General features: G+C 63.1%; 213 protein-coding genes, 1 tRNA gene and 2 pseudogenes (2 of these 216 only partly in view). 98 read left to right on the forward strand and 118 right to left on the reverse strand.

All coding sequences use genetic code 11. From position 1 onward, the window contains the following. Both fabF and EN808_RS16145 read left to right on the forward strand, forming a co-directional pair. On the forward strand, positions 1–121 hold the final stretch of the coding sequence (gene fabF, locus EN808_RS16140) for a beta-ketoacyl-ACP synthase II (protein ID WP_135916357.1). Its footprint begins 1148 nt before the window's first position; the window shows 121 of its 1269 coding nt (coding positions 1149–1269); its start codon lies off the left edge, out of view; the stop codon is at positions 119–121. A gap of 103 nt (positions 122–224) precedes the next feature. Then, complete coding sequence (locus tag EN808_RS16145; RefSeq protein WP_135916358.1) at positions 225–1040, forward strand: oxidoreductase; 816 nt, start codon at positions 225–227, stop codon at positions 1038–1040. Positions 1041–1084: 44 nt separating this feature from the next. Here EN808_RS16145 and EN808_RS16150 read toward each other — a convergent pair whose 3' ends face one another. Next, entirely contained in the window at positions 1085–1678 is a 594-nt protein-coding gene (locus EN808_RS16150) for a TetR/AcrR family transcriptional regulator (RefSeq protein WP_135916359.1), read from the reverse strand. A 66-nt stretch (positions 1679–1744) separates the two neighbouring features. Here EN808_RS16150 and EN808_RS16155 point away from each other — a divergent pair, with 66 nt between their 5' ends. After that, positions 1745–2170, forward strand: coding sequence for a VOC family protein (locus EN808_RS16155; RefSeq protein WP_135882332.1), 426 nt, complete (start codon positions 1745–1747; stop codon positions 2168–2170). A 9-nt stretch (positions 2171–2179) separates the two neighbouring features. On the opposite strand, the gene EN808_RS16160 is transcribed toward EN808_RS16155, so the two are convergent. Next, positions 2180–3130 carry a trypsin-like peptidase domain-containing protein gene (locus EN808_RS16160; protein WP_135916360.1) on the reverse strand — a complete coding sequence of 317 codons (951 nt, stop codon included), beginning with the start codon at positions 3128–3130 and terminating at the stop codon, positions 2180–2182. Between the two features lie 170 nt (positions 3131–3300). Between EN808_RS16160 and EN808_RS16165 the strand changes: the two genes are divergently transcribed. The 3 genes from EN808_RS16165 to EN808_RS16180 all read left to right on the forward strand — a co-directional run bounded on the left by EN808_RS16165 (position 3301) and on the right by EN808_RS16180 (position 5914). Next, positions 3301–4173: a S1C family serine protease gene (locus EN808_RS16165; protein WP_135916361.1), complete on the forward strand. Its 873-nt coding sequence runs from the start codon at positions 3301–3303 to the stop codon at positions 4171–4173. Positions 4174–4181: 8 nt separating this feature from the next. Continuing rightward, the gene (locus tag EN808_RS16170; protein WP_135867290.1) at positions 4182–4814 is read left to right on the forward strand and encodes a helix-turn-helix transcriptional regulator; all 633 of its coding nucleotides are present in this window, start codon (positions 4182–4184) and stop codon (positions 4812–4814) included. Positions 4815–5047: 233 nt separating this feature from the next. Then, entirely contained in the window at positions 5048–5914 is an 867-nt protein-coding gene (locus tag EN808_RS16180; RefSeq protein ID WP_127870074.1) for an NAD(P)-dependent oxidoreductase, read from the forward strand. Here EN808_RS16180 and EN808_RS16185 read toward each other — a convergent pair. The 3 genes from EN808_RS16185 to EN808_RS16195 all read right to left on the reverse strand — a co-directional run bounded on the left by EN808_RS16185 (position 5911) and on the right by EN808_RS16195 (position 9081). Next, positions 5911–6204: a type II toxin-antitoxin system RelE/ParE family toxin gene (locus tag EN808_RS16185; RefSeq protein WP_127276902.1), complete on the reverse strand. Its 294-nt coding sequence runs from the start codon at positions 6202–6204 to the stop codon at positions 5911–5913. The genes EN808_RS16180 and EN808_RS16185 overlap by 4 nt on opposite strands. Beyond that, complete coding sequence (locus tag EN808_RS16190; protein WP_245464295.1) at positions 6201–6440, reverse strand: type II toxin-antitoxin system ParD family antitoxin; 240 nt, start codon at positions 6438–6440, stop codon at positions 6201–6203. The genes EN808_RS16185 and EN808_RS16190 overlap by 4 nt, the downstream gene beginning before the upstream one ends. Positions 6441–6837: 397 nt before the next feature. Then, the gene (locus tag EN808_RS16195) at positions 6838–9081 is read right to left on the reverse strand and encodes an OmpA family protein (RefSeq protein WP_135916362.1); all 2244 of its coding nucleotides are present in this window, start codon (positions 9079–9081) and stop codon (positions 6838–6840) included. Between the two features lie 198 nt (positions 9082–9279). On the opposite strand from EN808_RS16195, the gene EN808_RS16200 reads away from it, so the two are divergent. Then, positions 9280–9726, forward strand: coding sequence for a YcgN family cysteine cluster protein (locus tag EN808_RS16200; RefSeq protein WP_135916532.1), 447 nt, complete (start codon positions 9280–9282; stop codon positions 9724–9726). A gap of 250 nt (positions 9727–9976) precedes the next feature. Then, positions 9977–10336, forward strand: coding sequence for a hypothetical protein (locus tag EN808_RS16205; RefSeq protein WP_127276908.1), 360 nt, complete (start codon positions 9977–9979; stop codon positions 10334–10336). A 200-nt stretch (positions 10337–10536) separates the two neighbouring features. On the opposite strand, the gene EN808_RS16210 is transcribed toward EN808_RS16205, so the two are convergent. Continuing rightward, positions 10537–11247 (reverse strand): SIMPL domain-containing protein, encoded by a 711-nt coding sequence (locus EN808_RS16210; RefSeq protein WP_135916363.1) that lies wholly within the window; start codon positions 11245–11247, stop codon positions 10537–10539. A 134-nt stretch (positions 11248–11381) separates the two neighbouring features. Between EN808_RS16210 and EN808_RS16215 the strand changes: the two genes are divergently transcribed. Further along, positions 11382–11457, forward strand: a tRNA-Ile gene (locus EN808_RS16215). A gap of 178 nt (positions 11458–11635) precedes the next feature. Here EN808_RS16215 and atzF read toward each other — a convergent pair. From atzF to EN808_RS16255, 8 genes are read right to left on the reverse strand one after another with little or no spacing between them, the layout of a single operon-like run. After that, positions 11636–13456, reverse strand: coding sequence for an allophanate hydrolase (gene atzF / locus EN808_RS16220; protein WP_135916364.1), 1821 nt, complete (start codon positions 13454–13456; stop codon positions 11636–11638). Next, complete coding sequence (locus EN808_RS16225) at positions 13453–13803, reverse strand: cupin domain-containing protein (RefSeq protein WP_135916365.1); 351 nt, start codon at positions 13801–13803, stop codon at positions 13453–13455. Before EN808_RS16225 ends, atzF begins: the two co-directional genes overlap by 4 nt. After that, positions 13796–14464 (reverse strand): cysteine hydrolase, encoded by a 669-nt coding sequence (locus EN808_RS16230; RefSeq protein WP_135916366.1) that lies wholly within the window; start codon positions 14462–14464, stop codon positions 13796–13798. The genes EN808_RS16225 and EN808_RS16230 overlap by 8 nt, the downstream gene beginning before the upstream one ends. Then, the gene (locus EN808_RS16235; RefSeq protein WP_135916367.1) at positions 14464–15993 is read right to left on the reverse strand and encodes an ABC transporter ATP-binding protein; all 1530 of its coding nucleotides are present in this window, start codon (positions 15991–15993) and stop codon (positions 14464–14466) included. Before EN808_RS16235 ends, EN808_RS16230 begins: the two co-directional genes overlap by 1 nt. Positions 15994–16003: 10 nt before the next feature. Then, on the reverse strand, positions 16004–16705 hold the full coding sequence (locus tag EN808_RS16240) for an isochorismatase family cysteine hydrolase (protein WP_135916368.1): 702 nt from the start codon (positions 16703–16705) through the stop codon (positions 16004–16006). A gap of 31 nt (positions 16706–16736) precedes the next feature. Further along, positions 16737–17663 carry an ABC transporter permease gene (locus tag EN808_RS16245; protein ID WP_127278475.1) on the reverse strand — a complete coding sequence of 309 codons (927 nt, stop codon included), beginning with the start codon at positions 17661–17663 and terminating at the stop codon, positions 16737–16739. Beyond that, positions 17663–18760: an ABC transporter permease gene (locus tag EN808_RS16250; RefSeq protein WP_135916369.1), complete on the reverse strand. Its 1098-nt coding sequence runs from the start codon at positions 18758–18760 to the stop codon at positions 17663–17665. The genes EN808_RS16245 and EN808_RS16250 overlap by 1 nt, the downstream gene beginning before the upstream one ends. 42 nt (positions 18761–18802) lie before the next feature. After that, complete coding sequence (locus EN808_RS16255) at positions 18803–19930, reverse strand: BMP family ABC transporter substrate-binding protein (protein ID WP_135916370.1); 1128 nt, start codon at positions 19928–19930, stop codon at positions 18803–18805. Positions 19931–20265: 335 nt separating this feature from the next. Here EN808_RS16255 and EN808_RS16260 point away from each other — a divergent pair, with 335 nt between their 5' ends. Next, positions 20266–20937 (forward strand): GntR family transcriptional regulator, encoded by a 672-nt coding sequence (locus tag EN808_RS16260; RefSeq protein ID WP_127278478.1) that lies wholly within the window; start codon positions 20266–20268, stop codon positions 20935–20937. Positions 20938–21012: 75 nt separating this feature from the next. Here the strand turns inward: EN808_RS16260 and EN808_RS16265 are convergent, their stop codons facing one another. The 9 genes from EN808_RS16265 to EN808_RS16305 form a co-directional block, all read right to left on the reverse strand. Next, positions 21013–21924 (reverse strand): ABC transporter permease, encoded by a 912-nt coding sequence (locus EN808_RS16265; protein WP_127870087.1) that lies wholly within the window; start codon positions 21922–21924, stop codon positions 21013–21015. Beyond that, positions 21921–23021: an ABC transporter permease gene (locus tag EN808_RS16270; RefSeq protein ID WP_127870088.1), complete on the reverse strand. Its 1101-nt coding sequence runs from the start codon at positions 23019–23021 to the stop codon at positions 21921–21923. The genes EN808_RS16265 and EN808_RS16270 overlap by 4 nt, the downstream gene beginning before the upstream one ends. Further along, positions 23018–24541, reverse strand: a complete 1524-nt coding sequence (locus EN808_RS16275; protein WP_135916371.1) for an ABC transporter ATP-binding protein — start codon at positions 24539–24541, stop codon at positions 23018–23020. Before EN808_RS16275 ends, EN808_RS16270 begins: the two co-directional genes overlap by 4 nt. A 2-nt stretch (positions 24542–24543) precedes the next feature. Continuing rightward, positions 24544–25638, reverse strand: a complete 1095-nt coding sequence (locus EN808_RS16280; protein WP_189343778.1) for a BMP family ABC transporter substrate-binding protein — start codon at positions 25636–25638, stop codon at positions 24544–24546. A 39-nt stretch (positions 25639–25677) separates the two neighbouring features. After that, positions 25678–27057 carry an amidohydrolase gene (locus EN808_RS16285; RefSeq protein WP_135916372.1) on the reverse strand — a complete coding sequence of 460 codons (1380 nt, stop codon included), beginning with the start codon at positions 27055–27057 and terminating at the stop codon, positions 25678–25680. Position 27058: 1 nt separating this feature from the next. After that, positions 27059–27718: a glutathione S-transferase family protein gene (locus EN808_RS16290; protein WP_135867300.1), complete on the reverse strand. Its 660-nt coding sequence runs from the start codon at positions 27716–27718 to the stop codon at positions 27059–27061. Then, a complete protein-coding gene (locus tag EN808_RS16295) occupies positions 27715–28560 on the reverse strand; it encodes an aromatic ring-hydroxylating dioxygenase subunit alpha (protein WP_135867301.1) in 846 nt (281 codons plus the stop codon). The genes EN808_RS16290 and EN808_RS16295 overlap by 4 nt, the downstream gene beginning before the upstream one ends. Then, on the reverse strand, positions 28557–29207 hold the full coding sequence (locus EN808_RS16300; protein WP_135916373.1) for a Rieske (2Fe-2S) protein: 651 nt from the start codon (positions 29205–29207) through the stop codon (positions 28557–28559). The genes EN808_RS16295 and EN808_RS16300 overlap by 4 nt, the downstream gene beginning before the upstream one ends. A 157-nt stretch (positions 29208–29364) precedes the next feature. Next, entirely contained in the window at positions 29365–29598 is a 234-nt protein-coding gene (locus EN808_RS16305; RefSeq protein WP_127276597.1) for an acylphosphatase, read from the reverse strand. A gap of 910 nt (positions 29599–30508) precedes the next feature. Here EN808_RS16305 and EN808_RS16315 point away from each other — a divergent pair. The 5 genes from EN808_RS16315 (at position 30509) to EN808_RS16335 (ending at position 36216) form a co-directional block, all read left to right on the forward strand. After that, complete coding sequence (locus EN808_RS16315; RefSeq protein WP_127276601.1) at positions 30509–31435, forward strand: transcriptional regulator; 927 nt, start codon at positions 30509–30511, stop codon at positions 31433–31435. Positions 31436–31539: 104 nt separating this feature from the next. Then, positions 31540–33045 carry an alpha-N-arabinofuranosidase gene (locus tag EN808_RS16320; RefSeq protein WP_127276603.1) on the forward strand — a complete coding sequence of 502 codons (1506 nt, stop codon included), beginning with the start codon at positions 31540–31542 and terminating at the stop codon, positions 33043–33045. A 114-nt stretch (positions 33046–33159) separates the two neighbouring features. Next, positions 33160–34434, forward strand: coding sequence for an extracellular solute-binding protein (locus tag EN808_RS16325; RefSeq protein ID WP_127276606.1), 1275 nt, complete (start codon positions 33160–33162; stop codon positions 34432–34434). Positions 34435–34492: 58 nt separating this feature from the next. Next, positions 34493–35377 (forward strand): sugar ABC transporter permease, encoded by an 885-nt coding sequence (locus tag EN808_RS16330; RefSeq protein ID WP_127276608.1) that lies wholly within the window; start codon positions 34493–34495, stop codon positions 35375–35377. Further along, positions 35374–36216 carry a carbohydrate ABC transporter permease gene (locus tag EN808_RS16335; RefSeq protein WP_127276611.1) on the forward strand — a complete coding sequence of 281 codons (843 nt, stop codon included), beginning with the start codon at positions 35374–35376 and terminating at the stop codon, positions 36214–36216. The genes EN808_RS16330 and EN808_RS16335 overlap by 4 nt, the downstream gene beginning before the upstream one ends. A 51-nt stretch (positions 36217–36267) precedes the next feature. Here the strand turns inward: EN808_RS16335 and EN808_RS16340 are convergent, their stop codons facing one another. The 5 genes from EN808_RS16340 to rocF all read right to left on the reverse strand — a co-directional run bounded on the left by EN808_RS16340 (position 36268) and on the right by rocF (position 44582). Further along, positions 36268–37353: an ABC transporter ATP-binding protein gene (locus EN808_RS16340; RefSeq protein ID WP_135916374.1), complete on the reverse strand. Its 1086-nt coding sequence runs from the start codon at positions 37351–37353 to the stop codon at positions 36268–36270. Between the two features lie 349 nt (positions 37354–37702). After that, on the reverse strand, positions 37703–40906 hold the full coding sequence (locus EN808_RS16345; RefSeq protein WP_135916375.1) for a multidrug efflux RND transporter permease subunit: 3204 nt from the start codon (positions 40904–40906) through the stop codon (positions 37703–37705). Next, positions 40903–42009 (reverse strand): efflux RND transporter periplasmic adaptor subunit, encoded by a 1107-nt coding sequence (locus EN808_RS16350; RefSeq protein ID WP_245511731.1) that lies wholly within the window; start codon positions 42007–42009, stop codon positions 40903–40905. Before EN808_RS16350 ends, EN808_RS16345 begins: the two co-directional genes overlap by 4 nt. A 582-nt stretch (positions 42010–42591) precedes the next feature. After that, positions 42592–43647, reverse strand: a complete 1056-nt coding sequence (locus EN808_RS16355) for an ornithine cyclodeaminase (RefSeq protein ID WP_135916376.1) — start codon at positions 43645–43647, stop codon at positions 42592–42594. 2 nt (positions 43648–43649) lie between these two features. Then, on the reverse strand, positions 43650–44582 hold the full coding sequence (rocF, locus tag EN808_RS16360; protein WP_135867308.1) for an arginase: 933 nt from the start codon (positions 44580–44582) through the stop codon (positions 43650–43652). A gap of 133 nt (positions 44583–44715) precedes the next feature. Between rocF and EN808_RS16365 the strand changes: the two genes are divergently transcribed. Next, positions 44716–45156 (forward strand): Lrp/AsnC family transcriptional regulator, encoded by a 441-nt coding sequence (locus tag EN808_RS16365; protein WP_095771477.1) that lies wholly within the window; start codon positions 44716–44718, stop codon positions 45154–45156. Here EN808_RS16365 and EN808_RS16370 read toward each other — a convergent pair. Beyond that, on the reverse strand, positions 45153–46205 hold the full coding sequence (locus EN808_RS16370; protein ID WP_189524129.1) for a RelA/SpoT domain-containing protein: 1053 nt from the start codon (positions 46203–46205) through the stop codon (positions 45153–45155). The genes EN808_RS16365 and EN808_RS16370 overlap by 4 nt on opposite strands. A 202-nt stretch (positions 46206–46407) precedes the next feature. On the opposite strand from EN808_RS16370, the gene EN808_RS16375 reads away from it, so the two are divergent. Both EN808_RS16375 and EN808_RS16385 read left to right on the forward strand, forming a co-directional pair. Beyond that, positions 46408–47475: a cyclic nucleotide-gated potassium channel gene (locus EN808_RS16375; RefSeq protein WP_127870105.1), complete on the forward strand. Its 1068-nt coding sequence runs from the start codon at positions 46408–46410 to the stop codon at positions 47473–47475. Positions 47476–48353: 878 nt separating this feature from the next. Next, entirely contained in the window at positions 48354–49514 is a 1161-nt protein-coding gene (locus EN808_RS16385; RefSeq protein WP_135882398.1) for a porin, read from the forward strand. 625 nt (positions 49515–50139) lie between these two features. Here the strand turns inward: EN808_RS16385 and EN808_RS16390 are convergent. The 5 genes from EN808_RS16390 to EN808_RS16410 form a co-directional block, all read right to left on the reverse strand. Continuing rightward, entirely contained in the window at positions 50140–51816 is a 1677-nt protein-coding gene (locus EN808_RS16390) for a tetratricopeptide repeat-containing sulfotransferase family protein (RefSeq protein WP_135882400.1), read from the reverse strand. A gap of 150 nt (positions 51817–51966) precedes the next feature. Then, positions 51967–54189 carry a mechanosensitive ion channel family protein gene (locus tag EN808_RS16395; protein WP_135916378.1) on the reverse strand — a complete coding sequence of 741 codons (2223 nt, stop codon included), beginning with the start codon at positions 54187–54189 and terminating at the stop codon, positions 51967–51969. 168 nt (positions 54190–54357) lie between these two features. Next, positions 54358–55269: a formylglycine-generating enzyme family protein gene (locus EN808_RS16400; protein ID WP_135867413.1), complete on the reverse strand. Its 912-nt coding sequence runs from the start codon at positions 55267–55269 to the stop codon at positions 54358–54360. Positions 55270–55390: 121 nt separating this feature from the next. Further along, positions 55391–56947 carry an arylsulfatase gene (locus EN808_RS16405; protein ID WP_348630913.1) on the reverse strand — a complete coding sequence of 519 codons (1557 nt, stop codon included), beginning with the start codon at positions 56945–56947 and terminating at the stop codon, positions 55391–55393. Between the two features lie 81 nt (positions 56948–57028). Beyond that, entirely contained in the window at positions 57029–57475 is a 447-nt protein-coding gene (locus EN808_RS16410) for a hypothetical protein (protein ID WP_135916379.1), read from the reverse strand. A gap of 63 nt (positions 57476–57538) precedes the next feature. Between EN808_RS16410 and EN808_RS16415 the strand changes: the two genes are divergently transcribed. The 3 genes from EN808_RS16415 (at position 57539) to EN808_RS16425 (ending at position 58994) form a co-directional block, all read left to right on the forward strand. Further along, positions 57539–58111, forward strand: coding sequence for a hypothetical protein (locus EN808_RS16415; protein WP_135916380.1), 573 nt, complete (start codon positions 57539–57541; stop codon positions 58109–58111). Between the two features lie 3 nt (positions 58112–58114). After that, positions 58115–58510, forward strand: a complete 396-nt coding sequence (locus EN808_RS16420; protein ID WP_135916381.1) for a helix-turn-helix domain-containing protein — start codon at positions 58115–58117, stop codon at positions 58508–58510. A gap of 211 nt (positions 58511–58721) precedes the next feature. Beyond that, complete coding sequence (locus EN808_RS16425) at positions 58722–58994, forward strand: hypothetical protein (RefSeq protein WP_245525093.1); 273 nt, start codon at positions 58722–58724, stop codon at positions 58992–58994. 349 nt (positions 58995–59343) lie between these two features. Here the strand turns inward: EN808_RS16425 and EN808_RS16430 are convergent, their stop codons facing one another. Further along, a complete protein-coding gene (locus EN808_RS16430; RefSeq protein ID WP_135916383.1) occupies positions 59344–62256 on the reverse strand; it encodes a trifunctional glycosyltransferase/class I SAM-dependent methyltransferase/polysaccharide deacetylase in 2913 nt (970 codons plus the stop codon). Between the two features lie 649 nt (positions 62257–62905). Between EN808_RS16430 and EN808_RS16435 the strand changes: the two genes are divergently transcribed. From EN808_RS16435 to EN808_RS16450, 4 genes are read left to right on the forward strand one after another with little or no spacing between them, the layout of a single operon-like run. Next, positions 62906–63778 (forward strand): hypothetical protein, encoded by an 873-nt coding sequence (locus EN808_RS16435; protein ID WP_245464459.1) that lies wholly within the window; start codon positions 62906–62908, stop codon positions 63776–63778. Positions 63779–63785: 7 nt separating this feature from the next. Continuing rightward, positions 63786–66845 carry an OmpA family protein gene (locus EN808_RS16440; protein WP_135916384.1) on the forward strand — a complete coding sequence of 1020 codons (3060 nt, stop codon included), beginning with the start codon at positions 63786–63788 and terminating at the stop codon, positions 66843–66845. 11 nt (positions 66846–66856) lie between these two features. Continuing rightward, positions 66857–67351, forward strand: coding sequence for a Rab family GTPase (locus tag EN808_RS16445; RefSeq protein ID WP_127279821.1), 495 nt, complete (start codon positions 66857–66859; stop codon positions 67349–67351). A 3-nt stretch (positions 67352–67354) separates the two neighbouring features. Continuing rightward, entirely contained in the window at positions 67355–68425 is a 1071-nt protein-coding gene (locus EN808_RS16450; protein WP_135916385.1) for an adenylate/guanylate cyclase domain-containing protein, read from the forward strand. A 60-nt stretch (positions 68426–68485) separates the two neighbouring features. Here the strand turns inward: EN808_RS16450 and EN808_RS16455 are convergent, their stop codons facing one another. Further along, positions 68486–69166 (reverse strand): peroxiredoxin-like family protein, encoded by a 681-nt coding sequence (locus tag EN808_RS16455; RefSeq protein ID WP_127280547.1) that lies wholly within the window; start codon positions 69164–69166, stop codon positions 68486–68488. Between the two features lie 19 nt (positions 69167–69185). Then, positions 69186–72470 carry an adenylate/guanylate cyclase domain-containing protein gene (locus EN808_RS16460; protein ID WP_135916386.1) on the reverse strand — a complete coding sequence of 1095 codons (3285 nt, stop codon included), beginning with the start codon at positions 72468–72470 and terminating at the stop codon, positions 69186–69188. A gap of 240 nt (positions 72471–72710) precedes the next feature. Here EN808_RS16460 and EN808_RS16465 point away from each other — a divergent pair, with 240 nt between their 5' ends. Beyond that, positions 72711–74480 carry an adenylate/guanylate cyclase domain-containing protein gene (locus EN808_RS16465; RefSeq protein WP_135916387.1) on the forward strand — a complete coding sequence of 590 codons (1770 nt, stop codon included), beginning with the start codon at positions 72711–72713 and terminating at the stop codon, positions 74478–74480. 16 nt (positions 74481–74496) lie between these two features. Here the strand turns inward: EN808_RS16465 and EN808_RS16470 are convergent, their stop codons facing one another. From EN808_RS16470 to EN808_RS16480, 3 genes are all read right to left on the reverse strand, one after another. Continuing rightward, on the reverse strand, positions 74497–75876 hold the full coding sequence (locus tag EN808_RS16470) for a hypothetical protein (protein WP_135916388.1): 1380 nt from the start codon (positions 75874–75876) through the stop codon (positions 74497–74499). Further along, positions 75876–76397, reverse strand: a complete 522-nt coding sequence (locus EN808_RS16475) for a GNAT family N-acetyltransferase (RefSeq protein WP_135916389.1) — start codon at positions 76395–76397, stop codon at positions 75876–75878. Before EN808_RS16475 ends, EN808_RS16470 begins: the two co-directional genes overlap by 1 nt. 174 nt (positions 76398–76571) lie before the next feature. Then, complete coding sequence (locus tag EN808_RS16480) at positions 76572–77396, reverse strand: hypothetical protein (RefSeq protein ID WP_135916390.1); 825 nt, start codon at positions 77394–77396, stop codon at positions 76572–76574. 195 nt (positions 77397–77591) lie between these two features. Between EN808_RS16480 and EN808_RS16485 the strand changes: the two genes are divergently transcribed. After that, positions 77592–79007 (forward strand): adenylate/guanylate cyclase domain-containing protein, encoded by a 1416-nt coding sequence (locus EN808_RS16485; protein WP_127870118.1) that lies wholly within the window; start codon positions 77592–77594, stop codon positions 79005–79007. Between the two features lie 65 nt (positions 79008–79072). On the opposite strand, the gene EN808_RS16490 is transcribed toward EN808_RS16485, so the two are convergent. The 7 genes from EN808_RS16490 to EN808_RS16520 all read right to left on the reverse strand — a co-directional run bounded on the left by EN808_RS16490 (position 79073) and on the right by EN808_RS16520 (position 88627). After that, a complete protein-coding gene (locus EN808_RS16490) occupies positions 79073–79552 on the reverse strand; it encodes a class I SAM-dependent methyltransferase (protein WP_127870119.1) in 480 nt (159 codons plus the stop codon). A gap of 147 nt (positions 79553–79699) precedes the next feature. Next, complete coding sequence (locus EN808_RS16495) at positions 79700–80881, reverse strand: ABC transporter permease (RefSeq protein ID WP_127870120.1); 1182 nt, start codon at positions 80879–80881, stop codon at positions 79700–79702. Beyond that, positions 80878–81876: an ABC transporter permease gene (locus EN808_RS16500; RefSeq protein WP_127870121.1), complete on the reverse strand. Its 999-nt coding sequence runs from the start codon at positions 81874–81876 to the stop codon at positions 80878–80880. Before EN808_RS16500 ends, EN808_RS16495 begins: the two co-directional genes overlap by 4 nt. Before the next feature lie 2 nt (positions 81877–81878). Continuing rightward, positions 81879–83777 (reverse strand): ABC transporter substrate-binding protein, encoded by a 1899-nt coding sequence (locus EN808_RS16505; protein ID WP_135916391.1) that lies wholly within the window; start codon positions 83775–83777, stop codon positions 81879–81881. Next, positions 83774–85669, reverse strand: a complete 1896-nt coding sequence (locus EN808_RS16510; RefSeq protein ID WP_127870122.1) for an ABC transporter ATP-binding protein — start codon at positions 85667–85669, stop codon at positions 83774–83776. The genes EN808_RS16505 and EN808_RS16510 overlap by 4 nt, the downstream gene beginning before the upstream one ends. A gap of 157 nt (positions 85670–85826) precedes the next feature. Further along, the gene (locus EN808_RS16515) at positions 85827–87167 is read right to left on the reverse strand and encodes an adenylate/guanylate cyclase domain-containing protein (protein ID WP_127275931.1); all 1341 of its coding nucleotides are present in this window, start codon (positions 87165–87167) and stop codon (positions 85827–85829) included. 281 nt (positions 87168–87448) lie between these two features. After that, entirely contained in the window at positions 87449–88627 is a 1179-nt protein-coding gene (locus tag EN808_RS16520) for a DUF3095 domain-containing protein (protein WP_127275924.1), read from the reverse strand. A gap of 74 nt (positions 88628–88701) precedes the next feature. Here EN808_RS16520 and EN808_RS16525 point away from each other — a divergent pair, with 74 nt between their 5' ends. Beyond that, positions 88702–89790, forward strand: a complete 1089-nt coding sequence (locus EN808_RS16525) for a glycosyltransferase family 4 protein (protein WP_135916392.1) — start codon at positions 88702–88704, stop codon at positions 89788–89790. Further along, on the forward strand, positions 89787–90566 hold the full coding sequence (locus EN808_RS16530; RefSeq protein ID WP_135882432.1) for a polysaccharide deacetylase family protein: 780 nt from the start codon (positions 89787–89789) through the stop codon (positions 90564–90566). The genes EN808_RS16525 and EN808_RS16530 overlap by 4 nt, the downstream gene beginning before the upstream one ends. A 1-nt stretch (position 90567) precedes the next feature. On the opposite strand, the gene EN808_RS16535 is transcribed toward EN808_RS16530, so the two are convergent. From EN808_RS16535 to EN808_RS16545, 3 genes are read right to left on the reverse strand one after another with little or no spacing between them, the layout of a single operon-like run. Then, positions 90568–91416: an MBL fold metallo-hydrolase gene (locus EN808_RS16535; protein WP_127870126.1), complete on the reverse strand. Its 849-nt coding sequence runs from the start codon at positions 91414–91416 to the stop codon at positions 90568–90570. Between the two features lie 23 nt (positions 91417–91439). Then, a complete protein-coding gene (locus tag EN808_RS16540; protein ID WP_127870127.1) occupies positions 91440–91886 on the reverse strand; it encodes a cyclic nucleotide-binding domain-containing protein in 447 nt (148 codons plus the stop codon). Between the two features lie 34 nt (positions 91887–91920). Continuing rightward, a complete protein-coding gene (locus EN808_RS16545; protein WP_135916393.1) occupies positions 91921–94635 on the reverse strand; it encodes an ABC transporter ATP-binding protein in 2715 nt (904 codons plus the stop codon). A 181-nt stretch (positions 94636–94816) separates the two neighbouring features. Between EN808_RS16545 and EN808_RS16550 the strand changes: the two genes are divergently transcribed. Continuing rightward, positions 94817–95488, forward strand: coding sequence for a class I SAM-dependent methyltransferase (locus EN808_RS16550; RefSeq protein WP_135916394.1), 672 nt, complete (start codon positions 94817–94819; stop codon positions 95486–95488). Positions 95489–95525: 37 nt separating this feature from the next. Here the strand turns inward: EN808_RS16550 and EN808_RS16555 are convergent, their stop codons facing one another. From EN808_RS16555 to EN808_RS16580, 6 genes are all read right to left on the reverse strand, one after another. Beyond that, complete coding sequence (locus EN808_RS16555; protein WP_135916395.1) at positions 95526–96677, reverse strand: glycosyltransferase family protein; 1152 nt, start codon at positions 96675–96677, stop codon at positions 95526–95528. After that, positions 96674–97918 carry a glycosyltransferase family 4 protein gene (locus tag EN808_RS16560; protein ID WP_135916396.1) on the reverse strand — a complete coding sequence of 415 codons (1245 nt, stop codon included), beginning with the start codon at positions 97916–97918 and terminating at the stop codon, positions 96674–96676. The genes EN808_RS16555 and EN808_RS16560 overlap by 4 nt, the downstream gene beginning before the upstream one ends. 1 nt (position 97919) lies before the next feature. Beyond that, positions 97920–99134: a glycosyltransferase family protein gene (locus tag EN808_RS16565; RefSeq protein ID WP_127870132.1), complete on the reverse strand. Its 1215-nt coding sequence runs from the start codon at positions 99132–99134 to the stop codon at positions 97920–97922. A 966-nt stretch (positions 99135–100100) separates the two neighbouring features. After that, entirely contained in the window at positions 100101–101048 is a 948-nt protein-coding gene (locus EN808_RS16570) for an ATP-binding cassette domain-containing protein (RefSeq protein WP_135916397.1), read from the reverse strand. Further along, positions 101045–101971 carry an ABC transporter ATP-binding protein gene (locus tag EN808_RS16575; RefSeq protein ID WP_245464376.1) on the reverse strand — a complete coding sequence of 309 codons (927 nt, stop codon included), beginning with the start codon at positions 101969–101971 and terminating at the stop codon, positions 101045–101047. The genes EN808_RS16570 and EN808_RS16575 overlap by 4 nt, the downstream gene beginning before the upstream one ends. A 240-nt stretch (positions 101972–102211) precedes the next feature. Next, the gene (locus EN808_RS16580; protein WP_245464375.1) at positions 102212–103177 is read right to left on the reverse strand and encodes a LysR substrate-binding domain-containing protein; all 966 of its coding nucleotides are present in this window, start codon (positions 103175–103177) and stop codon (positions 102212–102214) included. A 207-nt stretch (positions 103178–103384) separates the two neighbouring features. Between EN808_RS16580 and EN808_RS16585 the strand changes: the two genes are divergently transcribed. The 5 genes from EN808_RS16585 to EN808_RS16605 all read left to right on the forward strand — a co-directional run bounded on the left by EN808_RS16585 (position 103385) and on the right by EN808_RS16605 (position 109792). Beyond that, a complete protein-coding gene (locus EN808_RS16585; protein ID WP_245464374.1) occupies positions 103385–105223 on the forward strand; it encodes an ABC transporter substrate-binding protein in 1839 nt (612 codons plus the stop codon). 101 nt (positions 105224–105324) lie between these two features. After that, positions 105325–106332, forward strand: coding sequence for an ABC transporter permease (locus EN808_RS16590; RefSeq protein ID WP_245511725.1), 1008 nt, complete (start codon positions 105325–105327; stop codon positions 106330–106332). Beyond that, positions 106329–107201, forward strand: a complete 873-nt coding sequence (locus EN808_RS16595) for an ABC transporter permease (protein ID WP_135916398.1) — start codon at positions 106329–106331, stop codon at positions 107199–107201. Before EN808_RS16590 ends, EN808_RS16595 begins: the two co-directional genes overlap by 4 nt. Before the next feature lie 17 nt (positions 107202–107218). Continuing rightward, complete coding sequence (locus EN808_RS16600; protein WP_135916399.1) at positions 107219–108889, forward strand: serine hydrolase domain-containing protein; 1671 nt, start codon at positions 107219–107221, stop codon at positions 108887–108889. Positions 108890–108994: 105 nt separating this feature from the next. Beyond that, on the forward strand, positions 108995–109792 hold the full coding sequence (locus tag EN808_RS16605; protein WP_135916400.1) for a M55 family metallopeptidase: 798 nt from the start codon (positions 108995–108997) through the stop codon (positions 109790–109792). Positions 109793–109905: 113 nt separating this feature from the next. Here the strand turns inward: EN808_RS16605 and EN808_RS16610 are convergent, their stop codons facing one another. Beyond that, positions 109906–111165: an amino acid deaminase gene (locus tag EN808_RS16610; RefSeq protein ID WP_135916401.1), complete on the reverse strand. Its 1260-nt coding sequence runs from the start codon at positions 111163–111165 to the stop codon at positions 109906–109908. Between the two features lie 152 nt (positions 111166–111317). Here EN808_RS16610 and EN808_RS16615 point away from each other — a divergent pair, with 152 nt between their 5' ends. Continuing rightward, positions 111318–112787 carry a M81 family metallopeptidase gene (locus tag EN808_RS16615; protein WP_135916402.1) on the forward strand — a complete coding sequence of 490 codons (1470 nt, stop codon included), beginning with the start codon at positions 111318–111320 and terminating at the stop codon, positions 112785–112787. Between the two features lie 123 nt (positions 112788–112910). Here EN808_RS16615 and EN808_RS16620 read toward each other — a convergent pair whose 3' ends face one another. The 7 genes and pseudogenes from EN808_RS16620 to EN808_RS16645 all read right to left on the reverse strand — a co-directional run bounded on the left by EN808_RS16620 (position 112911) and on the right by EN808_RS16645 (position 119172). Next, on the reverse strand, positions 112911–113921 hold the full coding sequence (locus tag EN808_RS16620) for an ABC transporter ATP-binding protein (protein ID WP_135916403.1): 1011 nt from the start codon (positions 113919–113921) through the stop codon (positions 112911–112913). Next, positions 113918–114913, reverse strand: a complete 996-nt coding sequence (locus EN808_RS16625; protein ID WP_127870140.1) for an ABC transporter ATP-binding protein — start codon at positions 114911–114913, stop codon at positions 113918–113920. Before EN808_RS16625 ends, EN808_RS16620 begins: the two co-directional genes overlap by 4 nt. Next, the gene (gene ddpC / locus EN808_RS16630; RefSeq protein ID WP_127277259.1) at positions 114910–115794 is read right to left on the reverse strand and encodes a D,D-dipeptide ABC transporter permease; all 885 of its coding nucleotides are present in this window, start codon (positions 115792–115794) and stop codon (positions 114910–114912) included. Before ddpC ends, EN808_RS16625 begins: the two co-directional genes overlap by 4 nt. Next, positions 115794–116810 carry an ABC transporter permease gene (locus EN808_RS16635; RefSeq protein WP_127277257.1) on the reverse strand — a complete coding sequence of 339 codons (1017 nt, stop codon included), beginning with the start codon at positions 116808–116810 and terminating at the stop codon, positions 115794–115796. The genes ddpC and EN808_RS16635 overlap by 1 nt, the downstream gene beginning before the upstream one ends. A gap of 17 nt (positions 116811–116827) precedes the next feature. Next, positions 116828–117586, reverse strand: a complete 759-nt coding sequence (locus EN808_RS37625; RefSeq protein WP_281041785.1) for an ABC transporter substrate-binding protein — start codon at positions 117584–117586, stop codon at positions 116828–116830. Positions 117587–117626: 40 nt separating this feature from the next. Next, positions 117627–118457, reverse strand: a pseudogene (locus tag EN808_RS37630) (ABC transporter substrate-binding protein); the annotation flags it as partial. A 46-nt stretch (positions 118458–118503) separates the two neighbouring features. Beyond that, positions 118504–119172, reverse strand: coding sequence for an XRE family transcriptional regulator (locus tag EN808_RS16645; protein ID WP_135882454.1), 669 nt, complete (start codon positions 119170–119172; stop codon positions 118504–118506). Between the two features lie 145 nt (positions 119173–119317). On the opposite strand from EN808_RS16645, the gene EN808_RS16650 reads away from it, so the two are divergent. The 3 genes from EN808_RS16650 to EN808_RS16660 all read left to right on the forward strand — a co-directional run bounded on the left by EN808_RS16650 (position 119318) and on the right by EN808_RS16660 (position 122502). Beyond that, on the forward strand, positions 119318–120454 hold the full coding sequence (locus EN808_RS16650) for an FAD-binding oxidoreductase (RefSeq protein ID WP_135916404.1): 1137 nt from the start codon (positions 119318–119320) through the stop codon (positions 120452–120454). 171 nt (positions 120455–120625) lie between these two features. Continuing rightward, positions 120626–122122 carry an aldehyde dehydrogenase family protein gene (locus tag EN808_RS16655; protein WP_135916405.1) on the forward strand — a complete coding sequence of 499 codons (1497 nt, stop codon included), beginning with the start codon at positions 120626–120628 and terminating at the stop codon, positions 122120–122122. A gap of 101 nt (positions 122123–122223) precedes the next feature. Then, positions 122224–122502, forward strand: coding sequence for a hypothetical protein (locus EN808_RS16660; RefSeq protein ID WP_127277247.1), 279 nt, complete (start codon positions 122224–122226; stop codon positions 122500–122502). A 12-nt stretch (positions 122503–122514) separates the two neighbouring features. Here EN808_RS16660 and EN808_RS16665 read toward each other — a convergent pair whose 3' ends face one another. Together EN808_RS16665 and EN808_RS16670 are read right to left on the reverse strand one after the other, a co-directional pair. Next, entirely contained in the window at positions 122515–123015 is a 501-nt protein-coding gene (locus EN808_RS16665; RefSeq protein WP_127277245.1) for a peptide deformylase, read from the reverse strand. A 78-nt stretch (positions 123016–123093) separates the two neighbouring features. Continuing rightward, on the reverse strand, positions 123094–124176 hold the full coding sequence (locus EN808_RS16670) for a CaiB/BaiF CoA-transferase family protein (RefSeq protein WP_135916406.1): 1083 nt from the start codon (positions 124174–124176) through the stop codon (positions 123094–123096). A gap of 129 nt (positions 124177–124305) precedes the next feature. Here EN808_RS16670 and EN808_RS16675 point away from each other — a divergent pair, with 129 nt between their 5' ends. Together EN808_RS16675 and EN808_RS16680 are read left to right on the forward strand one after the other, a co-directional pair. Next, positions 124306–125328: an LLM class flavin-dependent oxidoreductase gene (locus EN808_RS16675; protein WP_135867338.1), complete on the forward strand. Its 1023-nt coding sequence runs from the start codon at positions 124306–124308 to the stop codon at positions 125326–125328. A 54-nt stretch (positions 125329–125382) separates the two neighbouring features. Then, entirely contained in the window at positions 125383–126030 is a 648-nt protein-coding gene (locus EN808_RS16680) for a ThuA domain-containing protein (protein WP_135916407.1), read from the forward strand. 98 nt (positions 126031–126128) lie between these two features. Here EN808_RS16680 and EN808_RS16685 read toward each other — a convergent pair whose 3' ends face one another. Then, positions 126129–128153, reverse strand: a complete 2025-nt coding sequence (locus tag EN808_RS16685) for an amidase (RefSeq protein WP_135916408.1) — start codon at positions 128151–128153, stop codon at positions 126129–126131. Between the two features lie 514 nt (positions 128154–128667). On the opposite strand from EN808_RS16685, the gene EN808_RS16695 reads away from it, so the two are divergent. Further along, positions 128668–128868 carry a hypothetical protein gene (locus EN808_RS16695; protein WP_135916410.1) on the forward strand — a complete coding sequence of 67 codons (201 nt, stop codon included), beginning with the start codon at positions 128668–128670 and terminating at the stop codon, positions 128866–128868. Between the two features lie 56 nt (positions 128869–128924). On the opposite strand, the gene EN808_RS16700 is transcribed toward EN808_RS16695, so the two are convergent. After that, positions 128925–130136: an alpha-D-ribose 1-methylphosphonate 5-triphosphate diphosphatase gene (locus EN808_RS16700; RefSeq protein WP_135916533.1), complete on the reverse strand. Its 1212-nt coding sequence runs from the start codon at positions 130134–130136 to the stop codon at positions 128925–128927. Between the two features lie 267 nt (positions 130137–130403). Between EN808_RS16700 and EN808_RS16705 the strand changes: the two genes are divergently transcribed. After that, positions 130404–130784 carry a UTRA domain-containing protein gene (locus tag EN808_RS16705; protein WP_127280058.1) on the forward strand — a complete coding sequence of 127 codons (381 nt, stop codon included), beginning with the start codon at positions 130404–130406 and terminating at the stop codon, positions 130782–130784. A gap of 52 nt (positions 130785–130836) precedes the next feature. On the opposite strand, the gene EN808_RS16710 is transcribed toward EN808_RS16705, so the two are convergent. Beyond that, positions 130837–131142 carry a hypothetical protein gene (locus EN808_RS16710; RefSeq protein ID WP_135916411.1) on the reverse strand — a complete coding sequence of 102 codons (306 nt, stop codon included), beginning with the start codon at positions 131140–131142 and terminating at the stop codon, positions 130837–130839. Between the two features lie 219 nt (positions 131143–131361). Between EN808_RS16710 and EN808_RS16715 the strand changes: the two genes are divergently transcribed. Continuing rightward, positions 131362–131886, forward strand: a complete 525-nt coding sequence (locus EN808_RS16715; RefSeq protein WP_245525085.1) for a GNAT family N-acetyltransferase — start codon at positions 131362–131364, stop codon at positions 131884–131886. A 337-nt stretch (positions 131887–132223) separates the two neighbouring features. Here the strand turns inward: EN808_RS16715 and EN808_RS16720 are convergent, their stop codons facing one another. After that, the gene (locus tag EN808_RS16720; protein ID WP_135916412.1) at positions 132224–132877 is read right to left on the reverse strand and encodes a hydrolase; all 654 of its coding nucleotides are present in this window, start codon (positions 132875–132877) and stop codon (positions 132224–132226) included. Between the two features lie 154 nt (positions 132878–133031). Between EN808_RS16720 and EN808_RS16725 the strand changes: the two genes are divergently transcribed. Then, positions 133032–133925, forward strand: coding sequence for a LysR family transcriptional regulator (locus tag EN808_RS16725; protein ID WP_127277014.1), 894 nt, complete (start codon positions 133032–133034; stop codon positions 133923–133925). Between the two features lie 48 nt (positions 133926–133973). Here the strand turns inward: EN808_RS16725 and EN808_RS16730 are convergent, their stop codons facing one another. From EN808_RS16730 to EN808_RS16740, 3 genes are all read right to left on the reverse strand, one after another. Then, complete coding sequence (locus EN808_RS16730) at positions 133974–134996, reverse strand: aminopeptidase (RefSeq protein WP_135916534.1); 1023 nt, start codon at positions 134994–134996, stop codon at positions 133974–133976. Between the two features lie 453 nt (positions 134997–135449). Then, a complete protein-coding gene (locus EN808_RS16735; protein WP_135916413.1) occupies positions 135450–137117 on the reverse strand; it encodes an ATP-dependent helicase in 1668 nt (555 codons plus the stop codon). Further along, positions 137114–139054: an AAA family ATPase gene (locus EN808_RS16740; RefSeq protein ID WP_135916414.1), complete on the reverse strand. Its 1941-nt coding sequence runs from the start codon at positions 139052–139054 to the stop codon at positions 137114–137116. The genes EN808_RS16735 and EN808_RS16740 overlap by 4 nt, the downstream gene beginning before the upstream one ends. Before the next feature lie 261 nt (positions 139055–139315). On the opposite strand from EN808_RS16740, the gene EN808_RS16745 reads away from it, so the two are divergent. The 3 genes from EN808_RS16745 (at position 139316) to EN808_RS16755 (ending at position 142230) form a co-directional block, all read left to right on the forward strand. Further along, positions 139316–140209, forward strand: a complete 894-nt coding sequence (locus EN808_RS16745; RefSeq protein ID WP_135916415.1) for a restriction endonuclease — start codon at positions 139316–139318, stop codon at positions 140207–140209. A gap of 339 nt (positions 140210–140548) precedes the next feature. Further along, the gene (locus tag EN808_RS16750; protein ID WP_135916416.1) at positions 140549–141307 is read left to right on the forward strand and encodes an SDR family oxidoreductase; all 759 of its coding nucleotides are present in this window, start codon (positions 140549–140551) and stop codon (positions 141305–141307) included. After that, the gene (locus tag EN808_RS16755) at positions 141304–142230 is read left to right on the forward strand and encodes a sigma-70 family RNA polymerase sigma factor (RefSeq protein WP_135916417.1); all 927 of its coding nucleotides are present in this window, start codon (positions 141304–141306) and stop codon (positions 142228–142230) included. The genes EN808_RS16750 and EN808_RS16755 overlap by 4 nt, the downstream gene beginning before the upstream one ends. A gap of 82 nt (positions 142231–142312) precedes the next feature. Here EN808_RS16755 and EN808_RS16760 read toward each other — a convergent pair whose 3' ends face one another. Continuing rightward, positions 142313–142939: an FMN-binding negative transcriptional regulator gene (locus tag EN808_RS16760; protein ID WP_135916418.1), complete on the reverse strand. Its 627-nt coding sequence runs from the start codon at positions 142937–142939 to the stop codon at positions 142313–142315. Between the two features lie 76 nt (positions 142940–143015). Between EN808_RS16760 and EN808_RS16765 the strand changes: the two genes are divergently transcribed. Then, the gene (locus EN808_RS16765) at positions 143016–144437 is read left to right on the forward strand and encodes a PLP-dependent aminotransferase family protein (RefSeq protein WP_245525086.1); all 1422 of its coding nucleotides are present in this window, start codon (positions 143016–143018) and stop codon (positions 144435–144437) included. 2 nt (positions 144438–144439) lie between these two features. Here EN808_RS16765 and EN808_RS16770 read toward each other — a convergent pair whose 3' ends face one another. Next, entirely contained in the window at positions 144440–145588 is a 1149-nt protein-coding gene (locus tag EN808_RS16770; protein ID WP_135916420.1) for an amidohydrolase, read from the reverse strand. 326 nt (positions 145589–145914) lie between these two features. Here EN808_RS16770 and EN808_RS16775 point away from each other — a divergent pair, with 326 nt between their 5' ends. The 7 genes from EN808_RS16775 to EN808_RS16805 all read left to right on the forward strand — a co-directional run bounded on the left by EN808_RS16775 (position 145915) and on the right by EN808_RS16805 (position 154327). Beyond that, a complete protein-coding gene (locus EN808_RS16775) occupies positions 145915–146775 on the forward strand; it encodes a xanthine dehydrogenase family protein subunit M (protein ID WP_135916421.1) in 861 nt (286 codons plus the stop codon). After that, entirely contained in the window at positions 146775–147251 is a 477-nt protein-coding gene (locus EN808_RS16780; protein ID WP_127277000.1) for a (2Fe-2S)-binding protein, read from the forward strand. Before EN808_RS16775 ends, EN808_RS16780 begins: the two co-directional genes overlap by 1 nt. 1 nt (position 147252) lies before the next feature. Then, positions 147253–149517 carry a xanthine dehydrogenase family protein molybdopterin-binding subunit gene (locus EN808_RS16785; RefSeq protein ID WP_135916422.1) on the forward strand — a complete coding sequence of 755 codons (2265 nt, stop codon included), beginning with the start codon at positions 147253–147255 and terminating at the stop codon, positions 149515–149517. Positions 149518–149536: 19 nt separating this feature from the next. Beyond that, positions 149537–149782 (forward strand): MoaD/ThiS family protein, encoded by a 246-nt coding sequence (locus EN808_RS16790; RefSeq protein ID WP_135867353.1) that lies wholly within the window; start codon positions 149537–149539, stop codon positions 149780–149782. A gap of 174 nt (positions 149783–149956) precedes the next feature. Further along, positions 149957–150652, forward strand: coding sequence for a hypothetical protein (locus EN808_RS16795; RefSeq protein ID WP_135916423.1), 696 nt, complete (start codon positions 149957–149959; stop codon positions 150650–150652). A 211-nt stretch (positions 150653–150863) separates the two neighbouring features. Then, positions 150864–152588 carry a hypothetical protein gene (locus EN808_RS16800; protein ID WP_135916424.1) on the forward strand — a complete coding sequence of 575 codons (1725 nt, stop codon included), beginning with the start codon at positions 150864–150866 and terminating at the stop codon, positions 152586–152588. Beyond that, the gene (locus EN808_RS16805) at positions 152585–154327 is read left to right on the forward strand and encodes a hypothetical protein (protein ID WP_135916425.1); all 1743 of its coding nucleotides are present in this window, start codon (positions 152585–152587) and stop codon (positions 154325–154327) included. The genes EN808_RS16800 and EN808_RS16805 overlap by 4 nt, the downstream gene beginning before the upstream one ends. 139 nt (positions 154328–154466) lie before the next feature. On the opposite strand, the gene EN808_RS16810 is transcribed toward EN808_RS16805, so the two are convergent. Beyond that, complete coding sequence (locus EN808_RS16810) at positions 154467–154739, reverse strand: hypothetical protein (protein ID WP_135916426.1); 273 nt, start codon at positions 154737–154739, stop codon at positions 154467–154469. Between the two features lie 45 nt (positions 154740–154784). On the opposite strand from EN808_RS16810, the gene greA reads away from it, so the two are divergent. Further along, a complete protein-coding gene (gene greA, locus EN808_RS16815) occupies positions 154785–155267 on the forward strand; it encodes a transcription elongation factor GreA (protein ID WP_135916427.1) in 483 nt (160 codons plus the stop codon). Here greA and EN808_RS16820 read toward each other — a convergent pair. The 3 genes from EN808_RS16820 to EN808_RS16830 form a co-directional block, all read right to left on the reverse strand. Continuing rightward, positions 155264–156232 (reverse strand): ornithine cyclodeaminase family protein, encoded by a 969-nt coding sequence (locus tag EN808_RS16820; RefSeq protein ID WP_135916428.1) that lies wholly within the window; start codon positions 156230–156232, stop codon positions 155264–155266. The genes greA and EN808_RS16820 overlap by 4 nt on opposite strands. A gap of 70 nt (positions 156233–156302) precedes the next feature. Then, positions 156303–156743, reverse strand: coding sequence for a DOPA 4,5-dioxygenase family protein (locus EN808_RS16825; RefSeq protein ID WP_135916429.1), 441 nt, complete (start codon positions 156741–156743; stop codon positions 156303–156305). 70 nt (positions 156744–156813) lie between these two features. Continuing rightward, entirely contained in the window at positions 156814–158640 is a 1827-nt protein-coding gene (locus EN808_RS16830; protein WP_135916430.1) for an ABC transporter ATP-binding protein, read from the reverse strand. A 190-nt stretch (positions 158641–158830) separates the two neighbouring features. Here EN808_RS16830 and EN808_RS16835 point away from each other — a divergent pair, with 190 nt between their 5' ends. The 6 genes from EN808_RS16835 to EN808_RS36340 all read left to right on the forward strand — a co-directional run bounded on the left by EN808_RS16835 (position 158831) and on the right by EN808_RS36340 (position 164748). Next, positions 158831–160183, forward strand: a complete 1353-nt coding sequence (locus tag EN808_RS16835) for an LLM class flavin-dependent oxidoreductase (protein WP_135916431.1) — start codon at positions 158831–158833, stop codon at positions 160181–160183. Positions 160184–160194: 11 nt separating this feature from the next. Then, positions 160195–160968, forward strand: a complete 774-nt coding sequence (locus tag EN808_RS16840; RefSeq protein ID WP_135916432.1) for a DUF427 domain-containing protein — start codon at positions 160195–160197, stop codon at positions 160966–160968. 41 nt (positions 160969–161009) lie between these two features. Beyond that, positions 161010–162647, forward strand: coding sequence for an ABC transporter substrate-binding protein (locus EN808_RS16845; RefSeq protein WP_135916433.1), 1638 nt, complete (start codon positions 161010–161012; stop codon positions 162645–162647). Between the two features lie 8 nt (positions 162648–162655). After that, entirely contained in the window at positions 162656–163615 is a 960-nt protein-coding gene (locus tag EN808_RS16850; protein ID WP_135916434.1) for an ABC transporter permease, read from the forward strand. Continuing rightward, entirely contained in the window at positions 163612–164493 is an 882-nt protein-coding gene (locus EN808_RS16855; protein WP_135916435.1) for an ABC transporter permease, read from the forward strand. Before EN808_RS16850 ends, EN808_RS16855 begins: the two co-directional genes overlap by 4 nt. A 111-nt stretch (positions 164494–164604) precedes the next feature. Then, positions 164605–164748, forward strand: a complete 144-nt coding sequence (locus EN808_RS36340) for a hypothetical protein (RefSeq protein ID WP_167531334.1) — start codon at positions 164605–164607, stop codon at positions 164746–164748. 11 nt (positions 164749–164759) lie between these two features. Here EN808_RS36340 and EN808_RS16860 read toward each other — a convergent pair whose 3' ends face one another. The 3 genes from EN808_RS16860 to EN808_RS16870 form a co-directional block, all read right to left on the reverse strand. Further along, entirely contained in the window at positions 164760–167093 is a 2334-nt protein-coding gene (locus EN808_RS16860) for a cation:proton antiporter (RefSeq protein WP_245525087.1), read from the reverse strand. A gap of 100 nt (positions 167094–167193) precedes the next feature. Continuing rightward, the gene (locus EN808_RS16865; RefSeq protein WP_135867364.1) at positions 167194–167886 is read right to left on the reverse strand and encodes a DUF2270 domain-containing protein; all 693 of its coding nucleotides are present in this window, start codon (positions 167884–167886) and stop codon (positions 167194–167196) included. 52 nt (positions 167887–167938) lie between these two features. Beyond that, positions 167939–169162: an MFS transporter gene (locus EN808_RS16870; RefSeq protein WP_135916436.1), complete on the reverse strand. Its 1224-nt coding sequence runs from the start codon at positions 169160–169162 to the stop codon at positions 167939–167941. 98 nt (positions 169163–169260) lie between these two features. Between EN808_RS16870 and EN808_RS16875 the strand changes: the two genes are divergently transcribed. The 9 genes from EN808_RS16875 (at position 169261) to EN808_RS16915 (ending at position 175271) form a co-directional block, all read left to right on the forward strand. Continuing rightward, positions 169261–170169 (forward strand): LysR family transcriptional regulator, encoded by a 909-nt coding sequence (locus EN808_RS16875; RefSeq protein WP_135916437.1) that lies wholly within the window; start codon positions 169261–169263, stop codon positions 170167–170169. A gap of 152 nt (positions 170170–170321) precedes the next feature. Beyond that, entirely contained in the window at positions 170322–171050 is a 729-nt protein-coding gene (locus tag EN808_RS16880) for a gamma-glutamylcyclotransferase (protein ID WP_135916438.1), read from the forward strand. Positions 171051–171429: 379 nt separating this feature from the next. After that, positions 171430–171753: a metalloregulator ArsR/SmtB family transcription factor gene (locus EN808_RS16885; RefSeq protein ID WP_135916439.1), complete on the forward strand. Its 324-nt coding sequence runs from the start codon at positions 171430–171432 to the stop codon at positions 171751–171753. Further along, entirely contained in the window at positions 171750–172181 is a 432-nt protein-coding gene (locus EN808_RS16890) for an SRPBCC domain-containing protein (protein WP_127279382.1), read from the forward strand. Before EN808_RS16885 ends, EN808_RS16890 begins: the two co-directional genes overlap by 4 nt. 78 nt (positions 172182–172259) lie before the next feature. Beyond that, positions 172260–172652 carry a VOC family protein gene (locus EN808_RS16895; RefSeq protein WP_135916440.1) on the forward strand — a complete coding sequence of 131 codons (393 nt, stop codon included), beginning with the start codon at positions 172260–172262 and terminating at the stop codon, positions 172650–172652. 39 nt (positions 172653–172691) lie between these two features. Continuing rightward, positions 172692–172913 carry a hypothetical protein gene (locus EN808_RS16900; protein WP_135867369.1) on the forward strand — a complete coding sequence of 74 codons (222 nt, stop codon included), beginning with the start codon at positions 172692–172694 and terminating at the stop codon, positions 172911–172913. 6 nt (positions 172914–172919) lie between these two features. Next, complete coding sequence (locus tag EN808_RS16905; protein WP_135916441.1) at positions 172920–173354, forward strand: DUF1801 domain-containing protein; 435 nt, start codon at positions 172920–172922, stop codon at positions 173352–173354. Between the two features lie 33 nt (positions 173355–173387). Beyond that, positions 173388–173786 (forward strand): DUF1801 domain-containing protein, encoded by a 399-nt coding sequence (locus EN808_RS16910; RefSeq protein ID WP_135916442.1) that lies wholly within the window; start codon positions 173388–173390, stop codon positions 173784–173786. A gap of 384 nt (positions 173787–174170) precedes the next feature. Further along, the gene (locus EN808_RS16915) at positions 174171–175271 is read left to right on the forward strand and encodes an acyltransferase family protein (RefSeq protein WP_135916443.1); all 1101 of its coding nucleotides are present in this window, start codon (positions 174171–174173) and stop codon (positions 175269–175271) included. Positions 175272–175300: 29 nt separating this feature from the next. Here EN808_RS16915 and EN808_RS16920 read toward each other — a convergent pair. The 7 genes and pseudogenes from EN808_RS16920 to EN808_RS16950 all read right to left on the reverse strand — a co-directional run bounded on the left by EN808_RS16920 (position 175301) and on the right by EN808_RS16950 (position 182519). Continuing rightward, positions 175301–177284 (reverse strand): annotated as a pseudogene (locus EN808_RS16920) (glycoside hydrolase family 127 protein). A gap of 21 nt (positions 177285–177305) precedes the next feature. Then, the gene (locus tag EN808_RS16925; RefSeq protein ID WP_135916444.1) at positions 177306–178163 is read right to left on the reverse strand and encodes a carbohydrate ABC transporter permease; all 858 of its coding nucleotides are present in this window, start codon (positions 178161–178163) and stop codon (positions 177306–177308) included. After that, the gene (locus EN808_RS16930) at positions 178163–179086 is read right to left on the reverse strand and encodes a sugar ABC transporter permease (RefSeq protein WP_135916536.1); all 924 of its coding nucleotides are present in this window, start codon (positions 179084–179086) and stop codon (positions 178163–178165) included. The genes EN808_RS16925 and EN808_RS16930 overlap by 1 nt, the downstream gene beginning before the upstream one ends. A gap of 311 nt (positions 179087–179397) precedes the next feature. Next, positions 179398–180645 carry a sugar ABC transporter substrate-binding protein gene (locus EN808_RS16935; RefSeq protein WP_127870186.1) on the reverse strand — a complete coding sequence of 416 codons (1248 nt, stop codon included), beginning with the start codon at positions 180643–180645 and terminating at the stop codon, positions 179398–179400. A gap of 62 nt (positions 180646–180707) precedes the next feature. Then, on the reverse strand, positions 180708–181751 hold the full coding sequence (locus EN808_RS16940; protein ID WP_135916445.1) for a LacI family DNA-binding transcriptional regulator: 1044 nt from the start codon (positions 181749–181751) through the stop codon (positions 180708–180710). A 250-nt stretch (positions 181752–182001) separates the two neighbouring features. Continuing rightward, positions 182002–182268 (reverse strand): DUF1488 domain-containing protein, encoded by a 267-nt coding sequence (locus EN808_RS16945; RefSeq protein ID WP_127280275.1) that lies wholly within the window; start codon positions 182266–182268, stop codon positions 182002–182004. Continuing rightward, positions 182265–182519, reverse strand: coding sequence for a hypothetical protein (locus EN808_RS16950; protein ID WP_127280276.1), 255 nt, complete (start codon positions 182517–182519; stop codon positions 182265–182267). Before EN808_RS16950 ends, EN808_RS16945 begins: the two co-directional genes overlap by 4 nt. Before the next feature lie 323 nt (positions 182520–182842). Between EN808_RS16950 and EN808_RS16955 the strand changes: the two genes are divergently transcribed. Further along, positions 182843–183340 carry a GAF domain-containing protein gene (locus EN808_RS16955; RefSeq protein ID WP_135916446.1) on the forward strand — a complete coding sequence of 166 codons (498 nt, stop codon included), beginning with the start codon at positions 182843–182845 and terminating at the stop codon, positions 183338–183340. Positions 183341–183556: 216 nt separating this feature from the next. Here the strand turns inward: EN808_RS16955 and EN808_RS16965 are convergent, their stop codons facing one another. The 5 genes from EN808_RS16965 to EN808_RS16985 form a co-directional block, all read right to left on the reverse strand. After that, complete coding sequence (locus EN808_RS16965) at positions 183557–184618, reverse strand: YeiH family protein (RefSeq protein WP_135916447.1); 1062 nt, start codon at positions 184616–184618, stop codon at positions 183557–183559. 188 nt (positions 184619–184806) lie between these two features. Beyond that, complete coding sequence (locus tag EN808_RS16970; RefSeq protein ID WP_127280279.1) at positions 184807–185091, reverse strand: type II toxin-antitoxin system RelE/ParE family toxin; 285 nt, start codon at positions 185089–185091, stop codon at positions 184807–184809. Beyond that, on the reverse strand, positions 185088–185369 hold the full coding sequence (locus EN808_RS16975; protein ID WP_135867376.1) for a type II toxin-antitoxin system ParD family antitoxin: 282 nt from the start codon (positions 185367–185369) through the stop codon (positions 185088–185090). The genes EN808_RS16970 and EN808_RS16975 overlap by 4 nt, the downstream gene beginning before the upstream one ends. A gap of 73 nt (positions 185370–185442) precedes the next feature. After that, complete coding sequence (locus tag EN808_RS16980) at positions 185443–185820, reverse strand: ester cyclase (protein ID WP_127870188.1); 378 nt, start codon at positions 185818–185820, stop codon at positions 185443–185445. Between the two features lie 296 nt (positions 185821–186116). Further along, positions 186117–186386, reverse strand: a complete 270-nt coding sequence (locus EN808_RS16985; protein ID WP_135882534.1) for a hypothetical protein — start codon at positions 186384–186386, stop codon at positions 186117–186119. A 15-nt stretch (positions 186387–186401) separates the two neighbouring features. Here EN808_RS16985 and EN808_RS16990 point away from each other — a divergent pair, with 15 nt between their 5' ends. The 5 genes from EN808_RS16990 (at position 186402) to EN808_RS17015 (ending at position 190310) form a co-directional block, all read left to right on the forward strand. Then, complete coding sequence (locus tag EN808_RS16990) at positions 186402–186887, forward strand: GNAT family N-acetyltransferase (protein ID WP_135916448.1); 486 nt, start codon at positions 186402–186404, stop codon at positions 186885–186887. Positions 186888–186889: 2 nt separating this feature from the next. Further along, positions 186890–187273: an ACT domain-containing protein gene (locus EN808_RS16995; protein ID WP_135916449.1), complete on the forward strand. Its 384-nt coding sequence runs from the start codon at positions 186890–186892 to the stop codon at positions 187271–187273. Positions 187274–187439: 166 nt separating this feature from the next. After that, entirely contained in the window at positions 187440–188873 is a 1434-nt protein-coding gene (locus tag EN808_RS17000; protein WP_135916450.1) for an aldehyde dehydrogenase family protein, read from the forward strand. Positions 188874–189207: 334 nt separating this feature from the next. Further along, on the forward strand, positions 189208–189618 hold the full coding sequence (locus EN808_RS17010; protein WP_135916451.1) for an MbcA/ParS/Xre antitoxin family protein: 411 nt from the start codon (positions 189208–189210) through the stop codon (positions 189616–189618). After that, positions 189612–190310, forward strand: coding sequence for an RES family NAD+ phosphorylase (locus tag EN808_RS17015; RefSeq protein ID WP_135882540.1), 699 nt, complete (start codon positions 189612–189614; stop codon positions 190308–190310). Before EN808_RS17010 ends, EN808_RS17015 begins: the two co-directional genes overlap by 7 nt. Positions 190311–190331: 21 nt before the next feature. On the opposite strand, the gene EN808_RS17020 is transcribed toward EN808_RS17015, so the two are convergent. Then, entirely contained in the window at positions 190332–191204 is an 873-nt protein-coding gene (locus tag EN808_RS17020; protein ID WP_135916452.1) for a LysR substrate-binding domain-containing protein, read from the reverse strand. 124 nt (positions 191205–191328) lie between these two features. Between EN808_RS17020 and EN808_RS17025 the strand changes: the two genes are divergently transcribed. Together EN808_RS17025 and EN808_RS17030 are read left to right on the forward strand one after the other, a co-directional pair. Beyond that, entirely contained in the window at positions 191329–191532 is a 204-nt protein-coding gene (locus EN808_RS17025; RefSeq protein WP_135916453.1) for a hypothetical protein, read from the forward strand. Between the two features lie 60 nt (positions 191533–191592). Next, the gene (locus tag EN808_RS17030) at positions 191593–192348 is read left to right on the forward strand and encodes a sulfite exporter TauE/SafE family protein (protein ID WP_135882544.1); all 756 of its coding nucleotides are present in this window, start codon (positions 191593–191595) and stop codon (positions 192346–192348) included. Between the two features lie 64 nt (positions 192349–192412). On the opposite strand, the gene EN808_RS17035 is transcribed toward EN808_RS17030, so the two are convergent. Then, complete coding sequence (locus tag EN808_RS17035; protein WP_135916454.1) at positions 192413–192988, reverse strand: DUF308 domain-containing protein; 576 nt, start codon at positions 192986–192988, stop codon at positions 192413–192415. 206 nt (positions 192989–193194) lie between these two features. Between EN808_RS17035 and EN808_RS17040 the strand changes: the two genes are divergently transcribed. Then, the gene (locus tag EN808_RS17040; protein WP_135916455.1) at positions 193195–194100 is read left to right on the forward strand and encodes an AraC family transcriptional regulator; all 906 of its coding nucleotides are present in this window, start codon (positions 193195–193197) and stop codon (positions 194098–194100) included. Positions 194101–194137: 37 nt separating this feature from the next. Here EN808_RS17040 and EN808_RS17045 read toward each other — a convergent pair whose 3' ends face one another. Beyond that, positions 194138–194587 carry a universal stress protein gene (locus EN808_RS17045; protein WP_135916456.1) on the reverse strand — a complete coding sequence of 150 codons (450 nt, stop codon included), beginning with the start codon at positions 194585–194587 and terminating at the stop codon, positions 194138–194140. Positions 194588–194999: 412 nt separating this feature from the next. On the opposite strand from EN808_RS17045, the gene EN808_RS17050 reads away from it, so the two are divergent. Then, positions 195000–195581: a histidine phosphatase family protein gene (locus EN808_RS17050; protein WP_135916457.1), complete on the forward strand. Its 582-nt coding sequence runs from the start codon at positions 195000–195002 to the stop codon at positions 195579–195581. Positions 195582–195891: 310 nt separating this feature from the next. Here the strand turns inward: EN808_RS17050 and EN808_RS17055 are convergent, their stop codons facing one another. From EN808_RS17055 to EN808_RS17065, 3 genes are all read right to left on the reverse strand, one after another. Continuing rightward, positions 195892–196293: a VOC family protein gene (locus tag EN808_RS17055; protein ID WP_127280128.1), complete on the reverse strand. Its 402-nt coding sequence runs from the start codon at positions 196291–196293 to the stop codon at positions 195892–195894. 99 nt (positions 196294–196392) lie between these two features. Beyond that, positions 196393–197436, reverse strand: a complete 1044-nt coding sequence (locus EN808_RS17060) for an RNA polymerase subunit sigma-70 (RefSeq protein ID WP_127870191.1) — start codon at positions 197434–197436, stop codon at positions 196393–196395. A 40-nt stretch (positions 197437–197476) separates the two neighbouring features. Continuing rightward, the gene (locus EN808_RS17065) at positions 197477–198223 is read right to left on the reverse strand and encodes an SDR family NAD(P)-dependent oxidoreductase (protein ID WP_127280130.1); all 747 of its coding nucleotides are present in this window, start codon (positions 198221–198223) and stop codon (positions 197477–197479) included. 226 nt (positions 198224–198449) lie between these two features. Between EN808_RS17065 and EN808_RS17070 the strand changes: the two genes are divergently transcribed. Both EN808_RS17070 and EN808_RS17075 read left to right on the forward strand, forming a co-directional pair. Then, a complete protein-coding gene (locus tag EN808_RS17070; RefSeq protein WP_127870192.1) occupies positions 198450–198719 on the forward strand; it encodes a cyclase in 270 nt (89 codons plus the stop codon). A gap of 262 nt (positions 198720–198981) precedes the next feature. Further along, positions 198982–199395 carry a hypothetical protein gene (locus EN808_RS17075; RefSeq protein ID WP_127280132.1) on the forward strand — a complete coding sequence of 138 codons (414 nt, stop codon included), beginning with the start codon at positions 198982–198984 and terminating at the stop codon, positions 199393–199395. 34 nt (positions 199396–199429) lie between these two features. Here the strand turns inward: EN808_RS17075 and EN808_RS17080 are convergent, their stop codons facing one another. From EN808_RS17080 to EN808_RS17105, 6 genes are all read right to left on the reverse strand, one after another. Continuing rightward, positions 199430–200203 carry a pseudouridine synthase gene (locus tag EN808_RS17080; protein WP_127870193.1) on the reverse strand — a complete coding sequence of 258 codons (774 nt, stop codon included), beginning with the start codon at positions 200201–200203 and terminating at the stop codon, positions 199430–199432. Positions 200204–200304: 101 nt separating this feature from the next. Continuing rightward, positions 200305–200691 carry a VOC family protein gene (locus EN808_RS17085; RefSeq protein ID WP_127281270.1) on the reverse strand — a complete coding sequence of 129 codons (387 nt, stop codon included), beginning with the start codon at positions 200689–200691 and terminating at the stop codon, positions 200305–200307. A 39-nt stretch (positions 200692–200730) separates the two neighbouring features. Next, on the reverse strand, positions 200731–201555 hold the full coding sequence (locus tag EN808_RS17090; protein WP_127870194.1) for an alpha/beta hydrolase: 825 nt from the start codon (positions 201553–201555) through the stop codon (positions 200731–200733). Next, complete coding sequence (locus EN808_RS17095) at positions 201545–202045, reverse strand: SRPBCC domain-containing protein (protein WP_127870195.1); 501 nt, start codon at positions 202043–202045, stop codon at positions 201545–201547. Before EN808_RS17095 ends, EN808_RS17090 begins: the two co-directional genes overlap by 11 nt. After that, positions 202042–202377, reverse strand: coding sequence for a metalloregulator ArsR/SmtB family transcription factor (locus tag EN808_RS17100; RefSeq protein WP_127278838.1), 336 nt, complete (start codon positions 202375–202377; stop codon positions 202042–202044). Before EN808_RS17100 ends, EN808_RS17095 begins: the two co-directional genes overlap by 4 nt. A 140-nt stretch (positions 202378–202517) precedes the next feature. Beyond that, positions 202518–203399 carry an aldo/keto reductase family oxidoreductase gene (locus EN808_RS17105; protein ID WP_135916458.1) on the reverse strand — a complete coding sequence of 294 codons (882 nt, stop codon included), beginning with the start codon at positions 203397–203399 and terminating at the stop codon, positions 202518–202520. A 93-nt stretch (positions 203400–203492) separates the two neighbouring features. On the opposite strand from EN808_RS17105, the gene EN808_RS17110 reads away from it, so the two are divergent. After that, positions 203493–204398, forward strand: a complete 906-nt coding sequence (locus EN808_RS17110; protein ID WP_127278836.1) for a LysR family transcriptional regulator — start codon at positions 203493–203495, stop codon at positions 204396–204398. Positions 204399–204557: 159 nt separating this feature from the next. Then, the gene (locus EN808_RS17115) at positions 204558–206474 is read left to right on the forward strand and encodes a diguanylate cyclase (protein WP_135916459.1); all 1917 of its coding nucleotides are present in this window, start codon (positions 204558–204560) and stop codon (positions 206472–206474) included. A gap of 98 nt (positions 206475–206572) precedes the next feature. On the opposite strand, the gene EN808_RS17120 is transcribed toward EN808_RS17115, so the two are convergent. Beyond that, positions 206573–206794 (reverse strand): hypothetical protein, encoded by a 222-nt coding sequence (locus EN808_RS17120; protein WP_135916460.1) that lies wholly within the window; start codon positions 206792–206794, stop codon positions 206573–206575. Between the two features lie 113 nt (positions 206795–206907). Then, positions 206908–207135, reverse strand: a complete 228-nt coding sequence (locus EN808_RS17125; protein WP_127278833.1) for a polymerase — start codon at positions 207133–207135, stop codon at positions 206908–206910. A 563-nt stretch (positions 207136–207698) separates the two neighbouring features. Between EN808_RS17125 and EN808_RS17130 the strand changes: the two genes are divergently transcribed. Continuing rightward, positions 207699–207995, forward strand: a complete 297-nt coding sequence (locus tag EN808_RS17130) for a DUF1236 domain-containing protein (RefSeq protein ID WP_135882563.1) — start codon at positions 207699–207701, stop codon at positions 207993–207995. A gap of 59 nt (positions 207996–208054) precedes the next feature. On the opposite strand, the gene EN808_RS17135 is transcribed toward EN808_RS17130, so the two are convergent. Next, the gene (locus tag EN808_RS17135) at positions 208055–208498 is read right to left on the reverse strand and encodes a cytidine deaminase (protein WP_127278831.1); all 444 of its coding nucleotides are present in this window, start codon (positions 208496–208498) and stop codon (positions 208055–208057) included. An 81-nt stretch (positions 208499–208579) separates the two neighbouring features. After that, complete coding sequence (locus EN808_RS17140) at positions 208580–209959, reverse strand: sodium:solute symporter family protein (protein ID WP_127278830.1); 1380 nt, start codon at positions 209957–209959, stop codon at positions 208580–208582. Between the two features lie 167 nt (positions 209960–210126). Between EN808_RS17140 and EN808_RS17145 the strand changes: the two genes are divergently transcribed. After that, positions 210127–211326 (forward strand): adenosylhomocysteinase, encoded by a 1200-nt coding sequence (locus EN808_RS17145; RefSeq protein WP_135916461.1) that lies wholly within the window; start codon positions 210127–210129, stop codon positions 211324–211326. 48 nt (positions 211327–211374) lie between these two features. Then, the gene (locus EN808_RS17150) at positions 211375–212145 is read left to right on the forward strand and encodes an IclR family transcriptional regulator (RefSeq protein WP_127278848.1); all 771 of its coding nucleotides are present in this window, start codon (positions 211375–211377) and stop codon (positions 212143–212145) included. A gap of 106 nt (positions 212146–212251) precedes the next feature. Here EN808_RS17150 and EN808_RS17155 read toward each other — a convergent pair whose 3' ends face one another. Further along, complete coding sequence (locus EN808_RS17155; protein ID WP_135916462.1) at positions 212252–212731, reverse strand: DUF2127 domain-containing protein; 480 nt, start codon at positions 212729–212731, stop codon at positions 212252–212254. Positions 212732–212777: 46 nt separating this feature from the next. Between EN808_RS17155 and EN808_RS17160 the strand changes: the two genes are divergently transcribed. Together EN808_RS17160 and EN808_RS17165 are read left to right on the forward strand one after the other, a co-directional pair. Then, entirely contained in the window at positions 212778–213320 is a 543-nt protein-coding gene (locus tag EN808_RS17160; protein ID WP_135882571.1) for a phosphatase PAP2 family protein, read from the forward strand. 121 nt (positions 213321–213441) lie between these two features. After that, entirely contained in the window at positions 213442–213894 is a 453-nt protein-coding gene (locus EN808_RS17165; protein ID WP_135916463.1) for an SRPBCC domain-containing protein, read from the forward strand. Positions 213895–213992: 98 nt separating this feature from the next. On the opposite strand, the gene EN808_RS17170 is transcribed toward EN808_RS17165, so the two are convergent. Beyond that, complete coding sequence (locus tag EN808_RS17170) at positions 213993–214859, reverse strand: helix-turn-helix transcriptional regulator (RefSeq protein WP_245525088.1); 867 nt, start codon at positions 214857–214859, stop codon at positions 213993–213995. 87 nt (positions 214860–214946) lie between these two features. On the opposite strand from EN808_RS17170, the gene EN808_RS17175 reads away from it, so the two are divergent. Beyond that, the gene (locus EN808_RS17175; RefSeq protein ID WP_127870203.1) at positions 214947–215831 is read left to right on the forward strand and encodes an SDR family oxidoreductase; all 885 of its coding nucleotides are present in this window, start codon (positions 214947–214949) and stop codon (positions 215829–215831) included. A 265-nt stretch (positions 215832–216096) separates the two neighbouring features. Here EN808_RS17175 and EN808_RS17180 read toward each other — a convergent pair whose 3' ends face one another. Continuing rightward, positions 216097–216795, reverse strand: a complete 699-nt coding sequence (locus EN808_RS17180; protein ID WP_135916465.1) for a RibD family protein — start codon at positions 216793–216795, stop codon at positions 216097–216099. A 137-nt stretch (positions 216796–216932) separates the two neighbouring features. Between EN808_RS17180 and EN808_RS17185 the strand changes: the two genes are divergently transcribed. The 5 genes from EN808_RS17185 to EN808_RS17205 all read left to right on the forward strand — a co-directional run bounded on the left by EN808_RS17185 (position 216933) and on the right by EN808_RS17205 (position 223026). After that, positions 216933–217493: a dienelactone hydrolase family protein gene (locus EN808_RS17185; RefSeq protein ID WP_135916466.1), complete on the forward strand. Its 561-nt coding sequence runs from the start codon at positions 216933–216935 to the stop codon at positions 217491–217493. Positions 217494–217759: 266 nt separating this feature from the next. Further along, positions 217760–218707, forward strand: a complete 948-nt coding sequence (locus tag EN808_RS17190) for a substrate-binding domain-containing protein (RefSeq protein ID WP_127278840.1) — start codon at positions 217760–217762, stop codon at positions 218705–218707. Between the two features lie 215 nt (positions 218708–218922). Next, positions 218923–220506: a sugar ABC transporter ATP-binding protein gene (locus tag EN808_RS17195; protein ID WP_135916467.1), complete on the forward strand. Its 1584-nt coding sequence runs from the start codon at positions 218923–218925 to the stop codon at positions 220504–220506. Further along, on the forward strand, positions 220503–221519 hold the full coding sequence (locus EN808_RS17200; RefSeq protein WP_127278997.1) for an ABC transporter permease: 1017 nt from the start codon (positions 220503–220505) through the stop codon (positions 221517–221519). The genes EN808_RS17195 and EN808_RS17200 overlap by 4 nt, the downstream gene beginning before the upstream one ends. 115 nt (positions 221520–221634) lie before the next feature. Then, a complete protein-coding gene (locus EN808_RS17205) occupies positions 221635–223026 on the forward strand; it encodes a hypothetical protein (protein ID WP_135916468.1) in 1392 nt (463 codons plus the stop codon). A gap of 41 nt (positions 223027–223067) precedes the next feature. Here EN808_RS17205 and EN808_RS17210 read toward each other — a convergent pair whose 3' ends face one another. The 4 genes from EN808_RS17210 to EN808_RS17225 form a co-directional block, all read right to left on the reverse strand. After that, positions 223068–223637: a hypothetical protein gene (locus EN808_RS17210; RefSeq protein WP_135916469.1), complete on the reverse strand. Its 570-nt coding sequence runs from the start codon at positions 223635–223637 to the stop codon at positions 223068–223070. Next, on the reverse strand, positions 223634–224254 hold the full coding sequence (locus EN808_RS17215; RefSeq protein WP_135916470.1) for a hypothetical protein: 621 nt from the start codon (positions 224252–224254) through the stop codon (positions 223634–223636). Before EN808_RS17215 ends, EN808_RS17210 begins: the two co-directional genes overlap by 4 nt. Further along, positions 224251–224862 (reverse strand): hypothetical protein, encoded by a 612-nt coding sequence (locus tag EN808_RS17220; RefSeq protein WP_135916471.1) that lies wholly within the window; start codon positions 224860–224862, stop codon positions 224251–224253. Before EN808_RS17220 ends, EN808_RS17215 begins: the two co-directional genes overlap by 4 nt. Positions 224863–224962: 100 nt before the next feature. Continuing rightward, a complete protein-coding gene (locus EN808_RS17225) occupies positions 224963–225325 on the reverse strand; it encodes a hypothetical protein (RefSeq protein WP_127279002.1) in 363 nt (120 codons plus the stop codon). Between the two features lie 181 nt (positions 225326–225506). Between EN808_RS17225 and EN808_RS17230 the strand changes: the two genes are divergently transcribed. Then, on the forward strand, positions 225507–225806 hold the full coding sequence (locus tag EN808_RS17230; RefSeq protein WP_135916537.1) for a hypothetical protein: 300 nt from the start codon (positions 225507–225509) through the stop codon (positions 225804–225806). Between the two features lie 370 nt (positions 225807–226176). On the opposite strand, the gene EN808_RS17235 is transcribed toward EN808_RS17230, so the two are convergent. Beyond that, positions 226177–226566 carry the 3' portion of a helix-turn-helix transcriptional regulator gene (locus EN808_RS17235; RefSeq protein WP_167531332.1) on the reverse strand. The gene runs 306 nt beyond the window's last position, so the window shows 390 of its 696 coding nt (coding positions 307–696); the start codon falls outside the window, past its right edge; its stop codon occupies positions 226177–226179.

The raw sequence follows: 226566 nt of genomic DNA on the forward strand, positions 1-226566 counted from the left end.
CGACGGGATCGACTTCGTCGCAAACCACGCTCGGCCAATGGAGATGGACTACGCGATCTCCAATGGCTTCGGATTTGGCGGGGTTAACGCCAGTGCGTTGTTCCGGCGCTGGACTGACTAGCCAGCCGGTACGAGCGCCGGAGCGGCCGCCGATGAGCCGCCGGCCCTGGACGACCAGCGGGCCACATTTTCCAAACGCAACCCTGGCCTAAGAAAGAATTTCCATGAACAAAACCAATCTCGGCGTCGCCCTGGTCACCGGGGCGTCCTCCGGCATCGGGCACGCAACGGCCAAGGCCCTGCTCGAGGCGGGCTTTCGCGTGTTCGGAACCAGCCGTCGCGCGGCGGGCGAGAGGACCGACGGCGTCACCATGCTGACCTGCGACGTGACCGATGACGCGTCCGTGGCGAAACTGGTCGATGACGTTCTGGCCAAGGCCGGACGCATCGACCTGCTTGTCAACAATGCCGGGATGGGTCTGTTTGGCGGCGCGGAGGAGTCCTCGACCGCACAGGCCCAGGCACTGTTCGACGTGAACGTCTTCGGCGTGTTGCGCGTGACCAATGCGGTGCTGCCGGCAATGCGGCGCCAGGGAAAGGGCAGGATCGTCAATTTGAGTTCGGTACAAGGGTTCATCCCGGCTCCCTATTTCGCGCTTTATGCGTCGACCAAACATGCCATCGAGGGCTATTCCGAATCACTCGACCACGAACTGCGCCCGTTCGGCATTCGCGTTGCATTGGTCGAGCCCGCCTATACACGCACCTCGTTCGAGGAGAATCTCGCTGCTCCCGATCAGGTGCTTGATATCTATGACTCCGCGCGCGCCGGCATGACCCTAGCCGTGCGGAAATCGATGGAAAACGGCGATGCGCCCGAAGCGGTGGCGGCGACGGTCTTGAAAGCGGCCACCGATCCCGCTCCGAAGAGGCGCTATACGGCGGGAAAGATGGCGCGCCAGGTCAGTCTCCTGCGCCGTTTCGTCCCCGCGACCGCATTCGACAAGAGCCTGCGAAAGCAGCTCGGGTTGCCGGTCTGAGAGGGGGCTTTACTCGTGAACACCGAGCTGACCAGGAACCAACTTCAGGCGCGCGACAGTCCGTCGATCAGCGCCATAAGGACGGCGCGGTAGTCCTCGGCTGATGCGCCCGCCTCGATGGCGAGCGCCGCCCGATCGAAAGCCGAGCCGAGCAGGGCTGTCAGCGCCTCCGCCGGCAGCTTTGTCATCGATCGTGCGCGCATGGCCGCGACAAGGCCTTCACGCAGCGAGCGGTTGCCGTGGCGGTTATCGATGGCATCCATGGCGGCACGGCCGAGTACGGCCGGGCCGTCGAGCAGCAAGAGCCGCGTGCGGCCGGGCGCGCGCATGGCGGTGAGATAGGCTTCTGACCCGGCAATCAGCGCATCGCGGGGGCTGAGCGAAGGCAGGGAGGCGCGGTCGATCTCTTTCGCCACCGCCGCGGCCTCCTGTTCGACCACGGCGGCGAATAGCGCCTGCTTGTCGGCAAAGTGGTGGTAGAGCGCGCCGCGCGTCACGCCGGCGGCGGCGACGATCTCCGGCGTGCCGGTCTCGGCATAGGACTTCTCCGTAAACAGTTGGCGCGCCGCCGCGATCAGGTCGGCGCGTGTCGCCTCGGTGCGGTCGCGGTTCGAGCGGCGTCCGGATTCCTGTTGCATACATGCAGCCTGTATGTTAATCGAATTTACATGCAGACTGTATGTTAATTGGCGGGAGAAGGAAAGATGAAGACGACGAGCTACTATCCGGTGCTGATGACCGGCGATGTCGCCGGCACGGCGGCCTTCTATGTCGAGCATTTCGACTTCCGGGCCCTGTTTACGAGCGACTGGTACGTGCACCTGCGATCGGTGGACAACAGCAGGGTGAACCTCGGCATCGTCCAGGGCGACCACGAGACGGTCCCGGAGGAGGGGCGAGGGCGGACCTCGGGCCTGCTGATCAATTTCGAGGTCAGGGATCCCGATGCGGTCTATGAGCGGATCCTTGCTGCCGGCCTGCCGATCCTGCGCACGCTGCGCGATGAGCCTTTCGGCCAGCGCCACTTCATCACCAAAGACCCCAACGGCGTGCTGATCGACGTCATCAAGCCGATCCCGCCCAGCGAGGAGTTCCTGGCGCAGTATGCGGAAGGCGCGGCGGGGGCTTGAGCGGCCGCCTCAGCTCGCCCTTGCCACCGGTGTCACCGCCACCTGGCTGACGCCGGTGCGGCGCACCACGGTGCACAGCGTCTCGCGGCCGATGCGCTCGGCGTCGAGCATGCGCACGAGGTCGTCGACGCCGGTGACCGGTCGTCCGTCAATGGCGGCGATGATGTCGCCTTCCTTGAGACCCGCCTTGGCCGCCGGGCCGTCCTTCTCGACGCTGCGCAGCCGTACGGCCGTGCTGGTCGAGACCTGCGACAAGAGTGCTGCGCGGCGCGGCAAATTGACGGTGTCGGCGGAGATGCCGATGAAGGCGCGGCGCACGCGGCCGAAGCGGATGATCTCGGAGATGACGAACCTGGCGGTGTTGGAGGCGACGGCGAAGGCGATGCCTTGCGCGCCGTGGATCATGGCGGTGTTGACGCCGATCACCTCGCCCGCCGACGACACCAGCGGCCCGCCGGAATTGCCGGGGTTGAGCGCCGCATCGGTCTGGATGACGTCGTCGATCAGCCTGCCGGTCGAAGCGCGCATCGAGCGGCCGAGCGCCGAGACGACGCCTGACGTGACGGTCCATTCGAAGCCCAGCGGATTGCCTATGGCGATCGCGATCTGGCCGCGCCGCAGCCGCTTGGAATCGCCGAGCGGCGCCACATCGGCGAAGCTGCCGTCGGCGCGCACCAGGGCGATGTCGGTGTCAGGGTCGCGGCCGAGCACGCGGCCCTCGCTGGAAGCGCCGTCCGGCATCGAGACGCGCACCGTCTTGGCATCGCCGACGACATGGAAATTGGTGACGACCAAGCCGTCCGGCGCGATGACGAAGCCCGAGCCATGGCCGCCCGGGCCGCCGATGCGCTCGATGCGGCAGACCGCCGGGCCGATGCGGTCGACGGCGTCGGCTACTGTTTCGGAATAGGCGTCGAGCAAGGTGTCATCGGATTGGATTTTGCGGGCGGCGAGGGCCATCGGTTGGGTTCCGTGTTTTCAGGCTTTTTCGTGACTATATGTGCGGAGCGGCCCGAACCGCCGCGACCTGACCAGATGGCCAGTCGAACCAGCAACTAGCCGTCAGGCGAGTACCTGCAGGCGCGCCGTCGAGCGATATCTGGGACATGCAAGAAACCCAGGAGACCCTTATGAGCGACTTCAATCTGAGCGCGTTTTCAGACGCCATCGCCGATCTGGCCGCCAAGGCCGCCCCCGCAACGGCGAGCTTCACCACCCATCATCACCGCACGGCCAGTGCCTTCCATTGGAGGGACGGTTATTTCGTCACCGCCGAGGAAGCCGTCGAGGCCGGCGAGGAGATCGAACTGACGCTGGCTTCGGGCGAGACAGTGAAGGCCGAGCTGGTCGGTCGCGATCCTTCGACGGGCGTCGCCCTGCTGAAGCCGGCGAATGCGGCCACCGCGCCTGTCCTTGCCAAGGCCGATGCCGTTCGGCCGGGCAACATCGCCATTGCCATCGGCAACAGCCAGGGTTCGGCACTGGCTGTGTCCGGCTCGGTCGGCGAGGTTGGTCCGGCCTGGCGCTCGATGCGCGGCGGCACGATCGACCGGCGCATCAATCTGGCCGTCGGCGCCGGCGGCCGCTTCGAGGGCGGCCCGGTGCTCGACGCCAAGGGCGCGCTGATCGGCATGCTGCTGTTCGGGCCGCGCGGGCGCGCGCTGGTCATGCCGTACGAGACGATCGAACGGGCCGTCGCCACCTTGCGCGAAAAGGGCCATGTCGCGCGCGGCTATCTCGGCGCCGGCCTGCATCCGGTTCGCGACCGCGACGCGCATGGCGCAATGGTGATGAGCCTCGACGACAATGGCCCGGCCAAGGCCGCCGGCCTCTCGCTCGGTGACATCATCGTGGCGTGGAACGGCGAGGCCGTGCATGGTCCGCGCGACCTTATCCGCCGGCTCGGGCCCGACAGCGCGGGCGCTTCGGTGACGTTGGGTGTCGTGCGCGGCGGCGAGCAGCGCGACGTCGTGCTGACTATCGGCGAAAAGCCGCTGAGCTGAGAGGATCGATGGAAACACTCGCCAGCGACCGGATCGGGACCGACAGTGCGGCTTCGCGGCGGCTGGTGGTGCTGATTGCGCTTGCCGATGCCGGACGCGCCGAGCGCCTGGCGGCATCGCTTGCCGCCAGCGACGACCTGTTGCCGATGGTCGTTGGCGGCGGCAGGGCCGACGTTGCGGTCGTCGACGACAGGAGCGGTGATGCCGTGCCGGCCTCGGTGCCACGGGTGCTGCTCTCGGCGCGTGCCAGCGCAGAGCGGCCTGCCGGCGAAGTGTTTGCCGTCATGCCCGCCGGCGCGGACGACCTGCTGATCGCCGCGGCGGCGCGGTTGGCCGCCGCTGGCTACAGCATATCGGGCAATGGCCGCGCGCCCGGACATCGCGAGGATTTCCACGCAGGCGAGCCGTTCGAGGATGAAGTTTTGGACGAGCACGCCGCCCGGCCAGCGCTGTCCCCGCGCGAGGCGGAAGTGCTGGCGCTGCTTGCCGAAGGGGCGCCCAACAAGGTGATCGCGCGGCGGCTCAACATTTCCGTGCACACGGCGAAGTTCCATGTCGCCGCGATCCTGATCAAGCTCGGGGCCGCCAATCGTACGGATGCCATCGCCATTGCGATGCGTCAGGGGCTGGTGCTGGTCTGATATTGCTCAGACGGCCGTTTCGATATCGGTCAGTCGAAGGTTATCGCCCTTGAAAAGCAATGGCATGGCTTCGAGCCTTGCCGTGGCGTAGGCAATGCAGTCACCGAAATTCAGCTCCGCCGGGTGCCATCGGCCTCCGCAGCGTCACCATGGCTTCCTGTCGCAAGCTCTTGTATCCCGCCGCGGCGCGGGCAAGGATCGCGCCGACGAAAAGTTGCAGGGAGGCGAAGAAAATGTCGCTCGAGGGAAAGACGCTGTTTATCTCCGGCGGGTCGCGCGGCATCGGGCTGGCGATCGCGCTGCGCGCCGCGCGCGATGGCGCCAATGTGACGATCGCGGCCAAGACCGCCGAGCCGCATCCGAAGCTGCCGGGCACGATTTACAGCGCGGCGCAAGAGATCGAGCAGGCCGGCGGCAAGGCGCTCCCGGTGCTGTGCGACATTCGCGAGGAAGCGCAGGTGGCCGACGCGGTCGCCAAAACCGTCGAGAAATTCGGCGGTATCGATATCTGCGTCAACAATGCCAGTGCCATCCAGCTCACCGGCACGCTGGAAACCGACATGAAGCGCTATGATCTGATGCATCAGATCAACGCGCGCGGCACCTTCCTCGTGTCCAAAATGTGCATTCCGCACCTGAAGTTGGCTAAAAACCCTCACATCCTGAATCTGGCGCCGCCGCTCGACATGAAGGCGAAATGGTTCAAGAACCACGTCGCCTACACCATGGCCAAGTTCGGCATGTCGATGTGCACGTTGGGCATGAGCGCGGAATTCGCCAGGGATGGCATCGCGGTCAATTCGCTGTGGCCGATCTCGACCATCGACACGGCGGCGGTGCGCAATCTCCTGGGCGGGGCGACCGTGGCGGCGATGAGCCGCTCGCCCGATATCATGGCCGACGCCGCGCATGCGATCTTCATGCGGCCGTCGCGCGAGGCAACAGGCAATTTCTACATCGACGAGGAGGTGCTGCGCGCCGAGGGCGTCAACGATTTCTCGGTCTATGCGCCCGGGGCTACCGGACCGCTGGCGGGAGATTTCTTTGTGCCGGACGAGGTGTTTGCGAATTCCGATACGAAGATCAGGACAGCCTTCTAGAAATGCCTGGGATAGTCCATGCGCTGATGCAAAATGCGTACGACGTTGATGGATCCCTGGCCCATTCGCAGAAACACCACGTGTGACCCGACGGCATACTTCAACAAATCCGGACGGATATTCGAGGCGCTTCTCGCGATCGTTGGGAATTGATCTATAAGTTTGACCACGGAGTGGATGGTGCGGATATACGCCTCCGCTCGCTCCGCGCCCCATTCACCTAAGGAATGGTCCCATATGGCGTCCAGGTCTGCTTTCGCCTTCGGTGAAAACCGGACGGTCCGCTTCACCGGTGTTTCTTGGACTTGAGAAAAGCCTCGATGTCGAATGGCTCGGGATCGCCAGAGTTGTCCCCCTCATCAATAGCAGCCCGAAGCTGCTCAAGCTTCAGTTCCTGTTCTTCCAAAAGACGCAGGCCTGCGCGAACGGCTTCGCTGGCTGAGCCGAAGCGGCCGCTCGCGATCTGTCGCTGGATAAAGGCGTCGTACTGATCACCCAATGTGATGGACGTGTTCTTGGGCATCATCAATCTCCGATACCAATAGATGGTATCAATTCGTCGGAAAGTTGACAAGCATTGGAGCGCGGTCTCTCATTCACGCCTGCCTTGCTCAGGCCCCTCAGCCGGCGTTGGCAGCGTATTCGGCCACCAGACCATCGTTAGATGGGCTTGAAGCAAAAAACCCCGCCGGAGAGGGCCGGCGGGGCTCGATGCGTCCCGCTGGAGTCGGGACGGGGCAGGGAACGCCCAGTGCAGAATCTGGGGTGCGAAGCCCGGTGATTCAATGAGCCGGCTCCAAGGGCTGTACAATTCTTGTTGACCCGGCAGCGCTGCTGCCAGTTCCAGCCCATCCCGGTGACCGGGATGAGCTGCTATTGCCGACCTGATTCCAGAAATCACCGCAAGGCGCTGGAAACGCAGGTCAATTGTTGCTCGCCACCGGCGCCACCAGCGAGGTGATGCGACGGATGGCGACGCGCCTGTTCTCGCGGTTGGGCGCCGAGGTGTCGACCTTCAGATACTCCTCGCCATAACCCTGTGTCGTCAGATTCTCGGGCGGGATGCCGAAGGCATTGGTCAGCGCTTCCGCAACCGCTTCGGCACGGCGATCCGACAGTGCAAGGTTCGCCTCCGGCGTTCCGACGGCGTCGGTATGGCCCTCGATCAGGAAGGTCTCGGCTGGGTTCTTCTTCAGCAGTTTCTCCATGGCGTTGGCGACGCCCTCCAGTTTCTGCACCTCGGTGTCGGAGATCGAAGAAGAGCCGAATTCGAAGTTCAGCGTGTCGAGGTCAATGCGCCGAGCAATGTCACGCACGCGGGCCGAACGCTTGACCTCGTTGATCGAATAGAGGCGCTGCACCTTCTCCACCGGCGGCTGTTCGAGGAAGGTATAGTAGTCGTCGTCGCTTTCGACATCCTCGGAATCGAGAATGTAATCCCGGCGCGGGATGGTCAGCCGGATCGGCGGCAGGTCATCGCCGGGATCGCGCCAGTCGTTTTCGTCCTGGTAGCTGCGCTCGTCGACATAGCTCAGCACATATTCGCGACCGTCGGGCGCGATGCGCGACCGCTGCAGAATGTCGCCGTAGCGGTTGCGGATGGTGACGATCCGGAAGCCATTGTCGCGCTCGACCGTCTCGCGCGTGCGGCCCTGCGGCAGGTCCTCGTAGTAGACGTCCTTGGCGCCGCGGGTCAGGCGCGGGCGATCATTGCTCTGGACGAACGTCTGATCGTTGAACTGGATGATGACCCGGTCACCGATCTCCTTGAGCACGTCGACGCCCTTGGGCCGGCGGCGATCACGAATGTCCTCGTCAGGCGCGCGCTCGAGGCGCTTGCCCTGCTCCTGAGTCACAGGCACGATCTTTTCGGGCCTGATCGCCTCCTGGGCGGTCCTATCGTCCGTTGGGGGCGGACCCTGATCCACCGGCGCCACTACCGGCTTGCGGCCCTGGTCACCGCCCTGCTGGGCATTCTGCCCGCCATTTTGCTGCCCACCATTCTGCTCTTCGCCATTCTGGTTGGCGGGCTTGCGGCCGCCCTGGCCATTCTCGCCGCGACCCTTGCGCTTGGCATCCTTCTGGCTGTCGAGGATGGGGGCGGCGTTCTTGTCGGCGGGTGCTTCCCCCTGAACGGGGTTTTCGCCCTGGACAGGCGCGGCCTTCCCGCCGGTGGCGGGCTGCTCTCCCGTCGCCGGCTGTTCGCCGGTGGCGGGCTGTTTGCCGGTCAGCGGCTGTTCGCCGGTCGCAGGCTGCTCACCGGTCGCCGGCGGTTCGCCAGCCGGTTTCCTGCCGTGTTTCTTCGTCTTGTCCTGCGACTGCTCGCCCTGGGCGGCAGGCTGCTCGCCGGCGGGGGCCGGTTCAACCTTCGGCGTCGCTTCGCCGGCAGGAGCTTCCTTGGGCGTCGGGGCGGTCTCCGGCACGGCGGCCGGCGCCTCTTTCTGCTGATCCTGCTTGTGTTTCCTGCCGGGCTTGACCGGCTGGTTGTCGTTGGCGGGCGCTGCCTCGCCGGCGGGCGCCTGTTCGGTCTGCTGCTGCTGGTCGCGCTTCTTCTTGCGCGGCTGCTGCTCGTCGGTGGCGGGCGCTGCCTCGCCGGCGGGCGCCTGTTGGGTCTGCTGCTGCTGGTCGCGCTTCTTCCTGCGCGGCTGCTGCTCGTCGGTGGCCGGCGCTGCCTCGCCGGCGGGCGCCTGCTCGGCCTGCTGCTGCTGGTCGCGCTTCTTCCTGCGCGGCTGCTGCTCGTCGGTGGCGGGCGCTGCCTCGCCGGCGGGCGCCTGCTCGGCCTGCTGCTGCTGGTCGCGCTTCTTCCTGCGCGGCTGCTGCTCGTCCGTCGCCGGCGCTGCCTCGCCGGCCGGTGCCTGCTCAGCCTGCTGCTGCTGGTCGCGCTTCTTCTTGCGCGGCTGCTGTTCTTCGGCCGCGGGGGCGGGCTTCTCGGCGGCGGGAGCGGACTCCGTCTGCTGCTGCTGCTCGCGCTTCTTCTTGCGCAGCTGTTCCTGGTCGCTCTGCCCCTGATCGGTGGGCGTGTCCTGCGCCAGGATGATCAGCGGCGTCGCGCCGCGCTGCATGGGGCCGAACGCGGCTGTCCCCTGGAGCGGGGACGCGCCTAACGGCGCGGATGCCATCAACAGGCCAAGGGCTGTGCCTGCCAGAATCCGTGGTTGGCGTTTCATCGAAATTCTCCTTGTGGGGTCCCATCCTTGCCGAAACCGCTTTTAACGAAATTGGTTCCAGCGGCGCATCGTTAGGGGCCGTACGGGGCTATTGGCCGGCCTTTTGAAGGCAAATTCGTGTCATTCGAACGAGTTACCGCGCCATTTCCCGCTCTTGCAGCGCTTGACCTCGGCGGCGGCTGGGGCCACATGCCGGAAATGGAAACGCCGTTCTGGAAAACCAAGACGCTGGAAGAGATGAGCCCCACGGAGTGGGAATCGCTCTGCGACGGCTGCGGCAAGTGCTGCCTGTCGAAGCTCGAGGACGAAGACACCGGCGAAATCTACTGGACCAGCGTCGGCTGCCGGCTGTTCGACGCCGAAAGCTGCCGCTGTGCCGACTATGCCAACCGACTGGCGCGCGTTCCCGATTGCGTCGGGCTGACGCCGCGGAATGTGCGCACCATCAGCTGGCTGCCCAGCACCTGCGCCTACCGGCTGGTGGCCGAGGGCCGCGACCTCTACTGGTGGCACCGGTTGGTATCGGGCAGTGCCGAGACCGTACACGAGGCCGGCATCTCGATGCGCGGCCGGGTCAAGGCCAGCGAGACCGACCTTGCCGAGGCGGAAGACTATTTTGACTATATGCTCGACGACGAGCCCTGACGCGCGGACATCGGCAGGAGTTTGCCTGTCGGGAACAAGGACGAGGGAGGCGTTTGGCGCGGATATTGTTTGAATGCCGGCAAGGGATTTGGCCGGCGGGGGATTTGCAAATGACCGGGGCTTTGCCCCGCCGGCGCCAGATGAACCGCAGATGAACGGGCAGTTCGTAAACAGTTCAGGCAGGCCAGTGCATTCTCCCGCCATCGGTTTCACGAGGACGGGCGCAAGCCCGCAACAAGGAGAGAGAACCATGTACACCACCATCAAGACGGCAGCGCTTTCGGCGCTGGTCGGCCTCGGCGCGCTGACGGCCATTCCCGCCCATGCCGACAGCCTCTATCTCGGCTTCGGCAACAACCAGGATCCGCGCTTCGGCGTCTATGCCGGCGACGACGGCTATCGGCATCGCCGCGACGACTGGCGCCGCGACGGCTGGCGCCGCGGCTGCTCGCCGGATCGCGCCCTCGACAAGGCCGAGCGCATGGGCCTCTACCGAGCCCGCATCGTCGATGCCAACCGTCGCGTGGTCAAGGTGATGGGCCGTCAGGACGGCGACCGTGTCGTCATCGTGTTCGCCAACGAGCGCGGTTGCCCGGTCATCTATCGCTGAGGCTTAGGCCTGGAGGCTGATCTTCTGCGAAGACCAGCCTGGAGACACGACCTTCCATGAAGGTCGGTCTGGACTAGCGGAGCCCCTGTCCCATTGGGCGGATGCGGCTCGAAAAAACCCCGCGGGAGCGATCCCGCGGGGTTTTTCATGCGGGCCAAGGGGCGGACGATGGCCGGCAGGGCGGCCATCCACTCAACCGGTTACTTCAGTTCGAAGGTAACGGTGACCTGGACATTGTAGGCGTTCTCGCCGGCCTGCACCGGCGCTGCCCCGGCCGCGGCGTCGAAGGCCTTGGCGTTGATCGGCATCGGCGCCGGCCTGATGTTCTGATCCGTGATCTCGAGCACCCGGCCGAGGCTGACGCCGGCCGCCTCGGCCAGCGTCCTGGCCTTGGCCGTGGCGTCGGCGACAGCCTTCTTGCGCGCCTCGGTGACGGTGGCCGCCGGATTGTCATTGGTGAAGGCGATGCCGCCGCCCTGGTTGACGCCGAGCGACACCGCCTTGTCGAGGACCTCGCCTGTCTTGTCGACGTCGCGCACGCGCACCGAAAGCGTATTGGTCACCTGATAGGCGACGAGTTCGGCCTCCTGGCTGCCGTCGGGCTTGTTGGTGTAGTTGTAGCGGGGGTTGATCTGGATGCCCGCGGTCTGCAGGTCGCGATCCTTGATGCCTGCGGCCTTCATCGCGGCGATCACGGCGGCCATGGCGTCATTGTTGGCGTCGAGCGCGGCGCGCGCCGTCTTGGCTTCGCGCATGACGCTGAGCGTCAGGATCGCCAGATCGGGGGCTACGGTTGCTTCGCCCTCGCCGGACACGATGATGCGGGGCGGCGTCGGCAGATCGGTGGCTCCAGCCATCGCCGGAAAGGCGATTGCAGCGGCGAGCGCGAGGGGCAAAAGACGTTTGGTCATGAAAATCTCCTTGGTCTGCGATCAGGTCGCAAGGGTCGCGTAGAGCGCGATTATGGGTTGATTTGGGCGATCTGCGAAAGCCCGCCGGTAAAGCCTTGTGCGGCGATGCGAAAAACATTAATCCAGCCCGCGTGGGGCCTGTAGCTCAATGGTTAGAGCCGGCGGCTCATAACCGCTTGGTTGGGGGTTCGAGTCCCTCCGGGCCCACCAAAAGACCCATTTAAGTAGTTGATTTTGATAGATATTTCAGAGGCGGCCCACAACGTGGACTCGAACCCCTCTTTCTGACCAGAACTACCCGGCGATTTTCCTTGCGATCTCGGAATCGCTTGGTCATTAAGTTCACCTTCGCCGTTTCCTGAAGCAGACATCGTCGGAGACTGCGTTTCTAGGTCGCGAGAATGTTGGCCCTTTCTTGGTCGCGTCTTACAAAACTGCGCCACCCGCCATAGGCGGAGATATCGGCGGCGTCAGTCAGGCCGGCGGTTTCCACCAAAAACCCCTTGGCTGCGCTGCCATCCTCGAGTTCGATCGTTCCTACGCCCAGCGGTGGGGGGATGGCGGCGACGAATCGTCCGAACGCCTCCGGACCCAGCCGCCAGACCTCGACGTCTATTCGCATTCCATCCCTGGAGACTCGGACAAGGCCCGGCTTGGGCACGGATTGGCCGGCAAGCGCGTAGAGCCGGTAGGCAGGTGTGGTTTTCGTTACTCTCGAGAATTGGGCGCCTAGGTCCCTTAGCTGACCGTTGAGCGGCATCCCCGACAGATGCGCGCCGACCACCACCAGATCAATCGTCTGGTCCTGTGCAACGTTGCCAGGCAAGGCACTCCCCGGCTGCGCCCAGCCGGTCGCGCCGAGCGGAAGAGCGCTCATGGCATGAACGTCGCGCGCGAGCGACGCCGTGAGCCAATCCTTGCCCACCATACCCAGCAGGGTCACGCTCATCGGCAGCCCATCGTCGCGCTTGCCGGTCGGCACGGCGATGCCGCACATATCGAGCAGATTGACGAAATTTGTATAGGTACCGAGCCGACTGTTGGTGGTGATCGGATCGGCAAGCACCGCCTGGAGAGCGTAATGCGTTGGTGCCGTCGGCACACAGAACAGGTCGACAGAGGCGATGATCGGGGCGAGCTTGGCCTTGTAGGCCTGAAGCGCATAGAGGCCGTTGAAGGCATCGGCCGCTGACAGGCCGCGCGCGCCGCCAATGATTTTGCGCGTTACCGGATGCATTGCGGCTTCGTTGGCGTCCATGAAGTCGCGGATCGCCGCGTAGCGTTCGGCAACCCAGGCTCCTTCATAGAGAAGATTTGCGGTGGCGTAGAAATCGGCGAACGGAATTTCGACCAGCCGGCAACCAAGCTTTTCCAGCAAGCCAAGCGCCGCCTCAAAGCCCCTCTGCATCGATGCGTCGCGGAAGAATTTCAAATCCGCCTTCTGCGGCACGCCGACCGTCAGCACGGGTGGGCGAGCGGCAAGCGCCGGCACCTTGATGGCGCGCGAATAGGCATCGGCCGGGTCCTTGGCCGCCGCCACGCCGTACACTGCGTAGGCATCGTCTACGGTGAGCGCGAATACCGAGATGCAGTCGAGCGTACGGCAGGCTGGCACAACGCCGGCGGCCGAAAGCGCGCCGACCGTCGGCTTCAGCCCGACGATGTTGTTGAGGCCGGCGGGGATGCGGCCGGAGCCGGCGGTGTCGGTGCCAAGCGCGAAGGAGACGATGCCGCGCGCTGTCGCCACCGCCGACCCGGACGAGGAGCCGCCCGGCACTAGACTGGCATCGACGGCGTTCCTCGGGATCGGATAGGGCGTGCGCACACCGACCAGACCGGTGGCGAACTGGTCGAGATTGGTCTTGCCGACCACCAGCGCCCCGACAGCCTTCAGCCGCGCCACCACGGTTGCGTCCTTGTCTGGTATGTAGGCATATTCGGCGCAGGCGGCGGTTGTCGGCATGCCGGCGACATCGATGTTGTCCTTGACCGCGAACGGCACGCCCCACAGAGGCTTGGCCACCGGATCGAACGGTCCGAGCTTTTGCGCCTGCGCCAGCATCTCCGCCTTGGCGGCGAGATGAATGAAGATGCCGGGATCGTCAGCCGCCTCGATGCGGGCGTGGACTGTATCGACCATGTCAGCAACGCTGACGCCGGCCGCATAGGCCGCGTGCAGGCTGCCAATGTCGAAGTGGATCTCGCTCATGTGGCCTCCCCCAGAATGATCACCGGCAGGTCCCATTGGATCAGCACGACGCAGCCGTCCTTGGTCCACACCGAATGCTCGGTCCCCACCGGATTCAGGACGACGTTGCCGGCCTGATAATTGCCATTCTCGTCGCTCTGCGTGCCCTCGAGCACGACGATGGTTTCGAGCCCGACATGGCGGTGGCGGGGCACGGCCGCGCCGGACTGGTATTTCAAGATTGCGACCGAGGGTTCGACTGGTCCGCCCTTGAGCAGCCAGTGCACCGTGATGCCTTCGCGAAAAGGCTCGAATGCCAGCTCGCGCCAGCCGCCACCGACGAGGCCGGCAAAACTCAGATTAGCCATCGGCAAGTCCTTGCAGCACCTGGTCGGTCGTCGCCGTCCAGCCGACGATGGCGCCCTGCGCGCGGATCATGGCGATGGCCGCCGCCTTGAACTCGGGAAAATAGCTTTCCGTCGCATCTTCGGCGAGCAGGCACTCATAGCCGCGATCATTGGCCTCGCGCATCGTCGTCTGGACGCAGACTTCGGTGGTGACGCCGGCGAAAACCAGTTGCCGCGCGCCGAGCCGCTTCAGTTCCTCATCAAAACTGGTCGCGTAGAAGGCGCCTTTGCCCGGCTTCTCGATGACGACCTCGCCGGGCAGCGGCGCCAGCTCGTCGAGGATCGCCGTTCCCGGCTCGCCAACGATCAGCACGCGGCCCATCGGCCCGACATCGCCGATGCGGATCGACGGATTGCCGCGGTCGCGCTTGGCAGGCGGCAGGTCGGAGAGGTCCGCCCTGTGGCACTCCATCGTGTGGATCACCGGCAGGCCGGCGGCGCGGAACCCCTCGATCAGTCTCTTCACCGTCGGCACGATCGCGGTGACCCGGCTGACATCGTTGCCGAGGCTGGCGCCAAAACCGCCCGGCTCGGCGAAGTCGCGCTGCATGTCGATGACGACCAGCGCCAGGGAGTCCGGATTAAACGCAAAGACGAAAGGCTGCGCATCGATTTCGGCCATCAATGATGTCCCGCCATATGTTCGCCGATGGTCTGCACGCTCGCCCCGGCGATCGGCGTCTCGTAGACCAGCGCGCCGTCCGACATGACGAAAATGCGGTCCGACAGTTCCAGCAGTTCGTCGAGGTCTTCCGACATCAGCAACACGGCAGCACCCGCATTGCGCGCCTTCATGATGCGGGCGCGGATTTCGGCCACGGCCGAGAAGTCGAGGCCGAAGCAGGGATTGGAAACAATCAGCAGATCGACCCCGCCGGTCAGTTCGCGCGCCAGCACCGCGCGCTGCACATTGCCGCCTGACAGCGAGGCGATGGGCGACGACAGCGATGCGGTCTTGACCTTGAACTGTTCGACTAGCCTGGCGCTGAAAGCACGGATCGCACTGGCATTGATCCAGCTCACCGGTCTGCCATTGCCGTCCATGTCGAAGGTGCGAAAGGAGATGTTCTCGGCCACGGTCATTTTCGGCGCGCAAGCATTCTTCAGCGGCTCCTCGGGAATGAGCCGGACATTGAGCGCGCGCGCCTCGGCCCGCGTCGCTGCGTAGGTGGCGCCGCGCACAAGCACCTCGCCGGCCTCGCGCGGGCGCTGACCGGCCAGCACTTCCAGAAACTCCTTCTGGCCGTTGCCGGAAATACCGGCGATGCCGACGATCTCGCCCGATCGCACACCGAGATCCTCGATGCGGATCGACTTCAGCCCGGTTCGATCCGGCGCCTTGAGCGATTTGACCTTGAGCACGATCTCGGCATCGGGTTTTGGCGCCGCACGGCTGTCAAGGGCGGCGATCGGCTGGTCGCCGATCATCATCGCGGCCATCGCCTTATGGTCCAGGTCGGCGACGCGGCCCGTTCCCGTCAGCCTGCCCTTGCGCAGCACGCTGACATCGTCGGCGAAGGCGGTCACCTCATGGAATTTGTGCGAGATCATCAGCACGGTGAGGTCGCCGGCTTTCGTCATGTCGCGCACAAGCCCCAGCACCTCTTGCGCCTCGCCGGGCGTCAGCACCGAGGTTGGCTCGTCCAGCACCAGGAAGGAGCGGCCAAGATAAAGCTGCTTGATGATTTCGAGCTTCTGCTTTTCGCCAGCAGCAAGCTCCGCGACCTTGACGTCGAGCGGCAGCTTGAACGGCATGCGCTCCATGAACACGGCAAGGTCGCCGCGCTCCTTGCGCCAGTCGATGATGCCAGGAACCTTCTCGCGCGAGATGACGAGGTTTTCCGCCCCTGTCAGCGACGGCACTAGGGTGAAATGCTGGTAGACCATGCCGAGCCCAAGCGCCGAAGCGTCGCGCGGACTGGCGATTGCCACCTCGCGGCCGTCGACCAGCATGTCGCCTGATGTCGGGTGATAAAAACCCATCATGCATTTGACCAGCGTCGACTTGCCGGCGCCATTCTCGCCAAGCAGCGCGTGAAAGGAACCTGCCGGCACTTTCACCGACACGGCGTCCAGCGCGGTGAAGCCGCCGAAGCGCATGGTCATGCCGATGGTTTCGACGCCGACGGCTTTTCGGACGCTGTCGCTCATCGCGGCCTCCTCATGGCAACTGAGCCACGAGCGCCGTCGAATTCGACACCGTGCCGAAGACGCCGCCTTGCATCTTGATCATCTTGATCGCCGCCAGATGGTTGCCGTGGTCGGTCGCCCCGCAACAATCCTCCAGCATCATGCATTCATAACCGCGGTCATTGGCCTCGCGCATTGTGGTGTGCACGCAGACATCCGTGGTGATGCCGGTCAGTACGATGTTCTCGATGCGGCGCTGGTTGAGGATCAGCTCCAGGTCGGTGGCGCAGAACGAGCCTTTGCCAGGCTTGTCGATGATCGGCTCCCCCTCGATCGGGTAGAGGTCGGGGATGATGTCCCAGCCCGGCTCGCCGCGCACCAGGATGCGCCCGCACGGGCCGGCATCGCCGATACCGGCATTGATGCGGCGCGAGCGCCAGCGCTTGTTGGCCGGCAGGTCGGCGAGATCAGGCCGATGGCCTTCCCGCGTGTGGATGATGGTGTAGCCCTTCGCCCGCATGGCTGACAGCACTGACTTGATCGGCTCGATCGGTGCGCGCACCAGCGATAAATCGTAACCCATATGGTCGACATAGCCGCCTGGCCCGCAGAAATCGGTTTGCATGTCGATGATGATCAGCGCCGTATTGTCGGGCCGCAGGTCACCATTGTAGGGCCACGGATAGGGCTCGGCATCGATGGTGTGTTGGGTGATTTCGGCTCTGGCGTTCATAGGCAAAACTCCAGTCATTTGGTGCCAAGTCTCATTTGGTGATCGACAATTCGCCTGGCGCGCCGGCAAGCGTTCGTGTCGGCGAGGAGGTGACGATCATGATGATGAGGGTGAGGATGTAGGGAGCGGCGTAAAACAGGTAGTAGCCTTGCGTGACGCCGACCGATTGCAGCGCCGGGCCGAGCGCGCCGGCTCCGCCGAACAAAAGGGCCGCGGCAAAGCAGCCGAGCGGGTTCCAGCGCGCGAAGATGACCAGCGCCACCGCCATCAGACCCTGGCCTGACGAGATGCGCTCGGTCCAACTGCCGGGATAGTAGAGCGATAGGTAGGCGCCGCCGATGCCGGCCAGCGCGCCGCCGACGCCGGTGGCGAGCAGCCGCACCGTGTCGGGGTTGAGGCCCATGGCGCGTGCTGCATCGGAACTGTCACCGACGACACGCACTATGAGGCCGGCGCGCGTGTTGCGGAACGCCCACCACAGTATGACGGAAAGCACCGCGCCGATCAGGAACAGCACGTTGACGTCGAGCGCCGCCTGCACCTGCGGGATATCGGACCAACCGCCGAACGGAATGGCCGGCAGGTTGGGCGCCTTCGGCTTGATGAACGGCTTGCCGAAGAAGAAGGCGAGGCCCGAGCCGAACAGCATCAGCGCGATGCCGATGGCAATGTCGTTGACCCCACGAAATTTGCAGATCCAGCCATGGAACAGGCCGAAAAACAGGCCGGCGAAAGCTGCGGCAAGCAGGCCGAGCCACGGCGAGTTGGTCATCACCGCGACCGCATATGCGGTCATGGCGCCGAAGACGAGCGTGCCTTCCAGCCCCAGATTGATGCGGCCGGAACGCTCGGTGATCGCCTCGCCCAGCGAGACGAAGATGAAGGGCGTCGACACGCGGATGGCGCCGCCCAGAATGGCCAGCGGCACGCCCCAGAGGCCGATCTCGGTCGCGTCCATCAGGAGGCCCTTTTCCAGAGGTCGGGATTGAAGGCCTTGAAGCGGCCGTAAAAGGTTTCGCTGAACAGGATGACGATGAAGATCATGCCTTGCAGCACCAGCACCGTGGCGTCGGGCAGGTCCATGCGGCGCTGGATCAACCCGCCCGAGGCGTCGATGCCGCCAAGCAGGATGGCAACCGGAATGATGGCCAGCGGGTTGTGGCGGGCGAGGAAGGCGACGAGGATGCCGGTGTAACCATAGCCGGCGGCGAGCGAGGCATTGGCGCTGCCTTGCACGGCGGCGACCTCCAGCATGCCGGCAAGCCCGGCGAAGCCGCCCGCCAGTGCCGTGAAGCCGACGATGAGCGGTCCGACGGCCAGCCCCTGCACCTGTGCCGCGCGCACATTACCGCCGGCGATGCGCGCGGCAAAACCCCAGCGGGTCTTTTCGATGAGCACCCAGGAGAGAACGCAGGCGACCACGCCAACGACCAGCCCCCAATGCACGTCCATGCCCGGAATGTTGCCGATGCGGTAGATGTCCGCCAGCGGCTGGGTCGAAGGTTTGTTGAGCGAGGCCGGGTCGCGCAGCGGCCCTTCCACCAACTGGTTCATCAGCGCGATGGCGATGTAGGCCATCAGCAGGCTGGAGATGGTTTCGTTGACGGCCCGGTAGTGGCGCAGCGCGCCGACGGCACCGATCCAGATGCCGCCGGCGGCCATGCCCGCCACGCCCATGGCAAGAATGACGATTGACGATGGCGAGCCGCTGAGCGCCACGCCGATGGCAGCAGCACCAACGCCGCCCAGCACGATGGCGCCCTCACCGCCGATGACGACGAGGCCAAGCCGCGCCGGGAGTGCCACGCAGAGCGCCGCCAGAAGCAGCGGTGCGGCCCGCGACAGCGAGTTCTGGATCGAGAACCAGGAGCCGAAGCCGCCCCGCCACATGGTCTCGTAGAGCAGGATCGGCGACTTGCCGACCAGTGCGATGAACAGGCTGAACAGCGCCATGCCGACGACAAGTGCTGCGAGCGGAATGACGAAGGCTTCCGCCCGCCGCGCGATCCATTCCAGCACCGGAGGATATCCCCTGGCGCCAAAGAGTGCCGGCATGCCGGCCCCTGTCACCGTGTCCACCACCGTCCCACCCCCAGATCAGGCGGTCGAGCCGACGACGCCCTCGACCAGATAGTCCATGCTTTCGAGCTCGATCGCTGTCTCCGGGAAAGCCTGCCCCGCAGTGGCGACGACGGCGCCCTTGTTGCTCTTCAGCGGTCCCTTGATGACGGCGAAGCCGCCCTTCATCATTTCAGCCAGGGTGGCGTCGAACTGCTTGCGGCCTGCTTCGCCGACGGCGGGCCCTAGCGGGCTCATCTTGACGAAGCCGTCGGCAAGGCCGCCACGCGTGAAGTTGGGCAGTGGCGTGCCGATCGTCAGGTCGTCGACGAACATCTTGTAGACCTTGGCCCAGTTCCACTCTGCGCCGGTGAGATATTTTTCAGGCGCCAGCGGGCTCTGGTTGGCGTGATAGCCGCAGACGAAAGCGCCGCGTCCGGCCGCCGTCTCGACCACCACTTTCGGGCTGTCGACATGGCAAGTGATGACGTCGGCGCCTTGGTCGACCAGCGCATTGGTGGCTTCTGCTTCCTTAACCGCCAGAGACCACTCGCCGGTGAAGATGACCTGGCAAGTGATGGTCGGATCGACCGAGCGCGCGCCGAGCAGGAAGGAGTTGATGTTGAGCAGCACCTGCGGAATGGGCTTGGCCGCGACGAAGCCGAGCTTCTTGGTCTTTGAGGTGTGGCCGGCGACAACGCCGTTGAGATACTGGCCCATGCCGATATAGCCGAAATAGGAGCCGGCATTCATCGGGTGCTTCGCCTTGTCCCACATGCCGCCGCAATGGCGGAACTGCACGTTGGGGAATTTCGCGCACATGGCCAGCATGTGGGGGTCGAAGTAGCCGAAAGAGGTCGGGAAGATCAGCGAGGCGCCGTCGAGATTGATCATCGATTCCATCGTCTTCTGGACGTCGACCGTCTCCGGTACGTTCTCCTCCTCCACGACAGTAATGCCCTCGATGGCCTTCAGCGTCGCCGCACCTTCGGCATGCGCCTGGTTGTAACCATAGTCATCCTTCGGCCCGACATAGATGAAGCCGACGGTGGCGCTGGCGGCAAAGGCCCTGCTGACGGGAAAGGCCGCGGACGCAAGCCCGAGTGCCGCTCCGGCGGCGGAGGTCTTGAGCAGCTGGCGGCGGCTAAGCAAGAATCGGTCGGTCATTTTTTATACTCCCCTGTAGGACCTTTTCCGGGTCGGTTAACGCCTTCTCAAGAAAGTGCATGCAATTGCTATGCCAATCCAGAAATTAAAATTTACCCAATAAAATCAGTAATAATATCTTTTGGGATTGCACAATCGAAAGGCAACTGCATGCACTTTTTGCCTTGAAATCAGACAATTTGACAGGAAGATTAAAATATAGGCATACAGGGTACGACTGAGTCGGAAGCGGACTTTCGTTCGGCCGGTTCATGGTCTGGAAATGAAAACGGAGGCTTGGAGGAGGCGTGTCGGGAAAGCGCAGCTTGGTCCGATTGGGAACGACCGTTGATCAGATGGTGAGGGCCATCGGCGACCGCATCGTCACCGGCGTACTGCGCCCTGGTGAAAAGCTCGACGAAACCTCGCTTGCCGCCCGCTTCGAGGTGTCGCGCACCCCTGTGCGCGAGGCGCTCGGACAGCTAAGCGCCATGGGTCTGGTTGAAAGGCGACCGAACAGAGGCGCCATCGTCGCCGTCGTCACCCAGGAATATCTCACCTCGATGTTCGAAAGCATGGCTGAACTTGAAGGCATATGTGCGCGCTTCTGCGCCGAGCGCATGACCGTCAGCGAGCGCCGCGCGCTCGAGGCCGAGCACGAGGCCTCGGCACGGCTGGTGCGGCTGGGCGCCGAGGAAGACTATGAATATTTCAACACCGAGTTTCACAGCCGGCTCTATCGCGGCGCTCACAGCACGCACATCTATGAGCTGACAGCGACGACGCGCAGCCGTCTTGCCCCTTTCCGGCGTGCCCAGTTCAGGTTGGCCGGACGCCTTGCCAAATCCTGGCAGGAGCATGACGCCATTGTCACCGCGATCCTGCGTGGCGACAGTGCCGCTGCGGGGGCGGCCGCAAAGGACCATGTCGCAATCGTCAGCGTGGCAAGCGCAGTTTTTGCCGTCGGTGAGCAGCCAAGTGGCCCAAGAGCAGCAACGCCATTCGCCGCCACCTTATCAGGCAAATGACCTGAGCTTCTGAGGCTCATCCACTTTCGAGTATGTTGGCCCCTGAGGCCTGCTCACAAGCGGCATTGGAATTGCTCAGTGTTCGAAAGGCTCTCCCAGCGAAGCCACGCCGTTGAGCTTGAGCAGGCGCCGGTTCGAGGAAATGACGCCCAGCACGACGATTGTCACGAGATAAGGCAGGCTCGACAGAAGTTGCGAGGAAACGTCGAGCCCGGTCGCCTGGGCCGCGAGGCTTGCCAGGGAGACGGCGCCGAAAAGGCAGGCGCCGAGGAAGATACGGCTGGTGAGCCAAGTGCCGAAGACCACGAGCGCGATCGCGATCCAGCCGCGCCCGGCGATCATGCCATCGGCCCAGAGCGGAGTGTAGACCACGGCCGCGTAGGCACCGGCGAAACCCGCAAACGCGCCGCCGAAAGCGACAGCGGCGAAGCGCACGGCAATCACCGGATAGCCCAGCGCATGGGCCGCCTTGGGATTCTCGCCGACGGCGCGCACGACAAGGCCGGTCTTGGTGTAGGCGAATATCGCCCAGATGGCGACGGTCACGGCCAGCGAGAGCCACACGATGACGTCCTGAGCGAAGAGGCCGCCGATGACCGGGATATCTGAAAGCCAGGGCAATGAAAGCTTCGGCAGGCCCTTGACCGTAAGGCTCTCATAGCTCTTGCCGAACAATGCCGAGAGGCCCTGGCCGAGTATGCCTATAGCGAGTCCCACCGCGACCTGGTTGGCGCGGAACCCCAGCGCGATGATGGCAAAGACAAGGGAAAGAGCCGCGCTGGCGAGGCCCGCGGCGAGGAAACCCAGGAGGTGACCGCCGCCGTGATAGACGATGATGAAGGCGACGACCGCTCCCATGGCCATCATTCCCTCCACGCCGAGATTGAGGACGCCGGCCCGCTCGGCCACCATTTCGCCCAGCGCGGCCAAAAGGAACGGCGTGGCCGCCGCCAGCATTCCGGCGACGATGAACTCGACGGCATTCATGGAGTGCTTCCGTGAGCGGCATGGCGCCATTCGAGCCGGTAGCGGACGAAGGCCATGGCGACGAGATAGGCGAGCAGCAGGCTGCCCTGGAAGACCCGGACAGCGGCGATCGGCAGATTTGCCGAGACCATGGCGTTGTCGCCGCCGATATAGAGGGCCGCCATGAGCAGCGCGGAAAAAACGATGCCTATCGGGTGAAGGCCACCGAGATAGGCCACGATGATGGCGGCGTAGCCGTAGCCGGTCGAGATGGAGCGCTGCAACTGGCCGAGCGGCCCGGCCACCTCGGCAGCCCCGGCGAGGCCAGCCGCTAAGCCACCGATGAGGAGCGAAAGCCAGATCGCGCGTCCTTCGTTGAAGCCGGCGTATCCGGCCGCGCGCGGCGCAAGGCCGCCGACCTGCAGCTTGTAGCCGGCGAAACTCCTTTGCATGAAGACCCAGGCCGCGAGGGAGAACGCGAAGGCGATAAGCAGCGAGACGTTGACGCGGGTGCCGGGGATCAGGATCGGTACCATCGCGTCGTACTGGAACATCACCGACTGCGGGAAGTTGAAGCCGGCCGGGTCCTTCCAGGGGCCAAGAAGCAGATAGTTGAGAAGTTGCGCCGCAACGAGCGCCAGCATGAGCGACACGAGAATCTCGTTTGCGTTGAGCCGCACGCGCCAGAACGCCGTGAGCGAGGCCCAAAGCGCGCCGCCCAGCGCGCCGAGGACGAGCATGGCGGGCCAGATCCACTGACCTGTTGCCTGCGGGAGCCAAATGGGAATGGCCGACGCGAAGATCGCGCCGAGGATGAACTGGCCCTCGGCGCCGATGTTGAAGATCTTTGCGCGAAAGCCGATGGCAAGCCCCTGCGCAATCAGCAACAGCGGCCCCATCTTGAGCAGGACTTCCGAAAACGAGGCCCAGGACAGGAAGGGCTCAAGAAGCATCGCTTGGAAAACGGCGACCGGATCGCGGCCCATCAGGAGGTAGAGCCCGAGATTGAGCAGCGTCGCCGCGCCGAGTGCCGCGGCCGGTGCGGCCAGCTTGATTGCTGGCGAGGCGTGTTCACGTCGAATCAGCACGGGAAGGGAGGGTCGGAACGAAGCGCTCATGCGGGGATCTTTTCGGCCGTCGAATGCGCGCCGATCATGTAACGGCCGATCTCCTCGGGCCTGGTGTCGCGCGTCACTAGCGGCGCGCTCAGCCGACCCTGATGGATCACCTGGATCGCATCGCAAAGCTCGAACAGTTCCTCCAGTTCCTCCGAGATGACCAGAATGGCCATGCCTTCGTTGCGCAGGGCGACAAGGCGCTGGCGGATGGCGGATGCCGCGCCGACGTCCACGCCCCAGGTGGGCTGCGCCACAAACAGCAATTTAGGGGACAGCATAATCTCGCGGCCCACGATGAATTTCTGCAGATTGCCTCCCGAAAGCGCCCCCGCCTCGGCCTCGGGACCCGGTGTACGCACGTCGTACTGCCGCACGCAGTCTTCTGTGAAGGCCTTCGCACGGGCCGCGTCGACGAGGCCGCGTTTCAAGAGGCCGGAGGGATGTGCGGTCAGCAGGCTGTTGAGGACGAGCGACATTTCGGGCACCGCGCCACGGCCCAGCCGTTCCTCCGGAACGAAGGCGAAGCCCAGCCGCCGGCGGGCAGCCGCATCGAGCGCGCCGACATCCTTTCCCATGATGAAGATACGCTGTGACTGTTCGCGCGGCAGCATCGTCTCGCCCGAGATCAGCGCGGCGAGTTCGCTCTGCCCGTTACCCGAGATGCCGGCGATGCCGAGGATCTCGCCCGCCCGGACCGTCAGGCTGACATCGGAAAGCGCCGCGGCGAAGGGATCGTCGGGTCGATGGTCGAGGCCGACGATTTCAAGGCGCTTTTCCCCGCCGGAATGTGCGACTGCCGGCATGGGCTGCGGCATGTCGCGGCCGATCATCATGCGGGCGAGGTCGTGCGCGTCGTGGTCGCGGGGATCCACATTGCCGGTGATGCGACCGCCGCGCAGGATGGTCGCGCGGTCGCAGACCGCACGGATTTCCTCCAGCTTGTGCGAGATGAAAAGGATGGACACGCCGCCGTCGCGCAGCCGCCGCAATGTCTCGAAAAGCTTCTCCACCGATTGCGGTGGCAGGACGGAGGTCGGTTCGTCGAGGATCAGGAGCTGCGGTTCGGTCATCAGGCAGCGGATGATTTCCACCCGCTGCCGCTCTCCAACCGAGAGCGCGTGGACATGGGCGAGCGGATCGACTTCCAGGCCGAAGTCGCGGCCGAGCTTGCAGATGCCTTGCGCAAGGTCCGATTTCCTCCCGGGCACGACCAGCCGGACGTTCTCCACCACCGTCAGCGTCTCGAACAACGAGAAATGCTGGAAGACCATGCCGATCCCCTTGCGCCTCGCATCCGCCGGGGACGCGAGCGCCAGGGGGTCTCCTTTCCAGGTCGCTGTTCCGGCGTCCGGCTGCTCGACGCCGTATATGAGCTTCATCAGCGTCGATTTGCCCGCACCGTTCTCTCCGAGGATCGCGTGGATAGAGCGCGGAGCCACGTCCAGATCGATGTCCCGATTGGCATGGATCTGGCCGTAGCTCTTGGAGATGCCGCGCAGCGACAGGAGCGGGGCGGTCATGGTTACTTGGGCAGCGGCGTGGTGACACCCTTGACGTGCCAGTCCATGGCGACGATCTCGGCCACGGCCATAGTCTTGCCGGCGGGGACGCCTTCGCTGCCGTCGGCCTTGGCGATCGGACCGGCAAAGGGCGAGAAGCTGCCGTCGGCGATCTTGGCTTCGACTTCCTTGATCTTGGTCATGATGTCTGCCGGGATGCCCGGGTTCCAGTCGACGACCTCGACGACCTTGTCGCCGACCCCCAGGAAGGCGCTGGCGCCCTTGAAGGTACCAGCAAAGTGGGCGTCGACCGAGGCTTTGAAGAAGGGCGACCAATCGGTCGCCACGCAGCCGAGATAGGTCTTGGGCGCGTATTTCTTCATTGACGAGTTGAGGTTGAAGGCGGGGATGCCTGCCTCTTCGCAAGCCGCGACGACGGAAGGCGTGTCCTGCGCGTTGGAGAAGATGACGTCGCATTTCTGCGCCAGCAGCGCCTTGGCGGCTTCCTGCTCCTTGGCCGGGTCGAACCAGGAATTCACCCATACGACGGAAACCTCGACATCGGGCTTCACAGCCTGCGCACCCAGCGTGAACGCGTTGATGGAGGTTATCAGCTCGGGGATGGCGAAGGCCGACACCGAGCCGAGCTTGCCCGTCTTCGAAAGCGAGGCCGCCGCCATGCCCATCAGATAGGTGCCCTGGGAATATTGTGCCGCGAAGGGTGAGAAGTTCGGCGCCACCTCGAAACCGGACGCGTGCAGCACGGTGACATCGGGATTGCGGCGCGCGATCTGCAGGGCGCCGTTCTGATAGCCGAAGGAGCCGGCGATGAGGACCTTGTTCCCGTCCGCGACCGCCTTGTTCATGATGCGGTCGGCGTCGGGGCCTTCCTGAATGTTTTCGAGGATGGTGACCTTCACCTTGTCGCCATAGGCGGCCTTGACCGGCTCGAGCCCGTCGGCCAGCGCACGGCCCCAGCCGACGTCGCCGACCGGCGAGGGGACCACCAGCACGATGCCCAGCGGTCCGTCGGCGGCGAGCACGCGGCTGCCCACCGCGGCGACGAGCCCGGTAGCGGCGGCGCCCTTCATCAAGGTTCTGCGGGTAAGATTTGTCAGCATGTCGGTTCCCCTTGCTTTTGGTTTTGGTTTTGGTTGCTAGAATTCCACGGTGGCGAGCGCCGCCTCGGCATGCGCGAACAGCCTTGCCTCGTCGAGCCCGGGGAATTCTCCGTTGGCCCAGACGATGCAGCCGTTGATCATCGTCATGTCGGTCGGCGTGCCGATGCCCACCTTGGCCAGCAGGCTCAGCGGATCATGCCGCGTGCCGACATAGTCCATGCGCCGCGTGTCGATGGCGAACAGGTCGGCGGCCATGCCGGGCGACAGCCTGCCGATATCGCCGCGCCCGAGCAGCGCCGCGCCACCTGTCGTCGCATAGCCGAGGAAATCGACCGGCGGCGGAACCGGGTGGTCGCGTGTCGACGCCGCAAGGCATTGCAGCATGTAGGCTGAATGGATGCAGTGCATCAGGTTGGAATTGTCATTCGAGGCGGCGCCGTCGCAACCCAGTCCTACACTCAGCCCGAGGGCCGACATCGCCGGTATGTCGGTGATTTCGGCGCCGACGAGATAGACCGGCTCCGGGCAGTGCGCCACGCCGGTGCCGATAGCGGCCATCTTGCGCAGTTCGTCGTGGGTCAGTTCCCAGCAATGGGCATAGAAGGCATCCGTCCCGGAGAAACCGATCTCGGCGCAATAATCCACCGTGCGCAGGCCGTGGCGGGCTTGCATGACCAGACTTTCGCCTTCGCCGACATGGGTGTGCATGCGCACCTTGCGGTCGCGCGCCAGCGCTACCGATTCCACGAATGTCTCGCGATAGCAGTTGACCGGCTGGCAGGGCGCGACCACGACCTGACGCATGCTGAACTTACCGTCATCATGGTAGGTGTCGATCAGCCCGGCGCAGTCGGCGATGAACTCGTCCGTCGTTTCCAGCATGGCGTCGGGGATGGTCGAGCCTTCCGATTTCGGCAGCGTGTTGCCGCCACGTCCGGCATGGAAGCGCATGCCGAGCAGTTCGGCCGCCTCGAACTGTCGGTCGATCAGCCTTTTGCCGGCATGCCGCGGAAAGCAGTATTGATGATCGAATGCCGTCGTGCAGCCGTGCTTTATCAATTCCGCCATGGCCGTGACCGATGAGTGATAGAAGCACTCCTCGGTCAGCCGTGAGAAGATGGGATAGATGCGGTCGAGCCATTCGATGACCGACAGCTTCGTCCAGTCCAGATCGGCGCGGTTGCGCACGAAGCACTGAAAGAAGTGGTGATGGGTGTTGACGAGGCCGGGATAGACGAACCAACCGGCGGCGTCCTGCGTGACGGTCCCCACAGGCAACACACCCTTATCCAGGGCTTCGCCGATGGCCCGTACAGCCGGGCCGTCGGTCAACACATCGACGTTGCGGCGGACGCGCGGACCGTCGCCATCGTCCACGATGACCGCGGCACAGTTCTTCAACAGATAACCCGCCATTTCAGGCCTCGCCTACTTCTGGGACGGGCTCGGGTTTGAGCTCATGCAGCCGGTGGATGCCAGGCATCTCGATGAAGCCGTCGAGACCGCGGATGGCCCGCGACCATAGACGGATCGTGGGATAAGGATCGAGCGAGACCTCGCCGTCCGGCGCCAGCGCCACATAGGGGAAACAGGCGATGTCCGCGACCGTCGGCCGGTCCGATGCGAGGAAGCGCTGGCCGCGGATACTCTGTTCTACGAGACCAGCTTCCAATTCCCGCAGGGCTGCCGTCCCCTGTCCCTTAAGGGCATCGATGTTGCCCGGGCGCAGCAGCATCTCGTGCAGGCGCGCCGCCCCCAGGCTTGCTGTCAGTCGATGCGAGAACGAAAGCCATTGTTGGACACGCGCCGCTTGCACGGCCGTATCGTTGCCCAGCCATTGCGGTGCCGCCTTTGTAGCGAGGTAGACAAGCATGGCCGAGGATTCGGTCAGGACGAGGTCGCCGTCCTCAAGGATCGGGATCGAACCCGCCGGGTTGAGCGCCATGAGTTCCGGACCGCGATGCTCGGCACCGGGATGGAAGTCGACGGGCCGGATGCTGAGCTTCACCCCTGCCAGCGCCGCCATCAGGCGCACCTTGTAACAGCTCGGCGACAGCACGTAGTCGTAGAGCTTCATTGCGCCACCAGTTGCGCGCCGTAGGTGTAGCCATGGCGCTTCAGCCAGCGCCGGTAGGCAACCGAAGTCAGGTCGGCTCGCGTGGGAATCTCCATGCCGGGGTCGAGCGGCAGCAACCTCGGGATCTGGTTTTCGAGGATCGACCGGTCCTGGACGAAGATCGTCTGCTGGAAATGGATCAGGTCCGTCATCGGCGTCTCGTCGTCGAACAGCGCCATCCAGGGCCACACGTCACACAGGTCTTCGGCAAGCGGCTGCACGAACAGCGTAATGACGTCCCATTCGCCGGGATGCGGCGGGCAGGTCTTGTAGAGGATCGAGCATGTCGGCGCGGGCACGCGATACATGTACTCCGTCGTTATGCCGCCCTCCGCCGACTTCGCGGCCTGCGGCTGGTAGAACTTCACCTGGGTAGCCCAAACCTCGTCTTCGTCCTCGCGGATTTCGACCTTGTAGTTCTGGACCTCCGTGTGCGGTTCGGAGCCCAATATGTCGGTGTGGACGAATGGAAAATGCGCAATGTCCAGGAAGTTCTCCACCGCGCGCAATGGCGAACAGCGCACGCGAACCACGCCGACATCGACGAGCCGGCGGCCAGGCTGATCGGCCTCGGGGATCGCAAACAGCGGCTTTTTCGGATCGCCGAGCGATGACCAGACATGGCCATAGCGGATGCAGGTTGGGAGGACACGTCCGTTGCCGCCTGTGACCTTGGCGGTTCCGTCTTCGCCGCATCTCACCTCGATGGGCTCGCCCATCAGGGCCGTGCCGCGCCCATGCGCGTCGAGCTGGCTCGCAAGGCCGACCGGATACCATTCGTCGATCATCGCGTTGCGGGTCATTGGACGGCCCCACCGCTCCGAATTCTCTCGGCCGCCCGCCGCAGCGTTTCGGCGGCCCTCGACGCGGCGATCCGTTCGGTCGGATTGGCGTCCTCGCCCACCAGAACATGCATAAGCGTCCGGGCTTCACCATCGGGCGCAAGCAGCAGCCGAAGCGTCAGGCCATCGTTGCTATGGTCGAGCAGGCCTCCCGCGGCCTTCGCGCCCGCGGCCGCCTCCAGCGCCGCGACGTTCGCTTCCACCATCATGGAACGCAGCGGGGCAACGCCGTCGAGCCGCGGCGGAGGGGCAGCGGTTTCGCCGGCGGAAATCCAGATGACACCGTCGCCATCCTCGACATGCTGCGTTGCAACGCGAATCGTGTCCGGCGGAGTCAGCGCCGGATGAGCGGGAATGCGCAGGCAATTTCCCTCCTGAGCATAGCCCCAGCCGTGATAGATGCAGGACAGGGTCTCACCGCGTACAAAGCCGTGGGAAAGGCGCATGCCGCGATGGGGGCATCTGTCCGCAAACGCCGATGCTCGGCCCGAACGGCTTCGCCAAAGCGCAACCGGCCCAGCCGGGGACTGCGCGGGCATTACGGTTCCCGCCGGCAAGTCCGCGGAGAGGGCAACAGGTATCCATGAGCCGGTCGGATAAGGCGGCATACATCAACTTTCAAACAACACCAGCATCTTCCTGAGCGCAGCTTCGCGGTCAAGCATATGCTAATAGGCGGGTCACGTTTGCACAACATTTCCTCACGGGCAATAATGCCCAAAAAAGGTGCATGCACCTTGGCAGGCAGAAGCCGCAGGCCGGAAACTAGCCCGATTCGCTCTCGATCGGCGCCCGATGGATGGCCTCGACCCAGACATCGATTGGTCCAAGCGAGCATCCCATCTCCATCATGTCGATGAGTTCGGCCGGGCCGACAATGTCGAGTTCGATGCGATCGGGACCGGCAACGCATATGGCCTGCGCGAGCCCGAGCTTGGCGGCATGACGCTCGATCCACGGCAGGAAGGATGCCGCCTCCACATCGCCGAGGATCGTCATGCGCTCCCGCCAGGGGAATCGATATTGCTCGCTCACAGAAAACCTCGGCAATGAAACAGATATCTATCTATCTGCATTGTGCTCAATCGCTGATGCATCTAACCAAGCGCCATGAGAAGGTCGAGTGTGGGCTTGTGACCCCTCAGTCGTCTATGACGTCCGCAAAATCCCTGGTCAACATGCGTCCATCGACACTTTGTGAGACAAGACAGACTTACCGCTTGCATTAAAACTGGTCCTGCTGCCCGACCTTGGGTTCGCCAGACCATACGAGAGAATACGAAGGGAATGGGTTGGCGAACCATCCTCTAACATATTGATTTTCCGTGGAAAACGACGCCCCTCCGGGCCCACCATCGTCGTTATTTATCAATGCTTTATGGCCATTTTCTTCCTCGTGTTAGCCAAGTGGGAGGCGGCGAGCCTCCGCGCATCACTTTGATTTTGTTGCCTTACGGTGGGCTGCTGAGGGCTAAGGGCGTCAAGGGATTGACATATCGAGTGCGCGCTGTGCGCGCTTCATCCAACCCCGCTCAAACATGGGACTGGGAAAGTCCTGATCGGCTGAGCATGAGGACCTAGCGCTCATCCTGATCAGACCGACGGATCCGCGCTCAATGATCTCTGTCGGCAAGACGAGCCGTTCTGGGGCGCGCATTTCACCTTTCAAACGGCGCATGAGAAGTTCCGCGACGCTTTTGCCAAGTGCATGGGCATGCTGACGGCCAGGCATTCCCCCGGACCGGTCAACGCAGGCAACGCGCCGCCGTTGTGGCCGTGCTAGTCAACTACTGAATGACGAAGTCGTTACGAAAGATATGCCAGCCAGGAGGTTCAATTCATAACGCCACCGTCTTTATTTGTATCTGATCTGCTGATACATAACCCCGTGTGACGACTGCGGGGCCATATGTCGAATGAAATCATGGTTGTCGATCCGCTTGAGCGGCTTGACTTGTTGAAGAGCCTCGCGAGCGAGGTCCGGGTCCGGATTCTCGATCTGCTGCACCGCAAGGGGCCGAAAAACGTCAATCAAGTGGCCGAAGAACTGGGTCTTCCGCAATCAACGATTTCCGCAAACATCCAGGTTCTTGTCGATGTCGGTTTGATCGAGACGAAATCACAGAAGGCGCGCAAGGGAAGCCAGAAGGTTTGCTATTCGACCTTCTCCGAGTTGGTTGTCGTCTTTAAGGACCGCCCGCCGGCGCAGGATCTCGGCGTCATAGAAGTGGCGATGCCGCTTGGACTCTATACGAGATGCGAAGTCTCCGCTCCCTGCGGCCTGTGTTCAAAAGACGGCGTCATCGGACTTCTCGATGTGCCCGACACCTTCCTCGATCCTGACCGTATGCGGGCAGGGCTGCTGTGGTTCACGCGCGGCTTCGTCGAATACCAGTTTCCCAACAATGCGACGCTTGCCAATGCCAAAGTCGGCGGATTGGAACTGGCGATGGAGCTTTCGTCGGAGGTCCCGGGCACATCGAAGGATTGGCCATCGGACATCACGGTAGCGATCAACGGACACGAGATAGATACCTGGACGGCGCCAGCCGACTATGGCGACAAGCGCGGCAAGCATACGCCCGGCTGGTGGAAGCTGGCCGGATCGCAATATGGCGACCTCACACACTGGCGCGTCACGAACAACGGCACCTATCGCAACAACAACAAGGTTTCCAAATGCTCGCTGGCTGATCTGGAGCTTGAGCGGCACCGCTCGATCCGGATACGAATCGGCGTGAAGGAAGATGCGCGTCACCCCGGCGGCATAAACATCTTCGGTAGCGGCTTCGGCAATTACAGCAACGACATCGTTCTGCGCCTGCTGAAGGCTTGAGAGCGTATTAGGCCCTTGACGGGCGAACGAACTCCGCCCTTAACTGACCCGCGACCCGGATATAGACCGGAAAGTCGGATTGATAATCCGCAGTGGGAGGGATCATGAAGGCCAGAGTCACGGCGAACGCGGCCTATGCCGTCGCGGATATCGACAAACGTCTTTACGGCTCGTTCCTCGAGCATCTTGGTCGGGCGGTCTACACGGGCATCTACGAGCCCGGACATCCGCAAGCGGACGCAGAGGGGATGCGCAAGGACGTGATCGAGTTGGTGCGTGCGCTCGACACGCCGATCTGCCGTTACCCGGGCGGCAACTTCGTGTCCGCCTACAATTGGGAAGACGGCATAGGCCCAAAGGAGAACCGCCCGCGGCGGCTGGATCTTGCCTGGCGCACCACGGAGCCGAACCTGGTTGGAATCCACGAATTCGCCGACTGGGCCGAAAAGGCCGGCACCGAGATGATGCTTGCGGTCAATCTCGGTTCCCGCGGCCTCGACGAGGCGCGGGCGTTCGTTGAATACGTCAACCACCCGAGCGGCAGCTACTGGTCCGACCTCAGGGCCAAGAACGGACGCGCGCAGCCCTGGAACTGCCGCCTCTGGTGTCTCGGCAATGAAATGGACGGTCCCTGGCAGGTCGGCCACAAGTCGGCGGAAGAATACGGCCATCTGGCCAACGAGACGGCCAAGGCGTTGCGCGGCCTCGACCCAACGGTGGAACTGGTCGTCTGCGGCTCGTCGCATTCCAATATGCCGACCTATCCACAGTGGGAAGCAACCGTGTTGGAAGCGACCTACGAGCAGGTCGACTACATCTCTCTCCACATGTATTTCGAAAACTACGAGAAGAATACGGCCGAATATCTCGCTCTTCCGGCGAAACTCGACCGCTACATTGGCACGGTCTCCGGCATCATCGACTACGTGAAGGCCAAGACCCGCTCGAAGCGGGAGGTGAAGATCTCCTTCGACGAGTGGAACGTCTGGTACCATCAGCGCAAGCGGGACGCCGAGCGTATGCGCGACTGGGACTGGCCGGAAGCGCCCAGGCTTCTGGAAGACATCTACAATTTCGAGGACGTGCTGCAGGTCGGCTGCATCATCAACACCTTCATTCGACGGTCGGATATTGTTCGCATCGCCTGCATTGCGCAGCTGGTGAACGTTATCGCGCCGATCATGACCGATCCCGGCGGCAGCGCCTGGCGGCAGACGATCTACTGGCCTTTTATGCTGGCCTCCAAGCACGGCCGCGGCACCGCGCTGCAGCTCGCGGTCGAGGTGCCTACCTATGACGCGGCCGCTGCCGACAAGGTGCCATGGCTCGACATTGCGGGCGTGCATAATTCGAACGCCGGCACGCTGACCTTCTTCGCAATCAACCGGCATGGGTCCGAGACGATAGAGGCCGACGTCGCCCTAGAGCGGTTCGCCGCCAAGTCCATCGAGCATACGATCATCCGTCATGACGATCTCGAGGCCTGCAACACGAAGGACGCGCCGGACAACGTATCACCGGCCAAAGGCAATGGGGCAGCGCTCAGCGGCAAGGGAATGACGCTGAACTTGCCGCCGCACTCCTATTCGATGGTGCGCGTGACACTTTGAGTTAATATCCGAGTATCAGATATATACCGTAAAATCCGTTGCAGGCGAAGTGGTTTGGTGTAGCATTGAAACGTTCAAGGCGGATCTAACCGCCGTACTCGGGAGGAAGCTGAGATGAACTTTCGCAAGATGATGGCCCTAGCGGTGGTTGCGGCCGGAGGATTTTGGGCCGTCGCGGCCCAGGCCGAAGAAACCGTCGCATGGTGGGATTTCCTCGGCGGCGGTGACGGCGTGCGCATGAAGCAGATGATCTCCGACTTCAACGCCGCCCACGCCGGCAAGATCAAGATCGACGCCACGACGCTGGAGTGGGGCACGCCCTTCTACGCGAAGGTGCAGACCTCGGCCGCGGTCGGTGAGGCGCCTGACGTCATGACCTATCATGCCAGCCGCATCCCCTTGGCGGTGAGCCAGGACATTCTCGAAGAAATCACCGCCGACGATATGAGCAAGATGGGCCTCTCGGCCTCGGACTTCGCCCAGACGACGATGCGCGCCGTGACGGTCGACGGCAAGCAATACGCGGTGCCGCTCGATACCCATCCGATCGTCCTGTACTACAATCGCGTCCTCCTGAAGAAGGCAGGCGTGCTCGGCGACGACGGCCGTCCCGTGGGTATGAGAAACAAGGAGGAATTCACCGCGACACTGCAGAAGTTGAAGGATGCCGGCGTCGAGTTCCCGCTGGGCAGCGTCACCGCCGACGGCAACTTCATGTACCGCACCATTTATTCGCTGGTGTGCCAGCAAGGCGGCGAGCTTCTGACGGGCAACGAGTTCCTCGCCGGCGACAATCCTCAAAAGCTGGCGAAAGCGTTAGCGGTCCTGCAAGGGTGGACGAAGGCCGGGCTGCAGTCGACCTATACGGACTATCCCGCGACCGTCGCCCTGTTCACCTCGGGCAAGGCCGCGATGATGATCAACGGCGTCTGGGAAGTTCCCACGATGACCGACCTCGCCAAGCAAGGCAAGCTGTTCGACTGGGGCGCCGTCGAGATCCCGGTGATCTTCGACAAGCCATGCACCTATGCGGACAGCCATTCATTCGCAATCCCGAAGAACAAGGGCAAGGAAATCAGCCCGGAAAAGCGTGCTGCCGTTCTCGAGGTGATCTCCTGGATGGACAAGCACTCGCTGTTCTGGGCCACGGCAGGGCACATCCCGGCCTACAAGCCAGTCACCGAAACCGGTGAATACAAGGCAATGGAGCCCAATGCGACCTACTCGACGCTGACGGCCAACATGATCTTCGATCCGAAGTCGCCCAAGGCTGGTGTCGCCGGGCCGATCTTCGACATCATGTCAAATTATTTTGTGCCGACCCTCAATGGAGAGATGGACCCCGGCGAGGCGGTGAAATCCATCAAGGAAGAGTTGAACAGCATGTAAGGCTCAAGGCTGGGGCCGCCCCGCCCAGGGCGGCCCCAGCCGTGTTCGAGGAAGAGCCATGCTTCGCAACTCCCGCACTGAACGTCTTGTCGCGCTGGTGCTGGTCGCTCCCTTCCTGGCGATCTATCTGCTGGCGTTCGTCTATCCGACGGTCCAGATGTTCCGCATCTCCTTCACCGATGCGCCGCTGATCGGCGCTGGTCGATGGGTTGGTCTCGACAACTACCTGCGGCTCGACAACGACCCGATGTTCCGGCGCGCGCTCTGGAACACCGCTTATTTCGTGCTGATGACGGTCGTCCCAGGGACACTCATCGCCCTGTTGATCGCGCTAGGCGTGTCGCGGCTCAAGGGCCGCTTCCAGTCGATCGTGCTGGCGCTGTTCTTCCTGCCCTACATCCTGCCGGTGTCCGTCGTCTATCTGATCTGGGACTGGACGCTGAATTTCCAGTTCGGGATCGCGATGCATGTGCTGGACTGGCTCGGAATCCCGCGCGTGCCGGTCTTCAAGTCGCGCGTCTGGTTCTTGCCGGCTGTGGCCGGGGTGACGATCTGGTGGACCGCAGGCTTCTCGATCCTCCTCTTCCTCGCCGGACTGCGGTCCATACCAGCGGAGATCTACGAAGCCGCGGCGCTCGACAACTCGACGCGATGGACCACGTTCCGGCGCATCACCTGGCCGCTGCTGTGGCCGATCACCTCGCTGGTGTTCACCATCCAGCTCATCCTGCAGCTTAAGATCTTCGACCAAGTCTATCTGTTCTCGATCGGCGGCCGGCCGAACGACAATATGGTGCTCGTCTACTACGTCTTCCAGAAGGCCTTCCAGCAGAACCAGGGAGGCAGGGCGGCAGCCGTCGCCGTGACCCTCTTCGTGCTTGTGGTGGTCGTCTCGGTCCTGCAATTCCAACTGCTCCGGTTCGCCGAAAGGCGGCGCCGATGAACGCGGTGGCTGCTCAACGCTGGAACTTCTGGGGCGGGATCATCACCGCACTGACGCTCGTCTGGGCCATCCTATGGGCGTTCCCGCTCTACTGGGGTGTGATCTCATCGCTCAAACCGGACGACGAGGTCGTGCGGCCCTACATCGAACTCTGGCCCGAGACGCCGACGCTGGAGAACTACGTCAGCGCCCTGACCACCACGCAGATAGGCGCCTGGTACGTCAATTCAGTGGCGGTCGCGGTCGGCGTAACGGTCATCACCATCTTCATCTCGATGCTGTGCGGCTACGCAATCTCGCAGTTGCGGTTCCCGGGGCGGATCGCGCTTTGGTGGCTGATCCTTGCCTCCTTTATGGTGCCGACTTCGGCGCTGATCATCAATCACTTCGTGCTGGTCGCCAACCTCGGCCTGCTCAACAGCTGGGCCGGAATCATGTTGCCGCAGCTTATCCACCCCGTCATCATCATCGTGTACAAGCAGTTTTTCGATCAGGTCCCGAAGGACTTCCGCGAGGCCGCGGTCATGGACAATGCGTCCGAATTCGGGATCCTCTTCAAGATCTACATGCCTATGAACTGGGGGGTAACCACCGCGCTGTCGATCGTCTGCTTCATCTGGACGTGGAACGCGTTCTTGTGGCCGTTCCTCTCGGTGACCCGCACCGAGATGATGACCATCACGGTCGGCATTACGCAGGTCAACGACGCCTTCGGTGTCTACTACGCGCGCCAGCTGTCGGCAGCCGTACTGGCCGGCCTGCCGGTGGCACTGGCCTACCTCTTCTTCCAGCGCCGGGTGACCGAGGCTATAACGCTCTCGGCAGGTATCAAGGGCTAGAGCCCCGGCAGGTGCACCGCAATGCCGGAGGGCACGACCCGCTCGGCGGGTTCAGGCTCCGTCGGCGCGTGCGTGCCAGGCCGATCCGTCCGCGGCGAAGAGATGCAGGGCCGTGGTGTCGAACTTCAGCCGAACGGCGTCGCCCGGTTTGACGCTCGAAAGCCCGCGATCCTGTGCCGTCACCTGCGTCCCATCCGCGAGCCGCGCATAGACGAGCGTTCGCTCGCCAAGGCGCTCGACAACGGTCGCCGTGGCGAATGCTTCATTGCCCTCGGCGACGACAGTCAGCGATTCCGGCCGCACTCCGAGTTCGCGCCAATCCATGTCGTTTGGCGCGCCGGGAAGTTCGACGAGCGATCCATTGGTCAAGCGCGCATTGAGCCTGTCGCCCGAGCCCGAAACCGTGACAGGCAGGATGTTCATCGCCGGCGACCCGACGAAGGTCGCGACGAAGCGCGACGCCGGACGTGCATAGACATCGACGGGTCTTCCCATCTGCTCTATCCGGCAATCGTTGAGGATCACAATGCGGTCGGCGAGCGTCATCGCTTCCACCTGGTCGTGGGTGACGTAGATCATCGTCGATTTCAAACGCTGATGCAGTTCGGCAAGCTCGACGCGTGTACGGGCCCGAAGTGCTGCGTCCAGATTGGAGAGTGGCTCGTCGAACAGGAATGCCTTGGGCTCCTTGACGATCGCACGCCCGATGGCCACGCGCTGGCGCTGCCCGCCGGAGAGCTGCGACGGCCGCCGGTGAAGCAGCGCTTCGATCTCCAGGATACGCGCAGCCTCGGCGATCCGCTGGCGTATGACATCCGGCGCGACCCGAATGTTCCTCAGCCCAAAGGCCATGTTCTCCGCGACGGTCATATGTGGGTAAAGCGCATAGTTCTGGAAGACCATGGCAACGTTGCGCCTGCCAGGCGCAAGGTTCTCCGAGCGCACCCCGTCGATCGTCAGCGTCCCCTGGTCAATGCTTTCGAGGCCGGCGATCATCCGGAGCAGCGTCGTCTTGCCGGAACCGGACGGACCGAGAAACACGACCAGCTCTCCTGGCTCAATGTCCAGGCTCACGTCGCGGATCACTTCGACAGCGCCAAAGTGCTTTGATACGCCCGACAGCGCGATTCCGGTCATGCTTGCGATCCTTCTTTCCTACATAATTTCGGATAAATACCCGATGTCAAGGAATGTGGGGCTGCGGCACAATGAGCGGCTCATTCCTGGTCCCCGGAATAGCTGCCAGCTGTCCTGCCAACAGCGGGCGGTTTGAGAGGTTCGCCAGACCATACGAGAGAATACGAAGGAAATGGATTGGCGAACCAGCCGCTAACGTATTGACTTCCTGTAGAAAACGATGACCCGGCGGGCCCACCAAACGACCGCGTAAGTGGCTGATTTTTGACCGTTTGGTGGGGTCGTGTGCAGCGCATCGCGCCGATTTCCTGGAGGGATAAGCCGCGCCCGACGCGGCGAATTCCTAACCCTACTCGGCGGCCGTCTCCGATGGCACCTCTGCCGGGCCCGAAGGCTCTGCCTCGGCGCGGGGCTTGCGCCGTGAAAACAGCGACCTGAGCGTGACGTAGAACACCGGCGTCAGGAACAGGCCGACGAAGGTGACGCCGAGCATGCCGGAGAACACGGCGGTGCCGAGCGACTGGCGCATTTCCGCGCCCGGGCCCGTCGCGATCATCAGCGGCACGACGCCGAGGATGAACGCGAAGGCGGTCATCAGGATCGGCCGCAACCTGAGCCGGCAGGCTTCGACGGCAGCCTCGGCGGCCGACAGGCCGCGTTCCTGCGCCTGCCGCGCGAATTCGACGATCAGGATCGCGTTCTTGGCGGCAAGCCCGATCAGCACGATGAGGCCGATCTGCACGAGGATGTTGTTGTCCAGCCCTCGGAACGATACGCCGAGCAACGCCGCCAGCACGCCGAGCGGCACCACCAGCACAATGGCGAATGGCAGCACCCAGCTTTCATATTGCGCCGCCAGCGCCAGGAACACGAACAGCACCGACAGTCCGAAGATATAGACAGCGGCATTGCCGGTGTTGCGCTCCTGGTAGGCGAGCTCGGTCCATTCATAGGAGGTACCGGCCGGCAGCGTCGCGGCGGTGATCTTTTCCATCGATGCCAGCGCGTCGCCCGTGGAAACGCCGGGCGCGGCGTTGCCCTGCAGCGGCACCGAGACGTACATGTTGTAGCGCTGGACCAGCGCCGGGCCGGTGACGTCGCGGATCTCGATCAACGTGCCGAGCGGAACCAGCGCGCCAGTCGCCGAGCGCACCTTCAGTTTCAAGATGTCGGCGCGATCGAGGCGGAACGCCTGGTCGGCCTGCGCCCGCACCTGGTAGACGCGCCCGAAAGCATTGAAGTCGTTGACGTAGGCGGTCCCCAGATTGATCGACAGCGTCTCGAAGATGTTGGGGATCGGCACGTTCAGGATGCGCGCCTTGTCGCGATCGATCGCCAGGAAGAATTGCGGGCTCGACGCCGAGAAGGTGGTGAACACGCCCGTCAGCCCCGGCGTCTTGTTGGCCTTGCCGGCGATTTCGTAGGCAAGCGCCAGGATCTGCCGCATGTCGGCGCTGTTGCGCTCCTGGATCTGCAGCTTGAAGCCGCCGGCATTGCCGACACCGCGGATCGGCGGCGGCGGCAGTGCGATGATGAAGGCTTCCTTGATGCTTTGCAGGCTGCCGAACAGATTGCCGATGACCTGGGTCGCCGACTGGCCGGCTTTCAGTCGCTCGTCAAATGGCTTGAACCTGGCGAAGATCACGCCCGCGTTGCTGGCGTTGGTGAAGGTCGCGCCGGAGAAGCCGGCGAAGGCGACGGCGTAGTCGACGCCCGGCGTTTTCTGGATGATCTGCGACGCCTGCTGGATGACCGCATCGGTCCTCGACAGCGAGGAGCCGTCCGGCAATTGGACGACGACGATCGCATAGCCCTGGTCGAGCGACGGAATGAAACCGCGCGGCACCGTCTGCACCATGTAGACCGTGGCGTAGATGAGGGCTGCGAAAACAGCCAGCATGGCGGCGATCGCTATCCACGATCCGACCAGCACGCGGATGATGCTCGAATACCAATGGGCGACCCTGTCGAAGCCGCGGTTGAAGCCGTCGGCGAGCGCCCGTCCGAACCGCGCCAGGAAAAAGCGCGGCGGCGCCGCAGCGGTGTGGTGCGGCTTGAACAGCAGTGCGGCCAGCGCCGGCGAAAGCGTCAGCGAATTGAATGCCGAGATCGCCGTCGACACCGCGATGGTGATCGCAAACTGCAGGTAGAACTGCCCGGAAATGCCGGGGATGAAGGCTGTCGGTACGAACACGGCTATCAGCACCAGCGAGATCGCGATGATGGCCGTTCCGACTTCGTTCATGGTCAGGTGCGACGCCGGATTGGGCGCCAGCCCACCGGCGATGTTGCGCTCGACGTTCTCGACCACGACGATCGCATCGTCGACGACGATGCCGATCGCCAGAACGAGGCCGAACAGCGTCAGCATGTTGAGCGAGAAGCCGGCGGCGTAAAGCACCGCCAGCGTGCCGATCAGCGACACGGGGATCGCCACGATCGGCACGATCGCCATGCGCCACGATTGCAGGAAGACGATGATGACGATGATGACCAGCAGCATCGCCTCGAGGATCGTCTTGTAGACCTCCTGGATCGACTCGGCGACGAACTCGGTCGGATTGTAGACGATGTCGTAGCTCAACCCCTTCGGGAAGTCGCGGGAAAGCTCCTTCATCTTGTCCTGGATCTCCGCGGCCGCGGCGAGCGCATTGGTGCCCGGCCGCTGGAAGATGGCGAGCGCCACCGCCGGTTTGCCGTTGAGATAGGAGTTGGTGACGTAATCCTTGGCGCCGAGCTCGATGCGCGCCACGTCCTGCAGCGAGATGAGGCGGCCGTCGTCGGTCGATTTGACAATCACGTATCGGAAGTCGCGTGCATCGTTGAAGCGGCCTTGCGTGGTGACCGTGTACTGGAACGCCGTGCCGGTGTTGGTCGGCGGCGCGCCGATCGAGCCGCCCGACACCTGGACGTTCTGGTCGCGCAGCGCCTGCACTACATCGCCCGAGGTCATCCCCAGGGCGGACAGTTTTTCCGGATCGAGCCAGATGCGCAGCGAATATTCGCGTTCGCCGAAGATGATGAGGTCGCCGACGCCATCCAGTCTGAGCAGTATGTCGCGCACCCGCGAGCGGGCGTAGTTCGAGACGTAGAGCTGGTCGTAGGTATTGTCGGGCGACAGCATGTGCACGACCATCATCAGGTCGGGCGAACTCTTGGTGGTGGTGATGCCGAGGCGGCGGACTTCTTCGGGCAGACGCGGCTCGGCGACCGACACGCGATTCTGCACCAGCACCTGCGCCTTGTCGAGATCGGTGCCCAGCTTGAAGGTGATGGTCAGCGCCATCGCCCCGTCGCCCGACGAATAGGACGACATGTAGAGCATACCCTCGACGCCGTTGATCTCCTGCTCGATCGGCGTTGCCACGGTCGCAGCGACCGTCTCGGCGTCGGCGCCCGGATACTGCGCGCGTACGACGATGGTCGGCGGCGCGATCTCGGGATACTGCGCGACCGGCAGCTGGGTATAGGCAATTCCGCCGAGGATCAGCAGGACGATCGAAACGACCGACGCGAAGATTGGGCGGTCGACGAAGAAATGTGCGAACCTCATTGCTGCAACCCGGCGGTCTCGGCCTTGGGCGGCAACGTCACCATCTCGACCTTCACCTTGGTGCCGGGCCTGGCGTGCATCAGCCCGTTGACGATGATCGTCTCGCCGCCGGTCAGGCCCGAGCGGATCACCCGGTAGCCGTCGAGAAGCGGGCCGGTGCGCACAGGCTTCGCAGACACCATCCCGGCCTCATCCACCAGGAGCACGATGCGGCGATCCTGATCGGCGCCGATCGCCTCGTCGGGCACCAGCACGCCGCCATGCGGCAGCGACCCCGGCACATTGATGCGCCCGAACATGCCTGGCTGGAGAATGCCGTCGGCGTTGGGAAACGTCGCACGCACCCGCATAGTGCCGGTCGCATTGTCGATCCGGTTCTCGGCAAAATCGAGCTTGCCTTTGAATACCGCCTCCGCGCGGTCGGCGACACGAACCTCCACATCGAGCCCGCCGGCGCCTTCCTGCATGGTGCCGCCACGCGCCTTCGCGTCGCGGGCGTAGCTGAAATACAGGCGCTCATCGACGTCGAAATAGAAGTCGATCGGATCGCGCGTAACGATGGTGGTCAGCAAGGTGGAATCCGGCTGCACGAGGTTGCCGACCGACACCAGCCGGCGGTCGATGCGGCCGGACAAGGGCGCCTTGATCTCGGTGAATTCCATGTTCAGGCTGGCCGTCGTCAGCGCCGCCGTCGCGCCCTGCATCTGCGCCTGCGCCGAAAGGTATTCCCGCCGGCGGTCGTCGACCGTCGCGGTTGAGATATTGCCGGTCTTGGCAAGTTCGTCGGCGCGATCGAGCTGCATCTTGGAGAATTCGAGCAGTGACTTGGCGACGTCCACTTGCGATTTGGCGGCATCATAGGCCGCCTGGTACGGACGCTGGTCGATGGTGAAGAGCAGGTCGCCCTTGTTGACCAGTGCGCCGTCCTGGAAGCTGACCTTGTCCAGATAGCCGCTGACGCGCGAACGGATGGCGACCTGGTCGACGGCTTCGAAGCGCCCGACGAACTCGTCGTCTTCGACGATTTCACGGACCACCGGCTTGGCCGCCGTCACCAGGGGTAGCTGCTGCTCCTGCGCAAACGCAGTACCGCTGAAAGCCATGCCGAGCAGTAATGCCGCCGACAGGGCGGCGCGGGCAAGCCAGCCGGCCGATCGACGGGGTCGCCCGCCCGCGTCGCGATGCAATTGCCCGTTCCCTGGGGTGTCCATCTGCGTCCTCGCTCGCTAGACCCGGGGGGTCGGTTGATCCGCTTCTACGCTCAGGCTTTCGTCGAGATCAGAGCACTGCAGTATTGTGCACGGCAACATGATCATTTTCCATGTGGGCTGAAATGTCCAGCCTGTGGCTGCCGCGCCACCGGGCTAAAACCAGTCGCGTTTCAATGGATTCAGGATTCCTTGATGGACGGCTTATGATTCATATTGGTCGAAGGAGACCGTATGGGCATTTCCACGCCGGCGGGACTGGCGTGTTTGCCGAAGTTACCTCGGTGGCCCGGCTTGTGGCCAACCTCTCGGCCACGCGAGATGGGTGACCAAAAGCGTTATGTTGTTCCCCGCATTGGGAATGCTAGATTTGCCAGGACGCGGCAGCTTTGCGCCTCATTCGGTCGTCGACGTCGGCTTTACGTCCGCCCGAAAGCAGGCATCCAGAAAACCACGGGCTCGTTTTGGTCGAGGTCCTCACGCTGCCGTTTGCACGGCCGCCCTCAGCAGCATTCCGAAGAGGTCGCGTGGCTCGTCGGGATCGGCGAGCAGGTCGAGCTCCTCATAGAGGCCGGTCGCTCGCAGTTGGTCGCGCACATAGCGCAGGGCCGAAAAATCCTCGATGGCGAAGCCGACTGAATCGAACAGCGTGATCTTCTTGGCTTCGCGGCGGCCTTGGGTCTTGGCGGCGATCACTTGCCAGAGCTCGGTCACCGGGTGGTCGGGATCCAGCTGCTGGATTTCGCCCTCGATGCGTGTCTGCGGCGGAAACTCGACGAAAATGTCGGAACGCAGCAAGATGTCCCTGTGCAGTTCGGTCTTGCCCGGGCAGTCGCCACCGACGGCGTTGATGTGGACGCCGGCGCCGACCATGTTGTCGGTGAGAATGGTGGCGTTCTGCTTGTCGGCGGTAACGGTCGTGATGATCCCGGCGCCTTCAACCGCTTCCTGCCCTGTTTCGCAGATCGTGATGTCGAATCCCATGCCAGCCAGGTTCTTCGCGCATTTCAGCGACGCGGATCTGTCGATGTCGTAGAGCCGGAGCCGATCGATACCGGTCAGCGCCTTGAACGCGATCGCCTGGAACTCCGACTGTGCGCCATTGCCGATAATGGCCATGGTGCGAGCACCGCTCGGCGCCAGATACTTGGCCGCAACGGCCGATGTCGCGGCGGTGCGCAGCGCGGTCAGGATGGTCATTTCGGTGAGCAGCATCGGGTAGCCGCTGCCGACATCGGCGAGCACGCCGAAGGCGGTGACCGTCTGCAGGCCCTGGCGCATGTTCTTGGGATGGCCGTTGACGTATTTGAAGCCATAGAGGCGCCCATCGCTTGTCGGCATCAGCTCGATGACCCCGTCATGGCTGTGCGAGGCGATGCGAGGCGTCTTGTCGAAAAGATCCCAGCGACGAAAGTCTTCCTCGATGTAGCTGGCGAGCTCGGTCAGGAAGCGCTCGACGCCGATTGCGATCACCAGCTTCATCATGCGATCGACGCTGACGAAGGGGACGATGTTCAGTTTTGCCGCGGTCATGGTCAAAAGCTCCCTGAATGGCTGCGAGTCGGGCGGTCCATGATGCGGCGGCCCATCAGGCTCGCCGTCAGGTCGACCATCAGTGTCGCGGTTCGGCCACGATCGTCCAGAAAGGGGTTCAACTCGACCAGGTCCAGGCTGGAGACGAGCCCGCTGTCGGAAAGCATCTCCATCACCAGATGCGCCTCGCGAAACGTCGCGCCGCCGGGAACCGTGGTGCCGACCGCCGGCGCGATAGAGGGGTCGAGGAAGTCGACGTCGAGACTGACATGCAGCAGCCCGTCCTCATCAGACACGCGCGCCAGGAAGGCGCGCAGCAGCGGCGCGATGCCATGCTCGTCGATGGCGCGCATGTCGTGCACGATCACGCCCGCCTGGTTGAGCGCGCTGCGCTCGGCCGGGTCGACGCTGCGCAGGCCCATGGTGCAGATACGCTTGGGATCGACCGCCGCCGGCAGATCGGGAAAATAGCCGCTGAAACCCGCCTGGCCGCTGGCGTAGGCGAGAGGAACACCGTGCAGATTGCCGCTGGCGGTGGTGTCGAGCGTATGAAAATCGGGATGCGCGTCGAGCCACAGGACGAATAGGGGGCGACCGGCCTCCGAGGCACGGCGGGCGAGGCCCGACACGGTCCCGGCGGAGATCGAATGGTCGCCACCGAGAAAGATCGGCATGGCGTCCTCGCTTGCTGCGTAGGCCGCGGCGGCAATGGCGGATGTCCAGGCCGATATTTCGGGCAGGGCCTTCAGCGCCAGGTTGCCATGCACGACGCGCCTTACCGGAATTGGCTGGACGGCGCCCATATCCTCCACTGCATGGCCGAGGCCGGACAGCATCTCAGCAAGCCCGGCGGTCCTCAGCGCGCTCGGCCCCATTTCGCATCCCATTCGGCCGGCACCGTCCTGCACGGGCGCCCCGACGATTCTGCAACGCATTGTTTCTCCCGCGCTCCAAGTTCTGATGGCCGCGAGGGAACCATGCCGAGCCGGCGATACGAACAGGTAAAATTGGCAATCCGAAAAGCGTAGTTTATCATAATGGCAGCGAAACTGAGCAAAATGGTACCCCATGGATGCACTGGACGAACGGCTCGTGACCTTGCTGCGGCATGACGCCCGGCGTAGCGTATCGGATCTCGCCGTCGATCTCGGCGTCTCGCGCGCCACGGTTCGGGCACGCATGGAGCGGCTGGAACGGTCGGGCGACATTATTGGCTACACGGTGGTGTTGCGCGCCGACGCGGTCGATCAGCGCATCCGCGGCATCATGCTCATCGAGATCGAGGGCCATGCCGCCGACCGCGTGGTCCGGGCACTGGGCGGCTTCCCGGAAGTCTCGACCATCCATACCACCAATGGTCGCTGGGATCTGGTGGTAGAGCTCGGGACGGCATCCCTGACGGATTTCGATGCGGTGCTGCGGCGTATCCGGTTGATTCCCGGCATAACGGGCAGCGAAACGAGCCTGCTCCTGGCCACCCCGCGCACGACGCGGGCACGATTGACCTAGACTGTATTCGACGCCGCCTTTCCCGTGCAGATGGATTTCAGATTGCTTACAAACAAGGAGACGTTCCCAAAGTAGTTAGGATACATTTCAACAAGTTTTTCGACCGTATCCACCTCAACCAATGCAGACTTTGCATCACTGCCCTTTATCTCGATTTTCTTCTCTATATCTTCCAATTTCCGCGCTCCTGACATCAGAGTTCGGAATGGTTCTGCGGTCACACTATGATCGTTTCCATATTGGATCAGGTAGTATCTGGATTTTCCAGCCCGCTGTGCGACGTTCGTCGAGTAAATAGTAATATTCTTTATGTCTTCTAAGGTGTTTGTCGCACCTATACGTCTGTCGATATCGCGCAATTCTCGCACTCGGTCATTGTGATCCGGAGCGCCGATATGAACGGAGCACTGCTCAATGTGCGCGAATTCCGCCGACATAAGCTGGAAAAGGCGTAGCCAATCTTGTTCGCCCTTTCCGTGCTTCAAATCCTGGCGTCGGAATAGCCCGACAGCCTCAACCGCGGTTGCCCATGAGTGCTGAAGTGTGGTCCGAACTTGCAGTTCGATGCGTCGACCCTCGAAAGCCTCGGTGTCGGCAGCTCTGGGTCGGTACTGGAAAACAATGTGGTGACTTCGATAGCCGTCCGGCTTCGGCTCATCGATATAGTTGAATTCCCGAGGGTGTATCTCATGGGGGAAGTTGTCTCGCATCGATGCGAGAAGGGAGCGGACACTTTTGATGTCGGGCATGATCGCTCGGCAACCGCCGATGTCGTTCATGGTGTCCAAATTGGTGGTGGACTCCCGAAGCTTCCGACGAATCGATGCCATGCGTTTCGGACGCGATGCCATGTCGCCCTTCAGTCGCAGGGCTCTCATGTGGTGACCGACAGAGAACTGGACGCTCCGCATCGGCAGAAAGTGCGAGGCGCGCCAGCTGTTGGCGATCGAGAAGATTTCGAGTGCGTCCACGTACTGGCCGGCAGTGATGTCTGGTCCGAAAAGCATGGGTTTTGCCAGCCGCTCGCCTGCCTTGCGAACGGCATTCATGCTGTATTCAAGGCGCGGGTACTGAGTCATTGGACCATAAAGTCAAGGTAGGGCGCCTCATTCTGGACTGGCGGGACGACCGCAAGCGAATCGGATCTCATGGACCGTATCTTTGAGTACGCGAAAGACGAAAGTAAGCACCTTTGCGCTTGCCTTGAAGGCATCCTATTCTGGAGGAATAGCATCCGCTCGTGGGCATAGAATGTCGGTACTGCCTTTCCTGAGAATTTACGCGCCGCTCAACGCGGTGCTGGCCGCGCCTGGGCTGCTGGCGGTGGCTGCGCTCACGATGCCGAACATGTCGGGACGAAGCAGGCTGGCCCTGACTGCCGTGCTTGCGGTCATTTGGGGCGCCTATCTTCTGCAGATGGCCGAGACGCTGCTCAAGCGCTGGGCGGGAGACCTTCTGGACAGGACGCCGGCAATCGCCATCGATATGCTCGCGGTTTTGGTTCCGCTCGCTGCATTTCTGCTCGACGGCACGCCCGACCGCAGCCTCTACTGTGCTGTCTGGCTGCTGAAGCCGCTGCGCGACTCGACATTCTTCCCAGTACTGGGCAGGGTGCTGGCCAACGAAGCGCGCAACCTGATCGGCGTCACCACGCTCTTCGGCGTCGTTCTGTTCGGTGTCGCGCTCGCCGCCTATGTCATCGAGCGCGACATCCAACCGGAAAAGTTCGGCAGCATCCCCCAGGCAATGTGGTGGGCGGTGGTCACGCTGTCCACCACCGGTTATGGCGACGCCATTCCGCAAAGTTTCGCCGGCCGCGTCCTTGCCGGGGCGGTCATGATGTGTGGCATCGGCGTCTTCGCGCTCTGGGCCGGCATTCTTGCCTCCGGCTTCTATCAAGAAATCCGTCGCGAGGATTTCGTCCGCAATTGGCAATTGGTCGCCGGCGTGCCGTTGTTTCAGAAGCTCGGCCCGGCCGCGCTGGTCGAGATCGTGCGCGCGTTGAGACCTCGTAATTTGCCGGCGGGTGCCGTGATCTGCCGCAGGGGCGAGACCGGGGATCGGATGTTCTTCGTTGTGGAGGGGCGTGTCAGCGTCGCGACGCCACACCCGGTGGAGCTTGGCCCTGGCGCCTTCTTCGGCGAGATGGCGCTGATGAGCGGCGAACCGCGCATGGCGACCGTCAGCGCCGCAACGGCGGTCTCACTCCTGTCGCTGCACGCGGCGGATTTCCAGATGCTGTGCAGCAGCAGCCCTGAAATCGCGGAAATCATCCGCAAGACCGCGCGCGAGCGGCACGGCGCGGCACCGATGGCTTGACCGTGCCAGGTGTTCGTCAGGGGAGGACGCGATGGCAAGGCTGCCCCTGTCGACAATGGCTGACTGGAAGTATGTGGGCGGCGGCTCTGTCGGCCACGCGGAGGTTCTGGACGGGACGTGGAAGTCCCCAGAGGCGCAGCCGCCGAGCGCTCGGGGGGCCGTCATTCAGACGACGGACGGCCGAGGCACATCCGCACGCGCCTGATGCCGATGCCGCCTGGACACGATGTGAAGCACAGGTGGTGGCGCAGGATGTGGGCACGACCTGATCATCGGCGCCGAGGTCGACTTCCGCCTTGGCATCGTTCCAGGTGGCTCGGAACCATGCCTGGCTAAGCCTGGTGGCGGTTCGTTGGGCTGGCGCCTTTCGGTCGGAGGCAGCTTGATGACTTCCTTCCGCCCGGTCATCGGAATGGTGCGGCTGCGGCCGGATTTGCTGGTCCGGAAACTGAGGCGATGGCGAGGAGGCATCCGATGTCAACCAGCAAGAAATGTGAACGCGCCGAACATCGGCTTTCCGCGGATGCGGCGGATCCGCGGCAGTTTCCTGGCAGTTGACGCAAGGCCTTGCCATGATTCCGTCAGCCGATCGCCGGATTCGGCCGGGAATAAGCGGTTGCCGCGGACCCGATGGTTAACGAGAGCTTTCTGAGTGAGGCCAAATCGTGTCATTTGTGCAACAACGCTGGGGGATAGCAGCCGAACAGCCCTTTCGCCGGTACGATCGTTGTTGAACGCCGCCGGCTCATGGGTAATGTCGAATTCGAAGGAGCGGCGCGGTGCGCATCTTTTTCGGTAGTGGGGATGGGGCAGGGAACGCTGTCCTTCAGCAAAGAATACCCAGACCCGTTTTTTAACTTTTGACTGGAGGTCAGAAAATGAACATCAAGAGCCTGCTTCTCGGCTCCGCTGCGGCCCTGATCGCAGTTTCCGGTGCGCGCGCCGCCGACGCCGTCGTCGTCGCCGAGCCGGAACCCGCTGAATACGTCAAGATCTGCGACGTCTACGGCGCTGGCTACTTCTACATCCCCGGCACCGAAACCTGCCTGCGCATCGGCGGCTATGTCCGTTACGACATCGGCGTGGGCGACGTCGGCTCGTTCGACGGCGCGAAGTCGAACGATCACGAGGACGGCGAACAGCAGGGCACCTATTACAAACATGCCCGCTTCACGCTGAAGACCTGGACCGGCCAGGAAACCGAGCTCGGCACCTTGAAGACCTACACCGAGACCCGCTTCAACTTCGGCAACAACAACGGCTACGGCCGCTATGGCACCGATGGCACTACGCTCGGCAATCCTGCTGGCAACGGCAGCGTTTCGCTGAACTTCGCCTGGATCCAGCTCGGTGGCCTGCGCGTCGGTAAGGACGAATCGGCCTTCAATACGTTCATCGGCTACGCTGGCAGCGTCATCAACGATACGCTGGTCCCCTACGGTGACTTCGACACCAACGTCGTGCAGTACTACTTCGATGCCGGCAACGGCTTCTCGGCGGTGGTCTCGCTCGAAGAAGGCTCCGGCGTTGTCGGCACCATCGACAGCTACGTTCCGCACGTCGTCGGCGGCTTGAAGTGGACGCAGGGTTGGGGCGCCATCTCCGGCGTCGTGGCTTACGACAGCAACTACGAAGAAGTCGCTGGCAAGGTCCGCTTGGACGTCAATGTCTCCGATGCGCTGTCGCTGTTCATCATGGCCGGCTACGGCACCGACGACAATCTCAGCGATCCGACCTGGGCTATCCCGGCTGGTGGCCGCGGCTTCTACAAGCAGTGGGGCGGCAACTGGGCAGTATGGGGCGGCGGCACCTACAAGTTCAACGAGAAGACCTCGTTCAACCTCCAGGCGTCGGGTGACGACGAAAAGAACTATAGCGTCGCGGCAAACGTCGCTTACGACATCGTTCCCGGCTTTACGGTCACGGCCGAAGTCGATTGGTCCCACTGGGGCGAAGAAGGCGTCAACTGGACCGACAGGTCCGTCTTCGCGAAGAAGGATGCGGTCGGCGGTATGCTCCGCTTCCAGCGCTCGTTCTGATAGATTTCACTTCGGTGAAATTGAAAACCCGGCGGGCAACCGCCGGGTTTTTGTTTTGTCGGCTGTGCTGAATGCGCGCAGTGCTGTCTTCGGCACGATTACAAAGAATCAGCGCGCATGCGGAGCCGATTCCGACAGGCCGCAGGCATGTCGTCAGCCAAGATTACACGATTTGCAGAGGCTCACAGCTTCGCCATCCAGGGGCGGCGCAACGAGCGAAGCCACGCACCGAACACCCCAGGGTCCATGCCGCGACTTCTGCAGGATTCTGCTCAGTTGCACCTTTCGGTGGGAGTTAATGCATGTCGCCCGGAAGTGTCCTCGGTTCCGGGATAACGGCATGCATAAAATCAGAAGCTTACAGCACGTCGGTGAGTCCTATTCGCGGCGACGTGCTGTATGGCAAGGGATCCTCGGGTCTTTGCTCCCCTTCGTCTCGCTAGGCCCAAGGGCGAATTGAAGCCGGTTCTCCACGACTGCGTGGCGGCAGGCTCGCTCGCAGTTCGCCTCGCCTCTCCACTTGGCTCGGAGCCGGCACGCGGTGTCTTAGCGAAAGGAACAAATATGATGATACGGCGCGAGCCGACCACATGGTTCCGGGGACATCGGCCCTGGAGACTAGCGTTCAAACCTCGGCAAGATCGCCCAAGGCGTCGATCAACGGCTGAATCTCGCTTTCGTAATTCTTCCAGCGCTTGACGGACGACTTGTAGATCGGCTGGCGAACCTGCCAGCGGCTGTAGGTATTTACCGAGCCATCCCTGTCAAAAAAGCGCAGGCAGGCATCGTCCCACGGCAATCCGAGATAATCTATGAGCCGGCGCGACTGCTCCTCCTGATTTTCGATCAACGTCTCGTAGCGATTTTCGAAAATACGACCCGGGAAAACCTTGTCCCAATGCCGCATCAGGCGATCATACTCCCTGTAGTAAAGCCCCAGTGTCTCAAGATCGGCGCTATAGCCGTGAGCCTCATTGAATTGCAAAACGAAACAGGAGACGCAATTGTCAATGGCATCGCGGCGGCAATGAATGATGCGCGCGTTGGGGAAGAGAATTCCGATCAAGCCGATCAATTCGAAATTGTGAGGCATCTTGTCGACTATACGAAGGGCATCTGGAGCCCGCTCACGCAGATAAGCAAGGTGCTCCTCGGCCAAAGCCCCAGCAAGATCGCCAGTAATTGTCGCTAGCGACTCGCTGATGTTCGCGTCGAATCGGTTTCCTATACCGATACCACTGGCGATTCGTCTAAGCTTGCTGAGCTCGCCCGCACCATGAACATCGGGATGGCTGGCACAGATCTGCTCCGTCAGCGTCGTGCCCGAGCGAGGCATGCCCACGATGAATACAGGCACCTCTGAGGGATTGCCATAGACGGCCCTCGACGCCACCAGCTCGGGCGTGAAGGTTTCGATCGTGGCATCGACCCAGCGACGGTAGCTTTCCAGATCGAATTTATGACCGGCGGCTTGATTTCCCTTCTTGAAATGATCAATCGCCTCCTTGTAGCGGCGCGTGTCATTGAGCACCTTCCCGGCCGCGTGATGAAGCGCTGCCATTCCCCTCGACCCGTGGTCCGGGTCTCGAAGCTCTGCCAGGATTGCCGCGAGTTCCGGCGGCTCTTCCGTGTATTTGTGCGTGTGCACAAGTGCATTGTATGCAGCCGGCACCGAAATGCGCTGTTCTATGGCCGACTTCAGATGAATTCGGGCTTCGCCCATACGACCGAGGCTCGCGAGTGCCTCGGGCAGCCCCAACCGGGCCAAAGGATGATCTGGACTTATCTTGAGCGCCTTCTCAAAGAGCGGCAACGCCATTTCCCCCTTGTCAAACGCTTTGTGGGCATTGCCCAAGGCGCAAAGCGCTTCGACCAGATCCGGCTTCAGGTCGAGGGCGTGCTGGATGTGCCTGATTGCCGGCGTAAATTCGCTGACCTTCAAATAGGTCTCGCCGAGGCTAAGATGGTAGTAGGGATTCCGCGGATCCTCTGCCACCGCCCGAGCGAAGTACCGCAGTGACTTTTCGTTATCGAAACCGAGCCCGAGCGTTCCCAGGATATACAGGGCCAGCGGATGGTTTGACGTGCGAGCCAGCACCCTGTGGCACACTTCCTCGGCTTCGGACAGACGTTCGGCCTGCTGCAACTCGAGCGCCTGCCGTAAAAGCAGGTCGTCGGCGTGGCTGCGGTGGGCGCCTGCGTTGGACTGCGCTTTGAGTGGCGCAGCCTTCGGCGATGCCGCCTTCGGCGAGGGTTGGATCTTGAGGTGCTTTGCCCATGCGGGCGGCAATCGGTTGCTCATCCTGTCTGGCTAGCAAAAGGGGGCTGGAGAATCCAGCCTCAACAGCCGCGTTATGCGCAGAGCGCCGGCGTGGCCCACGGATTTGCCCAGTGTTCCGAACTCGACCCTAATAGGTTTCCGTTCCAGTCGGCCCGGTGATGGCGCTCTTTCCTATTCCGTTGCGCCAGCTTTTTTTCTGCGACGAATAGTGTGCGATTGCGCGGCGGCCATTTTTAACGCGGGTGTGATCTCCAACGGCGCATTCTGTGCCTCATGTGGTGTCTGTAGCCCCTCGACGTGAACGGTCGGGAATGGGAGTTCGATGCCCTGCTCCTTGAAGACCTGGCGCAGCCGCACATAGAATTTGCGTTTCATACCGAAGGCGCCTCCCGGTCTGGTCATGGCCTTGACTCTCAATACGATGCCGTACTCACCGAACTCCTGCACGCCTTGCATCTTGATCGGGTCGAGCACCCAGTTTTTGAACTCGGGATCTTCCGCCAGTTCGAGGCCGATCCGCTTGATCAGCTTGCGAGCGAAGTCGATATCGGTGTCATAGCCAACGGTGATGTTGAATTTGTCGATAACCCAGTCACGGCTCTGGTTCTGGACTGCCCCGAGTTCACCGAAAGGTATCGTGAACAGCGGACCGCGATGGTGGCGCAGCTTCACCGAGCGCAGCGAAAAGCTCTCCACGGTACCCTTGTAATTGCCCGAGGAAATATATTCGCCGACACGAAACGCATCATCGAGCAGAAAGAACACGCCCGAAATAATGTCCTTGACGACGGTCTGCGCCCCAAAACCCACCGCAACGCCGACAACGCCAGCGCCGGCGATCAGCGGGCCGATCTGGATACCCAGCGAGGAGAGCATCATCAGCACCGCCATCACGATGATCGATGCGAGCAGAATGTTCTGGAGGATCGGCAACAGCGTGTGCAGTCGCGCCTGCTGCGGATCGAGGATCGGGCCTTCCTCCTCGCTGGCCACGGGGTGCGGTACTTCGATGCCCAGCTTTCGTTCGATCAAAGCCTTGATGATCGACCAGCCGAAATCGGCTGCAAGGGCAATGACCACGACATTGATCAAGCCGCGCAATATGAACGTCGTCATCGTATCGCTGCCCTGCATGGACTGCATGTCCAGGCCCCAGACACGCGCGAGAAGGTAAGCCGCCGCCAGGATGAAAATCATCCTGATACCGCGATCGATGACAGCGATCGTCACCGCCGGGATCGTCGGCCGGCCGGCCTCTTCCGAACCCGGCCGCAGCACGAAATTAACCCCGCGCTGCGTCAGCACGATTGCCAAAGGCAGGAAGAATGCGGCCAAGGTAAACCAGAAGATTATGTTAAAGCCGGCAATGCGCTCCAGGAACAGAACGACGAAATAAGCAGTCAATAGCCATGTCGCTCCCGTGTGACCGCTTTGGGGCGCCCCGTCTCGCTTCCTTGGCCGGCGCCAAACGGCAAACAGAAAGAGCAACAGCAGGACGAAATCGGCGCCCAGCGACAGGACCATCATTCCGTCCGGATCGATGCCGAGACCCGGCAAGAGGTGGAACGCGGCGCCGAAGAAGGCGAAGACGCCGACGATCCGGGGTAGCCAATAGGACCAATGGTCAGCCGCTTCGTTGGGGACCGGCAAAGCACGAACCTCGACGGCGCTCTCGACCTTCATGAAGGAAGGGACGAGCGTGGCCATGACGTACATGCGCACACCCCATGTAACGACCGCCGCAATCAGGAATGTCAGTACAATCTCGCGGATGAGCATCGGCCAGTCGAACAACATGAATGCGCCGGCGCTGCCCAGTGCGAACGAGACGATCAGCAGGCTGGAATAAAGCAGGCGGCCACCAATCTTCTTGGCTCGCCCCATGGGTGTATTCTTCGGTTGCGCGATAATCCAAAGGCGGAATGGGCGGGTCAACTTGTACGTTGCCCAAGTGAGCGCCAGGCCGGCTGCGATGAACAGCGCAATCAGCAGAAATACGCCTGCAGGCCTCTTGCCGGACATATCCTCCATGGTCTTTGCCCGAACGTGCGCGAACTGGCCCGGCAGCAAGGGCAAAGTCTGTACGATTCTTTCGATATGATGCTTGATCCGATCGAGCGTCGAGGATGCCATCGTATTCATCTGGCCTGGTGCGGCCACGGCATCGGACGATGCGTCGGCCGGCGAAGCTCCAGCCTTGGCAGGCGCTTCGGTTGGCCCGGCGTCCTGTTTTCGCTGCTCGACCACCCAGGCCTTCACGGACGGATCGTCGAGAAGCTCGAACAGCTGCTTGACCCTTTCAGGCGGCACGGTCGCCGGCGCCTGCGCCTCTGCCTGACCAGCCAGCAAGAGGGCGATGCCAAAGACGAGCGGCCTGGCAATCAGGACGAACATCGCAGTCAAATCTCCGAGACGTCGCGCCGCGCGTGCCAGATACCAGGCTCCCAATCGTCGAATCATGAGTGGCATCGTGCTGTGACCTTCCGATAGAATCGGCAAGCAACGACATCTATGCCCGCCGTTGCCCCTACCTTGAAGAAACCGATGTTGCTGTGCAAGACGTCACCGTTCCGGGCGAGCGATGCAGCGAAACCCAAGGTGGCAAGTGGATGTATCCACGGGCTGCGCCATGCGAGCGGCCGGTCGGTAACGCCGGCAATAGCTCGGAGCGCACAAGAAAGACCCACCCTTGGTGACCTTGCGTGGGATCGTGATATCGGGCGTCAGCGGATCATAGCTCGCCTCGCGCTCACCGCCGCGCGGATTGGTCATCGTGCAGCATGGGCTCTCGATCCGGCGGTGCTCCTGATACCAGTCCGCGGTCCACTGCCAAACGTTGCCGGCCATATCGTGGAGCCCATAGCCGTTTGCCGGAAACGAGCCAACGGGCGCGGTCCATTCGTAGCCGTCCTCGCAGCTATTTCGGTATGGAAATTCACCCTGGTACGTGTTGGCCATATGCTGGCCACCCGGGGTTAGTTCGTCGCCCCATACGAACTCCGAGCCGTTCAGTCCGCCGCGCGCGGCAAACTCCCATTCGGCCTCGGTCGGCAGCGCCTTTCCCGCCCAGTCCGCATAGGCTTGCGCATCCTCGTATGCGATATGGACGACTGGATGGGTTTCAAGGCCCTTGAGGGTGCTGGCCGGGCCGCGCGGATGCCGCCAATTCGCTCCGCGCACGTAGGCCCACCAGTTGTAGTGATTGCTGCGATCGATGCCGCGCGTGGGCCTGACAAACAACGCTGAAGCCGGCGCCAATGACTCGGCGCCCGCCGCAGGATAGTCCGCAGCATTTGCCGGACGCTCGGCCAGCGTAACGTAACCGCTGGCCTCGACAAAGCGCCTGAACTCGTCATTCGTGACGGTCGTGCGATCCATCCAGAAGCCGGCGACCATGACGCGGTGCGCGGGCGCCTCCTCGGGATAGTGGCTGTTCGAGCCCATCAGGAATTCGCCGCCTGGCACCCACACCATATTTGGAAATGGCGGGCTGCGCCCGGGAACGGAGCGTACGGACTCCAGATCCCCTCCAGGTGGCACAGCCGTGGCGACATCGTCCATGGTTTTGGCAGCTACGGACTTCGATCCTGCGCGTTTAGTCTCCAAGCTCATTGAACGCCGTGGCTGGATCAGCCGAAATGGGCGGTGCGCCGAAGGTCAGCTTGATCGCCTCTCCTATCAACAGCGGCGGCGCCATTTGCTTGGCGATATCCACGATTTTTCCTTTCAATTCCTTGACCTTGTCAGGATTCTTGTCGGCCAGATTGGTCTTTTCGGATTTGTCGGCTGCAAGATCGAACAGTTCGACCCGCTCCAACACACCGGCTGCCCATACGAGCTTCGTATCGCCTTGGCGGATTGCGCCGCCGGTCGGGTCGACATTGTAGACCATCTCGGTGCGGGGCGAGGGCTTGGCTTCGCTAATCGTTTCCCAAACATCCATGCCATCGAGCGGCTTGTTCTTGGTCGGTTTTGCCCCGGCAAGTCCGGCAAGTGTCGGATAGATATCAGTGACATGTATCAGGCCGTTCACGTCGCCAGCCTTCACCTTGCCCGGCCAGTTCACCAGGCCGCAGACGCGGGTGCCGCCCTCGTAAAGCGTGCCCTTGCCGCTGCGGTACGGCCCATTGTCGGCCGGTAGGCTGTTGCCGACCTTCGATTCACCCGCAAACATTGCATCTCGGACACCGCCATTGTCGCTCTGGAAGAGGATGATCGTATTGTCGCGCATTTTCTTCTTCTCGAGCTCGGCAACGACCCGGCCGATCTCGTCGTCCATGGCGGAAACCATGGCGGAGTAGAGCCGGCGCTGGTCGTCGGCAACATGAGCATATCTTTTGATATGTTCTTCGGGTGCCTGATAAGGCGAATGCGGCGCGGTGAATGCCAGGTACAAGAATAACGGCGCCTTCCCGTCATGCTTTTCGATCACCTTGGCGGCTTCCGTGCCGAACAGGGTGTTATCGTATCCGGGCTCCTTTAGCGGCTTGTTATTGCGATACCAGTCCATCACGCCATGGGAAGCGTGCTTGAAGTGATCGATTTCGCCAACCAGGGCGCCGTAGAACGAATCGAATCCCCGCTGGCGCGGCCAGTATTCGGCCTTCGCGTGACCCAGATGCCACTTGCCCACCATCGCCGTCTTGTAGCCGGCGTCCTTGAGCATCTGAGGCAAGATGTATTCGTCCGTGGCTAGGCCGTAGCCGCCGCCTGACGGGATAACACCCATCTGCAGCCCATAGCGCAACGGATAGCGTCCCGTCATCAGCGCCGCCCGGGTGGGCGTGCACATCGGCTGGGCATAGAACTGTTCCAACCGCGCGCCCTCGGCAGCCAGCTTGTCGATGTTTGGCGTCTTGATGTCCGAGCCGTGGAAGCCAACGTCCTTCCAGCCCTGGTCGTCGGAGATGATGTAGACGATGTTGGGAGGTGTCCCTTGAGCCGCCGCGGGCTGAACACCGGCAAGGCCGGCAAGCGCGCCTGATAGACCGGCTGGAACCGCAAAGCGCGAAACGGCAGCCGCCGTGCCGGCCATCAATGCATCGCGCCGCGTTATTCTGTTGGTTGTGCCGGCTTCAGCCGGGAAGTCTCGATCGATACTCATACTCTCCCACCCTTCTCCCCTTAGGGGTAAATGCTTTTGAGATATCATCGTCACTCACTCTGAAGGCCGACGCTTCAGGACCACGTTCTGCTTCCCGGCCGTATGAAGCAGCCACTTCACAACAATCCTCTATTGGGCGACCGAGAATTGATAGGTGAACCCCAACATCGGCCCCTGCTGAGTGAGTTTGTTCACGAAGCCATCGTGGCTATAGTTGTCGTGCACGGCCCGATAACCGACAAAGCCTGTTCTTGATAGCCCCCATTTCTCTTCCTCGTAGACCGTCAATCGCGACGAAGAGACGGCTTCATCGACCAAGTCATATTCGATGCAGCATCTTAGACTGGATGAAGTCTCGCTTTGCGCTAGATCAATTCGGCCGAGATGCAGCGGAACGTGACAGATTAACACATCAACACCTTGTGCAATACGCCCCTCCGGTCTCAGCGCCACACGATAATCATGGCAAAGGCGCTCGATGTTCTCGGCGCATCCCGGCTGACCCAGATCTATTTCGTCCGCAGTCCCCATTGGCCGTGAGTCGGCGATACTTTGCGCCGATTTGATCTCGCGCAATTTGCATTTAAGTTACAGCTAATACAATCATCCTGCTATCCACTTTGCGCAAAGGACGTATTTTTGAGCACCTGGCCTTCATCGCCTTCGCACAGGGACGTACAGCTCGGCCCAGACGGGCTCGACGATGCCGCCTCTGGGCTGCCTGTGAAGGTCGACAGGCTTTCGCCAGGGCAACTGCCGTCGCGACTCCGGCAAATCCGGTCCCACGGCAAGTGGGCGCTCGATCTGGCCGAATTCAACTGCGCCTCCCGCGCCAGCGGCGGCTTTGCCCCAGGTTCCGTGGCGATAGTGGCCATAGAGCAGGCCCGGGACTCAACGATCTGCGGCATTCCGCTCAAAGACGACATGATCGTGACAATCCCCGCCAGCACGAGCGTAACAGCAACGGTCCAGCCCAGCCTTAGCCATACAGGCGCCGTTGTCCCGATGTCGATCTGGGTAGAGATCCAGGCACTTTCCGCTGGCACGATCTTGGCTGGAGCTGCAGACCACCCAAACGCTGTTCAGCTCAGCACCACCGATGCGAAAATGTTCCGAAGCCAGATGGAGGCGATGGCAGATTGCTTAGAAGCAGACGCAAGCGGTGCAGCTCTGCCGGAGCATACTCCGATCGCGTTGATGGAATATTTGTGAGGCATGGCTGACGCCTTCGCTGGCGCGCCTAGCAACGCCGGATTGGATCGGTCCTCCAGCCGTCATCTCAGGCAGGCATGGGCGGCCGAGGCTTTCATTCGCGCCCATATCCGCGAAGACATCCCCATCATCCGGTTGTGCAAGGAAATCGGCGTCAGCCGCCGTCAATTGGAGTACGCCTTTCGCACCACCTTTGCTCTAAGCCCGCTGGAATTCATCAGGGCGCTCCGTCTCCATGAAGCCAGGCGACTGCTCACCGCCCGGGGAGCAAGAGGCTCGAGTGTCACAAGCATCGCGATGGAGGTTGGACTCACCCATCTTGGCCGCTTCGCAGCGAACTATCGCCAGCTCTTCGGCGAGTCCCCCAGAGAAACACTGCTTCGTGAGGGGATTTCATGACCGCTGCGCGAAGCCGGCCAATGCGACGGGTTGCCAGCTTGTGGCAATCAAGGAATAACGCCGTGCGGTCCCAAGGGACCGATGACAGTTTCTTGGATTTGCGCAATTCGGATAGCGGTTCGGCTGGAAAGGTAGTTTCTTTCTTCTGGGAGGAAGGACAATGACGAGATTTGGCTTGAGATTGACCGGTGCTGCCGGGATCGTTGCTGCTATGATGCTTGGCTACGTGATTGACGCAGTTGCGCCGTTCGCCTCATTCGTCGGCGAGGCGCAGGCGCGAGTTGGTCATCCGCTCACTCCGGGCAGCGTCGCAGGCGTTGCAAGGCGTACCACACGCCGGACGATCCGCCGCTCGACTATCTACGTGACCACGCTGCCGGCAGCGTGTGTGAAGGCCTCGATCAACGGCACCGTGTTGTGGCACTGTGGCAGCACATATTATCAGCCTTACGGCGGACGCTACGTCGTTGTCCACATCCATTGAGTGGGCGTGACTCGGCTCTGAGGAGTGAAGGCAGCCGAAAGCATCACCGTGTGCGTCTATCCCCGCACGATGCGATAGACGGTCGCATCGCCCTCTACACCTCGAAGAGGCGCATCAAACGCGACGATGCGTAGGCCGGCAAGCAGGTCGCATACGCCTGGCGCGGAATAGGGCGCTTCGGAGATGCGGTTGCGATGCGACAGCTTACCAAAATCCTGCCCCGACGCGAATGGATGGAAATCCTTCGTCTGTCTCGAGTCTTAGGGCGGCATGTGCGATACTGGTGCGAAGCGTCTCGTCGCTCTTGCTCACTGTGAGCGGAAATAATGACACCGACAAAGTTCGCCGTTCAATTGAGCACGGCCTCGACGGTGGCAACAAAGTCATCGAGCGAGCGATCTCCACGAATCTCGATGCGCGGAAGGTCGATGGGATCGCTATCAAGGTCCGCCGGCCCGTGTCTACCGCCGAAGCCAATCCGATAGCCGCATTCCCTGGCCAGCCTGCCAAGCCGCCGGTCGGTGACGGAGAAGGGGGCCGCGAACGCCGAGGTTGGCCGACCGGTCCACCGTTCGACGAACATCCGAGAGCGCAGGAGCTCGGCCGCCAGGTCAGAGCTCGAAAGACCATCGATGGCGCGATGCGTCGCCAGATGGCTTCCGAAGTATGCACCTTCGGCAGCGAGACGTCGCACCGTCCCGGCATCCATAAGCCGCGTCGGCGGACCGCTGACGGCGTCCCACTTCGCACTTTCACCCACCAGGTCCGTCACCAGGAACACTTCCGCGGTCAGGTCGTTCGCGCGCAAGATCGGCCATGCGTGGTCGGCAAAGTTCTGAAAGCCGTCATCGAAGGTGATGAGCACCGGGCGGCCCGCGAAAGGCTGACGGTTGGCGATGGACCATTCCAGTTGCTCGGACATGACCGCGTGAAAGCCGTTGGCCCGCAACCATGCCATCTGGCCAGCGAATGCGGCGGGCGTGAGCCGGAAACGGGCGAGCGCGGCTGGACCTTCATCGGCGACGCCGTGATACATGAGGACAGGGATACGCTGCCGCCGCTCGCTACGCGCGACGTCGCGGCGCAAGGCCCGCGCTCCGCCCCAGACGATATTTCGCGCGACCCCGATTCCGATGGATGCGCGGACCGGCACATGATCAATCACCGGCTCCGTCGCCATGTGGCCCGGTGACAGGCGGCGGAAGCGATCTATGCGATAGAGTTCGGTCTGGATCGATTGCTCGAGGACGAGGCCTTCTGTCGCCGTCAACGTCTCCGAGATCGTTTGGCCACCGAATGTGTTCCAGTCGAAGCCCGTCCTCTCGGGATTGTCCCGAAGCACGAATGCGTGTGCGCTGATGAAACTGCCGCCAGGCGCCAACGCCTCGGCGACTTTTTTGGTGAAGCGCTGCAACTCGGCCAGATCATCGAGATAGTAGAGCACTTCCGAACAGAAGATCAGATCCATCTCGCCCGGAAGCGTGTCCGCCATGAAATCCAGTACGCCGAATTCAACATTCGGTTGATCGCTGCATCGCGCGCGCGCCCGCTCAACCGCTATCGCGGAGATATCAGTTGCAGTCAAATGACCCACTCGCGGCGCCAGCTGCCGCGTGAAATGGCCCTCTGCGCAAGCGAGCTCAAGCGCCCGTCCAATGGGGCCGGCAGGCAGAATTTCGAGCTGCCGCTCATATTTTTCCTGCTCGTAGGTCGAGGTGTAGTTCCAGGGATCCTCTGTCGCAAAATGGCTGTTCCAGAACGCCGTACGATCCTTGTCGTGTCCATCCGAGGCCGGTGAACGGCGCGGCGCCGGAAGGGGCTGCGTGGCTTCGGCGCTCGACAGAACCAGTTCCCGCGCTTCCGAGGCCAATCGCGCGAGTTTGCCGAAGTGACTGTCCGGATCAGGCCGGCGTTCCGCCGTGGTCGACAGTGCCTCGGCTGCAAGCGTCTCTGACGTGTCGGCACCGTCGTCCTTTTGCGGTGCCGAATTCAGGATGAGTTCAATCCAATGACGCCTTGTCACGTTCCCGAGCACGCCGAACTGAACGACAGCTTCGATCCGGCCATCCATCATCAGGTAGGCATAGATTTGATCGATTCCTTCCGGAAGCTCGGTTGAGGTTGGATTTCGAGCGTCGACGCGAATTCCGAGTGTCCGCGCCAGCCGCCGAGGTGCGGCAAGATCGTCGGCATCGAGAAGCATTTGCTCGAGATGATACTGGACGCGACGAGCCGCGACCGGATCGCCCCAGACCTTGCCGAGTTCGATGATCAACGCGGTCAGGGCGCCGCCAAACCTTTCCCACCGGGCAGCCAAATGCGCTGGCACCGACAGGCTTCCCACCATCAGGCCATCGAAGGCTACCTTGGCGATCTCACGCGCCCATTTACGTCCTGCCGGGAGCGCGCGCAGGGATTGCGGATCGATCGAACTGCCGCCGCAGCCGCAATCCGATGCAGCGTTCCACAACGCGAACCACGCGAGTGCTTCCGAAGCGGTTCGCCCGGTCGCCTCGGTCGCTCCATTGGCGTGAGCCAATCCTGGGCGTTTGACCCTGGGATCAGGAGAAAAGCCGCGGGCGATCACGATTCCCGCATCCGCCAGCATCTGCGTCGAATTGCGGCTGAGCGCGTTGGGGCTGGCCCGATGGAAAGCGAGCGGCTCGTCGACCATCACCCAATTTTTGCCGAGGCGTGCGACGCGCTGCCATAGATCCCAGTCTTCGCAGGTACGCAGCGACGCATCGAAACCGCCCAACTCGACGATTGTTTCCCGGTCGACCAGCACCGCGTGAGTGGCGATGGCACATCGGCGGGCGAACGTTTCGAAGGGCTGGATCGCGACCTCGGGAGCGATGCTCGACGGGGTGAATGCACCATCGGGCATCACGCGCCGTGAACCGCAATAGGCGGCCACTGCATCGGGAGCGGTTTTCAGTGCGGCCAGGATTTTCGCAAGGAAGCTGGCATCCACCCAGTCGTCGGCATCCAGGAACATCAGCCACTGGCCGCGCGCCGTCGAAATCCCGTCATTACGCGCGCCGGCGGGGCTATGCGCGCAAGAACTCAACGTCCGAAATCGGGCATCTCGTTCCACATAACCGGCGATGATCGCGGGGGTGCGGTCCGTGGAGGCGTCGTCGACGATGATCGCCTCCCAGTCCACGACCTCCTGCTCGAGAAGGCAATCGAGCGCGCGCGCCAGCGTTGCCTCCGTGTTGTGCGCAGGAATTACGATTGAAACCAATGGATTATGCGCCACGCGATCTTACCCGCGCCTGGACGTCGGTACCACAACGCTTACGGTAGCTTTGTCCTGGATCATCGAGTTTCGCTTTCTTTCGCCGGGAGATACGGCATCGGACGGCAGCACTGCTCTGTCAAGATCGGGGGGCATTAGAGGCAGCAGGAAGACTTGAAGACATGCTTGAATGGCAACCGCTCATGCCCGACGGCTTAGATCTGAGGTCGGTGCGCCGGCGCATTTCCGCTCGCACATTCGTTCGCCGCTCCGGGAGGGTCATCTAGCCCCGCGCCGTTCCGCTCATAATCAAGCCTGACCTGGCTTGCAGACGGGTTGTCCTGAGACGGGCGCCGCATGGCAGTCATCTCCAAGGTCCTGTCGATTCATTAAAAGTAGACATCGCTAATGTAATGGCCGCAGGCCGCCTTGCGGCAATAACAGCCGTTCAACCTGGATTCTCGAACAGCCATTCTCTGTCCTAGAGAAGACCTTCCTTCTAGCGTTGGGTCCGCGTTGGAAGGTGACGGTTACAGTATGCGGGCCGATGCCAGAAAGTATCTGCACATCTAGATCAGCGGATTGCAATTAATCTAATGAAAAATCATAATTTATTCCATTCAAAGTATATATAGATTTTAGACGTGCTTTCGATAGTACGTTTCGGTGAATGATCAATTGGATTTGCCGACTGCTTCAGCTATCAAAGAAATACAAGAGCGAAATCATCGAAGATTGCGCAGCTGTTGCTAGTTCAGAGATCGAACAAGAGGCGCGCGAATCGGCTCGAGCCAAAGAGGATTTCGGCTTGTGGGCCGGGTATTTGTCTGACATAATCCCCGTTTCCGGGTTTTCCACTGGCAATTGGGGCATAGTGATGGCTAAGGAATCTTCGAGTACCGCGTCTTCAGCAAATAAAGCGGACGCAAATCTGATCGGTAATGCAGAGGGAAATGGACTGAGCTTCATGGCGGGCCAAGCTCGCGAGAGCGGAGCCCCGGGCGACGCTGTAGGTGTCGACAAGATACGGGATCTGCTGTTCGGCAACCAGATGCAGGACTACGATCGCCGCTTTTCCAAGCTTGAAGAACGGGTCTTGCAGCGCTTCAAGGATGTTGAATCCGAGGCCAAGCGCAATCTTGAAATGTACGAATCAAATGCGAAGAAGCAGGTCGATTCGCTCGCGACGCAATTGCGGAACGAAAAAGATGCGCGAGCCGAGGGCGACAAGGAGATCGACCGGAATCTTCGCGAGCAAAATCAGGCACTTGAAAAGCAGGTGCGCGCATTGTCGGATCAAGTCAGCGAGCTCGAGCGCGATGTTGCAGACCGGATCAATCGAAACGATCATTTGCTGCGTGAGGAAATCAAGCAAAGGATCGAAAGCGTTCAGATGCTGATAGAGAAGGTGTTTTCCGATCTCAGCAACGTCAAGACCGACCGCAATCTTTTGGCCGGCCTGTTTGTCGAGGTCGCAAAATGTCTCAATCAGGATCCCGTCGGCAGCAAGACCAACTCGGAGCGTGGCTGGAAAGTGAGTTGATCGGAACTTGACGTCAACCGTCGACCCAATCAGCCTTCCAAAAAAAGCAGCTTCGAACGATACAGGGATTGATCGCGAGGCTCTCGCTAAGCTTTTGGTCGAAATAGCCCGGAACGTCGATCCGGACTATCGGGCGCAATTCGAGTCGGTTCCAACCGCCGACCCTCGCATGGAAGCGCTGCGCCAGTTGCTGGTCGGCCGCGAGATTTCGGAGCTCTCACGCGTCACGGATCTGCTGGACGAACCGGCGCAGCTTGCGACGGCGGTGGGCGGCGTTCTCCCCAGTGCGGCCGCCCAAGCGCCGCATGCGCAACTCGGCGAGGCCCTCGCACCGGCCGTCGAGCGGGCCGTGCAACGCTCGATCCAGAAGAGCCCGCGTACTCTGACGGATATATTGTATCCGGTGTTTCTGCCGGCAATTCGCAAGTCGATCGGAGAAAAGATCGACCAGACCTTTCAGTCGCTAAATGAAACTCTACGACATATATTCACTTGGCATGGTCTCAAGTGGAGAGTGGAAGCTTGGAGAACCGGTGCCAGCTTCTCGGAAGTCGTTCTGAAGCATTCTCTCGTCTATCGCGTAGAGCATGTTTTTCTCATCAACCGCAATTCCGGGCTCTTGATAGCGCATGTTACTGCCGATAACGCAACGAGCGAGGACCCTCAGCTCATTTCCTCGATGCTCAGCGCGATTCAAGATTTTGTGAAGGATTCATTCAACGAGAAAGAACAGAGCGGCCTGGACACGATCCGCTTTGGCGAGCTTCGTCTCTGGTCGGAAGTCGGACCGCTTGCGACCCTGGTTGCGGTGATCCGGGGAAATCCGCCGGAGGGACTGCATGAAATATTTCGCGACGTATTGCTTCGCATCCATGACCAAAGCTCGGAGGCTTTAGAGCAGTTTGACGGCGACACCTCGCAGCTGTTCGGCGTAGAGGCGCAGCTGCAGACCTGCGTTGAGCTGAAGCAGGAGGATACAAACCAGGGATTTCCGTGGCTGGTGGTGGCTCTGGTTGCGCTGATTTTGATTCTGGGGGGGGCCTGGTTCTTTCTTTCCTGGCAAACCGGGCAGCGCTGGCAGGCCTATGTGTCGCGCTTGGTGGCCGAGCCAGGCATCATCGTTGCCGAGCAAAATATAAGCGGTGGCCAATTCTATATTGCCGGCCTCCGCGATCCGCTTGCCGCCGACCCGCAGGCGCTGTTGTCGGGAACCGAGGTCGATCCCGCGCGCGTGCATGCGCAGTGGCAGTTCTATGAGAGTCTCGAGCCTCAGTTCGTGTTGAAGCGGCTGACGGCGTCGCTGGCGCCGCCGGAGTCGGTGCGGCTTTCGGTGGTCAATGATCGCATCGTTGCCGAGGGCGAGGCCACTGGCACCTGGATCGACCAGGCGCGCGCAGCGGCTCGACGGCTTTCGGCAGGCGGACCGGAATTCGATATCTCCAAGGTTCGTGATGTGAGCCCCGAAGCACGCGCGGCGGAGCACTGGCAGGCCTACGTGTCGCGGCTGGGCACCCAGCCGGGCATCATCGTTGCCGAACAAAGGATACGCGATGGCCAATTCTATATTGCCGGCCTGCGAGATCCGCTTGCCGCCGACCCACAATCGCTGCTTTCCGGAACGCAGGTCGATCCCGCCCGCGTTCATTCGCAGTGGCAATCCTATCAGAGCCTTGAACCGGAGTTCGTGTTGAAGCGGCTGACGGCGTCTCTGTCCCCGCCGAAATCGGTTCAGCTTTCGATCGTCGAGGAGCGCATCGTTGCCGAGGGCGAGGCTCCCGGCGCCTGGATCGACCGGGCACAGGCCGCCTCCGAACAGCTTTCAGCAGGCGGGCCGGTATTCGATATTTCCAGGGTCCGTGACCCCGAAGAACGCGCGGCGGAGCACTGGCAGGCCTACGTGTCGCAACTGGGGACCCAGCCGGGCATCATCGTTGCCGAACAAAGGATACGCGACGGCCAATTCTACATTTCCGGCCTGAGAGACCCGCTTGCCGCCGACCCGCAGGCGCTGTTGTCGGGAACCGAGGTCGATCCCGCGCGCGTGCATGCGCAGTGGCAATTCTATCAGAGCCTTGAGCCGGAGTTCGTGTTGAAGCGGCTGACGGCGTCGCTCTATCCGCCGAAATCGGTTCGGTTTTCGATCGTCGAGAATCGCATCGTTGCCGAGGGTGAGGCTCCCGACATCTGGATAGATCGAGCGCGCGCAGCGGCCCGACAGCTTTCGGTAGGCGGACCGGAATTCGACATCTCCAAGGTTCGTGATGTGAGTCCCGAAGCGCGCGAGGCGGAGCATTGGCAGTATTATGTGGCGCGACTTGAGGCCCAATCGGGAATCATCGTCGCCCAACAACGGACGAGCGGCGGACAATTCTACATTTCCGGCCTGAGAGACCCGCTTGCCGCCGACCCGCAAGCTCTGCTGTCCGGAACGCAGGTTGATCCTGCCCGCGTTCATTCACAGTGGCAATTCTATCAGAGCCTTGATCCGAAGTTCGTGGTGAAGCGGCTGACGGCGTCGCTGTCCCCGCCGAAATCGGTTCAGCTTTCGATCATCCAGGGTCGCATCGTCGCCGTGGGTGAGGCTCCTGCCGGCTGGATCAGCCGGGCGCAAGCCGCCTCCGAACAGCTTTCGGCGGACGGAGTGGTTCTGGATGTCTCGCAGCTGCGTGAGCTGAACCTTGCAGAACTTAATTCTTTGAGAGACGCCATCCAGACGACCGATATTTTCTTCTCTTCCGGCAAAGTCGTGCCGGGACCGGAGCAGCTGCCGGTTCTCGACAGGTTGGCGGATCAGATAAAGGAATTCGCCCAAAATGCCCGCAAGTCAGGCGTAACAGCGCGGTTCATGTTGACCGGCCATTCGGACACCACGGGCCGTGAGACGGCCAATGCGTCGATCAGCGCCGCCCGCGCCGAGACAGTTCGTGCGCTTCTCAAAAAGCGCGGCGTTGCTCCGGAACTGCTGCAGGTTCGGGGCGCGGGCACTTTTGAGCCGCTGGTGCCTGAAAATAGTCAAGCCGGGAGCTCCACCAATCGCCGGGTTTCGATTACTGTGAACCTGGACTAGTGGAGCCCAAGATGTTGCAAAAAAAAATCTGCATGCTGGGCGGGTTCTCTGTCGGGAAGACCAGTCTTGTGCGCAGGTATGTGCAGAGCATCTTTTCAGAAACCTACCTGACCACGGTGGGCGTGAAGATCGACAAGAAGAATGTCGTGCTCCCGGACAAAACCGTGGATCTGATTTTGTGGGATTTAGCCGGTGAAGACGATATCGGCTCATTCCGTGTCAGCTATGTGCGAGGTGCAACCGGGCTTGTGCTTGTCGTCGATGGTACGCGCGCCGCCACTCTTGCCGTGGCGCTCACGCTGCGCGAACGGGTCGAGGCCGAATTCGGCGCCATGCCGTTTGTATTGCTGTTCAACAAATCCGATCTGGCCGATCGGTGGGCAATATCGGATAGTGAGATTGACGAACTAAGGCAACGTGGATGGCAAATCTATCTAACAAGTGCGCTTTCTGGTGAACATGTTGATGATGCATTTCGTCAACTTGCTTTAATGGTCACCAAATAGATCATGCATGGATTGCCAAAAGAGGTTGGAAACTGGATTTTCAATTTCTTCTACAGCGGGCATTCTGTCGCATATCTGAAAATCGACACTCAGCTTTGCGTCGCTGCGAAGGGCGGCAATGTTGAGCATTACGGGCTCTCATCGCTTCGCATCGGCGAGCCTGTTGCCGAGCAGCTTGAATTCATGGAAGGATTGCTGCCTTGCCCGGAGCTTCCGTTTCACATTGCCATGGTCGAACTGCCCAGCGGGTGTGTCGCCGACCTTCATTTTTTTGCTGACGATGCCTGCGTGTGGCTGCTCTTTCTTGACGCCACTGCCGAACGCGACAATAGGCAGCGGCTTCAACAAAAGGCTTATGAAATGACACTCCTGCAAGAGAGGGAGCGTCAACTCAACGAGAAATTACAATCGACGAACGAGGCATTGAGGAAGAGCCAGGAGGGATTGGCGCGTGAATACCAGCGCGCCGAAGCCCTGCTCCTCAACATTCTTCCGGCGTCGATCGCGGAGCGGTTGAAAGCGCACAAAAAAATTGCTGACAACCACGCGGAAGTGAGTGTGCTTTTTGCCGACATAGTCGGTTTTACGGAACGAGCGCGGAGCGTCGGAGCCGTGACGACGCTCGCTATTTTAAATTACTTCTTCAAGGCCGCGGATCGGCTCTCGGAACGATATGGCTGCGAAAAGATCAAGACAATCGGCGATTGTGTGATGGTGGTCGCCGGCCTGCCCACCGCGCGATCCGACCATGCAAAGGCCCTCACACGCTATGCACTCGAGCTGCGCAAGGCGGTTAGGCGCGAACGCTTCGCAGGAGAACCGCTGAGACTCAGAATCGGAATTCACTCAGGCCCAATCGTCGCGGGCGTCATAGGCAAGAGGCGGTTCGCCTATGACCTGTGGGGCGAGACCGTTAATCTCGCCTCGCGTATTCAAACGTCCGCGGAGCCCGATGAAATCCGCATTTCGGATGCAACTCGCCAAATGCTTGGGCCAAATTTTGCTTGCGAACCACTCGAGGAAACGGAATTGCGTGGTGCAGGCCGCGTGCGAATGTGGCGGCTCCCGGCCTGATTGCCGCTTAGCAATGCCGACCCCTGGAGCCCACGCATCTCAAGCCCATATTCCGACAGTCTATTGGGCGACTTGGGACACGGCTGACATCAGCTCCTGCGGGTTTGGCGCCCCAAACATGTAACGCCCACCCTCTGGAACCTCCGTGAAGCTCCAGCGGACGATCCCCTGCCTGTCCAGCAGGAACTGACCGATCAGTTGTCCGTGTCCGGTTGCCATCATCTGCTCGTCGGCTTCGGTGACTTCGTAATGGTCCTTGTTGTTGAGGATTTCGCTGGCGGAAAAAGGATCCATAGGACCGGGCAACTCGCCTGGCACGTCGACCCGCATATCCTTTGCCGCTGCCATCGAGACCCTGTACGGCCAGTTCGTCTCGTCTTGGGTGAATTCGAGATTGGGCAGTCCAAAAGCACGATGTGAAGCGCGTTTCGGGTCGGAGGCCGCCAGCAGATTCGGCATCGGATGGTAGCGGAAATAGAGACGCGCCCGTTCGATCGGCGTGTTGACCACCGTCAGGCTCTCCACGCCCTTTTCGCGCAGTTCCGGATCAAGCCGCGCCTGGGCGGCGATATGGCGCCGGCAAAACGCACAATGCAGACCTCGAAACAGGCCGACCAGAACCGGTCTTTGTCCGCGGAAGTCGTCGAGCGCGATCTTGCCTTCCTGGGTAATGGCATCGAGTACCACGTTCGGCGCGCGGTCGCCCGGTTGAAGCGGCACCAAGTCACTAGGCGCGGACATTTCCAACCTCCAACCCCGGCTAGTCGAGAAAAGGCAGCACCACAAGCGCTTCCGGGTCGAGCCCGTGCTGGGCGCATATACCCTGCGCCAGGGAAAAGTAGCGTTCGGCCTCGGCCAGATTGTCGAGGTCGAGATTAAGCGTTGCGAGACCATCATAGCACGGAAACAGCAATTGGGGTTCGCCCGTTTCGCGGGCGACGTCCAGTGCTTCGTGGAACAAGCCGACCGCCAGTTCCGGACGGCCGTTGCACTGGTGGATCTGCCCAAGCACGATCAACGGCACCGGCAGGTGCTCGCGCTGGTCGAGCGCCCGGTCGATCTCAATGGCCTTCTCGGCAGCAGGCACGCCCTCCGTTGGACAGCGATCCGTGAAAGTACAACAAGCGACAGCCAGATTGGCGAGGAGGCGCGCCTGAAAACCCTGATCGCCAATATGGCGCGCCACCTCCAGACCGCGCCGGCAGACCTCCATCGCCTTTGCCGGATCGATGGTCGTGTAAAGCACGCCGAGATTGGTGTAGCCGCGACACGCCGCGCCGAGCAGACCGGCGGCCTCGGCCAATTCAATGCTGCGCTCGACCTGACCCACGGCTTCACGGTTTCGGCCGAGGCGGGCCAGCGCAACGGCCTTGGTGTTAAGTGCCTCGGCGGTCACGAGGGTGGCGTCATCGGAGACCTGTTCCTTTGTCAGACTGCGTACGCAATCGAGCGCCGCGTCCGCCCATCTTGCCGCGAGAGCGTGATCTCCGCTCCGGAATGCCTGCCGGCCGCGTTCCTGCCAGAGATGCGCCTGCTCGATCGGGGCATCCGCTCCATCAAGGAGCGCCGCCGCTTCAGCATAGCGGGATTCCGCTTTGTCCCGCTTGCCGACGTCCCAGAGCAGCCGACCGATCTTGCGCAAAACGCGCGCCGACGCGACGCGGTCTGCTGACCCGCGGTACGCCTGCAACACCGCCTCGTAGTGGCGGTGCGCGATCTCGCGGCGGCCTGCCGGGCCGCTCAAATCGGCAATGCGCTCTGCAATTGCCAGTTTGAGCGGTGTTTGCCCGGTCGCGCCCAACGCGGTCAGGGCTCGGTCGTAGAAACGAAGGGCGTCGTCATTGGCGTATATCATGCGAGCGCGATCTCCCGCCGCCTGAAGGTAATGCGCGCCCTTCTCCCGCTCGGCGCTCTGTGCGAAATGATGACCGAGCACGGCCAAATCCTCGAGCCGTTCCGGCTTGTCGCCGCACAGTTGCTCCAGGGCGACACCGACACGGCCGTGGATGTCGGTCCGGCGTTGCAGGAGCAGGTTCTGGTAGATCACGTCCTGCAGCAATGTTTGCGTAAAGCGGTAGCTTTGCGACGAGACCGAGCCTGATCCGGCAACTTCTTCGATGATCTCCGCATCGCAAAGCAGTTCGCACCCGGCCTCCAGCCGGCCGGGATCGGCCGTCACGGTTTTCAGAAGCGTGGCATCGAAGCGCGGGCCGATTACCGCGGCTTCCTGGGCCAATCGGCGCACCTCCTGGGGCAGCCGGTCGACACGAGCAAGCAACATTGCCTGGATGGTGGCGGGAATGCCGGTTGCGACTTCGCCCGCCACCGTCCGCCATCGCTGGCCTTCGCGCATCAATACACCGCGATCGATAAGGCCGCGAACGATCTCCTCGATAAAAAGCGGGTTGCCGCCGGCGCGCTCAAGGATCTGGTCGAGAAGCCCGCCCGCGGAGTTTACCCAGCTATCGCCGAAAAGTGCTGCCACCATGCTGCGTCCGTCATGGCTGCTGAGCGGCGAAAGCCTGAGCGCTGTGTGACTGACCCGGCTTGAGTCGAGCTGATCGTTGTCAGGCGCCGGACGATGCGTGACCAGCAGCATCAACCGCGTGCGCTCCAGCCTGTCCATCACGAAACGCAGTGCTTCGAGCGATACGGCGTCGGCCCAGTGCAGGTCTTCGACGACGATCAGCAGCGGCGACAACGCAAGCCGCCGTTCGATGATTGTGCGGACCGCGTAGAGAATTTGCCGCCGCAACTGCTCGGGCTCGACATGCTGCAAGGTGGCATCGGGGTCGCCAAGGCCGAGCACATGATAGAGCAAAGGCATCAGCCGCTTCGCCTCGTCGCCCTGCAGGCCGAGATCGGTCAGCAAGGCTGCGAGCTTCCCCCGCATTTCGTCCCCATTGTCGTTTTGCATCATCCCGGCAGCGCTGCGCACCACTGCGCCCAGGGCGCCAAATGATTGTTCGCCCAGCGGTGAGCACGTGGCCTGTCGCACGGCGACGTTGCGAAAACGATCGTCGTCGCCGACCCGGGTGACGAACTCCCTCACCAGCCGCGATTTCCCGATACCGGCTTCTCCGACGAGGCGGACAAGTTGGGCCGAGCCGCCGCACGCCTGGTCGAGGCTCGCCAGCATTCTGTTGAGTTCCGCATCACGGCCTATTATCGGCGCACTGAGGCCGAGCGCCTCGAGCCCACGCGCCGCACGCGGCGCCGCAAGCGGTGCATCGAGTCGATGGACGAGAACACTGCCAGCCTTGCCGCGAAGCACGACATCACCCATCGACTCGTAAGAGAAGGCATGTCGGGTCAGCCTGTGCGTGAGCTCGCCCACCAGCACCTCACCGGGTGCGGCCAGCGATTGCAGGCGTTGCGCCGTATTCACCGTGTCGCCGGTCACCGAATAGGATTTGGCGGCGCCGATGCCCAATCCTCCAGTAACGACCGGACCAGTGTTTATGCCGATGTGGAGTAGGAGAGGCGAGCCGGAGTAGGGGGTGCTTTCGCCGAGCCGCGCCGTCCGGGCGATCATGTCGAGAGCGGCGCGAAGCGCACGTTCCGGATCGTCCTCATGCGCGACCGGCGCACCGAACAAGGCGAGCAGTGCATCGCCGATGAATTTGTCGACGAAACCACCAAAGTTTCGCACGGCCGCCGTCAATTCCTTGAACAGTTCGTTCTGCAGCGTTTGCATGACCTCGGGGTCGAGCTGCTCGCTGAGTGTCGTGAAGCCGCAGAGGTCGGCGAACAGGACCGTGACCGTCCGGCGATCGGCGTCAGAGACAGAATGCGGCCCTTCTTCGCTTTCGATGTTCGGCGCCGCAGTTCGAGAAGGTGGCACAAAGGTCCGGCTTGGTGTCGGAGCAGGCCGTTCGACGGATTTTGCGGACGCACCGACGCTTGCCCCGCATTTCGGACAGAACTCGAAATCAGGTGCGCAGACATAGCCGCAACTGGCACATGACACGGGCTGGCGCCGGCCACACTTCGGACAGAAGGCGTAACCGCCCTCAATCTCGAAACCGCAGCCTGAGCAGTCCATGGAACAAGACCTCACTAGGGGCCGTGACGGCATGATCTCGCCACGCATTTCACGGCCAGGGCAATCACAAGGATGAACCGATAGCTCTCAACCGGCAAGCGGCAGCGCAAATAGCCATCGAGAGATCGGATGGTTCCTGCGGCAGAGCGCTGCCGAGCCGGGCGGTTGCGCGGCCGTCGTTTGCGAAAGTTCCCTCTACCCGCTGTCTTCCTGCTATCTTGGAGATAAGGAGACCGACGCATGAGCGAGAACCGCAAGCTGGCCGCAATCCTGGCTGCAGATGTGGTCGGATACAGCCGGCTCGCGAGCGCGGACGAAGAGCGTACCTTGGCGAGGTTGCGGACGCTGCGCAGCGACCTGATCGATCCCACCATCGCAGTCCACAACGGGCGGGTGATCAAGCGCACCGGCGACGGGGCGCTGGTTGAGTTCCGCAGTGTGGTGGATGCCGTGCGCTGCGCCGTTGAGATCCAGAACGGCATGGTTGAGCGCAATGCCGGCGTGCCGCAGGACCGCCGCATCGAGTTCAGGATCGGCATCCATCTGGGGGATGTGGTCGAAGAAAGCGACGGCGACCTGATGGGCGACGGCGTCAACATCGCCTCGCGTCTGGAGGGTGTCGCGGCGCCCGGCGCCATCTGCCTGTCCGAGGATGCCTACCGCCAGGTCAAGGCGAGGCTTGACCTCTCGGTCAGCGATCTCGGCAGCACACAGCTTAAGAACATCGCCGAGCCGGTCCGGGTCTATTCGCTGCAGGTCGGCGCGGGGGCCAAGGCGGCCGCGACCCCGGAAACCGCGACGAGCCGGCCGGCTGCGGCAGTGCCGCCGAAGCTGTCGATCGCCGTGCTGCCGTTTGCCAACATGAGCGGTGACGCCGAACAGGACTATTTCGCCGACGGCATCTCCGAAGACATCATCACGGCGCTGTCAAAACTGTCGCAACTCTTCGTCATCGCACGCAATTCGTCGTTCACCTTTAAGGGCCAGAACGTCCATGTGCAGGAGGTGGGCGCGAAACTCGGCGTGCGGCATGTGCTCGAAGGCAGCGTACGCAAGTCGGGCAACAGGGTGCGGATCACCGCGCAGCTCATCGATGCAATTTCAGGCGGCCATCTTTGGGCGGAGCGGTTCGATCGCGACCTGACCGACATATTCGCCGTGCAGGACGACGTGACGCAGCAGATCGTCGGTGCGCTGGCGCTCAACCTGACCGACGATGCCCGGCAACGGCTGGCGCCGGAGCACCCGCGCAACACCGAGGCGTATGACTGTTTCCTGCGCGGCCGGGAGCTGTGGCACCGGCTGACGAAGGAGACGAACGTCGCAGCCCGCGATCTCTTGCAACGTGCCACCGAACTGGACCCGAACTTTGCCTCTGCCCACGCTTTCCTCGCCCTCACGCACGGCGTCGATTACCTGAACAGGTGGGGAGCGTCGCCGCCGGAATCGATGGCGCAAGCCGAAGAGGCCGCAACGCGGGCGGTAACGCTGGATGACAACGATCCCTGGGCGCACTGGGCGCTGGCGATAGCCAAGCTGTACACACGACGGCACGATGAGGCCATCGACGAGGTCGAGCGCGCACTGGTCCTCAATCCGAACTTCGCCGAAGCGCACGTCTGCCGCGGCGAAACGCTGTACTATTCAGGCAAATCCGAGGAGGCCCTCGAGAGTTTCGCCCGGGGAAAGTCCTTGAACCCGTACTTTGCGGATGTGCTTCTGCACTTCCAGGCTTTGGCGTTGTTTCAACTGGGACGATACAACGAGGCCGTTGACCTCCTGCTGCAACGGCTGGCTCGCAACGCTGTGACCGACGTCTCTCGCGCGCTCCTGGCCGCCAGCTACGGCCATCTGGGCCGTTTGGAGGAGGCCCGCGCGGCATGGCAGGACATGCTTCGCGTCAATCCCGACTTTTCGCTGGAATACCGTCGCAAAGTCTTGCCTTACAAGAACCCTGCCGATTTCGAACTCATGGTCGACGGGCTCCGCAAGGCCGGTTTGGTGCAATGACCGGGTAGCGGCCCGATCAGAGGCCGGAGGCCCGGCCGATCTTGCACCATCGGGCGTTTTCGCGCACCAGTTTCAGGTCGTCGGTGGTCTCGGCAAATGTCCGCGAACGGTATTGCCGGAGCAAGTCCGCGAAGGGCGCCCCTTCCGGGAGGCCGGCAAGCTGCTCGCGGACCGAGATCTTTTCATCGATGACCCGCGTGCCCCAGGCATTTTCCCGAACCTGCAGCTCCGCGGCCAGATCGCGCTCTTCCGGCGCGTTTTCATCCAGCGCAGCCAGCAGGATCGAGTGGAAAAGCGCTACATAGCCAATCTGTCTCAAGCCGCCCACGACCCGCACGCGCGGCAATATGGCAAGGACGAGGAACGTCAGGAACAAGTCCGGCAGCAGCACACCGTCCAGCAGCGCCTGCTTGAGATGCGGCCGCTCGAACGGGATGGAAAGACCATGCGGCCTGTCAGGCTCGATCAGCTGCCCGTTCTCGAGGACGAGCTTGCGCACGCGCTCCTCGCGGATGCCCCAGAAATAGGCGGTGGCATTGGGCAGGAATCTGCCAAATGGGCTCGATGCGGCCTCTTGCAAGGCATGCTCGAGACGCCGGCGCCTTGCGGGCTCGAAGAGCAGCCTGGAAAGAAGGCCGCCGTCATGGTCTAGATGCCGCGCCATGGCAGCAGCGGCGAGCCGGTCATCGATCAAAACCGGCAGGGCCATGCCGGAACGATCCCAACCGGCGACCAGATCCTCGTTGAGTTCTGTCAGCGCATCGGCGGCGGTTGCAAACACCTTGTCGTGGCTGGCGAGCAGTGTGCCCAGCCAGCGGCTGGCATCCGTTTCGTCGCACACCGCTTCGAGGGCGCGCCTGTTGAGGGTGACGGGACCGGCCGCGCAAACGCTTTTGCGGCACAGTTTGTGGCGCCCCATGCCAAACAGGTTGACCTTGTCGTCGCCGACATCGAGCCAGCCCGGCCCCTCCCGGCCAATTGTCTCCATGGTCATCGTCGTTCCCATGAAGCCGAAGAAGGCCGACAGCCCGTTTTCGACCGCGCCGAGCCAGGCAAGCAGAAGGGCATCGAAGGTGATCCGGTCCATCAGAAGCAGGCAGTGCAGGCCGGACTGAATTACCGGTCTGTGCTCGAACTCTTCGAGGATCTTGCCGATCTCCTCAGGCTGCATGATCGCACCGAGGCGCTGATGCAGGACTTCGCGCAGGATCGAGCGGGCAGCGATCGCCGGGCCGGATGCAGGCCTTGCCACCGGCCGCCACAGATGGCGGGCGTAATCGGAAACCGATGCATTCCAGTTCTGCTCGATGTCACGCACGACTTCCGGGCAGAGCAGCGACAGCACAGCCAGAATTTCCACCGGAGGCGTAGGGGCTGGGGCGAAGACGGCGGTCATCAGAACCGCAGCCGGGCCATGCTCAGAAGGTCGTGATACCGCCCGTCGGTAAAGCCGGCCTTCACATGCCGGCCTTCGACCTCGAAGCCGTGGCTGGTGTAGAGGCGGATGGCCGGCTCGTTGTCGGCATAGACGGTCAATTCGACCCGCTTCAGCGCGCGCCAATTGTCGGCAACGTCAAGCAGCGCGCCAAGTATGGCAGAGCCGATGCCCTTGCCGACAAAGGCATCGTCAAGGCCGATATTGATCTCGCCTATATGCGAACGGCGCGGCGAACCCTGGACAACCAGGTTGCCATGGCCGACGATCCTGCCGTCCAACTCGGCAACGATCCAGGTGGTTTCCTGGCCGCACTTGGCGATGCGCCGCTCCACCTGCTCCACCATCTCGAAAGGCATCCTGAGCGTGCCCCAGCGGAAACCCGGCATGTTGAAGATAGCGCAAAGCGCCTCCGCATCGCTTGGCCGCACGGCTCGAAGCTGCGGCCGGACTTTCTCGGATGGCGAGGTCGTGCTGGTCATGGCGTTCCCGGCTACAGCAATTCCAGGAAAAGTGTGAGCGGTTTTCCGCCCGGAATTGCGTCAGAACCAAGGATAGAGCAATTCGCCGTTTCCTTGAAACGGTGAAGTGCTCGAACCCAATCGGCCCAGCACGTTGCGCCGGGCGTCACCTGAAAATCCAGCTATCTCTGCAGCCTATGATGCCGATTGCGAACCAAAATACCGGGAGGCGGCGTAGAGTTTGAAGGCGCCGCTGATGCCGATCCAGCCGAAAAGCGCGAGCCAGCACAATGTCTTGGTCGCACTCCAGTCGATCCGGTGCACCGCAGCGTCGGTGATGACGAGGCCAAGGATGGCAAGCAGGCCGACCAGAAACTGCGCCAGGCCGAGCACCAGCAGTTCCTCGCGCGGCGCGTTTTTCCAGACGAGATAGGCGCCGCCAGCGCCGGCGAGGAAGATGGCGCTGTAGACCTGGGCGTGGAAGGGATCGACCGGCCATGGCCAGGTGCTGCTGACCCTTTGAGGGAATAGCAACATGCCGATGCCATAGAGGCCAAGGATCGCGGCTTCCGCCAACATGTAGCCGCGCCATGTGGGGTTAGGGGTCACGCCTTTTGCTGGGGGATAGGCCCTGGTCCGCCAAAGGAACAGCCCGGATACCGCCGCCGAGGCAAGATAGACCAGGAACCAGAGCCAGGCCGCTTTTCGCTCGAAGTTGAAATAGCCGAGATTGATCAACGAAACCGCCGACACGATGACGGTGAAGATGAAGGCCATGACGAGGACGAGCCTGCCGGGCGACCAGCGATTCCAGACCAGCAGCGCTGCCATCACCGCCATTTCGGCGGTGTAGAAGCCGCCGAGGAAGCGGGCACTGAACGGCGTGACAGGCCAAGGCCACCGCGGCTTGACCAGCTCAGGCGCGAAAAACAGGCCGGCGCCGACGATCAGGACGATGATGACCCCCGCCGAGAAAAGGCGCAGGGCGGCGGGAAATGGCGGGTTGTCGGGTGTCGGCACAGGAGAAAACCCCAAAGATGAACGCCTATCGACCATCATAGTGCCGCTTGCGGCCGGAGAAAATCCGCCGAATGGAAATTGAACCATCATCAGGCTTGTCTATCCGAATGGTCCGTTTCGAAGTAAAATGCAGCACTCGCACCAAGGGCAGTCCGATCAACACGTCTGGGAGGCGCATTTTCTGGAGCCGGCAGGATGAATGAAGCTCAGGATCTGTTCTCGCTTCTGCGGCAATCGACCGATGTCGATCCACTGGTAATCGACGCGATCAAGCGAACCGTCGCGGACGGCAACGACCGCGAACTTTGCCGCATCAATGCGCCAGCCTTCGCCAGCAAGCACGGCCTCGACGAGGAGCGCACCATAAGCGCATTTCTCCATGCGGCGCGGGTGGGCATTTTCGATGTTTCCTGGAATGTTCTATGCCCAGGCTGTGGCGGCGTGCTCGACACCAACGCCACGCTGAAAACCCTGCAGAAAGATGAATACACCTGCGCGCTGTGCTCCGAGGGCTATTCGCCAACCCTCGACGAGATGGTCGAGGTGACATTCACCGTCAGTCCGCGCATACGCAGGATTGCCGCCCACAATCCACACGAACTGCCGCTGGTGGAATATTTCCGCCAGATCTACTGGGCTTCGGGTGTTGATGTGCCGGATGAGGATTTCGCGAAAAAGCTGGAAGCGTTTTCGCTGGAAGATATCGAGCTTGCGCCCGGTGAAAAGGCGCTTCTGCCCATACAGCTTCCGTCCGAATTCGTCATCGTCTTCGAGCCGGTCACCCATTCAGCGCAGTTCATCGACGTGAAGGGCGAACCAACAAAGGAGCGCCGAAGCCTCTCTTTGGTCTTCGACCGCGACCATGTCCAGAACCAGACGCTGGAGATGCAACCCGGCCCGTTGCGCATTTCCCTGGAAAACAGGACCGACACGCGCGTGCTGCCGACGGTTTTCATCGCCGGCCAGGCCTTGCACGATTTCCTGGGTAAACGCCGGCCCTTCCTCACCGCCAAGCGCCTGCTCACCAACCAGACGTTCCGCGATCTCTATCGCACGGATACGCTCGACATCAACCAGCGGCTGAAAATCACCAGCCTGACCTTCCTGTTCACCGACCTGCGCGGTTCGACCGCCCTTTACGAACGGGTGGGCGACCTTGCGGCCTTCGATCTCGTGCGCGCGCATTTCCAGGTTCTGCACGAGATCGTCGCGGCGGAGGCCGGCGCGGTGGTCAAGACGATCGGTGATGCGGTGATGGCGACCTTCGCAACGCCTGATCGTGCGATTGCCGCGGCCCTCAGGATGCGCGAAGCCATGCGTGCGCTCAACGACAAGAGCGGGCGCGAGGACCTGCTGCTCAAGATCGGCGTCCATGCCGGCCCTTGCATCGCCGTGTCCATGAACGAGCGGCAGGACTATTTTGGCCAGACGGTCAACATTGCTTCACGGGTCCAGAATCTGGCCAACGCACAGGCGATCTTCGCCACCCGTTCGGTGGTCGACGACAATCTCACCGCCGATCTGTTGCGCAGGAGTGCGCTGAAGCCCGTGCCCTACGAAGTCTCGCTGCGCGGCATTGAGCGAGAGGTAGCGGTGTATACGATCCCCTGACTACCTGACCCCTGAAGACCTGGCCCCTGAAGACCCGGGCCCGAAGATTTGGTTGTTCCGGACCCTCACACGCGCCTGCAGATAAAATAGCGATCGGCGGGCACTGAAGGCGGCGGCGCGAGGCGCTGCAATTGCGGGTGATCGAGCGGCGTGCCGCTGACCGCCATGCCGCCGACACGAAGCAGGCGCGCGGTCAGATCGGGAAGCCAGGTAGAGGTCACTGCATCGAGATCTTCATAGCCCGTGCCGATATCGGCATGAACGAGAGCGGCGTCGATGCCGATGAACCTGCTTGCCGTCTCGCGTATTTCGCCGAGCACGAGGTTTTCAGCTTCGGGAATCGAGCTGGAGTGGGCGGCCAGCGCGCGGTCGAACGCCACGATCCGGCGTCCGGGCAGGCGCTCGCGCAGATGGTGGAATGTCCGGCCATTGCCGAGGCCGAGCTCGAGCACGGGACCCTCAATCTTCGCTACCTCGGCGCAGATCTGATCGAGAATGTCGCGCTGTGCGGTCATCCTGCGGATGAAACTCTCGAGGCGACTCATATGCGTTTGTGCGTCCTGAACCAGTTCAAGCGATCGATAATGCCCGCGATCAACCCGATCGAGTCTCGTCGCATATAGAGGTCAACAATGGACACTGCAACAACCGAACAGGCTGCCGGCGGCCCGGCGCGCGGCGGAATAGCGATCTCACTTGTAGGGGTCTGCGGCGTCCCGCAAGCCGTCGCCGAGGAAGTTGAACGCCAGGATGACGAGAATGACGGGGAGCATCGGCAAAAGCAGCCATGGATAGAACGCGATGACGCTGACGCTGCGCGCCTCGGTTAGCAGGATGCCCCAGCTGGTTGTCGGTGGCCTCAGGCCCAGCCCAAGGAAGCTCAGCGCCGTCTCGCCCAAGATCATGCCGGGTATGGAGATCGTCGCCGTTGCGATCAGATGCGACATGAAACCGGGGATGAGGTGCCGACGGATAATGCGGCTGCTGCTGGCGCCCATCAATTGCGCGGCCAGAACGTAATCCTCCTCGCGCAAGGCCAGAAGCTTTGAACGCACGGCCCGCGCCAGTCCGGTCCAGTGGATCAGCCCGAGGATGACGGTGATGCCGAAATAGATCAGGATTGGACTCCAGGTTATCGGCATGATCGCCGCCAGAGCCAGCCATAGCGGAATGCTGGGGATCGATTGCAGAACTTCGATTATCCGTTGGACGATCAGGTCGAAGATGCCGCCGTGATAGCCAGCCAGTCCACCTATGACAATGCCGAGCAGGAAGCTGAAACTGATGCCGACAAGGCCGATCGTGAGTGAAATGCGTGCGCCATAGATGATACGCGAGAGCACATCGCGTCCCAGCCTGTCGGTGCCGGCCAGAAAGAGCTGGCCGTTTTCGGCAGGACAGACAAAATGCCTGTCACCTTCGACCAGGCCCCAGAACCGGTAACGGTCGCCCTTGCAGAAGAAACGAATCCGTTGAACATCATCCTGGTTGTCGATGTAGTTCCGCTTGAGTGTGTCCATATCCAGCGTCATCTGGCGACCATAGACGAAGGGCCCGACAAGCTGGCCGTCGTGGAACAGGTGTACCCGCTGCGGCGGCGAATAGATGTAGTCCATGTTGCGCGTGTGCAGATTGTAGGGCGCCAGGAACTCGCAGATCAGGATCCCGAAATAGAGCGCTGCCAGAAATATGCCGGATACAAGGGCAAGCCGGTGCCGTCGGAATTTCCACCACATCAGGCGCAACTGCGATGCCTGAAAGACCTTCGACTGCTCCGCCGTCATCGCCTCGACTGATTGCAGGTCGAAGGGCGCGATGGAAACGTAGTGCTGCAGTGGGGCACCCGGAGCGGGCAGGGGGGATTGCTTGTTCATTTGGTGCTGCCGCCCTGCAAACGAATTCGTGGATCAAGCAGCGCCAGCGCCAGGTCGGAAATCAGGACACCGATCACCGTCAGGAAGGCGAGGAACATCAGGAAAGACCCTGCCAGATACATGTCCTGGCTTTGCAGCGCTCTGATCAGCATCGGCCCCGTCGTCTCCAAAGACAGCACGATCGCGGTGATTTCGGCACCGGAGATGATGGCCGGCAGGATGGAGCCGATGTCGGAAATGAAGAAATTGAGCGCCATGCGCAGCGGATATTTGACGAGCGCCTTGAAGGGATGAAGGCCTTTGGCGCGCGCGGTCACGACATATTGCTTGTGAAGCTCATCGAGCAGATTGGCGCGCAGCCGCCGGATCATGCTTGCCGTGCCGCCGGTGCCGATGATCAAGACCGGGATCCAGAGATGGGCGAGGATCGACTTCGCCTTGGCCCAGCTCATCGGCTCACTGAGATATTGCGGGTCCATGAGATGGCCGATGGAGGTGCCGAACCAGATATTGGCGAAATACATCAGGATCAGCGCCAGCATGAAATTGGGAATGGCAAGGCCGAGAAGGCCGAAGAGAGTAAGGCCGTAGTCGCCCCAACTGTATTGATGCGTGGCGGAGTACATGCCGATGGGAAAGGCAATGAGCCAGGTGAAGATGATCGTGACGAAGGAAACCAGGACGGTCAGCCACATTCGGTCCCCGACGACGTCGCGAACCGGCAGCTCATACTCGAAGGAATAGCCGAAATCGCCGTGCAGCATCCCGCCGACCCAGTAGAAGTAGCGAATGACCGGCGGCTGGTCGAACCCATATTCCTTCCGCATCATTTTGATGCGATCGGAATCTACCGCTTCACCCTGAGCCCGAAGCTCGGAGACATAGCTGTCGAAATAGTCGCCTGGGGGAAGTTCGATGATCGTGAACACCAGCGCCGATATGATCAGCAGCGTTGGAACCATCACAGCGATGCGCCAGACAATATATCGAAACACGCTCAGGACTCTCCAAGCCAGAAGGTATCGGGCATGTAGACACCGAAATAGGCGGTCGGGTCATAGCCGTAGAGCGCCTTGTCAGGCAGATTGCGCAGCCGTGAGGACACCAGAACCGGCTGATGCGTTCCGTTCACAGTGCCGATCGAAAACACCTGATCGGTGTAGATCGACAGCATTGAATTCCAGATCTCGGCGCGCTCCGCGGCCTCAGACGAAGCGTTCCAGCGCTTGAGCAAAGCCACCAACTCGACCACTTCAGGAAGATCGGGCGCCTCACCCATCTTGCCATGGGACAGGTAGTGAGCGCCCCAGAGTGGCCATTGCAGCTGGTCGTCGATGGTGGGGGCCAACTGGTACGGATTCATGTCGGGGGTCGGCACGCCATTGTCTATGCCCGACCACATCGACATCATGATCTCGCCGCCAAGCGCGCGGCTGCGGAAGATGTCGCGCTGCGAAGTCCGGACGAACAGGGCGATGCCGATCTGGCGCCAGTGATCGGTGATGAGCTCAAGCGCGTCGGTTTCCAGCGTGCTTTCGCCGGCCGTTTCCACTATGACCTGCGCCGGGCGCCCATCGGGAAGTACCCGCAGGCCGTCATCGTCGCGCGTTTGAAGGCCGACCTCGTCGAGCAGGGCGTTGGCCTGGTCGGGATCATGGGCGACCCAGGCCTTCGCGAATTCCGGCCGGTAGAGCGGGCTCTCCGGCAGGACCGTATCGGCACTTTCCTGCGCCAATCCGTAGAATACAGCCAAATTGATCTCGCGCCTGTCCACAGCGAGGGAAAGCGCGCGGCGTACGCGCACGTCACGAAAAAGGTTACGCCAAACCTGATCGGCACAATTCAGGTTGGGCAGGAGCGCCAGCCGCGAACCCTGTGTGCGTTTCCAGAGATGCATCTTCACGGGGTAACGCTTCTCCGCATCCTTCAGAAAAGAGTAGTCGGAGAAGTCAATTCCCATGCTTTGCAGGTCGCTCTCACCCGCACCGGTCTTGGCGGAAATGATCGCCGACGAGCTGACATTCATGACAATCTGGTCAACATAGGGCAGCTGCCGGCCATTCTCGTCTATTCTATGAAAGAACGGGTTTCGCTCGAAGATGAACTGTTCAGCCGGCGGCTTGGTCCGGTTCTGCCAGGGATCGAGCGTCGGCAGCTCCGGGTTCTCCGGGCGATACTGCCGCGACATGCGGATATGCAGGAGCGTCCATTTCTTTGCCCGGTTCTCCGTCATTAGGCCGGCGAGCCGGAATGGATCTTGGTATTTCTTGTGGAACTGCTTGAGATAGGCGGCCGGCAGAACAAGTGACAGCGGCGAGGCGGCAGCGAGCTTGGGCAGGAAGTCGGGATTTGGCGCCTCCCAACTGTAGCGGACCGTCAACGGGTCGACGATCTCGAAGCGTGGCGGCTTGCCATCTGCCAGCAGGCTCGGAGCAAGCCCGCCTTGCGAAAGCTCATCGTTCAGCCAGACATCTTCCCAGCAATAGCGAAAATCCTCCGGCGTCAACAGGCTGCCGTCAGACCATTTATGTCCTTCCCGGATCTTGAAAGTGAAGACACGATCATGTGCTACGTCGAAACTTTCGAGGATGTCGGGTTGCATGTTAAGCTTTTCGTCATAGCCGACCAGGCGAGCATACCCATAGATGGTCATCATCCGGATATCTTTCTGGCTGCCGATGATCGTGCGCAGCGTGCCGCCATATTGGCCGGGCTGCCGGCCCATGGCGGCGAGATTCAATACGCGCGGGCTCTTGGGCAGGCGTTCGGCCAGTGCCGGCAGCGCCCTGGCCTTCAGCTGCGGCTGAAGAAATTCAGGCTCCAGGTCGCCTGCGCGTACCGTGCCCGGCAGAAACGCCGAAGCCATGAGTCCAAGGACGGTGCGCCGGCTGATCAAGGGCGTAGCTCGCTGACATCGGCCGAACGTCGGGCCAGCACGAGGTGGCCGCCGCCAAGATCGAGCGGCGACAGCACATCCTCGTCGCCCTCGTCGCGGAATTGCGGTCCCCATGCGCTGCTGTCGGAAGCGCCGCTGAGCTTCAGCGTCTTGAAATCCATCGGCCTGTCGAGATCGGGAAAAGGTACAGCGGCGACCAGTGAGCGCGTGTAGGGGTGGACCGGTTTCCTAAGCAGAATTTCGCGCGGGGCAAGCTCGACGATACGCCCGCCGCACATCACCGCGATGCGGTCTGCCATGTAGTCCACCACCGCCAGGTTATGGGATATGAATAGGTAAGTCAGGCCCAGTTCCTTCTGCAGGTCCTTCAGGAGGTTCAGGATCTGCGCCTGGACAGAGACATCGAGCGCCGAAACCGGCTCGTCGCAGATCAGGAGTTCGGGCCCCAGCGCCAGCGCGCGCGCGATGCCGATACGCTGACGCTGCCCGCCGGAGAAACTGTGCGGATAACGCTTGATGAAGCGCGGATCGAGCCCGATCGCCTGCATAAGGCTCTTGACCGTGGCTAGTCGGGACGCGGCATTGCCCCGTTGATGGATTTCCAACGGCTCGCTCAAGATGTTTTCCACCGTCATGCGAGGTGAAAGCGACGAAACCGGATCTTGAAAGATCATCTGGATTTTCGCGCGCAGCAGGCGCAGGGCGTCTCTGTCGCCTCCCAAGACGTCGATCGGTCCATCGCGGCCATTGAAGATCACCGAGCCGCCGTTAGGCGTGACAGCCCGCATGAGGATCTTGCTGACGGTGGTTTTGCCGGAGCCGCTTTCGCCGACCAGACCCAGGCACTCACCCCGCCTGATGTCGAAGCTCACGCCGTCCACGGCGCGAACAGAGGTTTGATGATCCCCGCCGAACCAACCAGACTTGCGGATGGTGAAGGTCTTTGTCAGGTCCCTGACCGACAGCAGGATGTCGCTCGGCCCCTTCGATGCCGGCGCCGTCTGCTTGCCAAGCAGGTTCTCGACATTCACCGGCACCTCGCGCAGCGCCTTCAGCCTTTCGCCAGGCTTCAGGTCGAAATGCGGAACGGCTGCCATCAGGCCCTTCAGGTAAGGGTGACTTGGCCGGCGGAATATTGCCTCGACAGGTCCCGCTTCCATGATCTCGCCATGGTAAATGACCACCACCTCGTCGGCAACATTGGCGACCACGCCGAGGTCGTGCGTGATCAGCAGCATCGCCATGTTCAGCTTGGTCTGAAGCTCGCGTAGCAATTGCAGGATTTGTGCCTGGATGGTGACGTCCAACGCCGTCGTCGGCTCGTCGGCGATCAACAAAGCGGGCCGGCAGATCAGCGCCATGGCGATCATGGCGCGCTGACGCAATCCTCCCGAAAGTTCAAACGGATACATGTCATAGGCGCGCTTGGGATTGGGAAAGCCGACAAGGCTGAGCATTTCCTCAGTCCGCGCCTTTCGCTCCGCCCGCGCCATGGGCGTATGAATCTGCAGGGATTCGCTGACCTGGTTGCCGATCGTGTGCAGCGGCGACAGCGATGTCATAGGCTCCTGAAAGATCTTGCCGATGCGGCTGCCTCTCAACGCCCGGATTTCGGGCCCGTCACGCGGCATCTGCAGGATATCCTGCGTCGTGCCGGGCTTTTCAGGATCGGAAAACAGGATACGGCCGCGAACATGGGCTGTGTTCGGCAAAATGCCCATTACTGCCTGGCTGAGAACCGATTTTCCGGAACCGGACTCGCCCACAAGCGCGGTAACCTTGCCGGGCAGGACGCGGAGATTTGCACGTCTGACGGCATGCAACGGTCCCCCGATAATGGCAAAAGAGATGCCAACATCCTCGATCCGCAGCAGATCAACGCCTGCATTCATTCTCACACCAGCCCCACCCTGGGGCCTGCCAGGCGGCAGGCCCTGGAAGCAAGACTACCGCATTGCCAGCCTAGAGCAACTTGGATTCGAACGATCGCCAGCGGCGGAACCAGCGACCGGACTGCTTGCCAAGGCGTTCGGATCAGATTGGGGCTGGCTACTGGAGCTTCCTCCGGTCGCCCGCCGACAGCCGTGCGGCATCGCGATGAAGCAGCATGACCTGCTCGGCCTCCGATCTCCGGTCGTAAATCGGCTCCAGCGCACCGTCTTCATCGAGTGCGAGAGCGCCCGACAGATCGGGTGAAAGCACCGTCAGCTTCTGCTTGATCCCGGCCAGTTCCTCGCTGCCGAGCGTCAGCCAGCTGTTGGCGCCGCAATAGCTGGCGAAGTCCTTGCTGGCGAGAACGCGGTGCGGATATTTCTTGGTCAGGGTCTGGAGGCGCTGGACCTCGTTTACAGCCGAGCCGAAGACAGAGAATGTGAGCCGGTCGGTAAGCCCGACATTGCCGAACATCACGTTGCCGACATGCAGGCCGATGCCAAATTTTATGTCGGACAAGCCTTTTTCCTTCCTTCGCAGATTGAGATCCATCATGCGCGCAGTGGCCTTGTGCGCTGCCGCCAGAGCAGACTGGCAGGCGATCTCGGACTGCGAGCGATGCCTTTCGCAAGGGTAGACGGCAATGAAGCCATCACCGATGAAACTCATGATCTGCCCGCCTTTGCGATTGAAAGGTGCTGCAATGGCATCGAAAAACTGGTTCAGCGTATCGATGTAGATTTCGCGGCCGGAAGTTTCGGCAAGCTTTGTCGACCCGCGCATATCGGCCATGACCAGTGCGGCCCGGATCGTGTCGCCCTCGCCGCGTTTGATCTGGCCGTCCAGCACGCGTCTCCCGGCGTCGCCGCCGAGATAAGTGGTCATCATGTTGTCGGCCAACTTGGTGAGCACCGCCATTTTGGTTGCGATGGCGAGATGGTTTTGGATACGCAGCAGCGCCGAAATCATGCTGTCGCTGAAACCTGAAGCACTGTCGGTGGACCAGGACCCGATCATGCCCTGACTGGTATTGCCGTTGAAGGGATGGACGAAAGCCATGTAATCGGTCACGCCCATGAGCCTGAGTTCATCGAAAACAGGAAATTCCGACGGGACCGCCGGGTCGAGCCGACGCCGCAGATGGTCGAGCTTGTTGCTGAGCAGATGGTAGTATGGGCTGGTTAGGAACCTGTCAGAATGAACGCCGTCCTGTTTGCGGAAGCCTTCCACCTCCATGCCTTGGCCGCGAATCCAGGTGAAACCAAGCGCGTCATAAAGCGGATGAAGCATCGAAAAGCTCAAATGCACCCGCTTCAGCGGCAGGCCGGCAGCAGCCAGCCGCTCGCAAAACCCCTTTACCAATGTTTCCAAGTCGTTGCCGGCCAAAGCCGATTGGGTCAGCCAATCGGCAACCTTGTCCATGAGAATGGTCGAAATTTCTGTTTGCGCTGTGCTCATGCTACCTCGAAACCCGTCGAAGACGAGCCTTCTCCTTTGATCCGCCACACCTCGAAGCAGGGAAGGAGCAGGCATAACTGCATCTATCTGCTGGCGCACATATGTGGCGAGGCTGCCGGCGGAGTGCAATCACGATCCTGACATCGGGCAAAAATTGCCCGGCTCAGACGCCGTCAGGCCTTTACCACCGTATCTCGACCCAGCCCGAGGCGGCCAAATACATTGCGTGTGTCGACGATCAGAAAGGCATATTGCGGAGAACCGATTTCGGCAAGCCGCCATCAGACAGGCACCTTCGCCTTCAGGCTTGCGGCAGCCATCGCATAGCCACCGGAGGCGCCATCGATGAAATGAACGTGATCGGGCTGTAGCGGCGAGATTACGAGGCATGTCATCAAGGCCGACTGCTGGCGGTGCAGGCCATAGCGGCAGATGCCCGCCTCTTCTGCCTGTTTCAGCCGGTTCTCGATCCGTTGCAACACATCCGCGTCAACATCGATGGTCATCTTCAAGCCGTCGTCGAACTTGCGGAAATCCGAATTACTGGCCACGTCGCGTTTGTAGACCTTCGGATCGAACTTGCCGATCGTCCAGCCAAACCTGTCGGCGACAGCCGTAAGCGTCATCAGGAAGATTACCCACAGCTTCGCCAACCACCGCCGCCCCGGCGGCGCCGCGGCGCGCGCCTCGACATCGAGGCCGGCGGGCAGCAAACTGTAGTCCGGCCCGTCCACCGGCACCGGGTGACCATCGCGTTCCTGCCTGCCGGCGAGGGCGATGATGTCGGAAGCCAGAAACTGAAAACCGCGCAAGTCGCGCGCCGGCCCTGGTACGGCTATGATCGAGACGATTTCGCCATGCCGGGCTTCGATCGGGTTCCAGCGACAGGAGAGGCCGGTCAGATCCGGCCGCGCGCCGGCCGGCGCAGGATCGATGCGGTAGCGCCCCGCTTTCATCTCGGCTTCCGCCCAACTGCCGCCGCCGCCGGCGAACATGGCATAGAAGGCCGCTTCGGAGGCCTGAAACCTCGCCACGCGGACGTCGAGGCCTTGCGCCCTTATATCCTTTATCGGCACGATTGCCGCACGCAAGGTCAGGTCCAGTTCGTCCGCCACCCATCTCTGGACAGCAGCCAGCGCGTTGCGGGCCAGTTCCAGCGCCGAGCCGGGGAACGCCACGAGCGCGCCGTCACCGCCGAAGACATAGGGAAGGTCTTGCCGACCCAGCGCATTGAGCAGCGCCGAAATGACGCTGGCGCCGGCCATATTGACGGTTTTATAGCGCCCGGCCTCGATCGCCTTGGTCGAGCCGACGATGTCGGCGGTGGCGATCGCCCAGCCATCGGGGAGAGGTCGATAGTTATCGATATCGGCAACGCTTTCGAACTTTGCGAAGACCGGCAAAGAAGCCACAAACGGGTCGGAAGCGGCAGCTATTTCCATGAGCATCAGATAGCACATTCCACTGCTTGAAGGTGAAGTCGATCGTGCTTCGAAATTGACTTGCCCTGGCTTTGCGATGATAGGGTCGCGCGATGCGAATTGCCTTCTATGCGCCGCTGAAGTCACCCAATCATCCTGTTGTCTCCGGCGACCGCCAGATGGCGCGGATGCTGGTCAAGGCGCTGGAGCATGGAGGGCATAGCGTCCAACTGGCATCCGAATTGCGTTTCTATCTACGCCAACCGGAGTCGAAAAGTTTCGATGCGCTCAAGATCGAGGCCCGAGAGGAAGCCACTCGGCTGACAAAGCTTTGGCACCGTGACGGCAAGCCCGACCTCTGGTTCTCCTATCATCCCTACTACAAGGCGCCCGACCTGATCGGACCCGAGCTGGCGTCGGCCTTTGCTGTCCCCTATGTGACAGCGGAAGCCTCCTATTCCAGGCGGCGCGACGCTGGTTTGTGGGCCGATAGCCAAGCGTTGGTGGTGCGAGCCATCGAACAGGCAGCGCTGAACATCTGCTTCACGCAAAGGGATCGCCAGGGACTGGCAGATGCCATTCCCGATGCCTCCCTAGGCATACTGTCGCCCTTCATCGACACATCGGCATTCCGGGAAAAGCCGGCACGGGGTTGCCCGACGCGCCTGGTTACAGTCGCCATGATGCGCCCGGGCGACAAAGTCGAAAGTTATCGCATGCTGGCGCAAGCGCTCGGTTCGATCGGCCATCTGCCCTGGACCATGTCGGTCGTCGGGGAGGGGCCTGCCCGTGACGAGGTCAAGGCGCAATTCGCCGGCTTGCCCGCAGAGCGTATCGAATGGCTCGGCGCGATCGAGCCGGCAGCCGTGCCGGATGTCCTTTACAGAGGGGGAATTTACGTCTGGCCCGGGTTCGGCGAGGCCTATGGTGTGGCCTATCTTGAAGCACAGGCCGCCGGCCTTCCGGTGGTGGCCCAGAACATCGCCGGCGTGCCGGAGGTGGTGCGGGATGGCCAGACCGGGTTTCTCACCCCGCCGGGCGATGTGGCGGCGTTCGCTTCCGCCATTGAAAGGCTTCTGGCCCGTAACGACGAAAGAACCCTCATGGCCGCAGAAGCCAGACGTTTCATCCTCGAAGAACGTTCCCTCGGTACTGCAGCGGCGCGGCTGGCCGAACTTCTCGAGAAGATCCCGGTCTCATGACATCCGATCCGATCTGGCAGCCCTTGGTGAAAGAGCTGGCGCGCCTGCGACGGACGGGCCGCAGGGCGGAGTTCTGGCTGCGCGACGACGACGCCGTGGATCCGACGCCGGCGCTTGATCGGCTGCTCGACCTGACCGGTGAATTCGCGGTTCCGGTCACGCTGGCCGTCATCCCGGCCCTGACTGATGGGAAACTTGTCGTCCGGCTTGACGAGGCGCCGCATGCCACGGTCGCCATCCATGGCTGGGCGCACCGAAATCATGCGCCCGAGGACCAGAAAAAGCAGGAGCTCGGCGCACATCGCCCACCCGAGGCGGTGCTCGATGATCTGGCCCGCGGGCTGTCGCGCGTAACCGGCCTGCACGGCGCACGTGCCGTTCCGATGCTGGTCCCGCCCTGGAACAGGATCGACGCCGGCGTGGTATCCGACCTTGGATCTATAGGATTTGCGGCATTGTCGGTCTTCGGCCCGCCGAAGCCCGCTCCCCTGGCGGTCATCAACAGCAATGTCGACATCATGGACTGGCATGGCACTCGCGGCTGCCGCGACCATGGCCTGTTGGTTCAGGCCATTATCGCGCAATTGCAGCAGGCATTCGACGGCGGCGAGCCGGTCGGCCTGCTCACGCACCATCTCGTCCATGATGAATCGGCATGGCTTTTCCTCGAACGGCTATTCGCGGTCACCGCACGGGCTGAATCCTGCGCCTGGCTTCCGATCAGCACATTGATCGAACGCCGCGATCCATCAGGGCAGGGCTCTGGAGGAAAATAGCTCAGCGCTTTTTCTGCACTGGAAATTCGAGCGTTTGGCCGTCCCGCGCGGCAAACGCGCCGGCAAACCGGTCCTTGGCAAGTTTCTCCATCTCGTCCAGTTGCTCGTCGGTGCGTGCCGGATCGTGGTGAAATAGCGCGAGCCCCCGCGCACCGGCCGCCTCACAGAGCTTGACGCCCTGTTGCCATGTCGAGTGGCCGTTACCGCGGCGGCGTTCCATTTCCTTCTCGGTGTAGGTGCAATCGTAAATGACGAGGTCGGCATCGTCGATGAGGCCGAGCACCGACTGATCGAGTTTGCCCGGCTCGTGCTCGGTGTCCGTGATCACCGCCACGATGCGGCCGCCCCACTCGACCCGGTAGCCTATGCAGCCGCCCGGATGGGCAAGGCTGCCGGTCCGAACCACGACCCCTTCGCGCGGCCGAAGCACGTCTCCGGACACGAAATCGCGGCAGTCGAGCTTTGCCTTGCAGACGTCCATTTTCACCGGAAACCACGGCGGCCGTATGAACTCATCGATCATCTGCCGGGTCGTCATGCGCCCGGCAAGATGCCCGGACCAAATGGTAAGCTTGACGCTCGGGTCAAAGATCGGCGCAAAAGCCGGCAGCCCGATGATGTGATCGTAGTGGCAATGGGTGAAAAGCAGGTCGAAATCGGTCATATCCGCCGCCTGAAACGCCCTGCCGGCAGGCCGCAGGCCAGAGCCCGCGTCGAACAGAAGCGTATGCTTGCCGCATCGCATCTCAATGCAGACTGTGTTGCCGCCATAGCGAGCGAATTCTGGCCCGGATACCGCAATGCTGCCGCGCACGCCCCAAAATCTGACCAGGAAAAAATCGTCGTCCATACTACTCTTCGCCCATCGTAGCTCTAGGCGGTTCGTGCGTCGATCAGATCCGCGGTCGTATGGCTTAGCCGATCGGCAAGAACCCGCAATATCTCGATCGTCATTTCCGGGAACTCCCTCATAAGCCTCAGGAAATGATCCTTGCGGATTCTCAAGGCCTCCAGATCAGTTGCCGCTCTGACGGCGGCAGTGCGGGAGCTGTTGCACAATATGGCGATCTCGCCGACGATCGAATTTGGCAGCAGTTCGGCAACTTTTATCGGCCCGCTATCGGAATCGACCAGAATGTCCGCGCTGCCTGAAAGGATGACATAGGCGGCGTCCGCCTCGTCGCCCTGCCGGAAAAGAATCTGGCCGGCGCTGTATTTCACGCGATCGGATGTGAACGCGAGCAGCTTGAGCTTTGCCGGCTCAATCCCAGAGAACAAGGGAACGCGTTGCAGCATTCCGACTTCATCCTTGAGCAGCATTGTCGCAAACCTTCCTAAATTCGCGTCTGCCAGACTATGACAGAAGTTCCTTGAAGATACCGTTTCCTGCCAAAAGTGTCTCGTGTGTACCGTCTTCCACCAATTGACCCGAGTCAAAGACGATAACGCGATCGAACCCTGTGGCCATTGCCGGACTCGTCACGACCCACACAATTGCCGGCGAATGGCCGTCGCGTCTGGCTTCCTCGAGCACGTTTCGCAGCACCTTTTCCTGAATGCGCTGGTCGAGCGCCGACAGCGGCCGGTTGAGGATGAGAAAATCGGGACGCTTGAGCAAGGCGCGGGCAACATCGAGCTTCTGTCGCTGTCCACCGGTCAGCCGCCTGCCGCCGGCACCGACGTTGAAATCCAAGCCGACATTCAGAAGCTCGGCATAAAGCCCCAGCTCGTCAAGAATTTCATAGACGATGGAGCGTATGCGGTCCGGCGCGTCGGGATGGTTGTTGCCCAGACGCCCGAACAGGACATTGTCCATGACGGTGGCCGCGGCGATATATTTGGCAGGATCATACCGTTCGATCGCGTTTTGCAGCTCGGGCGGCAGGTTTTCATAGAACTGGTTGCGTGCGGCGACGATCTTGCGCATCAGCTCGTCGGTCAGCAGGCCGAAGCGGTGCCGGGGCTCGATATAGGCAAAGCTCAAAGTGATGATCATGGCGCGGTCGGCCTCCGAAACCGCCTCGTAGGACCGGTTCTTGAGCCGCTGCAGCAAGGTCTCGTAGGCGGGGATCTCCTCGGCGCTCATGAAGGCGAGCTGCTGAAAGAACTGGTGATCGGGCGGCAGGTCGGCAAACAGCTCGATCGCCTGTTCGGCGATCTCCATGCCCATTTCGTAGAGCGTGCGGTCGAGGCCGGCTTGCTTCAGCACGGAAGCAAAATAGGGATTGGCCGCCAGAGCCTTGTCGGCCAGTTCGGGGCCGGCGGCAGCGCCGAACAGCAGGTTCTGGCCGATCGTCGCTTCCGTGTTGTAAGCGCCTGGCTCGAAAGGAACCACCAGTTCGCGCAGCCCTTCCTGTTCGAGCCGGGTTCGCAGCGCTGCACGCAGTTCGACGATACGCCCGGCAAGCTTCGTGTGACGCGTTAGGTCGGCCGAAGAGCGCAAGCCAAGATCCAGAATGTCGCGCGACAGAAGAACCGCGTCGAGCACCCGGCGCACCGCTTCGAAGAGGTCGTGCGGGCCGGTAGCACCGGCGGAAGCATAGTCGATCCAGTCGCTGTGGATATCGAGATCCGGATTGCCCGACCGGCGCGCCTCGTCGATGTTCCAGCGCTGCTGGTCCGCCGCGGCGCCGTCATAAGTCACCGATGTCAGCGGTGCATGCTTCAACCCGTAGAGCAGGTTATCGCGCAGACTTGCCTGGAACAGGAAAACATCCGACGAGGCGTAGGACATGCGCCGGCCGGTCACTGCTTCGGGGAGCTCAAGCAGGTCATCGGCGCCCGAAGCGACCTTTCCGCTTTCCGGCCAGTTCAGCCGCGCGAAGGCTTCTGCCAGCGCCTCCCCTCCACCTGTCGGGGTGCTGACCAGCGCCACCGTCTCGGCCGGCTTGACCTGCATGGAGATACGGTTGAGGAGCATTGCACCGCCATCGTCCGCCATTGACAGACCGACCGCCGACAACGGGTTTGTCATCGGACCGGGATTGTCGATCGTCAGTGCTCCGATCGTCGGCGCAATGATATCCTCGACGGTGAACTGTTCGACGACCTGCTGGTATTTGACCTGGACATCCTGCCGATCCTGATCCCAGTCGATCAGTTCCTTCATCGGTCCAGGCAGGTCCTTGTAGGCGCCGATCACGGCCACGAGTTGGCCGACGTCCAGCCGGCCCGCGATGACCAGATAGCCGCCGATCATGTAGAACAGGAAGGGCGTGAGCTGCGCCAGAAAATTGTTGAGGAACTTTACCATGAATTTCCATTGGTAAAGATCGAAGCGGATCTTGAAGATGAGCCCGAGCCGGGCAGCTATGTCGGCGCGCTCGTAGTTCGACGTATCGTGGACGTGAACAGCGCCGATGCCGTCGACGATTTCGCCAACCCGGCCCGAAAGCGCGCGTGCCGTCAACTGCCGTTGGCGCCCGAGCACGAGCAGCCGCCGTCGCATGCGCGGGATGAGCACGATCTGGATCACCACGATCACGATGGCTATCGCTCCGAGCCAGACGTTCTGGACCATGATGAACAGCATGGCCGTCAGCGCCTGGCCGCCGAGCAGCACCGGCTGCAGGAAGGCATCGCCGATGAAGCCGCCCAGCGGCTCCACCTCGTCCTTCACCATGGTCGCCACTTCGGCGGATTTCACCCGCTTGAAGTAAATCGGCGGAAAACGCAGCACACGATCGACCAGATCGAAGCGGATACGGCGCAACATGCGTTCGCCGAGGCGGCCCTTGTAGGTGTTGATGTAGAGTTTGAACAGGCCGTTGATGACGACCAGCAAGAGGAACACAATGCTCAGGGCAAGCAGCGTCGCCTTGCGGCCGAGCTGAAAGCCGGAGAACAACAGGACCTCGCCAATGAACGGCAGGTTATAGTGCAGCCTCATGAAGGGCAGGGTCGCGCCCGGTTGCTCGAACCCCTTGCCCTGGATCGGGCCGTTGACGATCAGCTTCGGCAGGTCGAAGGACATGAAATACGGGATCATCGAAAGCAAGACGATCAACAATATCCAGATCTGCTGCTTCCTGGTGTGCTTCCAGATGTAGCGGGCTAGGCTGGGTTCCATATGCGATCGTGGAGCCTTCAGTTGGAAGGGTGCTGGATGTAAAAGCACCTGCTGGCGAATGGCGTATTGGCAATTTCTTCGTCGCCAATGACAAGCTCGAAGCTGCAGTGCACGGAGGCAGTGCTGCGCTCAGCAAGATTGCGTTGTGTCGCCCGAAATCCCAACATACAAGGCGAATATGATGGATGTCACGCAACCGCGCAATGCCGGCATGGACTGGCACGAGCAAGCCTTCGACCTCACCCGAGGAATTGCGGCCTATGTCGATCGCCCTCTCGTGGCAGGGCTGGCGCGCGTCATCGCCAAGCACCCGAAGGCCGATATCGCCAACGCCTTCAACCACAAGCAGGTCGCCTGCAAGATGTGGGCGCTCGACGGGCTGTTCGAAAGCTGCGGCGGCCGGTTCGGGCGCATATGGGTTCTGGGTGGATGGTACGGCGTGTTGCCGGCGATGCTTTTCAACGACGCCCGTTTCGACATTGCGGCGATCGACAGCATCGACATCGATCCTGAAGTCGGGCCGGTCGCCCGGACCCTCAACCGGGAAGCCGGCGACCGCTTCCGGGCGCTGACGGAGGATATGTACGCACTCGACTATGCGGCCGGGCGGCCCGACCTGGTGGTCAACACGAGCTGCGAACACATAGCTGATCTGGGTGCTTGGCTTGCCCTGCTTCCGCGAGGCACGAACGTACTGCTGCAATCCAACGATTATTTCGGCGAGCCGACGCATATCAACTGCGTGGCTTCACTGGCAGCCTTCGAAGCAATGGCGGCGCTACGGGAGGTGCGGTTCTCCGGTGAACTGCCGACGAAAAAGTATACGCGCTTCATGCTGATTGGAACTGTTTGACGCGCTTTGCGCGAATCCAACCCAGGCGCGGCCCGCGTCAGGATTTCGGCGACCAGGTTCGATACCGCTGACGCAGAATCTGCGCCGAGCGACGCGCGCCTTCCAGATCGAGACGGTGCGCGGCTGGCGTCGGCGCCCCAAACGCCTGTTCAATCGCTTGCGCCAGACCTTCAGGCGTCAGGTCCTTTTCGGTCAACACCGTTGCCAGACCGAGTTCTTCGAGCATCAGGGCGCGAACCGTCTGTTCGGTTTCCCCGCCGGCCGCAAATGGAACAAGCAGCGAGCGACAACCCGCGCGCAGCACATCGCAGACCGTGTTGTAACCCGCCTGCGAGACCGACAGGCGGGCGCCGGTCAGCAGGCTGGCGAAATCCTCTCTGAACCGGAAGATGGACAGGCCAGGCGTGGCATCGCGTGCGATCGTGTCAAACTCGGCTTTCGGCAGGTTTGGGCCGGTGATCAAACACCATTTCCAACCGTTTTTGGCGTTCCGCGCCGCTGCGATGGTGGAGTGAACAAGGCTCTTTCCGGCAGCCCCGCCGCCAACCGACACCAGAATGTCGAAGCGCTCGGAGGCCGCGGGCGATGGCGGCGCCGCGACGAGCCCTGTGTAGGTGACCTCAGCCCTGATCGCGCCGGCCAGTGGAAATGTCTTGTCGATGGTCGCGAAAGCCGGGTCGCCGTGGACCATGACCAGGTCGAAATGCCTGTTGATGAGATCGACTGTTTCCTCGTTTCGGCCCGGCTTGACGCGCTCCTGGAGGATATCACGGACGGACGTCGCCAGCAGCGGTCTGGGCGAAGTCGCGGCGATGGCCTCGATCAGCGGTAACAATTCGAAACGCATCTGCCGGCGTCCAAACGGAAACGCCTCGACAATGACGATATCAGGCCTGCAATCCCGGAATGCCCGCAGCAGCATCTCTGAACGCCGTTTCTTGAAAGCATCGTCGATGGGGATGCCCTGCAAGTCGACAAGCCCGGAAAATCCCTCATCACCGGAGGTGACAGGTGGCAGGGTTACGGACTTTACCCCCGGTCCCGGAAACCCGGAGACCGGCGCTCCGCCGGTCACGACGGTTACCTCAAACCCGTCATCGACCAGAGCCGCCGCGACGCGGCTGGTGCGTGCGAGATGGCCGATACCGAGCAGGTGCTGGACATAGAGGAACGCACGCAGCTGCTTCAACCGGCGGCCCGCCACTCGCGCTCGAACAGTTCCTTGAGCTGTCCAATGCTCGCCATATGATCGAAATTGCCGCGCACGCGCGCCTCCGCGGCGTCGCCGAGGCGGGCGCGCAGCACGGGATCACGGATCAGGCGCTCCAGCGCCTGTGCCAGGGCAATCGGGTTTTCTGTCGGAACCAGCAGCCCGGTTTCATCCGACGACAAGAGCTCCGGAACGCCGGAAATATCGGTGGACACGCAGGCAAGCCGCTGGCTGGCCGCCTCCACCAGAACATTAGGCAGACCGTCCCGGTCGCCATCCGCGGTGATCCTGCAGGCCAGGGCAAAGATGTCGGCGCGGCGGTAGTGCTCAAGCACCTCCTTCTGCGCCAGCGCACCTTTCCAGGAGATGCGACCATCCAGTCCGAGCCTTTTCGCCAGCGCCTTGAGCCGTTCCAGTTCCTCGCCGCCGCCGATATGCTCGAAACGCCAGTCCAGATCGCCAGGCAACAGGGCAAGGGCTCCCAGCAAGGTGTCGTAACCTTTCTTTGCGACGGCGCGCCCGACACTCAGAATGATGACCGGTCCGCTCTGGGCCGAGCCGTCATGTTGCTTTCGCGCCGCACTGAAACTGCCGAAGCGCTCAAGGTCGAGCCCATGATAGCTCAAATGCACGGACGAGTTGCCATTGGCGAGTTTTTTCAGGTGGTCGAAGCCGGTTTTCGTGCAAGTGACTGTCCAACGCGCCGAGGAAAGCTTGCCGGCAAGATCCCAGTCCGCCGAAGTCCAGATATCCTTGGCATGGGCCGAGCAGCTCCACGGCTGGCCACGAAGCTGGCTGGCATAGCGTGTCACCGATGCCGGCGTGTGCACGAAATGGGCATGCAACCACCCCGCGTCTTGCGGCCATTCGGCCGCCAGCACGAGCGCTTGCCCGAAGCGGCGTGCGCGATTGCGCGTAAAGTCGCGGGGGATATCGGCGGCCAGCGATCCGAGCGCGCGCCAGAAACCCGGCCGCGGCAAACAAGCAAACAGCGAGCGAAGCACGCGCAGCGGCTCGTCGTGCAGATATTCCGGCAGGTAGTGGACGGGCGCTTTGATCTCGTCATGCACGGGGTGGCGTTTTGCGTCGGTGGGCCGCCTGAGTGCGACGAGTATCAAGTCGAACCCCGCGCGTTCGAGGCCGAGCAGTTCCTGCGCGATAAAAGTTTCCGACAGCCGTGGATAGCCCTTCAGAACCACGACGATCTTGCGATGTTGCAAGTCAGATGGTTCCTTCAACAACCGAAAGGTGATGGCCGGCCCGCCGGTCCAGCAGTTCCGCGACAATCTCGGAAATATGCGGCAGCCCTTCCAGCGTCAGATGCGGATTACTCTGTGAGGGGCGGGACCGGTCCGGCAGCGCCACCAGTGCATCGGCAAACCGCTGGGAGTCCTTGGCTTCCTCCGGCAAAAGCATCTCGATGAGGCCGAGTTCGGCTGCGCGCCGAGCGCGGATCAGCTGTTCCTGGCGGGGCTCTATGCGCGGCACGATCAGCGCCGGCTTATCGAAAGACAGTATCTCGCAATAGGTGTTGTAACCACCCATCGCCACTACCGCCTTGGCGCCGGCAATCAGGTCTTCCATGCGATTGTCGAACTCGATGATCTTGATGTAGGGGATCTTGGACCCCTTCCTGAGCAGCTTGTTGCGCTTGCGCGCCGGCATGTAAGGCCCGAGCACGATCAGCGCCCTGTGCTGCAACTGCGGATCCTGATGATAGGCATCGATGACGTCGTGGATCAATTCGGCACCGTCGCCGCCGCCACCGGTGGTAACGAGGATATAGTCGCCCTCGGGCCGGTGGCCAGGCAACTCGTTCCGCTGCAGGCTCCGTTGCAGGAAGCCGACGAACCTCATCTTTGCCCTGACAGCCGGCGGCACATCCAAGCCGGTCAACGGATCGTAGAAATCCGGCGGGCCATAGGCCCAGACCTTGTCGTAGAACAGGCCTATCTTGCGCATCACATCCCTGCGCGCCCACTCTGCCTCGAGCAGGTGCGGCGCATCCATCACCTCGCGCAGGCCAAGCACCAGCGTGGTGCCCCGCGTCTTGAGGTAGGACAGCGTATCCTCAATCTCACCGCGCAGGCCGAGCGGTTCCTTGTCGACGATGAAGATATCCGGCCGGAAGGTCTCGGCCGTATGGCGGATGATCGACTGGCGCATCCTGAGCGTCTCATGCAGATCGATATCCTTTTCCAGCGAGGTGTATTCGCCGTTGCGCAACTTGATGACGCTGGGGATCTTCACGAAGTCGACACGGGCCCGGTAGTCGAAGGCGCCAGCGATGGTCGCACCCGAAATGATAAGCACCTGAAGTCCGCGGAAATCCTCGACCAGCGAATGCGCGATAGTCCGGCAGCGCTGCAAGTGGCCGAGCCCGAACGTGTCGTGGCTGTACATGAGAATTCGAGCGTTTTCTGCGTGCTGGGTCATTGTTGAACGTCTCTTAGAATTCTCGCCTTGAGGACCGTGAGCGGCGCGCCGGCTTCGAAAGCATCCTGGTTCTGAAAAATGAGGCCGCCATTTTCGATCTGTATTGCTTCCGTGGTGTGCCTGTCAGGCAGGCTTTCTGATTGCCTGAGTCCGAAACTTGTTGGATGACGAATATCGCCTCGGCGGGAGCGGGCCGAGACGCCCTGTTGGTGTCTGGATCGAAGGGGAACGTGGTATCCAAAAGATCGGCAGAAATCATCCCTCTTGATTCCAAAAAGTTCCGGTGTCTCCGAACTCCATTGATTTCGGAGCGGTGAAGGCGAATTATCCTGCCCATATAGCCAATTGATCGGTCGCCGGAAGTCGCACGGCCCATTTTGTTGTAGAACTCATTTCGCCCCATTGCTCTCGGTCTTGGGACCAAAGGTGCTGCCCATCAATCTCTTGACGGGCGGTCTGATTGTCATTCATCGACCTGAACTGAGCCATTTGTCGCCTAGGCTAGCTGGAATTTCAGCAAGAATCGAGTGGATGCCGTCGCTCACAACGCAGCGCCCGCGGGAGGGCGTGTGCAAGACCAGTTGCTTGTGGATCGCCCTGGCCTCCAATTCTCTCTTGGGCTGGCAGTTCGATGACCCGGCGCCGGCTGCCTTCGATGACCGGGTCCGTGATCCGCGCGTCTATGCGAACTTGGGCGCGAGGTGGGCGGCTGGCGTTGCGCCATAAACAAAAAATGCAGCTGGATCAACGGCTTGGATGTTCTGGAAACAATCGGCTGGGCATCATTCCAGTTTCGCGGTCCGCCTATGCCTGCCACTTTTAGGCTGTCTCGGAACCATACGGAGCGGCACGGAAAGATTTCCGATTTTGGCTCACGAAAACCTCAGTAAAATCAACATTCCGGATACATATACCGGCCCCAAGGCTGCCGGCTTTTTGCGCCAAGCACCGTCAACAGCGGTCCGATCAGGCCGTCTCGCGCACGAAATGGGTCGGCGAAACGGCATTCATGGGTAGACGGACCGGAACAAAATCAACGCCGCGTACCGCGCTGGGAATCTCATCCGACATCGGTTCGCGTCCAACCGGTCGTCGCGCCGGATCGGCGACGGGAACCGCCGAAAGCAGTTTGCGCGTATAAGGGTGTTGAGGATTGCCGAAGACCGATCGGCGGTCGCCGATCTCGACGATCTCGCCCAGGTACATGACGGCAACGCGATGCGCGATGCGCTCGACCACGGCCATGTCATGGCTGATGAACAGGATGGCGATGCCCATCTCGCGCTGCAGGTCCATCAACAGGTTGATGACCTGAGCCTGGATCGTGACGTCGAGCGAGGCGACCGCTTCATCGGCGATGAGGAGGCGGGGATCGAGCGCCAAAGCCCTGGCGATGCAGATGCGCTGCCGTTGACCGCCCGAGAAGGCATGAGGGTAGCGTTCGAGATGTTCCGGCGGCAGATGCACTTTTGCCAGCAGGGCCGCCGCCCGATTCCGCAGCTCACCGCCGCGCGCTATGCGGTGGACGCGCATCGGGTCGGTCAGGGCCTGCCCGATCGTCATCCGCGGATTGAGCGAGGAGAACGGGTCCTGGAAGACCATCTGCACCTCGCGCCGGAAGCTCGCAAGGGTTGCCCGCCCCGCGCCGATCATCTGCTTGCCGTCGTAGCGAATGGCGCCGGACAAGGGCTTGTCCAACTGCATGATGCTGCGCGCCACGGTCGACTTGCCGCAGCCCGATTCGCCCACCAACGCCAGGGTCTCACCGGGGAAAATATCGAAGGAAACGCCCTCCACCGCATGAACCCGGCCGGCTATGCCGCCGAAGATACCGCCCCGCAGGTCGAAACGCGTAACAAGCTCGCGGACCTCGACCAGCGGCTTTCTGTCCGTTGCGTGCGGTGCGACGCTCATGCCGAAACCTCCGGCTGCGAGACTTCGGCATTGTATATGACGAGCGGGAATTTCTCGGGCCCATCCTTGTCGGCCATGCTGCCCAGCCTTGGCACCGCCGAGATCAGCGCGCGTGTGTAGCGGTGTCGGGGATCCACGAGAATCTGGTTCACCGAGCCCGATTCGACGATCTCGCCCTTCAGCATGACACAGACGCGATCGGCGATTTCCGCGACCACGCCCATGTCATGGGTGATGAAAAGAACAGACATGCCGATCTCGCGCTGCAGTGCGCGGACAAGATCCAGAATTTGCGCCTGGATGGTGACATCGAGCGCGGTGGTCGGCTCATCGAGGATCATCAAGGAGGGGCGGCACGCCAGTGCAATGGCGATCATGACGCGCTGGCGCATGCCGCCGGACAACTGGTGCGGATATTGGTCGAGCCTGAGGGCGGCGTCGGGCACGCGCACGAGCTTGAGCACGTTCAGCGCGATGTCGCGCGCCTCGCGCGGCGACTTGCCCTGGTGTCTCGTGATCACCTCCGCAATCTGGTCGCCGACGGTGAACACCGGATTGAGGCTCGACATCGGGTCCTGGAACACGATCGAGAACTCAAAGCCGCGGAGCCCCTCCATGCGCTTTTCGGAAAGCCTTGTCAGGTCGGCTACGCCGCCGTCCTTGAGCCTCATCAGGATGCGGCCGCCCGTGATCCTGGCGCCATCATATTCGGTCAGGCGCATTACGGTCATGGCGGTGACCGATTTGCCCGAACCTGACTCGCCCACCAATGCCACCGTCTCGCCACGCTTGATCTGGAACGATACGCCCTGAACAGCCGGCACCACCTTTGTCCCCCTTGCCCCGAAGCAGACTTCAAGGTCCTCGACCGAGAGGATCACATCGTCGGGAAGGCTCGCTGTGGCGGCGGACTTGACGGTCAAAAAGGCACTCCAGGCGCAATGGTCGCGACACTCGGTATCGAACGCAGCGAGCATGTGGGCTGTCAATAGGGCCCATCACCCGGTCGCCTGGAAGCCATGCCTTGGAATGGCCCGGAATGCCTCGCCAGACGGCATCGGCCCTGCGATTGTCAGGCTTCCCGGCGCTCCACCCGAAGTTATGCAATCTCTGCATCGCTCTGTCGGATTTCGCATTAACTCGCCAATGGACCCTAGAGCCGCTCAGCGCATGGTCAGTGTCGGATCAACCAGGGTGCGTCCGCGCGCCTGCTCGGCGGTTCGCGAGAGATATTTCCACAGCGCTTCGCCGTCCCGGCTGCGCGAGCCCACACGGCGGAAAATCCTGATCTCGATCTCCAGGGACAGCTGTTGTCCGCCAATCTGGATGAGTTCGCCCTGGGCGATCGATTTGTGAACGCAGATCTGCGGCAGCCAGACCACGCCTTGCCCGGCGATCGCCATCTGCTTCAGGCCTTCGGCAAGCGAGGACTGGTAGACGATGCTGAGATTGAGAGGACGCCGCCAGCGCGACTGGATGAGCGAGATCAGCTTGCCGAGATAGCCGTCGCTCCAGGAATAGGCGAGGTAGGGAATCCTGGTGCCTTCCGGCACATCGACATCGAAGAGCGGCGCTCCCGTCTGGTCGACACCAGACACCAGAACGAGGCGATCCCTGCCGATTTGAAGCGATTCGAAGGGTCCGCCCTCGAGGACCGGCGGACCGTCAGGGTGATCGTAGGTGATGGCGAAGTCGCATTTGCCGGACGACAGGTGCTCAACGCATTCCAGGAAGTCGCCCGTGTGCATGCTGCTGCGGACCGGCGCATTTGGCATTTCGGGATGGCTGATCCACTTGGGAAAAAAATAGATAGCCAGCGTATGAAGCGCGGCGAAAGTGAGAAGCCGTGAGCTGGCGCCGGCGGCGTTGCGGCAGTCCGTGCGCAGGCGGTACATGTCGCGAAGCATTTCCTGGCAGCGCGGAACGAAAATGGCGCCCGCGCTGGTGAGGTGCACCGGATATGTGCTGCGGTCGATAAGTTCGGCGCCGACCCAAGCCTCCAGCGCCTTGATGCGCCGGCTGAAGGCCGGCTGCGAGATATTTCGGGACGCCGCGGCGGTCGAGAAATTCCGCGTCGCTGCGATCTCGAGGAAGTCTTCAAACCACGCCAGCTCCACAGTCGACCTCATGCATTATTCGCATAACCGATCCTATCTACGCATTGGACAGTGGCGCAAGCCTGCTCCTAGCTTTCGCACGCAACGATAAAAAGACCTCGAGTCAATTGTGGGAACATATTCATGAAAATGAAACGTGCCTTGGCATTAGCCTTCTGCATGGGCATAGGCGCTTTTGCGTCGTCCGCCGTTGCAGAAACCAAGAATCCCGGAACGTTTGTGTTTCTTTGGACTGACGATGTTCAGTCGTTCGATCCGGCCTACATTGCAAACACGCCGAGCTCCTACGGCGTGCTCAACGTCTACAGCCGCCTGTTGAACTACAACGGCTCCCAGATTTCCGAATTCGTGCCTTCATTGTCGTCGCAAGTGCCGAGCCTCGAAAACGGCCTGATCAAGCAGAACGCGGACGGTTCGGTCAGCTACACCTTCCCGATCCGGAAGGGCGTCCACGCCCACAAGGTCGGCGTCAAGGGCGACGACGGCAAGATCACCTGGCAGTACTATGACGGGCTGACTGACGAGCAGAAGGCCAAGATCGAGCCCGGCTATGGCGAGATCACGGCCGAAGACGTGCGTTACTCGCTGCTGCGCGCCATCCTGATGGGCCAGTCATGGATGTCCAACGCCATCACCGAGGTGGTGACGGCGAGCAAATACACCGACGTCGCCAAATGGGTCGAAACCGAAGGCAAGGTATCGGACATCAAGGATGCCAGCCCCGAAGCGCTACGCAAGGTCTATGACGAACTCGCGTCGCAGATCACCGTCGAGGGCGACAATGTCACGCTGAAGCTGCCAAAATCCTTCCCCGCCACGCTTGGCGTTCTGGCGCTGCCGTTCGGTGCTTCGATCGTCGACAAGGAATGGGTCGGCTCGGTCGGCGGGTGGGATGGCAACGGGGACAACTGGAAGAAGTACTACCGTCCCGAACTCGGCGACGATCCGCTGTTCGCCCAGGAGAACGGGACCGGTCCGTTCATGCTCGATGAATGGGATCGCACCGATCGCCGCATCACGCTGAAGCGTTTCGACAATTACTTCATGGGCAAGGCCTCGCTCGAGCGCGTGGTCATGCGCACGGTTCCGGAATGGACCACGCGTCGGCTGCAGTTGCTGTCCGGCGATGCCGACTTCGTGACGACGCCCGTCGAGTTCCTGGACGAGCTCGCCAAGACTGATGGTGTCAAGGTCATCGACGGCCTGCCCAAGGTGTTCAGCCGTGGCCTCTATTTCGCGTGGCCGCTGGATGATGCCGACAACCCCGCCATCGGCAGCGGCAAGCTGGACGGCAACGGCATCCCGCCGGACTTCTTCTCCGACATCGATGTCCGCCAGGGCTTCAACTACGCCCAAAATTACGATGCGCTGATAAAGCAGGCCCTGCTCGGCAAGACCGTGCAGGCGCGCGGCCCGACCGTGCGCGGCATCATGGGCTACCGCGCCGACTCGCCGATCTACAGTTACGATCCGAAAAAGGCCGCGGAGCACTTCAAGAAGGCCTTCGGCGGCAAGCTGTGGGATACCGGCTTCACCTTCACGGCCTATGTGCAGGAAGGAACGCCGCAAGGCACGGCGGCACTTTCCGCGCTCCAGCAGGGACTGCAGCGGATCAATCCGAAGTTCAAGATGAAGATCCAGTCGCTGCCCTGGGCCTCGATCTCGGACAAGCTCAACAACCGTGAAAAGCCTGCCTCGCCGCTCACCTACATGGGCTGGGGACCGGACTATTCCGACCCGGGTGGTCCGCTGGGTGCCGCGACCTACTATCTGTCCCCGACCGGTCTTGTCGGCGGCATGCTCGGCCAGGGCTACCGCGACCTGATGGCGGAGAAGTTCAAGCCGCTTCTCGACCAGGCCTGGGCCTCGAGCGATCCCGCCGTGCGCGAGCCGATCTATGCCAAGCTGCAGGACATGTCCTACGACTATGCCACCACGCAGTTCCTCTGGGAGGACTTCGGGTACATCGTCACCCGCAGCAACATCGACGGCTACGTGCACAACATGATCCTCTACGGCGCCTGGGATTTCTATCCCGTCACCAAGAAGGCCGATTAAAGAGCTTCGGGTTTCACCGGGCGCCATCGTCGCCCGGTGAAACGGCTATTCCTCATGGTGCGGATGCTGATGTGCTGAACTACGCTTTGCGGCGGCTCCTGATGTTGCCCGTCGTTCTCTTCGCCCTGTCGCTGATGCTTTTCGCGCTGCAGATGTCGCTGTCGCCGACACAGCGCCTGGCGGCGTACGCGCCGTCCCCGGACTTCCTCAAGGGCGGCCAGGACAGCATTCGCAGGATGATTGAGCAGTATGGGCTGAACGATCCCTTCTACATTCAATACGGACGCTGGATCGGCAACATCCTGACGGGCAATCTGGGCTGGTCCGAGACCGCGCGCCAGCCTGTTGCCCACGCGCTGGCTTCCCTGCTGCCCGCGACGCTGGAACTGGTCCTGCTGGCGTTCATTCCTGGCTTTCTGCTCGCCATCTACCTGGGTTCGCGGGCCGGCATCCATCTCAACCGCTGGCCGGACCATGTGATCCGCATCTTCACCATCCTGGGCTGGTCGTTCCCGGTCTATGTCTTCGGACTGCTGATGCTGCTGATCTTCTACTCCGCGCTTGACTGGTTCCCGCCCGGGCGCCTCAGCCAGTGGGCCCAGGCCGCCGTCACCTCGCCCGGCTTCACCCGCTACACCGGCGCGAACACGATCGACGCGCTGCTCAACGGCAATCTGGCCATTTTCTGGGATACGCTCAGGCATCTCGCTGCCCCCGTCATCACCCTGACCTACGTCAATCTTGCCAACATGACGCGTGTCATGCGCACGTCGATGCTGGAAACGCTGCGCCAGGACTATGTCCGCACGGCACGCGCGAAGGGCATGTCCCGGCGCGTGGTGGAACTGCATCATGCCAGGCGCAACGCGTTGCTTCCGGTCACGACGATCGCCGGAATGGAGCTGGCCGCCATGATGGGCGGCGTCGTCATCACCGAAACCATCTTCGACTATGCCGGCCTCGGCCAGTTCGCGGCCAAGACTGCCGCCAATCTGGATTTTCCGGCGGTGCTGGGCTTCGGCCTCTACTTCGCGGTCGTTCTCGTGGTGCTGAACCTGGCCGTCGACCTGATCTATCCGCTGCTCGATCCGAGGGTGAAGAGGCGATGAGAGCCCTTGGCTATCTGAAGCGTAACCCGATCTCGCTGGTTGGCGTGCTGCTGTTGCTGGCATTCGTGCTGATCGCGATTTTCGCGCCTGTGCTCGCACCGCCGCAGGAATTCCAGATGTCGGTCTACGACACGCCGAGAGCGGGCTTCCTGGCAACGCCGCAACCGCCGTCGCCCGAGGCCATCTTCGGAACCACCGAAGGCCAGTACGACATCTACTACGCCGTGATCTGGGGCACCCGCACGGCCTTCAAGATCGGCCTCGGCGTCGTCGCCATCTCGGTGCTGATCGGCACGATCATCGGATCGCTCGCGGCCTTTTACGGCGGCATAGTGGACGAAGTGCTGATGCGTATCGTCGACGTCTTCATGGCGGTTCCCTTCCTCATCGCCGCCATGGTGCTGACTGCCCTGCTCGGCAAGGGGCTCGGGCCGATAACCATCGCGCTGACGACGTTCGGATGGATGGGTTACGCGCGTGTGGTGCGCAGTGAAATTCTGCGGATCCGCGAGATGGATTTCGTCAATGCGGCGAGAAGCTACGGCGCCGGCGATTTCCGGCTGATCGTGTTCCACATCCTGCCCAACGCGTTCTTCCCCGTGCTGGTTCTGGCTACCATGGCCACGGGTTCGATGGTGCTCACCGCGTCCGCCCTGAGCTTCCTCGGAGTGGGCACGGAGGAAGGCTACGCCGACTGGGGGCAGTTCATCGCCTATGCGCGCAACTGGATCGTCGGCCAGCCCGGCAACCCGTTCCAGTACTGGTACACGCTTGCCTTCCCGGGAGCCGCGATCTTCCTGTTCGTGCTGGCGTGGAACCTCGTCGGCGACGCTTTGCGCGACATTCTCGATCCCCGCCATACAAATTGAAATCAGGGAGTATCCTCGTGTCTTCGCTTTCCCCCCACGCCATCGAGCTTCTTGAACACCTTATCCGCCACGAGGTGGAGGACAAGGCGATCCCGTCGATCTCCTATGCCCTGATCGACCGGGACGGCCTCATGGCGCACGGCCACATACAGCGGCACGATCGCCATTTCGACATGAAGGACGACACCTGTTTCCGCATCGGCTCGATCACAAAGACCTTCACGTCGGTTGCCATCATGCAACTCGTGGAGAAGGGGCTGGTCGACCTTGATGTCGATGTCTCGGAGTATCTGCCCGGTTTTCACCCGGTCAATCCGTTCGCCGGGCGTGAAAGCGGACCTCACGGCTCGCAGATCAGCCTGGCCAAGCTCATGAGCCACACCGCCGGGATCGTGCGCGAACCCAAGAGCGGACACTATCTGGATTCACACAAGCCGCCGCTGGCCGACACCGTCGCCGAGCTTGCCACATCCACGCTGAAGCAGGATCCCAGCGCCGGCATCATGCATTATTCCAATGCCGGCATCGCCGTGGTCGGCATGGTGATCGAGCGGGTGACGCGTAAGAGCTACGCCGACTACATCACCGAGAACATTCTGATGCCGCTGGGCATGAACGACACGTCGTCAGGCATGGCCCCCGGCATCCGCGAAAGGCTGGCGCCGGCCGACATGTGGACGTTGGACGGGGATAGCCCCGCGCCGGTGTTCAACCTGGGCGGATCGCCCGCCGGCAACATATTCTCCACCACTTCCGATATGGCCAACTATACGCGGTGCCTGCTGCGGGGCGGCTTCGCGCCCAACGGGGATTCCATCGTCAGCCCCGCATCGCTGCGCAAGATGTGGACCCCGATCGGCAAGCGCCCCGAAGGCCACAACAAGGACCTCAACGGGTATGGGCTGTGCTTCGGCGTCGGCGACATGGATGGGTGGACCTCCGTCGGCCATGGCGGCGCGGTTTATGGCTATGCGTCGCAGATGATGCTCCTGCCGAGGGCCGGCTTCGGCGTCCTGATCTTCGCCACGCTTGATTTCGCCAATCAGATAGCCTCCCGGCTGGCGGGCGACGGCTTGCGCATCGCCCTCGCAGATTGCGGCATGGGACGCATGCCGCTTCGCGGCCAGGCCCCGCCGCCCATCACCGAAGACCAGTTCGCAAGCCTGCCCGGCCTCTATCGTCACGAGGCGGGCGGCGAGGTCGTCGAGGTGAAGAACAAGGACGGCAAGCTCTATCTGATGGGGGAGGGCGTGCCGCTGCAGATCCGCCCGGTCTCGGGCAATGACTTCGTCATCGACGGACGCATCTACGGTCGCGGCGCCGACTACGCGCATATGAATCTGTCCTTCTCGAAGGCCAACCAGCTAGACTGGAAAGGGGCGACCTGGTCGCGTGTCGATAGTCTGCCGGTCGAGAAGGTGCCGCCTGAGATCGCGCCGCATCTGGGCGAATACGGGCCGGACTTCAACATCACCTATCTGACATACAGCCATGGCCAGCTGAAATGCCTGATCGAGTATTTCTGCACCCATAGCTGCGAGCCGGTGGATGCCGGCCGGTTCCGCATGCACGGGCTGCTCTACGAGGAGGAGATTCTCGAGCTGGGCGCCGTCGACGACAACGGACGCCGCGGCATTCGCGTCGGGCCCATGTTTCTGGAGCGCCGGCAGGCTGAAATGGCGGCCTGAGCGGCCCAGGCAGCCACCGCCGCGCGGGCCGCGTCAACCGCACGGGCCCGGACGCCATTGAAGCCGCGTGCGCGGCGACTTTCTCTGAAATCGAAAGGCAAGCACATGAAAGTCTTTATCAGCGCCGACATCGAAGGCACGGCCGGCATCACCAATTGGGACGAGGCGCGCAAGGGCAATCCCGACTATGCCGAGTTCCGGGAATACATGACCGACGAACTGGTCGCGGCCTGCGAAGGCGCCAAGGCGGCGGGCGCGACCGAAATCGTCGTCAAGGATGCCCATTCGACGGCGCGCAACCTGATCCTTTCCAAGCTTCCGGCCTATGTCCGCATCGTGCGCGGCTGGAGCGGCCATCCGGATGCGATGATGTTCGGCATCGATGACACCTTCGATGCCGCTCTCTATACCGGCTACCACAACAAGGCCGGCACCGACACGAATCCGCTGGCACACACGCTGACCGGCACCGTGTCCAGGATGCTGATCAACGGGGAGGTGGCATCCGAATATACGCTGAACGCGCACTGCGCTGCCCGTTACGGCGTGCCATCGGTCTTTCTGTCTGGCGATGCCGGCATGTGCGGCGAGGCGAAGGCACTGGTGCCCGAAATCGCAACGGTTGCAACCAGCGAGGGGTTCGGGCCGGCCACGTCTTCGCTCTCGCCGCAAGGCTCGGTCAAGGCCATACGCGAGACCGTGGAGGCCTCGCTTTCGCGCGATCTGTCGAAATGCCTGCCGAAGCTGGCCGACAGGTTCGAACTCATCGTGGAATATACCACCCCGATCGAAGCCTATAGGGGAAGCTGGTATCCGGGCATGGAGCATCCCGCCCCGCGCACGCTTCGTTTCGAGGCGGACAATTTCTTCGACATTCAGCGCGCGATACGGTTTGTCGTCTGACCATTGAGCGGAACAGGCGCGGCCCGTCCGATCCGTGCGGGCCGCCCCGGCAAATACTTGCCCCGATAGAGCCGTCGCAACCGCGCTGCGACCGTTCTGCGTCGGTGGGTTAGTCAGAAATAGGTCTTCAGCGCGCCGACGATGTCATAATCGTCGTTGACCAGAAACAGAATCTGCCATTTGTCGAAGGTTGTGCAGGGATGCGATACGCCGAGCCCGATACGATCCCCGACCTTGACCGAAACCGTCTCCGGGACGCGCATGTAGGCGTGCTGGTCGTTGCTGGCGAAAATCGCACAGCCCGTCAGCGTTTCGGGCAAACCGTCGTCGCGCGAGACAAGCAGCGGTACCGGCAGTCCGGAGTCGGTTCCAAAGTCTCGCTTGCCGGCGGTCAGGATCGCCAGCCCGGGTTCCGGGCAGGATTGCACATGGGTCCAGACCTCCAGCGCGTTGATCAGCCCTTCGTTCTCGCCCGTCGCGGCAAGGATGCGCTTCTGCTCTGCCTGATAGACACCGCTGTCATGGCTGACATAGCAGCCGCTGCGCGTCATCACCTGCGCGCCGCTGCCGGAGAGGCGATCGAGCACGATGTCGTAGAACGACGAACCGCCGGCCGTCACGATCGGTGGCGCGCGCTCGAACAGGTTCTCGCCGGCGCATGCTTCGTAGAGCGCGCCGATCTCGTCGACGAAATCCGCGACCGCCTTTGCCGGGCCACCGTCCTTCGGCTTGATCAATCCCTCGAAAGCCTCGACGCCGCAGAGCCGCAGTTGCGGCGCCGCATGCGCGGCACGCGCGACCTCAAGCGCCGCGTCGTTGTCGCGGCAACCGGTCCGGCCGCCCGGATAGCCGCGCTCGACCAGCACCTGGATCGGCCGCGACTCCGGTCCGGAGCGGCCGACCGCCTCGCTCGCCAGGCGCACGGCGTCGAGGCTATCGATCAGCATGTAGAAGTCGAGGCCGGGCGAAGCGCTCAGCTCGGCGACCAGGGCGTCCAGTTCCAGCCGTCCGACAAGCTGGTTGGCGAGCACGATGCGATCGATGCCGAACCGACGGCAAACCTTCATCTGGTGCAGCGTGGCGACGGTCACGCCCCAGGCGCCGTCGCGCAATTGCCTCTGCATGATCTGAGGGCACATCGTCGTCTTGACATGCGGCGCGATGACCGCGTTGCGCTTGGCGAGGAAACGCTGCATCCATCGCGAATTGTGGTCGAGCGCGGACTCCCTGATGACCGCTGCTGGCAGCGGCACATCTCCGCGCAGGACGTTCCAGCCCAGCGAACCGACATCATGAAGACGGACCGCAACGCCTGGCGGAATGGCCTTGGTGGTTTCGTCCAGCACCAGATCGTCGAGCGGGTGAAGATGCATGTGAATTTCCGATTCTGTGCCACCCGCCGGATGCCGCGTGAACGCGGTCTGGCGCAGCTCTTTACATGGTCCAGGTGCTTGCGGAAATCATATAATAGTTTGATGATGAGAAAAGATTTTTCTTAAACGAAAATTGGGTTGAGGACGAAAGAATGCGCATTTTCATAGCGGGCATGGACACGGAGACCAACACGTTCGCGCCCATCCCGACCGGCTACCACAGTTTCGAGGAAATGGGCATTGCGCGGGGCGACGCCACCTCGAAGGCATTGAACGAGCCGTCCTGCCAGCTGTTCGTGTGGCGTCAGCGCGGTGAAGCCGACGGGCACGAGATCGTGGAAAGCCTGTGCGTCTGCGCCGAGCCCGGAGGCATAACCATCCGCAATGTCTACGAGCAGTTCCGCGACGAGATCCTCGACGAGCTCAAGGCCGCCATGCCGGTCGACTGCGTGCTTCTGGCGCTGCATGGCGCTTTCGTCGCGGAAGGCTATGACGATACCGAGGGTGATCTTCTCGCGCATGTCAGGGCTGTCGTCGGCCCCGACATCCCGGTCGGGGCAGAGCTCGATCTGCACTGCCACACAACCCAGAAGATGGTCGACAACGCCACCGCCATCGTCGCTTACAAGGAATATCCGCACACCGACATCATGGACCGTGCCGGCGAGCTCTACCGCATTGTCGTCGACGCGGTGGAGGGCAAGGTCAGGCCGGTGATGGCGCTTTACGACTGCCGCATGATCAGCACCTTCCGCGTGCAGGAGCAGCCGATGCGCGGCTTCGTTGATGGCATGATCGCCGCCGAGGCCGAACCTGGCATACTATCAGTCTCGCTCGGACATGGTTTTCCGCATGGCGACGTCGAGGATGTCGGAGCCCGCATGCTGGTCGTCACCAACGATGACAAGTCGCTTGCCGAGCGCACAGCCGAAAGGTTCGGCAAGCAGCTTTTCGCATTGCGCAACAACCTGATCCCGAAATTCCTCGGCATCGACGAGGCGCTCGATATCGCGCTCGCCGAGCCGCAAGGGCCGATCGTCATCGCGGATGTTTCGGACAATGCCGGCGGCGGCGCGCCGGGGGACTCCACCTACATCCTGCGCCGGCTGATAGAGCGCGGCATCGGGAACGTGGCCAGCGCCATGTACTGGGACCCGATCGCCTATCGCTTCTGCGTCGAGGCCGGGGTCGGCGGTACCATAAACCTGCGGGTCGGCGGCAAGTGTGGTGTGTTCTCGGGCATGCCTGTCGATCTGCGCGTTACGGTAAAAGGCCTCGGTCGCGAGCTGACGCAGCTGTTCGGCACCATGCCATGGCCGCTCGGGGATGCGGCATGGGTTACCACCGACGGCGGCATCGACCTGATCATCAACACGGTACGCACGCAGGTCTTCCATCCCGACTGCATGACCGCGCTCGGTCTCAATCCAAGCGAGCGGCGCATCGTCATCGTCAAATCCAATTACCATTTCCAGGCTGGTTTCGCACCGATCGCCAAGCGCATCCTGTTCTGCGCCCCGCCCGGTGCGACCCAGCCCAACTTCGCCGCGATCCCCTACACAAAGCTCAAGACGCCCTATTGGCCGAAAGTGGAAGATCCATTCGCGGCCGACGCGGCTTAGAGCGGTTCAGCGTTTGAAAGAATCGCCCGACCCGCTCTAGCTTCTTGTTTTTACGCAATTCCCAAGGGGAAGCGCTACGCGCTTCTCCCGGGAAAACCGCTACGCACTTTTCCTGGAATTGCTCTAAGCAATCGCATCATTCGGGGAGGAAAATACCGGTCGCGGCGCCGTGCGCGGCACCGCCGTATCGGTTGCGCGCGTGACCAGATGACAGCGGACTGTTCGCAACCCGTCGGCGGGTGCCAAAACCTGCGGCAGTTCGCAGCCGGTCGTCGCGGAAGGGCAGCGCTCGCGGAAGAAGCAGCCGGTCGGCAGTGTTCGGTTGCTCGGCAATTCGCCGGCGCGCGGTGCGATCGAGGCCAGCGGACGGTCGAAACTCGGAACGGCATCGAGGAGCGTCTTGGTATAGGGATGCCTGGGAGCGTCAAGCACGTCGAGCGTCGGGCCTTCCTCGACGATCTGGCCCAGATACATGACGGCGACACGATCGGCCACGTGGCGCACCAGCGACACGTCATGCGAGATAAGCACATAGGATAGCTTGCGCTCCCCCTGCAGCGACAGCAGCAGATTGACGATCTGCGCCTGTACCGACACGTCCAACGCCGAGGTCGGCTCATCGAGGACCAGCAGCGCCGGTTCAACGGCGAGTGCCCTGGCAATCGCGATGCGCTGGCGCTGGCCGCCCGAGAACTCGTGCGGATAGCGATCGACGTGTTCCGGCCGCAAGCCGACCGAGACGGCCAGTTCGGTTGCGCGCCCGATCAGTTGTTTGCGGGTATAGCCGCCGCGAATGTGCAGAGGTTCGGTGATCAGGCGCCAGACCGGAAGACGCGGATCGAGCGACGATTGGGGATCCTGGAAGATGATCTGCAATTGGGTGCGCCGTGCGCGGTCCCGTTCGGTTCCCCTGAGTTTGATGGGACCGGCGGAAATGTCGGTCAGGCCGAGGATCGCCTGCCCAAGCGTGGTTTTTCCGCAGCCGGATTCCCCGACAATGCCGACCGTCTCGCCTTCGGCCACGCTGAACGACACGCCGTTGACGGCATGGACGTCGGCGCCTCCGAACCAGCCCGAGGTGACACGGTAGCGGACTTCCAGGTCTTCGACGGAGAGGAGCGGAGGCTTGGTCACGCGGCTTGCGTCTCCTCGATACGGCGCCAGCAGGCGGCGCGGCGGGCCGGCTCCATGGCAGCCAGCGGTGGCACCGACACGCAACGATCATTCGCCTCGCGGCAGCGCGCTCGAAAGAGGCAGCCGGCAGGCGGGTCAAGCAGGTCGGGCAAGGTACCGGGGATCTGCTCCAGCGGCTGCTTGGGTGGTGCCAGCCCCGGCAGACAGCGTATCAAGGCGCGCGTGTAGGGATGGGCTGGCGCTGCCAGCACCGACGCGGTCGTTCCGGCTTCCGCGACCCGTCCCGCGTAGAGCACGTAGAGCCGGTCGCAAAGCTGCGACACCACGGCCATGTCATGCGATATGAAAACAACGGCCGTTCCCGTGCTCATCGCCTTGTGTTTGATGAGGCCGAGAATCAGCGCCTGCACCGTCACGTCGAGTGCCGTCGTCGGCTCGTCGGCGATAATGAGCTTGGGTTCGCAGGAGAAGGCCATGGCGATCAGCACGCGCTGTCGCATGCCTCCGGAAAGCTCGAACGGATAGGCCTGCATGATCCGCTCCGGCTCGCTGATCAGCATGTCGCGCAGCAGCCCTGAGGCTTTGCTCGTCGCGGCCGCGTTGTCGAGACGCTGGTGACGGCGGATGACTTCGACGATCTGCTCGCCGATCCGTCGGGTCGGGTTGAGGGCGTTCATCGGTTCCTGGAAGATGGTCGACACCAGCCGCCCGCGCACATGCTGGAGTTCACGCTCGCTGAGCGTCATCGGATCGTTGCCGAACAGACGGATGCCGCCGCCGGTAATGTGCGCGCTGCCCTTGGGCAAAAGCCGCGTCGCCGCCATCATGGTCACCGATTTGCCGCAGCCGGATTCTCCCACGATGCCGACGATCTCGCCGGCACGGACATTGAGGCTGACCCCGTTCAGCGCCTTGATCGGCCCGCGATAGGTGCGGAACTCGAGCGAAAGGTCGGAGATTTCGAGCAGGACATCGCCGGACGGTTCGGTCATCGGCCACCCAGCCTGGGATCGAGCATGTCGCGCAATCCGTCGCCCAGCAGGTTGAAACCCATGGCGCTGATCAGAATGGCCAGGCCGGGAAAGGTGACATACCACCACTGGTCGAGGAAATAGTTGCGCCCGCTCGACACCATGGAGCCCCATTCAGACGTCGGCGGCTGGGCGCCGAGGCCGATGAAGCTCAAAGCCGCCGCCGTCAGGATGGTGCCACCAAGATCCAGGGTCGCCTGAACGATGATGGGCGACAGGGCGTTAGGCAGTATGTGCCAGCGCAGCATATAGGCGGGCGAAGCCCCGAAGCTGCGCGATGCCTTCACATAGGTGCGGTTGCGCAGCGACAGCGTCTGCCCACGCGCCAGCCGCACATAGGCGGGCACCCGCACCACGGCGACGGCCAGCATGGCGTTGAACAGGCTCGGTCCCAACGCCGCGGCCAGCGCCATGGCGAGGATGAGTGCCGGCAGCGCCAGAAAGACATCCATCAGCCGCATGATCGCGGTGTCGACGATGCCGCCGACAACGCCGGACAGGCAGCCGATGATCGAGCCGATAAAGGTCGAGATGATGACGATGGCAAAGGCGATGCCGCAGGACGCGCGCGCGCCGAACAGCACCCGCGAAAACAGGTCGCGCCCGACCTCATCGGTGCCGAAGAGGTGCTGCGGGCTGGGCGCGGCAAGCCGTGCTGCAAGTGAGATCTTGTCGGGCGGGTAGGGCGCCAGCAGGGGCGCGGCCATGATCACAAACAGCACCGCCAGCGCGATCGCGGCGCCGACCAGAGTGAGAGGACTTTCCTTCACGCGATACCACAACCGTCCCGCGCGAAGCCGCGCAGCCGGCCGGGGCGATGTGACGATGCCATCCGCCGCCATCAGCCGAGTTCCCTGATCTGTGGGTCGAGCACCATATAGGTCAGATCGACCGCGAGATTGATCAGCACGTACCCCAGCGAGGCGACGATGGTGAAGCCCATGATCGCGGGAAAATCCAGCGTCTGGATCGATGACACCACATAACTCCCCATGCCTGGCCAGGCGAAGATCGTTTCGGTCAGCACCGCGCCGTAGAGCAGATCACCGAAGGCGAGGCCAAGCAGCGTCACCGACGGGATCAGGGCATTGGGCAAGGCGTGCCGCAGGATGACCGCCGATCGCGACAAACCATTCGCACGCGCGGTGCGCACATAATCCTCCTGCAGGACATCCAGCATCGAGGCCCGAATCTGGCGCGTGATGATGCCGAGATTGGCGAAGGCGAGGACAAAGGCCGGCAGGATGAGGTGATAGAGCGACGACCAGAAGGCTTTCAGGTCGCCGGCGACCAGCGAGTCGACCAGGAAGAAGCCGGTGATGCGCGGCGGCGCGGCGATGCCAAGCGTGATGCGGCCGCTGCCCGGCAGGATCGGTATCTTGACGTAGAACAGGAGGATGAGCGCCAGCCCGAACCAGAATACCGGCATTGAAATGCCGGCAACCGACACGACACGCGCCGCCTGGTCGACCGGTCCGTCCTTGTAGATCGCCGAAAGCACACCGAGCGGCACGCCAATCATGATCGCCGTCACCAGCGCGGCGATGCCGAGCTCGAGCGTGGCGGGCAGGAAAAGGGCAATATCGCCGGCCACCGGGCGCCGTGTCCGCAAGGACTGGCCGAGATCGCCCGACAGGAGTTGCTTGACGTATATGACGAACTGCTGGGTGACGGGCTTGTCCAGACCAAGCTCCTGGCGCACATGCGCCAACGTCTCGGCTGAAGCCTTGTCACCGGCGATCAGCTGCGCCGGATCGCCGGGGATCAAATGCGAAATCGTGAAGGTGATGACCGCGACGCCAGCCACCACGAAGACCAGCAAGACGAGGCGCCGAAGGATTGTTGAAATAAGCGACATGCCTTCGGCGCCGATTTCTATTCGGACTTAGACATATCGGCGATGTTGTAGACCTGGATCAGCATCGGATTGTAGACGTACCCCTTCACCGAGGATCGCATGGCGAAGATGTCGTTCTTCTGGAACAGAAGGACGTATGGTGCATCCTCGTTGGTGATCTTCTGCGCGTCGATATAGAGCTGCTCACGCTTCTTCTGGTCGACGGTCGCGAGCGCCTGGGTGATCAAATCGGTCACTTTCGGGTTTTCATAGAAGGCCCGGTTACCGGGGGCTCCCATCTTGGTCGGGTCGAACCAGATGTTCATGAACATGAACGGATCGGCGAAATCGGGCGTCCACGCGCCCGTCGCGATGTCGTAGTCGCCCTTGGCGACCAGCTCGCGCTTGGTCGTGTCGGCGACATTCTTCATATCCATCGTGACGCCGATTTCGGCGAGCGAGGCCTGCAGCGCAAGACCCACCGGCTCCCAGGCGGAGTCGGCCTGCGAATAGGTGAAGCTGATGTGCAGATTGGAAACACCGGCGTCGGCAAGCAGTTGCTTGGCCTTCTCCAGATCGTAGCTGTACTGCATGCCCTGCGGGTCATGGCCCCACATGCCGTCCGGGACAGCCCCGCGCATCTGTTCGGCCTGGCCCTGCATCACGCCATCGACCAGCCCCTTGTAGTCGGTCGCATAGGATATGGCCTGACGGACCTTCGGATTGTCGAAGGGCGCTTTCTTGTTGTTCAAATAGAGATAGACGACATAGAGGCTGGGATTGCTCTCGATGACCACCCCCCGCGCTTGATTTCATGGCCTCGGCCTGGTCGACCGGAACCTGGTCGATCAGGTCGGCGTCCCCGTTCTCCAGCTGCAGGCGACGCGATGACATCTCGCGCACGATCTTGAAGATGACCTGCTTGAAAGCCGGCGCCTTGCCCGCATAGTGGGGATTGGGATCGAGCGTGATCTGCTGGTTGCGCTCCCAGCCCGAGATTTTGAAAGCGCCGCTGCCGGCGCTGTGCTCGGCGAGCCAGGCCTTCGCGTCGTCGCCGTTGACCGCGTGCTCTTGCGCCTTGGGATTGACGATCGATCCGGCCGAAGTGGCGAGCGCCGACAGGAACGGCGCAAACGGCGCCGACAATTCGAACTTCACGGTCTGCGGGTCGACAATGACGACATCCTTGATGGTCGGGAACATGTCGCCCGGTCCAGCCGCCAGCTTCTTTACGCGGTCGAATGAATATTTGACCGCGGCGGCATCGACCGGCGAACCATCGTCGAACATGTGCCCCGACGCCAGCTTGAAGGTCCAGCTGAGGTTGTCGGGCGCCGTGGTCCAGCTCTCGGCAAGCTCCGGAATCACCTCGGTCTTGGCGCCGTCATATTTCACCAGACGCTCGTAGGCCGGAAAGATCAGCGTATAGCCGTTGTTGCTGACCTCGACGCCGGGGTCGGTCGTGGGCGGATCCTCGGCCTTGGCGATGACCAGGACATCCTTGTCGGTGGCCCAGCTCGGCGCCGCAAAGGTCAAGGCTGTCAAAGCGGCAAATGCCGCAAAAGTCGGCAGGCGACGTAACAACATGATGCGCTCCCCTCGAGCTTGTGTTTTGCATCTCTCACGGGATGACCGAGGGATGCCTTTCGCCCACGCTAACACCCGCATTTCGGATGGCAAGCCGATTTTTCTGATAGGAAAGATATTTTTCTAATTAGCCAAGTGTCATTTCCGTGTCGGCAGTCTCGCGCTCGTCATGAGGACGCACGCTTTTGGCGCCGTTGATGATGGTCTGCTCCGACTGGCCGGATGCCGACGTGCACACGCACAGGATCCGGGCCGGCGTGTCGCCGACGCTGACATAGGCGTGTCCCATCGTGCTTTCGAAGTAGACCGACTCTCCTGTTTTCAGCCTCAGCGTCTCGTAGACGTCGGTGTGCAGCTCGACTTCGCCTTCGAGAACATAAGTGAATTCCTGGCCGGGATGACGGATGAGCTCGCCGAACGTTTCGATGCTTTGCTGGGTGATTGACCCCAGCATGGGGATCATTTCCTTGCGCGACAGTTCCGTGCATAGAAAGCGGTAGACATAGTTGGGGGTCTCGACGATCCGCCCGTCCTCAAGCCGGCTGACGGCACGCGCGCCGTGCGCGATGGGGGAGGCGCTGGCCTTTCTCACGCCGAAGAGCTCGGTTATGTCGACCTTGAGCCCTTGGGCAAGCTGCAGCAGCTTGTCATAGGTCAGCGACATCTGGTTGTTCTCGACCTTCGACAGGGTGGAGATGGCGAGCCCCGACATCTGGGCGACCTGCGTCAGCGTCCAGCCCCGCTCCCGGCGCAGCAGTTTGAGGCATTCTCCCAGGCTTGGCTTCGAATCGCTCATGGCGGACCCTTTTCGACATTGGCGGCAGTCTAGGGTTGAGACCTCACAAAGTCGACTCGCAAGCGGCGCCGCCTTTATCATAGGAAAGAGGTTTGACCGATCGGAAATATTCTGCTTGGTTGCCGGCGCTTGCAAGAGGGAGGCCATGCAGGACGTTCTTATCATCGGCGGCGGCATGGCTGGCGCCTCGGCGGCTTTCTTTCTTGCGGCTGGTCGACAGGTGACCGTGCTTGAAGCCGAAGCCCATTGCGGCATGCACACAACGGGACGGTCCGCCGCTCTCTTCATCGAGGGTTACGGCAACGTCGCCATCCGCGCCTTTACGCGCGCCAGTCGGCAGTTCTTCCTCGAGCCGCCGTCCGGCTTCTGCGACGTACCCTTGCTGACACCTCGTGGCACAATGTCGATCGGCACGGCCGCGCAGAGGCCCAGGCTGGAGGCGCTGTTTGCCGAGAGGGTCGCGGAATCGGCAACAGCCATCGAATGGCTCGACCCTGACGCTTCCCGATCGGTCATTCCAATCCTGCGACCTGAATACGAGGCGAGCGCGTTTCTGGACCGTTCGGCGATGGACATCGATGTCGACACCCTTCACCAGGGCTTTCTGCGGGGCGCACGCCGCCAGGGCGCGCAGGTCGTCACCAATGCTCGGGTCGAGGCGATCGAGCGGGTTGGTGGCGCATGGACCGTGACGACCACGGCCGGCGTCTTCGAGGCGCCCGTCCTTGTCGACGCGGCGGGTGCATGGGCGGACCAGGTGGCCGCCATGGCAGGAGCCACGCCGCTTGGCCTGGTCCCGAAACGACGGACCGCGATGCTTGTCGAAACACCACCCGGCATCAACGCCAAGGACTGGCCGGGCGTGATCGATGCCGACGAGATGTTCTATTTCAAACCATCCTCGGGAATGCTGTTGCTCTCACCAGCCGACGAGACGCCGAGCGAACCGTGTGATGCACAGCCCGAGGAGATCGATATCGCCATTGCAGTCGATCGCGTTCAACAGGCCGCCGCGCTGCCGGTAACGCATGTGTCGCGCAGTTGGGCGGGGCTGCGGTCGTTCTTTGCGGACAAGACGCCGGCGGTCGGTTGGGACCCCCATGTCGAGGGCTTCTTCTGGCTGGCAGGACAAGGCGGCTACGGCATCCAGACCGGACCCGCGCTCGGTCAACTGACCGCGGCCCTGGTGACCGGAAGCGACCTGCCCAAGCCATTTCTTGGCGAAGGCGCCGATCCCAGCCTGTTGTCGCCGGCCCGCTTTCATGGGCCACGACCGACCTGAATGACTGTTGAGGCGCCCATGTCGCCGGACGTGCGCGTGGCCTCGTCAGGCCCGCCGGGCCCGGGCGATGCGCTGCGTGCTCCCCGGTCGAGGCCACCCTTTCAGCTTTCCTTGCTTGAGGTCGCCCGCACCGGGAGTAATAGTCGCCATGGAATTCGTGAGGAGGACGAGATGACGGTGAATTTCGACCCGAGGGCGAAGGCCGCGACGCTCTACCACGGCGAATTCCGGCCGATGTTCATCGGCGGCCAGTGGGTTGCGGCGCAGTCCGGCGAGGTGATGCGGGCGCTCAACCCGGCGACCGGCGAAGTGCTGGCGACCGTGCCGCGTGGCGGAGCCGTCGATGTCGACGCGGCGGTGGCGGCGGCGCGCACGGCCTTCGAAGGGCCATGGTCGAAATTCTCGCCCTATGAGCGGCAATGCGTGCTGCTCAGGATCGCCGATCTGTTCGAGACGCATTGGGAAGAACTCAGCGTTTCCGACACGCTCGACATGGGACTGCCGATCACGCGCACGCTGGCCAACCGGCGCCGCGTCATCGGCATGCTGCGCTTCTATGCCGGCATGGCGACCGCTCTGCACGGCGAATCCATAGACAATTCCATTCCGGGCGAGATCGTCACCTTCACCCGGCGCGAGCCCGTGGGCGTCGTCGGTGCGATCATCCCCTGGAATGCGCCCACCGCCGCCTCGATCTGGAAGATCGCGCCGGCACTCGCAACGGGCTGCACCATCGTGCTGAAACCCTCGGAGGAGGCATCGCTGACGCCGCTGCTGATCGCGCGGCTGATGCAGGAAGCCGGCGTGCCCGACGGCGTCGTCAACATCGTCACCGGAACCGGCGCCGAAGCGGGCGCGCGGCTTGCCGAGCATCCCGACGTCAACAAGATCGTCTTCACCGGCTCGACGCTCACCGGCCAGGCGATCGCGCGGGCGGGCGTCACCAATCTCAAGCGCGTCTCGCTCGAGCTTGGCGGCAAGTCACCGATCATCGTCTGCCGCGACGCCGATATCGACAAGGCTGTTCCCATCGCGGCCATGGCGGTGTTCGTGCATTCGGGCCAGATCTGCATTGCCGGCTCGCGCCTGTTCGTGGCGCGCGAGATCCATGACGAGTTCGTGCGGCGGCTCGCCGAGTTCGCCGGCAGCCTGCGCGTCGGCCACGGCATCGAGGCGGAAACCGAAATCGGACCGCTGATCAATGCCAGGCAGGCCGGCAAGGTGGAGGGCTACATCAAGGCCGGCAGCGACGAAGGCGCCGAACTGGTCGCCGGCGGCTCGCGGCTGACGGGCGCGCTCTATAATGGCGGCAACTTCATCGCGCCGACCGTCTTCGGCGCGGTGTCGGACACCATGACCATCGCGCGCGAAGAGATCTTCGGGCCGGTCATTTCGGCGATGCCGTTCGACACGCTGGACGAGGCCGTCGCGCGCGCCAATGCGACGCCCTACGGGCTGGCCGCCGGCATCTTCACCAGCCATCTCGGCACCGCGCACAAGCTCGCCCGCCGCATCAAGGCAGGCTCGGTGTGGGTCAACATGTACCATGCCATCGACCCCGCCGTGCCGTTCGGCGGCATGAAGATGTCCGGCTATGGCCGCGAGGGCGGCATCGAGCATCTGCATGAGTATCTGGAGACCAAGTCGGTCTGGATCCAGACCGACTAGCTGTGCTGGTATTCAGGTGCTGGCAAGGCCCGCGTTCAGGAACTTTTCGTCATCTGAGGATTTGGATATAGGATGGACACCGAACAGAAGGGTGTTTTGCGATGACGACCAAACGGCTGGCGATTTGTGTTCTTGCCCTCGCAATGGGCTGCTGCATGTCTTCCACGGCATTCGCCGGGGCCAAGCACCGCCACAATCAACAGGGCGAACAGGAACGCTATGTTCCGGCCGAGGACGATCTCATCGATTTCCTGTTCGGCGGCCCGCGCTATTATGACCAGCAGTTGGTCACGACGGCCGCGGGGGCCTGCTCCTACCAGCGGACAGGGCCGGACGGGTTTGCGATAAACAAGATCAACGATCACCACTGCGGGAAGTAGACGGCCTGGCGCCTACGACGCTCGCATCAACTTGCCGTAGCGCTTGATCAGCCGGTCGCGCTTGAGGCGCGTCAGCCTGTGCGTCCAGAACAGCCCGTCGAGCTGGTCGATCTCATGCTGATGGCAAACCGCCAGCAGACCCTCGGCATCCTCGAACCGCTCATTGCCATCCAGATCCTGATAGCGGACGCGTATGCGGGCGTGCCGCTCGATGTCCTCGGTGACGCCGGGCATGGAAACGCTGCCTTCCTCATGACGGACCATCTCGGTCGAGGCCTGGATAACGGATGGATTTACATAGATTCCCGGCTTTGCCGCGGAAGGAAGCTGGATCACGACCAGGCGTTTCAAGATGCCGACATGCGGGCCGGTAATGCCTATCCCTGGCGCCGCGTGCATGGTGTCGATGAGATCGCCGGCCAAACCGTGCAGGTCGCCGTCGAACAGCTCTACGGGCTCGGCCACGGCACGGAGGAGGGGATTGGGGAATTTTATGATCGACCGAACCGCCATGGACCTCGTCCTATCCGCCAATCATCTTCGTCTGGTGGGGCCGTGCGACCGGCGAATACCGGCATAGCACGGACGCCATCACGGTTCCGCCAGGCCCGCACGGATTTCGGCATCGTGTTCGCCGCGCGCCGGGCATTTGGGCGGCGTCCACCGCGCGCTGGAAAAGCGCGGTGCCGCAACCGCTTGAAGCGCGCCGTCCACCGTCCGCCACGTGCCGCGCGCGGCCATATGCGGATGCAGGGCGGATTCATGCGGGCCAAGCACCGGCCCAACGCAGGCGTCGGACCCTTCGAACAGGCTGATCCATTCGTCACGGGGTTTCGCGGCAAAGATCGCCGCCAGCCGGTCGCCGAGCTCCGGCCAGAGCTCGCGATCGAACTGCCGGGCGAAGTTTGGATCGGCGGCGAGGCCAAGCCTGTCGAGGAAGAGCGCGTAGAATTTCGGCTCGATGCACTGGACACTGATGAAGCTACCCTCCGACGTGCGGTAGACGCGGCACCAATGCGGCCCATCCAGCAGGCTTTGACCGCGCTCCGTTGCGAGCGCGCCGGACTGGCCGAGCGACATCAACAGGTTCATCATATGGGCCGAGCCGTCGACGATCGCGGCGTCGACCACGGTGCCTCTACCTCTGGTGCGCGCGTTGATGATGCCAGCCAGCATGCCGACCACCAGATAGAGCGCGCCGCCGCCTATGTCGCCGACAAGCGTCGGCGGCGCCATGGGCGGCTCGCCGGGCAAGGAGGCGTACCAGAGCGCGCCCGACAGGCCGATATAGTTCATGTCGTGCCCGGCGGTGGCGGCCAGCGGTCCGTCCTGGCCCCAGCCGGTCATGCGGCCGTAGACCAGGCGCGGGTTGACCGTGAGGCAGGCATCCGGGCCGAGCCCAAGACGCTCCATCACGCCGGGCCGGAACCCCTCGATCAGCCCGTCGGCGGTGGCGATGAGGCGCATCAGCACGGCCACGTCCCCGGCGTCCTTGAGGTCGAGCGCGATAGAGCGCTTGCCGCGATCGAGCAGCGAGCGCTCCGGCGCACCCGGCATGGACGCGTGCTTGCGGTGGGCGACGATGACATCGGCGCCGAGATCGGCGAGCAGCATGCCGGCGAAGGGCGCCGGTCCCAGCGCTTCGATCTCGACGATGCGGATTCCCCTGAGCATCCCATCCTCCACAGCGGTCGACCCTTTGGCACCTTGGTTATCGCGAACGTTTGGTATCGAGAGGGCGACGGTGTGTAACCCCGCTCTTTCGCCATTGAAGCATGTGCCGTCGGCATATACTTCAGGGCCATGAAAAAAATCGGTTTCCTGTCATTCGGGCATTGGACGCCCTCGTCGCAATCGCAGGTGCGTTCGGCATCGGACGCGCTGCTGCAATCCATCGATCTCGCCGTCGCCGCCGAGCAGCTTGGCGCGGACGGCGCCTATTTCCGCGTGCATCACTTCGCCCGCCAGCTCGCCTCGCCATTCCCGCTGCTGGCCGCCGTCGGCGCCAAGACCAGCCGTATCGAGATCGGCACGGCGGTGATCGACATGCGCTACGAGAACCCGCTCTACATGGCCGAGGACGCGGGTGCGGCCGACATCATCGCCGGCGGACGTCTGCAGCTCGGCATCAGCCGCGGCTCGCCCGAACAGGTCATCGATGGCTGGCGCTATTTCGGCTACCAGCCGCAGGAAGGCCAGACCGACGCCGACATGGCGCGGCATCACGCCGAGGTCTTCCTCGACACGCTGCGCGGCGAAGGCTTTGGCCAGCCCAATCCACGGCCGATGTTCCCCAACCCGCCCGGCCTGCTCCGGCTCGAGCCGCATTCGGAAGGCCTGCGCGAGCGCATCTGGTGGGGCGCGGCCACCAACGCCACCTCGGAATGGGCGGCCAAGCTCGGCATGAATTTGCAGAGCTCGACGCTGAAATTCGACGAGAGCGGCAAGCCGTTCCATGTCCAGCAGGCCGAGCAGATCCGCGTCTATCGCGAGGCCTGGAAGGCGGCCGGGCACAAGCGTGAGCCGCGCGTCTCGGTCAGCCGCAGCATCTTCGCGCTGGTCGATGATCGCGACCGCGCCTATTTCGGGCGCGGCAATGAGAGCCGCGACCAGATCGGCTTCATCGAGGAAAACACGCGGGCGATCTTCGGCCGCAGCTATGCCGCCGAGCCGGATGTGCTGATCAAGGAGCTGGCGCAGGACGAGGCGATCGCCGAGGCCGACACGCTGCTGCTCACCGTGCCCAACCAGCTCGGCGTTGACTACAACGCCCATGTCCTCGAGGCGATCCTGAAGCACGTCGCGCCTGGACTGGGGTGGCGCTGAGCGCCGCGCCGTGTAACCATCCGCCATGGCGGGCGGTTCACGGAGGTTCACGGTATGGCGAAGAAGGCGTTGATTGCCTGGGGCGGCTGGGAAGGCCACACGCCTGAGCGCAGCGCCAATGTCGTGCGCGACATGCTGGAGCGCAACGGGTTCGCGGTGACGATCGGCCACGGCACGGCGATGTTCGCCGACCCGGACCTTGCCTCGTTCGATCTCATCGTGCCTGTCATCACCATGTCGACGATCGAAAAGGCCGAGCTGAAGAACTTGACGCAGGCCGTTCGCCAAGGGAGTGGGCTCGGCGGCTTCCACGGCACGATGGGCGACAGCTTTCGCAATGAGCCCGACTATCAGTTCATGACCGGCGGCCAGTGGGTCGCGCACCCCGGCGACATCATCGACTATACCGTCGTCATCACCCGGCCGGACGATCCGATCACGAAAGGCGTCAGTGATTTCGCCTATAGGTCGGAGCAATATTACATGCATGTCGACCCGGGAAACGAGGTGCTGGCGACGACCACCTTCACCGACGCGCACTTCCCCGGCATCGACGGTGTCGTCATGCCGGTCGTCTGGAAGCGCCGGTATGGCGCGGGCAAGGTCTTTTACAGTTCCCTCGGCCACATCGCGGATGAGTTCGCGGTGCCGGAAATGGCACTGATGGTGGAGCGCGGCTTGCTGTGGGCCGCGCGGGGGTAGCGGCAACGGTGGCGCTCTACGGCGCCCCCCTCTGTCCGGCAGGACAAAGGGGGGCGTGACAGAACTCGACGGTGGACGTTGCGCTTTTCACTACTTCGCTACCCAATCCCACCCGTAACCGCATAGGCGCCTGCGGTGCGTCCATCCTCCAGCCGCACCACCGCCGTCACGATCGAGCCATACGCGCCGCGCCAGGGGCTATGGAGGCGCTGGTGCTCGGCGGCCGGAACGAGCGCACGCCCGATGAAGCGCGTCCCGCTTCGTTGCATCGCGACGGCGTCTCCGTTGACATGCAGCTTGACGCTGGCGTTCTGCGCCTCTGCGTCGCCGGGCAGATCAAGCGTGATGGTGATTTCGTCCTGATCGCGGGAAGAACGCATCTCGGCAGCAAACGCGATGGCAAGCGGAGGTGCTTTGGCGTCGCCAGCCCGGTTGGGCCGGCTCGAAAACACATCATCGGCCAGTTCAGGCGTGCGCGGCGGACGCGTGCGACGCTGCGTGGAGCGCTCGTAATCGCCGGCCATACGCAGCAGCCTTTCGTCGTCATAGGCCTTGCCGGCGAAGGTCAGGCCGACCGGCATGCCGATGTCGGCCATGGTGCCCATCGGCACGGTGACGGTCGGGATGCCGAAATGGCGCCAGACCAGATTGCCGTTGGCGACCCAGGTGCCGTTGCGCCAGGCGAGCGCGGCGGAGGCCTCGTTGACGTCGGCGTCGGCCGGGCCGACATCGGCGGCGGCCGGCAGCACCACGGCATCGAGGCGATTGGCGTCCAGCCAGTCCTCGAAATCGATGCGCCGCGTCGCCTCAAGTCCCTTCAACCCGTCTGCCATGGTCGGGATGTCCTTGAAGGGCGTGACGCCGGACTTCGCCCGCTCGACATAGTCCGCCAGGTCGAAGCCGCCTTCATAGCGGTCCGGCAAGGTGCCTGGCGGCTGCGGAAAGATTTTCGGGCCGTCGACAGAGGCGAGATCGGGCAAGGCAGGGTCGGCATTGGCGCGCAGGAAATCGTCCCAGGCCCAGATGCAGAGGTCCCAGATTTCGCGGTCGGCGAAGTCCGCCGGCACCAGTCCGCGCTCGACCATGGTTCGTGCGCCCGGGCGGTCGCGCTCGTAATTGGAGACAACGGGAAAATCGACCTCGACCAATTCGGCGCCGAGCCGACGCAGATCCGTTGCCGCCTGCTCCCATAGATCAAGCACCGAGGCCCGGGTTTCGATCGGCCGGTCGGCCTCGCTGTCGCGGCCGATATACATTCCGGGCACGCCGAGCCGTTTGCCCTTGAGCGACCCCTCCAGCGCCACATCGGTGTAACGCGGTGGGCGCAACTCGGAACTTTTCGGCAGTTTGATCCAGGGCTGCGCGCGCCAGAAATCGCCTCTGGTTTCCGGATCATCGGCGACGATGACATCAAGCAGTTCCAGCATGTCGGGCACGCTGCGCGTGTGCGGCACCACGACATCCATGGTCGGCACCAAGGGCCAGTTGCCGCGCACCGAAATCACCCCGCGCGAGGGCGTGTAGGCGACCAGCGCGTTGTTGGTGGCCGGCGCGCGGCCGGACGACCAGGTCTCCTCGCCAAGCCCGAAGGCGCAGAAACTCGCCGCCGTCGCGGTGCCCGAGCCATTGGAGGAGCCCGACGCGAAGGCGGCGGTCAGGTAGTCGGCATTGTACGGGCTTTCGGCGCGGCCATAGACGCCGCGCTGCATGCCGCCATTGGCCATAGGCGGCATGTTGGTCAGGCCGATCAGCACCGCGCCGCCGGCCCGCAGCCGCGCGATGGTGAAGGCGTCTTCATTGGCGACGAGATGCTCGAAGGCGGGCGAGCCGGCCGCCACCGTCAGCCCCTTGACCTTGTAGCTGTCCTTGGCGGTGTAGGGGATGCCGTCGAGGGGCCCGAGCGTCTTACCTTGCCGGCGCCGCTGGTCGGAAGCGGCGGCTTCCTCGAACATATCAGGGTTGAGCACAGGCACGGCGTTGAGGCTGATGCCGTGCCGGTCGAAATGGGCGATGCGCCTGACATAGGCCGCGACGAGTTCGACGCTGGTGACCGTGCCCTCGTCGAGCGCCTGGCGCAGTTGGTCGATCGTCGCTTCGACGAGGTGAAGGCTGGCGTCGGTCATCGCGGGTCCCAGGCTGTTGTCCGTACGCCATGGATGAGCGAGGCCGCCGGCTTCGGCAAGAGCCAATCAGAGGTCTTTGCCGAGCCTGTTGTTCCTGCCTTTCAGGTCAGCGGCACGCGGTCCTCGAAAAAATCGATTTTTGATGCAACCTCTGATGGGCGCGCGCGTTACAAGGCTCCCGGGGGGGAGGGTGAGGTTTGCATTGTACCGTTTCGAGATACTGAACGAGCCGACAGGCACGTATTCCATTTTCGACAGATCGACCGAACTGCCTGTAACAGTGGGAGGCAGGCCTTTCATCGGTCTTTACCGGCACGAAGTGCCTCTGGCTCTGCTCGCCGCCATGGAGCCCGATGACAGCGGGATGCCGTCGCTCTCGCTGCTGAGCGGCTGCCGATCCTGCCGGGATGATCGACAAGACGACTTGCAAGCGTGAATGAACGCTCGCATAAGTTGCGGCTGGCATATAACATGAAAGAAAATGGTGCCGTCATCACAGCATGAAAGGGGAATCATGCCTGAACAGAACGCGCTTGTCCGCACGGCCATCGCACGGCTGCTTTCCGAGAGAACCGGGGTCGCCGTCATTTCGATGAAGGAGAGTATCGCGGAACTGCCGGCGGCAGCCGGCGCGGCGCTGGCCATCGATAGGCTGCAGGATCTGTTGCTGGAAATGGCGGAGGTGCGCGGAATGATGGTGGCGCTCGATCTTTAGGATGGTTCACCGTCTCAGGGAACGATAAGCAGCCCGCACCTTTCTTGGCGATTGCTCTAGGCCTGCAGATACGGGTGGGTCGCCACCTCCTGAAAGCGTTCCGCCTTGCGCGCCGGCGCCAGCGTGCCGTCGCCATAAATCATGCGGCCGGCACGGAAGGTGGCGCGCACGCGGGCCACGGGGCTGACATCGGCGACGACGAGATCGGCCAGGAGTCCAGGCTCGATGGCGCCACGGTCGGCCAGGCCCAATGCCTTGGCCGGGTTGGCGCTGGTCAGCGCCGCAGCCGCTGCCAGGCCATCCTCGCGCAACTGCGCCAGGCCGAGCACGGCGGGCAGGATCGAGGCCGGGTGATAGTCGCTGGCCAGCATGTCGAGCAGCCCGGCCTGATAGGCCTGGCGGGCGGAAAGATTGCCCGAATAGGATTCTCCGCGCAACGCGTTGGGCGCGCCCATGGCCGTATACATGCCCAGCCGGCGGGCTTCCCGCGCCGCCTCCAGGGTCACCGGGAATTCGCTGAGCACGGTTCCCAGGCCGTGGACGAATTCCACCTTTTCCAGTGTGTCGTCGTCGTGCGAGGCGAGCACGATGCCGCGGGCGCGGGCAAACGCCGACAGGCTTTGCAGCGTGCCGAGCACACCGCCATGCCCGTTGCGATCGGCCATGCGCTTGCCGACGACCTCGGAGACGTCGGCAATGGACATGCCGCGCTCCTTGGCCAGGCGGGCGATATACAGTTCGACGTCGCGGTACTGTCCCTGTCCGGGCGTGTGATCCATCAGTGAGACCAGGTGCAGCTTGCCGGCATCCATCAGTCTTTCCAGCACGCCGACAGCCGCGGTGAACGTCACCTCGAAACGGGCGTGGATGCGGTGGTCGACCAGAAGGTCGTCCTTCAGCCCGGTGATGGTCTGGATGATGGAAGATGTGTGTTCTTCCGAGCGCAGCAAAGCCGCGGTGGCGCTGTTGCCGATGAAGGAAAGCGCGGCATAGGCTGTGGTCACGCCGCAGGAGGCCAGCCGCTTGTCGAGTTCGGCGATGCCGATTTCCATCGGCACGTGGACACCGCTGCGCGGCTCCACTTCGCGCTCAACCATGTCGCCATGCATGTCGATGAAACCAGGCAGCAGCAGGCGGCCGCCGCCGGTGAAGTCGGCGTTCTCGACAGGCTGGTCGCGGATCTCGGCGATCCGGCCGTCTTCGACCCTGACGGCGCCATTGGCAATGACACGGTCGCGCAGGACAATCTGGAATTCACTCAGCCACATGTTCCGCCGCTCCATCGGTTCGTCCCCGCGGTGGGGTGCGGCCTTGTCTGCCCGTTCAAGCATGGTCGTCTCCGAAAACAACATTCCGCATTTCCGGATCGCCCTCCGGCCAGGCGGTTTCAAGGCGTGCATTTGAATGTTTCATTTCTGATGACCGGATAACTTGGCTTGGTGACAGGGTTGTGTAGGACAAACAGGCCGGCCCGTCGTGCTGCCACCGGAGATATCCGCAAGATGTGACGGAACGAGACGGACGTTGCCGCGGCCTTGAGAAGCAAGGGCCACAGCGTCAGCGTCATCCTCGCCGAATATGGCGTCACCGACTACATAAGGCTGCGCACCGACATCATCGAGCGGCTGCCGACCAAGGAGGAGGCGCGACGGCTCGCGCAACCGGAGACCGAGCCGGTGATGCTGACGAAAAAAGTCGATGTGGACATGAAAGGCACGCCGACCTCCTATTCCGAAACGGTCTGGGCGAGCGAACGCATGCAGTTCTCGATCGACAATACGAGCCAGCTGCTCAGCGTGCTGGCGCAGGCTGAGAACGGCGAGGGTGAGGGGCTGGGTTCCGCGCCAAAGATGAAATCCGCGCCGGTCTGGCTCGGCGTGGCGTGTAGCCGCGAACAATGTCGGCGTTCGACCTGACACGGACTGCCGCACGCCAGGCAGCGTCCATTGTTGGTTCGGGGTTCGCCAACTACTGGGCGCCGGGCGTCCATTCGGGCAGCGGCGCCAGGCTGCGGTTGAACTGCTTCCACCACATCGCCTCATCCACCTCGCAGCAGGCTCGAAGCATGGCGTGTGCCTTCTCGAAAGCCTGAGTCGCGAGGTCGTCGAACGTCATCCGCGCATCGTACGGCACCGACACCACCAGTTCCTGACCGGTTTGTGTCCCCTCTTCGTCGACCTGAAGATAAAGCCAGACGACGAAATGCGCGCCTTGGCCGCTCGCGTCGGCATTGCCGATCTTGATGCGGTCGATGCCTGCTGCGGTGACTCTCATGCGGGGACCTCTTCAATCGAGCTCAGAATGCCTCCAGAAGTCCGCCGCGATCAGGAAGGTTCCGTCACCGTTGCCGCTATGGTGAAGCATTGATGAAGAGGCGATTGGGCCGGCGTTGCCTGGCTGTAGCCGAGCCCTGCCAGTGCCATTGCATTGGCGCCGCCTCGGGCCGAAAATGCCTCCATGAAAGCAGTTCCCAGGCTCACGACACCAAGGCTCGTGCTTCGGGCGCCGGGCGAACGGGATATCCCGGCATGGTTCGCGCGCGCCACCGATGTCGAATCCGCCTCCCTTGCCGGCGATCCCGTTCCCGACGACATGAGCGCGGGCGCGCGGTGGCTGGCGCTTTCGCGTCAGCGGTTCGCCGACGGCAAGGCGATCAAATGGGCGATAGACCAGGCAGGTGTGTCGGATGCGATCGGGACGATCACCCTGTCCTTCGCAACCGACGCCAAGGCGGCCGCATTGGGATTTGTGCTCGGGCGCGCGCATTGGGGGCAGGGGCTGGGCAGCGAGGCCGCGCGCGAAGTGCTTCGCTACGCCTTCGAAACCCTCGCGCTCGAACGGGTGACGGCCGAGGCGGCGACGCGCAACGTCGCGTCGCTGCGGATCCTGGCGAAGCTCGGCTTCGACCATGTCGAGAGCTTCATCGATGAGTCCGACGGCGAGCACTGCGAGCGCTTCGTGCTCGACGCAGACGTCGGAACGTCACTGTTGGCGGGCGATGCGATGCCAGGCTGCTAGGCTTTGAGGCATCCGCCGAGGGATGATCCCTGGATCGCGTGGGCTTTCCGCGGTTCAGGGCAGATCAGATCACCGGCGCCTCAAAGGCCACGAAAATGATGCCGGCCAGCATCCGTCCGCGCCTCGCAAGCACTGGCCCATGGACCAGCTGGACGAGGTGCCGGCGTCGAGCGCATATCCGCCGCGACAAGATCACCAGTCAAGGCGATCAGTGCCCGGCGCCGCCGCCGAAAGCCAGTGCGGTGAGGCTGGCGAGGCGGCGTGGGATGACGAGACCCGATACGTATTCAACTCCCTTGCGACGCATCGCCCCGAATGCTCGTCATCCCTATTCAGCTCAGCCCTTGGCGCTCGGCACAGGCGTATTGAGAAGCTGCTGCTCCCAAAGATACGCGATGCCGCTGCCGCCGAAGTGCTGGATGAGTATCTCGGTCAGATCCTCGACATGCTCGGTGCGCGCCCAATCGCGTTGCCATTCGCCAGCGAGCGCCATCACGGTCATCACGTTCGCGCCGGCCGCGATCATCCGCTGGATGGCAACTTCGTGAGACTCCTTCGAAATGCCGCCCGACGCGTCGGTGATCACGGTCACGTCCCAGCCTTCACCGGCGGCCTGGATCACCGGCATTGCGACGCAGACCTCGGTCCACAGGCCGGCGATGATCAGCTGCTTGCGGCCGGTCGCCTTGACGACGTTCACCACATTCTCGTCCTGCCAGGTATTCACCCAGGTGCGATCGACGACTTCCTGGTCCGGAAATACGTCGGTGATCTGCTTAAAGAGAAGTCCACCGCGCGCCGCGATCACGCTGGTGAGAATGGCCGGAACATTGAAGGCTTTTGCCAGCTTCGCCAGCGCGGTCGTGTTGTTGACCACCATGTGCGGATCGTGGCTGTTCAGGTTTGCGAGCTGATAAGGTTGGTGATCGATCAGAACGAGGACCGAGTCTTCAGGACGAAGAAGCGAATCAAGGCCGTTGCGAGGGGTCATCAAGACTTCCTTTCTCTGCCGCCATGGACGGCACTGGGTTCACGGGAGACATGCGCCAGCGGGCGGCGTTGCCTGGACGCAATTTGCTGTTCCTCTTGGTGATGCGGTAGTGCCATGGTCAGGCATACTGTGTTGCGAAATGAGGAACGCCGGAATGGACATTGAAGATCTACAGACATTCGTCGTAGTGGCCGATGCAGGGGGCGTATCGGCCGCCGCGCGTCGGCTCGGCGTTTCCAAGTCAATCGTCAGTCGGCGGCTCTTTCGGGTTGAAGCGGAACTTGGCGTTCAGCTTCTTGCACGAACGACCCGGGGTGCGGCGCTTACGGAGGCGGGGATCACGTTCAGGGATCATGCGGCACGCGCCAGCGCCGAGATCGACACGGCCAGGGAAACGATCCTCCCAACCGGAGAACTGCGCGGCCGCCTGAGGGTTGCCATGCCGCTTTCTTTCGGCCCGACCCACTTCGCTCCGGTGCTTGCGGAAATGGCGCAACACCACCCGCAACTCCACATCCATAGCTCCTACAGCGACCGCTTCGTCGATCTGATCGCCGAAGGTTTCGATTGCGCGATCCGGGTTGGCTACCTTCAGGACTCCAACCTGATCGCGAAGCGCGTCGGGCCGATCTATGGAAAGCTTGTCGCAAGCCCGGATTACATCAAGGCGCACGGTTCACCTGAGAAGGTAGAGCAACTCGTCGACCATCAGGCCCTCATGCAAGGAACGGAAGCCTGGCAGTTCGTGGATGGCGACAAGATTGTCACGGCTCAGCCGCAGGGCAGGTTCAAGGCCGACAACGCTACGGCGCTTGCCGCTGCCGCGGCGGCTGGACTCGGCATCGCCTGGCTCCCCGACTGCATCACGCACGAATATGTGGCCTCCGGCGCACTCGTTGCGGTGATGACGCGCTATCCCCCGCCTTCGGCAGGCGTGTATGTCGTCCGGCCGCCGGGTAGGCACCCCACACGGAAAGTCCGGGTCCTCATCGAAATGCTGATCGAGTATTTCGCACGACATCCAGATGTTTGGGGTCTCGACCGCTAAAGCAAGAACGAGGCGGAACCCTTCAACAATTGCGTTCGCTTATTAAAATCAATCACAGGTGGCGGCGGCCTTGAGCGCTTCGGCGCGGGCAGGTTGGCGCAAATCCGCGATCCGTCGAACGGATGCGTAAAACCTGGGATAATCGCCGGCGCACAGGTCGAACAGGCGGAGAAACGCCGGAACCTGTTCGCCGTAGACGGCAGTCGCGGCGAGCTTTGCGTTGTTGATCGGGGCATCGAACCAGGCGTCGTATCCCCGGTATCCGGCCCAGCGTTTGTCGCGCGTTTGCCGGTAGCGCATCCGCAGCCTGTCGAGCGTGGCTGCCTTTTCAGCCGCCATCTCCTCGGGGCTACGGGAGCTTTGATAGACCTGCCTCAACTCGTCGCGGGTTTTTGACACCAGTGCGAGAAAGTCGGCACTGCGCCTGCGATCGGCTTCGTAGCGGCGCAAGCCGGCGCGGTCGCCGGCCGCGCGGAGCCATTTTCTTGTGCCGGTGGTTTCGACGGCAACCGCGAAAGCCTCGTTGAATGCGGAATCGCCATTCACATAGAGGCGCTGATGCGCCAGTTCATGAAAGATGAGGCTCGCGAGATAGGTGTCGTCCTGACGCAGCATGGTGCTGAGCAGCGGGTCACTGGACCAGCCCAGCGTGGAATAGGCGGTGACGCCGGAGACATAGACGTCCAGCCCCCGTTCATGAAGTGCTGCAGCGCTTTCCGTCGCGGATTTCCGGTCGAAATAACCCCGATAGGGAACGCAGCCGAAAACCGGAAAGCACCATGTTGTTGGCGTGAGCGAAAATTGCGGGGCGGCGAAAACGGCCCAGGTCACGGCATCCCGGTGGATATCGACATAGCTGCGGTAGCTGCTGTTGTCGGGCAGCGCCAGTTCGTCCGTGGCGAACCGCCTGATCGCGCTCGCCGACGTCAACCTGGTGCGCAAGGCCTGTGGGGTCGAAGGGGCCTGGATCAGTTTTCCGACGTCTTGGCGCGCGGCCATGATCCGCACATGACCCTCCAGCGATTGCGCGTAATAGGAAATGCTGGTGCAGCCGCCCACGGCGGACGCCATGACCACCGCGGCAAACAATCGAAAAATGCGCTTCACTTCTGCCCCACCGCTTCGTCCCTTGCCCATGGAGCATATGTGCGGCGGACCGTCCACTGGGCATGCCCTCGAAGCTGCCGGTCCGCCGCCGGCCCCCAAGCCATAGGCTGCCATGCGCCTGATGTCGGATATTCGGACCGCCTCGGCGATTCCTGAAAGCTGCCATTGCCTCAAGCGATCAGTTTCGGCCGCATTGGGGCGGCTTCCAGACAGTCTACTTCTGGTGGCTACGGCGTCTAGAGCGTACCTGAAGATGTTGTCAGGTCGTAGCGCTGCTTTTCGAGACTATCTCGGCTTCCAGCACTTGCCACACGCCGACGGCTTCTTCCAGCCGAGCCTTAAGCGTTGGCATTGTTTTGTCCGACTCGGTCTTACCCTCGACCCGGTTAAATCGGCGCTGATACCGACGTTCAAGGTTCACTTATACTGCGCAGCATATTCGAGGAACTCGACATGGGCAGTTCGGGCGCGATCCCATCGGTAGCGGGGCCAGTCGTCGGGTCTCTCTCTGTCTGATGCCATTGTCAGGACTAATTGTTCCCTTGCCCGTGATATAGCAACAAAGAACGCAGATCTCTCGTCTGCTGGATTACCCCAGAATGTTTCCGCCTCGACGCCCATCACATAGACCGTGTCGAATTCGAGCCCTTTGCTTTTGTGAATCGACATGATGCGGACTGCTCGGTCGGCCGAGAATGCCGACAGCGCAGTGCCAATGTTTTTCTCTTGCTTGAGAAGCTCATGCAGCCTGTCCACTGCTTCCTGAACCAGCTCGTCGAGCCGACTCCCCTGGGCGTAGTCTGACGACATTGCGACGATCGCGTCGCGCCCGACAACTTCAAAAAGATCATCCAAAATCTTTCGCAGCCCGTCACGGTCACCGTTGGCGATCGCCCCCTCCGCGATGGCGGTTTGCACGTGCGCGACAAATCTAGTCCATCGCGACCGAGCGCGATACTCCTGTTCCTCGTCTGCGGCTTGGTTGTATACTAACGTGTTGAGGAGGCGTTTGTGGGCGTCAGGACTGGCTGTCGTGCCCGCGACAAGGAGCAGGTCGGTAATGACCTTAGCAATCGGCTCGTTCGCAAATACGTGGATGCCGTCTTCCTCACGAAAAGGAATGCCGCTCTGCTGCAAAGCAAGACGAAGCCGCTGGCAGAAGTACAGCTGATCACGGCTGACGAGGACGGCGATGTCAGAAGGTGCGACACCATCATCGTCAATCCGGCTTTTGATCGCCGCCGCGATCTGTTCCGCTTCGTGCGATGCATCATCAGCATGGATGAAGTCGATGACGCCTTCGTCTCCGGGCAGTGCAGCATCATCCACTGCAGCTGCCGGGTCCATCTTTCGAACCATTGCATTCTGCATTCGTCGTAGTCGTGGCTTGGAGCGAAAGTTTTGATACAGATTAAGCGGCAATGCACCGAAATCGACCGCATATTGCTCGAAGATGCCATCGAGAGCGCCAGCCCAGCCCATGATCCGTTGTCGCGTGTCGCCCACTGCGGTTAGCTTTGCCGCTGACGCTTCGAAGCAAGCCTTGACGAACTGGTACTGCTCTCCGGTGCAGTCCTGGAACTCATCGAAGAACACGTGGCCATAGCTGTAGCGAATGGCATTCCGCGCGAATGAATTGGTCTGCACGATCGTGGTTGCGAGCGGCACCATGTCATTGAAGGTAATGGACTGACCTTGCACGCGCCTTCCGCCGACGCTGTAATCGGCGTTGAGCTGGTCGGCGCCCGTCAGCGCCGTACGGAACCGGTCAATGATCCGTTTTGCAAATCCATGAAACGTGTAGCTATCGAACCGACTTGCCAGTTCATGACCGCACCTCAGCCTGACTCTATCCTTCAGATTAAGGCTTGCATCGACCTTGAACGCGATCGCGAGAATTCGGTTCGGGTATCGGCATGTGGCAGTGCGGAGCAGAAAGTCAGCACGCTGCGCCAGTACCTCCGTCTTACCGGCTCCCGGCCCTGCGGTGAGGGCAAGATTCTGGTCTATTGTCTTGACGGCGATGAGGGCATTCGGCTCGAGGATAAGGCCATCGGCCGGTTTCCAGCGATCGACGGGGATCATTCCGGTATAGCCTGAAGGGCGGCCAAGGCGTGAGCGACCATCCGCCTAAGCGAGTCCGGCAAGGAGGCGACAAGCGCATCATCATCAAGCTCTGCCATCGCCCGAATATGCCAGACCGGCTTGCTCCCGACTTTGAACCGCTTGTGATAAGCCCCGAAATAGGAGAGCTGCTCAGTGCTGTACTGGCCTTCCGCACCGTGATGTTCGCCGAGAACGGAGTCGAGCATGGCCTTCGTAGGTGCCGCCAACTGATCTGCGGTCATTCCGAACGCAGTCGGGTACGCAGTCATCAGGGCAAAGTCTAGGTCGAGCGGAGAGGAGAAAAACACTCCTCGTTGTTCCAGCCAGGTGATCCACCCACCGTCATTGGCGAGCAACAGCTTCTCGCTATTCCAAGCTTCGATCTCGTCGATCTTTTCCTGGGTCAAGCCGGTGATCTTCTTGTCGCCATAAGCCAGCAGCTGCTGAGCGGCGTACTTGATGCGCCCCCAGCCGCCACCATGGCGCGCAAGGTCGAGATCAAGAAGCGTTACGAACGGTATCTCCAAGCCATGGAGGAGACGCCAGAAGTGGTTCACATGCCTGCCGCCGAGCGGCACCATCGAGATTGACGCGTCGTCAATCTTGGTACCAGCGGCGCTGATCAGTCGTGGCAGAACGACTTCTTCACTGTCCCCCTCGCCGAGGATGACATAGCGCGAAAAATAGATTTCCGGATAAGCCTGAACCGCCTCACGAACGAACTTATAAGCGGCACCGTCCTTTTTCTTGTCTGGCAATTCTATCGTTCGCGCCTGGGTAGTGCGGTCGGCCGCTAGACGCAGGTAGCGTACGCTTTTGGGATCAATTCGCCGCATAATCGAGGCCGAGTGGGTCGCAAGGAGCGCCTGCGTATCCTGCCCCTTTGAGAACTCGGTCAGGCTGGCGACAACGCGTCCAAGATAATGGGGCGAAAGGCTGTTCTCTGGCTCTTCAACTGCGACAAGGGTGAACACTGCGGGGCGGAGCTTGTCGATATCGAACTCGGCGTTCAACTCGCCTGCCAGGACCCGTTGATTGAGCCGGTGAACGCCTAGGACAATCGATAGGTACAAAATCGACTGCTGTCCGTCGCTAAGGCGTGAAAAGTCGACGCTCTCTTCCTCATGCCCCGGGGCAAAAACCACACTCATATGGCGCAGGAGAGCTTCGATCTCATTGCGGCCGAAGAACACCGATGGGCTGTTGAAATGGCTTCCCCTATGTAGCGCAGTCCACGAACCTGACAGTGCCTGTGTTACGCTGGTCATTGCCGGATTGCCGGCCAATGCCGTGCTGATCTGCTCGGTGAGGCCGTCGACGGCCGTGCGTTCTTTTGCCCAATTCGCCGACCTCAGAACGCGCCCGAGCAGGGCGCTGGCTGAGTAAGAGATATGGTCGGCGGGATCTCGCCGAGCGGGTAGATAGTGGACCTGAATGCTGTTGCGTTCCTGCTTTGCCACTCGTGTTTCTGCCGCTGGCTGGCTATCGGCGTCGACCTTCTGCACGGTGGTGAAATTTTCTTCGACGTCTCCATCCTGGTCCAAGATCGCAGATAACCGGAAGCGAACCCGCACTGGTCCCTCTGGTGCCACAAGCTGCATATGGGCGAAGGCAAGGGGCACAGTCGGTTTGGGTGCACCATCATCGACGAGCAGTTCTGGGAACTCGAAATCCGCTTCGATCCACAGCCGCCGCTCGAGGGGATGATCCTTCTCGTTATGTGGAACGTGAAAATCCGATTTTCGAATTTTCCGCTGTCCTGGATCAAGGCTGAACATTCTTGCCAGCGCCTGCAAAACCGCAGTCTTACCCGAGCCATTAGGCCCCAGCATAAAAGTCATGTCAGCGAGATCGATGGTGGTGGCAGTCGTACCGAAAGAGCGAAAATTGCTTAGACGCAAACGAACAAGTTTCATTAGTCAAATCCCCCCGCAGTTGCCTAGCAAATTTCGATGAGTGGATGAAGCGTTACGTGGGTTAACAAGCTAATCCTTACGTCATTGTCGTCATCACCGGCGATGGCCCAGTTCGCAGCGGTGGGTCGACACTAGCGTCGCAAATAGCATCAAGTTAGCGATGACCGCCTGATCGATCTCGGCCGGGAGTAGTTCCGAAGGGAATTTTCCACGACAACCAACGCTCCTGTACAGTGCGCCCCATGAATCAGGAGGTCAATAATGGCGCAGCTCTCGACGACCGACATGAAGCTGATAGACAGTATCTTCGGCATGTACAGCGGCAATGTGCTAGACTTCAGTGTCGCTCGGTTTGGCTCGTTCTTCCAACGCGACCTGGGCATCGACATCTTCCACGACCGCTACGCCATTCACGGTGGGTCGAAGGGCAAGATGTTTCGGGGATTCCTCGAAGTAGCATCGAATGCCGACGTCGCTCGGGCGCTCCATGCGCTGTGGGAATACCGAGAGACATATCGACTCGATCATAATGAGACGGACAGCGTCCTGAACTCTCGGGCGCGCTTAAGCGCGCTGGTGGTCAAGCTCGGCTACAAGCCGTTGCCGGCGGGGTTCGACGAGCCAGCACCGGCGGCGCCGACATCACCCGTGCCCAAGGGGCCCAGGGCCGGCGAGCTGGTGGCGCTCGAAGCAGAATTCATTGCCATGACGGCGATGGACGAGGCCGCCCAAGCGCGTGGCTATGCGTTCGAGCGCTTCTTGAAGAAATGGTTCGATGCATGGGGACTCGATGCGCGGGCCTCGTTCAAGCAGATCGGCGAGCAGATCGACGGTAGCTTCGAGCACCGAGGCTCTGTTTATCTGATCGAGGCGAAGTGGACGAATGCCAAGACGGATGCCGCCGCTTTGCGCTCCTTCCAGGAGAAAGCAGGTGATGGCTTCGAGGGAACACGGGGCCTGTTCGTCTCCTATTCGGGCTTCACGGACCAAGGACTAGTCGCCTTCAACGCAAAGCGCGTCATCCTTATGGACGGCATGGACGTCTTCGAGGCGCTACGCCGGCGCATCTCGCTCGAGGAGGTGATCGCGGCGAAGTTCAGGCGCGGCACCGAAGAGCGGCGATCGATGATCTCGGTTCGCGAGCTGTTCCCGTAGAGAGGCGGAGGACGGCCGCTGTGGCAAACTATCAATCGCATGGCGCCTTCGTCCGACAACGCAAAAGTCTTGGCGGCCAGCAGCCCGCCGTTGGCCACCTTCTTGCGGATATCACAGGCGGGCTGGCCTACCGGCACGGCAGCAGCACAGGCATCGTCGACGGCTATCTCGCGATTGACAGTGGCTGATATTCGCCCACCGCGCCAAGATCAGACAGTCCGCTCTCGGCGCATATTGGCGGCGTCATATCCAGACGCCATCACCAAATCTCGCGCACCGCGGACTCTTTTCCCGCCCCTCAAACGTCTTAGCTACAGTGAAACACTGGAGCAGGGTCCAATGAGCCTCAAGGACAGGAAAATCGTGGTCACCGGCGGCAGCCGGGGGCTTGGCCTCGGCCTGGTCGAAGCGCTGGTCGGGCAGGGCGCCGAGGTGACCGTTGTCGCGCGGGGCGCCGAGGCGCTGGAAGCGGTTGGTGCGCGGCTTGGGGTCGCCACCATTGCGGCCGATGTCACGGACGAGGACGCGGCCTATCGCATTCTGGGCGAGGTGCGCCCAGACATAGTGGTGCTCAACGCCGGTGCGACGCCGCGCATGGGGCGGCTGGACCAATTGAAGTGGGAGGATTTCTCCGTCGCCTGGGAAACCGACGTCAAGGCCGGGCTCTACTGGCTGCAGGCGGCGCTGAACCTGCCGCTCAAGCCGGGCAGCCGGGTGCTGGTCGGGTCGAGCGGCGCCGCCGTCACCGGATCGCAGATGTCGGGCGGTTATGGCGGCTCCAAGCGTATGCTGTGGTTCATGGCCAAATACGCCAATGGCGTGGCGCAAGAGAAAGGCCTCGGCATACGCTTCCAGGCGATCCTGCCCCGGCAGATGATCCTCGGCACCGGGATCGGCGATGCGGCCGCCGGCGCCTATGCCGGCTCGATCGGCATCACGCCGGAACAATTCGTCGCCCGCTTCGGCGCGCCGATGCCGCCCCGGGCGTTCGGCGACAGGGTCGTCTCGCTGCTGGAGGACCCGGCCTATGCCGAGGGCGTCGTCTTCGGCCTCAGCGGCGACGCGGGCGTGACGATCATGGAGGGCGCTGGTCCTTGAGCGACGAAAAATCAGCCGTGGAGCGCGACCGGCGGGAGGGGCTGCTTGCCCTTGCCGCCGCGCTGCGGCCGGAGCTGCACCGCTACTGTTCGCGGCTGATGGGATCGGTCATCGACGGCGAGGATGTCGTGCAGGACACGTTCGCGCGGGCCTTCGTGGCGCTCGACGAGTTGTGCGAGGTGCCGCAGCTGAGGCCCTGGCTGTTCCGGATCGCCCACAACCGCGCGCTCGACCTGTTGCGCAGCCGCGCGATCCGCGTGGCCGAGCCGATCGAGGCGGCGCTCGAAATTGCCGACGAGGCCGACCCGGTGGAGATGCTGATGCGCAGGCAAGCCGTGCAAACCGCCGTGTCGCGCTTCGCGGAGTTTCCCGTGCCGCAACGCAGCGTCGTCATCCTCAGGGATGTGCTCGACGAGCCGCTGGCCGACATCGCCGCCTTGCTCGGCATCACGGTCGATGCGGTGAAGGGGCATCTGGCGCGCGGCCGTGCCCGGCTTCGGCGGATCAACGCGCAGGCCGATCCGCGTCCCGATGCGCGCATCGCCTCCGCCGCTATCGTGCGCTACGTCAACATGTTCAACCAGCGCGACTGGGAGGGCTTGCGCGCGCTGCTTGCCGACGTGAGGCTCCACCAGTCGATGCACCCGCCGCGCGCGGGCGCCGCCGACGTCGGCATGTTCTTCACGATCTACGCCAAGAGCGACGGCTTGTGGCTCAGGCCCGCATGGGTCGAGGGCCGCGAGGTGATCGCGGTGTTCGAGGACCGGACCGCCGCGAAGCCCAATCACTTCATGTGGCTGGAATGGCGCGAAGGCCGGATCAGCTTCATTCGCGACTACCGCTACGTCCGCTACGTTCTCGACGACGCGGACCTGGTGCTGGCAAGGGAAGCCGGAGCTTCCCGTGGTGGCGGCGGGCGCTGATAGGAGACAGCAGGTCGCGGGCCGGATCGACGCCTGACGGCGGCGGGCGAGGGCCGCCGCATCGAGGCGAGGCGTCGTGCCTTCACGACGGGATGAGGGTGGAGACCTCGCGGTCGGACGGCCGCTCGCTGGCGGCCAGCCCGGCGGCGACGCCGGCGCGGTCGGCGGCGTTGCGGTTCTGGCTCATCTTGCGCTTGCCTTCGAGCCTCACGACCGGCATGCGCAGGCCGACAATGCCGCGAAGCTGCGACTGAATGAAGTCGGGCGGCGCGTCCGACACCGCCCACTGCGGCGCATCGCGTGCACCCTCATGCAGGTTGGTCAGCCGGGTGACGACCTCCAGCAGCCTGTCCGCATCATCGAAGAACTCGACCGGCCCGTAGGCGTGAACGGCCGCGTAGTTCCAGGTCGGAACGACCTTGCCGGTTTCCTGCTTGGTCGCGTACCAGGACGGCGTCACATAGGCGTCCGGCCCCATGAACATGGCAAGCCCGTCGCCAATCGCGGGAACGCGCCACTGCGGGTTGGCCCTGGCCAGATGGCCATGGATCACGCCGTGCTCACCCTCCGTCTCGGCGAGAAAAAGCGGCAGGGGGGTGGCCAGCGGTCCGTCCGCCGTGGCGGTGACCAGATTTGCCAGCCGTGCGGCGCGGATCGTCGCCATCAGGCTGTCCCTGTCGTCATCGCGGAAAGCGGGCGGCGTATACATGGTCGAACTCCTTGCGTTGCAGCCACAGATGCCAGACAATCTGGCCTGTTGGAATATCCAGTTTCGAAGAGTTGAGGTGGTCCAGTTGGACGGAGCCGCGCGCCGCATCATCGCGGCCATCAAGGAGCAGATCCACAGCGGCGCCTATCAGCCTGGCGACCGTCTGCCGTCGACCCGGGTCTTCGCCGCCGAATGGGGGGCGTCGCGCGCGACGGTGACGGCGGCCTACAGCCAGCTCATCGCCGAGGGGTACCTGATCTCGCGGGCCGGGGCGCGCGCTGAAGTGGCCCAGGGGCTGGGGGCCACGGTGGCGCCCAAACCCGCCATGGCGGCCGCGCCCCGTCACCTCTCGGCCTTCGCGCAACGCCTGCTCGGCCTGCCGGTGCCAGCCCTGGCGCAGCCGGCGCGGGTTGCGGATTTCCGCTATGGCGATCTGTCGGGCGCCGACTTTCCGGTTCTGGCCTGGCGGCGCGCGATGAACAGGGCCAGCGTGCGGCGCGGCGCGCGGCTGGCCTATGGCGATCCGCAGGGCTCGGCCGATCTGCGCGCCGCGCTGCAAGGCTATCTCTGGCGGGCGCGCGGCATCTCCTGCACGCCGGACCGGATCGTGATCGTCAACGGTTCGCAGCAAGGGCTCGATCTCTGCGCCCGGCTGCTGCTCGATACGGGCGACCGCTTCGTCATCGAAAACCCCGGCTATTTGCTTGCCCGCCAGGCCTTCGCGGCGGCGGGCGGTGTCGCCACGCCCATTGCCGTCGACGGCGACGGGCTGAGGACGGACGCGCTGCCGCCGGCGCGGCTCGCCTATGTGACGCCCTCGCACCAGTTTCCGCTCGGCGGCGTCCTGTCGGCGACGCGCCGGCGCGCGCTGCTGGCCTGGGCGGCGCGGGAAGCCGCCTATGTCATCGAGGACGATTACGACGGCGAATACCGCTACGACGTCGCTCCCATCCCGCCGCTGCGGACGCTGGACGCGGATATGGTCATCTATGCCGGCACGCTGTCCAAGACGCTGTCGCCGACGCTGCGGCTCGGCTATCTCGTCGTTCCCGCCGGCCTGCGCCAGGCGTTCAGCGCGGCCAAGCGCCTGACGGACCGGCACTCGCCGCTGCTGGAACAGGACGCGCTGGCCGACATGCTGGCCAGCGGCGCTTACGAGCGCCACGTGCGCGCCATCCGCAGGAAGAACGCCGAGCGAAGGGCGCTGCTGCTGCGGGCGCTGGCGGACAAGCTCGGCCAATCGGTCACCATCGAGGGCGCCGGCACCGGGCTGCACCTGGTCATCTGGGTGAACGGCGTCGGCGCCGATCGCGTCGCCTCGATCGTCACGGCCGCGCAGGCCGCCGGGATCGGCCTCCATCCGGTGGCGCCGCTTTACGACCCGGCTGGGCCACAGCCGGCCGTGGCGGGGTTCATCCTCGGCTATGCCGGGCTCCACGTGGATGCCTTGCGGCAGGGCGTGGCGGTGCTGGCCACGGTGTTGGCCGGGTTCCGCTGAAATCAGCCGAGAAGGTTGCGCGCCGTGCGCATGAAGATCTTCGAGCCGATCGGGATCAGGTCGTCGGGAAAGTCATAGTCGGGATTGTGCAGGGCGGGGTGGCGTTCGCCGGCGCCGAGAAAGAACATCGCCGAGGAGGCGCTGTGGCCGAACAGGCCGAAATCTTCCGAGGCGCGCATCGGCAGGGCTTCCTCGCCATGCGCGACGCTCTCTTCGTCGAGGGCGCGCCGCAGATGCTCGACCGCGTCGGGCGCGTTGACGCTGGCGACGAAGATCTCGTGATAGTCCCAACTGGCGGAGAGGCGGTGCCGGCCGGCAATCTCCTTGACTAGCGTTTCGGCGGCGGCGCAGAGGTCCGCCATGCGCTCGTCGCGGCGGGTGCGCAGCGTCGCCCAGACCTCGGCATGGGCAGGCGCGATGCCGAAAACGGCTTCGCCCATCTCAGCATGGGTGACGGTGATCATGGAGAAGTCGTCGTCGGCGAAGGTAGCGCGGCCGAGCGCCGGCAGAGCCGGCATCAGCTCCGATATCGCCGGCATGGGCGAGGTGCCGGTCTCGGGCATGGAGGAGTGCGCGGTCTTGCCTTCCAGCACGATGCGCATGCCGCGCGAGGCGCAGTTGACCACGCCGGGCTTGAGCCTGACCTCGCCGAACGGCACGCCGGGCAGATTGTGCAGCGAGAAGGCGAAATCCGGCGCGATCTCGCCGAAGCGCGGATCGGCGACGACGCCGGCCGCGCCATTGCCGGTTTCCTCCGCCGGCTGGAACATCAGCACGACGCGGCCGCTGGCCGGCCGCTCGCGGCCGAACTGGCGGCCAAGGGCTGCCAGGATCGCCGTGTGTCCGTCATGGCCACACATATGAGATTTTCCAGGCACTTGCGAGGCATGCGGCACGCCCGACAGTTCCTCGATCGGCAGCGCGTCGAGTTCGGAACGAAACAGGACGGTCGGTCCGTTTTTGCCGCTGTCGTAGACGGCCGCGACGCCGTGCCCGCCGAGCCCGGTCAGCACCTTGTCCGGCCCTGTGTCGGCGAGGAAGGCGACGACCTCTTTCGCCGTCTTCTCCTCCTCGTTCGAGATTTCGGGCTGCCGGTGCAGCTTGCGCCGCCATTCGGTCAGTTCGACAATATCGCGATTGGTCAGGGTCATGCTTTTCGGCCTCCGCTGCATTCCCGTGCTAGCGATAAACGGCCGTGCCGGCCACGGTCCAACTTCCGGGCTTTGGCGGGCCAGAAACCTTCGCACCCGTTATTTCACGCGGTTGGGGCAGAGCGCCTTGAACGGGTCCAGCGTGTGGTCTTAACCGGAAGCTCCTCCCTTTGGCCGGGAGGATCGGCGCCTAACAAGGCGCGGTCAAGACCCGTTGCACCAGCGCCTGCGGCGGCTGGCCCAATCGCCTTGGCCTACGAACCGGATGGTCATTATGAGACGATTGTTTATAACGGTCGCTGAAATCGCCATACCAAGGGGAGACGATGCGCTACATACGTCCGCTTTCAATCGAAGACGCCGTCGGCCAACTGGCCGGATCGGCCGGCCCGGCCGCCATCCTTGCCGGAGGCAGTGACCTCCTGGTGAGGATGAAGGGCGGCTTTGTCGAACCCGAACTGATCATCGACATCAAGTCCATCGCCGGCTTGCGCGACATCAGGGAAACCGCCGAGGGCTTCAGCATCGGTGCCGCCGTGCCTTGCGCCGTGCTGGGCGAGAACGCCGCGCTGAAGAAGGCGTGGCCAGGCGTCGTCGAGGCGGCGAAGCTGATCGGCTCCAAGCAGGTGCAGGGACGCTGCACGATTGTTGGCAATCTGTGCAACGCCTCGCCGGCGGCCGACAGCGTGCCGGCGCTGGTGGCGGCAGGTGCGAAGGCAGTGGTCGTCGGCCCGTCGGGCAAGCGCACCATTGCCGTCGAGACCGTGCCGACCGCACCGGGCCGGACATCGCTCGCCAAGGGCGAGATCATCGAGGCGATCCTGCTCGGCAAACGTGCGCCGCGCTCGGCCGATGCCTATCTCAGGTTCATTCCGCGCACGGAGATGGACATCGCCGTGGTCAGCGCCGGCGTCAACCTGACGCTGGACGAGGCGGGCGTCGTGACGGCGGCCCGCGTGGCCATCGGCGCCGCGGCGCCGACCGTGCTTCTGGTGGAAGAAGGGGCCGAGGCCCTGATCGGCCGCAAGCTCGACGAAGCAGCGCTGGAGCGGCTGGCCAAGGTCTGCGCCGGGGCCTGCCGCCCCATCGACGACAAGCGCGGCACAATCGAATTCAGGCGCAAGGTTGCGGGCGTGCTGGCCGGGCGGGCCGCACAGACCGCCTATGCACGTGCAGGAGGCAAATGATGGCTGGCGTAGCGGTTTCAACCACGATCAACGGCGACACGATTGAGTATCTCTGCCAGCCCGACGAGACGCTGCTCGACGTGCTGCGCGACCGGCTCGGGCTGACCGGCGCAAAGGAAGGCTGCGGCACGGGCGACTGCGGCGCCTGCAGCGTCATCCTCGACGACCGGCTGGTCTGTTCGTGCCTGGTGCTCGGCGCGGAAGCGGAAGGCCGCCGCATCGAGACCGTCGAGGGCATGGCGCATGGCGACAAGCTGCACCCGCTGCAGCAGAAGTTTTTGGAGCATGCCGCACTGCAATGCGGCATCTGCACGCCCGGTTTCCTGATCGCGGCCAAGGACCTCTTGGCCAAGAACCCCGACCCGACCGAGGAGGAAATCCGCTTCGGCCTGGCCGGTAATCTCTGCCGCTGCACCGGCTATGACAAGATCGTGCGCGCCGTCCAGGACGCGGCAATCGTGATGAAGGGAGCCTGAGATGAATTTCGATCCGCGTTTTTCGGGGCGTAAATTCGCATCCGTCGGCACGCGCCCGATCCGTCCCGACGGTGTCGACAAGGTGACCGGCCGCGCCCGCTACGGCGCCGACTTCAACATGGCCGGCCAGCTGGTCGGCCGCGTGCTGCGCAGCCCGCACGCGCATGCCAAGATCAGGAAGATCGACACCTCGAAGGCGGAAGCGCTTGCGGGCGTGAAGGCGGTGATCACGGCGAAGGACCTGCCTGACCTCACCGATGGCGATGCCGCCATGTACGACATCCTCGACAATTGCATGGCGCGCACCAAGGCGCTCTATGACGGCCATGCGGTGGCCGCGGTCGCCGCCATCGATGCCCGCACGGCCAGGCAGGCGCTGAAGCTGATCGAGGTCGATTATGAGGTGCTGCCGCATGTCACCGATGTCGACGAGGCGATGCAGCATCACGCCCCGCTGATCAACGACACGGTCTTCACCGAGGGGCTGGAGGAAAAGCCGGTCAAGCCGTCCAACGTCACGAAGCGCTCGCAGTTCGGCCATGGCGACGTGCATCAGGGTTTTGGGCACGCCGATTTCATCGTCGAGCGCTCGTTCAAGACCGAGCAGACGCATCAGGGCTATATCGAGCCGCATGCCTGCGTGGCCAATGTCAGCTCCGACGGCACGGCGGATCTGTGGGTCTGCACGCAGGGCCATTTCGTCTACCGCCAGCACTGCGCGCAGCTGCTCGGCATGGAAGCCTCGAAGCTGCGCGTCACCTCCTCGGAGATCGGCGGCGGCTTCGGCGGCAAGACCCATGTCTGGGCCGAGCCGGTGGCGCTCGCCTTGTCGCGCAAGGCCGGCCGCCCGGTGAAGCTGGTGATGACCCGCGACGAGGTGTTCCGCGCCTCCGGCCCGACCAGCGCCACCTCGATCGACGTCAAGATCGGCGCCCGCAAGGACGGCACGATCACGGCCGCCGAAGCCACGCTGCGCTATTCCGCCGGCCCCTATGCCGGTTCATGGGCCGAGATCGGCGCCATGACGGCGTTCGCCTGCTATCGTCTCGATAACGTCAAGACGGTGGGCTACGAAGTGCTGGTCAACCGGCCGAAGACCGCTGCCTATCGCGCGCCTTCGGCGCCGATGGCGGCCTTCGCGGTGGAAAGCGCGGTCGACGAGCTCGCCAAGGAGCTCGGCATGGATCCGGTCGAGTTCCGCATCAAGAACGCCGCCCAGGAAGGCACCCGCTCATCCTACGGCCCGGTCTACGGCCCGATCGGCATCGGCCCGACGCTGGAAGCGGTGAAGGCCCATGCGCACATGAAGGCGCCGCTGAAGAAGAACCAGGGGCGCGGCATGGCCTGCGGCTTCTGGTTCAATTTCGGCGGCCAGACCTGCGTTGACCTGAACATCGGCATGGACGGCTCGGTGTCGCTCGCAGTGGGTACGGTGGACGTGGGTGGTTCCCGCGCCTCGCTGTCGCTGGTGGCGGCGGAGGAACTGGGCATCGACTATTCCCAGCTCAAGGCTGTTGTCGCCGACACGTCGAGCCTCGGCTACAACGACATGACCGACGGCAGCCGCGGCACCTTCTCCTCCTCGATGGCGACCATCTCGGCCGCCCGCAACGCGATTAAGATCCTGCGCGAGCGCGCCGCGCAGATGTGGGATATCTCCGTCGACGACGTCGTCTGGGAACAGGGCCACGCGGTCGCCAAGGGCGAGAAGCACGGCAATCTCGGCAAACTGTCGCTGAAGGAGATCGCGGCCAAGTCGGGCACGACAGGCGGGCCGATCGCCGGCCACAGCGAGCTCGTCGCCGACGGCGCCGGTGTCTCCTTCGCCACCCATATATGCGACGTCGAGGTCGACCCCGAGACGGGCGCGACCAGGGTGATCCGCTACACGGTGGTGCAGGATGCCGGCAAGGCGGTGCACCCGACCTATGTCGAGGGCCAGTACCAGGGCGGTGCCGCGCAAGGCATCGGCTGGGCGCTCAACGAGGAGTATATTTACGGCAAGGACGGCCGGCTGCAGAACGCCGGCTTCCTCGACTACCGCATCCCGGTGTGCTCCGACCTGCCGATGATCGACACGCAGATCCTGGAAATCCCCAACCCCAACCACCCCTATGGCGTGCGCGGCGTCGGCGAAACCTCGATCGTGCCGCCGCTGGCGGCGATCGCCAACGCGGTCTCGAACGCGGCGGGCGTGCGCATGACCCATATCCCGATGTCGCCGCCAAGGATCCTCGCGGCGATCGAGGCGGAACGGGAAGGGTAGGGCGAGGCTCCGGCGCGCGATGGTCGAAGTCACGCTCTGGGGCGCGCTCAGCCAGCTTGCCGGGGGGCGGAGCAAGGTCGAGGTCGAGGCCAAGGACATCAGGGAACTGTTCAGGAAACTGGCTGAACAGTATCCCGGCCTGGAGCCGTGGATCGATCGGGGGATCGCGGTGGCGATCGATGGGGTGATTTATCGGGATACTTGGGGGAAGAAGTTGCCGGAGGGGGCGGAGATTTTTTTGCTGCCGAGGTTGGCTGGGGGGTAGGGGGAGGAACCTCTTCGTTAATATCGACGGATTGAGGTCGACTCCGTCAGGACGTGGATTCAACGATTAGGCCCGATGCCTAGTTCGTCACTATGACTCTTCAATGCCATTGTATTCTGCTTTATCATCCATTTGACTACAATTTAGTATGCCAAATTAATTGGGTGGAAACTGATGCCAGACTGGCTGCTTGTTGCTCTCTTGATCGCAGCTCTGTTGCTGGTACCACTACTAGGAGTTTTGTGGATAGAGAATAAGCGCCGTCAGATCGGGCCGGCTTCCTTTCTTGTTGTTAGTTTCGGTGATACAAGATTAATTACGTCTCGTGATGGGATCAAGAAAGTATCTTTATTGATATTTCCCCTTTATATCATCTATGAATTTCTTCCAATCCCGTTCATCTTTCCGTTCTTAGTATTTATACTATTTATCTACGTGCGGCGTCTTGGTACTCAGTCAACTGTAGATTTTTCGGAACGGAGCCAAAAGGTTGCCGATGCGCTTCAGAAGATTCAGCTGGAGGTTGCCAACGCAAAGTCACACATCGAGCAGCTTGCTCGAGAGGTGGTTACACGACAGGCTGAGATCGAGGAGGGAAACCGAGTTAAGGACGCCCTTATAAAAGAGATCGACGAGAAGCACAAAGAAGGTGAAGAATGGCAAAAGCTAACTGAATATCAGAAGGAGTTGGTTATCGACGTCGCCAAGGATGCTTTCAGCAAGAAATCGTCTTTGCAGCTGATGAGTGTTATCATTGGAAGCATCGCTCTAAATCTGACAGCGAATGTGGTCTGGGCTTTGATGGGTCAACCTGGCGGCGAGAAGTTAATAGGGGTCTTCGAAGGTTTTCGGACTTTTGTCGGACTCTAAATCCTGACCTTGACTGGGCTGCAGATCAGGCGCGAGCCGGCGGAACGGCGGAGCCTTTTCTAATTCAATTACACGGGCTTGGTGGCTGTGGGCTCGTTCTTAGCACGGGCCGCGTGAAGCTTGCTGTTTCGAACTCCTAACTTTTAGGCCAGCTTTGCGGCCTGGTCGACTAGGAGTTCAAGCGTGAAGCGAAAATTAGTGGGATAGTTTGATGGCAGACGTTTCAATTACGAAGGCCGATCTACAAGTTTCGATCTCGAACGGATCCTTTGCAGCAGAAATACCGGACCTGGAGTTTGGCACGCTCAAAAATATTGGCTCGCTCCTGGCAAGCCTTCACAACGAAGGCTCGCAGGACATTATTATGTATTTCGAGAAGTTGGACTGGGACAAGCTGCCTGACCGAAATCGAACGCGAATGGCGCATGTTCTTGAGGGATTTTCGGCATCAGTTAAAGATACGTCCGAAAGTATTACCCCATTCTTTCATGTCATGCATAATAACGTATCGAACCATAACACATATCATGTGGACAGGGGGTTCGAATCTTGGGTGTCGGCAAACCCGTCGCGAATTAGTGAGGTTGTCACGCTTATAGAGGATGGCAATCACGACAGCCCATTCGTAGGAACGATACTCCGCATTTGGAGGGCAGCGGCGCCTATTGATGCGCTGAATGCCACGATTCTATTTTCGCAAGACAAGCGCCCCGCTATCAAACGCCAGGCAGTCTTCGCACTAGGCGACTTTAAATACGGTGATGAAAGGGAAGCTGCCCTCGCAGAGAGGCGGCTCGTCGAGTTGCTCTCGTCTGACAATATTGATGATCAGCGTGTCGCGATTGCAGCGACTGGCCGCATGCTGGAAAAACAGGTCGATAAGTCTGTTCGGCTGGTGACGGAGCTTGAAAAGGCAGCTAACCAGCCGAGCGCAGAGGTTCGTCATGAGCTGATCGCCGGTGCTGCTTACCACCGCGATGCGTATCCTCCCTTACTTTGGGATAAAGTGTTGGCGTTGATGAAAACGGTCCAAAGTAACAGCGGCGGCACACTCGATCTGATTGATCACGCTCTTTACAATATGGACATCGAGAAGGACCGCGACACTGTTTTTGAGACGCTTACGGCAATCCTCGGTCAGGAAACCGGTGCTCCAACGCTAAAGGTGTTTGATTCACTCGTGTACAAAATAGAAGCTGCGGCAGATGGACTGGCCGGCTGGTATGCGGTGAGTTGGCTTCTTGATGGACAGTATAAGATCTGTAACCAGCTTAGTTCACTTTTTCCCCCGCTGGACATATCCATCCATGATTTTGATCTCGATGCGTTTAAGCTGAGTGCGCCGGATATCTTCTACCTGACGCGTAAGATATTCGCCTATCTGATGTTCAGTCATGGTCCGGCGGTTTCCCTGTTGTGTGCGTGCCTGATGTCGTTGGATCTGAAAAAAAGAAAGGTACTTGAAACAGAAATCGCAGCCTTTTGGCTGCGCAACTATCCAAGTGACCTCGAACTGTTTGATGCGGCTTACAACACCTATCCCCGTGACGGGCTTAAGCCCTCAATTGAGCGGATGCGGCGACACGTGAATTCTTACGCGAAACCATTGCACGCGCTGCCAAACAACCCTGCGCTCCGACCGTCAACAATGGAACGGCGCACACAAGCTGAGATTTCGCACGAACGCAACAAAGAGATTGGCCGAGCCGCAGAGCAAAATTCGTTGCTCTCATCGTTGTTTAGCAAAAGCACTCTTCTCTATGGGCGCTCATCCATCGCCTATATTTATTCAGGTGGGTCTGATGAACCGATCCGTCAAGTGATTCCGATGCAGAGCTTTCAGACATCGGCAGCGCTGCCGCATATGGATATTCTGTATCCGACGCGTCTCCAATATATGATTTATCGATTTCGCTTGGAGGGGCGGCCTGAATGAAGCTCCTCCTGAGACAATATCTGTCATCCTTAAATGAAAGAGACGAACTTGACGTGGTGTTACCTGACATCATGAGCGAGGTAGGTTACACCGTTATCTCACGTCCTAAGCGCGGCACGACGCAATATGGCGTCGATGTTGCGGCAGTCGGTCCGCATCCGAAAACGGGCCAGAAGTCCTTGTTTCTGTTGTCAATCAAATCGGGTGATCTGACCCGAGACGAGTGGGCAACAGGAAAGCAGGCCTTGCGGCCTTCGCTCGAAGAGGTCATCGAAGTTTACATCCCGAAGCATGTGCCCACTCGGTACAAAGACCTGCCAATTATCATCGCACTCTGTTTCGGCGGTGACATTCAGGAAGATGTGCGGCTTCGAGTTGATGCCTTCATTGATAAAAATACAACTCCTGGAAGGTTGGAGTTTGAGGAGTGGAACGGAGATCACATCGCAAATCTGATCGCTACTGGTCTGCTGCGGGAGAACATTTTCCCGAACGCAATGCAGGCATCATTTCGAAAGGCTGTTGCTCTTGTTGATGAACCGAGTGTTTGCGTGGCGCATTTCCACGATCTGTTGCAACAGCTGATTCATACCTCACCGAAAAATCTTGCTGAGCGCTTGCGGATCGCGCGGCAGATTTATCTCGCCACTTGGACCATCTTTGTCTGGTGCCGCGATGCAGAAAATCTGGAAGCCGCCTATCGAGGAAGTGCTCTAGCAACTCTCCGCATGTGGGATCTGTGCCACGCGCATTTTGGCAGGACCAAACTGTCACAGGCACTCACAGAGGTAACGCAAAAAATGATTTTGCTGAGCCGCATTATCGCCACGACCTTCATCGAGCAGCACGTGGAGCCTTACTGCAAGACGGTAGACGGTCTTGGCGTTTCCGTCCCGTCCGCCTCAAGCGTCGACATCAATTTGAAATTGTTCGAGATACTCGGGCGTGTCGCAATGAGCGGTCTATGGCTCATTCATGTAAAAGCGTTCCAGGTGGCCCGCATAAATCCTGATCACGAATCTGCACTAGATAATGAGTTAAAAAAATGTGAGACCCTGATCTGCGATATGATTAGACAGAATCAGGTATTCTATACCCCCCTGCGCGATGATCACGCGATAGAGATCACTTTGGTCGGTATTTTTCTTATACAATGCAATGCGCATGAGTTCATGGCTAACTGGGTAGAGCAGATCACATTATCTTCGATTTTTAGCCACAGAACTAGCGGGCAGTATCCATGCGTTTTCCGTGAATATGCAGACCTTGCAATGCATCCAAAATCAGGTGAAGGCTATCGGGAGGAAGCGACGGTTGGGAGCGTGCTCTATCCCACGCTGGGTGTATGGTTGGCGATGCTCAACGATAATTCTAGCTTCCGTAACCTCGCTGAATTTCATGCAAAGAATATGAAGCACAGCACTTGGCAACTATGGCTACCAGACGAGACTTCAGAAGAGCACTTTTATGTTGATTCTGCAGTGCACGGCTCTTGTATCGCACCACTGACCACATCGGGGGGGCCTGAAGCGTTTCTCGAACAGATTAACAGAGAGATTGTTGCTTGTACCGAGTTTGGCGAGCTTTCAGCTGTGCAGTACGGGCAATGGCCGATAGCACTCATGGCGTGTCAAATCCATCGTCTTCCAATTCCACCTCATTTTTTGACGATGAGGTTGCTTCCAGGCGAAGCCGATGTTGAAGCTTTGGACGATACATCTGATCAGGGTGTAGAATGATCTGAGGTGCGCAATTGGGCTATGCCGCCAACGCACCGGTGTTGTTCGTGACGTGGCTCCTGATTGCGAGACCCCGTGACGGTGAGGTCGCGCGCCTGGTATCCACATGAAGCAGCTCGGTCGACCGCCTCCGCCTGCCTCACAGCTTCCGCAGCGTCGCCGTAATCGCCGCAATCCCCACCTCGATTTCGCGCCTGCCGGCCAGCATCGCATCCCGCGCCACACCTTCCAGCATCGAGCGCAGCAGCTCCGCCTGGCCGACCAGCACCGCGTCCTTATCCGCCAGGGCGGCGAGCGTGCCCGCTTCCTCGCGGTAGCGCTGGGCCTTGCCGTCGCTTTCGGCACCGCTGGTGCGGAGCTGGCACTTCCAATGCGCCAGCCGTCGAATTGTTGAAGCTTGATCGCCGCCCATGCATTATCCCCTGACCAACACCATTCGACACGGAGTCGCCACCCATTGAGCGTAGCCTTTGCCAAGGAGGAAAGTGCTGAGGCGGCGTCGGAAACCGCCCTGCCGGCTCGGCCTATTTCCAATCGGATCAACCTCGTCACCGAGGCGGGTCTCAAGATGTTGCATGATGAATTGGCGCGCGCCCGGCAGGCACTAGAGGCGGCCAGCGTGTTGGAGGATGTCAATGAGAGGCGGCGCCAGTCGGCGGTTCCGGTTCGAGATGTCACCTATTATGCCGAACGCGTCCGCACGGCCCAGCCCATGCCGGTGCCGACGTCTCATGAGGTGATCGCCTTCGGGCACACCGTTACTTTCGCGCGTGATGATGGCCGCACCCAGACCTTCCGCATCGTCGGTGAGGATGAGGCCAACCCGGCGCAAGCTTCCATATCGCATGGTTCGCCGGTCGCGATCGCGCTGATCGGCAAGGCCGTTGGCGATGTTGTCCAGCTGGGCCCGCGCGAACTCGAGATCCTGTCCATTTCCTAGCAGACCACCCCCGCCGCCTGCGCCCGCATATACACCAACCCCGCAACCGCCAAGTCCCCCACCGCCAGCCCTCGAAAAACAAACGCCGTAGCCTCGCCTTGGCTCCGTCTCCCCACAAAATCACCGCACACCAAACCCGTCAGGTCGCCTGCGACCATCGTGGGATCAACCATCGGCCTGGCCATGTTTTTCTCCTGCTCCAGATCATCCACGATAATGCGATCAAAGCGGGGCATCGTCTCGGGCAGCCAGGGGAGGGCCTGGTCGGTCATCACGGTGAAGCTTCCCGGCTTCAGCCAGTTGGCGTCGAGGAACGGTTCGGGTTTGGGCACCAGGGTCACCGTCGTCACCACCATGTCGGCGCCTTCGATCGCAGCCTGTGCCGTGTCGCAGGGGATTGCTTCCAGACCCCGCGACCGCGCCATCTGGCAGAGTGCGTCGCGGTTGGCGGTGCCGCGGCCGAAGGCGCGGATTTCGCGCAAGGGGAAGAGGTCGGCGAAGGCTTCGAGGTGGCCGCGAGCCTGCACGCCGCAGCCGATGAAGGCCAGGGATGACGCATCGCTTCTGGCCATTTGCCTGGCGGCGACGGCGCTCAAGGCGGCCGTGCGTTTCTCGGTCACCCAATTGCCGTCGACCAGGGCAAGCGGCAGGCCGGTTTCGGCGTCGAGCAGTGTGATCAGGGAATTCAGCGTGGGCAGTCCGCGTGCGGCGTTGCGCGGATTGACGACCAGCGACTTGGTGGCCAGCACGGGCGGCGTGGACGCAACGCCGAGCGTCGCCATGATGTAGCGGTCGTCGCCCGGCAGCACGACCGCCTTCGGCGCGCACCAGACCTCGCCCCGCCGCTGGCCTGATATCTGGCGTTCGATCTCGTCGACCATGTCGGCGGTGGAGATCGACAGGCGGTCGAGCAGCGCGGACGACAGATAGGGCAAGGTCTCGGCGGCCAAAGGTTGGTTGTTCATCTTGTCATTCCTCATGGGATCCTCAAACCGCCGCTTCGCGAGAGCCCCCTCATCGCGGGTCTGGACGCCCTCACGCTTTCAGCGTCGGCTCCGTGTTCACCTCCAGCGCCTCTTCCGCCTCATCCTCTTCCCCCAGCACCTCGTCATGCACGCCCAATGCCTTTCCGATCCAGAGCGGGTCGATCAGATGGTCGCGCTTGGGGTTGGTGGTGTTGGGGTGGATGAGGACGCTGAGGCCGCCATGGTTCAGCATCAGCCAGGGCACCAGCGTGGCGAAGATTTCGGTGGCGAAGGAGACCTGGTACATGGCCTGCTCATGCGGGCCGACCGGCTCGTCGCGCCAGCTGCCCAGGCGCACGCGAAACCGTTCGGCGATGCGCTGGCGCAGCCATTCGGCGTATTGGCGCTGGGCGGCGTCGCCGTAATAGATATGGGCGTGGTAGCTGGCGATCTCGGCGAGGTGTCTCGGACCGGACGGTTGCCCGGCCGGCGTTGAACTGGCTTTGCTCATCTCGATGCTCCCCTGGTGACGCCCCGAGGGAACTGTAGCCGAAGCGCGGGCGGCTTGTCTGTAGCCCTGCTCAGCCGGCGCGTTTCCAGCAGGCGATGACATGGCCTGCTTCAACTTCCCGGGCGACAGGTTCGGCCTTGCGGCAGGCGTCGTCGGCCAGCGGGCAGCGGCCGGCGAAGGCGCAGCCGGCAAAGCTGACATCGAGGGCAGCATCGGGGCCGGCTTCGATGGCGGCTTCCGCCATGGTCCGCCCCTCATTGGAAGACGCCGCCAGCAGCATTTGCGTGTAGGGGTGGTTGGGGCCGGCGAAAATCTGGTCGGAGGAACCGGTCTCGACCAGGCGGCCGCGATAGAGCACGCCGATGCGGTCGGCCATATAGCGCACGACCCTGAGATCATGGCTGATGAAGAGATAGGCGGTGTCCTTCGTCTTCTGCAGATCGTTGAGCAAATTGAGCACGGTCGCCTGCACCGAGACGTCGAGCGCCGAGGTCGGCTCGTCCAGCACCACCAGCCTCGGCAGGCCGGCGAAGGCGCGGGCGATGGCCGTGCGCTGGCGCTGGCCGCCCGACAGCGTGCCGGGTTTCTGCTCCGCCGTCGCGCGGGCAAGGCGCACCGAGGCCAAGAGGTCGCCGACGCGCTGCGGTACGGCGCGGCGCGGCAGGCCGGCCAGGCGGCGCAGCGGCCGGCCGAGGATGCGGCCGATGCGCTGGCGCGGATTGAGCGTGCGGTCTGGCGACTGGAACACCATCTGCACGTCGCGGCGCTCGGCTGGCTGGCGCCGCTCGACCAGCGGCGCCACGGTGCGGCCGAACAGCTCGACGCTGCCCGCCGTCGGCGGCTGCAGCCCGGTGACGATGCGGGCCAGCGTCGACTTGCCGGAACCGGACTCGCCGATCAGCCCGAACGTCTCGCCGGCGGCGATGTCGAGGTCGAGGCCGTGCAGTACCGGCTGGCCGCCGAAGGATTGTCTTATGCCGCGGCAGGAGACGGCGATCTCGCGCGGCCGGGCGGGGAGGCTATCGGTGGCCGGCGGGGGCGAGGCGAGGTCGATGGGGCTCGCATCCTCGGCCAGCCTGCCGTCGCGCTTGGTGCGGGTCAGCGTCGGGATCGCCGCGACCAGCGCCCTGGTATAGGCGTGGCGCGGGCTGTCGAACACTTCTTCGGCGACACCCGTCTCGACGATCGCGCCGGACTGCATCACCGAGACGCGGTCGCAGGAGCGCCTGATGAGGTTGATGTCGTGGCTGATCAAAAGGATCGAGGTGCGGTGATCGCGGCGCAGATCGTCGAGGATGGCGATGATCTCGGACTGGACGCTGGCGTCGAGCGCCGTGGTCGGCTCGTCCATCACCAGCAGCGCCGGGTCGAGCGCGATCGCGATGGCGATGTTGGCGCGCTGCTGCATGCCGCCCGACAGTTCGTGCGGATAAAGTTTTAGCACGCGCTCCGGATTGGCGACGCGGACGCGGCCGAGCAGTTGCGCCGCGCGCGCCTGCGCGTCGTCGTGATGCATCGGGCGGTGGCGCAGGATCGTCTCGGTGATCTGGCCGCCAATGGTCATGCTCGGGTTCAGCGCCGAACCCGGATGCTGGTAGACGGCGGCGATGCGGTCGCCGCGCAGCCGGCGCAATTCGACGGCGGAGAGGTCGCGGATCTCGCGGTTCTCGAAGGCGAGTTGCGCGGCCTCGACCCGGGCGTGCCTGGGCAGATAGCGCAGCACCGCCAGCGCCACCGAGCTCTTGCCCGAACCGGATTCGCCGACCAGCCCCAGCGCTTCGCCCTGGCCGATCCCGAGCGAGATGTCATCGACCGCGCGGTGGATGCGCCTGGCGCCCCGGTAGGAAACCGAGAGGTGCTCGACGTTCAGAACCGAAGACGACGATGAAGAGGACATGCCCGAAACCACTTTCTGTCCGCGCGGCGATCGGGGGCAATCGCTTCCGCTTTCACATAGAACAATCTCTATAAAATTACTCGAATTAAGTCCGGGCGCAATCTAACTTTTACCGACTGGAAGGTTTTCACGGCACGGCCACACGCCGCCGCGCCTGATGATTTTCGCATGGACAGGGAAGGCTACCGGCATGTCGCACATGATCCTCAGCGCGTTCTTCTTCAACCCGCAGGGCGACCACCGCATGGCCTGGCGCCACCCCCGCGCGCCGGGGCGCGAGGTGCTCGACTTCGACTATTACCGCGAGCTGGTGCAGGCGGCCGAGCGGGCCACGATCGACACCATCTTCGTCGCCGACCACGTGTCGATCTGGGATTCGGTCAAGAGCGGCGTCGCGCACTACGCCAATGCGCGGCTGGAACCGCTGACGCTGCTGTCGGCGCTGGCCGGCGTCACCAGGCATATCGGCCTGATCACCACGGCGTCGAGTTCCTACAGCGAGCCCTACAATGTGGCGCGACTGTTCGCCTCGCTCGACCATATCTCGAAGGGCAGGGCGTCGTGGAACGTCGTCACCTCTGCGATGGACGAGGAGGCGCGCAATTTCGGCCGCGACGGCAATATCGAGCACGCCTTCCGCTATGAACGCGCCGGCGAATTCCTCGATATCGTCAAGGCGCTGTGGGACAGCTGGGAGGACGAGGCGCTCCTCATCGACAAGGAGACCGGCTATTTCGCCGGCCCCGACAAGGTCCATCCGATCGACCACAAGGGCAAGCATTTCAAGGTACGCGGGCCGCTCAACGTGTCGCGGCCGCCGCAGGGCCATCCGCTGATCGTGCAGGCCGGCTCGTCCGAGGACGGCAAGAATTTCGCCACCGTCCAGGCCGACGTGCATTTCGCCATCTTCTCCACACGGGAAGACGGCATCAAATACCGGCAGGACATCAACGAGCGGCTGGCCCGCCACGGCAGGCGGCCGGAAAGCTTCAAGATACTGCCCGGCATCCTGCCGATCGTTGCCGCCTCCGAGGCAGAGGGCCGCGACAAGCAGGAATACCTGCAGACGCTGCTGCCCGACCAGGTCGGCATCGACCTGTTGTCGAGCTGGAGCGGCATCGACCTCTCCGTCTACCCGCCTGATGGCCCGCTGCCGCCGCTGCCGGACGAGAGCACCTTCAATGGCGGGCGCACCTCGCTCAACCGCGTCAAGCAATGGTCGAAGCAGAACCTCAGCCTGCGCGACATCGCCCGCAAGCTCGCCAACAGCGGCTCGGTGCCGACGGTGGCCGGCACGCCGAAGCAGATCGCCGACCAGTTGGAAGACTGGTACGTCGCCGGCGCCTGCGACGGCTTCAATCTGATGTTCCCGCTGCTGCCCGAGGACTGGGTGAATTTCGCCGAGCAGGTGGTGCCGGAACTGCAGCGGCGCGGCCTGGTGCCGACCGAATACGCGCCCGGCACGCTGCGCGACCGCTTCGGCCTTGCCCGCCCCGCCAACCGCTTCGCCGAGCAGCGCGCCAATCAGCGCGCCGTGTCCTGAGAGGAAAAGCCATGACCGCCGCGCCGAACCTCCAGCCCCGCGAAGCCACCGCTCCGCGTCTCGTCAATGTGCTGCACAGCCCCAAGCGTGTGCGTGTGAAATTCGGCGGCCGCACCATCGCCGACAGCCGCAACGTGCTGGTGCTGCGCTCCAACCATTTCCTGCCGATCTATTTCTTCCCGCCGTCGGCGGTCGATCCTTCGGTGCTGAAACCGTCGCTGCATCGCGAGCCGCACGCCGTCGGCGGCGAGACCGCCTATTGGGACATCGACAGCGGCGACAAGCGTGCCGCCAATGCGGCGTGGTCGTTCACGGCGCCGCCGGATGAAAAACTGGCGCCGCTCGCCGGCCGCATCGCCTTCACCTGGAAGGCGGTCGACCAGTGGTTCGAGGAAGAGGAAGAAGTCTTCGTCCACGCCCGCGATCCCTATGCCCGCATCGACGTGCTGCAGAGTTCGAGCCATGTCGAGGTCTGGTTCGACGGCGAGATCATCGCCGACAGCCATCGTCCGGTGCTGCTGTTCGAGACCCATCTGCCGACGCGTTTCTACCTGCGGCCGGAGGACATCAGGCTGGAGCGGCTGACGGCGTCCGGTTCGACGACGCGATGTCCCTACAAGGGCATCGCCTCCTACTGGTCGGGCCTTCTCGGGGATGGTTCGGTTCGCCCCGACATCGCCTGGAGTTATCGCGAGCCGATCGACGAGGTCGCGAAAATCAAGGGCCTGATCGCCTTCTATCCGCAGGCGGTCGACCGCATCCATCTCGACGGCCAGCCGGCCTGACGGCGGCTTTTTCCCAACTTCCCATTCAAGAGAGAAAAACAATGACGAAACGTTCCGACATCGATCTTCTGCGCGATCAATCCGGCGACATCTGGAATGTCGCGGTGGACGAATACGCGCAAGGCTTTCTCAAGCGCCGCGACCTGCTGAAATACGCGGCACTTCTCGGCCTCACCGGCTTTGCCGCCTCGCAGGGGCTGTTCACGCCAGGCGCGGCGCGCGCGGCGACTGCCGGCGGCACGGTGCGCGTCGGCCTCGGCCAGCCGACCAAGGCGATCGATCCCGTCACGATCACCGATCCGGCCAGCATCGGCGTGATCAGCCAGGTCGGCGAGTATCTCATCCTCGACGATCCCAAGGACGGCCTCCAGCCGAAGCTTGCCCTGTCGTGGGAAGCCGACGAGACCGCCAGGCGCTGGACCTTCAAGCTGAGGCCAGGCGTGAAATTCCACGACGGCCGCGCCGTGACCGCCAAGGACGTGGTTGCAAGCTTCGAACGGCTGGTCGATCCGGCCAGCGGCTCGTCGGCCTTGTCGGCCTATAAGGGCATCCTCTCCAAGGGGGGCGCCAAGGTCGTCGACGATGAAACGGTCGCCTTCGATCTCGACCAGTCGAACAGCAACTTCCCGTTCTATGTCTCCTCCGACGTCTACAACGCCGTCATCGTGCCGGCCGACTATGCCGGCGACTTCGAGAAGACCTTCAACGGCACCGGCCCGTTCAAGCTGGAATCGTTCCGCCCCAAGCAAGGCGCCAGCTTCGTGCGCAACCCCGACTATTGGGGCGACAAGGCGCTGCCCGACCGCGTCGAGATCAAGTTCTTCGACGACGAACAGGCGCAGGTGCTGGCGCTGCAGGCCGGCCAGCTCGACGTCATCCCGAGCACCACGCGGCTGGAGCTGGCGATCGAGGGCAACCCCAACTTCAAGCTGCTCAGCGTGCAGGCAAGCTCGCATGATCCGGCGCATCTCAGAACCGACCAGGCGCCGTTCACCGACAAGCGCATCCGCCGCGCGCTGGCGCTGACCATCGACCGCGAGGCCGTGGTCAAGGGGCTGCTCAAGGGCCGCGCCATCATCGGCAACGACACGCCCTTCGCGCCGATCTTCCCCTCGGCCGATCCGTCGGTGCCGCAGCGCAAGCAGGACATCGCCGAGGCCAAGCGCCTGCTCGGCGAGGCCGGCGTGCCCAATGGGTTCGAGGTGACGCTGACCACCGAGCGCGCCTATGACATTCCCGATTATGCGGTGATCATCCAGAATTTCGCGAAAAAGGCCGGCATCGACATCAAGCTCAACGTGCTGCCGCAGGATGCCTATTACGGCTCGGCGACATTCGGCTCCTCGCCGTGGCTGGACTCCAATCTCGGCATCACCGATTTCGGCCATCGCGGCACGCCCGACATCTTCCTCAACGCGACGCTGAAGAGTTCGGGCGCCTGGAACGCGGCGCATTTCAACAATGCGGACTATGATGCCCTGCTCATCGACTACGGCAAGGCGCGCGACCTGCAGGCGCAGCGGCTCGCCGCCGGCAAGATCCAGACCCTGCTGCTCGACGAGACGCCGCTGATCATCAGCTATTTCTCGCAATACAGCCGCATCGTCAGCGCCAAGGTCGAAGGCGTGCGCTTCACCGCCATCTCGCATCTGCTGCTCGACAAGGTGTCGTTCGTGTGATCGCCTCGATGGCGGTCGTCAGGCCCCTGGCGGCGCGCGCGGGTTCGCTGCTTCTGACGCTGTGGCTGGTCAGCGCGCTGGTCTTCCTCGCCGGGCAGGTGCTGCCCGGCGATGTCGGCCGCGTTATGCTCGGCCCGTTCGCCGATGCGCAGGCTGTCGCCGAACTCAACCGCAAGCTCGGCACCGACCAGCCGATCCTTGCGCAATACTGGCACTGGTTCAGCCGGGCGATATCGGGGGATTTCGGCCAGTCGCTGTCGATGCGCGCGCCGGTGGCGCCGTTCGTGCTGGAGAGCATCAGGAACTCCGCGGCACTCGCCGGCGTCGTGCTGTTGTTTCTCGTGCCGATCGGCATCGGCGCCGGCGTCGTCGCCGGCCTGCGCTCGGGGAGCCTCGTCGACCGGGTGATCGTGCTCACCGGCGTCTCGCTCTCGATCGTGCCGGACTTCGTCTCCGGCCTTTTGCTGCTGATGGTCTTCGGCCTATGGCTGGCCTGGTTTCCGATCACCGGCGCGGCGCCGCAGGCCTCCGGCTTCTGGACGACCGGCTACTACCTCATCCTGCCGGCGCTGCCGCTGGTGCTGAACCTGATCGGCTATGTCGCGCGCATGACCAGGGCCGGGGTGATCGAGGCGCGTGGCGCCGACTACACCCGCACCGCCATCCTCAAAGGCTTGAGCCCCTCGCAGGTGCTGTTCAAGCACGTGCTGCGCAATGCGTTGGTGCCGACGGTCGCCGTCATCGCCACGCAGAGCGGCTTCCTGCTCGGCGGCCTGGTGGTGATCGAGGCGCTGTTCGGCATACAGGGGCTCGGCAATCTTGTGTTGAGCGCCGCCAAGGCGCGCGACTTTCCGATGCTCGAGGCCGGCGTGCTGGTGATGGCGGCGATCTTCGTGTCGACGGCCGCGATCGGCGATCTCCTGCAGGCGCTGCTCGATCCGCGCCAGCGCCGCCGGAGCGCGCCATGACCGATCTGGCGCAATCCCCGGTGCGCGGCGACATCAGGCTCTCCTGGACCGGCAGGTTGCGCGGCCTGATGCCCGATGTGGCGCCGTCGACCGTGATCGGTTCTGTGGTGCTGCTGTTCTGGGTCGCCTGCGCGCTGTTTGGCGCGCTGTTCGTGCCGTTCGATCCCTATGCCGAGGATTTCCTGTCGATGATGACGCCGCCCGACGCGGTGCACTGGTTCGGCACCGACCAGCTCGGCCGCGACGTGCTCTCGCGCATCATCGTTGGCTCACGCGACATCCTTTTGGTGGCGCCGCTGGCGACGCTGGCGGGTGTTGCTTCGGGCAGCGTCATCGGCCTGGTGCTCGGCACCTTTGGCGGCCTGGTCGATGCCGTCGGCGCGCGGCTGCTCGACGCGGTCATGTCGCTGCCCTTCATCGTGCTGGTGACGATGGCGCTGGTGGCGATCGGCCCGTCCAACCTCACCGTCATCGCGGTGATCGGCCTTGCCTATGCGCCGCTGGTGGCGCGCACCGTGCGCACCGCCGCGCGCGAACAGCGCGAGCGCGACTATGTCAGCGCCGCCCGGCTTGCCGGCGAAGGGCGGCTGGCGATCATGTTCCTGGAAATCCTGCCCAATGTCCGGGAAACCATCCTGATCGAGCTGATCACCCGGCTCGGCTACGCCTTCTTCTCGATCGCGACGCTGAGCTTCCTCGGCCTCGGCATCCAGCCGCCATCGGCCGACTGGGGGCTGGCGATCGCCGACGGTTACGGCTTCCTCACCGGCGGCAAATGGTGGGTGGTGGTGTTCAATTCGGCGGCGATCATTTCGCTGGTCATGGCCACCAACCTCATCGCGCAAGGCATCGGCGCTTTCGAACAAGGCGACAAATAGGCTGTGGGCGCCATGCAATGGTCGGCTATTCGATCGAATTTCTTTACAACCCGTTAATTCGGCCATGCATCAATAAGCATCTGCTAATTATCGGTGCGCGTGGGGTACGCAATGACCAAAAATCTCGGCAATGCACGCTATGTGCCGCCCAAGGACACGAGCATTTCCTTGTTCAGCAGGGTCGCGCCGGCGCTGTTCCCGCTCGTCGCGGCGGCGTTGGGCTACTTGATCGGGCGGCAGTTCCTCGGCCTATAGGACCATAGACATCAGGCGCCGGTCTCGGCTGTCGCCTCCTCAGCGCCGGCGTCGGCTCGCCTGACGCGATCGCTCGCCAGAAGCACGACAGGGCAGGCGACGGCGGCCAGCACGGCGGTCGCCGTGTCGCCGAAGAACAGCTCTTCGCCCGGCCGCTGGGTGACGCCCATCACCACCATCGCCGCGCCCTTGGCCGCTTCCCTGGCGATCGCCTGGTCGGGCGTGGCGCGCGTTCTGATGGCGGTCTCGACGGCGACGCCATAGCGGTCGGCGAGATCGGCGACATCCTTGAGCACGGCCTCCTCGCGGCGGTGCGAAACCGAGCCTGGCCGGCTGCCCTTGCGGGCCTGCGAGACATAAAGGACTTTGACGCGCGCCCGGTGCGGCCGCGCCAGGGCCAGCGCGAAATCAGCCGCGCGCCGCGCGACCTCGGTGCCGTTGACGGGAACCAGAATGGTCGCGCCGGCGCGCAGCATCGGCATCCTGCCGCTGGATTTGGCGCCATTCAGCACAAGGCAGAGCGGGCCGTCGAAGCCGCTGGTGATATCGTTCAGCGTGCCGCTGAAGGTGCCTTTGCCGGTCAGCGCGTTGTCGAGCCCAACCAGCAGAAGGCCGTAGCCCTTGCGGGCCTCGGCGGCGATCGTTTCGGTGGTGGCTTCAAGCTCGGCGCGGGCCGTGAGATGGATCTTGTCGACGGGCGTGTCCTCGGCCTTGCTGACAGCCCTGGCGCTTCTGGCCGCTCCCCTCTTGACCTGTTTCGAGGCCCGCTCGGGGCCTTTGTCGCGGGCAGGGCCGGGCAGTTTGCCGTCCTCGAGGTGGAGCAGCGTGGTCGGCATGCCGGTGCCGCCGCCGACGAGCCCGGCGAGATAGGCGGTGAACTTGCCGACCGGGCTGTCGTCGACGAGCAGCAGCAATCGCTCCAGTTTGGAGACGAAGCCGCGTTCGTCGAGCAGTTCTCGGTCGACGCGCTGCTTTTCGGCATCGCCGACCGGCAGCCGGCCGAGCGCCCAGCGCAGCATTGGCGGCATGGCGAGCGTCGTGATGACGGCCATGGTGACGATCATGGTGAACAGATTGTGGGACAGGATGTTCATCGACAGGCCGATCGAGGCGACGATGACCTCGGTCGAGCCGCGCGCGTTCATGGCGCTGCCGACGGCGATGGCCTCCCTCAGCGACATGCCGGCCAGCCGGCCGCCGAGGAAGGCGCCCGAGAATTTGCCGATGCTGGCGATCAGCACCAGCGCCAGCGTCAGCAGCGCCAGCGTCGGGTCGGCAAGCACGGTGAGGTTTGCGGACAAGCCGGCCATGCCGAAGAACACCGGCATGAACAGCGCCGTGATGACGCCGCGCAGCTGGCCCTCGATGTGGTCGGACAGGATCGGCGATTCCCCGACCAGTATGCCGGCGACGAAGGCGCCGAGCACGGTGTGGACGCCGATCAGATTGGTGATCAGCGCCATCACGCCCATAATGATGATGATGACGGTGACGACGGCATACTCGCTGCGGAAGGAGTCGTTGCTCCAGCGGATCAGGGTGAAGACCAGGCGGCGGCCGATGGTGAAGGAAAACACCATGAACAGCGCCACTTCGACCACCGTGATGATGAGCGGCAGCACCTGCAGGCTGCCATTGGTGGCGATGCCGAAGGTGACGGCGATGATCAGCCAGCCGATCGTGTCCTCGATGATGGCGGAGGAGACAATGACCTGGCCGAGATTGCGGCGCATGAAGTTCATCTCGCGCACCACCATGGCGACGATCTTGACCGAGGAGATCGACAGCGCCGTGCCGAGGAACAGTCCGGCGACGATGCGCTCACCCGGCTCGGGCAGGAGGGAATCCGGCAGCACCTGCGCCAGCGCGAAGCCGCAGACAAAGGGCACGACGACGCCGGTGATCGAGATCGAAAAACAGGCCGCGCCCACCCGCCGCACGAGGCGCAGATCCGTCTCCATCCCGGTAAGCAGGAGAAGCAGCAGGATGCCGAGCTGCGAGACGGCATCGATCATGCTTTTCTGCGCGGGATCGGTGGAGAAGATCAGATGCTGGGCGTCCGGCCATATCCAGCCGAACAGCGACGGCCCGAGCAGGATGCCGCCGATCAGCTGGCCCATGATCGCCGGCTGGCCATAGCGCTGGAAGATTTCGCCGAGGCCACGGCCGACCAGAAGCAGGAGTACGATCTCGGCGACGAATAATCCCTCCGCCGAGCCGCCGATGCCCGAGGCGTGGCCGGCCGGCTGCGCGGCCAGCGCGTGGCCTGCCGGCGCCAGAACGAAAATGGCCAGCGAAAGGGCGGCCGCTGTACCGTGCGGCCTCGTTGCCGATGGATGGATCATGGGTCCCTTCAAGACGCCGCCGCGGACTGACCATCACAACGCGCGGCCGACGTTTGCGTTGCAGCCATCCGTCGCGAGTTGTTGGCGTCCGGCATCGAGGTCAGACGTGGACGTTACCGAAGGAGAGTTCGCCGTCGTCGCCTGGCGTCAGGAAGGCGGCCGCCAGCAGGCCGGCATAGAGGAGGGCAACCACGGCGACGATGGCCGCGCCCGGTATGGGACCGAGCGCCGCCGCGCCGACGGCCTCGCGCATTGTGCCGACAAAGCCGACCGGCACGCCTTGATCGATGAGGCTCGGGGTCGACAGTTTGAGGATCCAGGCGAGCAGCAGGATCAGCATCATGTGCACGTAGTTGCGGCGCAGACGGCGCGCCAGCGCCACGCGCTGCGAAACCAGGAATTTTGGGGTGCGCAGGCTCTCGCCGACGACCAGCAGCCAGTCGGAGGCGAAATCGGGCTGCGGCGAGAAGATCTGCGCGAAATAATGGCGCTCGAACTGGCGCACGCGGGCGCGGTAGACGTCGAAGAAGCGGTAGCGGCGCGCCTCGATCCACAACAAAAGCAGCACCAGCAGCATGGCGAACAGCAGCACGCCGTGATGGGCGCTGGCCGTCGACAGCGACACGGACAGCATCGCCGCGACAACGGTGATCGCCCAATTGCTGGTGCGGTCGAGGCGGTCGCGCCAGCCGGCCATGCGGGCGATCTCGGCGCGATGGAAATGGGACATAACGGTGACCAGTTCGCCTGGCGAAAGCGGTCTGCCGACGGGCGTTGCCGGCGCATCGTTCATGACTTCCTCCCAGCCGACAACGCTTATGAGGCAATGTCGTTCCGGCAGGCGGTCATTCCGGGCCGCCGATCCAGTCGACTAGCAGTGCGACGAGCCCAAAGGCGCCGCCGATGGCGCAGACCGCCGGCCACCCGGCCCGGGCCCAGGCAACACCGGCCAGCAATGAGCCGATGGCGCCGCCGATGAAGAAAATGCCGACGAACAGGCCGTTGAGGCGGCCGCGCGCCTCGGGCCGCAGCAGGTTGATGGCGCGGCGGCCGAGCGTCTGATCGCCGGTAACGCCGATATCGAGCAGCACGGCGCTGATGCCCATCAGCACGAGCGGCGTCCAGGACGTTGCGGACAAGAAGGAGCCGGCCCAGGCCGCCAGCGCCAGCGCGCCGATCAGCACGAGATGGCAGAAGATGGTGGCGGATCGTGTCCAGCCATGGTCGCCGGCGCGGCCGAACAAAGGCGTGACCACCGCGCCGCCGGCGCCGACGAGTGCGAACAGCGCGATACCGCGCTGGCCAAGGCCGAAGGGTGGCTGCGCGAGGCGCAGGGCGACCGCCGTCCAGAACAGGCTGAACGCCGCCATCACCAGCGCCGCCGTCAGCGCGCGGCGCCGCAGCACCGGCTCCTCGCGCAGCAGATGGAACAGTGAAGCGATCAGCTTGCCATAAGACGATTTCGCCACCGGCCGCCGGCGCGGCAGCGTAAAGGCAAGGACGATGGCGAGTAGCGTCAGGGCGGCGGCGCTGAGGCCGTAGAAGGCGCGCCACCCCCAGGTGTCCGCGACGAGGCTGGCCAACGGCCGAGCCAACAGGATGCCGATCATCAGCCCGCTCATCACGTCGCCGATGACGCGGCCGGCCTCGCCGGCCGGGGCCATGGAAGCGGCGATCGGCACAAGAATCTGGATCGCCGAACAGGCGGCGCCGAGCACGAACAGGACGATCAGCAGCGAGGCGATGGTGGGCGCCAGCGCCGCCACGCCGGCCGCCAATGCCGCCGCGACCAGCATGCGCAGGATCAGGGTGCGGTTCTCGGCGAGGTCGGCCATCGGCACCAGGAAGAACAGGCCGGCGGCATAGCCGAGCAGCGTCACCATGGCGACAAGGCCAACGCTCGCGGCGCCAGCGCCGAGCGACGGGCCGATCAGCCCGACAAGTGTCTGCGGCGCGAACAGATTGGTGACGATGATGCCGGTGGCGGCGGCAAACAGCAGCGTCTGCGGGCCGGTGATGGTTTGAACCGGAAGCCGGCCGGCTGTTTGGCCGTCATTGGTATCGAGCATGAAGTCCTCAATGAAGCTGCATATCGTGCAAGGACTTTATGCCAAAGCTTCATCATGCTACAATTCAATCAATTCGATAATGATTATGCGAGGTGCGCATGAACATCCATGATCTCGAAGCCTTCGTCGCCGTTGTGGAAACCGGCTCGATCGTCGGCGCCTCGGCCAGGCTCAACCTCACCCAGCCGGGTGTCACGCGCCGCATCCAGAACCTCGAGGACGGGCTGGCGACAGCACTTCTCGACCGCCAGTCGAAGCCGCTGAAGCCGACCGCCTCCGGACGCAAGGCCTATGAGCATGGCCGCCGCGTGCTGCGCTCGCTGGAGGATCTGAAGGCCGGCGTCTCGCCGCAAGGCGAGGTCAAGGGCGAGTTCCGGCTGGGCATCATGCCTTATCTCTCGGATGCAGCACTTGCGCTGCCGCTCGACAGCCTGCGCGCCGCCTTTCCGCAACTGACGCTGCGCATCAGTTCGGGCTGGTCGCCAAGGCTGGTGGAGCAGGTGGCGCGCAGCGAGCTCGACGCGGTGGCGGTGTGCCTTGCCGAAGGCCTGGCGCCGCCCGACGAACTGGTCTGCGACGATCTCGGCGCGCAATCGGTGCTGCTGGTCGCGTCCCCCAGCCTTGGCGTGCCGAAGCCGGCGAAACTCGCCGACCTGTCGCGCTTCGCCTGGGTGATGAACGAAAACGGCTGCGGTTTTCGCGCCTTCATCAAGCAGAGTTTCGAGGCCGCGAGGCTGCCGTTCCAGGTCGGTGTGGAGGCGCTCAGCGTCGACCTCAGAATGTCGCTGGTGGCGCGCGGCCACGGCATCGGCATCGTCACCCCGGGCGCTTTCGCCGACAGCCGCTGGCGCGACGCGGTGGAGGTGATCGACTGTCCCGACTTCAAGCCGCAAGTGCGCGCCTGGCTGCTGCACCGTCCGCCGGCCGGGCGGCTGGCGCGTCCGATCGCGCTGTTCCGCGACGCACTGATCGACGGGCTGAAGGTGCCGATGCCGCTGGTGTCGTAGGTGCGCGGGACGTTGAATTTCGCCAGAATTTCTCGAATCCGATCAGGCTGCTGCGCGGAATTGCTCAAGTGCCGATTCCAGGTTCAAACGGTTATGGCTCTTGAGAATCCCTTCGCCTTCGGCAACATGGCTGCCATGGCCGAGGCACGAAAATGAACAAGCCGATTTCCGCCGCACCGCGCAAACCCGCGCGCATGTCACCGATGGCGCTGACCGAGGCGCTGGTGGCGCGCACCATGCGCGTTGTCGAGGATGCCGGACCGACGCCGGGCATGATCTATATGACTGACCAGGATTATGCGCGGTTTCGTGACGAGATCCTGGCCTCGGCACCGGCCGGGCCGCTGAAACTGTTCGCCTATGGCTCGCTGCTGTGGAAGCCCGCCGGCGAGGTGAGGGGCGGCGAACGGGCGGTGGCGCGGGGCTGGCACCGGTCGTTCTGCTTCACCGTGCAACGCTTTCGCGGCACGCTCGATCAGCCCGGCCTGATGATGGCGCTCGACCGTGGCGGCCAGTGCCAGGGCATGGTGTTCGAGATCGCCGAGCCGGTTGCCGACAATCTGGAGGCACTGCTGCGCCGCGAAATGACCATCCTGCCCGCCGTCAACGTGCCGCGCTGGCTGTGGGTGAGGACCGAAGGCGGGATGAGCCGGGCGCTCGGCTTCGTCGTCGATCCCGCCAATCCGCGCTATGCCGGCAAGCTCGACAAGCCAGCGGTCGCCGCGACGCTGGCGAGCGCCGTCGGCCATTGGGGCTCGGGCGCGCAATATCTGTTCGAGACGATCCGCCACCTCGACGCCCGCGGCATACGCGACCGCAACCTGTGGCAGCTGCAGGAGCTGGTGGCGCAGGAGATCGGGCGGGTGCATGCCGGGGTCTAATGGCTTATCACGGAACCAGTCGCCTGCGTCGATGGATCGCCTGCGTTGGTGATTGGCGGATCCGCCCACCGCTTCGTCATCCACGGGCGGAGCAAGGAGCGAAGCGACGCGGCGCAGACCCTGGAGCTGCTTCGCGGCCCAAGGGATCCATGCCGTGACACATAAGCGCCGCCACGATGCTGAATTCTGCTCCGCTGCACCCTCGATCAAGGTCGCGGCATGGATCCCAGGGTCTCCGCGACGGAGCTTCGCTCCTGCTTCGCCCTGGGATGACGAAGTTTGGGGGCTTCGGCTAACCGCCTACCCAATCTTCCCGCTTGACGAACATATATCTCTGTGGTTATACGTCAATCAATAGCCAACGGGTTATCGATCTCGTATGCCGGACGCTCATGACATGATCTTCAGGACGCTCGCCGACCCGACCCGGCGGGCGATCTTCGAACGGCTGTGCCGCCAGGGGGAGCAGACGGTCGGAGCGCTGACCAGCCAGTCCGGCGTCTCGCAGCCGGCGGTGTCGAAGCATCTGGGCGTGCTCAAGCAGGCCGGGCTGGTGCGCGACCGCCATGAAGGCCGCCAGACGCATTACAGCGCGCAGCTTGCCGCGCTGGCGCCGCTGATGGACTGGACGCGTGAGATGGCCGGGTTCTGGGAAAGCCGGTTCGACGACCTCGAGGATTTACTCAAAAGGATGGACCAGTGAACGATAGTGCCCAGGAGACCCGCACTGTCGTCGTCGAGCGGCAGATTTCCCATCCGCCTGAAAAACTCTGGCGCGCGCTGACGCAGCCGCATCTGATGGAGGAATGGCTGATGAAGAACGATTTCAGTCCGGTCGTCGGCCATCGCTTCAACATCAGCGCCGATTGGGGCGGCGTGCTGGACTGCGAGGTGCTTGCCGTCGAGCCGCACAGGACGCTGTCCTACACCTGGAACCTGGCGCACCAGGATCCGGCCTTCGATCTCAGGAGCGTGGTGACTTTCACTCTCACCCCGACGCCAACGGGAACCCATCTGCGCATGGAGCAGGCCGGTTTCCGGCCCGACCAGAGACGGGCCTATGGCGGCGCCAAAACCGGTTGGCCGCAATTCCTGGAGAAGCTGGAAGAGCTTCTGGCCCGCACGGACTGAGAGTTCCCGGCCAGGCTGAAAGCCACACAGCACTGTCAAAGGGCGGTTCCGCGCCAGCAAAACCCATGGAGAAATGCGATGAAGATCAAACTGACCAGCATCTATGTCGACGATCAGGAAAAGGCGCTCGCCTTCTACACCGGTGTGCTCGGCTTCACCAAGAAGGCCGATTTCAGCAATGGGCCGTTCCGCTGGCTGACGGTCGTCTCGGCCGAAGAGCCGGACGGGACCGAATTGCAGCTGGCACTGAACGACAACCCGGCGGCCCAAACCTACCAGCAGGCGATCTTCAAGCAGGGCCAGCCGGCGCTGATGCTCTTCACCGACGACATCAAGGGCGATCATGAGCGCATCAAGGCGAATGGCGGTGCCTTCGCCATGGCGCCGACCGCGGTGACCGGCTCAACCATCGCGCAGGTGAACGATGGCTGCGGCAATCTCATCCAGATCACGGAGCTGGCGCGCTGGTAAGGCGCCGGGTTTCAACACATAGCGCAAGAGGAGGCAGAATTGGACTGGAGCAAATGGATCCGGCAGGCGCATCGCTGGCTGTCGATGATTTTCACGATCACCGTCGCCGCGAATTTCGCGACCATGGCGTTCGGGCAGCCGCCCGCCTGGGTGGTCTATTCGCCGCTCCCGCCGCTCTTCCTTTTGCTGTTCAGCGGCCTCTATATGTTCGTGCTGCCCTATGTCGCGAAAGGGCGCGTCGCGCAGCGCGCCAACGGGTAGGGGCGGATGGCGAAATCGACCAAACCAGCCGCCAGGGCTGAACCGAAGCTGCTTTCCGGCGGCAACCCCCGGATCGCCAAGGGCCATGGCGATGCGCCGGTGCAGGCCTATATCGCGGCCATGCCCGGCTGGAAGCGCGAGGTCGGCCAACGCCTCGATGCGCTCATCGAACGCGCCGTGCCCGGCGTGCGCAAGGCGGTCAAATGGAACTCGCCGCTCTATGGCGTCGAAGGCGAGGGCTGGTTCCTCGGCATCCATTGCTTCACGCAATACATCAAGGTGGCTTTCTTTCGCGGCCTAGCGCTGGACCCGGTGCCGCCGGGCGCGTCCAAGAGCGGGGATACGCGCTATCTCGACATCCGCGAGGACGACGCGTTCGACGAAGCGCGGTTCAGCGCCTGGGCGAAGCAGGCCAGCCAATTGCCTGGCGAGCGCATGTAAACGCTCTATTTGTCGGTTCGAAGGAGAAACATCATGACGACCACGGAAGCGCAGGCGAGCAAATCTCCCTCCGAACTGATCGACGGCAGGATCAGGGAATTGGGCGACTGGCGCGGCGAAATGCTGGGGCGGCTGCGCGCGCTGATTCATCAAGCCGATCCCGACGTGGCCGAGACGTGGAAATGGCGCGGCGTGCCGGTGTGGGAGGATGCCGGCATGATCTGCACGGGCGAGACCTACAAGGCCGTCGTCAAGCTGACCTTCGCCAAGGGTGCGGCGCTGCCCGATCCGGCGCGGCTGTTCAACTCCAGTCTCGAAGGCAATACGCGCCGCGCCATCGACTTCCAGCAAGGCGAAGAGGTGGACGAGGAGGCCTTCAAGGCGCTGGTGCGCGCCGCCGTGGCTTTGAACAAGTCGAAGGCGCGAAGGTAGTCTGCCGCGTGATAGTCATAGCGCGTGACGGTCACCGTCGGCGCTGCCCCTCACTGTCCTGCCGGACGTTCGTCACTCGAAAAGCCAAGCAATTGGCTTTTCGTCCGCTGCGCGGATCGCTCCTCAACTCCCCGTAAATGGGGCGAGTGTGGCTGCCGCAACGCCGCGCATTTTTTTGCAACGCTGATACAGCTTCCCTCTCCCCGTCACTATACGGGGAGAGGATGCCGGCAGGCAGGTGAGGGGCAGCGCCGACGGTCAAAGCTGTAATGGTTTGGTCGCCGCGAGCGATCGGCCCCGTTTACGATCTGGGAAGCTTGATGGTGCTAGATAGCGCCGGATGATGGCTGGCCAGCCGGGCCGGCCGGGTTTGGATTCGCCGCCATGAACAGCAGCCCGATGCGCATGCCGTGGGTGGACACGGCCAAAGGCCTCTCGATCATCCTCGTGGTCATGATGTACTCGGCCTACAACACCGGCGAGTACACGGGCGGGGTGGGCTTTCTCCACTATGTCATCGGCTTCGCGACGCCGTTTCGCATGCCCGAATTCTTCCTGATCTCCGGACTTTTCCTGTCGCAGGTGATCGACCGGCCATGGCGGCGCTATGTCGACCGGCGCGTCGTCCATTACCTCTATTTCTACGTACTGTGGGCGATTATCTCGATCGGCCTGAAGATCGGCATCTTCAGCAGGGACCCCGCCGGCATGCTGCACGACCTCGCAATGGCCGTCGTGCAGCCCTATGGCGTCCTGTGGTTCATCTACATGCTGGCCGTGTTCGGCCTTGCCGCGAAACTGCTGCGGCAGTTTGCGGTCCCTGCCTGGATCGTCATCCCGATCGCCGCCTGCCTGCAGATGTGGGCGCCGCATCCCGATAGCTACGCGGTCGAACAATTCGCGGCCTATTTCGTCTTTTTCTACGTCGGCTTCGTCACGGCGCCGCTGGTGTTCAGGCTCGTCGAATGGACGCGGGCCCGCCCGGCGCTGGCCGTCGCCGGGCTGCTCCTGTGGGCTGTTGTCAACGGCCTGCTGGTCTATTCGCCGGGCTATGCCATGCAGCCGGTCGGCATGCGGATGGGCTTGGCGGCATGGCCGCCGCTGCATCTCGTCCTGGCCGTCGCCGGCGCGGTGGCACTGTGCGTGCTTGGCGGTTTCCTGTCGAAATTGCCGGCCATGGAATGGCTGCGCTGGCTGGGCGAGCACTCACTGGTCGTCTATGTCGCCTTCACCATCCCGATGTCGCTGTTTCGCGGCGCGGCACTCGCAAGCGGCCTCCTGACCGACACCGGCATGCTCAGCCTGGCGGTGCTGCTGGTGTCGATCATCAGCCCGGTGATCCTCTACTTCATCGTCCAGCGCATCGGTTTCGGCATGTTCCTGTTCGAGCGGCCAGCCTGGGCGCATGTCGACGACGGCAGCGCCGCGCAAGCTGCGTCGAAAACACCGCTGCCTGCCGCCGCCACCCAGTCAAGCCGGACATAACAAAGCCGCAAGAGGCCCTGCCGCCAACCTCAGCCGTCCCGCAGCCACACCAGCATCTCGCCGGGCTCGCGGTTATCCCAGGCGAAATAGGGGATGGCGGTCAGGCGCGTCTCGACCTTGGCCGGCGGTTCGGAACGATAGAGCTCGTCCTGCCAGCCGTCGTCGGCATCGGCTCGCGCAGTGGCCGAAAGCGTCACCACGCCGCCTAGCAGGTCCGGCTCGTCATGCGCCTCTATGCTTGCCGTGCGGGGCAGCGTCAGCCGGTGCAGCCAGCTGTCATTGTCGGTCGCCTCGACGCAGTAGATCAGCGGCCCGCGCGACAGCGCGACGCGGCCGGCATCCTGCCGCACCTCGGGATTGGCATAGAGCCGCTCGATCGGCATTTCGAGGTCGAGCCGGACACGGTCGCCTTTTTTCCAGCTGCGGCGGATGGCGGCGTAGCCGTCGCTGGTCACGTCCTCGAGGTCGATCGTCTCGCCGTTGATTTCGAGCCTGGCGGCGGAACTCCAACCCGGCACCCGCAGATGCAGCGTGAACTCCACTGGCGCCTGCGGCTCGACCGTGATCTCGACCGAGCCGTCCCAGGGATAGCGGCTCGCCTGCGTCAGCGTCACCGGCACGCCCGCTATGTTGAAGCGGGCGGTGGAGTCGCCATAGAGGTGCACGGCCAGCGCATCGTCGGACAGGCTGTAGAAATAACTGCCGATGGAAGCGACCATGCGCCCGATATTGGGCGGGCAGCAGGGGCAGCGGTGCCATTTCCATCTGTTGTGCTTGCCCCGGCTTTCCAGCGGGTTCTCGTAGAAGAACAGCGAGCCGTCGAGCGACAGGCCGGAGATCGAGCCATTGTAGAGCGCGCGCTCCATCATGTCGGCATAGCGGGCGTTCGGTCCCATGCCGAGCATGCGGCTGGCCCAGAACACCAGCCCGACCGAGGCGCAGGTCTCGGCATAGGCGGTTTCGTTGGGCAGGTCATAGTCGCTGGTGAAACCCTCATTGTGCGCCGACGGCCCGAGCCCGCCGGTGATGTAGAGGTTTTTCGTGGTGAGGTCGTCCCACAGCCGGTCGAGCGCCACACGCAGCGTGTCGTCGCCATACTCGGTGGCGATGTCGGCCATGCCAGAGTAGAGGTACATGGCCCTGACCGCATGGCCGACGACCTTGTCCCTGCTCGCGCACCGGGATGTGCGACTGGCTGTATTCATAGGTCTTGAAATGATAGGCCTTCGGATCGGCGCCGCGAGCGCGGGCCTCTTCGTCGAAATAATGCGGCTCAAGGCCGCGCTGGTCGATGAAGTATTTGGCCAATTCCATGTACTTCCGCTCGCCGGTCACCCGCGCCAGCTTGACCAGCGCCAACTCGATCTCCTCATGGCCGCAATAGCCCTTTTTCTTGCCGGGCTCGGGGCCGAGTACCGAGGCGATGTGGTCGGCATAGCGGCACATGATGTCGAGCAGCTTGCGCTTGCCGGTCGCCTGGTAGTAGGCGACCGCGCCCTCGATCAGGTGGCCGGCGCAGTAAAGCTCGTGGCAGTCGCGCAGATTGGTCCAGCGCTTGCCGGGCTGGATGCGCTGGTACCAGCTGGAGAGATAGCCGTCCTCCTGCTGCAGTCTGCCATACATGTCGATGACGGCGTCGATCTTCTTCTCCAGTTCGGGATTCTTGCGCCGGTAGAGCGAATAGGCTGATGTCTCGATCGTCTTGCCGAGATCGGAATCCCAGAACATCTGCGTGGTCACCGTCGACCCGGTGAATCCGGGGGAGGCGGCCTCGTCGGGCGACGGCGAGTGGAAGGGAATGACGATGCCGGGCGAGGGACGGTCGGGATCGATCTGCTCCAGCATGCGCGCCTCCACGCAGCGGTCGTAAAGAATGTCGGCGGTGCGCGTCGCCACCGCCTCGGCGCGGTCGCCCCAGAAGCCGCGCACGTCGACCTGCGGCACCGGCAGCGGGCGGAAGGCGAGCTTGGGCCTGGCTGTGGTGGCGGGCCGGGGGGATGGCGATGCTGTCATGAACTCACTCCATTCGATCGATTACTTGACGGCCCCGGCCATCAGGCCGCGGATGTAGAAGCGCTGCAAAGCCAGGAACAGGATCAGGCAGGGCACCATCATCACGGTGACGCCCGCCTGCACGGCGCCCCAGTCGATGGCGCCGAAGCGGCCCGACTGAAGCGCGGTCATCATCACCGGCAGCGTGAATTTGGACTGGTCGGTCATCAGCACCAGGGCAGCGAGGAACTCGTTCCAGGCGCCAAGGAAGGCAAACAGCGCGATGGTGACGACGCCAGGCCAGACCAGCGGCAGCATCACCTTTATGAGCATGGTGGCGTTGCCGGCGCCGTCCATGCGAGCGGCCTCCTCGATCTCGCGCGGCACCGCGTCGAAGGCGTTGCGCATCATGAAGATCGAGAACGGCAATTGAAGCGTCACATAGACGCCGACCAGCCCGGTCAGCGTGTTGTGTAGGCCAAGCTTGGTCAGCACCAGGAAGATCGGCGTCAGGATCGACTGGAACGGGATCATGATCGTCGACAGGATGAGGACGAAGAACAGGTCCTTGAACGGAAACCGAAACCGCGAGAAGCCGTAACCGGCGAGCACGCTGACGATGACCGACAATATGACGGTCATCACCGAGACATAGATGCTGTTCTGCGCCGAGACCCACAGGCCGTCGCCAAAGGAATTGAGCGTGGCATAGTTTTCGAGCGAGAAGCCCGTGGTCGGCCAGGGCGGCAGCGGCGGCAGGCGTGCCTCCTGCGCCGGCTTGAAGGCCGACAGCACCGTCCACACGATCGGCGCCACGAACAGCAGCGAGGCGATGATGCCGGTGGAGTGCCTGGCGAGGCGGGCGGCGAGCTTGCCTCTGGCTGATATCGCCTGCGCCATCAGTCGAGCCCCTCGGGCTTGCGCAGCAGCCAGAGCTGGACGAGGCTGAGCGCCACCAGAATGACCAGCAGCACCATCGACAGCGCCGCGCCATAGCCGAGCTTGAACGACACGAACGACTGGTTGAAGATCCAGTACACCGCCGTTAGCGTCTGGTTACGCGGGCCGCCGCGCAGGATGATGTAGAACTGGTCGAAGGCGAGGATCGAGCCGGCCACCGACAGGATCAGCGCCAGCGCCAGCGTGCGGCGCATCAGCGGCAAGGTGATCGCCCGGAACCGCGCGAACGGCCCGGCGCCGTCGATGACGGCGGCCTCCTGCAGGTCCTGCGGGATCGATTGCAGGCCGGTCATCAGGATGATCATGGTGAAGCCGGCGACCTTCCACACCACCATGGCGATGATCGACCAGAAGGCCGGCTGGAAGGTGGCGAGCAGGTTGAACTTCCTGTCGATCAGGCCGAGGTCGTAGGCGGCGGGGCTGAACAGGCCGGAATCGACGTTGAGCAGCCACGACCAGAGCAGGCTCGCCGAGGCGAAGCCGACCACCGCCGGCATGAAGAACATGGTGCGGTAGACATTGGTGAACGGGCGCGGCCGCTCGATGAAGATCGCCAGCGGAAAGGCGACGGCGAAGATCGCGATGGTGACGACCAGCGTGTAGAAACCGGTGAATTTCAGCGCGTTCCAGAACCTGGTGTCGCGCAGGATTGCCCAGTAATTACCGAGGCCTATGAAGGAATGCTCGCCCATCAGCGGCCAATTGTGCAGCGACATCCACGCCGTCATGCCGAGCGGGATGACGAAGAACAGCATGACCAGCGCGACCGCCGGCGCGACATAGAGCAGGCCGATCCACTGCCGGCGCCCAGCGCCGACGAGCTTGCGGGCGCGGGGCGGGGCGGTGGTTGTGATGGTGGTCATGGCTGCGCGCTCGTTCTTCCTTCTCCCCTTGCGGGAGAAGGTGGATCGGCGCGCAGCGCCGAGACGGTTGAGGGGTGCGCCAAGCAATGAGGCAGGTGCGATTTCGAACTTGTTGCCAAGCTGGAGCACCCCTCATCCGACCTCGCTTCGCGAGGCCACCTTCTCCCACAAGGGGAGAAGGGAGAACCAACCCTCCGACGCTCCGAAGCGAAGATGCAACCGAGTCTTCTCAACGCGATAGCCCTGCCATTTGAACCAAAACAATTTCCGGCCGCCCGCCCAGGGAGACAGGCGGGCGGCCGGACAGGCGCCTATTTCTGCGGCGCCTGGTCGATGATCGACTGCATGGTTTCCTGGGCGTTGGCGATCGCGCCATCGACGTCGTCGCCGAAGAACACCTCGTTGATCATCTGCGTCCATGGGCCGTTGGCGGAGTTGATCAAATCGTTGAACACCACCGAGTAGGGCGTCTTGCCCTTCGCCATCGCCTCGGCGGCGATCTGGTAGCGCGGATCGAGATCCTTGAGCGCGTCCTTGGCGATGTCGCCGCGCACCGGCAGGCTGCCGTATTTGGCGAGGATGGTCTGGCCCTCGAGCGAATAGGCGAAGTCCAGGAACTCCTTCACCACGGCGAGCTTCTTGGTGCCCTTGGTGACGACGAAATTGTCGCCGCCGGCAAAGGACGACCAGTTGCCATCCTTGCCCGGCAGGAAGGTGATGCCGTAGTCGACATTGGGATACTGCGTGTTGAGCGCGCCGATGGCAAAGGCGCCAGAGGGCGAGATGCCGATATTGCCGGCGGCGAAGGCGGCGAAGAAATTGGCGCCGGTGTCGGTCTGCGCGCCCGCCGGCACCAGGTCCTTCTTGACCATGGAGCGGTAGAGATCGATGGCGCCACGCAGCTGCGGGCTGTCCAGCGTCGCCTTGGAGCCGTCCTCCGACAGGATGTCGCCGCCAGAGGCCCAGATCAGCGGCGTGAAGGTGAAGATGTTGCAGCCGCCGCAATTGCCGGAGAAATAAAAGCCCTTGATGTTGCCGCCAAGCGCGTTGACCTTCTCGGCATCGGCCTCGATCTCGGCCCAGTTGGTCGGGCCTTTCTCAGGGTCGAGGCCGGCCTGCTTGAACAGCTTCTTGTTCCAGATCAGCACCGAGGCGTCGGCCGAGAAGGGCAGGCCGTAAATATGGTCCTTGTAGGTGCCGGTCTTCACATGCGCCGGCGACAGGCTGGCGAAATAGGGCAGGGACTTGGCCCAGTCGGTGATGTCCTCGAGCTGGCCGGCGGCGGCGAAGGACGGGGTGTAGATCAGGTCGAGCGACAGCGCGTCGGGCGCCGTGCCGCCGGCGGCTGCCGCGCCATATTTTGGGATGATCTCGGCATTGGGGATGATGTCGAGCTTGACCTGGTCCTTGTTCGCCTTGTTGAAGGCGTCGACGATCCTCGGCATGAAGTTCGAGCCGTCGGCGCGCACCCAGATGTTGGCGGTCTCGGCGGCGGCAAGTTGCAGGCCGCAGCCCAGAGCGGCAGCGGCCAGGGCCAGTTTGGCAATCAGGTTCCTCATGTTCTCCTCCTCCAGGGTTGGCCGCTGTCCGCGGCTTGGCGCCGATCGCGTGGCGCTTTGTTTCAGCCGTCCGGCGGACGGCCGCAGGACTGACGCACCACCAGCCGGCACGGCAGTTTTCTGATGCCTGGCGCGGCGGATTTGCCGCCGACCAGGGAAAGCAGGGTCAGCCCGGCCTCGCGGCCTAATGCTGCCAGGTTCATGTCGACCGAGGTCAGCGGCGGGCGGGTCGCCTCGGCCACGATCTCCCAATTGTCGAAGCCGATGACGCCGACATCATTGGGCACGCCGAGGCCGCGTTCGCGCAGGGCATCGATGACGCCGCGCGCGATCTGGTCGTTGCCGCAGAAGACAGCGTCCGGTTTTTCGCCGCTGCCATCGAACAGTTCTGCCACGGCGTCATGTCCCCAGGCTTCCGACCAGGAGCCGAGCAGCGGCTCGATCACCGACAGGCCGTTCTCCGTCAGGACGGCGCGGTAAGCCTGCGCCCGTTCGTGCACCACGGCAAAGCTCGCCGGGCCAGTGACATGGGCGATGCGCTTGCGGCCAAGCCGGCGGAAATGCTCGATCGCCAGCCGCGCCCCGCCGCCATCGTCGGAGACGAAGGCGACGGCGTCGGGATCGGGCTGGGTGAAGGCGTAGATCACCGGGACGCGCAGGTTGGACAGGTCGACCGGCAAATGGCGGTCGATGCGCTTGCCGGTGGCGATGATGCCGTCGACGCGCTTGTCGAGCATGGCCTCGACATGGAGCTGGCCGAGGCGCGGATCCTCCTCGACATTGCACAGGAACACCGAAACGCCGGCATCGACCAGGGCGTCCGATATGCCCGACATCAGCGGCAGCGAGAAACGGCCATAGGTATCGTTGGTGAGCAGGCCGACGGTGAAGGAGCGCCGCCTCAGCAGGCTCTGCGCCAGGCTGTTGGGACGAAATCCCAGGCTGCGCGCCGTCTCGCGGATGCGCTCGCGGGTCTCGGCCGTCATGCGCCCCTGGTCGTTGAGCGCCTTCGAGGCGGTGGCGACGCTGACGCCGGCCCGGGCGGCCACGTCGCGCAAGGTGACGGGCTTGGGAAAGACCGGAATTGGCTGATCGTCCGATGCCATCGCGGCAAGAATCCTTAGCTGGGAAAAGGTTTTCCCTTATCGGCCGGAATAAGGCCCGGCCAATGGCCGAGCCTGATCGGGACTGTTTGGAAAAACCTTTTCTCAACGCAAGCTAGGGCACATCAAAGACCTGTTCAAGAGAAAAATTGCAGTCGCTGGCGCGATCGGACTTCGCGGGGCGCGGCCAATCGGTGCCGGGCTCACAGGTCGCCGTGCGCATTCATGGACTCAAGACCGCTTCGGCAGCTTCTCAGCGGAAATCATCCGATGTCAGCACATACAAGCTCTTGTGGGTGCGGCTGTAGGCCTTGGCGGCGACGTCGTGGATCGTGGAGCTCGACCTGTCGAAGGCGGCAAGATAGCCGGCCTCGTCGGCGGTGGTGTCGGGCTGCATCCTGGTCATGGCATCGGCGGCCACGGAGAAGGAAATCTGCAGCATGCCGTCATGGCCGACGAAGCGGATGCGTTGACCGGCCACGTCATAGCTGCGGCTGCGGTTGGGGAAGGTCAGGCTCATGTCTTGACCCCCGTTGCGGCGGCCTTCTTGGCCACCCGTTTCGCCTTCGGCGTGGGGTTCAGCGCTTCGGCCACGCGGTCGGCTTCTTCCTTGGCCAGCCGCAACTCCCTCAGCCGTTTCGTCTTGATCTCCCTGGCACGCGCCTCGGACATGTATTCAGCGGTCGCCTTGTTGTGCTCCGCCGTCTTCTTCTGCTTGTCGACAAAGCGGGCTTGGGCTTTTTCCATCAGAGTCTGATTGCCATCGGCCATCGAACAAATCTCCTTCATGCTGAAATCGTGAAAACGAACTTGTCCGATAAATAGGCGCTCGGCAGGAAAAATTCAATCTTTCGAATTATTTGGCGCTTTGCGGGCACCGAGAAAGCGAGCGCTGAAATAATACTTTTGAATATTTTCCCGCGGCCAAGATTATCCTTGCCTCCGGGAAATGTAGGTTGGGCCGAGGTGCCAACGGACGCTATTTCGAACGGAAATCCGTTTCGCACCTTCCTGAAATTGCCTAGGATGGTCCGGTGGTCGATTGGGGGCGTTTGCGGAAAACGGAACCGCGATTCTGCATACGGAGACAAGCCATGTTTGCCGCCAAGGCCATCGACGCCTCCAACAAGGCCGAATTCTACCGCGACCTCGCCAAGCAATTGAAGGCATTGCTGGAGGGCGAGGGCGATTCCATCGCCAACGCCGCCAACACCTCGGCGCTGATCTTCCAGATGGTGCCCGACCTCAACTGGGCTGGCTTCTACTTCCTGGCATCGGACGAGGAACTGGTGCTCGGCCCCTTCCAGGGCAAGCCGGCCTGCGTGCGCATCACTGTCGGCAAGGGCGTGTGCGGAACGGCGGTCGAGCTCGGCACTTCGATGCTGATCAAGGACGTGCATGATTTCCCCGGCCACATCGCTTGCGACGCCGACTCGCGCTCCGAACTGGTGGTGCTGCTGGAAGACGAGGAGGGTGTCTTCGGCGTTCTCGATCTCGACAGCCCGACGCCCGGCCGTTTCGACGGTGCCGACCAGGCCGGCATCGAGGCGCTGGCGGCAATCTATGTCGCGGCGAGTTCGTTCGAGGATTGAATCCGGCTCACAAGCAGATTCAGACAAGGCCTCCTGGAGCGGTTCAGGGTTTGATCTCTGACCCGCTCTAACTTCTTGTTTTTACTCAACTCCCAAGGGGAAGCGCTAGGCGCTTCTCCCGGGAAAACCGCTACGCACTTTTCCTGGAATTGCTCTAAGCCCTTGATTTGACAGATGCCGTGTGCCCCTATGCCTTCACGCGCAGGGACAGGCGGATCAGGCCAGCTTCACCAGCATCAGGCTGAAGCCGCCGATGAACAGGAAGGCGCAGAAGGCGAGCGCCAGCGGGCGCAGGCCGCGCGAGCGAAGCTGCGAAATGTCGGCCTGCAGGCCCATGGCGGCGAGCCCCATGGTCAGCATGATGGTGGTGGCAAGCACTATCGCCTGCTTCACTTCGGCCGGTACCGCGACAAGGCTGTTCAGCGCCACGACGGCGACGAAGGCGGCGACGAACCACGGCATGGGCGGGCGCGCCGCCGAGGGGTCGCCGCTCTTGCGGCGTGCCATCAGGCCGAGCGCGATGACCATCGGCGCCAGCATGGCGACGCGCGTCAGCTTGGCCACGGTGGCGATCTCGCCGGATTGGGTGCCGTTCTGGAAACCGGCGCCGATGACCTGCGCCACCTCATGGATCGAGGCGCCCGCCCACAGGCCAAAAGCGTGCTGGTCGAGGCCAAGCAGCGGCGCCAGCAGCGGGAAGCCGAGCATGGCGACGGTGCCGAACAAGGTGATCGAGGCGACGGCATAGGTGACGTCCTCATCGCGCGCGTCGGTGACGATGTTGGTGGCCACGATCGCCGAGGCGCCGCAGATCGAAGTGCCGGCGGCGATCAGCTGCGCCAGCTTGGCATCGACGCCGATCAGCCGGCCGAGCGTGATGGTGAAGAGGAAGGTGGCGCCAAGGGTCGCCGCCACGATGCCGACGCCGCTGGCGCCGATCGAAACCACCTGGCCGAGCGTCAACTGGAAGCCGAGCAGCACGATGGCGAAGCGCAGCAGGCGCTTTTGCGAGAAGGCGATGCCGGCCTTGGCGTGCGCCGGCGTGCCGAGCACATTGGAATAGACCATGCCGGCCACGACGGCCAGGATCATCGGGCTGAACAAGGCGAAGCCGGAGACATTGCGGGCGGAGAAGGCGACGGCCGTGATCATCGACACCAGCACGATCCCGGGGATGATGCCGTTCCACAGGGAATCGAGGCGCTTGCGGCCCCGCGCCAGATCGGCGGAAATCCTGCTTTTCGGAATATCGTTCGCGATGCGGGTCATGGAAGACAATGCAATTCTCCAGGCGGGTATCCCGGGGAAATGCCATTTCATAATCGATCTTTCCAACGAATTATTTTGGTTGGAATGATCTATTTTTACGAACGATTGGCCGTCCAAACGGTCTCAAGGACGCGTGGGCGCATTGCTTATGGCTTGGCGATGCATCGCACCGAGCTGCGAGAACGCAATCCGTCGGGCTACAACAAGTCCTGCCACCGCCGTGCGCCATGAATGACACGCACGATCTCCGCACCGTCGTCCGTTTGGCGATAGAGGATCAAGTAGTTTCCCGCAGGGAACGTGCGCAAGCCCGGTCGCACTTCCGGCCGGGCAATGCCCATGCCCGGCATGTCGGCGATGCGTTCGCAATGGGCATGGATTTCGTCATACCAACGCAACGCCGCCGCAGGACTGTCCTCGGCTATATAAAGCGCGATGGCTTCGATATCAGCTTCGGCCTCCGGTCGAAGGCGTAGCGTCATCGCGATGTGCGCTCGGCAATCCTCGCATCAAGCTTGCCTTTGATCCGGGCGAAGGCATCGCGGCCGTCGACCGGATCGCCGCTTGCCATGCCTTCGTCCCAAAGCCGGCCTAGCTCGTCGATGGCTTGGTCGCGTTGCATCCGACGAAACTTCCACTCGCGCAAGGCCTCGCGCATGACTTCGCTCGCCGAAGCGTATTCGCCCGCCGCAACGGCCTCGCGCATCATGGTTGCCATTTCGGGCGTGAGGGCAACGCTCACTTTCTCGACATTCGCCATCGGCGGGTTCTCCTACCTGGGCAAAGTAGGCAAGTTTACCACCGGCTGCAAGGAGGCCAGGTGGCGCATGACATCAAAGCTGTGCCTCGATCGCCGCCTTGTCGATCACCGACCAGACGTTCCTGATCCTGTCGTTCAGATATTCATAGAAGACGTTCTCGCTGAAGGAGACCTTTTTGCCATTGATGGGCAGGCCGAGGAACGTTCCCTTGGGCGTGCAGTTGAACTGGAGGCGGCTGGCGATGAAAGGCGGATCGGAGATCAGCAGTTGCACATCGAAATAGAGGTCCGGAATTTCCCGAAAATCCCGCTCCAGCATGTCGCGATAGCCTGACAATCCGACGCGGTCGCCATTGTAGTGCACCTCGTCATGGACGAAGCGGTGCAGCCTTTGCCAATCCTGGTTGTTGAGGCAGTCGATATAGCCTCGATAGAGATCGGTTTCGGTCACGGTGATGGCTCCGTTGCTGACGCTTGGACGAGATCATGCTCGACCGGAAGATAGAACGACCGTGGGCACAGTCCAGACGTTCCAGCCCCGGTACCGGAATGCATCGACCAGCAGCGAGCAGGCTGATGTCGCAGTAGGCGTGCGCGCTCTACGACCCAGCCGGATGAGGTCGACATCAACAAGATCCTGTCTAGGCCGACGGCGCAGGAGTGTTGAAACAGGGCTGACAGTTCGATGGCTCGCTTGCGTTCATGACCCACATGCTCGGACGATCGGTGGAAACATCAACCGCGTCGTCATCCTCGGGTCTGCGCCGCGTCGCTACGCTCCTTGCTTCGCCCGTGGATGACGAAGTCGGGGGCTTGGGCCAATCCCCAGATCTTGACGCACCGCTCTTCCTGCGCCAGCTTGCCGCCATGTTCGCTCGCGCGCCCGCCAACACCAAGCGACGCCGCTCCTGCATAGCGCGGAGCGGCAGGCTGATTGCGCGACGATAAATCCGGCACGATAGATCCGGTTTGTTCGTTTCCCGCCCCGCCCGCACCATCAGCCGGCGGGGTTTTCATGTCTGGAGCCTTTTGATGATTGCCAATCCTTCCATCCGGTTTCGGCCGGCCGAGCCTGCCGACGCCGCCGCGATCAGGGATATCGTGCGTGCCGCCTATGCCAGATGGGTGCCGGTGATCGGCCGCGAGCCGCTGCCGATGCGTGCCGATTACGACAAGGCTGTCGCCGAGCATCCGTTCGATCTCGCCGTCGAGGACGACCGCATCGTCGGCATGATCGAGACTTTGCTCGCCGACGATCATCTGTGGGTCGAGAATGTCTGCGTCGCGCCGCAGGCGCAGGGCAGGGGCATCGGCCGGCTGCTGCTGGAGCGCGCCGAGAGCAAGGCGCGCGCGGCGGGACGCGCGGAGCTGCGACTGTTGACCAACGGCGCCTTCGAAGCCAATGTGTCGCTCTATCGCAAGCTTGGCTATGCGATCGATCGGGAGGAGCCGTTCCTGAACGGAACGACGATCTATATGAGCAAGCGGCTTGTTGGATGCCCACCAACCGGAACGTGAGGATGGCTGCCAGGATCAAGCTCAAGCAACTCCCCGGCCTGTATGCGATTTCGCGACTTCAAGTCGGTGACGGCATTCCTGCCTGGGCTGACGGACCAGGCTTCGTCAGCATCACCAGAACCGACGACGAGCTCTCGATCACCTGCCTTCAGGATCGCGTGCCGGATGCCGTCAAGCACGATCGCGACTGGGTCGCCTTCAAGTTGCAAGGGCCGTTTGCGTTCGACGAAACCGGCATTGTGCTGTCCGTCATCAGGCCGCTGTCGGAAAACGGTTTGGGCATCTTCCTGGTATCGACCTTCGATGGCGACCACCTGCTGGTGAAAGCGACAGACGAGCCCGCGGCTAGAGGATTTCTGGGCGAAGCCGGGCATACGCTGCTCTAGGCAGCTCATCGCCGGCCGCTGATCAACGATTGGCGCTCTGGCTCAATCCCTGGCGCGCTGGCTCAACCATTTCTGGGGTTGCGTTTGACAGCGCCGTTCGCGCATCGTTATTTCTAGCCCGATATCACGGCCGGACCGGCCATGCGGCACCCCCAGGGAGAAAACCATGTCACACGATCTGCAGTTCTATATCGATGGCGCGTGGGTCGATCCTGTGGTGCCCAACACGCTCGACGTCATCGATCCGTCGAATGAAGACGCCTTCGCGCAGATCTCGCTCGGCTCCAAGGCCGATGTCGACAAGGCGGTGGCCGCCGCCAAGCGCGCCTTCAACACATATGGTTTCACCTCGGTCGAGGAGCGCCTCGATATCCTCAACCGCGTCATCGAGATCTACAAGAAGCGCAGCAAGGACCTGGCGCTTGCCGTGTCGCGCGAGATGGGCGCACCGCGCCAGATGGCGCTCGACAGCCAGGTGGGCGTCGGTCTCGCGCATTTGCAGAAGATGGCCGAGACGCTGAAGAATTTCCAGTTCCGCCATGTCAAGGGCAACCATCTCGTGGTCAAGGAGCCGATCGGCGTCGTCGGCCTGATCACGCCGTGGAACTGGCCGCTGAACCAGATCACCTGCAAGGTGGGGCCGGCACTCGCCGCCGGCTGCACCATGGTGCTGAAGCCGTCCGAAATCGCGCCGCTCGACGCCATCATCTTCGCCGAGATCATCGACGAGGCCGGCGTGCCGAAGGGCGTGTTCAACCTCGTCAACGGTGACGGCCCTGGCGTCGGCCAGGCGCTGTCCAGCCACCCCGACATCGACATGATGTCGTTCACCGGTTCGACCCGGGCCGGCATATTGGTGGCCAAGGCCGCCGCAGACACCGTCAAGCGCGTGCATCAGGAACTGGGCGGCAAGTCGGCCAACATCCTGTTCCCGGATGTCGACCTCGCCACCGCCGTCAGCAAGGGGGTCGCCGGCTGCTTCGGCAACAGCGGCCAGTCCTGCAACGCGCCGACCCGCATGTTCGTGCCGCGCGACCGCCACGACGAGGCCGCGGGATACGCCAAGGTCGCGGCTGAAAAATTCACCGTCGGCCCGGCCGACGGCGCCAACACCAGGCTCGGCCCTGTCGTCAGCCAGGTCCAGTTCGACAAGATCCAGGACCTGATCCAGAGCGGCATCGACGAGGGTGCGACGCTGGTCGCCGGCGGCCCCGGCCGTCCTGCCGAACTCAACCGCGGCTACTATGTCAGGCCGACCGTGTTCGCCGACGTCACCCACGACATGCGCATCGCGCGCGAAGAGGTTTTTGGCCCGGTGCTGGCGATCCTGCCCTACGACACGGTCGAGCAGGCGGTCGAGCAGGCCAACGACACCGTCTACGGCCTTGCCTCCTACATCCAGGCCAAGGACCTGCAGAAGGCCCGCGACGTGGCGGCGCGCATGCGCTCGGGCAATGTCTACATCAACTATCCCCAATGGGACGCCGGCCTGCCCTTCGGCGGCTACAAGCAGTCCGGCAACGGCCGCGAATACGCCGAATACGGGCTCGAGGATTTCCTCGAGATCAAGGGCATCGCCGGCTATGAGGCGGCGGAGTAGTTCTTTGGCCGCAGCGTAGCTGGAGAGGGGCCGGCGCCGCCCCTCATCTGCCTGCCGGCATCTTCTCCCCGTATAGTGACGGGAGAAGGACGCTTTCGCGGATGATTTCGCCAATCTCCAGCATTGCGAAGGCGGCGCCGGCATTGCGGCCTGCCCCTTTCTCCCCGTCTCTATACGGGGAGAAATGTCCGGCAGGACAATGAGGGGCGGCGCCGACCTCGGCGATTAGCGGTCTCGGTCACAAGGCCCACACTGATATGCTCAGCCATACCCCCCCCCATCCTTGCCAATTGGCAGATACATGCTATATATCTGCCATTAGCGAGGTCTAAACATGCAGCTTCAAGCCATCACCACGACGCCGGCCGCGGTCGGCTCAGCCATATCGAATGAAGAGGCCGGTGCGCTGGCGCGCACCACGGTCAATCTGTTCAAGGCCTGGAACCTCACCGACTTCGAGGCCTGCGTGCTGCTTGGCGGCATTTCGGCCCGCACCTGGGCGCGGTGGAAGGAGGGCGGCATCGGCCGGATCGACCGCGACCTGCGCACCCGCATGGCGCATCTGATGGGCATCCACAAGGGGCTGCGCTACCTCTTCACCGAGCCGGCGCGCGGCTATGCCTGGATCCGCAAGCCCAATGCCACTTTCGGCGGGCAGTCGGCGCTCGACCTGATGCTGCGCGGCGACATCTCCGATCTCGCGGCGATGCGCGAATGGCTCGACGCGGAGCGTGGTGCATGGTGAGTGGACTGGCGGTCCGGCGCCGCGTCCACTGGCCACAGACCTATCGCATCATCCGCTCCATCCATCCGCCGATCGACCTGTTCGAGGATATTGCCGACCCGCGCGACTGGGAGGCGCTGGCCGCCGTCGAGGAGAAGACCAATCCGCGCATCCGGCTCGAGTTCGGCGATCTCGGCAAGGTGCCGGCCGCAAGGCGGGTTTCCGGTCCGGGCGCCAGCTTCGTCATGGCGCCTTTCGTGCATTGCTCGACCTTGCGGCCCGGCCGGTTCTCGGACGGCAGCTACGGCATCTATTATGCCGGCGACAGCGAGGACGTGGCGCTCGCCGAAACCATCCACCATCACCAGAAATTCATGCGCGCCACCAACGAGGCGCCGGGCTGGACGGCCGATTTCCGCGTGCTGATCGGCAGCGTCGACCGCGACCTCGACGACGTCAACGCGGTACCCGGCGTGCTCGACCCGGACGACTACACGGCGTCGCAGGCGGAAGGGCGGGCGCTGCGGGCCTCGGGAAGCGACGGGCTGGTGTGGAACAGCGTGCGCATGCCGGACGGAGCGTGCATCGGCATCTTCTGGCCCGACGTCATCGGTGTCCCGGTCCAGGGCCGCCACTACAGTTATCACTGGGACGGCGGCCGCGTCGACTTCGTGCGCCAGCACGACACCGGCAAGGTGCTCGAAGTGGTGTGAGCAGGGCGGGGCGGCTTGTCCTCACGCCAACGCCGCCGCCAGCAGTTTCGCCTGCGGCGTCAGCGCCTCGAAGCTGCGGGCGCACAGGTTGAGCTGGCGCGTGGCCCAGTCATCGCCGAGCCGCAGGCTGCGCAGCGTGCGGGCCGAACGGCGCGCCGCACTTTCGGGCACGATGGCGATGCCGGCGCCTTGCGAGACCAGCCGGCAGACATTGTCGAGGCCGGGCACGCGGATGCGGAAGTGCAGGTGGCCACCGAGCCGGGTGGCCTGGCGGGCGATGTGCTCCTGCAAGGGATGACCGGCGCTCAAGCCGACGAAGGCTTCGCCGAGAAGGTCGGCAAGGCTGGCGGTCTGGCCTTCGAGGCCGGGCCTGTTCCGCGCCGTGATCACCACCAGGCGGTCGACGAAGAACGGTTTTTGCTCGAGATGCGAAAGGCCGGCCCAGGTCGCGGCGATGCCAAGATCGGCGGCACCGTTCGCCACCGCCTCGGCGATCTCATGGCTGGGGCGTTCGTCGAGCTCGATGTCGATCCCGGGATGCGCGACCAGGAAGGCCGGCAGCGTGTCGCGCAGGAGTTCGCTGGTCGCCCCCGTGTTGGCCATCAGCCGTACGCGGGCGCGCAGGCCCGTGGCATAGGCGCCGAGGTCGCCGGCCATCGCCTCGATCTGGTTCTGCACCGCGCGCGCATGGTGGAGCAGCGCCTGTCCGGCCGCCGTCGGCACCACGCCGCGCCGGCGCCGCTCCAGAAGCGGCGCGCCGAGGCTTTCCTCCATGCCCTTGATGCGCGCGCTGGCCGAGGCGAGAGCGAGGCCGGCGAGTTCGGCGCCGTGGGTGATGCTGCCGCGTTCGGCCACCAGCAGGAACAGCCTGAGATCGGTGAGGTCGAAGCGCATTTCTCGCTCCCGCAAATCGTGTCGTGCCAGGCTCAGCCTTCGTTCACGCCGAAGGCTGGCAGCGCAACTTCCACATTGTGGGCGGCCCGCATGTCAGTCAAATCATTTGCGACGGAGATAAGCTATGCGTGAAAAAACATCAGGCCGGCAAGGGCTAGGCATTCTTGAAACCGCGGCGAACGTGCTGGCGATCGCGGTGGCCTCGCTTGCCATGGCGCAAGCGCAGCCTGGCTTGCCGGGATGCGCCGTGGCGGCGGCTTCCGTCAACCGCGATGCCGTGCCGGCAAGCCAGGATGCCGAGGCGACGGACATGTTGTTGCATGACTGAAGGAACCGGCGTGCCCGGGCTCTATCCCAAGGAACGTCCATCGATGCTGAGCGGCCATCCATGCTAAGCATCGGCGCCGTCGCCTTCATCGGTTTCGTGTTTCTCGCCGCCGGCCTCGTCAAGGGCGTCGTCGGCATGGGGCTGCCGACCGTGGCGATGGGCCTACTGGCGGCGGCCATGCCGCCGGCTGAGGCCGCCGCCTTGCTGTTGATTCCGTCGCTGGTCACCAATCTCTGGCAGTTGTTCACCGGTCCGTCCTTCGGCGGCTTGTGCAAACGGCTGTGGACGATGATGGCCGGTGTCGTCGTCGGCACCGTGACTGGCGCCGGCCTGCTGACCGGCGCGCACACGATGATCGCCTCGGCCGGGCTTGGCGCCGCGCTGATGCTCTACGCGCTTGTCGGCCTGGCCAAGGCCAGCTTCACCACGCCGGCGCGCCACGAGGCCTGGATATCGCCGCTGGTCGGCGTGGCGACCGGGCTGGTCACCGGCGCCACCGGCGTTTTCGTCATTCCGGCGGTGCCCTATCTGCAATCGTTGCGGCTGGGCCGGGAAGACCTGATCCAGGCGCTTGGCCTCTCCTTCACCGTATCGACCTTGGCCCTCGGCTTCGGACTGTTCAGGGCCGGCGCGCTTGCCTCGCCGACGGCGCAACTGGCTGGGTCGGTGCTGGCCCTGGCGCCGGCGCTGGCCGGCATGGTCGTCGGCCAGGCGCTGCGCCAAAGGATGAGCGTCGAGACTTTTCGCACGGTGTTCTTCGCCGGCTTGCTGGCGCTCGGGGCCTATCTCGCGTTGGAGGCTGCGCTGCAGGGCTAGTCTAAAAAAGCCAGGCCCCAAAACCTCTTTCGAGTGTTTCGGCGGGGCCCGGCATTTTGGAGGATCAAGCGGTGCGCTTGCGTGCCTGCATGACGCTCAGCCATATGGCCGAGACGAGAAAATAGAAGGCGCCGAACGCGGCATAGGGCGCGATATCGGTGATGCCGGGCGTGGCGGCGCCGATCGCCTGTTTGATGAAGAAGCCGCCGGCAAGCGCCGACTGCGCACCGCTCAGCACCATCGCCCATTGCGCGCCCGCCCGCCAACGGCGCACGCCGGTCGCAAGCTGGAACAGGCCGGAGAGAATGGCCCATGCCCCGAACACCGCCAGGACCGCGTGCGGGCCCTGTCCAAGGGCGATGAAGACCGCGATCGCCGTGATCGTGCTGACCGCCGCGTTGAGCGCCTGGCTGGGATTGGCCTTCAGGCCGCCGCTGCGCTGCGCGTCCAGAACATTGGCGATCGCGTCCCAGGCGGGGTAGGCGACCAGGAGTATCGCCGCGACCGGCGGCGCGCTTTTGCCAAGGGTGAAGGCCGCCGCCACCCACGCGACCGAAAAGCCGGCCCGGAGGAAATAATATGACTTCAGCCACTGCGATGCGGCAACGCCGCTGGGCGCCTGGATGGTTTGAGTGCTCATTGGAACGTCCTGTCTTGTTGGATGGCCCGAGGCTGAGAGGCGGCGGGTTGACCCGCTTGATCACGCCCTCGGGGTTGGATGATTGGAACAGTCCATTCTCGCGCCCTCGGCGCGGGAATGGCTTTGCGCCAAGGCAAAACAGCGCATAATCAATGGGAATGCGCTATCCTTGCCAAGGAATGTATGAGAACCGGTCGGCCATATCCATGATTGAATCGCCTGAAAACTTGACCATTCTTCCGGATGGAGGGCCGCGTGCGGGTGTCTCCGGCGACCTTCTCTCGCATGTGCTGGCGCAGATCAGGCTTACCGGCGACGAGGTTTTTTCACGCACGCTGGCGGAGGCGGAGCAACTCGATCTCGACGAGGGGCAGGCTCATATCGTCGTGGTGACGGCCGGCGCACTGCGCATGGAGAGCGAGGACCAGGCTGCCGCCGTCATCGAGGCCGGCGACCTCGTGCTGCTGCCTCGCGGTCCCGGCGCGTCGCGGCTGGTGGCATCGCATCCACGCGTCACGATCGTCGTCTGCCGCTTCTGGTTCGATCCGGACAGCTTGCGGGGGATGATCTTCGCCTTGCCGCACTGCATTCACATCCAGCGTGCCCAGGGGGCAGGGTGGGTCGATGGAATGCTGCCTTTCCTGATGGTCGAAACCAGCGGCGCCCAGCCGGGTGCTGCCTTGATGATTTCCCGCCTCATCGATCTCATGGTCATCCGCACCTTGCGCAGCTGGGTCCATGAAGGGCACGCCACGGGCTGGCTCGGCGGGCTTTCCGATGCCCGCATCGCCCGTTCCCTGAAGGCCATCCACGAAAGGCCGCTGCAGCGGTGGAGCATCAATGAACTGGCCGACAAGGCCGGCATGTCACGTTCGAGCTTCTGCGAGCGCTTCGCCGCGCTCGTCGGGCGTTCACCGCTCCGCTACCAGAATGAATGGCGCCTGGGCCTGGCCCGCGATCTGCTGGCCAGGCGGGACGCGCGCGTGGGCGAGATCGGCTTGCGCATCGGCTACGAATCCGAAGCCGCCTTCAGCCGGGCCTACAAACAGCTCTTCGGGCACCCGCCACGGGTTGAATATGCGCTGACCAATGAACCCGCCAAGCAGCCCTGACCGGCGGCGCCATTTTGTAAAAAGTGAGCTGCGGGACCTACCGCACCACCAGCACCGGGATCTCGGTGTAGGACAGCACTTCCGCCGTCTGGCTGCCCAGAAGCAGCCTGCCCAGCCCGCGGCGGCCATGCGAGGCCATGACGATCAGGTCGCAGCCTTGCGTCTTGGACAGGTCCAGGATCGCTTCGGCGGGCCGTTTGTCCTCGACATGGACCAGTTTGGCGGAGACGCCGGCGGCATCTGCGGATGCCTTGCATTTGTCGAGCACTTCCCTGCCATAGCGGCGCGATTCTTCCTGGAAGACGGCCAGTTCATCGCCGGCGGCGTAGCCGGCCATGGCGCCGCCCCAGGCGAAGATCGGGAATTGTTCCGAAACGGTGACGAAGGTGACGGCGGCGCCGAGGTCCTTGGCCAAAATGAGGCCCTGGGCGACGCCCTTGCCGGCCAGTTCCGAGCCGTCGGTGGCGATGAGCAGATGTTTGTACATGATGATCCGACCTGTGATGCCTGATTACTCTCCAACATAGATAGTTATGCCTCCGCGCTCATTCATTGAGCCAAAGCGGCGGGGATCAGGGCCAGCGAGGGATTCGATATCCAGAGCTTGGTGTCTCGGGCGGTCAATCGTTGGCGCCGGCGCCGCCCGTCATTGCCCTGCCGGGCATTTCTCCCCGTAAACGGGGAGAAATAAGCTGCCTCAAGGCCGCCGCCTCACTTGCAACGCTGCCGATTGGCGAAACCAGCGGCGACAGCGTCCTTCTCCCCGTTTACGGGGAGAAGGTGGCGGCAGCCAGATGAGGGGCGGCGCCAGCGCATCGAGAAGAGGCATGCATTTCGCCAGCCGGATTCCCCTTCGCGAAATCGTCCTCTAAGGTGCCGACAACTTTGAAAGGCATTCCATGAGCAGCGCGTTTCCACAGATCCATCTGGTCCGGCATGGCGAGACCGCGTGGAGCCTTTCGGGGCAGCATACAGGCCGCACCGATATGCCGCTGACGCCGGCCGGCGAAGCGGCGGCGCGCGGTGTGGTGGACCGCCTGAAAGGCCTGTCGTTTTCCCAGGTTTGGTCGAGCCCCTCGCAGCGCGCCTACAACACCAGCGTGCTCGCTGGCTTTGGCGCGCGGAGCGTGAAGATGGACGATCTGCAGGAGTGGGATTACGGCGCCTATGAAGGGCGCACGACCAAGGAGATCCTGGCCGAGCGGCCGGGCTGGAACGTGTTTCGCGACGGTTGCCCGCAAGGCGAGACGGCGGCCGATGTCGGCGCCCGCGCCGACAGGATCATGGATCGCCTGCGCAAGGCCAATGCCGACATACTGATTTTTTCCAGCGCGCATTTCCTGCGCGTGCTCGCCGCCCGCTGGCTCGGCCTGCCGCCGGAAGGCGGCGCGCTGTTCGTGCTCGACACGGCCAGCATCAGCGTGCTGGGTTATGAGCATGATCTGACCGAGCCGGTCGTGCGCAAGTGGAACGGGAAGTAGGCAGGCCACATCAACCAGATGCGGTGACGCCTATCGTCTTCGTCATCCACGGGCGAAGCAAGGAGCGAAGCGACGCGGCGCAGACCCCTGGAGCTGCTTCGCAGCCCAAGGGATCCATGCCGCGACTTCGGGGCGCAGCCACGGTGCGGAATTCTGCTCCGCTGCGCTTCACGGCAAAGGTCCCGGCATGGATCCTAGGGTCTCCGCGACGGAGCTGCGCTCCTGCTTCGCCCTAGGATGACGACGTGTTGGGTGGCTTTGGCTAATTCCGATGCTGGACGCTAATCAACTCAAACCGCGCGCCCGCCTCCTACCTCTCGAACTTCCTGATCGCCTCGGCGGTGATGGGCTGGAAGAAATTCACCAGATTGCCGTCGGGGTCACGGAACAGCAGCGAGCGGTTGCCCCAAGGCATGGTGGTCGGCTCCTGCACGGTCGTCTTCTTGATGAGGTCCGACAGCCGGGCGAATTCGGCATCGACGTCGCCGACGCGGAATTCGAGGATGGCGGTGTGGTTGTCGGCGGGGCGGGCGATGTCGCCGCCGAACAGCATCAGGGTGCGCGTGCTGCCGATTGCCAGCGTGCAGGCCGGGGTCGCCAGTTCGGCGAAGTCTTCCGTGTATACGGTCACCGGCATGCCGGTGATCTCACCGTAGAAGCGCACGAGGCGCTGGACATCTGACGTGATGATGCGGACAGAGACGAAATTCATCGCATTGGCTCCTTGATCTCGAAGCCGCGAGCGGGCTTCCCAGCCGATGCATAGACCAGGCCTCCTGACAGCTTTCTGTCAGGAGAGGAGTTGTGACGGTTACGCTTCGGGTTCGGTCCAGACCGGCGGCAGGCCGAAAGCCGCGAACAAATCGGGGCCGAGCGGGCCGACATAGACCGTCAGCGCGGTGATCCGGCCTTCGGCCGGCTCGATGACGTGCAGCGATTGCGCGCGCCATTCCGGGTCGTGAAACCGCTGCGCGTAGATCGCGACCGCGGGCTGGCCGTTGGCCCTTGTCGCCACCGCGCGATAGCCGGCGTAATTGTTCCACACGGTCTTGAAGAAGTCGTGGATCGCCTGGCGCCCCTGATACCAGTCATGCCATGGCGGCATGTGGTAGGTGGCGTCTTCGCGCAGCAGTTCGACGAAGCCATCGAGATTGGCGGCCTCCCAGGTCCTGATATAGCGTTCGAGCAGCAGGTCCTCGTCGGGGCTTGGCCGCGCGCGCTGCAGTGGCCGCCCCTTTGGAAAGCGTTCGCCAAGTGTGGCGCGCGCCCGCTGCAAGGCACTGTTGACCGACGCCGTCGAGCCGCCCAGCAATTGAGCCGCCTCCAGCGCCGACCAGCCGAGCACGTCGCACAGCAAAAGCACGGCGCGCTGCCTGGGCGGCAGAAGCTGGATCGCCGCGACGAAGGCCAGCCGGACGGCCTCACGGGTTTCGTAGCGTGCGTCCGGCCCGGGTGCGCCATCGGCGAGATCGGGCAGCTCGGCGTCCGGGTAAGGTTCCAGCCAGGCGAGTTCGGCGGCCGGCCCGGCAGCGGCGCGGCCTTCGGTCGACGGCCGTGCGGGCTCTTCGAGAATGCGGCGCGCCGACGACCTCGCCTTGATCGCGTTGAGGCAATTGTTGGTGGCAATGGCGTAGAGCCAGCCACGCGGCGAGCCGTGGCCGCCGAATTGCGCGCGGCCGCGCCATGCCTTCAGGAACGTGTCCTGGACGAGGTCGTCGGCCTCGTGCAGCGAGCCCATCATCCGGTAGCAGTGCAGCTTGAGTTCGCGGCGGTGGGTGGTGGTCAGGCGCTCGAAGGCCGGCCGGTCGAGGACCGGCCGGCCCGATGGCCCGGAAGCGCCAGGAGCATCCGTCATTTCAAGTCCACTGTAACGATTTCGGGCCATCCTGCGCGCCTCACGCCGCCGCCGCAAGGCCGCTGCCGCTCACCGTGAAGGCGGTGCCCTGCATCTTGCCGCCGGCAAGCGTCACCACGGCGCTGGCGACATCGGCGGGCGTCTGCATATCGGTCATGCTGGCCAGGAAATCCGCCGGGCTGATGCCGAGATAGGCCGAAACGCCCGATATGCCGCGCTGGCCGACGCCGGTGCCGGCCATGATGCGCATCGGCGCCAGCGCCATGAAACGCAGGCCGAGGCCAAGCCGGTCGGCTTCCTTCTGGCTGTGGGCGGCGAGGAACAACTGCATGCGCTTGGCGCCGGAGTAGCCGCCGGAATTGGGCGGGCCGCCGCTGAATGCAGCGCCGCTGGAGATCAGCACCACGCGGCTGCCGGGCTTCAGCCGGCCGCGCAGCGCCGCCTGGCAGAACAGGAAGGACGCCTTGACGTCCATTTCCCAATTGGCGGAGAATTCGTCCCAGCCCTGGTCCTGAATCGGTGCCGACGGGGCGAAGGCACCGGCGCAGATCACCAGCACGTCCGGTTCGAGAGCGGCGAAGACCGCATCGGGTGCCACCTCCTGCGTGGCGTCCGCCACGAGCGTCCTTACGCCTGACGCCTCCCAGGAGAGTTCCTTCAAAGCGTCCGCGCCCCGGGCGACGGCGAGCACGGTTGCTCCCTCGCTCAGCGCAGCCTTCACGATGGAGCGGCCGACGCCCCGGCTGCCTCCGACGACGACAACATTTTGACCTTGCAACGATCCCATGGTTCACCTCGCTGTTCCGGCCCGGAGGAATTCCGGCGCCTGATGATCAGGACAGCCGAGGCGGGTGGAATTCATCGGCACGTCGGCAAAAATCTTTCCGGGGCGCCTGTCAGGCGGCTCTCATTCGTTCGCCGGTTTGCCAAGGACATGATTGGGGCGATAAACTGGACGGCCCATCGCCGATCTCTTGGGCGCACCAATAACAACAGCCTGGGAGGAATGTACGATGACGACGCTGTTCGTGAGACATACCGTGTCCGACTACAAGGCATGGCGCAAAGTCTATGACGGGTTCGCCCCGGTTCAAAAGGCCAACGGCGTGAAGGCGGAGGCCGTCTATCAGGCGGCGGACAACCCCAACGACGTCACCGTGACGCATGATTTCGCCAGTGCCGCCGAAGCGCAGGCCTTCATCAAAAACCCAAAATTGAAAGAGGCGATGGCGAGCGCCGGCGTGGTCGGCGCGCCAACCATGTGGATCACCAACAAGGCCTGATCGACTGCTCTAGCCGTTCGATCCGGTCGCCACTGCCGCAATGAATGGCCAGGTCGCTTTCGGCCTGGCGGGCGGGACGTTTGCTCGAGCGCGCAGCAACGCCAGAGCCGATCCATTGCCAGAAGCAAAACGCATCGGCAAAACTCTATTCTGATAACCAAGAATTGATTGGAAGTACTGCGCCCGTGATTGGCGATTGGCTCGAAAGCCATCCTAAAACTGTCGGCGGGTGAATTAATTCATAAGGCTGAGGGGAGTTGATATGATCCGCCGCACAACGGGTATCATGACGGTGCTTGCGCTTCTGGGGTTTTCGGTCTGTCCAGCCGCCGCGTATACCCACTCGTTCAGCTATGAAAAAACGGCACTCTCCGGACAGGAGATTTTTCTCTACGGAGGATCGACCCTCAACCCCGACTGTTCGAAGGCCGGCAAGGATGATTTGAGAGCAATTTCCGGACCAAGTCATGGAAAGCTGATGATTATGAACGGGAAGACCTATGCGCACTACGCCAAGAAAGATGCGCGTGCGAAATGCGATTCGCGCAAGGTCGACGGGATCAAGGTCATGTATCGGTCGGCCCCCGGTTTCAAAGGGCGAGACGAGGTGACTTTGTCCCTTCATACCTTCTATGGATATGCGTCAAGGACGGTCATCAGGATCAACGTCGAATAGCAGATTCGTTTTTCGGCTGGTGGCGACGCGCCGCTTACTCAGCCAGCAACGCCAGTTCCTCCGCCGTCAGATGCCGCGCCGTGCCCTTGGCGAGGTTGCCGAGCGGCAGGCTGCCGATGGCGATGCGGATGAGGCGCTTGACCTCGATGCCGTGGGCGGCGAGCAGGCGGCGGATGTGGCGGTTCTTGCCTTCGTCGAGCACGATCTCCAGCCAGGCGGTGCGGCCGCCGCTGCGCAAAAGTTCGATCGCGTTTGCCGCCAGGGTCTCGCCGTCGAGGGTGACGCCGGCGCGCAACCTGTCCAGCAGCGTTTCATCCGGCACCGTGGCGACCTGCACGTGATAGGTCTTGGGCAGATGCGAGGCCGGATCCATCAGCCGGTTGGCGAAGCGGGTGTCGTTGGTCATCAGCAGCAGGCCTTCGCTGGCCTTGTCGAGACGGCCGACCGGCGAGACATACGGCAAATCGAGCCCTTCGAGACAGGCATAGACGGTGTCGCGCTGTTGCGGGTCGTCGCGGGTGGTGACCAGCCCGCGCGGCTTGTTCAGCATCAGATAGACCTTGCGCTCGGCGACGACCGCATCGCCATCGACGACGATGCGGTCGCGGTTCATGTCGACGCGCAACGCCGCGTCACGCACGACCTTGCCGCCTACGCGCACGCGACCCGCCGCGATCAGCACTTCGGCCTGCGTGCGCGAGCACAGGCCGAGTTTTGACATCGCGCGGTTCAGGCTGACGCCGGGAGACCCGGCGCTGCGGGGCTTGCCGGCTGGCGGCCGGCCGGGCGGAGGTGGTCGTGCTGCCATGCTGTTGCCGGTGATCCGTTCCAGCGGACAGATGCCACGGGCGAGGCGGGCACCGCAAGCCGGGCGCGGCCGGTCTGTTTCCTGTCCCAGCAACAAGCGCTTCAGGCGGATGGCTCGGCCATCACGATGAAATTGCCGCAGGTGTCGTCGAAGAAGGCCGATGTCACCGGGCCTGTGCGTTCCGGAGGCCCGAGAAATTTCACGCCGCGCGCGGTGAGCCGGTCGAACTCGGCGTGGATGTCGCCGACGGTGATGAGCGCCGCCGGGAAACGGGCGTCGTAAAGCGCTTGCTGCGCGGCGCGCGCCGGCGGGGCGCTGTTGGGTTCGAGCACCAGTTCCGTGCCGCCATCGTCGGGTGCCACCACCGTCAGCCAGCGGATTGGACCGCTGTCGTGATCATGCTTTTTCACAAAACCCATGACCGAGGTGTAGAAGGCCAGCGCCTTGTCCTGGTCGTCGACCTTGATGAGGATATGGCGAAGCCGCATGGTCGATTTCCTTTTATTCGCATGGGTTGACGTCCGTACCTAATCCAGGCTGTTGAAGAACGCCGTCAGCACCGGGGCGTGCGCGGCCGGCTTCAGCATGTGGTTCTGGCCGGGCAGCGTCTGATAGCTTGCATTGGGCAATGCCTTGGCCAGGGCCTTGTTGCCATGCCGCATCCATGGCGGGCTCTTGCCGCCGTCGCTCACCAATACCGGCACGCGCAGCGAAGCCCAGCGGCTGGGATCGAGCGGCCTGCCAAGCTGATCGCCGCCGACGATGGCGCCATCATGCGGCAAGGTATGCGCCACCGCCTTGAGCCGTCGCCAGATCGGCATGAGCTTCATGAAGACGATGAGCAGGCGGGGCATGCCCACCGATTTGAGGAAGGCGGTTATGGCGTCGCCGCGCCGGCCTTCGGCGACGGCAGTCTCGATCGTCGCCCAATCGGCCTGCGTGGTGGTGCGGCTGTCGTCGACGATCAGCGGCGCTTCGTAGAGCGCGAGCTTCTTGATGCCGGGCAGGCGGGTTGCCGCCATCAGCGCCAGCATGGCGCCGGACGACATGCCCCAGACATAGGCCTCGCCGCCGGCGGCCCGCAGCACGGCCTCGATGTCGTCGACCTCGCGCTCGACCGCGTAGGGCGCGGTGTCGCCGCTGCCGCCACGGCCACGACGGTCGTAGCGGAACACGGTGAAGTTGTCCGCGAGCGCCTTGGCCAGCGGACCGCTCGGTCCCATCGCGCGCGAGCACAGCGCGCCGTCAACGAGAATGAGCGGGTGGCCGTGGCCGCGGCGCTCGCAGGCGATCGGCGTCCCATCCCGCGACAGTACGGCTTCAATGGACGGTTTCGCGTTCTCAGCCGGCATGGTTGGCTTCCCGGTCTATCAGCTGCTCCAGCCGGTCGAAGCTCTGCATCCAGCCGCCGCGCATGCCCAGCGCCAGCAGGCGCTCGCGGTCGGCGGCGCTCGCCAGCGTCACCTCGAAATGGACATGGGTCCGCATGCCGTCGGGCATAAAGCTCACGGTATGGCGGCTCCGGCCCGGCGGATTGCCGGCCCATTCGCGGATTTCCGGATCCGGTTCGTCGCAATAGCTCAGCCTGACGTTCTCGACGACTTCGAGATAGCTGCCCTGGTTGCGGTAGAGCGTGCCGCTGGCGGTCAGCATATCGATGCGCCAGCGGCCACCGACGCGCACGTCGAGCACGCAGTGAGGAATGGTGCAATCCTTGATGCCCCACCATTGCGCCACCAGCCTGGGGTCGGTCCACAGCCGAAAGACGCGTGCCACCGGAGCCTGGAACACCCGTTCGATGGCGAAGCTGCGCTCGGCGGTATCTTGGACGCTCTCGCTCATGGCGCCTTGTCCGCGTCGCGCCGCAGCAGATCCTCCATGCGGTCGAAGCGGCCTTCCCAGAGTTTTCGGTAGTCGTCGAGCCAGCGGTCGATGTCGCGCAGCGGCTTGAGCTCGATGCGGCTCAGATGTTTCTGCGCCGCCCGGCTGCGGGTGACGAGGCCGGCCTGCTCCAGCACGCCGACATGTTTGGAGACGGCCCGCACGGTGAGCGCGAAGGGTTGCGCGAGCTCGGCGACCGAGGCCTCGCCATCGAGCAGCCGGGCAAGGATCGCGCGCCGCGTCGGATCGGCGAGCGCGGCGAATGTTTGGTCGAGGGAAAATTCAGCAGCCATTTTTGGAACCAATCAGTTCTAGAACTAATTGGTTCTATAAACGGCTTGCCTTACCTCGTCAACGAGCTTTCGGAAACCGCGAGAGATGGCGCGCTCGCCGGGGAGAACGTTTCCACCCCGGCAAGCGTGGCTTTGGAAGCTCAGGCGGCTGCCTTTTCGGCCGCGATGCCGTTCAGGATCTGGATCGCATCCGCCGGCAGCCTAAGTTCGGCCGCTGCCAGGTTCTCCCTGAGATGCCCGACCGACGAGGTGCCGGGGATGAGCAGGATGTTGGGCGCGCGCTGCAACAGCCAGGCGAGCGCCACCTGCATGGGAGTCGCGCCGAGCTTTTGCGCGACGTCGGCAAGCGTGCTCGACTGCAGCGGCGTGAAACCGCCGAGCGGGAAGAACGGCACATAGGCGATGCCGTCGGCGGCAAGCTCGTCGATCAGCGCGTCATCCTCGCGGTGGGCGATATTGTATTGGTTCTGCACGCAGACGATGTCGACCATGCCGCGCCCCTGCGCGATCTGTTTGCGGGTGACGTTGCTCAGGCCGATATGGCGCACAAGCCCCTGGCGCTGCAGTTCGGCGAGCGTGTCGAGCTGCGGCTCGAGCGACCCTTCGGCGGGTCCGTGGATGCCATGCATGGAGCGCAGGTTCACCACCTCGATCACGTCCAGTCCGAGATTGCGCAGATTGTCGTGCACGGCCTGCGTCAACTCCTGGGGAGACATTGCGGGAATCCACGATGCATCCGCCCCGCGCCGGGCACTGATCTTGGTGACGATGGTGAGGTTGGCGGGGTAGGGGTGCAGCGCCTCGCGGATGATCTGGTTGGTGACGTGCGGACCGTAGAAATCCGATGTGTCGATGTGGTCGACGCCGCTGGCAATCGCCTCGCGCAGCACGGCAAGGGCTGCCTCGCGGTCCTTCGGCGGGCCGAAGACGCCCGGGCCGGCCAGTTGCATGGCGCCGTAGCCGAGGCGCTTCACGGTGCGGTCGCCGAGCTTGAAGCTTCCGGCCTTGCTGATGTCGGTCATGGTGTCGTCTCCATTGGATCAGCCAGATATAGACAAGGCGCGCCTGCACGATAATATGGTGCAATCGGCACGGCCTGTGCGGAAAGGCGAACAATGGCGGCGAATCTCGGCGACCTCCAGGCATTCATGGCGGTGGCGCGCGCCGGCGGCTTTCGCGAGGCGGCCCGGGTGGGCGGCGTCAGCGCCTCCAGCCTCTCGGAGACGGTGCGGCGGCTGGAGAGCGAACTCGGCGTGCGGCTTCTCAACCGCACCACGCGCAGCGTGGCGCCCACGGAAGCCGGCGCGCGGCTGCTCGAACGGCTTGGTCCGGCGCTCGGCGAGGTCGAGGCAGCACTCGACGTGGTCAACGGTTTTCGCGGCCGGCCGGCCGGCACGTTGCGGCTCAACGTGCCTGTGGTGGCGGCGAAACTGGTGCTGCCGCGCCTGTTGCCGCCCTTCCTCGCGGCCTATCCCGACATTCGCCTGGAAGTGACCGCCGAGGACAGTTTCGTCGACATACTGGCGAGCGGCTGCGATGCCGGCATCCGCTATGACGAGCGGCTGGAGCAGGACATGATCGCCGTGCCGATCGGCCCGCGCCGCCAGCGCTTCGCCACCGCCGCCGCGACGGCCTATCTCGACCGGCGCGGCCGGCCCGAGCACCCGCGCGACCTGCTCGATCACGCCTGCCTGCGCGGCCGCTTCGCCAGCGGCTTCACGCCGCCCTGGGAGTTCGAACGCGACGGCGAGGAGGTGAGCGTCGAGCCGACCGGCCCGCTGCTGGTCAGCACCGGCACCGCAATGGCGCTCGCGCTCGAGGTGGCCGTCGCTGGCGGCGGCATCGTCAGTCTGTTCGAGGACTGGCTGCATCCCTATTTCGACGATGGCAGGCTGGAGCCGGTGCTGGAGCCCTGGTGGCAGGAATTTTCAGGCCCGTACCTCTACTATCCCGGCCGCCGCCTGACGCCGGCGCCGCTGCGCGCGTTCATCGACTTTGTCGCTGGGATGCGGTGGGACTGATCCCGTACCGAAATCGCTGCAGGTTTGCGCCGGCCTTTTCGGCGTGTAGCCGCGGTTGCTTTCGACCAAAGGGCAAATCCCCGATGTAACACTTTGTTGTCATTGAGGGCCTATCGAGGAGGCGATACGGCGAAAGCCCGGTGAAAGGAAAGGCGCGCAATGGGTTCGCCCTGGTCCGAATTGCTGGCCAATCTCGCGGTCGTCGCGATGTTCGTTTCAGTCTGGATCCACACCCATGTGTGGCTGGATCGCTGGCCGGCCGCCGCGAAGGCAGCGGCCTTCGGCCTGCTGATGGGCGCCGGCGCCATCGTCCTGATGCTGACACCCATGCAGTTGCAGCCGGGCGTGTTCGCCGATCTCAGGGCGACGATGATTGCCGTTGCCGGCTTCTTCGGCGGCCCTGTCGCCGGCATCGTCGCCGGGGTCATGGCCGGTGCCTTCCGGACTTTCGAGGGCGGCATCGGCGCCTTCGCCGGCGCCGTGGGCATCGCGGCCGCCATGCTGGTTGGCGTTGCCGGCAACCTTGCCCTGAAGGGCCGCCGCGCCACCATGATCGACATCATGATCCTTGGCGCGGCCGCCGCGGCGGCGTCACTGCTTGGCCTCAGCGTGCTGCCGCGGGATGTCCTGCAGATGGTGCTGCCGAAGGTGGCGCTGCCGTCGTCCCTGCTCATCTTCGTCTCGGTGGTGCTGTCGGGGCTGACGCTCTACCAGGAGCGGCGTCGCCTCGAAGCGCTGCAGTCCCGGCGCATCTACAAGGCCGTGGTGGAGACGCTGCCCGATTGCCTCAACGTCAAGGATCTCGACGGGCGGTTCATCGCGGCCAATCCGGCGACGGCGGAACTGATGCATGCGACCGACGCCAAGGCACTGATCGGCAAGACGGATTTCGACTTCTTTCCGCGTGAGACGGCGCAGGGCTTCCGCGAGGACGAGCTTGCCGTGCTGGCCTCGGGCGCCTCGTCCACCATCGAACAGCGCCTTCACCACGAGGACGGCACCGATGGCTGGCTGGCGACCTTGAAGGCGCCCTTTCGCGACAGGAGCGGAGCCATCATCGGCCTGATCACGCACAATCGCGACATCACCGTTCGCAAGCAGCTTGAGAACGAGCTGGCGGAAAGCCAGGCAAGGCTCGGAGACGCCCTGACGCACATGGCCGACGGCCTGGTGATGTTCGATCCGGACGGCAGGCTGGTGCTGTGCAACGCCCGGTACCGCGCCATGTTTCCGAAGACGGCGGACATGAGGGTGCCGGGTGCCGATTACCGCGACATCCTGCGCGCCTCGGCGGAGCGCGGCGAAGGGACCACGCCGCCGGACGCGGTCGAAGACTGGATCGCCGGCATCATGGCCGCGCAGAAGCTCGTCAGTCACCGCCAGGTCCAGCTTGCCGACGGGCGCTGGCTCGATGTGCGCACCCGGCCGACCGGCGATGGCGGCAGCCTCAGCGTGTTTTCCGACATCACCGAGGCCAAGCAGGTCGAGGCCGAACTGATGGCCGCCAATGAGAAGCTGAACCTTCTGGCGCACCGTGACGGCCTGACCGAACTGTTGACGCGGCGCGCCTTCGACGAAGCGCTGGCGCGCGAATTCGCCCGCGCCAGCCGCAACGCAATGCCGCTCAGCCTGCTCATCATCGACGTCGATTGGTTCAAGCGGTTCAACGACTATTACGGCCATCCGGCGGGCGATGAATGCCTGCGCGTCGTCAGCCGCTGCATCGAGGCGGCAGCCCGCCGGCCGGCGGACGACGCCGCCCGCTATGGCGGCGAGGAGTTCGCGATCATCCTGCCGGAGACCGATGCGCGGGGCGCCTTCGTCATCGCCGAAAACCTCAGGAGCAAGGTGCGCGACCTCGCTCTTGGGCATGACGGCAGCGAAAAAGGCATCGTCACCGTCAGCATCGGTGTCGGCACCTTCGATGCCGGCGGCGCCGCCATGGAGATCGCCGATCTTTTGAATCGTGCGGACGAGGCGCTCTACGGCGCCAAGGCCGCGGGGCGGGACCGAGTGCATGGATGGCGTCCTCACCTCAGCGACCAACGCGCGACCGGTTCGCGGCGCAAGACTTGAGTCTTCCTAGGCCTAGGGCCGGGCTGCCGGGTAGAATCCGAGGGTGAACTGGCGATTGCCTGAATGAGGATTCGGCGGGCGCCTCTCTCTCAGTTGCTTCAACCGTTGTGGCCTGAATCCATGCTTACGGGATCGAACTTCACAAGCCGAGCTTTCGCCTCGCCGACGCGTTGTTGCGCGGATCGTATCCTGTCGCAAAGCCTCAGATTGATACCAACGCCACAGTCCTCGTCCAGCATCGCGTTTGCACGTTCCAGGGCAAGTTCCGCTCGGTTGAGGCGCTGCCTCGCCCGGGCCAGTTCCAAGGTCAGAAGTTCCATTACTCCGCTTCCGTGGTTGCGGTCCCTTCCACTGGGAAACCCTCGCCGATTGGTTTGGTTCCGGGCTGTTCGGGCGCGGCTGCATTCGCTGGCGCGCATGCCCATGATGCCCGTCAGGACGGCCTCGGACGGGCAATGCTGGTGTCGAAAGTGCCTGGGAGGACAGGGGCGCCACCGCGGCCGGTCGACGATGTCGTCATCGTGTCAACCGGCACAATGATGACCATGCGAGCGTGCTGCTCCGGCCATAATGGCTTTCCGAAAAGGAAGAAGGTGCTGGCGAGAAAACAAACCAGCAAGAGGATGGCCAAGGTGTTGGCGATGATGTCACCAAGTTGCATTTTCCCTCTCCTCCAAATCACGCATCGACAATCGTGAACGGGCATCAGCGGATGCCGAGCCCTCCGCCAAAGCAGGCGGGGCTGTCTTTCTCGAAGCGGGCTGCTACCAGCTCGACGTGAAGGTGACGAGCAATGCGGGAATCAACGCCGATAACGGGACCGCCATCAGCAGCACCATCTCGATAAGACGGGTTTCCTTGTCGCCGAACATCACAACCTCCTCCCGTCTCGGCCCGATGCCGGGGAATTCAGGGTTCGCTCACCAACTGGACGCAGTGAGCGAACCCTATTGGCGCAGGAAGGGACGTAGCTGCGCCAATTCGCTAAAAACATGGGGCTGCTTACTGATATCAGTCAGCTGCCTGCCATCACGGAGCGACAACGAGTGCGAAAGGCGACCGTTCCCGGCGGGAGCGGCGGCAGGACCATTGCGTTCTTGAATGGGACCTAAGTCCGAGGTTGGCCCGACCGAAGCCCGACCGGGGAACGTTCATCCGTGCCTGAAGTTCGATCCTCAGCGCGGCGACAATCCTGTGCTGTGCCGATTTCAAATGGAGGAATTCATGAACAAGAATCTTGCCGCCGTGGCCGCGGTTCTGTTGCTCGCGGGTGTCGGCGCAGCCGCCGCCGAAGACGTCATCATCCAGCCCGAGCAGGAAACGGTGATCAAGGAATATGTGAAGAAGCAGCCGCTGGCTTCGGTGAAGGTTCCCGGCGTCGAACTCAGCCTCGGCACGGCTCTGCCCGACACGGTCGAGCTTCACGAAGTCCCCAATGTCAAATATCGCTACACCGTGATCGACAACCAGACGGTGATCGTGGATCCAGGCACCCACAAGATCATCAAGATCATCCAGTAACAACGCCCGGCCCGCCACCGGGCTGGTGGCGGGCCGGCTGCAACTGGGTGCCCGCGCAATCAGAATTTGCGCGGGTCGATACCCTTGGTGCCCGGCCCATAAGGGCTTGGATAAATCTCGCCGATGGTCATCAGTTCGATCCCGCCGTCGAGCGTCGAGCCGATGATCCTGACCTCGGGATCATCGCAGCAGAACTCCCAGATCACCTGCCGGCATTCGGCGCATGGCACGCCGGAATAGGGGCCGTGGCAGACGATTGCCTCGATCTGGCGCTCGCCGGCGGCGGCCATCTGCATCACAGCGTTACGCTCGGCATGCACCGATTGCTGCAACGTGACGACCTCGACGTTGCAGGCGGAAAACAACCGGCCCGACGCGGTGCGCACGGCCGAGCCGACCTTGTGGTTGGAATAGGGCGTGTAGGCCTTGTCGCGGGCCTGCGCGGCGGCGGTGACGAGCGCCTGATCGGCGCTCGAAAGTCTGTCGAAGCTGGTCTTCAGCATTGGTCTCTCCGCATCGGGGCTCCATCCCGCATTGATTCAGGATGGAATTCTAACTCGTTGCTTCTTCTTGATCTTCCGTGCTCACGCGGGTTGCCGTTCCGATCGCATCAAGAGCCCCGCGACGAAGGGGACGACCGAGAGGATGAAGCCGATCAGCGAGGGTGGAATGCCGCCGGGTTCGCCCATCAGCACCAGGATCGCGGTCGAGCCGGCGCCGACGACGATGGTCGCGAGCATCGACCACGACGGAATGCGCCAGCCGAAGGTGGCCGACAGCACCGGCAACAGCAGGCCCGGCACATAGACCGAGAATCCGAGCATCAGGATGGTGACGATGCCGGGTACCGACAGCGCCACGACCAGCGCCGCCAGGCCGAGCACGAGCAGCAGGATGCGGCTGGTCCACAGCCTTTCCTTGTCGCTGGCGCCGGGCCGCAACCGCGAGATCACGTCGCGCTGCAAGGTGGTGGCGGTGATCAGCAGCGTGGTGCTCGCCGTCGACATCGCCACCGCCAGGAAGGCGGCGACCAGGACCCCGATGACGCCGTGCGGCAGAAGCTGCACCATCAGGTCGGGCATGGCGTTGACCGGGTTGGCATCGGCCGGCAGCAGCGCCTTGGCGGCGACGCCGAGGAAGGTGAGGATGACGCCGAACACCGCCATGATGACGAAGCCGTTGATCAGGCCCTTGCGCGCGGTGTCCGGCGAATTGGCCGAGAAGACGCGCTGGAAGCCGATCGTGTCGATGAAGCCGGCGGGCAGCAGCAGGAACCAGACGAACAGCGTCGCCGGCGGCACGTTGGCGAACAGATCGTAGAAGCCGGGAATGTCCTTCGTCGCCTCATAGATATGCTGCACGCCGGGCCCGAAGATGACGAACAGCGGCGCCACCACGCCGATGACGATGAGGAAGATGACGGCCTGCAGCACGTCGGTCGCCACCACGGCGAGGAAGCCGCCGAGCATGGTGTAGACGATGACGACCAGGAAGGCGACGATGGCGCCGGTCTTCGGGTCCATGCCCGAGAACAGGGTGAACACCATGGAGATGCCGAAGACCTGCGCCGCCGCCCAGGCAAGGTAGTTCCAGCTGGTGACCAGCGAGGCGGCGACGCGCACGGAAGCCGGATAATCCTGCGCGACGATGTCCGGTGTCGTCACATGCATGCGCTGGCGCACGATTTTCGCCAGGAAGATGCCCATCAGCAAAAGGCCGATCGGGAAGGTGTACCACCACCATGCGCCCGCTATGCCATAGCGCACCACCATTTCGGGTGTGCCGAACAGGCCGGCAAGCCCGGTCCATGAGGCGAAGGCCGAGATGGTCAGCCAGAGCGGCCCCATGCGCCGGCCGGCGACGATGTAATCTTCTTCGGTCTTGATCGAGCGGGCGAAATACAGCCCGATGCCCGTGACCGCCACGAGATAGACGGCGACGATCGCTATATCCAGATTTCCCATTCTGTACCCCTTCCCATGCAAAGCCGATGACGCGCGCCAGTTTCTGGAGCGCCGCACTGTCCTGTCGGTTGCCCTCTTCGCGGGGCTTGACGACCCTCTACAATATTTGTCACATGCAAAAAACTTTTTTGCAAGTGCTGAATCTGGATCGCGATCGGAGACTTCGAATGACCCAAGCCCATACCAATCCGGCTGACACCGAACTGGTCGAGCGCGGCCGCGCCCGGATTGCCTGGATCCGTTCGCGGATGGCGCTGCTGGCCGGCCTGCGCGAGGAATTCCGGCGGACGCGGCCTTTCGCCGGCCGGCGCATCGGGGTCTCACTGCATGTAGAACCCAAGACCGCTGTGCTGCTCGAAGTGCTGGCCGACGGTGGCGCCGGGATCGTCGGCACCGGCAATCACGGCTCGACGCAGGACGATGTCGTCGCCTTCCTGCAAAGCCGGGGCATCGGCATGTTCGGCCGCCGTGCCGATACGCTGGCCGATCATCACGCCAATCTGGCGCGGGTGCTGGACGCCAAGCCCGACATGCTGCTCGACAATGGCGCCGATCTTGCCGCCGGCATCGTCGAGCGGGGCAGGGCGGCATCGATCCTGGGCGGTACCGAGGAGACGACATCGGGCGGCGACCGGCTGCGTGGCGAGCTGGCCGGCAAGGTGCCGTTCCCCTCCATCGTCATCAATGACAGCCCACTGAAGGCGATCGGCGAGAACAAGCACGCGGTCGGCCAATCGGTGGTGGAAAGTTTCATGCGCATCACCAATCTGATGATCCCCGGCCGCCGCTTCTGCGTCATCGGCTATGGCTGGTGCGGGCGCGGCATCGCGCAATATCTGCGAGCGCTGGGCGGACGCGTCGCCATCGTCGAGATCGACGAGATCAAGGCGCTGGAGGCGGCGCTCGACGGCTACCGCGTGGCGCCGCTCGCCGACCTGGCGCCATGGGCGGAAGTGTTCATCACCGCCACCGGCCGCGCCGGCGTGCTGCCGGCGGCGGCGATTTCGCAAATGCGGGATGGCGCGGTGCTGGCCAATTCCGGGCATTTTCCGTGGGAGATCAACACTGAGGGTCTCGCTGCCATGACCAGCGTCGTCACCGATCTGGACGGCGCTCTACGGCGTCTCGATCTCGCCAATGGGCGGCATGTCATCCTCGTCGCCGAGGGACGCATGTTCAACCTTGCCGGAATCGAGCCGAAGGGCAATTCGATCGAGTCCATGGATATCGGCTTCATGCTGCAGGCGCTGTCGCTTGAGCGTGTAGCCAAGGGCGCAGGGTTGGCGGCGGGCGCGCAGCCGGTGCCCGACGACATCAACCGGCGCATCGCCCGGTTGATGACGGCTTCGATGGGAGCCGCCTTGTAGCTATGGTAGGCCCATGATTCTAGGCTGGTCCGAGAAGGATTATGGGGCATGGCTGGCAAGACCGCGGAAGCGCCGGACTATTCGGTTCCGGCCCTGGAAAAGGCATTCGACATCATCGAACTGCTGGCCGAGCAGAAGGACGGGCTGAACCAGGGCCAGATTTCCGAAGCGGTCGGACGCTCGATCCATCAGATCTACCGCGTGCTGCAGGCGCTGGAGCGGCGCGGCTACATCTTCCGCGACCGCCCGGCCGGGCCGTATTTCCTGTCGCCGCGCCTGTTCGAACTGGCGCACCGGCACGAGCCGCTGCGCGGCCTCGTCCAGGCGGCGCTGCCTTCGATGCGGCGGCTGTCCGACGCCATCCAGCAATCCTGCAACCTCGGCGTCCACAATGCCGGCAGGGTGCTGATCCTGGCGCAGGTGGAAAGTCCGGCGGCGTTCGGCTTCCGCGTGCGCGTCGGCGCCGAGTTTCCGCTGTTCGGCACCGCGACCGGGCGCACGCTGATGGCGTTCCAGCCGCAGGACAGAGTCAATCAATGGCTGCAAGCCTCCGGCATTGCTGACGAAAAGGGCGATGTGCGTGAGGCGCTTGCCGGCATTCGCGCCGCCGGCCACGAAGAGGTGGCGGATGGGCTGCAGCCGGGCGTCATCGATCTTGCCTTCCCGGTCATCGGGCCGTTCGGCCATTCGGTCGCGGCACTCACCGTGCCCTATGTGGCGACCACCTACAGCATGCTCGACCTTGCCACCGTGCGCCGCCATGCCGCGCAAGCGGCGCACGAGATCGCCCTCGTGCTGGCGCCCGAGCCCTCGCAATAACGACGGCAACCGCAGGGACGGGCAGGCCGCCGCCGTGGTGTGTGATGATGCCTCGCTGTCCTCCACGGAGGATCTTGCAAGCGTGGTGTCGCCAACGACGCCCCCCCTAACGGCTTGCCACCTTGTGGCGCCGAACGAGGCGGTATTCGTGCCAGATCAGCCAGATGACGACGAGGTCGAATATGGTGAGCACGATCAGCCCCGCGGAGCGGGTATAGCTGAAGCGGTAGAGCTGGTAGACGATGAACAGCAGCAAGGCGACCAGCGAGGCCGGATAGGCCCACAGCTTCCCCCTCAGCAGCCCCGCCACCAAGGCAATCTTGATGAGGCCATGGCTGAGAAGGTAAAATGCGTAGAAATGCTGCGTGCCGACGGAGAAATGGTTCGCCGCGTCCATCAGATGGCCGGCGATGAAATCATGCGGGTCCTCGACCAGTTCTTCCTGCGTCAGCCTGTTCACCAGCGACACGATGGTGCTGGTGCTGACAAAGGCGAGGAGCAAGCCGCCGACGCATTCGATGAGCGCATGTGCGCCCTTTAGCAGCAGGCTGACTTCGAAAATCTGGTGGACACGCTGCTCGTTCATGGCTCTCCTGCCATTTGGTGTGGCGGCTCGACGATAAGGTGAATTGATGGACGTGACGGCTACACATTGGATCAATTCGGCGGCGGGAATAAGCCCGGCGCTGGATCTGATCATGATCTCGGTGACGAAATTCGGTGTCCCGCTCCTGATCGCCTGCGTGGTCCTGCAATGGTGGAGCAGGACGGACCGGACCCACGTCCGCCATGCCGCGATCGCGGCGGGGTTGTCTTTCCTGATCGGACTTGGCGCCAACCAGATCAGCCTGCTTTTCGTGCATCGCGTGCGTCCCTACGACGCCGGTGTGACCCATCTCATCATTCCCGCCAGCGCCGACTGGTCGTTCCCCTCGGATCACGCGACGGCGGCTTTCGCCATCGTTGCCGCATTCGCCCTGCAGGCGCTTCCCGGACGCGCGCTGATTTTCGGAGCCGTGGCGGTGCTGATCTGCTGGTCGAGGCTGTTTGTGGGCACCCATTACGTCACGGATGTGCTTGGCGGTGCCTTGACCGGCATTGCCGCGGCGGTACTCGTCCGCGCCCTCTACCGTGAGGATTCGCGGCTTGACCGGCTGGCGACAAGTATCCTGTGATGGAAATCGGTCGTCGAACAGACCCGGCGTACAATCCTGCCGGGGCAAGTTCGGAAAGACCGGTCCATAATGTTACCCGGCGTGGTTCCGGTCGCGTCGCTGGCGCAATGTCGCTGCGTTCGTGACCGGTTCCCTCGACGCCGCGCCGATCGTCAAGGCCATCGCCATCGATGCCGACCCGGCCAAGGTCTGGCGGGTGCTGACAACGCCGGCGCTGATTGCGCAATGGATGTCCGACGAAGAACTGGATGTCAGCCTCGAGGCTCAAGCCGGCGGCGCGATCGTGATACGGGGCCTGCTTCATGGCCTGCCGTTCGAGAACCACGGCGCGGTCCGGGCCTTCGAGCCGGACAAGAGCTTCGCCTACAGCTATTGGAGCACGCTGTCGGCCTCGCGCCTGGCTGATATGCCGGAAAACCACACTGTGGTCGGCTTCGCGCTCGCGCCGGCGGATCAGGGAACGCTGCTGACCTTGACGCTGAGCGGCTTCGCCGAACCGTCGATCCGTCCGCATGCCAATCTTTACTGGGGGCCGACCTTGCGGATCCTGAAGACGATGTGCGAAGGCCCCTAGAGCCGTTCCGCATTTCACGGAATCGCCGAACGGCTCTAACTCTTTGTTTTTACGCAATCCCGAACGGAAAACCGTTTCACACTTTTCCTGGAATTGCTCTAAGGCGTGGTGGGCTTCATCGACGGGTCCGTCGCGTCTCGCTCCTTGCGGCGCCGGGCGAGGTCGCGGATGCGGTCGGCGACCTTGCTGTCCACCGGGTTGTAGACGGTCAGGCTGAGGTCCGGCCGGCCATCGACCGCGAAGGCCGAATATTCGAGCTCGATGTCGCCGAGCTCGGGGTGCTTCAGGCGCTTGGTCCCGTCGCCATGGGCGAGCACGTCGTTCTCCCGCCACAGGGCGGCGAATTCGGGGCTGGCGCCGCACAATTCCTCCACCAGTTGGGCGACCTCGGACACCGCGCCGGCGCGCGCCGCGTCGGCCCGGAACGCGCCGACGACGAAACGGGCAAGGTTCTCCCAATCGTGCTGTTTGGCGCGGATGGCGGGGCTCAGGAACATGAAGCGCAGGATATTGCGCTGGCCGTGGGGCAAGGTGCTGTAGTCGGTCATTACGACTTGCGCGGCGCTGTTCCAGGCGACGACATCCCAGGTCGCCGTCTTGATCAGGGCAGGGCTTGCCTCGAGCGTGTCGATCAGGCGCTGCAGCCTGGGGCTGACGCCGTCGGCGCGGAGGTAGCGGACCTCGGGCGGGCGCCCCAGCCCCAGCATGAAAAGATGTTCGCGCTCGGCCTCGGTCAGCAGCAGGCCCTTGGCGATGCGGTTCAGCACGTCGGCCGAGGGTGCGCCGCCGCGGCCCTGTTCCAGCCATGTGTACCAGGTCGGGCTGATGTTGGCGCGCTGGGCAACCTCTTCGCGGCGCAGCCCAGGCGTGCGCCTGCGCCCGGAGAAGCCGAACGACGAGGGGTCGAGCCGGGTGCGCCGGTCTTTCAGGAACGCAGCGAGCGAGCCGTTGGAGGCGTTGGGCATCCTGTTAGCCATTATACCATGATAAGATCACTACTTTAATGGAATAATAGACCGGCGATATTACGCAGGCAACCCAGGAGATTTTGCATGCGTATCTTTCTCACCGGCGCGACCGGCTTCATCGGTTCGGCGCTCGTTCCCGAACTTCTTCAGGCCGGCCATCAGGTGGTCGGCGTCACCCGTTCCGAGGCGGGCGCGCAGGCGTTGGCAGCCGCCGGCGCCGAGGTGTATAGGGGGACCCTCGAGGATCCGAAAGGCTTGCGTGACGGCGCGGCCAAGGCGGAAGCGGTGATCCACACCGCGTTCGACCATGATTTCTCGCGGTTTGTCGAGAACTGCGAAAAGGACAGCCATGTCATCGCCGCGCTTGGCGAGGCGCTCGCCGGCTCCGACCGGCCGCTGGTGATCACGTCGGGCGTCGGCATGGGCAGCCCCGGCCATGGCCAACTGGCGGTCGAGGATGTCTTCAACGCCGGTCACGCGAATCCCCGCATCGCCTCGGAACTCGCCGGCAATGCCTTGTTGGAGGCCGGCATCAATCTTTCGGTACTGCGCCTGCCGCAGGTGCATGACACGAGGAAGCAAGGCCTCATCTCGCCGCTCATCGAGATCGCGCGCCAGAAGGGCGTTTCGGCCTATGTCGGCGAAGGCCGCAATCGCTTTTCGGCGGGCCATGTGCTCGACGCGGCGCGCCTCTACCGGCTCGCGGTGGAAAAGCGCCAACCCGGCGCGCGCTATCACGCCGTCGGCGAGGAAGGCGTCGAGGTGCGCGCGATCGCCGAGGCGCTTGGCCGGGGCCTGAACCTGCCGGTCGTTTCGATCGCGCCGGAAAAGGCGGCGGAGCATTTCGGCTGGATGGCGATGTTCGCCCCCATGGACCTGCCGGCCTCCAGCGCGCTGACCCAGGCACGGCTCGGCTGGCATCCGACCGGCCCGACGCTGATCGCCGATCTCGACGCCATGCGATACTGATGGGTGGTAGCAACGTTCGGAATTGGCCGAGGCTTCTAAACTTCGTCATCCCAGGGCGCAGCAGGAGCGAAGCTCCGTCGCGGAGACCCTGGGATCCATTCCGTGACCTGGGTCGAAGAGCGCAGCGGAGCAGAATTCTTCACTGTGGCGGGGCTCAGGAGTCCCGGCATGGATCCTCGGGTCTGCGCTGCGTCGCTACGCTCCTTGCTCCGCCCGTGGATGACGAAACGATGGAGGCATGCAGTCCAAAAACGCAAGCACGAGATCAGCCAGGGCTGACGGCGTAGCGTAGTTGGACGAGGCCATGCGCCAGGGTTTGGCAGCTTTTGAGAGACAGCCGCATCTTGCCCGCTAGGCCGGCCTCGCCGAACTCGACAACGCCCTGGTTCGCCGCCCGCGCATCGAGCGCGGGGGCGACCAGCAGGCTCAACTCATCGACCAGCCCCGCAGCGAAGAAGGAGCCGTTGATGCCGGCGCCGCCCTCGAGCAGCAGCCGGCTTATGCCGAGTTCGCGCCCGAGCACGTCGAGCATCGCGGCGAGATCGATGTCGGGCGTTTGCGAAACGATATAGGACACGCCGTCGGCTGCCAGTTCGGCCAGATGGCTGTCCTGGACATCACGCCCGAGCAGCACCACGACATGATCGCCGCCGATGTCGGGCTTGGCAAAGTGCAGCTTGCCGGAGGCATCGAGCGCCAAGGCATAGCTGCCCGCGTCGCGCCGCGCGAAATGATGCGGCCGCTCGACCTTGCCAGCATGCGCCGGCGGGTGCGCGCCGGCCTTGCTCATCTCGGCCATGGTGACGCGGCCGACGATCCAGGCGTCGCCTTCGAGGTCGTTGTGGATCTGTTCATAGAGGCCCGACCATTCGGCCCGGCTGCCATCGGGGCTTTCGGTGTAGCGGCTCGGATGAAGGCTGCCGTCGAGCGAGGCAAGCATATGGCAGATGATGTGCGGCTTCATATGGGTGTCTCCGTTTGTCGGCTTTGGCCGGTCCAAAGGTAATGCCGCGTCGGAAAAATGGAAGTCGACGTGGCGTGCCTTGAGGCTCCAAGCCCCGGCAGGTAGCATGACGGGATTTCAGCGACCCGGACCAGAGCATGGCGAACATGATCCTGTTTCACTCGGTTCTTGGCCTGCGCCGGATCGAACGTGATCTTGCCGAGCGCTTCCGCGCCAGCGGCCATGCCGTCACGCTGCCAGATCTTTATCAGGGTGCGGCGACGGACGATCTCGATGAAGGTTTCGCGATCAAGGCACGGATCGGTTGGGATGCTATCTGCCTAAAGGCACGGGAGGCTTTGGCCTCGACGCCGGGCGATACGGTGCTGGCCGGCATCTCGATGGGCGCCGGCGTGGTGGCGGAATTCTGGGCGTCGCGTCCGCTGGCCGCGGGTGTCCTTCTGTTGCACGGTTTGGCGACCGTGCCTGCGAACACGCGCCCGGGCCTGCCGGTTCAACTACATGTCGCGGACACCGATCCACTTTTCCCCGAGCCGGATGTCCGCGCCTGGCAGGAAAGCGCGGAGGCAGCGAGAGCGGATGTGCAGGTCTTCCGCTATCCAAACTCGGGACACTATTTTTCCGACCCGGCACTGCCCGACTATAATGGAACGGCCGCCGCGCAGCTTTGGAGCCGCACTTTGACGTTCCTGACATAGAAGGGCCTTCAGGCCCCAAGAATCCAAAATTCAGACAATTCCGACAAGTCGCTGTCCGGCTCTGTTATATCGATGTTGCACAAACGGTTGACCCTGGGTTAGCATCCTCTTGTTGACGCCGATCGGAGGAGTTTTGGCGGCGGTCAGCTGGAGCGGCATGCGTTCTTGGCGCAAGGAGGATGCTCCAACACTTTAACCGGCGCATGATCCTTCCTGAAACCGGTCCCGGTTTTTAGGGACAGTGCGCTTCTGTGGAGGAGGAACCCATGAACAGACGCGAATTCCTGATGACGTCCGTGGCCGCGGGCGCCATGATGCTGGCCGCACGCTCGGCTTTCGCCGAGGACAAACTCACCATTCTCGGCTCGGTGCCCAGTCTCGGCTTTCCGTTCTTCGTGCACATGCTGAACGAGATCAAGGCCGAAGCGCAGGCGCAAGGCGTCAACCTGACCGAGAGCGACGGCCAGAACTCGGCCACCAAGCAGACCGCCGACATCGAGGCGGCCCTGGTGCAGAAGGTCAACGCCATCGTCATCTCGCCGCTCGACGTCAACGCGCTGGCGCCAGCCATCGAGGAAGCGGTCAAGGCCGGCGTTCCCGTGGTGACGATCGACCGCCGCGTCGACGGTGTCCAGGGCATCCTTGCCCATGTCGGCGCCGACAATGTGAAGGGCGGCGAGGCGGAAGCGAGCGCCGTGGTGGCGGCATTCCCCAATGGCGCCAAGCTGTTCCACCTGCAGGGCCAGCCGGGCGCGGGTCCCGCGATCGACCGCAACAAGGGCGTGCACAATGTGCTCGATCCGCTGAAGGACAAGTACCAGATCATCTATGAGCAGACCGCCAACTTCGCCCGCGCCGAGGCGCTGACGGTGACGGAAGCCGGCCTTGCCGCCAACGGCAAGCCGGACGCCATCATCTGCGCCAATGACGACATGGCGCTGGGCGCGCTCGAAGCGTGCGCCGCGCGCAACTTCACCGACGTCAAGATCTACGGCTTCGACGCGCTGCCCGAAGCGCTGGTCGCCGTGCGCGACGGGAAGCTCGCCGGCACGGTCGAACAGTTCCCCGGCAAGCAGTCGCGCACCGCCGTGCAGATCGCGGTCGCCTACGCCAAGGACAAGACCGAGCCGAAGGAAAAGCTGGTACTGTTGACGCCCATCGTTATCGGCAAGGACAATTTGGATAAGGCGGAGCGGCTGAACGAGACGAAGTAGGCTGGATTGGTGAGGCCGGTGGGGCACGCCCCCCTCTGGCCTGCCGGCCATCTCCCCCACGAGGGGGGAGATCAGCAGCTTCTTTCGACCGCCTCTTGCAACGTTTGAGATTGGCGAAAGCCTTCACGACATCCAATCTCCCCCCTCGTGGGGGAGATGTCCGGTAGGACAGAGGGGGGCGTGCCGCGCTGCCTGCCGCAATCCGGGAGCCATCCTTGCCAGCTGAAGCCGCATCCCCCGTCCTGCTTGCCGTCGAAGGCCTCACCAAGCATTTCGCCGGCGTCACCGCGCTGAACGAGGTTTCGCTCGACATCCATCCCGGCGAAATCCTCGGCCTGCTTGGCGAAAACGGCGCCGGAAAATCGACGCTGTTGAAAATCCTGTCCGGCGTCATGCCGCCGTCCAGCGGCCGCATCACCTTCGACGGCGCCGACTATCAGCCGGCGAGCCCGCAGGACGCCAAGCGGCTGGGCATCGTCACCATCTACCAGGAGCTCAGCCTGATCCCGACGCTGACCGTGGCGGAGAACATCTTCATCGGCCGCGCGCCGACCGGGCCGCTTGGCCTGGTGAGCTGGCGCAGGATGGAGCAGGATTCCCGCGCCATCATTGCCCGCGTCGGTCTCTCCATCGACCCGATGACGCCGGTGTCGGCGCTGTCGGTGGCCGAACAGCAACTGGTCGAGATCGCCCGCGCACTGTCGCTGAAAAGCCGGCTGATCATCATGGACGAACCGACCTCGGCGCTGACCGAGACCGAGGTGCAGCGGCTGCTGTCGATCATGGACCGGCTGCGCAAGGACAAGGTCGCGATCATGTTCGTCACCCACCGGCTGGAGGAGGCATCCGCCATCTGCGACCGCATGACGGTGCTGCGCGACGGCAGGCTGGCGGGGCATCTCGACCGTCAGGGCGGGCCGATCAAGCTGCCCGCCATCATCGAGAAGATGGTCGGCCGCGCCGCTTCCGAACTTTACGCGCGGCCCGCCCAACGCGCGGTGGCCGGCGATGTGGTGCTGTCCGTCCGGGGCTTGCGCACCGTGCGCGACCCCGAGGCGCCGCATGCCATCGTGCTCGACGGCGTCGACATCGACCTCAAGGCCGGCGAGATACTCGGCGTTGCCGGGCTCGTCGGCTCGGGCCGCACGGAGCTCGCCCGCGCCATTTTCGGCGCCGACCGCATCGCGGCGGGCACGATCACGCTCGACGGCAAGGAAATAGCACCCGCATCGCCGGCCGACGCCATCAAGCTCGGCATCGGCCTGGTGCCGGAGGACCGCAAACACCAGGCGATCTTCGCCGCGCTCGGCATCCTGCCGAATTTCTCCGTCGCCTCGCTTGGGCGCTTCAGCAACGGCTTCGGCTTCATGGCCGAGCGGCGCGAGCGCGACGCGCTGTCGGGTTTCCGCAAAATGCTGTCGATCCGCATGGCTTCGGCCGAGCAGGCGATCGAGGGCCTGTCGGGCGGCAACCAGCAGAAGGTGATCCTGGCGCGCTGGCTGGCGCGCGACCCGAAGGTGCTGATCGTCGACGAGCCGACGCGCGGCGTCGATGTCGGCGCCAAGGCGGAGGTGCACCAGATCCTGGTGCAACTGGCGGCGCGGGGCATCGCGGTGATGATGATCTCGTCCGAACTGCCCGAGGTGCTGGCGGTGTCGGACCGCATCGTCACCATGCGCAAGGGCCGCATCACCGGGCAGATGCCGGGCGTCGAGGCAAACGAGGAAAGACTGATGGAATTGATGGCGCTCGACAGGCAGGATACGCCGGCACAGGACGCGGGGGGGCAGGCACGATGAGCATCGCCGAGGAACAGAACCAGCGCGGCGGCGTGACGATCGCGCGGCTTTTGATGAGCTTCGGGCCGCTGCTGTTCCTGGCCGCCCTCGTGGTCGTCTTCACCGTGCTGAAGCCGAGCTTCATCGACCCGATCAACCTGTTCAACATCACGCGCCAGATCTCGATCACCGGGCTGATCGCGCTCGGCATGACCTTCGTCATCCTCACCGCCGGCATCGATCTTTCGGTCGGCTCGCTGCTCGCCTTCTGCGGCATGGTGGCGGCCGTGGTCGCCAAGGGCGGCACCGCCAACACGCTGTCGCTGTCGACATCAGGCACGCAGGGCTATGGCTGGTTCGCGGCGCTGCTGGCCGCCGTCGTGGTCGGCGCTCTCGCCGGCGGCGTGCAGGGGTTCGCCATCACGAGGCTGAAAGTACCGCCCTTCGTCGTCACGCTGGGCGGGCTGACGGTGTTTCGCGGGCTGACGCTGACCATCTCCAATGGCGGTCCTATCTCCGGCTTCGATGCCTCCATGCGCTGGTTCGGCACCGGGCTGATCGGCCCGGTGCCGGTGCCGGCGCTGATCTTCGCCATCGCCGCCATATTGTGCCACATCGTGCTGCGCTACACCCGCTATGGCCGTGCCGTCTACGCCGTCGGCGGCAATGCCGAAGCGGCACGGCTGTCGGGCCTGCGCGTCGACCGCATCCTGGTCTCGGTCTATGTCATCGTCGGCTTCTTCGCCGGGCTTGCCGCCTTCGTGCTGTCGGCCAGGCTGAATTCTTCCGAAGCGGTCGCCGGCATCGGCTACGAGCTGACGGTGATCTCGGCCGTCGTCATCGGCGGCACCTCGCTGTTCGGCGGCATCGGCTCGGTCGGCGGCACGGTGGTGGGGGCTGCCCTGATCGGCGTGCTGCAGAACGGGCTGCAGTTCAACAACGTGTCGTCCTACACGCAAAGCATCGTCATCGGCCTGATCCTGATCCTGGCGGTGGCGTTCGATCGCTGGCTGAAGTCGCGGGTGAGGCGGTAAGGGTGCGCGGCACCATGGCCGCGTGCAGCGGATGCGCGGCCAGTTCCCGGCCCGGTTGCAAAACATCGGCGCCTTGCTAGAAAGGCTTGGGCGGGTGGCGTCATGAGGGATGCTCATGGTTGCCGACATCATCAGACCGATCAGCTTGAGTTTTTCGCTGCTGCGGCGCTTCTGGCCGCAGCTCGTGGCGCTGGTGCTGGCCGGGGTGCTGGCCGGCGATCTCCTCCTGCAACTGGCGGCCAAGGTGGCGCTCGCCAACCATTTCGCCGGGCTTGCCATGCTTACTTTGGTGGCGCTGGCGCAACTGATGGTGACGGTGGCGATGTTCCATGTGCTGCGGCCGGGCCTGCCTAATGTGCTGGCCGCGCAGCGCGGCGCGGACAAGGCCGCCGAGAGCAAAGTCGCTGGCAACGAGGCGAGCGATGCCGACCCGCGCGGCTCGCGGCTGGTGCGCATGATCACCATCGCGCTGCTGCCGTTCTTCGCCTACTACGCCGCCTGGGGATTTCTTGGCGATATCGTGCGGCAGTATTCGCGCGCCTCGCTCGACCAGGCCGGTTTCGGCCAGAGCGGCAATGTGCTCGACGTGCTCGATTCGCGCTGGCTGCTGATTTCGGTCGCCGTTTCCTGGCTGGTCCGCCGGCTGGCCAAATTCATGCAGACGAAGACGACGGCAACGTCGTTCTGGCAGATCGTCGTGGTGATCTGCGAGACCAACTGGATCTTCGTCGGCCTCTACGTCATCAGCCGCTGGAAGGACTCGGCGCTGCAATGGCTGATGAGCCGCAATTTCTGGTCCGTGCTGCAGGCGTCCATCGATGGGCTGGCGAGCCCGGTTCCGGTCGCGACGGCCGCATCTGTGGTGACGGCGGCGAGCGCCGCACCAGTGATGACGGCGGCGAGCGCCGCACCAGTGGTGACGGCAGCGAGCGCCGCACCAGTGGTGCCGGTCGAGATCACCTCGATCGCGGCCTCGACGGTGGCGGTCAATCTGTTCTTCTACATGCTTTTGCCACTGATCTGGCTGGTCATGGCGGCGCTGATCTACGGCTATGAGGTGCGCGACGACGCGGCGCTGATGCGGGTCAACGGCCGCGTCGAACGGTTCGGCCAGCGCTATGCCGGACTGCCGAAATTCCTGCGCGACTTCGTCGAGCATTTCATCGCCGGCTACCGTTCGCGCTACCTGCCGATCGCCAATGGCGTGCGGCTGACGGTGAGTTCCAGCCTGGTGCTGCTGTGCACGCTGATCGTCGGCTACCGCCTGCTCGACTGGGGCGCGGCCTGGCTGTGGCTTGGCGCGACACGGCTGATCGGCCCGCACGAACTCGACGTCTGGCAGATCTTTTCGCACGGCGTGACGCTGCTGTTCGGCAGTCCCTTCCAGGATTCCTCCACCGGCATCCTGATCGAGCCGATCAGGATCTGTTTTCTCGCCGCCGTGCTGGAGACGGCGTTTTCGCTGTCGAAGGGGGCGGGGAATGGAGTTAGTGAAGCCGCGGCGTAGGCGTGCGTTCCTCTCCCCGTATAGTGACGGGGAGAAAGTAGCTATTTCGGCGGCCTTTGAAAACGAAGATACCACGGCCGTTCGCTGCCCAGGCCGACGGCCGGGCGGATGGTTTTTACGGCGTCCTCGGGCACGATGAAAGTGTCGCCGATGGTGATGACGTCGCCTTTCCTGGCGCCGGAGAAGATCGCCTGGGCGCAGGTCGTCACGCCGTCGGGCAGGCTGACGCCGCTGATGAAATCGGGCATCCAGCGGCGCCCGGCGGCGTCGGTCAGCATCAGCTTGCAGCCCAGCCAGTGTTTCCGCAGGTCCGGATCGCCAATGGTCACGGTGAAGGTGGCGATGACGGCCAAGGCATGGTCGGGCAGGCGGCCGGCCTTGCCGCCGCGCAAATCGGCCAGTTCCCAGCCGCTGCCGCCGAACGGCACGGCCTGGCCGAACTCGACATCCCTGGCGATGAGGTCCTCGCCATGCAGCCATTCGCGGACGCTGTCATAACTGGTCTCGGCCAGTGTCAGCGGCAGCAAGATGGCGAGCGCCAACAAGCCGCCCCGGCGCCATTTTCGCTCGGCTTGCGGGTCGACGGCCCGTTCCGTCGAAACGGCGCTCATGTCTTGCCATGCGGTGTCTGGCCCTGCGATGTCTGGCCCGGCGCGGCATCGAGGTCGAATTCCGGCAGGATGTCGGACGGCTGGCCGTCAGCGCCGGTCGGCAGCGCATCGAGGCTGATGCGGGCCTGCGCGTCGAGCGGGCCGAACTGGCGCGCGGCGATCAGCAGCCTGGCGCCGCGGATCTGGTCCGATGGCACTTCGAAGACGAACAGGCCGCGTTTGTCCAGGCCCGGATCGACGCCGTGCGGCGGCATGTCCTGGCGGTAGCCCAGCCGCTCCGTCTGGTGATAGCGCAACCCGGTCGGGCCTTGCCAGGTGCCGTCGGCCACCGCCGTGGAAGCGCCGGTCGCGGTGAGGCTTGTCGTGGCCACCACCCACAGGCCGCTGGTCGTCAAAAGCTTTTCCTGGCCGAACTGGCTGGCCTTGAGCTGGCGCGCGAAGATCACCTTGTCGAGCCTGACAGCGAAGCTGCGCGCGCGCACCGTGTCGTTCATCGCGCCATCGATGGGAATTGGTGCGGTGAGGTCGGCATAATGCGGCTTCGTCGCCTGCATGCCGTAGCTCAGCGCCACGGTCGCGCAAAGGACCGCCAGATTGCCAAGCACGCGTATCCTCATGAGCCGCTCCCCGGCTGCCCGATCGCCGGCTGCCCAGTCGCCGACAGGTCGGTGACCGGCAAGGTGACGGTGCCGAGCCGGTAGGGATTGTACCAGCCGGGCGCGCCATAGAGATTGTCGCGTTGCTTGAAGATCTCGGCGGTGACGCCGAAGGCGAGATTTGCCGGCACGGCGGCGTCGCCGGCAAGCGGCCAGACATAGGCCATGCGCTCGGTCATCCCCGGATGCAGTTCGGGCGTCATCGTGGAATCGCGTGTCAACACGATCATCGGCGAGGAGTCGGGCAGGACAATGCCGTCCGGCGTGAAGACGTTGAAATAGCCCTTGTCGGATTGCGCGGTGCGGTTGGTCATGTCGACTTCCAGCACCAGCGCCTTCTGGCCTGGCTTCAGCGGCACGCCATGGACCCCGGCATGGCTGACATAGGCACGCACCGGCTGCAGGCGCCAGCGTCCGGCGTCGATGACGGCGTCTGGCGGCAATTGTGGTGGACCATGGGCGGGCAGGGCGCCAAACGCCCCCATCACGCCGGCGACAAACAAGGCGGCGATGGTTCCCGCGCCGGCCGTTATCCAGGTCTGAACCTTTGAGCGGGCAGTCTTGAACATTCCAAACCATGCACGTCGAACGAACAGCCACCCACCCGCAATCTAGGAAGAAAAGGCAGGGATTGGAACCCGCAAATGGCTGGTCCAACCGTGCCGAGCCTCAGGCTGCTTCGAGCGCCCAGAGATGATGGCCGTAGCGACGGAAGAAGCGCGCGACGAGACGCTGCTCTTTCGCCCTGGCGAGATCGGGCAGGCGCCGTTCCTGGCGCCAGCGCGGCATGTTGCGCCAGCCGGCGATGAAACGGGCAGCATCCTCGATGGCTTCATGCGCCGACAGCGCCGGGCCGATCGCGGCCAGGAACAGAGGCTCCGACTGCTTCATTTCGTCGATGACGGCCTTGCGCCTGAAATGATCGAGACGGGCTTGCGCGATGCCGTTGCGGCGGATCGCCTCGAAGGCTTCGAGCAAAGCGGGACTGTCGCCGGTGTAACCGCAGGCGCGGGCGAAATCGGCGGCATCCATTCTTGCTCCCGCATCCAGGCGCGGGTCATTCCACGCCGACTCACATATGCAAGGTGTATATAAGCATAACTCAAACAGGCATAGAAGAAAGACATTTGGAGGAGTTTGGAAACTGCGACTCGACTCCCGCTTCAAAACACGGGAAGATAGGAACAAATCAGAAACAAAAGGACAGGGGATGATGGTGTTGCCGGGCAGGGAAGCAGTGATCGCGCAGGTCGCCTCGCTGTCGGTCGAGTGCGCCGATTGCGGCCGCAACAGGTGGTGGCGGCCCGATCAGTTGAAGCGCTTCGGGGTCAACGGGAACACGCCGCTGGCCGCGTTGTCGGGGCGCATCGTCTGCTCGGCCTGCCGTGCCGACGGGCTGCCAGGCACGGCGATCTCGATCCAGGCAGCGTTCATCGACGAGCGCCAGCGCGTGCGCAGCGAGGCACGGATGCTGGGCGATCGTGAGGTGCTGGTGGAGGCGAGGCGGGCTTGAGCAAAGGACGTGCCGTCATGGACGATTTCGCCAACATTGTGACGCGATGCGGCAACCCAGCACCTTCTCCCCGTCACTATACGGGGAGAAGGTGCCGGCAGGCGGATGAGGGGCGGCGCTGATTTGGCGGAATTGAACTTCTATTCTGATGGTGCGAGGGAGTTTGCAAGCTTGGTCGTTTTCTTTGAGGTGGCATTCGAGACGCCACTTGCCGAAATCTTGGTGCTGCCCCTCATTGTCCTGCCGGACATTTCTCCCCGTATAGAGACGGGGAGAAAGTAACCTGTTGCGGATGGTTTCGCCAAATATCAACGGTTAAGAACGCCGGCGTGCCGGTGAGGGCGGCCTGGATCCGGAAAGGCAGGCGCTCCTAATACCCCAGCAGTTCCTTCAGCGGGATGACGCGCCAGACCTGCTTGATGGCGTAGCGGTTGAAGGTCAGCGTCTTGGGCGGATTGTACTGCTCGACCACCAGCTCGCCCGCCGTGCGCCGGACCAGTTTCTTGATGAAGGCCTTGCCGTTCTTCTCGTTCTCTTCCGGAAAGGTCTCGATCACGACATGGTCGCCCGGCACCGCGTCGCGGCCGCCGCAATAGATCATGTCGCCGGGTTCATAACGCGGCACCATGGAATCCGAGAGCACGTGCAGCGCGAACACTTTCGGCAGGTTGCGGACTCCCGGCGGACGCTGGACGTATCCTGCCGGTTCGCCGTTGAAGGTGAAGTCGCCGTCATCACCGCCGACGGCGGCGCCCAGCAC

The organism is Mesorhizobium sp. M8A.F.Ca.ET.165.01.1.1, assembly GCF_004792065.1.
Lineage (GTDB): Bacteria > Pseudomonadota > Alphaproteobacteria > Rhizobiales > Rhizobiaceae > Mesorhizobium.

Excerpts from the sequence above, each read along its gene's own strand:
- EN808_RS16305 (WP_127276597.1), bottom strand. The coding sequence starts at position 29,598 with ATGACGATCCTCGGCGATGTGGAGGCGGCATCCTTCCTGCCGTGGATC.
- EN808_RS16320 (WP_127276603.1), top strand. The coding sequence starts at position 31,540 with ATGAAGGCCAGAGTCACGGCGAACGCGGCCTATGCCGTCGCGGATATC.
- EN808_RS16255 (WP_135916370.1), bottom strand. The coding sequence starts at position 19,930 with ATGACCGACCGATTCTTGCTTAGCCGCCGCCAGCTGCTCAAGACCTCC.
- EN808_RS16795 (WP_135916423.1), top strand. The coding sequence starts at position 149,957 with ATGCCAGACTGGCTGCTTGTTGCTCTCTTGATCGCAGCTCTGTTGCTG.
- EN808_RS16785 (WP_135916422.1), top strand. The coding sequence starts at position 147,253 with ATGAATTTCGATCCGCGTTTTTCGGGGCGTAAATTCGCATCCGTCGGC.
- EN808_RS17100 (WP_127278838.1), bottom strand. The coding sequence starts at position 202,377 with ATGGCTGCTGAATTTTCCCTCGACCAAACATTCGCCGCGCTCGCCGAT.
- EN808_RS16975 (WP_135867376.1), bottom strand. The coding sequence starts at position 185,369 with ATGGCGAATGTCGAGAAAGTGAGCGTTGCCCTCACGCCCGAAATGGCA.
- EN808_RS17220 (WP_135916471.1), bottom strand. The coding sequence starts at position 224,862 with ATGTTCAAGACTGCCCGCTCAAAGGTTCAGACCTGGATAACGGCCGGC.
- EN808_RS17170 (WP_245525088.1), bottom strand. The coding sequence starts at position 214,859 with ATGCCCAACGCCTCCAACGGCTCGCTCGCTGCGTTCCTGAAAGACCGG.
- EN808_RS17135 (WP_127278831.1), bottom strand. The coding sequence starts at position 208,498 with ATGCTGAAGACCAGCTTCGACAGACTTTCGAGCGCCGATCAGGCGCTC.
- EN808_RS17150 (WP_127278848.1), top strand. The coding sequence starts at position 211,375 with ATGGCTGGCAAGACCGCGGAAGCGCCGGACTATTCGGTTCCGGCCCTG.
- EN808_RS16945 (WP_127280275.1), bottom strand. The coding sequence starts at position 182,268 with ATGAGCCTGACCTTCCCCAACCGCAGCCGCAGCTATGACGTGGCCGGT.
- EN808_RS16345 (WP_135916375.1), bottom strand. The coding sequence starts at position 40,906 with ATGAGGTTCGCACATTTCTTCGTCGACCGCCCAATCTTCGCGTCGGTC.
- EN808_RS16580 (WP_245464375.1), bottom strand. The coding sequence starts at position 103,177 with ATGAGGTCGACTGTGGAGCTGGCGTGGTTTGAAGACTTCCTCGAGATC.
- EN808_RS16565 (WP_127870132.1), bottom strand. The coding sequence starts at position 99,134 with ATGACCCAGCACGCAGAAAACGCTCGAATTCTCATGTACAGCCACGAC.
- EN808_RS16180 (WP_127870074.1), top strand. The coding sequence starts at position 5,048 with ATGTCGCTCGAGGGAAAGACGCTGTTTATCTCCGGCGGGTCGCGCGGC.
- EN808_RS16435 (WP_245464459.1), top strand. The coding sequence starts at position 62,906 with ATGATCAATTGGATTTGCCGACTGCTTCAGCTATCAAAGAAATACAAG.
- EN808_RS16720 (WP_135916412.1), bottom strand. The coding sequence starts at position 132,877 with ATGACCCCTCGCAACGGCCTTGATTCGCTTCTTCGTCCTGAAGACTCG.
- EN808_RS17185 (WP_135916466.1), top strand. The coding sequence starts at position 216,933 with ATGGCGAACATGATCCTGTTTCACTCGGTTCTTGGCCTGCGCCGGATC.
- EN808_RS16250 (WP_135916369.1), bottom strand. The coding sequence starts at position 18,760 with ATGCCGGCACTCTTTGGCGCCAGGGGATATCCTCCGGTGCTGGAATGG.
- EN808_RS16450 (WP_135916385.1), top strand. The coding sequence starts at position 67,355 with ATGCATGGATTGCCAAAAGAGGTTGGAAACTGGATTTTCAATTTCTTC.
- EN808_RS16515 (WP_127275931.1), bottom strand. The coding sequence starts at position 87,167 with ATGAGCACAGCGCAAACAGAAATTTCGACCATTCTCATGGACAAGGTT.
- EN808_RS16245 (WP_127278475.1), bottom strand. The coding sequence starts at position 17,663 with ATGGACGCGACCGAGATCGGCCTCTGGGGCGTGCCGCTGGCCATTCTG.
- EN808_RS16925 (WP_135916444.1), bottom strand. The coding sequence starts at position 178,163 with ATGGCGCAGGCGATATCAGCCAGAGGCAAGCTCGCCGCCCGCCTCGCC.
- EN808_RS17115 (WP_135916459.1), top strand. The coding sequence starts at position 204,558 with ATGGGTTCGCCCTGGTCCGAATTGCTGGCCAATCTCGCGGTCGTCGCG.
- EN808_RS17010 (WP_135916451.1), top strand. The coding sequence starts at position 189,208 with ATGCAGCTTCAAGCCATCACCACGACGCCGGCCGCGGTCGGCTCAGCC.
- EN808_RS17090 (WP_127870194.1), bottom strand. The coding sequence starts at position 201,555 with ATGCCGGCTGAGAACGCGAAACCGTCCATTGAAGCCGTACTGTCGCGG.
- EN808_RS16885 (WP_135916439.1), top strand. The coding sequence starts at position 171,430 with ATGCCGGACGCTCATGACATGATCTTCAGGACGCTCGCCGACCCGACC.
- EN808_RS16855 (WP_135916435.1), top strand. The coding sequence starts at position 163,612 with ATGACCGATCTGGCGCAATCCCCGGTGCGCGGCGACATCAGGCTCTCC.
- EN808_RS16860 (WP_245525087.1), bottom strand. The coding sequence starts at position 167,093 with ATGATCCATCCATCGGCAACGAGGCCGCACGGTACAGCGGCCGCCCTT.
- EN808_RS17095 (WP_127870195.1), bottom strand. The coding sequence starts at position 202,045 with ATGAGCGAGAGCGTCCAAGATACCGCCGAGCGCAGCTTCGCCATCGAA.
- EN808_RS16870 (WP_135916436.1), bottom strand. The coding sequence starts at position 169,162 with ATGCTCGATACCAATGACGGCCAAACAGCCGGCCGGCTTCCGGTTCAA.
- EN808_RS16365 (WP_095771477.1), top strand. The coding sequence starts at position 44,716 with ATGGATGCACTGGACGAACGGCTCGTGACCTTGCTGCGGCATGACGCC.
- EN808_RS16675 (WP_135867338.1), top strand. The coding sequence starts at position 124,306 with ATGAAAAAAATCGGTTTCCTGTCATTCGGGCATTGGACGCCCTCGTCG.
- EN808_RS17205 (WP_135916468.1), top strand. The coding sequence starts at position 221,635 with ATGGTTGCCGACATCATCAGACCGATCAGCTTGAGTTTTTCGCTGCTG.
- EN808_RS16240 (WP_135916368.1), bottom strand. The coding sequence starts at position 16,705 with ATGAACGCCAGAGCCGAAATCACCCAACACACCATCGATGCCGAGCCC.
- EN808_RS16910 (WP_135916442.1), top strand. The coding sequence starts at position 173,388 with ATGACGACCACGGAAGCGCAGGCGAGCAAATCTCCCTCCGAACTGATC.
- EN808_RS17200 (WP_127278997.1), top strand. The coding sequence starts at position 220,503 with ATGAGCATCGCCGAGGAACAGAACCAGCGCGGCGGCGTGACGATCGCG.
- EN808_RS16420 (WP_135916381.1), top strand. The coding sequence starts at position 58,115 with ATGGCTGACGCCTTCGCTGGCGCGCCTAGCAACGCCGGATTGGATCGG.
- EN808_RS16570 (WP_135916397.1), bottom strand. The coding sequence starts at position 101,048 with ATGAGCGTCGCACCGCACGCAACGGACAGAAAGCCGCTGGTCGAGGTC.
- EN808_RS17140 (WP_127278830.1), bottom strand. The coding sequence starts at position 209,959 with ATGGGAAATCTGGATATAGCGATCGTCGCCGTCTATCTCGTGGCGGTC.
- EN808_RS16665 (WP_127277245.1), bottom strand. The coding sequence starts at position 123,015 with ATGGCGGTTCGGTCGATCATAAAATTCCCCAATCCCCTCCTCCGTGCC.
- EN808_RS16465 (WP_135916387.1), top strand. The coding sequence starts at position 72,711 with ATGAGCGAGAACCGCAAGCTGGCCGCAATCCTGGCTGCAGATGTGGTC.
- EN808_RS16525 (WP_135916392.1), top strand. The coding sequence starts at position 88,702 with ATGCGAATTGCCTTCTATGCGCCGCTGAAGTCACCCAATCATCCTGTT.
- EN808_RS16210 (WP_135916363.1), bottom strand. The coding sequence starts at position 11,247 with ATGACCAAACGTCTTTTGCCCCTCGCGCTCGCCGCTGCAATCGCCTTT.
- EN808_RS16485 (WP_127870118.1), top strand. The coding sequence starts at position 77,592 with ATGAATGAAGCTCAGGATCTGTTCTCGCTTCTGCGGCAATCGACCGAT.
- EN808_RS16490 (WP_127870119.1), bottom strand. The coding sequence starts at position 79,552 with ATGAGTCGCCTCGAGAGTTTCATCCGCAGGATGACCGCACAGCGCGAC.
- EN808_RS16645 (WP_135882454.1), bottom strand. The coding sequence starts at position 119,172 with ATGAGCGATTCGAAGCCAAGCCTGGGAGAATGCCTCAAACTGCTGCGC.
- EN808_RS16740 (WP_135916414.1), bottom strand. The coding sequence starts at position 139,054 with ATGAAACTTGTTCGTTTGCGTCTAAGCAATTTTCGCTCTTTCGGTACG.
- EN808_RS16725 (WP_127277014.1), top strand. The coding sequence starts at position 133,032 with ATGGACATTGAAGATCTACAGACATTCGTCGTAGTGGCCGATGCAGGG.
- rocF (WP_135867308.1), bottom strand. The coding sequence starts at position 44,582 with ATGCGTTGCAGAATCGTCGGGGCGCCCGTGCAGGACGGTGCCGGCCGA.
- EN808_RS16445 (WP_127279821.1), top strand. The coding sequence starts at position 66,857 with ATGTTGCAAAAAAAAATCTGCATGCTGGGCGGGTTCTCTGTCGGGAAG.
- EN808_RS17040 (WP_135916455.1), top strand. The coding sequence starts at position 193,195 with ATGATTGAATCGCCTGAAAACTTGACCATTCTTCCGGATGGAGGGCCG.
- EN808_RS16775 (WP_135916421.1), top strand. The coding sequence starts at position 145,915 with ATGCGCTACATACGTCCGCTTTCAATCGAAGACGCCGTCGGCCAACTG.
- EN808_RS17050 (WP_135916457.1), top strand. The coding sequence starts at position 195,000 with ATGAGCAGCGCGTTTCCACAGATCCATCTGGTCCGGCATGGCGAGACC.
- EN808_RS16540 (WP_127870127.1), bottom strand. The coding sequence starts at position 91,886 with ATGCTGCTCAAGGATGAAGTCGGAATGCTGCAACGCGTTCCCTTGTTC.
- EN808_RS17225 (WP_127279002.1), bottom strand. The coding sequence starts at position 225,325 with ATGGATGCCGCCGATTTCGCCCGCGCCTGCGGTTACACCGGCGACAGT.
- EN808_RS17015 (WP_135882540.1), top strand. The coding sequence starts at position 189,612 with ATGGTGAGTGGACTGGCGGTCCGGCGCCGCGTCCACTGGCCACAGACC.
- EN808_RS17110 (WP_127278836.1), top strand. The coding sequence starts at position 203,493 with ATGGCGGCGAATCTCGGCGACCTCCAGGCATTCATGGCGGTGGCGCGC.
- EN808_RS16535 (WP_127870126.1), bottom strand. The coding sequence starts at position 91,416 with ATGGACGACGATTTTTTCCTGGTCAGATTTTGGGGCGTGCGCGGCAGC.
- EN808_RS17065 (WP_127280130.1), bottom strand. The coding sequence starts at position 198,223 with ATGGGATCGTTGCAAGGTCAAAATGTTGTCGTCGTCGGAGGCAGCCGG.
- EN808_RS16385 (WP_135882398.1), top strand. The coding sequence starts at position 48,354 with ATGAACATCAAGAGCCTGCTTCTCGGCTCCGCTGCGGCCCTGATCGCA.
- EN808_RS16940 (WP_135916445.1), bottom strand. The coding sequence starts at position 181,751 with ATGGCATCGGACGATCAGCCAATTCCGGTCTTTCCCAAGCCCGTCACC.
- EN808_RS17130 (WP_135882563.1), top strand. The coding sequence starts at position 207,699 with ATGAACAAGAATCTTGCCGCCGTGGCCGCGGTTCTGTTGCTCGCGGGT.
- EN808_RS16685 (WP_135916408.1), bottom strand. The coding sequence starts at position 128,153 with ATGACCGACGCCAGCCTTCACCTCGTCGAAGCGACGATCGACCAACTG.
- EN808_RS16800 (WP_135916424.1), top strand. The coding sequence starts at position 150,864 with ATGGCAGACGTTTCAATTACGAAGGCCGATCTACAAGTTTCGATCTCG.
- EN808_RS16545 (WP_135916393.1), bottom strand. The coding sequence starts at position 94,635 with ATGGAACCCAGCCTAGCCCGCTACATCTGGAAGCACACCAGGAAGCAG.
- EN808_RS36340 (WP_167531334.1), top strand. The coding sequence starts at position 164,605 with ATGACCAAAAATCTCGGCAATGCACGCTATGTGCCGCCCAAGGACACG.
- EN808_RS16470 (WP_135916388.1), bottom strand. The coding sequence starts at position 75,876 with ATGACCGCCGTCTTCGCCCCAGCCCCTACGCCTCCGGTGGAAATTCTG.
- EN808_RS16805 (WP_135916425.1), top strand. The coding sequence starts at position 152,585 with ATGAAGCTCCTCCTGAGACAATATCTGTCATCCTTAAATGAAAGAGAC.
- EN808_RS16460 (WP_135916386.1), bottom strand. The coding sequence starts at position 72,470 with ATGGACTGCTCAGGCTGCGGTTTCGAGATTGAGGGCGGTTACGCCTTC.
- EN808_RS17025 (WP_135916453.1), top strand. The coding sequence starts at position 191,329 with ATGCGTGAAAAAACATCAGGCCGGCAAGGGCTAGGCATTCTTGAAACC.
- EN808_RS17070 (WP_127870192.1), top strand. The coding sequence starts at position 198,450 with ATGACGACGCTGTTCGTGAGACATACCGTGTCCGACTACAAGGCATGG.
- EN808_RS16230 (WP_135916366.1), bottom strand. The coding sequence starts at position 14,464 with ATGGCCGAAATCGATGCGCAGCCTTTCGTCTTTGCGTTTAATCCGGAC.
- EN808_RS16340 (WP_135916374.1), bottom strand. The coding sequence starts at position 37,353 with ATGACCGGAATCGCGCTGTCGGGCGTATCAAAGCACTTTGGCGCTGTC.
- EN808_RS16780 (WP_127277000.1), top strand. The coding sequence starts at position 146,775 with ATGGCTGGCGTAGCGGTTTCAACCACGATCAACGGCGACACGATTGAG.
- EN808_RS16155 (WP_135882332.1), top strand. The coding sequence starts at position 1,745 with ATGAAGACGACGAGCTACTATCCGGTGCTGATGACCGGCGATGTCGCC.
- EN808_RS16650 (WP_135916404.1), top strand. The coding sequence starts at position 119,318 with ATGCAGGACGTTCTTATCATCGGCGGCGGCATGGCTGGCGCCTCGGCG.
- EN808_RS16700 (WP_135916533.1), bottom strand. The coding sequence starts at position 130,136 with ATGTGGCTGAGTGAATTCCAGATTGTCCTGCGCGACCGTGTCATTGCC.
- EN808_RS17045 (WP_135916456.1), bottom strand. The coding sequence starts at position 194,587 with ATGTACAAACATCTGCTCATCGCCACCGACGGCTCGGAACTGGCCGGC.
- EN808_RS17120 (WP_135916460.1), bottom strand. The coding sequence starts at position 206,794 with ATGGAACTTCTGACCTTGGAACTGGCCCGGGCGAGGCAGCGCCTCAAC.
- EN808_RS17055 (WP_127280128.1), bottom strand. The coding sequence starts at position 196,293 with ATGAATTTCGTCTCTGTCCGCATCATCACGTCAGATGTCCAGCGCCTC.
- EN808_RS17215 (WP_135916470.1), bottom strand. The coding sequence starts at position 224,254 with ATGAGGATACGCGTGCTTGGCAATCTGGCGGTCCTTTGCGCGACCGTG.
- EN808_RS16950 (WP_127280276.1), bottom strand. The coding sequence starts at position 182,519 with ATGGCCGATGGCAATCAGACTCTGATGGAAAAAGCCCAAGCCCGCTTT.
- EN808_RS16990 (WP_135916448.1), top strand. The coding sequence starts at position 186,402 with ATGATTGCCAATCCTTCCATCCGGTTTCGGCCGGCCGAGCCTGCCGAC.
- EN808_RS17060 (WP_127870191.1), bottom strand. The coding sequence starts at position 197,436 with ATGACGGATGCTCCTGGCGCTTCCGGGCCATCGGGCCGGCCGGTCCTC.
- EN808_RS16750 (WP_135916416.1), top strand. The coding sequence starts at position 140,549 with ATGAGCCTCAAGGACAGGAAAATCGTGGTCACCGGCGGCAGCCGGGGG.
- EN808_RS17155 (WP_135916462.1), bottom strand. The coding sequence starts at position 212,731 with ATGAACGAGCAGCGTGTCCACCAGATTTTCGAAGTCAGCCTGCTGCTA.
- EN808_RS16905 (WP_135916441.1), top strand. The coding sequence starts at position 172,920 with ATGGCGAAATCGACCAAACCAGCCGCCAGGGCTGAACCGAAGCTGCTT.
- EN808_RS16680 (WP_135916407.1), top strand. The coding sequence starts at position 125,383 with ATGGCGAAGAAGGCGTTGATTGCCTGGGGCGGCTGGGAAGGCCACACG.
- ddpC (WP_127277259.1), bottom strand. The coding sequence starts at position 115,794 with ATGGCGGCGGATGGCATCGTCACATCGCCCCGGCCGGCTGCGCGGCTT.
- EN808_RS16955 (WP_135916446.1), top strand. The coding sequence starts at position 182,843 with ATGTTTGCCGCCAAGGCCATCGACGCCTCCAACAAGGCCGAATTCTAC.
- EN808_RS16835 (WP_135916431.1), top strand. The coding sequence starts at position 158,831 with ATGTCGCACATGATCCTCAGCGCGTTCTTCTTCAACCCGCAGGGCGAC.
- EN808_RS17125 (WP_127278833.1), bottom strand. The coding sequence starts at position 207,135 with ATGCAACTTGGTGACATCATCGCCAACACCTTGGCCATCCTCTTGCTG.
- EN808_RS16270 (WP_127870088.1), bottom strand. The coding sequence starts at position 23,021 with ATGAGCGCTTCGTTCCGACCCTCCCTTCCCGTGCTGATTCGACGTGAA.
- EN808_RS17075 (WP_127280132.1), top strand. The coding sequence starts at position 198,982 with ATGATCCGCCGCACAACGGGTATCATGACGGTGCTTGCGCTTCTGGGG.
- EN808_RS16405 (WP_348630913.1), bottom strand. The coding sequence starts at position 56,947 with ATGATATCTCAAAAGCATTTACCCCTAAGGGGAGAAGGGTGGGAGAGT.
- EN808_RS17190 (WP_127278840.1), top strand. The coding sequence starts at position 217,760 with ATGAACAGACGCGAATTCCTGATGACGTCCGTGGCCGCGGGCGCCATG.
- EN808_RS16770 (WP_135916420.1), bottom strand. The coding sequence starts at position 145,588 with ATGACCCTGACCAATCGCGATATTGTCGAACTGACCGAATGGCGGCGC.
- EN808_RS16760 (WP_135916418.1), bottom strand. The coding sequence starts at position 142,939 with ATGTATACGCCGCCCGCTTTCCGCGATGACGACAGGGACAGCCTGATG.
- EN808_RS16260 (WP_127278478.1), top strand. The coding sequence starts at position 20,266 with ATGGTGAGGGCCATCGGCGACCGCATCGTCACCGGCGTACTGCGCCCT.
- EN808_RS16295 (WP_135867301.1), bottom strand. The coding sequence starts at position 28,560 with ATGACCCGCAACGCGATGATCGACGAATGGTATCCGGTCGGCCTTGCG.
- EN808_RS17175 (WP_127870203.1), top strand. The coding sequence starts at position 214,947 with ATGCGTATCTTTCTCACCGGCGCGACCGGCTTCATCGGTTCGGCGCTC.
- EN808_RS16160 (WP_135916360.1), bottom strand. The coding sequence starts at position 3,130 with ATGGCCCTCGCCGCCCGCAAAATCCAATCCGATGACACCTTGCTCGAC.
- EN808_RS16190 (WP_245464295.1), bottom strand. The coding sequence starts at position 6,440 with ATGATGCCCAAGAACACGTCCATCACATTGGGTGATCAGTACGACGCC.
- atzF (WP_135916364.1), bottom strand. The coding sequence starts at position 13,456 with ATGAGCGAGATCCACTTCGACATTGGCAGCCTGCACGCGGCCTATGCG.
- EN808_RS17080 (WP_127870193.1), bottom strand. The coding sequence starts at position 200,203 with ATGGCAGCACGACCACCTCCGCCCGGCCGGCCGCCAGCCGGCAAGCCC.
- EN808_RS16745 (WP_135916415.1), top strand. The coding sequence starts at position 139,316 with ATGGCGCAGCTCTCGACGACCGACATGAAGCTGATAGACAGTATCTTC.
- EN808_RS16390 (WP_135882400.1), bottom strand. The coding sequence starts at position 51,816 with ATGAGCAACCGATTGCCGCCCGCATGGGCAAAGCACCTCAAGATCCAA.
- EN808_RS16935 (WP_127870186.1), bottom strand. The coding sequence starts at position 180,645 with ATGAGGAACCTGATTGCCAAACTGGCCCTGGCCGCTGCCGCTCTGGGC.
- EN808_RS17030 (WP_135882544.1), top strand. The coding sequence starts at position 191,593 with ATGCTAAGCATCGGCGCCGTCGCCTTCATCGGTTTCGTGTTTCTCGCC.
- EN808_RS16660 (WP_127277247.1), top strand. The coding sequence starts at position 122,224 with ATGACGACCAAACGGCTGGCGATTTGTGTTCTTGCCCTCGCAATGGGC.
- EN808_RS16930 (WP_135916536.1), bottom strand. The coding sequence starts at position 179,086 with ATGACCACCATCACAACCACCGCCCCGCCCCGCGCCCGCAAGCTCGTC.
- EN808_RS16355 (WP_135916376.1), bottom strand. The coding sequence starts at position 43,647 with ATGACCGCGGCAAAACTGAACATCGTCCCCTTCGTCAGCGTCGATCGC.
- EN808_RS17180 (WP_135916465.1), bottom strand. The coding sequence starts at position 216,795 with ATGAAGCCGCACATCATCTGCCATATGCTTGCCTCGCTCGACGGCAGC.
- EN808_RS16315 (WP_127276601.1), top strand. The coding sequence starts at position 30,509 with ATGTCGAATGAAATCATGGTTGTCGATCCGCTTGAGCGGCTTGACTTG.
- EN808_RS16235 (WP_135916367.1), bottom strand. The coding sequence starts at position 15,993 with ATGAGCGACAGCGTCCGAAAAGCCGTCGGCGTCGAAACCATCGGCATG.
- EN808_RS16695 (WP_135916410.1), top strand. The coding sequence starts at position 128,668 with ATGCCTGAACAGAACGCGCTTGTCCGCACGGCCATCGCACGGCTGCTT.
- EN808_RS17035 (WP_135916454.1), bottom strand. The coding sequence starts at position 192,988 with ATGAGCACTCAAACCATCCAGGCGCCCAGCGGCGTTGCCGCATCGCAG.
- EN808_RS16370 (WP_189524129.1), bottom strand. The coding sequence starts at position 46,205 with ATGAATGCCGTTCGCAAGGCAGGCGAGCGGCTGGCAAAACCCATGCTT.
- EN808_RS16300 (WP_135916373.1), bottom strand. The coding sequence starts at position 29,207 with ATGCCGCCTTATCCGACCGGCTCATGGATACCTGTTGCCCTCTCCGCG.
- EN808_RS16875 (WP_135916437.1), top strand. The coding sequence starts at position 169,261 with ATGAACATCCATGATCTCGAAGCCTTCGTCGCCGTTGTGGAAACCGGC.
- EN808_RS16915 (WP_135916443.1), top strand. The coding sequence starts at position 174,171 with ATGAACAGCAGCCCGATGCGCATGCCGTGGGTGGACACGGCCAAAGGC.
- EN808_RS16475 (WP_135916389.1), bottom strand. The coding sequence starts at position 76,397 with ATGACCAGCACGACCTCGCCATCCGAGAAAGTCCGGCCGCAGCTTCGA.
- EN808_RS16195 (WP_135916362.1), bottom strand. The coding sequence starts at position 9,081 with ATGAAACGCCAACCACGGATTCTGGCAGGCACAGCCCTTGGCCTGTTG.
- EN808_RS16375 (WP_127870105.1), top strand. The coding sequence starts at position 46,408 with ATGTCGGTACTGCCTTTCCTGAGAATTTACGCGCCGCTCAACGCGGTG.
- EN808_RS16710 (WP_135916411.1), bottom strand. The coding sequence starts at position 131,142 with ATGAGAGTCACCGCAGCAGGCATCGACCGCATCAAGATCGGCAATGCC.
- EN808_RS16625 (WP_127870140.1), bottom strand. The coding sequence starts at position 114,913 with ATGACCGAACCGTCCGGCGATGTCCTGCTCGAAATCTCCGACCTTTCG.
- EN808_RS16275 (WP_135916371.1), bottom strand. The coding sequence starts at position 24,541 with ATGACCGCCCCGCTCCTGTCGCTGCGCGGCATCTCCAAGAGCTACGGC.
- EN808_RS16325 (WP_127276606.1), top strand. The coding sequence starts at position 33,160 with ATGAACTTTCGCAAGATGATGGCCCTAGCGGTGGTTGCGGCCGGAGGA.
- EN808_RS16790 (WP_135867353.1), top strand. The coding sequence starts at position 149,537 with ATGGTCGAAGTCACGCTCTGGGGCGCGCTCAGCCAGCTTGCCGGGGGG.
- EN808_RS16335 (WP_127276611.1), top strand. The coding sequence starts at position 35,374 with ATGAACGCGGTGGCTGCTCAACGCTGGAACTTCTGGGGCGGGATCATC.
- EN808_RS16615 (WP_135916402.1), top strand. The coding sequence starts at position 111,318 with ATGCGCATTTTCATAGCGGGCATGGACACGGAGACCAACACGTTCGCG.
- EN808_RS16880 (WP_135916438.1), top strand. The coding sequence starts at position 170,322 with ATGAACAAGCCGATTTCCGCCGCACCGCGCAAACCCGCGCGCATGTCA.
- EN808_RS16670 (WP_135916406.1), bottom strand. The coding sequence starts at position 124,176 with ATGCTCAGGGGAATCCGCATCGTCGAGATCGAAGCGCTGGGACCGGCG.
- EN808_RS16995 (WP_135916449.1), top strand. The coding sequence starts at position 186,890 with ATGGCTGCCAGGATCAAGCTCAAGCAACTCCCCGGCCTGTATGCGATT.
- EN808_RS16145 (WP_135916358.1), top strand. The coding sequence starts at position 225 with ATGAACAAAACCAATCTCGGCGTCGCCCTGGTCACCGGGGCGTCCTCC.
- EN808_RS16730 (WP_135916534.1), bottom strand. The coding sequence starts at position 134,996 with ATGGCGTCCGCCGTGGGCGGCTGCACCAGCATTTCCTATTACGCGCAA.
- EN808_RS16610 (WP_135916401.1), bottom strand. The coding sequence starts at position 111,165 with ATGCATCTTCACCCGCTCGACGATCTGGTGCTGGACGAAACCACCAAG.
- EN808_RS17160 (WP_135882571.1), top strand. The coding sequence starts at position 212,778 with ATGGACGTGACGGCTACACATTGGATCAATTCGGCGGCGGGAATAAGC.
- EN808_RS17000 (WP_135916450.1), top strand. The coding sequence starts at position 187,440 with ATGTCACACGATCTGCAGTTCTATATCGATGGCGCGTGGGTCGATCCT.
- EN808_RS17145 (WP_135916461.1), top strand. The coding sequence starts at position 210,127 with ATGACCCAAGCCCATACCAATCCGGCTGACACCGAACTGGTCGAGCGC.
- EN808_RS16205 (WP_127276908.1), top strand. The coding sequence starts at position 9,977 with ATGTACACCACCATCAAGACGGCAGCGCTTTCGGCGCTGGTCGGCCTC.
- EN808_RS16595 (WP_135916398.1), top strand. The coding sequence starts at position 106,329 with ATGAGAGCCCTTGGCTATCTGAAGCGTAACCCGATCTCGCTGGTTGGC.
- EN808_RS16400 (WP_135867413.1), bottom strand. The coding sequence starts at position 55,269 with ATGGTGTGGGTGCCAGGCGGCGAATTCCTGATGGGCTCGAACAGCCAC.
- EN808_RS16605 (WP_135916400.1), top strand. The coding sequence starts at position 108,995 with ATGAAAGTCTTTATCAGCGCCGACATCGAAGGCACGGCCGGCATCACC.
- EN808_RS16895 (WP_135916440.1), top strand. The coding sequence starts at position 172,260 with ATGAAGATCAAACTGACCAGCATCTATGTCGACGATCAGGAAAAGGCG.
- EN808_RS16845 (WP_135916433.1), top strand. The coding sequence starts at position 161,010 with ATGACGAAACGTTCCGACATCGATCTTCTGCGCGATCAATCCGGCGAC.
- EN808_RS17085 (WP_127281270.1), bottom strand. The coding sequence starts at position 200,691 with ATGCGGCTTCGCCATATCCTCATCAAGGTCGACGACCAGGACAAGGCG.
- EN808_RS16820 (WP_135916428.1), bottom strand. The coding sequence starts at position 156,232 with ATGAACAACCAACCTTTGGCCGCCGAGACCTTGCCCTATCTGTCGTCC.
- EN808_RS16285 (WP_135916372.1), bottom strand. The coding sequence starts at position 27,057 with ATGGCGGGTTATCTGTTGAAGAACTGTGCCGCGGTCATCGTGGACGAT.
- EN808_RS16495 (WP_127870120.1), bottom strand. The coding sequence starts at position 80,881 with ATGAACAAGCAATCCCCCCTGCCCGCTCCGGGTGCCCCACTGCAGCAC.
- EN808_RS17020 (WP_135916452.1), bottom strand. The coding sequence starts at position 191,204 with ATGCGCTTCGACCTCACCGATCTCAGGCTGTTCCTGCTGGTGGCCGAA.
- EN808_RS16550 (WP_135916394.1), top strand. The coding sequence starts at position 94,817 with ATGGATGTCACGCAACCGCGCAATGCCGGCATGGACTGGCACGAGCAA.
- EN808_RS16830 (WP_135916430.1), bottom strand. The coding sequence starts at position 158,640 with ATGTCCTCTTCATCGTCGTCTTCGGTTCTGAACGTCGAGCACCTCTCG.
- EN808_RS16810 (WP_135916426.1), bottom strand. The coding sequence starts at position 154,739 with ATGGGCGGCGATCAAGCTTCAACAATTCGACGGCTGGCGCATTGGAAG.
- EN808_RS16350 (WP_245511731.1), bottom strand. The coding sequence starts at position 42,009 with ATGGCTTTCAGCGGTACTGCGTTTGCGCAGGAGCAGCAGCTACCCCTG.
- EN808_RS16520 (WP_127275924.1), bottom strand. The coding sequence starts at position 88,627 with ATGTGCTATCTGATGCTCATGGAAATAGCTGCCGCTTCCGACCCGTTT.
- EN808_RS16970 (WP_127280279.1), bottom strand. The coding sequence starts at position 185,091 with ATGACGCTACGCCTTCGACCGGAGGCCGAAGCTGATATCGAAGCCATC.
- EN808_RS16825 (WP_135916429.1), bottom strand. The coding sequence starts at position 156,743 with ATGAGCAAAGCCAGTTCAACGCCGGCCGGGCAACCGTCCGGTCCGAGA.
- EN808_RS16330 (WP_127276608.1), top strand. The coding sequence starts at position 34,493 with ATGCTTCGCAACTCCCGCACTGAACGTCTTGTCGCGCTGGTGCTGGTC.
- EN808_RS16170 (WP_135867290.1), top strand. The coding sequence starts at position 4,182 with ATGGAAACACTCGCCAGCGACCGGATCGGGACCGACAGTGCGGCTTCG.
- EN808_RS16590 (WP_245511725.1), top strand. The coding sequence starts at position 105,325 with ATGTTGCCCGTCGTTCTCTTCGCCCTGTCGCTGATGCTTTTCGCGCTG.
- EN808_RS16510 (WP_127870122.1), bottom strand. The coding sequence starts at position 85,669 with ATGAATGCAGGCGTTGATCTGCTGCGGATCGAGGATGTTGGCATCTCT.
- EN808_RS16635 (WP_127277257.1), bottom strand. The coding sequence starts at position 116,810 with ATGTCGCTTATTTCAACAATCCTTCGGCGCCTCGTCTTGCTGGTCTTC.
- EN808_RS16735 (WP_135916413.1), bottom strand. The coding sequence starts at position 137,117 with ATGATCCCCGTCGATCGCTGGAAACCGGCCGATGGCCTTATCCTCGAG.
- EN808_RS16985 (WP_135882534.1), bottom strand. The coding sequence starts at position 186,386 with ATGAAAACCCCGCCGGCTGATGGTGCGGGCGGGGCGGGAAACGAACAA.
- EN808_RS16865 (WP_135867364.1), bottom strand. The coding sequence starts at position 167,886 with ATGAACGATGCGCCGGCAACGCCCGTCGGCAGACCGCTTTCGCCAGGC.
- EN808_RS16150 (WP_135916359.1), bottom strand. The coding sequence starts at position 1,678 with ATGCAACAGGAATCCGGACGCCGCTCGAACCGCGACCGCACCGAGGCG.
- EN808_RS17210 (WP_135916469.1), bottom strand. The coding sequence starts at position 223,637 with ATGAGCGCCGTTTCGACGGAACGGGCCGTCGACCCGCAAGCCGAGCGA.
- EN808_RS16290 (WP_135867300.1), bottom strand. The coding sequence starts at position 27,718 with ATGAAGCTCTACGACTACGTGCTGTCGCCGAGCTGTTACAAGGTGCGC.
- EN808_RS17230 (WP_135916537.1), top strand. The coding sequence starts at position 225,507 with ATGGTGTTGCCGGGCAGGGAAGCAGTGATCGCGCAGGTCGCCTCGCTG.
- EN808_RS16165 (WP_135916361.1), top strand. The coding sequence starts at position 3,301 with ATGAGCGACTTCAATCTGAGCGCGTTTTCAGACGCCATCGCCGATCTG.
- EN808_RS17105 (WP_135916458.1), bottom strand. The coding sequence starts at position 203,399 with ATGACCGACATCAGCAAGGCCGGAAGCTTCAAGCTCGGCGACCGCACC.
- EN808_RS16655 (WP_135916405.1), top strand. The coding sequence starts at position 120,626 with ATGACGGTGAATTTCGACCCGAGGGCGAAGGCCGCGACGCTCTACCAC.
- EN808_RS16265 (WP_127870087.1), bottom strand. The coding sequence starts at position 21,924 with ATGAATGCCGTCGAGTTCATCGTCGCCGGAATGCTGGCGGCGGCCACG.
- EN808_RS16850 (WP_135916434.1), top strand. The coding sequence starts at position 162,656 with ATGGCGGTCGTCAGGCCCCTGGCGGCGCGCGCGGGTTCGCTGCTTCTG.
- EN808_RS16200 (WP_135916532.1), top strand. The coding sequence starts at position 9,280 with ATGGAAACGCCGTTCTGGAAAACCAAGACGCTGGAAGAGATGAGCCCC.
- EN808_RS16425 (WP_245525093.1), top strand. The coding sequence starts at position 58,722 with ATGATGCTTGGCTACGTGATTGACGCAGTTGCGCCGTTCGCCTCATTC.
- EN808_RS16455 (WP_127280547.1), bottom strand. The coding sequence starts at position 69,166 with ATGTCCGCGCCTAGTGACTTGGTGCCGCTTCAACCGGGCGACCGCGCG.
- EN808_RS16395 (WP_135916378.1), bottom strand. The coding sequence starts at position 54,189 with ATGTTCGTCCTGATTGCCAGGCCGCTCGTCTTTGGCATCGCCCTCTTG.
- EN808_RS16530 (WP_135882432.1), top strand. The coding sequence starts at position 89,787 with ATGACATCCGATCCGATCTGGCAGCCCTTGGTGAAAGAGCTGGCGCGC.
- EN808_RS16840 (WP_135916432.1), top strand. The coding sequence starts at position 160,195 with ATGACCGCCGCGCCGAACCTCCAGCCCCGCGAAGCCACCGCTCCGCGT.
- EN808_RS16225 (WP_135916365.1), bottom strand. The coding sequence starts at position 13,803 with ATGGCTAATCTGAGTTTTGCCGGCCTCGTCGGTGGCGGCTGGCGCGAG.